Here is a 225,900-nt window from a genome sequence, read left to right on the forward strand (position 1 = left end):
CCGCAGGGGCCCGGGGCACCCCGCCGGCTCGGGTACGCTAGATCCTCGGTACCGCCCGCCCCGGCGTGCGGCCAGGAGGATTCGCCTAGTGGCCTATGGCGCACGCTTGGAAAGCGTGTTGGGTGCAAGCCCTCGGGGGTTCGAATCCCCCATCCTCCGCCATCTGCCCCGAGCCGCGGCGCCGTGCGAACGGTGCTGCGGCTCGCGGCTTCCCCGTGGGACTCGCGCAGGACGCTCGTGTGCGTGCGGGTCTCCGTCCCCGGCGGAGTCCTCCGGTACCGTGCCCGGATGACGGACCGGCCAGGCGCACGCAGGCGCGCCACCCTGCCTCTCCTCCTCGCCAGCGGTGGCGCCATGCTCGTGGCCGGGTGCGGCGACGACGCCCTCACCGAGGACGACATCATCGACCGGGTCGCCGCGGCGATGCGCGAGGCGCCGGGGTTCACCTTCGAGTGGGACGCCCCCGTCTCCGAGACCGACGCGTTCAGCGAGGGAGCCGTGCGCTACGACGCCGACGGCGAGGTGGACCTGCTCGACCTGACCACCCACGACGTCGACCGGCAGGTCGTCACGGAGGTCCGACTCGTGGACGGGACGATGTACGAGCGCACGGGCGGCGCCGGCGAGTTCGAGGTGCTCGACGAGGACGAGCACGAGCACCACCTCCTGGGGTGGGACTGGGCGGCCGCGGTCGAGTCCTGGGGCACACCGGAGTCGGTCGAGGAGATCGGCGAGAGCGAGGTCGAAGGCGTCGGCACGACCGTCTACGAGGTGCGGTTCACCGACGAGGTCCAGCACTGGTGGGTCGACGACGAGGACCGTCTCCGCCGGACGGAGACCCCGGAGACGGAGGTCGGCGGGACGCTGAGGAGCTGGGGCGAGGACCTCGAGGTCCCGGTGCCGGAGAACGTCGAAGGATCGTGAGCCCGAACCCGCGCTCGGCATGGGGTGCAGCGCGGGCGCGCAGGTCGGCGCTGTCCGACGCTGCACCGGCACGGGCCGCCCCCGCCCCGATCGCACGGGACCTTCGTCGCGGCAGGGCTGCGCGCCGTCGTGTTCTCCTAGATGGGCGGGGCCGCCCACCGGACAGGCGTGACCTGGCACCGGTCCGAGGTGCGGACGGTGTCCGGCGGCACAGCGCCCGCGAGGCCCAAGATTGTTAGATTGGCAGGTGCCGTTGTCCAGCAGCGGCCCGCCGCCGTTGTCGTCGTGGAGGGAGGCACAGATGTCCGCCGACATCCGCACCGATCCCGTCCTCCTGCCGGTGCCCACGATCCCGTCCCCACGCACCGGCACCGGGCGCCCCCTGCCCGCCGACGCCGTCGGGCTGCCCGACCGGTTCGGCCGGCGGGCCACCGACCTGCGCGTCTCGCTGACCGACCGCTGCAACCTGCGCTGCACCTACTGCATGCCGCCCGAGGGTCCTGAGTGGCTGCCCACCGACGACGTCCTCACCGACGAGGAGGTCGTGCGCCTGGTGACCATCGCCGTGCGCGACCTCGGCGTGCGCACGGTCCGCTTCACCGGCGGGGAGCCGCTGCTGCGCCGCGGGCTGGAGGGGATCATCGCCGGCACGGCGGCCCTGCGGGGCCCCGACGGCGAACGGCCCGACATCGCGCTGACGACCAACGCGCTCGGCCTGGACAAGCGCATCGAGTCCCTGGTGGCCGCCGGGCTGGACCGGGTCAACATCTCCATCGACTCCCTCGACCGCGAGCGCTACGCCCGCGCCGCCCGCCGCGACCGCCTGCACGACGCGCTGCGCTCCCTGGACGCCGTCGACCGGGTGGGCATCCGCCCGGTGAAGATCAACGCCGTCCCCATGCTCGACTCCTTCCGCGAGGACGCCCCCGAGCTGCTGCGCTTCTGCCTCGAGCGCGGCTACCAGCTCCGCTTCATCGAGTACATGCCGATCGGACCGCGCGAGAGCTGGAAGCGCGAGGAGATCGTCACCGCGCAGGACCTGCGCGACGCCCTGACCGACGCCGGTTTCACCCTCACCGCCCGCACCGGACCGCGCGGCTCGGCACCCGCCGACGTCGAGGACGTCTCCGCACCGGGCCTGCCCGACGGCACCGTCGGCCTCGTGGCCTCGGTCAGCGAGCCCTTCTGCGCCTCGTGCACCCGCACCCGCATCACCGCCGACGGCCAGGTGCGCTCCTGCCTGTTCGCCACCACCGAGACCGACCTGCGCGCCCTGCTGCGCGACGGCTCCGACGACGCCGCGGTGACCCGCCGCTGGCAGGAGGCCATGTGGGGCAAGCCCCGCGCCCACGGCTTCGGCACCGACGACTCGTTCGCCCTTCCCTCCCGCACGATGTCCGCCATTGGAGGCTGACGTGACCACCCAGGCCACGACCCCACCCGCACCCACCGCTACCAGGACCGTCACCGTGCGGTTCTTCGCCGGGGCCGCCGAGGCCGCCGGCACCTCCTCGACCAGCGTCGAGGTGGCCGCCGACGCCACGCTCGGCGGCGTCGTCGAGGCCCTGCGCGCCGGCGCCGACGAGCGTCTGACCCGCGTGCTCGACGTCGCCACCTGGCTCCTCGACGGCGCGCGCGCCGAGCAGGACGCGCCCGTGCCCGAGGGCGCCACCGTGGACTGCCTCCCGCCCTTCGCGGGCGGCTGAGCGTGGCCCGACGCGTCGCCGCCGAGGTCACCGACGTCCCCCTGGACCCGACGGCGCTAGCCGACGCCTGCGCCGACGACCGGTGCGGCGCGGTGGCGACCTTCTCCGGCGTCGTGCGCAACCACGACGACGACCGCGGCGTCACCGGCATCACCTACTCCGCCCACCCCGAGGCCGCGACCTTCCTCGCCGAGGTCGTCGACGAGTTCCTCGACCGGCCCGGCGTGCACGCCGTCGGCGCGGTCCACCGGGTCGGCGAGCTGGCCATCGGCGACCACGCGATCGTCGCCGTCGTGGCCGGGGAGCACCGCGCGGAGACCTTCGCCGCCCTGGCCGAGCTCGTCGAGCAGGTCAAGGCGCGCGTGCCGATCTGGAAGCACCAGTCCTTCACCGACGGTTCCACCGAATGGAGCGCCCTGCCGTGAGCCCCTCCCCCGCACCGCTGCCCTCCCTCGAGGTGCCCCTGAGCCGGCCGCTCGAGCCCCTGCCGCCCGGCGCCTACGACCGGCACCGCCGCTCGCTGCTCGTCGAGGGCTACGGGGAGCGCGGGCAGCAGCGGCTCGCGGCGGCCCGCGTGCTCGTCGTCGGAGCCGGCGGCCTGGGTTCGCCCGTGCTGTTCTACCTCGCGGCGATGGGCGTGGGCACCATCTACGTCTCCGACGCCGACGAGGTCGAGCTCAACAACCTCCAGCGGCAGTTCATCCACACCGAGGCGACGGTGGGCGTCCTCAAGGCCGAGTCCGCCGCCGCGGCGCTGCGCGCGCTCAACTCCGAGATCGAGATCGTGCCCATGGGCCCGGCGACCACCGAGTCGCTCGACGCGCTGCGGGACGACGTCGACCTCGTCATGGAGTGCTCCGACGTCTTCGCCACGAAGTACCTCGTGGGCGACTGGTGCGCCGCCAACGGCAAGCCGCTGGTCTGGGCGAGCGTGATGGCGATGATCTGGCAGGTGTCGGTGTTCTGGACCGACCCGCCCGCGCCGTGGCGTCCCCTCGCCCTGCGCGACCTCCACGCCGAGCCGCCAGCCCCGGGCGCCGTGCAGACCTCGCACGAGATCGGGGTCCTGGGCCCCGTCGTCGGGCAGGTCGCCTCCGCCCAGGTGGTCGAGGCGGTCAAGCTGCTCGTCGGCACCGGCTCCCCCCTGTATGGCCGGGTCCTGGTGGGTGACTCGCGCGTCCAGCAGATCGACCAGCTCGAGTACGCCCGCCCGCGGGAGGACGCGTGAGCCTCGTCGACGTCGAGACCCACCTCGCCCGCGTGCTGGCCACCGCCGCCGAGGTCGTGGCCGCGCGTCCCGAACGCACCGTCGAGCGGGTCCCGCTGCGCGAGGCCGCCGGCCGGGTGCTCGCCGCCGACGTCCTCGCCCGGGCCGCGGTGCCCCCGTTCACCAACTCCGCGATGGACGGCTTCGCCCTGCGCGCCGCCGACCTCGACGGCCTCGCCGACGACGCCCTCGAGCTGCCCGTGGCCGGCGACGTCGCGGCCGGCGCGGTGCCGGGGACGCTCACGCCGGGCACCGCCCAGCGGATCATGACCGGCGCCCCGCTCCCGCCCGGGGCGGACACCGTGATCCCCGTCGAGGACACCGACCACCGGCCCGGCCCCGGACCGGCTCCCGAGCGCGTGCGGCTGAGCTCCCGGCCGCGCGCGGGTGCGTGCGTGCGGCACGCCGGGGAGGACGTCGCCGTCGGGGACCCGGTGCTGGCGGCGGGCACGCTGCTGGGTCCGGCCCAGCTGGCCGCCGCGGGCTCGGTCGGGCACGGCAGCCTCACCGTCGCCCGCCGGCCGCGGGTGCTCGTCCTCACCACCGGGGACGAGCTGGTCGAGCCCGGCGACGACGTGCCCGACGGGCAGATCACCGACTCGAACTCGGTGCTGCTGTCCACGCTGGTCACCGACGCCGGCGGCGACCCGGTGCACGCCCGCACCCGCGACGACATCGAGGCCTTCCGGGCCGTGCTGGCCGACCACCTGGCCGAGGTCGACCTCGTCGTCACCGCCGGCGGCGTCTCGGCCGGCGCCCACGAGGTGGTGCGCCAGGCCCTCGAGGGTCGGGGCGTGGACTTCGTCGGGGTGGCCATGCAGCCCGGCAAGCCGCAGGGTTTCGGCACCCTCGACGACGGCGGTCGGCGGGTCCCGGTGGTCTGCCTGCCCGGCAACCCCGTCAGCGTCTTCGTCACCTTCCACGTCATCGTGCGCCCGCTGCTGGCCGTCCTCACCGGAACGGAGCCCACCCACGAGCGGTTCCCCGTCGTGGCGGCCCGGGACTGGCCGACCCCGCCGGGCCGGCGCCAGTACGCGCCCGTCGAGCTGCGCCGGGACGGGGCGACGATCCTCGCGGAGCCGCCGCACCCGCACGGGGCGAAGTCGCACTTCGCCGCGACCCTGGCCCGGGCCGACGCGCTGGTCGTCGTGGCCGCGGAGGCCGACCAGGTGCGCGCCGGGGACCACCTCGAGGCCTTCGTCGTCGGAGGATGGGACGCATGAGCGAGCTGACCCACCTGCGCGGCGACGGCACGGCCTACATGGTCGACGTCACCGCCAAGACCCCGACCGTCCGCCAGGCCACCGCCCGCGCCACCGTCACCTGCGCGGCGGAGACGATGGCCGCCCTGACGGAGGGCTCGGTGCCCAAGGGTGACGTGCTGGCCGTCGCCCGGATCGCCGGCATCCAGGCCGCCAAGCGCACCCCCGAGCTGCTGCCGCTCGCGCACGTCATCGGCGTGCACGGGGCGAGCGTGGACCTCGAGCTCGCCGAGGACCGCGTGGAGATCCGGTCGACCGTGCGCACCGCGGACCGGACCGGCGTGGAGATGGAGGCGCTGACGGCCGTCACGGTCGCGGCGCTGACGGTGGTCGACATGCTCAAGGGCATCGACCGCACGGTGGCCATCCGCGAGGCGATGATCGTCGCCAAGTCCGGGGGCCGCTCCGGGGACTGGACCCGCGAGGAGGCGTAGGCCGAGGCCGGTGCGGTCAGCGCCGCACCGGCTCGGCCACGCCGTGGATCGGTGAGCTGAGCCGGGTGAGCGGTGCACCGGAGCCGCCCCAGCGGGTGGCGACGATCTCGGCGGCGATCGCCACCGCCGTCTCCTCCGGGGTCCGGCCGCCGAGGTCGAGCCCGATCGGCGAGCGCAGGCGGGCCAGCGACTCCTCGGGCACGCCCTCCTCGCGCAGCCGGGCCAGTCGGTCGTCATGGGTGCGCCGGCTGCCCATCGCCCCGACGTAGGCCGCCGGGGTGGACAACGCTTCGACGAGCAGGGGGACGTCGAACTTCGGGTCGTGCGTGAGGACGCACAGCACGGTGCGCTCGTCGACCTCGCGCCCGGCCAGGTAGTCGTGCGGCCATTGCACGACGATCTCGTCGGCCTCCGGGAACCGGGCTCGCGTGGCGAAGACCGGACGCGCGTCGCACAGGGTGACGTGGAAGCCGAGGAACTTGCCCACCTTGACCACGGCGGCGGCGAAGTCGATCGCGCCGAAGACGATCATCTCCGGCGCCGGCGCGAAGGACTCGACGAAGACGGTCACCTCCGACATGCGATGCTCGCCCTGCCGACCCAGGTGCAGCTTCCCGTTGCGCCCCTGGGAGAGATACCCCTGGGCGAGCTCGACGACGGAGTGGGCGAGCCCGGGTGTGGCCGCCCCGCCCGGGACCCCGTCGGCGCGTGCCACGGAGTCGGGGGTGACGACGACGCGGGACCCCACCAGGGAGCCGCCCTCGACGACGGTCGCGACGGCGATCGGCCGGCGCTCCTGCTCGGCCTCGGCCACGACGAGCAGGTCCGGAAACGTCTCGGCGGTGACGAGCTCGACGAAGATCTCGATCGTCCCCCCGCACGTCAGGCCCACGGAGAAGGCGTCCCCGTCGGCGACACCGTAGGACTCCCGGACGGGCTCACCGGTGGCGAGCACCTGCTCGGCCAGGTCGTGGACCGCGCCCTCGACACAGCCGCCGGACACGCTGCCGACGACCTCCCCGTGCTCGGAGACGGCCATCGACGCACCCGGCGTACGGGGCGAGGAGCTCCAGGTCTCGACGACGGTGGCCAGCGCGAAGCGGGTGCCGGCCCGGTACCAGTCGGTGAGCTCAGGAAGGATGTCCCGCAACGATCACACCTCCATGTGGACCACGTTCCGACCAGACCTGCATCCTAGCTGCCGACGGCCGCGCGGTGCCGAACCGACAGCTCGAGGTAGGTCTCCGCGTTCTCGCGGATCGCGTCGACCTCCTCGTCGGTGGTCTGCCGGCGGACCTTCCCGGGCACCCCGGCGACCAGCGAGCGCGGCGGGATCTCGGTCCCCTCGAGCACCACGGTGCCAGCAGCCACCAGGCTGCCGGCACCGATGCGCGCGCCGGAGAGCACGACGGCGCCCATCCCGATGAGCACGTCGTCCTCGACGGTGCAGGCGTGCAGCACCGCGTTGTGGCCGACCGAGACGCCCTCGCCGATGACGGTGGCGAGCCCGGCGGCCACGTGCACGCTCGTGTTGTCCTGCAGGTTGCTGCGCGCACCGAGGTGGATCCGCTGCCCGTCCATGTCGGCACGGACGACCGCGCCGTACCAGACGCTGGAGCGCTCGCCGAGCTCGACGGCGCCGACGACGGTGGCGCCGGGTGCCACGAAGGCGTCGTCGGCGATCGTCGGTGCGCCGCCATTGGGCAGCGCGATGATGTGGGCGGCGGTGCGGTCGGTTGGGTTCGACATGGGGTCCTCCTCGGGCAGCGGCGGTCGGGGGTGACGTCAACGCACAGGCAACGGCACGAGCATGACAAACAGATCGTCGGCGCGCGTCATCCGCTCCGCTCCGCCGACACCGACGACGGATCGTCCGCGCGGTGCGAGCTGCCGGTACGACGCCCGGTCACCCCGGCCACCGCCATGACGACCATAGGGACGAGAATGGCGACGTACGCGTTGTCGATTCCCCACGGGTCACCGAGCAGGAACCACGCAACCGTGGCAACCAACGAGGCGATGATCGCGACGAGGGCTCCGTTCCTTGACCCGAACCGGGGGGCGTAGAACATCAGGAGGACAAGGACGGCCAGGGTCGAGCGGAGCGCCTTACCCAGGAAGGTCACCGCGAGCACGTCGCTCGCGTAGAGGGCAAGCACCATCGGGAGCAGCCCGACGACGACAGTCGCGCAACGGATGAACACGACGTCCTTCTTCGGATCCTGGTCCTTGTTGAGGATCGGGCGGTAGAAGTCCTTGAGCAGGAGCGTCGAGACCGAGAGGATGATCGCACTCGCCGTCCCCAGGAGTGCCGCCAGCAGCCCGGCGATGACGATGCCGGCACTGAGCGCATCCATGTTGACGACCACCATCGGCAGGGCCTGGAGCGACTCGATCTCAGGGAACAGCACCCGTGCACACATCCCGGCCACCGCCGCGCAGATCCCGTACGGGATGAGCATGAGCGAGGCATACACGCTGGAGGCGCGCGCCTTCTTCTCATCGGACACCGACGAGATGGCCTGGATGATGTACTGGGTGGCAAAGGTCGCCCCGGCGCCTGCGATCAACCACGCAAAGATCTGTCCCAGGCCCACGCCTGCGACGTCGAAGAACTGATCGGGCACTGCCTCCCTCAGCGACGCCCACCCACCGATGCTCCGGAGGGGCAGGACGGCGGCGATGACGATGCCCGACAGCATGACGATCGAGTGCAGCAGGTTGGTGTAGACGACCGACCGCATCCCGCCCACCACGACGTAGAGCACCGCCAGCACACCTGTGATCGCGGTCGCGATGGTCCTGTCGATCCCGAGCAGACTGGTGAACACCGCACTTCCGCTGGCGAAGACTGCCACCGCGACGGTCATCAGAGCCACGATCATGATGACCGAGGTGGCGACCCTCACCCGTTCGCCGTAGCCCTGTCGGAGCACACCGGAGATCGTGTTCTGTCCCAGCCGCTTGTACCTGGCGGCGAGGAAGAATGAGAACAGGACGAACCCGACCCCCAACGCGACCAGGTTCCACGCCGCTGAGATGCCGTATTCATAGGCCCCCTGCGCAGTTCCCATGCTCGCACTGGTGCCGATGAACTCCGACGCCATGAGGACGCCGATGAGGATGGCGGGGAACGTCTTCCCACCCGTGGTGAAGCTCTCTGCGTCCCGAGACGCACGCCTCACCGCGAAACTGATGATGACCGTGACTGCGATGTACAGCGCCGCGATCCCGAGCACTACTGTCTGAAAGTTCATGTCTCCCCCTGGTCAGCCCCCTGCCCCCCGTTGGTCAGAAGGTGCCTCGTCGGAACGTGCGCGTGACGTTCGTCAGCCACGCCGGTCGGGTCGAAGATCAGTTCCTGCGCCAGCGACCGTGATGCCGCCAGGATCCAGGCTCGTCGAGTTCTTTGACGTACGGCACAGGTACTGGCCGGCTACGCCGTCTGCTCCTCCCGGCTGTGGAAGTCCCGCGGCTCGAGGATCAGCGACGTGACCACTCCGCCCACAAGCGCCCAGAACGGCGCCGAGATGTGCAGGATCGTCACTCCGCTCATGGCGATGACGAGCGCGACCAGCGCACCGACCTGGAAGCGCCTCTCCCGAAAGCTCGACTGGAAGGCCTGCAGCAGGACACCGATCATCGCGAGGCCGGCAACAGCTGCGGTCAGCTCCGGGGGGAGCGTGCCGACGATCGCCACGGCGACGCTGGCGAAGATCCCGAAAGCCATGAAGAGCACGCCGTTGACGACGGTTGCGGCATACCTACCGTTCTTGTCAGCGCCGGCCTGCTCGGAGGAGCAGATCGCGGTCATCGGTCCGGCGATGTTCGCGTTGTGGCCGCCGAAGAGCGGGGCGAGGAGGCCGCCGACGCCGCTGATGATCGTCATCGAGTTGAACGGCGGACGGTAGCGCTCGACCATGAGCACCCCCATCGACTGGGCGTTCTCCGCCCCGATGACCAGCAGGGCGAGGGGGACACCGACGGCGAGGATCGCGCTCAGATCGAACGAGGGCATGACCAGCTCGGGCGCCGTGAGCGCGAGGTTGCTCTCGAGCGGTGAGAAGGAGCCGGTGGCTGCCGCGGCGATCGCGCCCGCGACCAGTGCTCCCACGACTCCCGGTACGGCCTTGATGAACCGCGAGAGCAGCAGGTAACCGACGATCGCGGCACCGACGACGATCGGCAGCGACACCGCCGCATCGACGACCCCGGTGCCGAACCGGATGAGGGCTCCCGCGATCATGGCCATGACGATGGGGAACGGCAGCCAGGTGGCGACCTTCCGCACGAGGCCGGTGAGCCCGATGACCAGGACGATGACGCCGGCCGCGAGGAAGGCACCGACCATCTGTGAGAACTCGTACTCCGCGAGGGCGGCGACGACGAGTACCGCGCCCGGGATGCTGAAGGCGCCGGTGATCGGCAGCTTGTAGTACAGCGCCATGACGAACGAGATGAGGCCGCCGAACACGTAGATGCCGAAGATCCACGAGGAGATCACGACATCGGAGAGTCCGTTCGCCTGGGCACCGTTGATGACGATGAGCGCGGGGCCCGTACAGCCGAAGATGGCCGCGATGATGCCCGCGCCGATCGTCGAGATGTTGAGGTGGCCCGGCAGGTCGCGCAGGCCTGACCTGAAGCCGGGGCCGCCCTCGACGAAGCGCCGCTCGACGACGGTGGGCTCGGGAATCTGTTCGTGCTCCTGGCCGCGGATCGTCATCATTGGCTCGATCCGGTCGGGGCCGGCCCACCGGCCGCTGAGGTTCGGAGGGTGTAGTCGCCCGAGACGAGCTTGCGCCGCAGGATCTTCCCGACCGGGCTCTTCGGGATCGCGGAGATGACGAGGACCTTCTTGGGCCGCTTGTACTGCGACAGGGGCGCCTCGTTGCGGCTCCACTCCTGCAGCTCGGCGGCGAAGGCGGCGGGGTCGACGTCGTCCCTGGCGGGCACGACGAAGGCCGTGACGGCCTGCCCCCACTTCTCGTCCTTGAGCCCGACGACGGCGACCTCGGCGACGTCGGGGTGCCGGGACAGGACGTCCTCGACCTCGATGGGGTGCACGTTCTCCCCGCCGGTGATGATCATGTCGTCGACGCGACCGTCGACCCACAGGTCGCCGTCGGCGTCGATGTGCCCGAGGTCGCCGGTGTGGTACCAGCGACCGCGGATGGCCTTGGCGTCGGCGTCGGGCCGCTTCCAATAGCCCTGGAAGGCCTCGTCGGAGTCGAGGGAGACCACGATCTCCCCGACGACGTCGGTGGGCAGGTTCTCGTGGGTGTCGGTCGAGGTGGGGTCGACGACGCGCAGCCGGGAGTACAGGCCGGGACGGCCGGCGCTGCCGGGCTTGCGCGAGGCGTTCTCCTCGATGGCGAAGGTGTAGACCTCGCTCGAGCCGTAGTGGTTGACGAACCTCTCGGGCCGGATCGCCGCCTCGAGCTCCTCGCACAGGGTGGAGGTCATGGCCGCGCCGGCGAAGGCGAGCTTGCGTACCGAGCGGCCCACGCGCTCGAGCTCGCCGGTCCGGGCCAGCGCCCAGTAGGCAGTGGGCACGAGGTAGAGGGCGGAGATCTGCTCGCGCTCGATGAGCTCGATCGCCTCGGGGGCCTTGTAGACGGGCTGCTCGACGAACTTGCCGCCGACGATAAGCATCGACTGCAGGGAGCGCAGGCCCATGGTGTGGTACATCGGCATCGCGCCGAGCGTGGATTCCCGGTAGCCGTAGCCGCACTGCATGACATGGGCGGCCGAGGCGGCGAACTCGTTGCGCTGGGTGCGCGGGACGCCCTTGGGCTTGCCGGTGGTGCCCGAGGTGTAGAGCATGACCGCCGGGTCGTCCTCGGTCACCGTGATGCCGGGGGCCTCCACGGAGGCGGCCGCGACGACCGTCTCGAAGTCCTGGGCCCCCTCGAGCGGCTGGGCGCCGGCGTGCAGGAGGACCGGGTCGACCGGCGCCATGCCCAGCGCCTCGGCGGCTACCTCACGGGCGAGGTCGTCGGTGACCACGACGGTGGGCTCGGCGTCGGCGATGCAGTAGGCCAGCTCGGGTCCCGAGAGGCGGATGTTGAGCGGCGTGGACAGCACCCCGAGCTTCTGCAACGCGAGATGGGTGGAGGCCATGACCTCCGAGTTCGACAGGAACATCGCCACCCGGTCACCGGGCGTGACACCCAGTCCCAGCATCGCCTGGGCGATCTGGTTGGTGCGTTCGTCCCACTGCCGGTAGGTCATGGTCCTCGAGCCTGCGAACGCCGGGCGGTCGGGGAAGCGTTCAGCGGTCCAGGCGAGCGTGCGTCCGATCTCCATCGATCAGTTCCTCCTCGTGACTCGGTCGATGACCCCACGCAGGCGCGTGGCGGTGAGCTGGGTGACCATGGACAGCGCGCTCGGCGGGGCCGAGGTGACGGGCTCCTCGCCGCGGGCGGTGGCGTCGAGGGCGCCGGTGAACTGGCCGAACATCTCCCGGCTGACGTCGCCCGCCAGGGAGCGACCGAACTGGGCGATGCGCCCGGTCATGTGCAGGCTCGCCTCGGCGTGCACGTGGCTGCCGGCTCCTCCGCCCGCACCCGGTGTGACCGTCAGCTGCACCTCGGCCTGGACGTTGCCGCCACCGGCGTCAGCGGCCTGCGCGAGCGCCACGATCCGGCGCCGCTCCTCGTCGCGCTCGACGACGTGGATGTCGCCGACGAAGGCGAGCTTGACCGGGCCGAGCGCGACCCGGATCCGGCCCTTGTACCGGTCGTCGCCGTAGTCGGCGACGAGCTCGGCACCGGGCAGGCAGCGGGCGAGCCGCTCCGTGTCGGCCATGACCTCCCACAGGGCCTCGGGCGCGGCGGCGACGTCGTCGTCGACCTCGATGGCGACCGTGGGCTCGGTGTGTGGCATGCGGATCTCGGCGACCCCGCCGTCGTCGTCCCCGGCCCCGGCCGCGCCCTCAGCGGCGCGGCCACCCAGGTTGTCGCGGCGCAGCAGGGCGCCCGAGGCGCAGTTGTGCGGGGCGGGGACTCCGTCGGGGTGGTCCTCGGCCACCTCGGCGACCGCGTCCATGATGTTGCGGTAGCCGGTGCAGCGGCACAGGACGCCGGACATCTTCTCCGGGAGCTCCTCGCGGGCCACGCCCGGCTCGTGGTCGAGGAGGTCGTAGGCGCTCATCAGCTGGCCCGGTGTGCAGAACCCGCACTGCAGGGCGTGGTGCCTGCCGAAGGACTCCTGCAGCGGGTGCAGGTCGTCGGGGCGGCCGAGGCCCTCGACGGTCATGATCTCGGCGCCCTCGAGCTGGCAGGCCAGCAGCAGGCAGGCGCGGGCGGCGTCGCCGTCGACGATCACCGTGCACATCCCGCACACCCCGTGCTCGCAGCCGAGGTGCGTGCCGGTCAGGCCCAGGTGGTCGCGTAGGGCGTCGGAGAGGGTGACGCGCGGGGCGACGTCGACGGTGGCGGGGCGCCCGTTGACGGTGAAGGAGACCGTCATCGTCTCCTCGGCGCCGATCCGCAGGGTCTGCCCCTGCTCGGCGGGCGGCTCGGCACGGCCGGTGAGCCGGCCGAGCGGTCGGGTCAGTGCGCGCAGCGCGTTCATGCGGCGGTGCTCCTCACGGCCGAGGTGTAGGCGCGGGCGAGCTCGCGCGCGCCGAGCGTGCGGACCAGGCGACGCCGGTAGGCGGGCGATCCGCTGGGGTCGCCGCCGGTGGTGACGACCTCATGGGCGACGGCGTCGACGACCTCGGTCAACCGGTCGGTGAGGTCGCCGGTCGAGCCGTCCCCGGCCGCCACCGCGGCGGCGAGCTCGGGGCCGACCTCCGTGCGCCGGGGCCGGTCGGCGACGCCGAGGACGGTCACCTGCGCGTCGCGCACCGCCCCGGCCCGGGTCCGCACGCGGACCGCGACACCGGCCAGCGCGAAGTCGCCGTGCCGGCGGGCCACCTCGGCGAAGCCGAAGCCCTCCCCCGGGCCGGGGAGCGGCATGCGCACCGAGGTGAGGACCTCGGTCGGCCCCAGCGCGGTGGTCATCGCCCCGCGGAAGAAGTCCGCGGCGGCCACCTGGCGGCGACCCTCCGGGCCGGCGACGTCGAGCGTGGCGTCCAGGGCCACGGCGACGGCCGGCAGCTCGGAGGCGGGGTCGGCGTGCGCGAGGGACCCGCAGACGGTGCCGCGGCTGCGGATCTCCCGGTGCCCGATCCAGGGCAGGGCCGCGCTGAGCAGCGGCACCGTGGCGCGGTGCTCGCGCTCGACGCGTCGCTGCCGCACGGCGGCGCCGATGCGCAGCGCGCCCTCGCTGACGCCCACCTGGGCGAGCTCGGGCACCTGCGTGACGTCCACGAGGGTCGCGGGCCGGCCCAGCCGCATGGCCAGGACGGGGACCAGGGACTGTCCGCCCGCGATGACCTTGCCGCCGCCGTCGGCGTCCGCTGCGACGAGCTCGGCGACGACGTCCCCGAGCCTGGTCGGTCGGACGTACGCGAAGGGGGCGGCCTTCACGTCAGCGGCCCTCGAAGCGCGGGGCGCGCTTCTCGCCGAAGGCGGCGACGCCCTCGGCGAAGTCGTGAGTGGCGCGCAGCATGGAGTAGGACTTGCGCTCGAGCTCGACGCCGGTGGCCAGGGGGCCGTCGACCCCGCGGTCGAGGACCTCCTTGGCGGTGCGCAGCGCGACCGGCGAGTACCCGAGCAGGGTGGTCACGAGGCGCTCGACCTCGGCGTCGAGCCCGGCGCGGTCCTCGGCGACGGAGGCCAGCAGGCCCCAGTCGAGGCCCTGCTGGGCGGAGATCCGCTCGGCGGTGAGCACGTGGTACTTCGCCCGCGAGAGGCCGACGAGGCGGGCCAGGCGCTGCGTGCCGCCGCTGCCGGGCATCATGCCCAGGCGCATCTCGGGCAGGGCGAACTGCGAGCGCGCCGTGGCGATGCGGATGTCGGCGGACAGGGCCAGCTCGAAGCCGACCCCGAAGCAGTAGCCGTCGACGGCGGTGATGACCGGCTTGGGCGAGCGGGCCGGGGCCGTGATGTCCTGACCGAGGTCGGTGAGGTCGAAGGGCTCGACCTCCATGAACCCGGCGATGTCGCCGCCGGAGGTGAAGTGCTCGCCCTCGCCGCGGATGACGACGACCGCGACATCGGAGTCAGCGTCGATCTCGGCGAACCGCTCCGCCATGAGGGCGCGCGTCTCCATCGTGATGATGTTGAACCGGCCGTGGTCGAGGGTGAGGGTGGCGACGCGGCCGTCGTGGCTGCGCTCGAGTCGGATGTCTCCGCCGGTGAGGGGCATGGTCTCTCGTCTCTCGTGTCTCGAGGTGGTCAGGGGGTGTGCAGCAGGTCGTGGATGACGTTGCCGTGCAGGGGCAGGCGGGTGATCTCGACGTCGTGGGCGGACAGGGCGTCCTCGACGGCGTTGGCCACCGCGACGGGGAAGCTCATCGAGGAGCCCTCGCCCGAGCCCTTGGCGCCGAGCCGGGTCACCGGTGAGGGCGAGACGATGCGGTTGCCGACGAGCTCGAACATGGACTCTGCCGAGGTCGGGACGAGGTAGTCCATGAAGGAGGCGGTGGGCTGGCCCGACTCGGTGTAGGCCATCTCCTCGTACAGAGCGCCGCCGAGGCCGTGCACGATCGCGCCGTGCACCTGGCCCTCGATGAGCTGGGGGTTGAGCACGGTGCCGGCGTCGTGCACGCCGGTCACCTTCTCGATCGTGATCTCGTAGGTGTCGGGGTCGATGCGCACCTGGACGAGCTCGGCGACGAACCCGTAGCACAGCGAGGAGTTGACCTGGTCGGTGCGCGAGGGCGCCTTGGCCTCCGGCGGGGTGAAGGCAGCCTCGGCGTAGAGGTTGGCCTCCACGCCGTCGGGCAGCGCGCCCGGGTCCCAGTGCACGACACCGGCCGCGTGGCGGAACTTCACCGAGCGCTCCGGCTCGGCGGCCACCCGCACGAGCCCGTCGACCAGCTCGAGCTCGTCGGGCTCGGCCTGGAGCAGCACGCCGGCCGCGACCTTGATCGAGGCGGCGATCCGGTCGGTCGCCTCGACGATCGCCGAGGTCAGCAGCGGGGAGAAGCGGGAGGAGTAGCTGCCCGAGGTCACCGTCCACGGGGTGGTGGCGGTGTCCATGTCCACGGTGGGCACCACCTGCTCGAGCGGCAGGCCGAGCTGGTCGGCCACGACCTGGCGGGCCACCGTGGCGTGCCCCTGCCCCTGGGGGACGGTGCCGAGGAGGACCGAGACGACGCCATAGGGGTCGACCGTGACCCGCACGTGCTCCGTGGAGCCGGACTTGTCCCGCCCCGGCGGTCGGTCCTCCTTGGGCGTGGCCAGGCCGACGTAGCCGATGTTGGTCGCCGAGGGCTCCACGACGACGGCGATCCCCGCGCCGACGAGCTCACCGCGCGCGCGGGCCTCGGCCTGCTGCTCGCGCAGCCGGGCGTAGTCGGTGGACTCGACGAGGAGCTCGACGGCGCGCTCGTAGTCCCCGGAGTCGTAGATGCCGCCGGTGGGGGTGGCGTAGGGGAAGGAGCCGGTGCGCACGAGGTTGCGGCGCCGCAGCTCGAGGGGGTCGACCTCGAGGGTGGCGGCGATCTTGTCCATGATGCGTTCGAGGCCGAAGTAGAGCTGCTGGCCGCCGAAGCCGCGGTTGAGCCCGGTGGGCGCCTTGTTGGTGACGATCGCGCGCGAGCGCAGCCGCACGGCGTCGATCCGGTAGGCGCCGGTGATGTTGCCGAAGCAGCGGTAGAGCGTGGCGGGCTCTGGCGGGCGCAGGTAGGCGCCGACGTTCTCGGCGAAGTCGACGTCGAGCGCGCTGACGGTGCCGTCCGCCTCGACAGCGGCGGTGAAGCGCATGAGCCGGTCGGAGCCGGCCGAGCTGGCCAGGAGGTGCTCGACGCGGTCCTCGGTCCAGCGCACGGGCCGACCGGCATGCCGGCTGGCGAGCGCCATGAGGGCGATGTAGGGGTAGATGCCGGCCTTGATCCCGAAGCTGCCGCCGTTGTCCTGCGGGACGATGAGCCGCAGCTGGGCCGGGGTGACGCCGAGCGCTCCCGTGAGGACGGGGACCATGGAGAACGGGCCGTGGAAGTTCGAGTAGGCCGTCACGTGGGGGCCGTCGGCCTCGTCGCGCCATTCGGCGACCACCGAGTAGCACTCCATGGGGGTCGAGGAGTAGCGCGGGAAGCTGTACTCGCCGGTGACGACGTGGGCGGCGGAGGCGAAGGCGTCGTTGACCTCGCCGAAGAGGAACTCGCGGTCGCTGGCCACGTTGGTCCCGGCGTCCTCGTGCAGGAGCGGGGCGTCGGGCTCGATGGCGCGGGCCGTGTCGACGACCGCCGGCAGCAGCTCGTAGTCGACCGACACCAGCTCGGCGGCGTCCTCGGCGGTGTAACGGTCGGTGGCCACGACGACGGCGACAGGCTCACCGACGAAGCGCACCTTGTCCGTCCCGGTCGGGTAGTACGGCATGGGCGCCCGCAGGGTGAGCGGGAAGGGCCGCAGGGTCTCCAGGACCTCGTCGGGGCCGATCACGGCGGCGACGCCGGGGTGGGCGCGGGCCCGCTCGAGGTCGACGGAGACGATGCGCGCGTGAGGGTGCGGGCTGCGCACGACGGCCGCGACCAGGGTGCCCGGCAGCGGGTCGAGGTCGTCGAGGAACCGGCCGCGGCCGGTGAGCAGCGCGGGGTCTTCGATCCGTGCGAGGGGCTGCCCGACGTACCGCTCGCGGCGTGGCTCGACTGCGCCCACCTCGACCTCCACCTCATCATGGTCCGACGACGATCGTTCGTTTCATACGATCTGGATCAGAGCTAGACCTTAATGTAGCGTCGGGTTCGTGTCAAAGTTACGCCTCTCGACGACGTCCTACGTGGTGCTCGGACTCATCGGGCTGCGTGGACCGTCGACCTCCTACGACCTCAAGCGGGCCGTCGGCCGCTCGGTCGGGTTCTTCTGGCCCTTCCCCCACGCCCAGCTCTACTCCGAGCCCCGGCGGCTCGTCGAGGCGGGCCTGCTCGAGGTCGACACCGAGGACGGGGGGCGCCGGCGGCAGACCTTCTCGCTGACCTCCGCCGGGCGTGGGGCGCTGACCGCCTGGCTCGCCGCGCCGGAGCACGACCCCATGCAGATCCGTGACATCGCCCAGCTCAAGCTGTTCCTCTCCGAGCTCGGCACGGACGAGGACCTGCTCGCCCTCGCGCGCGAGCAGGTCCGCCAGCACACCGAGCGGCTGGCGGTCTACGACGACATGTCGGAGCGCTTCACCGGCGACCCCCGCATCGCTCCCCGTCTGCTCCCGCTGCGCCTGGGCCAGCGCATCGAGCACACGTCCCTGGAGTACTGGACCGAGCTCATCGACGAGGTCGAGGAGCGGATCGCCGCCGAGAAGAGCGGTGACGGCCCGTCGGGCACCGCCGACGACAGCGGCACCGGCGCGACCGGGGTCGCCGCGTCGTGGTGAGCGGACAGCTGCACGTCGAGGTCGACGGCACCGGCCCCCGGGTGGTGCTGCTGCACTGCGACGCCGCCACCGGGAGCGGCGGTTTCCGTATGCAGGCCCCGTTGGCGCACCGGTGGACGCTGGTGGTCCCCGACCGTCCCGGGTACGGCGGCAGCCCGCGGGTGCGGGTCGACTTCGAGGCCGAGGCCCCGGGATACGTCCCGCTCCTCGGCGAGGGCGCCCACCTGGTGGGGCACTCCAACGGGGGCGTGGCCGCGATGCACGTGGCCGCAGCGGCCCCGCACCTGGTGCGGTCCCTCACGCTGGTCGAGCCGCCGGCCTTCGGGCTGAGCGAGGAGCCCGCGGTCCGCGAGGTGCGGGGCCGCCTCGAGCAGCTGTGGGACGCCGCCCTCGAGGACCCCTTCGAGTTCTGGCACCGCTTCTCGACGACCATCGGCGAGCGCCCCTGGCCGCGGCGCCCCCTCCCGGCCGCGCTCGAGGACGGCGTGCGCGCGGTGATGACCTCGCGCGGCCCCTGGGAGGCGCGGCCCGACCTCGAGGCGATCGCGGCGGCCGGGACCCCGGTGCTCGTCATCTCCGGAGGGCACCTCGACGCCTTCGAGATCGTCGCCGACACCATCGCCCGCCGCACGGGCGGTGATCGGGTCGTCCTGCCCGGCCGGGCCCACATGGTGCCGCTGCTCGGGCAGCCGTTCAACGCCGTCGTCGAGGAGCACTGGCGAAGCGCCGAGACGACGCGCGCCGCGTAGGCGGGCGTGGCCTGCGAGCCGAGGTGGTCAGCGCGGCCCGTCGACGTGCCTGCGAGCGCGCGCGCCCTCGCCGGCGGACATCCCCGGCCAGCGATGTGCCAGACCGGACTCGATGTCGAACAGGTCGAGGACCCGCCCGACGGTGTGGTCGACGATGTCCTGCACCGAGGTCGGGTGCGTGTAGAGCGCCGGTACCGGCGGGGCGATGATCGCCCCCAGCTCACTGAGGTCGGCCATGCTGCGCAGGTGGTTCCGGTGCAGCGGGGTCTCCCGCACCATGAGGACGAGGCGCCGCCGCTCCTTGAGCTGGACGTCGGCGGCCCGAGCGACCAGCGTCGAGGTCATGCCCGAGGCGATCTCGGACATCGACTTCACGGAGCAGGGCGCCACGACCATCCCCATGGTCCGGAACGAGCCGCTGGCGATCGTCGCGCCGATGTCGTGGTTGGGGTGGACGACGTCGGCCAGCGCCTCGACCTCGGCGGGGACCATACCGGTCTCCTGCGCGAGCGTGAGGCGTCCAGCCTTGCTGAGGATCAGGTGCGTCTCGATCGGCGTGTCACGCAGGACCTCGAGGATCCGGGTGCCGTAGGCGGCCCCGGAGGCCCCGGTGATCCCGACGATCAACCGCGGTGTCACGTCCGTCAGGTCCATCTCGTGCTCCTCACCGGTCCGCCACGGCCGAACGCCAGTCTCTCCCGGCGGTGACGACCTCGTCCAGGTCGACCTCCGCCTCCCCCGGTACACGGATCCGCAGATACTTCATCTTGGGCGACCCGACCGGGACGGTGGCGTCGAAGCCCAGCTTGTCACCCACACCGCCGTCCGTCGAGGGGTCGAGCTTCGACCCCTGCGACGCAGTGACCGTGACGAGGTCACGCCCGGCCTGGAACCGTGTGGCGACGGCCCACTCGACCTCACGCGGGTCGTGGACGTCCACGTCGGTGTCGACGACCGTGACGTGCTTGATGTCGTAGTGGGTGGCCAGCGCCCCCAGGATGACGTTCTTCGCCTCGCCCGGCTGGGGATCGCTCACCTGGACGTACAGGTGGTAGCGGCCGACGCCGCCGAGCGACAGGTGGACGTCACGCACGCACGGGAAGCTGCGACGCAGGTGGGAGAGGAACGAGGCCTCCCGCGGGATGGCGCCCAGCAGCAGGTGCTCGAGGCCACCACCGACGATCGTGTGGAAGAGCGGGTCCCTGCGGTGGGTGACACGATCGACCTGGATGACGTGCCGCTCGGCCCGTTCGCCGTAGTACTGGGGAAACTCGCCGAACGGCCCTTCGGGCTCCCGCCGGTTGGCGATCAACCGGCCCTCGATGACGATCTCCGCATCCGCCGGCACCCGCACCTCGTTCGTCCGGCAGCGCGCCACCCGCAGCGGCGCCCCACGAAGCGCCCCGGAGATCTCCAGCTCGTCCTGCCCCAGCGGCACGATCGCCTGCGAGGACATCAGGGTGAGCGGGTCGACCCCGACGACGACGGCGATCTCGAGGTCCTCGTCGCCGCCCTCCCGCTCGTCGAAGAACCTCATCGTGTGCCGGGGCAGCAGCAGCGCCCCGAGCGTGTCTGGACCGCTCACCTGGAGCCGGTGGATCGAGACGTTCTGCTCACCGGTCGACGGTCGACGCGAGATGAGCAGGCCTGCCGTGATGTAGCTTCCGCTGTCGTGCTCGTTGTGGGTCGGGATCGGGAGCAACGAGGTCAGATCGACCTCCGTGTGCTCGACCTCCTGGACGGGTGCGTCGTCGGTCTCCTCCCACGGGATCGGGTCGAGGCACGCGGCCTCGAACGTACCGACGAGCTCGTCCTCGGTAACCCCTGCGGCCTCGGCCATCCAGGACCGGCGGGAGAGCAGGCCGGAGATCACGGTGCCCGCGTGACCGGACGGGTGCGGGAACACCGAAGCAGTGGTGCCGTCGAGCCGGTTGGCCACCGCCGCCACCCCGAACCTCAGGTCGAGACCGTCCCGGGTGACGCTCAGCCGTCCGGTGGTGGCCAGTCGGTCGAGCCACCCGCGAAGGTCCGCGCCGGGTGCGGGAGCGAGTTCGTCAGTTGCCTGTGCCATGCGGGAGTTCCTCCACGTCAGTCGAGTGTCAGGTGCACGTGCTTGAGCTCGGTGAACTGCTCGATGCCCTCGACGCCGCGGGTACGCCCGAGGCCCGACATCCGGTGCCCGCCGGACGGCGCCTCGGCGTAGGAGCGGTTGTAGCCGTTGACCCATACCGTTCCTGCCCGCACCCCCTTGGCGATCGCCAGGGCGGATCCGACGTCGCGGCTCCACACCGAGGAGGCCAGGCCGAAGGGCGTCGCGTTGACGAGGTCGAGCGCATCGTTCTCGTCGCGGTAGGTCTCGAGCGAGAGCACCGGGCCGAAGATGTCGTCCTGGACGAGCGCCGAGGTCGGGTCGGCCCCGGTGACCACGCTGGGCGTGAGGAAGTAACCCCGGGTGCCTTCGGGCTGCACGCGTGAACCACCGACGAGGACCTGCGCGTCGCGGTGCGCGAGGTCGATGTACGAACTCACCTTGTCGAACGCCGTCTCGGAGATGAGCGGGCCGAGGTCCGCAGCCGGGTCCCGTGGGTCAGCGACGGTCATTCCGCCCACGACATCGACGAGCAGGCGCTGCGCGTGACCCAGCTGGTCCTGATGCACGAGCACGCGCGTGCAGGCCATGCACATCTGCCCCGCCGTCGTGACCGAGGCGCGGGCAGCCGTGGTCAGCGCCCTGTCCAGGTCTCCGTCGGGCAGGACGAGCATCGATGCTTTCCCGCCGAGCTCGAGCAGCGGTCGGGTCATGGTCTCCGCACAGTCCCTCAGCACGGCCTGTCCCGCCGTGGTGGAGCCTGTGATCGCCACGGAGGCCGTCCCGGGGTGGCGCACGAGCGCGGACCCGGTGGCGGCCCCGCCCGGCAGGACCTGAAGGACGTCCCTGTCGATGCCCGACTCGTGCCCGAGCTCGATGACCCGCACGGTGACGGGGTGGGTCTGGGGACTCGGCTTGACGATGGCGGTGACGCCGGCGGCGAAGGCCGGGGCGAGGTCACGCAGCAGCAGCAGGACCGGCCAGTTCCACGGTGTGATGAAGACCGTGGGGCCGACCGGCTCCCGGACCAGGTGCGACCCGCTCCCGTCCGAGAGCGCTCCCGCCCGGCCGAGGGGAAGTCGGGCGAGCCCTGCGTTGAAGCGCAGCGCGTCGACACTGCCCGCGATCTCGGCGCGCGCCTCGGGGACGACCTTCCCCGTCTCGCGGACGAGCTGGTCGACAAGTCCGTCGGTCTCGGCCTCGAGCCTGTCGGCCCAGCGCAGCAGGACGGACGCCCGACTCTTGTGGTCGACGGGCCAGGAGCCGCCGAACGCGCCGAGTGACGTCGCGACAGCCTCCTCGATCTCGGCGGCGGTGGCCTCGCCGGGGACGTCGAGCACATCCTGGCTGACCGGGAGCAGCACCGCGCTCATGCAAAGACTCCGCCGCCGTCGACGATGACGGTCTGCCCGGTGACGAAACCTGCGTTCGGACCGCTCAACCACATGACGGCGCCGACGAGGTCCTCGGGGACCATGGCGCGTGGCACCGACCGGGTCGTGGCGACCCGGGCGAGGTACTCGTCGGTGTTGACGGCTCGCGATCCGGCGTCGTCCACGAGACCGGGAGACACCGCGTTGACGGTCGTCCCGGCGGCGCCCAGCTCGCGTGCGGCGGCGCGGGTGAGGCCTTCGACGGCGGCCTTGGACGCGACGTAGTGCGCGAAACCCGCGGCGCCCATGCGGGTGACCGTCGACGCGACGTTGACGATCCTCCCGCCCCCGCCGTCGGCGAGGACCGGCGCCGCGGCCCGGATCATCTGCCAGGAGCCCACGACGTTGACGCGCAGGACCAGGTCCCACTCGTCCTCGGTCAGCTCGAGGAGCGAGCGCTTCCGTCCGAGACCGTGGTAGACCGCGGCATTGTTGACGAGCGCGTCGAGGCGGCCGTGACGGCTGCGGGCCTCGTCGACCGCGGCGTCGGCGTCGGAGCGGTCGGTGATGTCGCCGGCGACGAACGTCGCTGAGCCCGGGCCCGACCCGGTGACCTCGTCGACGAGCGTGCGCGCCCGGTCGCCGACCGACGGGAGGTCCATCGCGACGACATCGGCACCGGCGGCGACGAACGCCCGGAGGTAGGCCTGTCCAATGTCGCCGACGACGCCGGTGAGCAGGACCGATCGCCCCTCGTGCTCTGCAGTCATGTGCTGCCCTTCCATTGTTGTGGACCGTGCCGGACGGTCAGTGGATGAGGCTCTCGGGGTCGGCCTCCTGCGTGAGGAGTCCGTGCTCGTGAGCAAGGTCCGCAAGGGTCTGGATCGAGTCCATGGAGAACTCCGCGGGCCAGCGCGGCAGGACGAGCTCGGCCCGTACCTCTGGGGCGATCTCGGTGAACTCGGTGAGCACCTCGCGAGCCGCGTCCGGGTTCTCCTCGGCGAACTGCAAGGACTCCTGCATCGCTGCCTGGAAGGCGTCGGTCACCTCAGGTTCGGTGCTCGCGTACTGCTCCGACGCGAAGTACGCAGCGACCATCAGCTCGGGGTGCACCTCCGCGTACGGGTGCGCGATCGGCGTGGCGTCCTGCTCGAGCAGCATGGTCTTGAAGGGGTCGAGCACCCAGGCCGCGTCGACGCGCCCCTCGGTCAGCGCAGCCGGCATGTCGGGGAACCCGAGCTCGACGAACTCGACGGCGTCCGGGTCCCCGCCGTCGGCCTCGACGACCGCTCGTACCGTCGTGTCACCGATGTTGTTGAGCGTGTTGACCGCGACCGTGCGCCCCTCGAGGTCTGCGGGACTCTCGATGTCCGAGTCGGGCATGACCATGACCGCGCTGAAGTCCTCCTCCACGTCACCCGTGGTTGACGCCGCCGGCGCCACCCAGGTGACGCCCAGCTCCTGGTCGGCGGCCACGAGCAGCGAGGTCGTGTTGGAGAAGCCGAACTGGATCTCGCCGCTGAGCACGGCGGGGATGACGGCGGCGCCACCCTGGAGCACCTGGATCTCGACGTCGAGACCGTGCTCCTCGAATATTCCCTCCTGGACGCCGAGCCACGCCGGAGCGGTGTCGCCGATGGGGATCACTCCGAGCGTGATGGGAGTCAGCCCGTCCTCTCCCTCGCCCGACGAACCGTCGTCGCCCCCTCCCCCGCATGCCGCCAGGACCAGGGAACCGGCGAGGAGGGCACAACCTGCGGTCAGTTTCCGACTCATCAGCTGCTCGATTCTTCGTTGAACGGCACGGCTTCTCCCGGACCACCTGCTGAGGCGTGCAGGGCACATGTCCGGCGCGAGGACCTCTTGGTCCGTCTCGGACCATATTGGATGGACTGTCAGAGGTCCGTCAAGTCCCCGAGGTGTGCGCGCCGAGCCGGGGCGCGTGACGTTCCCGGGCGCACATCAGCACCGGAGTCGGGAAAGTCGCACGAGCCGCAGCTCGTGCTCGCCCGCACGGCGCCCAGGATGCGGTGGAGACGGGAACGCGCGTCCCGCTCAGAGGTGGATCGGCGTGGCCGTCTCGCTCAGGGGCCGCCCCGTGCCGCCCCAGCGGGTCGCGACGATCTCCGCCGCGATCGCCACGGCGGTCTCCTCGGGCGTGCGCCCACCCAGGTCGAGCCCGATCGGCGAGGACAGCCGCGCGAACTCCTGCTCCGAGATCCCCTCCTCCCGCAACCGGGCCAGCCGGTCCTCATGGGTGCGCCGACTGCCCATGGCCCCGATGTATCCCGCCGGGGTGGACAGCGCCTCGACCAGCAGCGGGACGTCGAACTTCGGGTCGTGCGTGAGCACGCAGATCACCGTGCGCTCGTCGACCTCACGCCCTGCCAGGTAGTCGTGCGGCCACGCCACCACCACCTCGTCCGCGTCCGGGAACCGCGCGGGGGTGGCGAACACCGGCCGCGCGTCGCACAGGGTGACATGGAACCCGAGGAACTTACCCACCCGCACCACCGCGCCGGCGAAGTCGATCGCCCCGAACACGATCATCTCCGGCGTCGGCGCGAAGGACTCGACGAACACCGTCACGTCCTCCATGCGGTGCTGCCCCTCGCTGCCGAGGTGGAGCACGCCGTTGCGCCCGTGGGACAGCAGCCCGTCCGCGAGCTCGCCCACGCTGTGCGTGAGCGCAGAACCTCCCGCACTGCCGGCCCACACACCGTCGAGACGGACCATCCGCCGACCCACCACGCCCTCGCCGTAGATGACCGTGGCGACCGCCGCGGGCTCGCGCTCCAGCGTCGCGGCACGCACCGCCACCAGCTCGGGGAACGACTCGGGGGTGACGGCCTCGACGAACACCTCGATCGTCCCGCCGCAGGTCAGACCGACGCTGAAGGCATCCCCGTCAGAGACACCGTAGGTCTCACCGGCCGGTTCACCGGTGGTGAGCACCCGCTGGGCAAGGTCGTACACCGCGCCCTCGACGCAACCGCCGGAGACGCTGCCGATCACCTCGCCCGCCTCCGAGACCGCCATCGAGGCGCCCGACCCCCGAGGCGAGGAGCTCCACGTGCGCACCACGGTCGCGAGCGCGAACCGCGTGCCCGCCGCCTGCCAGGCCACCAGGTCGTCAAGGATGTCCCTCACGCCGCCACCCCCGTCCCGCCCCGACCCGCCAGGACGGGTACGAGGTCCTCGAGCGCCGCGATGCTGTGGCCGGAGCGGAAGTCGTCGACGTGCGGCAGGGCCGCCGCCATCCCCCGGGCCAGCGGCTGGTAGCGCGGGTCGGCCTTGAGCGGGTTGAGCCAGACAAGCGTGTGCGCGAGCCGCCGGATCCTGGCCACGGCCGCGCCGAGCTCGGCCGGGTCGTCGTGGTCGAGGCCGTCCGAGCACATCACGACGACGGCGCCACGTACCGCGTTCATCCCCCGCCCGTCATGCAGCAGCCGGCTGAGCGAGGTGGCCAGGCGCGTCCCACCGTCCCAGCCCGTGACGGCGGTACCGAGCCGTTCGAGCGCCCGGTCGGGCGAGTGCCCGCGCAGCTCGGCCGTCACCCGTTGCAGGCCGGTGCCGATCGTGAAGACCTCCACCGGCTCGCCCGTGCCCAGCAGGGCGTGGGCGAGCCGGAACACGCTGTCGCCGTAGGCGGACATCGACCCCGAGATGTCGACGAGGAAGGTGATCGGTCGGCGCTGCACCCGCCGACGTCGCCGTCGCAGGCGCAGCGGCTCCCCGTCCGTGGCCAGGAGGTGGCGCAGGGTGCCACGCATGTCGATGTAGGGGCCGGTGCGCGCGGCGTGTCGGCGCCGGCTCCTGCGCCGACGCAGCCGAGGGCGCAGGGCCTGGATGAGACGGGCGGCCTGCCGGCGCTCCTCCGCGGTCATCGCACCGAAGGAGCGGTTGCGCAGCTGCTCGACGTCACTGGCGACGACCCGCGCCGGCTCGGGAACCTCCTCCGCGTCCGTGGCCGCGGCCGACGGCGGTGGCGGACCGCCCGCACCGGGCGCCTCGACCTGGAGCTGGCGCTCCCGCTCGGCGCCGGTCGGGAGGTCCTCCATGTCGCCGGAGGCGATGAAGTACTCGGCGAAGGCCCGCTGGTAGGCCGGATATCCGCCGGGCTCGAGGACGAGCACCGCACGCCCGGCCCAGTACAGCTGCGGGAGCGAGAACCGGCCCAGCGCGTGCAGCGCCTCGCTGAGGGTGAGGAGCTGGGAGGTCCCGACCGGCACGCCGTGGCGGCGCAGGACCTCGGCGAACTCCACACAGGTCCGCTCGGTCGCCACCGGTCCGCCGCCCGCGAGATCGGCACCCGCCATGCCCGAGCCGTCCACGTCCGCACCCGCCGGGTCGCTGCCCGGCGGGCCCGCCGCGGTCACGTCGCCTCCGGCCCGGCGACCACGTCCTCGATCGCCTCGCGCACGACCTGCTGGTCGTCGGCATCCTTGACCAGCGCGGCCAGCGTGGCACGGGCGGTGCCGGCGTCCAGCGTCATCACGCCCAGCATGTGCAGGGCGCTCGCCCAGTCCAGCGACTCCCCCACGCCGGGCCGGTGCGCGAGGTCGAGCGCCCGGATCCGGGCGACGGATCCGCTGACGGCGCGGGCGAGGTCCTCGGGCACCTCCGGGGCGCGAAGCCGGAGGATCTCGGTCTCCTGCTCCGGGCCGGGGTGCTCGACCCAGCAGTAGAGGCACCGGCGTCGAACCGCGTTGTGCAGGTCGCGGGTCCGGTTCGAGGTGAGGATGACCAGGGGCGGCTGCGGGGCCTCGATACGGCCGACCTCGGGGATCGTCACGGCCAAGTCGGAGAGGAGCTCGAGCAGGAAGGCCTCGAACTCGTCGTCGGCCCGGTCGAGCTCGTCGACGAGCAGCACCGCACCCGAGCCCGCACGCAACGCCGCCAGGAGCGGACGGGCGAGCAGGAACTCCTCGGTGAAGACGTCACCGTGGCCGGTCCCCTCCCGCACGGCGAGGAGCTGGCGGGGGTAGTGCCAGTCGTAGAGGGCCTGGCTGGCGTCGATGCCCTCGTAGCACTGCAGCCGGACGAGATCGCGGCCGAGCAGCTCGGCGAGCGCCCGGGCGACCTCCGTCTTGCCGACGCCGTTCTCACCCTCGAGCAGGAGGGGGCGGCCCAGTCGCATGGCGAGGAACGCCGCCATGGCGAGGTCGTCGCCGGCGAGGTAGCCGACCGAGCACAGTCCCTCCTGCAGCTCGCGCGGTCCGGTCAACTCGGACGGTCGGGGCGCCCGGTGCTCGCCGGGCGCCCCGCCGTCCGTGTCGGTCGGACCGGTCACGCCTGGTCCTTGTCGGCCCGCCCCCGCTGGACGGCACCGACGATGGCCGCGGGCTTGATGGGCAGCTCGCGCACGCGCATGCCGTACTCGGCCAGCGCGTCGTCGATGGCCGCCGAGAGCACGCCGGGGGTCGCCATGCGCCCACCCTCGCCACCGCCCTTGATGCCGTACTCGGTGTACGGCGAGGGCGTCTCGACGTGGCCGAGCTTGACGTGGGGCACCTCGTGGGCCGTCGGCACAAGGAAGTCGCGGAAGGAGATCGCGCGGAACGTCCCGTCCTCGCCGTAGGGGAGCTCCTCGAGCAGGGCGGTCCCGATCCCCTGGGCGGTACCACCGACGACGTGACCGCCGAGGGTGACCGGGTTGACCACCGTGCCGGCGTCGTGGACCGCGGCGTAGTCGAGGATCGAGACGAGGCCGGTGTCGGGGTCGACCTCGACGACCGCGATGTGGCAGTTGTGCCCCATGATCGGGTAGAAGACACCCAGGTCGGAGCGGTCCGCCGAGGGCATCGTCGTCAACGGGTGGTCGTAGGTGTACTGCTCCTCGAGGCCGCTGGTCATGCCCGGGGGCAGGTTGAGCGCGAAGAAGTAGGCCGTGCCGGCGACGTCGGCCAGTCCCAGGCTGACGTCCGGCGCGCCCTTGACCTGGACGCGGGCGTCGACGATCTCCAGGTCCTCGGCCGGCACCTCGAGGGTGTGCGCGGCGATGTCGATGATCTTCTTCTGCAGCTTGCGGGCGGCCCCGCGGATGGCGCCGGCCACCATGACGGTGAAGCGGCTGCCGCCCGGACCGGTGCCCGGCAGGGCGTGCGCGGTGTCCTGGTAGGTGATGTTGACCGAGGCGGGGTCGACGCCGAACTCCTCGGCGACGACCATCGAGGCCACCGTCTCCGGGCTGTTGCCCCACATCGCCTGGGAGTGCAGCGCGACGTTGAACTGCCCGGTCGGGTCGACCGTGATCGTCGCGCTCTCCGGGCTGGAGGTGGGCGCGAAGCCTGGCTCGTCGAACCAGTACCAGAACTCCGTCGAGCTGAAGACGCTGCGCTCCTGGGTGGAGACCAGTCCGATGCCGATGTGGCGCCCATCCTCCTCGCGCAGGCGCACCTTCTCCTGGCGCCAGTGCTCGAGGTCGACCAGGCCCAGGGTCGTGTCGAGCACGGCCTCGTAGTCGCCGGAGTCGTAGAGGTTCCCGCCGGGGATGTGGTGCGGGAACTGCTCGGGCCGGATGAAGTTCTTCCGGCGGATGTCCTCGGGTCGCATGCCGGTCTCCTTGGCGGCGAGGTCGACCAGGCGCTCGAGCACCCAGTTCTGGACCTCGGAGCCGAAGCCGCGGTAGGCCCCCTGCTGGCACTTGTTCGTCACGACGGCCCGCAGGTGGTACTTCAGCTCACCGATGTTGTACGGACCCACGGACTGCGAGAGCGCGTTGCCGTGCGTGCCGACCCCGAACTGGAGGTAGGCGCCGTAGTCGTCGACGACGTCGATGTCGAGCGCCTGGAACGTCCCGTCGGCGGACAGCGCCAGCTTGGCCTCGTACCACCGGTCCGAGGCGTGGTGGTCGGAGTTCATCGTGTGGTCGAGCCGGTCCTCGATGTAGGAGACCGGCTCGCCCGTGCGCAGCGCCAGGAAGCCGGCGAGCGCCGCGGCGAACGGCAGGCCGCTCGCGACACCGAGGACGAGCGTCGCGGTCACGGCCACGGCCGGCGCGGAGGGGAAGGCGAGGACGAGGGTGCACAGCGCGCACACCAGCAGGGAGCCGACGACGACGAGCCGCGGGCTCACCGACGGCCGCGAGGTCAGCCACCCGCCGAACGGGCGGCTGACCAGGGTGGTGGCCAGGACGAGGGAGCCCATGATCGAGGCCGTACGAGCCTCGATCCCCCAGGTGGACCGGAGGATCTCCGCGGCCCAGTTCCCGAGCACCACGCCGAGCCCGAAGGTCGAGGCGTGCACCGCCGTGAAGCGACCGAGCTCAGGGTCGCGCAGGACGTGGGGGCGGGTGGCGTCGCGGACGGCGCGCTCGCGGCGCACGGGCGGCATCCCGCGGACCATCGTCCGCACCAGGGCGACGGCGGCCAGGGCCGGGACGATCGACGTCGCCCAGGCCGATCGCCAGCCGAGCACCGGTTCCAGGGCGGGGATGACGGCCACCCCGATCCCGCCGAAGCCGATGGCCATGCCGCCGAAGGCGCCCAGGCCGAGCTGACCGGTCCCCGAGCGCCGGGCGAGGTCGGCGCCGGCGACGAAGCCGACCGCGCTGCCCGCTCCGGCGAGGAGCCGGGCCACGAAGGCGACGGTGATCGAGGGGACGAGCAGCGCCGCGACGTAGGACAGCGCGGTCAACGACATCCCGGCCAGCGCCGTGCGCCGCACGCCCCATCGGTCGACCAGGGCGCCCGCGGGGAGCTGGAGGGCCGCATAGGTCACCGCGAACACGGTGGTGAGCAGGCCGATCGGCACGAGTGTCGTGCCGTAGGCCTCGGCGAGGCTGCTCGCACCACCACCGGCCGCCGTCAGCCCCCAGCCGGTGGTCCCGCCGAGGAGACCGGCCGGGAGCAGCAACCAGGCCTGGCGGTCGCGCCGCTCGCCGGTGCCCGTCGAGCTGTCCGTGGACCTGTCCGTCACCGTCGCCCTGCGCCCCCTCTGTCCGTCGCCCGTGCTGCGGGCCCAGTATGTGCGTCCGTCACGCCGGGGGCTGTGGTGCTCCGGCCAGTGATCCGCTCCGGCGCTGTCGCCGACCACCAGGCCCGGGGCGTCGGTGCGCCGGGACCGGGCGCCCCACGCCCCGTCGCGGCCGGGCTCAGCGGGGCGTGTCGACGTCCTCCCCGCCGGCGAGATCCCCGCACTCGACGAGCCGCACGGGGTGGGCGCGCAGGTAGGGGGCGGCGCCGTCGTCGTCGGTGAGGGCGGCCCGCAGGGGCGCGCGGTGGTCGGAGGGGACGAGCACGGGGTGGCGGCCGCGGCCGTCGAAGGCGGCCCGGGCCAGCCCGTCACCGCCCTCGGTCAGCACGCGGCGCACGACCTCGGCGCCGATGTCCGGGTAGTCGACGAGGTGGATCGCCACCCGCCCGGGGACCGGCTCGAGCGCGGCGAGGCCGGCCCGCAGCGAGGCGCCGATCCCGCGCCGCCAGCCGGCGCAGTGCACCTCGCGGGCACCGGCCGGCATCGGAGGACGCGCCGCGCCGGTGACCACGACGACGTCGGTGCAGCCACCGCGCGAGAGCGCATCCGTCGCGTGCTCGAGCCAGTCCTCGACGAGGATCTTCGGTCGGCCGTACCGGCTCCCGGCGCCGGCGGCGAGCAGCAGGCCGGTCGTCCGGTCGCCGCGCGGCCCTCGTTCGTCGTCCACGGGCACCAGGGTCGCCGAGCCGGGGGTCCCGGACAAGCACCGAGCCCGGGGTCCCGGACATGCACCCGGCAGCGGGGCCCATGTGTCGGTGTCCGCCGCGGGCCCGCACGTGGTGTACAACTTGTCGCACCTGTCCGGGACCCGTCGTACCGGACACCCTGGGTTCGAAGGAGGTCCGAGATGACGCAGCCGTCGGTGACGCCGACCCGCACCGCCCCCAGCGCCGGGCCCCTGCCCGGGTCGCCCACCGGCGCCGTGACCGGTGCGCCCTCCGCCCTCTCGCCGGACGCCGCGTGGATGCTGCCTCCCGACTCGTTCCTCGCCGAGGTGGAGTCGGCCTTCGTGCCCGAGTCCGACGCGGCGCCCGCGTCCGCCCTCGCCCGCGTCCGCCCGCCGGCCTACGGCGGCCTGCGCTACACCGCCGCCTGGTGGGCGGCCCGGCGCGGGGCTCCTACCCTGGGGGCATGAGCCACACCGCTCCTGCCGAGGGCACCACCCCCGCCGGGGGCACGGACGCGACCGCCCCGCTGCCCGGCGCCGTCGTCACGGTCTCGGACCGGTGCCACGCCGGCACCCAGGACGACCGGTCGGGGCCGCTGGCCGTCGAGCTGCTCGCCGAGGCGGGCATCCATGCCGACGCCCCCGTCGTCGTGCCCGACGAGATCGAGCAGATCCGGGCCGCCGTCGAGGACGCGATCGCGGGCGGGGCGCGGCTCGTGCTGACCACCGGAGGGACCGGCGTCGGGCCGCGGGACGTCACCCCCGAGGCGGTCGCCCCGCTGCTCGTGCTCGAGCTGCCCGGGATCGCCGAGCAGATCCGCACCCACGGTCTCGCCGCCACGCCGCACGCCGTGGTCTCGCGCGGCGTCGTCGGGCTCACCGGCCGCGGCGAGCGGGCGGTCCTGCTCGCCACCGCACCCGGCTCCACCGGCGGGGTGCGCGACACCCTGGCGGTCCTCGCCCCGCTCGTGCGCCACGTCCTCGGCCAGGCCGCCGGAGCAGCCCACTGATGCCGCCGCACCCGTCACCGGCCGGCGGCCGCCACCCGTGACGATCTCGCAATCTGGCCATCGCACCCCGACCCCCGCTCCGGGCTCCCCGCTGCCTACCATCAGTGACAGCCCACGGACACCGACCAGGGAGGGGGCCGAGCAGCGATGATCTTCAAGGCTGTCGGCGACGGGCGCCCCTACCCCGACCACGGCCTGGTCACGCCCAAGGAGTGGGCCGTCGTCGCGCCGCGGCAGGTGCGCCTGGACCAGCTCGTCACCACCCGCGCCGAGCTCGACCTGCACTCCCTGCTCTCCTCCGACTCGACCTTCTTCGGCGACCTGTTCGCCCACGTCGTGCGCTGGCAGGGCACCTCCTACCTCGAGGACGGGCTGCACCGCGCGCTGCGGGCCGCGCTCCAGCAGCGCACCGTCATCCACGCGCGCGTGCTCGACCTCGACGACCCGGACAACCCCACGGGCAGCCACGCGGCGATCAGCGCACCCCCGCCGCCGTCGCGGGCGGACCTCGCCTCGACGCCGCCGCCCCCGCCACGCACGACGCCACCCCCGCCGCCGCCCCCGGGCCGCCGGCTGCGCCGACAGTCCGTGGCCGACCGGCGACCACCTTCCGGGCGTCGATGAGCGCGTCCACTACGGTGACCGGGTGAACCGGGACCGCCAGCAGCTGACTCCGCACGCGAGGCGGCGCCGTGCCATCCAGCAGCGGCAGACCACCGTCATCGGTGGGCTGGTCGCGATCCTGCTGCTCATCGCACTCGTCGCCGCCGCGATCTGGGCCCAGATCCTGCCCGCGCCCTTCGACCGCGAGTTCAGCGCCGACCCCGAGTCCGCCACCGACGGCGGGTCCGCCACCTCGGCCGCGCCGCCCTGCCCGCCGCCCGACGCCACCCCGCGCGCGCTGGACGAGATCACCTCCAACGTCTTCAACAGCACCGAGCGCGGCGGCCTGGCCGGCACGACGGCCGAGCAGCTCATCGCCGGCGGCGTGGTCGTCAACCAGCAGGGCAACTGGTCCGGCACCCCCTACGAGGGCGCCGTGCGGATCGTCGCCGGGGCGCCGGGCGTGGTCCCGGCCTACTCCCTGGCCCGCGTCTTCCCCTCGGCGGAGGTCACCATGGACGACCGCACCGACGAGTCGGTCGACGTCGTGCTCGGTTCCGCCTTCGAGTCGATGCTCTCGACCGAGGAGATGGCCGCGCTCGACCAGTCGGCCCCGCTGGTCGCCCCCGAGAGCTGCGTGCCGATCGAGGAGGTGCCGACGGCGGGCTGACCCGCCGCCGGCGTCACCTCCCGGGCTCGGCCCCGGGCTCCTCGTGACCAGGCTCGTTGCGCCCGGGCACCTCGCTGCCCGCGGGCGCCGACGCCGGCGAGGCCGCCTCCTGGTTCGTGCCACGCAGCCGGGCCAGCCCGCGCATGCCGTGGTAGACGATGAGGGTGGCGAAGGAGCCCAGCGCGATGCCCTCGAAGGTGAGGTCCCCGACGACGAGGGTGAAGTTCGCGATCCCGATGACGAGCGCGATCGCCGCGGTGTTGAGGTTGACGGGGTCGGAGAGGTCGACGCGGTGCTGGACCCAGATGCGGGCGCCGAGCATGCCGATCATCCCGTAGAGGACGGTGGCGGCCCCGCCGAGGACGCCGGCCGGGATCGTGGCGATGAGCTCGCCGAACTTCGGGGACATCGACAGCAGCAGCGCGAACAGGCCGGCGACCAGGTAGGCGGCCGTGGAGTACACGCGCGTGGCGGCCATGACGCCGATGTTCTCCGCGTACGTCGTCGTGCCGGACCCGCCGCCCGAGCCGGCGAGGACGGTGGCCAGGCCGTCGGCCATGAGCGCGCGGCCGGTGACGGGGTCGAGGTCGCGGCCGGTCATCGCGGCGACCGACTTCACGTGGCCGACGTTCTCCGCGACCAGCACGAGCACCACCGGCAGGAACAGGCCGAGCACGTTGACGTCGAAGGCGGGGGCGGTGAGGTCGGGCAGGCCGATCCAGGCGGCGTCGGCGACGGGGTCGAGGTCGACCTCGCCGCGCACGAGGGCGGTGGCGTAGCCGACGAGCACGCCCAGGAGGATCGAGAGCCGCCCGAGCAGTCCCCGGAACAGGACGGTGACCAGGAGGATCGACACGATCGTCACCACCGCGGTGACCGGGGCCAGCTGGACGTTGTCCCAGGCGGCCGGGGCGAGGTTGAAGCCGATGAGCGCGACGATGGTGCCGGTGACCACCGGTGGCATGACGAGGTCGATCCACCGTGAGCCCGCCACGTGGACGAGCAGGCCCACCAGGGCCAGCGCGACGCCGGTGACGAGCACCCCGCCCAGCGCCACGGCCATCTCCTGCGGCGTGGGGTCGCCAGGGACGACCTGGACCGCGGTGATCGGGGCGATGAAGGCGAAGCTCGACCCCAGGTAGCTGGGCAGCCGCCCGCCGGTGATGACGAGGAACAGCAGGGTCCCGACGGCGGAGAAGAACAGGGTCGTCGCCGGCGGGAAGCCCGTGAGCAGCGGGACGAGGAAGGTCGCGCCGAACATGGCGACGACGTGCTGGGCGCCGATCCCGATCGTCGCCGGCCACGAGAGCCGCTCCTCGGGGGCGACGACGTCCCCGGCCCCGACGACCTTCCCGTCACCGTGGACCGTCCACAGACCCTTGCGACCCGATGCCATCTGTCATCCCTTCGACTCACGGCCCCGGGCGGGACCCGCGCCATGCTAGCGGCGCCGTCCGCGCTCCCCACCGGCGTGGGCCGCCGGGGCGACGTGCCGTGTGCCATGCTGGCCGGGCCCCGCGCGGCGGGGACGGATCGGTGACGGGAGGGACGATGGGCGAGCAGGGCTGGCGCCTCCCCTCCGGCACCGCGGACCCCCGGTTCGCCGGGCAGGCGACAACCGTCGTCGACGGTGGGTCGTACGGCCCGGCGCCCAGCCCCGGCGGGGCGACCACCGCGCCGTACGACGTCGCGGCCCTGCCCTGGTCGGCCGCACTCCCCGAGGCGGATCCCGCCTCGGGGAGTGCGGCCGGTGATGCGGCCGACCTCGGCCCCTTCCCCGGCACGGAGTTCGTCGACCTGGCGGCCACCCTGGGCGGGCCCGGGTACGTGGGTCGTCCGCCACGCACCGACCCCGTGGCGGTGCTCGCGCTGGTCGTGGGCCTGCTCGGGGTCTTCCCCTGGGTCGGCCTCGGCGGGATCGCGCTGGGACACATCGCGCTGTGGCGCCTCAACCGTCAGCCCTACACCGGCGGGCGCGGGCTGGCGCTGACCGGGGCGGTCGTCGGCTACCTCACCGTCGGCATGCACCTGCTCATCGAGCTGTTCGTGGAGACCCTGCGCTCGTTGTTCTGAGGCGGCGCCGGGCCGCGGCTGCTACGCCGCGGCGGGGGCGACAGGTCGGGAGGGTCGGCGCGCGGGCGTCGTCGCGCGGGCGGGTGCGCCGCGACCTAGCATCTGGCCCATGAAACCGTTCCTCCTGCTCGCGACCCGCCCGGAGAACGCGGTCGCCGACGCCGAGCACGAGCAGATCCTGCGTTGGACCGGGCTCGCCCCCGCCGAGCTCGTGCGGGTCCGCCTCGAGCAGGGGTCGCTGCCGGACATCGACCTGGCCGACCTGTCGGGGATCATCGTCGGCGGCAGCCCCTTCACCGGGTCGGTGCCGCAGGAGACGAAGTCCGACACCCAGCTGCGGGTCGAGGCCGAGCTCGCGGGGCTGCTCGACGTCGTCGTCGCCGAGGACTTCCCCTTCCTCGGTGCCTGCTACGGGGTCGGGACCCTGGCCCGGCACCAGGGCGCCGTGGTGGACGGGACCTACGCCGAGCCGATCTCGGCACCGCTGGTGACACTGACCGACGCCGGGGCCGACCACGAGATCTGCGCCGGCATGCAGCGGCAGTTCCACGCCTTCGTGGGGCACAAGGAGGCGGTGCGGGAGCTGCCCGGGCAGGCGACGCTGCTGGCGGGCTCCGAGATGTGCCCGGTGCAGATGTTCTCCGTGCGGGAGAACCTCTTCGCCACGCAGTTCCACCCCGAGCTCGACGTGCCCGGGATCCTTCAGCGCATCGAGGCCTACCGGCTGGCGGGGTACTTCGACCCGGTCGACCAGGAGCTCGTCGAGCAGGCGGTGCAGGGCGTGGACGTGCACTCCGCGCACCGCGTCCTGGCCAACTTCGTCCGCCTCTACGCCCGCCCCTGACGAGTGAGCGGTTTCTGGTCTGGCGAGTGAGCGGAATATGGTCTGACCAGTGAGCACGGTCCGGTCCATGTGGACCGGGCCGTGCTCATTCGTCAGGCAGGAAAGTGCTCACTCGCCACGTTTCCGTGACGGGCGTGCGGTGTGTTCAGCGGCGGATGCCGAGGGTGTCGGTGCCGTCGCCGTTCCAGTCACCGACGAAGACCTCGTCGCTGGCGCGGCCGTAGCGCTGCTCGATCTCCGCACGGGTCGAGGTCAGCGAGTTGGAGACGAGGTAGAGGTTCCCGCGGCGCACCGCGAAGGAGTCCGCACCGTCACCGTCCCAGTCACCCACGACGACGTCGTCGCTCGCCCGGCCGTAGCCGAGCTCGGCGTCCGCGTTGCCCCCGGTGAGCGAGTTGGCGATGAAGTACCGGTTGCCCCGACGCACCGTGAACGAATCACTCCCGTCGCCGTCGTAGTCCCCGACCAGCACCTCGTCGGACGCGCGGCCGTAGTTGAGCTCGACCTCCGCGTCCCCACCCTCGTGGGTGTTGGTGAGGAAGTACGCATCCCCGCGACGCACAGCGAAGGTGTCCACGCCGTCGCCGTCCCAGTCACCCACGAGCACGGTGTCGTACTCATTTCCGAAGCCCAGCTCGACGTCCGCGTTCCCACCGGTCAGGGTGTTGTTGAGGAAGTACCGGTTCCCACGACGCACCGCCAGGGTGTCGGAACCATCCCCGTCCCAGTCACCGACGAGCACCTCATCACCTGAACGGCCGTAGGCGAACACGTGATCCGCGGTCGCGTCCCACCCGTCGTTGAGGAAGAACCCACGACCCGGCGCGGGCTCGCCCGGCTCGGGCTCCGGCTCCGGGTCCGGACCCGGCTCCTCGGTGAGGTCGGTGACGGAGAAGAACGTGGTGGTCCCGGAGACCTCGTTGCCGACGATGAGCAGCGGGGTGCCGTTCGGGGACTCCTCGGCGCCGACGAAGGCGAGGCCTTCCGGGCCGAGGTCGCCGGCCTGCGGGAGCGCGGCGTCGGGGTCCTCCTCGTCCTCCATGGAGATGGAGAAGTCGCGGTTGTTGACGTAGGTGACGAAGGTCGAGGCCGCGGGGTCGGTGATGTCGTAGACCGCGATGCCGCCGACGCGCTCGAAGCCGATGAACGCGTAGGTGCGGTCGCCGACCTCGCCGAGGACCAGGCCCTCGGGCTCGGGGCCCTTGTCCTCGGAGCGTCCCTCGAGGTTGGACTCGGAGTGGTTGGAGTTGAAGAACTCGGGGGCGGCCTCGTGGGTGATGCGCTCGAAGTCCTCGCCGGAGTCGAAGACGAGCTCGCCGTCGGCGGTGAAGATCGAGAAGGAGCGCGAGCCGAAGGCGTGGAGCTCCTCGTACTGGCCGGTCTCCTCGTTGAAGCCGCCCTCGATGGAGACGTTGAGGCGGCCGAGCTGGTCGTCGCCGAGCAGGCCGGGGAAGGCCTCCTCGGAGACCGGGCCGTACCCGTCGTCCTCGAGGTTCTTCACGCGCACGGACTCGACGTACTCGGCGTCGGTGTCCTCGCCCCACTCGCGGGCGTCACCCTCGTTGGCGGTGACGACGTAGTCCTGGTCGCCGACCGAGTAGGCGCCCACCGCGTCCGGCATGGGGATGCCGTAGAGGTTGTCGAAGGTGCGGATGTCGAAGGTCGGGGCGTCCTCGGGGTCGCGGTCCGAGGGGTCGATCCCGTGCCCCTCGACCGAGTGGTCGACCAGGCCGAGCGGGACCAGCTCGGTGAGCGTGGCGGTGGGGATGTCGACGACGGCGATCGCGTTGGCCTCCTGGACGGAGACGTAGGCGGTGGTGCCCGTCGTCGTGACGAACTCCGGCTCGAGGTTCTGCGAGATGCGGCGCTCGGGCTCGCCGCCGGTGTTGGGGACCTGCGGGCCGAAGACGCGCACGCCCTCGGGCAGGGTCTCCGGGGCCTCGTCGAGCTGGTGGAAGGTGACGGTCTCGACGTCGGCGGCCGTGGCCGCGGCGACCTCGGCCGGGAGCGCGACGACGGAGATCGAGCCCTCGGGGTCGACGGAGAAGTCGTCGGCCGGCTCGCCCTCGTTGGCGACGACGGCGTGGCCACCGTCCTCGGTGACGGCCACGGAGTCGGGCAGCGGGCCGACCTGGACGGCGCCGAGCACGGCGGGCTCGCCGGTGACGTCGACGAACATCAGCCAGCCGGCGTCGGTTTTGGTGGGGTTCTCCACGGCGACGACGGCGAGGCCGTCCGCGCGGACGGCGATCGAGTTGGCGACGGCGCCCTCGGGGATCGTGCCGCCGCCGTCGACCTCGGTGCCGGCCGCGGCGATCTGGCCGTCCTCGACCGGGACGGCCGGGTCGGAGCTGTCGATGACCTGCACGACGCCGTCGTTCGCGTTGACCACGAAGGTCCGATCGGTGGCCGCGTGGAAGGCGACGATCTCCGAGGCGGACTCGTCGAACACGCCGGACTCGAAGGTGCCCACCGGCTCGACGGCGAGCGAGGCGTCGTCGGCGGAGACGGAGATGAGGTCGTCGACGATCGCGGTGCGCAGCGGACCGGCGGCCGGGCCGGCGACGGCGGGTGCCGCGAGCGGGAGGATGAGTGCGGAGCCGAGCACGGCGGCGCCGCACGCGCGGAAGCGCTTGGGAGACATGAGTACGCCTTTGTCGGTGGGGCAGGGGGTGCGCCGCACGCTAGGTCCGCATGGTGGCCCTGACATGTCCGCACGGTGAACATCTCGAGCCTCGGGCGCTCTCGCGAAGGCGCCGGGTACGGCACCGGCCCGCCCCCCCCCCCCCCCCCCCGTCGGGTTGCGGGACCACGTGAGCACCGGAACAGTGGAGCTCAAGGCCCGGTGTTCGCCGGGAGCTCGACGAGTCGAGGAGGTGGTCCGTATGGGCCTGGGAGACAAGTTCGACGAGATCAAGGGCGCTGCCAAGGAGAAGATCGGTGACCTCACCGACGACCGCTCCACGCAGGCCAAGGGCAACGTGGAGAAGAACACGGCCAAGGCCAAGCAGGGCGTCGAGGAGGGCGTGGACAACCTCAAGGAGGGCGTCCAGAACCGCTCGGACGACAACCGCGCCTGACCCACGGCGCCGGCCCGATCGGTCGGCAGCACACGGGAGCCCCCGCCGACGTCGGCGGGGGCTCCCGTGCGTCCGGGACCGTCGGCGGCCCCGGTCAGTACCTGAGCACGGCCGCCGCGGGCGCACCCTCGGGAAGTGCGCCGAGCATCCGGACGTCGCCGCCCGTGCGCAGCGTGGCGCGGGCCGCGACCCCGACCCGTCCGTCGACGTCGTCGGGCTCGGGCCGCGACGGCGCGACGTACGCTCCGCCGGGCCGGTCGGTCTCCGCCTTCATGAGCAGCGTGTCGACCCGCCCCTCGTGGGCGGCGCGGAGGGCCTCGTCGACGCCGAGCGCGGCGCCGCCGCGGGCGCGCTGCTCGTGGAAGCGGTCCAGCAGCCGGGCGTTCTCCGCCTCGAGACGAGCATCGACCAGCGACCAGGCCGCGGCCCTGAGGTCGTCCTGGCCCAGGTCGTCCGGGTTGCGCTCGATCGCGTCGTCGAGGACGTGGGGGTAGCCCGCCACGTCGCGGTACATCGCGACCCACTCCGGCAGCCCGGCGAGGATCATGGGGATCGTCCGGCCGGCCAGGTGCTCCTCGACGCCGCGCGCCACCTCCCGGAAGTACTCGACGAGGTCGCGCTGGTGGACGTTGTCCAGCGCGCTCGCGCCGTAGTAGACGGAGCCGCCGCCGCCCACCGCACCGGAGGCGTTCGGCCGGGGTACCGCGTCGGACTGGGGACCGTCGGGCTCGTACACGTCCGAGAACCTGCGCGGCACGTTCGGCAGCTCGAGCTCGACGATCCGGTCCCGCCCACCGCGCAGGACCCGCACGTCCTTCTGGCTGAGCGCGAGCACGACGTAGCTGCGGTCGGTGAGCAGCGGCAGCAGCGGGGTGAGCACGAACTCCTCCCCCACGCGCGCGTGCTCCGGCAGGTCCAGCGGCACCCGGTAGGACACGTGCCAGCCCGGTCGGAGGAACATCGCCAGGCCGTCGGCCATGTGGCTCCAGGCCACGGCGTCGCGGTGCAGCTCCCAGGCCGACGCGAGGAGGTCCTCGACGTCGCGCCGGGCGTGGCCGGCCCCGAGGAGCTCGGCCTCCACCGCGGAGAGCAGGTTCTTCCAGCGCAGCCGGTCGGCGTCCCCCTCGCTCGGACCGCTCACGCGGTGGGTCGGGACGAACAGGGACACCCGCGTCCCGCCACCGTCCCCCACCAGCTCGTCGAACTCGGCCCTGGTCATGAGATCCACGTGGTCCTCCGTTCGTTCGGTGACCGTCGAGGCTATCCGGCGGGTGCGGCGCTCCGATAGGCCTCCCTGCACGCGCCGCCCGGAGCCGGCGGCCTGCGATGCTGGTCGCAGCCGGCCGCGCCGCGCACAGCGGTCGCGACGTCGACGTCGACGTCGACGTCGATCCACGCGGGCGCCGTTCGACGCATGGGTAGGAGGGCGCGACCGGCGCCCCCGTCAGGAGGGAGAGACACCATGAAGTACATGCTCATCATGCGCAGCACGGACGCCGCGCTCGAGGCCTCCAAGGAGATCGACTTCGAGGAGATCCTCAACGCCATGGGCCGGTACAACGAGTCGATGATCGAGGCCGGCGTGATGATCGCCGGCGAGGGCCTGGCGGGCCCGGAGGAGGGATTCGTCGTCGACTTCGACAGCGACCCGCCGATCGTCACCGACGGCCCGTACGGGGAGACCCACGAGCTGTTCAACGGCTACTGGGTCCTCGAGGTCGCCACCCGGGAGGAGGCGGCCCAGTGGGCCAGCCGCTGCCCGCTCGGTCCCGGCAGCAAGCTCGAGGTGCGCCGCGTGCACGAGGAGGCCGACTTCGCCGCGTTCGAGGGCAACGAGTACCTGGAGAAGGAGAAGGGGTGGCGCAAGGAGCAGGAGGCGCGGGGCTGACCTCGTCGATGGCACCCGGTCGTCCGCCGGGACCCGAGGATCTCCGCCGGACCGTCGACGCCGTGTGGCGCATCGAGGGTGCCCGCATCGTCGCCACGCTCGCGCGGGTGACGGGCGACGTCGGCCTGGCGGAGGACCTCGCCCAGGACGCGGTGGCCGAGGCGCTCGACCGGTGGCCGCGCTCCGGCGTCCCGCGCAACGCGGGCGCGTGGCTCACGGCGGTCGCCAAGCGGCGGGCGATCGACGCGTGGCGGCGGCGGGAGGCGCTCGACGCCCGCTACCGCACGATTGCCGCCGACCTCTCCGAGGTCGCCGAGGACGCCTGGGAACCGATCCCCGACGACGTGCTCCGGCTGGTCTTCACCGCCTGCCACCCGGTGCTCCCGCCCGAGTCCCGGGTGGCGCTCACGCTCCGGGTCGTCGCCGGCCTCGGCACGCAGGAGATCGCCCGGCTCCTGCTGGTGCCGGTGCCCACGGTGCAGCAGCGGATCGTCCGGGCGAAGAAGACCCTGTCGGCCGCGCGGGTCCCGTTCGAGGCACCGGAGCCGTCGCAGTGGCGCGAACGCCTCGGACCGGTCCTCGGCGTCGTCTACCTGCTCTTCACCGAGGGGTACGCACCGACCGCCGGGCAGGAGGGGGTGCGCCCCGAGCTCGCTCTCGAGGCGCTGCGCCTCGGTCGCGTCCTCGTCGCGCTGCTGCCGCGCGAGCCGGAGGCGTACGGCCTCCTCGCGCTCATGGAGCTCCAGGCCTCGAGGTTCGCGGCCCGCACGGCGACCGACGGGCACCCCGTCCTGCTGGCGGACCAGGACCGGTCGCGATGGGACCGGGGCCGCATCTCCCGCGGCAGGCAGGCACTCGCGCGGGCGGACGCTCTCGGCCGTGGGCGCGGCGCGTACGGCCTGCAGGCGGCGATCGCCGAGTGCCACGCGCTGGCCCGGCGCTTCGAGGACACCGACTGGGACCGCATCGTCGTGCTGTACGAGGCGCTCGGCCGGCTCGCGCCCAGTCCCGTCGTCGAGCTCAACCGCGCGGTCGCCGTATCGATGGCCGAGGGGCCGGCGGAGGGGCTGGCCGTCGTCAACTCCCTGGCCGACGCGAAGGAGCTGCGCGGCTCGCACCTGCTGCCCAGCGTGCGCGGCGAGCTGCTCGCCCGGCTCGGACGCACCGACGAGGCACGCGCGCAGCTGCTCGCCGCCGCCGGTCTCGCCCGCAACGACCGCCAGGCGGAGGTGCTCCGCGAGAAGGCGGCCGGGCTGTGAGGCCGCGGGCCGACGTCGGCGGGTGACCATGCGCCCGCGCCCGCTCGCCCCTCGACCGACAGCCCGCCCGCCGTCGGGTATGGGTATCTCTGCCGCCTCGAGGCGGCACGGGGACGTGCGCAGTTCGCCAGGATGGGCCCTGTCACCCCGGATCGGAGTCCCCCATGCGCCGCGCCACCGCCGCCCTCGCCGTCGTCGCCCTCACCTGCCTGGGGCTGAGCGCCTGCGGCGAACACGACGACCGCCCCTCCGCGGAGGGCGGCACCGGCACGACCTGGCAGGACCCGGTCCCGGCGGGCACCCCCGTCGAGCTCGACGGATACACGATCACCATCCACGAGACCGAGATCGAACGCGGCGAGGAGGGCGACGGCGAGGGGGACACAGAGCATCCCGGCGAGGGCCGCGTCCACGTCAGCGCCCGCGTCACCGTCGAGTCCGCCGACGACTCCCCGGTCGCCACGCACGCATCCGACCTGACGGAGCGCGACTTCCAGGTGCTCGGCGCGGACGGCTGGGCGCCGCACACGCAGGCGCTCGAGAACGGGTCGAGCGTCCCGAGGATCTGCGAGGTCGACGACGAGACCCTGTCCCTCGCCCTGGCCGGTGCCGACGAGGCGACCGAGGTCGAGGGCTGGATCTGCCGCGACGTGCCCGCGGACCGGGCCGAGGGTGCCCAGTGGATCGTCGGGATCTCCCCCGAGGAGGGCGAGGAGGGCGAGGAGGGGGAGCCCGCGTTCCGCTTCGCCTCCTTCGACGACCGCCTGCCCACCACGAGCCCGACCGACCTGCCGGACGCCGAGGAGGGGGCCGGCACCTCCATCCTCGAGCCCGCTCCGGTCGGCACCGCCCTCGAGTTCGACTCCCTGGCCTGGTCGGCCAACGAGTCCCGCACCGAGCCCACCCGGACCGGCCAGGACACGGCCGTCACCACCACAATGACGGTGACGAACACCGGGGACGCACCGGTGGACCTGGACCGAAGCATGCGCGTGCGGCTGGCCTCCCGCAGCGGCGAGACCACCGCCGAGGAGTGCGAGGGCTTCGACGACCCGACGTCGGTCTTCCGGCAGCAGAGCGGCTACCTCGTCCCCGGGGGGAGCGCGGACCTCGACGTGTGCGTGCGCACGGCCGAGCACCTCGTGCCGATCTCGACCTGGACGGTCGAGCCGATGGTCGAGGACTACTCCGGCAGCGGCGACGTGCGCTACCTCGAGCTGGTCGACCCGGACGCACCCGAGCCGGACCCGGCCGAGATCGAGGGCTTCCTCGTCGCCGACCCCGCCGCCACCGGTACCGCCGTCGCCCTCTCCCCCGAGGCCACCGTGTCCGTCGTCCCGGCGACGACCGAGGGGACCGACCCGGCCGCGGCCCCCGACCGCGGCGGCATGACCACCGTCTCCACCGTGCTGACCCTGACGAACACCGCGGACCATTCCCGCTCGCTCAGCGACCTGCTCGCCGGCGTGCACCTCGTCGGCACCGACGGCGTCGCACGCGACGCCACCTGGCGGGACGGCGAGGTCCCGAGCGATCAGGTCCCTGCCGGAGAGTCGATCGACCTGCCCGTGACCGCGCGGGTCCCGGCCGACACGGCGCCGGGGGTGTGGCAGGTCGAGCCCGGCTACGCGGCCGACCACGAGGTGAGCGCCACCCGCTTCGCCGCCACGGACGAGGGCCGCACCGGCGTCGAGCTCGCGATCGACCGCCCCGCGTCCGAGTCCTCGATCGGCACCACGGCCGCGGATCCGGCGCCGCCGGGCACGCTCCTCGACCGCGGGACGTGGGTCGGGTCGATCGGCACCACGAACGTCGACGCCCGCGAGACCGTCCTGGCCGAGGGCGGGCAGATCGACGACGACGTCCCGGCCGACGCCGCCGTCCTCCTCGTCCCCGTCGAGCTGGGCTACCACCCGCCCACCGAGATCGACCGGGGCTCGGGGAGCTACCTCTACGAGGGCCCGAGCCTCCTGGCATCCGACGGCCTGACCTACGCGGCGGACATCTCGTGCCGCGTGCCCGACCGGGCGACGGCGATGTTCCAGGTCCAGCCGGGCGCCACCGCCCGGTTCCGGGCCTGCGTCACCCTCGACCCCGCGCTCGTCGACGGGAGCGTCTGGGAGCTCCGGACCGGTCTCGACGAGGTCCAGTACGTCGCGCTGGACTGATCACCCGGGGGTAAGAGACGGGGCGTGGCCCCGTCCCTCGACGGTGCCACGCCCCGGAAAATGGCGGTAGCGGTGGGATTTGAACCCACGGTGGCTGTTAACCACACAGCATTTCGAGTGCTGCACCTTCGGCCGCTCGGACACGCTACCTCGGCGCACCACTGTACCCGCGTGCCCCTGCGGCCCTGCACCGGATCGACGCGAGACGTGTCACGCTCACGCGTCGCACACGTTGCCGTCACCTGCCCGCCCTACCCTGAACCGGTGAGCGAGCCGCCGTCGAACCCGGGCGGCCACTCCCTGTCGGACTTCTTCCCGGGGGTGGCCTCCGACGGCGTCGTGCCCTCCGGTGACGCGGCAGCCGACACCGCGGCTCCCGACGGCGCGCCTGCTGCCGCACCGGCCCCGCGGCTGCGCCTCCTCCCACCGCCACCGCCCCCGCCGGCCGGGTCCCTGCCCCCCGAGCCGACCGACATCGACGCCGCCGTCGCCCCGCTCGCCGACGTCCTCGACGGGCGCCGGTTCCTCACCATCACGGGCGCGGGCATCTCCACCGACTCCGGCATCCCGGACTACCGCTCCCCCGGCTCGCCGGTGCGCCGTCCGATCACCTACCAGCAGTTCCTCGGCTCGCCCGCGCACCGGGCGCACTACTGGGCGCGCAACCACCTCGGCTGGCGTTACGTCGCCGCACGGCGGGCGAACCTCGGCCACCGGACGCTGGCGGTGCTCGAGCACGAGGGCTTCGGCACCGGCGTCGTCACCCAGAACATCGACCTGCTGCACGCGCGGGCGGGCCAGCCCACGGTCGTCCACCTGCACGGACGCTACGACCGGGTGCGCTGCCTGGGCTGCGGGCGCACGGTGCCGCGCGCGGAGCAGGACGACCGGCTCGCCGCCGCGAACCCCGGCTGGCGCGAGCACCTGCTGCGCCTGCAGGACGTCGAGGTCGCCCCGGACGCGGACGCGGTCCTCGCCCGCACCTCCGACTTCCGGGTCGTGGACTGCGAGGTCTGCGGCGGGATCCTCGCCCCCGACGTCGTCTTCTTCGGCGGCACGGCCGCCCCGGACCGCGTCCGCCGCGCGGGCGAGCTCGTCGAGGCCTCCGACGCGCTGCTCGTGGCCGGCTCCACCCTGTCGGTCTACGGCGTGCGGCGCCTCGTCCGGCGCACCGTGCGCCGCGGGCACCCGGTCGTCATCGTCAACCGGGGACCGACCCGGTCCGACGACGTCGCCGCCGCCACGCTGTCGGCCTCGACCACCCGCGCGCTGCCCGCGCTGCTGCGCGCCCTGCGCGAGCGCCGCGACTCCCGGCCCGCCTGGCTCCGCTGACCACGCTCCCGCCCGTCGCGGGGCGGACCGTCGCGGGGCGGCCCGTCAGCGGCGGTCGCGGAAGAAGTGCTCGAGGACCTCGCCGCACTCCGCCTCGCGCACCCCGGCGACGACCTCGACCCGGTGGTTGAGCCGGGTGTCCCGCACGACGTCGCGCACCGATCCCGTCGCCCCCGCCTTGGGGTCCCAGGCACCGATGACGACCCGCTCCACCCGGGCGAGGACGAGCGCACCGGCGCACATCGTGCACGGCTCGAGCGTGACGACCAGCGTGCAGCCGTCGAGCCGCCACGTCCCGCGCGCTGCCGCGGCCGCCCGCAGTGCAAGGACCTCGGCGTGCGCGGTGGGGTCGGCGTCGACCTCCCGCCGGTTCGCGCCCTCGCCCAGCACCGCGCCGTCGGGGCCGAGCACGACCGCACCCACCGGCACGTCACCGCTCGCCGCCGCCCCCCGCGCCAGCTCCAGGGCGCGCCCCATCGGCGCGTCCCACCGCGCGGGCGCCGCTGCGGCGTCGAACCTCGTCATGCCGTCATGGTGCCAGCCACCGGACCACGCCCCTACGCTCGAGAGGTGCACCCCCCGACCGCTCCCCTGCCCTGGCCGGAGCCGCCGCCGACGCACGCGGGCGTCCTGCTCCGCAGGCCACGGGCCGACGACGCGGACATGGCCCGTGCCCTCGCGACCGACCCCTACGTCCCCCTCATCGGCACGCTCCCGGCAGACGCGGGCAGGGACGAGGCGCTGGACTGGGTGGAGCGCCAGCTCGCCCGCCACGACGAGGGCGCCGGATTCTCGTTCACGATCGTCGAGCGGGCCACCGGGGCCGCGGTGGGCAGCTGCGGCCTCTGGCTCCGCGAGCTCCCCGAGGGCCGCGCGAGCGCCGGCTACTCGCTCGTCCCCTCCGCCCGAGGCCGGGGCCTGGCCACCGACGCGCTGCGCGCGCTGACCGCCTTCGCCTGGACGGTGCCCGGCCTGCACCGGGTCGCCCTGCGGGTCGAGCCGGCCAACACCGCCTCGCTGCGGGTGGCCGAGCGCGCGGGCTACGCGCGGGAGGGCCTGCTCCGCAGCCACGAGGAGATCGGCGGCGAGCGGGTGGACATGGTGCTGCTCGCCGTCGTGCGCCCGTGACCGGTCCCGGTCCGCGCGCGCACGGCCACGCACCGGTAGGTTCGACCCATGCGCGTCCACCTCGCCGAGCACCCGCTCGTGGCCCACAAGCTCACCGCCCTGCGGGACTCGACCACCGACTCCCCCACGTTCCGGGCCCTGGTCGAGGAGCTCGTCATGCTGCTGGCCTACGAGGCGACCCGGGACGTGCGCACCGAGCCGCACGAGATCACCACGCCGGTGGCCACGACCACCGGGGTGCGCATCGCCAGCCCGCGCCCGCTCGTGGTGCCGATCCTGCGGGCGGGCCTGGGCATGCTCGAGGGGATGAGCCGGCTCGTGCCCACCGCTGAGATCGGGTTCCTGGGGATGAAGCGCGACGAGGAGACCCTCGAGGCGATCACCTACGCCAACCGGCTCCCGGACGACCTCTCGGGCCGCCAGTGCTTCGTCCTGGACCCCATGCTCGCCACCGGGCACACGCTCGTCGCCGCGATCGAGTACCTCCTGGCGCTCGGCGCCCGCGACGTCACCTGCATCACCCTGCTCTGCGCGCCCGAGGGGCTGCGGCACGTCGAGGAGACGATCGGCGCGCGGGGCGACGTCCGTGTGGTCACCGCCGCCGTCGACGACGGGCTCAACGAGAAGTCCTACATCGTCCCGGGCCTGGGCGACGCCGGGGACCGCCTCTACGGCGTCGTGGACTGACCGCACAGCGATGAGCGCCGCCACCCCACGACCGACGACCACCGCCGACCTCGGCGCCCCCGTCCCCGACGTCCTGGGCGCGCCGTTCGTCGCGCGCACGGTCCCGCTGTCGCTGACCGACGGCGGGCACGCACCCGGGGTGCGCGACGTCGCCACGATCGTCCAGCGCGATGACGCCGCCGCCCACCGCCGGGCGGTCGTCTACCTGCCCGGGTTCATCGACACCTTCTTCCACGCCGAGCACGCCGCCGCCTGGCACGAGGCCGGATGGGGCCTCTACGCGCTGGACATGCGCCGCTCGGGCCGCTCGCTGCGGGAGGGCCAGCTCCGCGACGACATCCGCATCCTGTCGGTGCGCCACGAGGAGGTGGGGTTCGCCGTGGACCTCGCCCGCGGCGAGGGCGCCGAGGAGGTCGTCCTCCTGGGCCACTCCACCGGCGGGCTCCAGGCGGTCCTGTTCGCCCACGACCAGCCCGGCGCCGTCGACGGCGTCATCCTCAACTCCCCCTGGCTGGACCTGGGGCGCGGGTGGTTCGACGACGTCGCGGCGACCGCGCTCGTCGACCGGATCGCGCCCCTCGCGCCGCGGCTGCCCGTCTCCTCGCTCAGCGGCACCTACGGCGCCTGGCTGCTCGACCCCGAGGGCGGGGGCTGGTCGATCCCGACCTCGCTCAAACCCACCGAGGACCTGCCGGTCCGTGCCGGGTTCCTCCGGGCGGTCCGACGCGTCCAGCGTCAGGTCCAGGCGGGCGGGGCGGAGGTCGCCGAGCCGGTCCTGCTGGCGATGTCACGCCGCTCGGGGGCGCGGGTTGATCCTGGCCCGGCCGACCTGTCGGGGTCCGACGTCGTGCTCGACGTGGCCACGATGCGCCGCAGCGTCTCGCTGCTGGGCGAGCGGGTCGACGTGCTGGAGGTGCCGGGCGGGGTCCACGACCTCGCGCTGTCGCCGGAGCCCGCCCGGTCCTTCTACACCGCCGAGATCATCGCCTGGGCGAGCTCGCGCCCGTGGGCACCGCAGGGCTGACCGCCGCCCCCACCGACGCGCCCTCCTCCTCGGGCGCCGCCTCGACGGCGGGCGCGGGAGTCACGGTCCCGGCGGCCCCGGGGTGCACCGGGTCCCCGGGCTCCGGGGCGCGCACCTCCCGGGTGACGTCGACGGTGTCGCGCAGCGAGGTGCCGCGCATGAACATCGAGGCCACGAAGCCGACCAGGGCCAGGGCGAAGACGGACAGGAACACCGGGCCGATGCCCTCGGCGTAGCCGTGGCGCACCACGGCCTCGACGTCGGCGGGCAGGGCGGACAGGTCGAGGGTGTCCATCGAGCCGCCGCCGGGCAGGGTCATGCCGGAGGCGGCGACATGGCCGGCGACCTCGCGGGCGTAGACGATGCCGAGGACCTGGATCGCGACGGCGCCGCCGAGGTTGCGGAAGAAGGTCACCGAGCTGGTGGCCGCGCCCATGTGGCGCAGTCCCACCGTGTTCTGCACCGCGAGGATGATGTTCTGCAGGCACATCCCCATCCCCCAGCCGCAGACGAACAGCAGCGCCGAGGTGAGCCACAGCGGGGTGTCCTGGTGCGCGACGAGACCGAAGGCCAGGGTGCCCGCCGTCATCAGACCCATGCCGGTGACCACGACCCCCTTCCAGGTGCCGCGGGCGGTGACCAGCCGCCCCGACCAGGTCGAGGCGATGAGCAGCCCGAACATCAGCGGCAGCCCGAGGAAGCCCGCGACCGTGGCGGAGTAGTCGCGCCCGTACTGGAAGTACTGCCCGAGGAAGACGTTCGAGCCGAACATCATGCCGCCCACGCCCAGCGAGGCGATGATCGCCAGCACGGTCGTGCGCGAGCCGAGGATGTGCAGCGGGATGAGCGGCTCGGGCACGACCCGCTCGACGACGACGAACAGCACCGCGAGCGCCACCGCGCCCCCGGCCATGAGGTAGGAGGGCAGCGAGGCCCAGGGGAAGGAGGTCCCGCCGATCGAGATCCACACGAGCAGCAGCGTCGAGGCGACGGCGATGATGGCGGCGCCGAGGACGTCGATCCGGGCCTTTCCGGTGCGCGGGTTGGGCGGCAGCTCGAGGCGGCGGTTGACCACCCAGGCGGCGAAGAGCATGAACGGGATCATGATGAAGAAGCACCACCGCCAGCCCAGGCCGGGGGTGTCGACGATGAGGCCGCCGACGAACGGGCCCGAGACGGTCGCGACCGCCATGACGGCGCCCTGGTAGCCGTTGTACCGGCCGCGCTTCCGCGGCGGGATGATCGTGGCCATGATGATGATCGACATCATCACCTGACCGCCCATCCCCACCCCCTGGAGCACCCGGGTGGCGATGAGCATCTCGGCGCTGACTGCCAGTCCGGACAGCAGGGAGCCCAGGACGAAGATGCCGATGAAGATGATGAGCAGGCCGCGCTTGTCGAACAGGTCGCCGAGCTTGCCGGCGATCGGGGTCATCACCGTGTTGGCAAGGATCGCCGAGGTGATGATCCAGACGTACTGGTTCGGTGCGGCACCGACCTCGGCGGCGATGACGGGCATCGCGTTGCCGACGATGGTGTTGGCCATCATGCCGAGGAACTGGGTGAGCAGCAGGCCGGTGAGCACGGCCATGATCCGCCGGTGCTCGGCCTCGGCAGCCTCGGCCTGGGCCTGGGTGAGGCCGGCGTAGATCCTCTTGCGGGTGAGGTCCTTGGTGCGGCGCCCGCTCGTGGTGGTCTCCCTCGTCTGGCTCATCGCCGGTTCGCCCCGTCGCTGTCCTGGTCGTTCTCGTGGTCGTCGGTGGCGACGACGTCGGTGAGCCGCTCGCTGCCCAGCCGGTGCAGACCCGCGGCGAGCGCCGCGATGTCCTCCTCGGACCAGTCGGCGGTGAGCCGGCCGATGGCCTCGGTGTAGATTCGGCGGTTCTCGGCGATGGTCGCCCGCCCGCGCTCGGTGACGGAGACGACCTGCGCGCGACCGTCGTCGGGGTGGGGGGTGCGGCTGACGAGGCCGAGCTCGTCGAGGGCCGCGATCTTGCGGGACATGACCGAGACGTCGATCGCGAGGCCGGCGGCCAGGTCGGAGATGCGGGAGCGGTCGTGCTCCTGGACCCGCAGCAGGGTGAGGTAGTGGGTGCGGTTGATGCCGGTGTGCCGGTTGACCTCCTCGCCCAGCCGGCGGGTGACGCGGCCGGCCTCGAGCACGGCGGCGACGAGGTCGGTGGCCAGCGCGGCCCGGTGGTCGTCGGGCGGCGGGGCGGGGCTGGTGGGGGTGGTCCGGGTGTCGAGCGCGGTGTTCGTGGTGGTTCCTTCGCACGGTGTCGTTCGGGGCTGACGTGCCGCGCGGCCCAGGCGAGGTGTGCCCTGCTCGGGTGCCCTCGGCCTCGGCCGCGTCGTCGACCACCGATGCTACTCCGTTGCTTGCTGCATGCAACCATCCGTGCGCAGAGCCACACGGGGCCCGGCACGCACCCCTGGCGAGGCGCGCCTGCCCCCGGCCCGCGACGCTCAGCCCTGGCTCGAGGCGCGCACCACCAGGCGGGGCGTGGCCACCACGTGCCGGTCCTGGCGGCGCCCGTCGATCCGCTCGAGCACGAGCTCGACGGCATGACGCCCCATCTCCGCCCGCGGCTGGTCGATCGAGGTGAGGCCCGGACGCATGGTCCCGGCCAGGGTGGAGTTGTCGTACCCGCACACGGCGAGGTCGCCGGGGACCGCCAGGCCGGCGTCGAGGCTGGTGACGAGGACGTGGTGGGCAGCCTGGTCGTTGGAGGCGAACACCGCCGTCGGCGCCCCGGGCGCACCCGCGCGCACCTGCTCGAGCACGCTCCCCCACGACTCGCGCCAGCCCTGCGGTCCGACGACGTCGCCGCGCACGCCCGGACCGGCCTCAGCCACGGCGGCCTCGAAGCCGCGGCGCCGCCAGGTCGTCGCCGGCCGGTCGGAGCGGGCGAGGAAGAGCAGGCGCTCGTGGCCCTGCCCGATCAGGTGCTCGACCGCCAGACGTGACCCGAGGGCGTCGTCGTTGGACACCGAGTCCACGCCGGGCACGTCGGCCGGCAGGCGGCCCACCACCGCCAGCGGCACCTCGTCCGCCACCCGGGTCGCCGTCTCGTCGGTGATCCACGAGCCGACGAGCACGACGGCGTCGACCTTGAGGGAGAGCAGCCGGGTGAGCTGGTTCGCCAGGCGCGCCTGGTCGCGGCGGCCGTGGGCGTGCAGGACGCCGTAGCCGGCCTCCTCGGCCCGTTCCTCCACGGCAACGGCGACGTCGGTGTAGTAGGCGTTGGACAGGTCGGTGACGGCGACCCCGATCGTCATCGTCCGGCCCCCGACCAGGGCGCTGGCCCACTGGTTGCGGCGGTAGCCCAGATCGTCGGCGACGCGGCGGATGTGGCTGCGGGTCTCCTCCTTGACCCCCGGCCGGCCCCCGAGCGCGAGCGAGACCAGGGACTTCGATACCCCCGCGGCCGCGGCCACGTCGAGGATCGTGGGGTCGTTCCCGCGCCGGTTCACGCCCCCAGGTGTACCAGAACCGGGCCCGGGCGGCCGCCCGGCACGACCCGCGGAACCACGACGACTGGAACGTTCCACCTCCCAGCTGTGGAACGTTCCAGTTCTGTTCACCCGCGGGCCACGGGGGGTTGTCCGGGCGCACCTAGGTTCGACCTCGTGCCGACCTCCGTGCTTCCCGACGCCCTGCTGCTCGACTTCGGTGGGGTCGTCGTCGAGACCGCCAAGCGGCCCGAGGGGCGCGAGGACGTGGTCAGCCACCTCTCCGAGGTGCTGGGGCGGGCGGGCTGGACCGCCGACCGCGCCGCGCTGCGGGCCGGGCTCGACGCCGGCCTGACCGCGCTCAAGCTGTGGAAGAACGCCTCGAGCCGGCGCCGTGAGCCGCGCGAGCTCACCCACCGCGAGATCGTCGGCGAGTTCCTCGCGCCCGACCTGCCCGAGGGCCCGCGGGCCGCGCTGCTCGCCGACGCCGCCGACGTCACCGCCGCGATGAGCACGCTCATCTCCACCCACGAGATCCGTCCCGGGATCCGCGAGACGCTCGAGCTGTGCCGACGCGCGGGCGTCCCGGTGGGGATCGTCTCCAACGCGCACTCCGGCCGCGCCCATCGGGCGATCCTCGCCGCGGCCGGGCTCGAGGACGCGATCGGCGTGCAGGTCTACTCCGACGAGGTCGGCATCCGTAAGCCGCACCCGGGCATGCTCACCCTGGCCGCCGAGGCCCTGGGCGTGGACGTGGCGCGCTGCTGGTACGTCGGCGACACGATGGACCGCGACGTCGTGGCGGGGCGCCGGGCCGGGGTCGGCGCCGTCGTCGTCACCCGGACCCGGCACACCGAGAACCCGCCCTTCCCGGTCCCGGTCTCCCCCGACCACCTCTTCGACACCCCCGAGGGGCTCCTCGGGCTGCTGCGCGCTGCCGAGGCCCGCACCTCCGCCGCGGCGGGCTCGTCCACCGCCGGCACGCCGGCCGCCGCGCGCACCCCCGAACCCGCCGCCCCTGCCTCCCCCGTCACCCGGACCCGCCCGCGCGCCGAGCGGCCGGCGCTGCTCATCGACCACGGCGGCGTCATCGCCGAGGCGGGCACCCCGACCGACCTGACGGCCGCCTCGGCAGGGCTCGTCGAGCTTGCCGTCCGCGCCGGCCACCCGCTCACCCCCGAGCAGGCCGTGGCGGCTCTCGCGGCGGGCCGGGCGGCGCACTCCGCCGGCAAGCGGGAGCGCGTCGCGCGCGGCGACCACCGCGAGGTGGCCGCCGAGGAGTTCTGGGGCGAGCTGGTCGGCGCCCACCTGCCGCCGGCGCTGCGCACGCTCATGCGGGTCGAGGCGCACGCGCTCATGCACCGCTACTACCTGACGAAGTCCGACCACCGCCTGCGCCCCGGTGTGCGCGCGCTCCTCGAGCACTGCGCGGGTGCGGGCATCGAGGTCGCCGTCGTGTCCAACACGGTCAATGGGCGCGGCGTGCGCTCCCGCCTCGCCGCCGCCGGGCTCGACCACCTCGTCGGCGTCGGCATCTACAGCGACGAGATCGGCGTGCGCAAGCCCGACCGGCGGATCTTCGACGAGGCCCTCGCCGCCGTCGGGGCCGCGCCCGAGGCGGCCTGGTTCCTCGGCGACAAGCCGGTCAACGACGCCGCCGGAGCCCGCGCCGTCGGCATCCGCCGCCGCGTGCTCGTGCGCGGCGGCTCCACCCCCGACCCCGAGCTCGAGGCCGCCCTGGCCGAGGGCACGGCCACCGACCTCGTCGACACCCCCGGCGACCTGGTCGACCTCCTCGTCGCGGCGCACCCCGGCGTCGCGGCTCCCACCGAGCCCACCTCCCCCGAGACCTCCCGCCGCTAAGGAGCACGACCATGAGCACCCCCGCCTACGAGCGCAAGGGTCGGCTGCGGATGCAGTCCGACGACGGCGCCGCCCGGAACCTCACCACGCCCCAGAAGCTGATGATCTTCGTGCTGTCGATGGCCCTGTTCGGGCTGTCGAACATCATCCTCGAGATCATCCCGGACCCCTCGATCGGGCCGGTCGACGTCTCCGTGTCCTACATGGTCTTCGTCCCGCTGACGATGGCCGCCCTGTTCTCCCCGTTCTGGGCCGCGCTCGGCGCCCCGCTCGGCGAGATCGTCTTCACCGACCTGCTCATGGGTGACTTCTCCGGGCTGGCCGAGGTCGAGGGCTACCTGCAGATGTTCCTCGCCGTCTACATCGGTGGCTCGCTCGTGCGCAACCCGCGCAACCGGGCCCAGATCTGGGTCGGTGCGCTCGCCATCGTCCTCGTCGACAAGATCCTCTCGGCGATCGTCGACCTGTCGAAGGTGTGGATCGGCGTCGAGGACGCCGAGTTCGTCGAGGGGCTGCCCGAGTCGATCCTCGCGCTCGAGGGCATCGGCCTGGTGGTCGACATCGTCATGTCCGGCATCCTGCTCGGCGCCCTGCCCGCGATGTGGCTCATCCCCCGCCTGCACCGCCGCATCGAGCCGCTCATGGGCATGGAGCCGCGCGAGCCGGGCCGGCCGATCCCTGGCGCCGCCCCGCAGAACGCCGCCTTCGTCATCGGCGCGCTCGTCCTCGCCGTCGCCTCCTTCGGCTTCGCCTTCCTCGAAGCCTACGACCTCAACGCCGGCGAGTGGACGCCGGAGTTCCTCGAGGAGTACGGCATGGGGTTCATGTGGGTCTCGGTCGCGGCCATCGTCGTGGTCACCGTGGTGGCGGTCCTCCTGTTCCGCGCCGCCCAGAAGCGCTCGGGCCGTGCGGACGCCGGCTCCCCCGACGACGTCGCGGCGGCCCCGGCGGGGACCGCCGGCACCGGCGCGGCCACCTCGGAGCGAGGCACCTCGGAGCGGGTGGCCGAGGCCGCCGGAACCGCCGAGCGTGCGCGCGACGACGTCGCCAGCCACTGATCGCACGCGGTGGTCGGCGGGAGTCCCGCCGACCGCCGCGCCGCACCACAGGGCCGGGCGACCCGCACCGCGGGACCGGCCGCACCACCACCGACCAGGGACGAGGCCATGCCAGCCGCCATCGAGGTCGTCGACCTCTCCTTCCGCTACCCCGGCGCCGCCGAGGACACCCTGCGCAACGTCAACCTGACGATCGAGCAGGGAGACTTCGTCGCGGTCGTCGGCGGGAACGGGTCTGGCAAGACCACCCTGTGCAAGACGTTCAACGGGCTCATCCCCCACTACTGGTCGGGCGACTTCGCCGGGGAGGTCCGCGTGTTCGGCACCGACACGGTGGAGTCCAGCGTGGGCTCCCTGTCGCGGTCGGTCGGCTACGTCTACCAGGACTTCGTCAACCAGCTCGTCCGGCCCACCGTCCGCGACGAGGTCGGGTACGGCCCCGTCAACTACGGGCTCACCGACCACGCCGAGCGCACCGTCGAGGCGCTCGGGCTGCTCGGGATCGGCCACCTGCGCGACCGGTTCGTCTGGCAGCTCTCCGGCGGGCAGGCGCACCTCACGGCGCTCGCCTCGGTCCTCGCGCTGCGGCCGGGCATGATCGTGGTCGACGAACCGGTCGCCGAGCTCGACCCGGCCCGCGCCCGGGAGACCTACCTGCGGCTGCGCGACCTCAACGAGGCCGGCATCACCGTGGTGACGATCGAGCACCACGCGGAGCTCATCGCGGAGTTCGCGAGGAGCGTCGTGCTCATGGCCGACGGGGCGCCCGTGTGGCATCTCCCGGTCCAGGACGCGCTGAACCGCGTGGACCAGCTCGAGGAGCACGGGATCCCCACACCCGACATCATCGAGCTCACGCGCACGCTCGGCGGGGTGGACGTCCCCCGCTCGGTCGACGCGGCCGAGCGATGGCTGCGCGAGCAGGGCTTCGCTCCCACCCGGCCCGGCGGCGTCGCGGCCACCACCCGTGGTGCGGTGGACGACGGCACCCGGCCCTCCGCCGTCGGCGACGGGACAGGGACCCGCGAGGCGGTCGCGACCGTGGAGTCGGTGACGCACGGCTACCGGACGGTGGCCGGGGACCTGCAGACCGTGCTCGATGACATCTCCCTCGAGCTCCACGCTGGTGAGCGCATCGCGCTGGTCGGGTCCAACGGCGCGGGCAAGACCACGCTCATGCGGCTGCTCACCGGGCTCAAGGTGCCGCGCACCGGCACGGTGACGGTGGCCGGCGTCGACACGCGCAGCCGCTCCGCCGCCAGGCTCGCCGACCTCGTCAGCTACCTCTACCAGCACCCGCAGCAGATGTTCCTCCAGGAGACCGTGCGCGACGACGTGCGGATGTTCCCGGCCGAGCGGCGCCTCCCCGACGCCGACGCGATCACCGACCGCGTCCTCGAGCGGGTGGCCCTCACCCACCTCGCCGACCGGGACGGGCGCAGCCTCTCGGGCGGGCAGCAGCGTCGCGCGACGATCGCCATCGGGCTCGCCATGCGCCCGCAGCTGCTCCTCCTGGACGAGCCGACGTCGAGCCTGGACGTGCGCAGCCGCGACGACGTCATCGGTATGCTCTCCGAGCTCGCCGACACGATCCGCTGCGCGGCCGTGGCCACGCACGACATGCAGCTGGTCGCCGACTGGGCGACCCGCGTCATCGTCCTCGACGCCGGTCGGGTGCTCGCCGACGTCACGCCCCGCGAGCTGTTCGGCACCCCGGAGGTGCTGGCCAGGGCGCGGCTCATGCCGCCGCAGATCGCGCAGCTGGGGGCCCGGGTGGGGCTCGACCCGGTCCCCCTGAGGCTGACGGAGATGCTCGCCGCGCTGCGCGCGAGCGGGGAGGTCGTGGCCTGATGGCACGCAAGACCCGGGACGTGCTGAGCATCGAGTGGATCAAGCTCGAGCTGCTCCGCACCGCCTACTCCACCCGGGGCGGACTGTTCGCCTCGATGGACCCGCGCGTCGTCATCGGCTGGTACCTGCTGATGTCGATCTCGCCGTGGTTCACGCACAACGTGACGGTGCTCGTGGGCTACTTCGTCGTCGGGATCGTGGCGGTCGTCGCCGCCCGCGTGGGGCCGCTCGTGCTCGGGCTGTTCGTCATCGGGCTCGTGTTCGAGGTGATCTACCTCTTCGCGGTGTCGTTCCTGTTCGGCGGGAACGTCGAGACGCTCGTGGCCCTGTCCGTGCTCTCGCTCAAGCTCGGCGCCGTCTCGATGTTCTCGATGGCCGCCTTCGTCTCCCTGGACCCCGAGAAGCTCTCCGACGCCCTGCTCTGGTTCCGCGCCCCCCAGCTGCTCTCCTTCGGGGTGTCCTACGGCTACCGCATGCTCCCGATCCTGGTCGAGGAGTTCACCACCGTCTTCGACGGCTACCGGCTGCGCAGCGCCGCCCCCGAGCGGCCCGGCCTCCTCGGCTGGCGGGTCGCCGTGCACTGGTCGGTCATGGCGGTCAAGACCTTCTACCCGCTCATGCTCAACACGGCCAAGAGCGTGCGCACGACCGTGGAGGCGCTCGAGGCGCGCGGCTTCACCTACGCCGCGGAGCACCCGGACGGGCGGAAGATCCGGCTGGCCTACCTGCGCACGCGGCCGCTGGACTGGATCGTGGTGGCGGTGAGCATCGCCGTCGTGGCCGTCCTGTTCGCGATCGGGGACGCCTACCCGGTCTACCGCGCCGGCGTCTGAGCCGGCCCCAGGAATGGCGAATGCCCCGGCCGCATACGCGACCGGGGCATCTGCGCGCCCGAAGGGACTCGAACCCCCAACCTTCTGATCCGTAGTCAGATGCTCTATCCATTGAGCTACGGGCGCACGCCTCAAGGGCAGGGAACAGGTTACCCCGGCCACGGTGCCTGTACCGCACCGCTTCGTGGTGAGTGTGCTCACGGAGCGGGGCGCCCCAGCAGTTCCTGCCCGGAGGTGCCCCGCCCTCGTGAGGATGCGTCGGCCGGCCCAGGCTTCGCCGGCCTGAGCCGACCAGCCACGGCCGACCGCGCCGACGAGCACACCGCCCACGGGTCTTCTGCCCGTGGGCGGCCGGCTCACACGGCGATGCCGAGCACCCAGCTCCCGAGCGTCATCACCGTCAGCGTGATGAGGATGATGCCGATGATGTTGAGCCAGACCCCCGCCTTGACCATCTGCGAGATCTGGAGGTAGCCCGAGCCGTAGGCGATCGCGTTCGGCGGGGTGGCCACCGGCAGCATGAAGGCGCACGTGGCGGCCAGGGCGACGGGGACCATGAGCAGCATGACGTCGACGTTCATGCCCGTCGCCACGCCGCCCATGATCGGCAGGAAGGCCGCGGCGGTGGCGGTGTTGGAGGTCATCTCGGTGAGGAAGATGACCAGTGCGGCGACGCCGGCGATGATGAGGACGACCGGCGCCCCCTGCAGCGCGCCGGCGGCCTCACCGATCCACAGCGACAGGCCGGTCTGGGTGAACATCGCCGAGAGCGAGAGACCGCCGCCGAACAGGAGCAGGACGTCCCACGGGACCTCCTTGGCGGTGTCCCAGTCGAGGAGCTGGACGCCCTTGTTGACGTCGGCCGGGACGAGGAACAGCACCAGGGCGAGGATCATGGCGATGACCTCGTCGGAGAAGTTCGAGTCCTCGAAGACCAGCGGCACCGTCACCCAGGCCGCGGCCACGCCGATGAAGATGATGAGCGTGAGGATCTCCTGGCGCGACATCGGGCCGAGCTTGCGGTACTCCTCCTGGATGACCTCCCGGCCGCCGGGGATCTCCTTCATCTCCGGCTTGTAGAAGACGTTGACGAGCAGCCACCAGCAGATGAGGGTGAAGACGATCGCCAGCGGGGTGGCGAACAGCATCCACGTGCCGAAGTTGAGGTTGATGTCGTAGTTCTCGGCGAGGTTGGCCCGCAGCAGCGCGTTCGGCGGGGTGCCGATGAGGGTGGACAGGCTCATGATCGACGACGAGTAGGCGATGCCCAGCATGAGGGCGGTGCCGAAGTTCGACCGCTTGGTGTCGTCCCCGCGCAGCGTGGAGACCAGGGCGAGGACCGACAGACCGATCGGCAGCATCATCACGGCGGTCGCCGTGTTCGAGACCCACATCGTGAGGAACCCGGTGGCGACCATGAAACCCAGGACGAGCATCTTGGGCTTGGTCCCGACGGCGAGGACCACCGCGAGCGCGATCCGCCGGTGCAGGTTCCACCGCTGCATGGTCAGGGCGAGGAAGAACCCGCCGAGGAAGAGGAAGATCGTGGGCGAGGCGTAGGGGGAGGAGGCGTCGCCGATGCTGACGATCCCCAGCCCCGGGAACGCCACGAGCGGCACGAGCGCCGTCGCCGCCAGCGGGATAGCCTCGGTCATCCACCACACGCCCATGAGGACCGCGATCGAGGCGGTGAGCGCGATGTGGTGGCCCGAGGGCTCGATCTCGGCCTCGGTCAGCGAGGAAACCAGGTCGGCCGAGAGGTCCTTGGGGAAGATGAAGTAGATCACCACCGCCAGGACGAGGCCGAGCGTGAGCCCGATCCAGCGGCGGTTGCGTGTCCTGGGGTCGGCGGGGAGGTCGTCGAGACCGGCCGCCCGCGACGTGCTCTCCTTGATCTCTGGCGTTGACACCTGCGTGCTCCTTGCGTCGTCGCAGAGGGGCGGGTGTGTACCGGCCCCCACCCACGCACCTTCGCGTGGGCTCGGTCACGCGGACGCTACCAGCGAGAACACCGTCGGGCAGGGATATAACGGTCGCGTCGGGCCGCGCCCCCGGCCGCGCCGTCGGCCGAGGCCGCACCGCGGGACGCGGACAGCACGATGCCGCGGGACGGGCCCACCCCGTCCCGCGGCATCGTGCTCGATCGCCCGCGCTACTGCGCGGAGCCCTCCCAGTCGGCGTAGATCTCGTAGCCGACGACGACGAGGGCGCCCTCGCCGTTGCGTCCGATCTCGGCGCGGCCGACCGGGCGCTCGACGCCCTCGGCGAGGACCGTGCAGCCGGCGACCCCGGTCTCGGGCTCCACCGTGCAGGCGCCGATGCCCGTGGGCGTCAGCGCCGGCTCGTAGAAGCCCTGGAAGGCGTACCAGAGCTCGTCGTACCCCGCGTCGTCGGTGAGCCCGGCGAGCTCGGCCGAGTCGCCGCGGGCCGCCGCGGAGGCGGCGTCGAGGGCCGCCTGGGCCGAGCCGTCGGCGCGACGCACCATGGGCGAGTCCGCGCCGTCACCGTCCCAGTCGCCGGTGATCACGCTGTCGTCGGGGCGCCCGTAGTCCAGCACCCGCTCGGCCGGACCGCCGGCGATGGTGTCGTTGAGGTAGAGGGTGATCCCGCGCCGCACACCGAGGGTGTCGGCGGCGTCACCGTTCCAGTCGCCGACCAGGACCGTGTCGTCGGCGCGGCCGAACCGGACCTCCTCGTCGGCGTCGCCCGACCGCAGCGAGTTGTGCAGGAAGTACTGGTTGCCGCGGCGCACGGCGAGGGTGTCGGTGCCGTCGCCGTCCCAGTCGCCGACCAGGACCGTGTCGTCGGCACGGCCGAAGATGACGACCGTGTCGGCCGGGCCGCCGGAGAGGTCGTTGCGCAGGTGGTACTCGTTTCCTCGGCGCACGCCGAAGGTGTCGACGCCGTCGCCGTCCCAGTCGCCGACGAGGAGCTCGTCGCCCGGGCGGCCGAAGGTGAAGCGCCCGTCGTACTCGGACTCCCCTGTGGCGTTGGTGTAGCTGATCTCGTTGCCGTGGCGCTGGGCGAGGGTGTCGGTGCCGTCGCCGTCCCAGTCGCCGACGAACACCGAGGAGCGCTCGTCGCCGAAGACGAGGACGTTGTCCGCGATGCCCGTGAAGCCGTTGTCCTGGTAGTAGGTCTCGCCGTAGCCGTTGTCGGCGGTGCCGGTGGCGCCGGCCCCCGTGGCTCCTGCGGCGACGAGCCCGAGACCGAGCAGCCCGGCCCCGGTGACCCGTGCCCGCGCGGTGGCGCTGTGCGTCCGTCGGTGGTCCATGTCGTTGTCCCCCTGGATTCGTCTCCCCGGGGGCCGTCCGGCACCCGGGTCGTGGTGTCGGGGCGACGTCGGTCGTCCCGACGTAACGACCGTATGGAACGCGTGCCACGGCGTCACCAGCGGCGTCGGGGGACCTCTACCCGCAACGACGGCCGGGCCCGACCGAGGGACGGGGCGGTGCCCCGCACCCCGGTCGGGCCCGGACGGTGCGCTGCGCGTCAGGCGGTCGGCTCGCCGGTCTCCAGCGGGAGGGCCGGGTTGTTCGCCCACTCGGTCATCGACCCGTCGTAGACGGCGACGTCGCCGCGGCCGGCGCGGGCCAGCTGGAAGGCGACGTAGGTCGCGGCGATGCCACCGCCGCAGTAGGTGATGATGCTCGGCTCGCCGTCGATGACCTCGGCGGCGTCACCGGTGGCACGGACCTGGTCGACCTCGGCCGCCAGCCCGTCGGCCGTGACCAGGTCGCCGAAGAAGACGTGCTTCGAGCCGGGGATGCGGCCCGGGCGCGCGTACGTGACCCGCTCGCCCGTGAAGGTGGGGCGGTCCAGCGAGTTGACGAGGACCTTCGCGGGGTCCTCGATCGCCGCGGCGACGTCATCGACCGAGGCGTAGAGCTCGGGCCGCGGGTGCGGGACGAAGGTCGCCGGCTCCGGTGCGGTACCCGGGCCGGTCTCGAGCTCGAGGCCGGCCGCGCGCCAAGCGGGCAGCCCGCCGTCGAGCACGTAGATGTCGTCGTGGCCGACGTAGCGCAGGTTCCACCACAGGCGGGTGGCCCACATGGTCTGGCCCTGGTCGTAGATGACGACGGTGGTGTCGTTGCCGACGCCGAGGGCGCCGATCTTCTCCGCGAACTGCTCGGCGGGCAGCGCCGTCCAGAAGTCGGGGTGGCTGCGGTCGGCGAGGTCCTCGAGCAGGTCGGCGAAGACGGCGCCGGGGATGTGGCCCTCCTCGTAGACGTCACGGCCGGTGGCGGCGGAGTAGAAGCCGTCGCCGTCGGGCTGGCGGATGATCGACGTGGCGTCGAGGACGACGACGCCGGGACGCTCCTTGAGCTCGACGAGCTCGGCCGGGGTGACGAGGCGGGCGATGGTGGTCGGGTCGGGGCTGGTCGTGCTGGTCATCGGGACTCCTTGGTGGGGTGGGTGACTGGTCGGGGGCGACTGCCGGGTCGACATCGCTGCGACCTGGCCATCCCCTGGTCCAGCCAGAGCCTGCGGACGAGCGTGAGTTCCACGTCCCCGACGCTAGGCAGCGCAGGTGGCGGCCCGGTGACCGCCCCGGAACGTTCCCGCCATGCGGACACCCGCGCCCGCCGGCCCGCCCCGGTCGGGAGGGCGCGGTCGGGGGCGGCGCCGCTCTACCTCTCGCCCACCGCGTCGGTCAGCCGCGCCGCGACGCCCACCAGATCGCCCCGGCGATCGTGAGGATGAGGCCGAGGATGCCGCCGAAGATGCCGCCGATGATCCCGCCGACCGAGGCGATGATCGTGCCCGCCCCGACGTTGTGACCGACGAAGGCCTCCTGCGGGCAGGTGACGACGTAGGAGCCGTCCTCCGGGGTGGTGAAGCGGTGCCCGAGCTGGTAGCCGTTGATGGTGATCTCCCCGCCCGGGGTGGTGAGGTCGAGCTCGGTGCCGTCGGGGCCGGTGACCGAGCAGGAGGAGGTCCGGCCCGGCGCGTCCTCCGTGGTCGCGTACAGGGCCCACTCCTGCCCGGCGTCGCTCTCGATCTGGGCGCCGCTCGAGCCGACCGAGACGATGTCCGCCGACTCGACGAACCGCGAGAGCGTGGAGATGGCGAAGATGCCGCCCACGACGGCGACGACGAGGAGGAACACGCCGATGAAGGTGAGGATCTTCGGGCCCTTGGTGCTGCGGTTGCGGCGCGCGGGCATGACGCCGTCGCCGCCGCCGTAGGGATTGGCCGGACCGGGCGCGCCGTAGCCGCCCTGCGGACCGTAGCCACCCTGCTGCCCGTAGCCACCCTGCTGGCCGTACCCGCGCTGCTGGCCGTAGCCGCCCGCGGGCTGACCGGGAGCGCCCTGCGGCGGGCCGTAGACCCGGTTGAACTCGTCCTCGTAACCGCTCATCGCCGTCCTGACCTCGTCCGTCGTTCCGGGTGCCGCCGTCCGGCACGGCGTGACGCTAGCACCCGGCGATCGCCGGACGGCGGGTGGGCGCCGGGCAGTCGGACCCGGTGGCCGGCGGCCCGCCGACGGACGGCGGCCGACTGGAAGCGGCGGGCCCGCGAGCGCATCGCCACAGCCGGACCGGGCCGCCGGTGCCCCGCGCGGTGGGAGCATGTGCCCAACGACCCCGTACACGCCCCGAGGAGCTCCTCATGCGCCGCCGCACCACCGCTCTCGTCCTGCCGCTCGTGGCCGGGCTGACGCTTGCCGCGTGCGGAGGCAGCCCGGAACCGACGGCGGCCCCGCCGCCCATGCCCGTCGGCGAGCGCCCCGTCCCGACGAGCAGCGGGACCGGGTCCGGGTCGGGCGGGGAATCGGACCCCGGGCCCGCCGCCGGTGACGGCAGCTCCCGCACCGCCCCGCTCGCGCTGGACACGCCCGTGCAGATCGGCGACTGGGAGGTGCAGGTCGGTGCGAGCAACCTCGACGCCGACCAGGTCGTCGCGGACGAGAACATGTTCAACACCCCGCCCGACGACGGGCACACCTACGTGCTCGTGCCCCTGACCGTCACCTACACCGGCACCGGCAGCGGCACCGCGTGGCTGGACCTCAGCGTGGAGTACATCGGGTCCGACGCCGTCACCTACACCGGGTACTGCGGGGTGGTCCCGGACGCGCTGCTCACCACGTCCACGCTCTACGAGGGCGGGTCGGTGACCGCGAACGCCTGCGCCGCCGTCCCCACCGACGCGATCGAGGGCGGGGTGTGGCGCGTCGCCGAGAGCCTCAACCCCGAGGCCCCGGACGCCGCCTTCTTCGCCTCGGCCTGACCGCCGCAGGTCTCACGACGACGCACCCCTACCCCGCTCGCGGTCGACGGCGACGGCGAGGTACCGGTCGAGCAGCGCCGGGCCCCGCGTCCGCGCGCGTCCGTCTCCCCGGCGCCTCACCTTGGGGAGCCGGCCCCTCCCTCCCCTACCGTCATTTCCTCTTGCCTCATCAACACACACCACCGCACAGTCGCCTCGTCACGCGAGACAGACGTCAGTTGACCAACGTGGTTCACACACTCGGCAACACCCCGGCCGTCGAGGACGGGACCCGTCGGCCGGTCCGGCTGTGGTGGGCGCTCGCCGCCGTCGGGATCACCGCCGGGGCCTTCGCCAAAGGCGCCCTCCTGACACCGCGTGGTTGAGAGGTGGATCGACATGACCGACGAACGACGCACGACGGCGGGGAACCGCCCACCACCCACCGACGCCGGACGGCGGCCGTCCGGGCCGCTGGTCTCGGCCTTGCTGAGCGTCGCCCTGCTGGTGCTCATCGCCTGGCAGCTCGCCGGAGTCACCGAGGGCTCCGGGCAGCTCCAGGTGCTCGACCCCGACCTCGCGCTGATATGGAGCGTGCCCATCCTGGTCGGGATCGGGACCGCCGGTGCCTGCGCCCTGGCCGCGTGGGTACGGCACGGGTGGACCATGCGGCTCGCCGTCGTCAACGCCGCGGCGAACTGGGTGACGGCAGCCCTTGTCGTCGCGTCCACGGTGGAGGGTGCGCTGTTCGATCAGGGTTTCCTCGACCGGTTGGCGCGGGACGTCGGGGAGAGCGAGTCCGCCGATCTGCGCGAGATCTTCCTCCTGGTGGTGGTGGCGACGGCGATCTGGGACAGCGTCGCCGCGATCCTCCACGCCCGCCGACGAGCAGCGCGCGGCGACCGGGGTGCCACCTCGACGTGACGGGAGCTCCCCAGCACGACGAAAGGGCCGGGAGACGTGGCGGTTCCAACGTTTCCCGGCCCCTTCCGGCCGGCGGAGACGGTGGGATTTGAACCCACGAACGGGTTACCCCGTTACATCCTTAGCAGGGATGCGCACTAGGCCTGACTATGCGACGTCTCCAGATGCAGCGTCCAGGCTACCTGCCCGTCACGCGCCGTTCCAACGCGCCGGGCGTCGGGTGGCGCGAGACTCGTCACCGCTGACGCGGGCGCCCGTCGTCGCTGGCGGCGGAGGGTAAGGGATTCGAACCCTTGGTGGTTTCCCACAACGGTTTTCAAGACCGTCACATTCGGCCGCTCTGTCAACCCTCCTGGCCCGGCGCAGGTGCCGGGCGGCCCGTTGCCGGGCCGCGGACCATCCTACGATCCGGCCCGACGCACGGCCGGTGGCGCCCGCCTGCCTCCCCGGCCGCACCTCCCGCCTCGGGCACGATGGGCCGATGGACGCCATCACGATCGACGACGACAAACGGCTGGTGCCGAGCGAGCTCCCCGACCCGGTCCCGGGCGCCGGCGAGGTCCTGATCGACGTCGCCGCCGCCGGGGTCAACCACGCCGACCTGCTCCAGGTCACCGGCGGTCACCTGCCTCCCGAGGGCGAGTCGGAGGTCCTCGGCCTCGAGTGCTCGGGGACGATCGCCGCGCTCGGCGAGCACGTCGAGGGCTGGTCGGTCGGCGACCGGGTCTGCGCCCTGCTCGCCGGCGGCGGGTACGCCTCGCGCGTCGTCGTGCCCGTGGGCCAGCTGCTGCGGGTGCCCGACTCCCTCGACCTCGTCGAGGCGGCCGCCCTGCCGGAGTCGGTGTGCACGGCCTGGTCGAACATGGTCGAACTCGGCCACCTCGCCCCCGCCCAGACGGTGCTCGTCCACGGCGGCTCGGGCGGGGTGGGGACCGTGGCGATCCAGCTCGCCCACGCCTACGGCTCGCGCGTCCTCACGACGGCGGGCGGGCCCGAGCGCACGGCCCGCTGCCTCGAGCTCGGGGCCGACGTGGCGATCGACCACCGCAGCGACGACGTCGCCGGGCAGGTCATGGCCGCTACCGACGGGCGCGGGGTCGACGTCGTCATCGACGTGCTCGGGGCCGGCGGCCTCGACCTCAACGTCTCGATCCTCGCCGAGCGCGGCCGCCTCATGGTCGTCGGCCTGCTCGACGGCGCCAAGGGCAAGATCAACCTGGGCCGCCTCCTCGAGCGCGGCGGCTCGATCACCGCCACCAAGCTGCGTACGCGCTCTCGCGCCTCGAAGGCGGCGCTGATCGACGACATCCGCGAGCGGGTGTGGCCCTGGGTCGCCGACGGCACCGTGGTCCCCGTCGTCGACCGGCGCCTCCCGCTGGCGCAGGCCCAGGAGGCGCACGAGGCGATGGCCGCCGGCGGGGCGTTCGGGAAGATTCTGCTCACCGTCTGACCCGGTCACCGGCCCGGGCGGCGCCCCTCGGCCCGCGCCGGCCGGTCACCCGCGCCGGTCAGCCGAACTCGACCGCCGCGTCCTCGAGCTCCTGCGCCGTCGCCGCCGGGTCGGAGGGGTCGGCGTAGAAGTCGATAAGGATCGGCCAGATCCCCTGCAGCTCGCTCGCCCCGAACGCCAGGGGCACGAGGTCGGACAGGTCGAAGCGGAAGACCTCGGTGGAGGTGATCTGCTCGGCCGAGGCCCGGGCCGCGTCGTCGGCGTAGAGGTCGAGGTCCGCCGCCCGGTTGGGCGAGACGATGCCGCCGAGCTCGATCCACACGTTCGCCGCCTCCGGGGAGGCGAGGTAGCGCATGAGCGCGGCGGTGGCCTCGTCGTCGTCGAAGGCGACGGCCCCCGAGGCGTCGCCGACCACCGAGGGCTCGGTGCCCGGCAGCTGCGGCCACGGGTAGGACAGGGCGTCCTCGCCGACCACCGCGTCGGTCTGGCCGAGGATCGAGCTGGCGATGTAGTCCCCGCCGACGAGGGTCCCGGCGGTGGGCTCGTCCCCGAACACGGTGGTCACGGCGTCCGGGTAGGTGCGCTGCGTCCCGCCGGCCAGCTGCAGGTCCTCGTCGCCCCACAGCTCGGCGAGCACCTCGAGGGCCTCGACGACACTGGGGTCGGTCCAGGGGATCTCGTGCGCCGTGAGCCGGTCGTACATCTCGGGCCCAGCGGTGGCCAGGTAGACGTTCTCGAACCAGTCGGACAGCGGCCAGCCGGTGTCCGCGCCGACGCTGAGCCCGGCCACCCCGCTCCCGGAGACGGTCTCGAGGGTGGTGCGGAACTCCTCCCACGTGGTGGGCACCTCGGCGCCGGCGTCCTCGTAGACCTGCGCGTTGTACCAGACGGTCGACTTCGACGCGGCCTCGAGCCACACGGCGTAGACCTCGTCGTCCCAGGAGCCCAGGTCGAGCCAGGTCTGCGCGTAGCTGTCCTCGACCATCTGAACCGTCGTGTCGGCGAGCGGGACGATGGTGCCGTCCGCCGCGAGCTCCGCCACGAGCTCGGGGTCCCGCACGACGGCAATGTTGGGCGGCACCCCGTCCTCGACGGACTCGGTGATCGACTGCCGCGGGTTGCCGATGCCGAGGTGGTGGACCTCGGCCCCGGTGGCCTGCTCGAAGGCGTCGAGCACGGTCTCGAGGTTGTGGCGGTCGACGTCGGACCAGCTCGTCGCGATCTCGATGCTCTGGCCGGTGAGGTCCGGGTAGCCCTCGAGCTCGGGCAGCTCGACCTCGCCGGGGTCGACGACCTCCTCCGTGGGCTCCTCCTCGGTCCCCTCGGACGGCGTCTCCCCAGTGCCGGGGTCGCCAGCGCCGGGCTCGCCGCCCGGCTCGGTGGTGGCCTCGGGGTCGGTGCGTCCCTCGGGATCGGCCTCGCGCTCGCCGCCGCACGCCGCGAGCAGCGCGGCCGCCGCGAGCACTGCCGCGAGGGCGGTGCCGCGCCCCCGCCCGGTGGTCCCTGCCATCGACTGCTCCTCCTCGGCCACCGTGGGGGTGGCGCCCGGCCATCGTAGGTGCTGGCCCGGGCGGGCCGCGGTGGCGGCTACTTCTGCGAGCCCGCCATGAGGGCGTTGACGAAGTAGCGCTGGAAGGCGAAGAACACGATGAGCGGCACGATCATCGACAGGAAGGCGCCCGCGGAGAGGACGTCGATGTTCGAGGAGAACTGCCGCAGCTGGGACTGCAGGGCCACGGTGATCGGCTGGGTGTCCGGGGAGGAGAACAGCAGCGCGACGAGCATGTCGTTCCACGACCACAGGAACTGGAAGATCGCCAGCGAGGCGATCGAGGGCATGGCCAGCGGCAGCGCGATGCGGAAGAAGATCCGCAGCTCGCTCGCGCCGTCGATCCGGGCGGCCTCGAGCATCTCGGTAGGGATCTGCATGAAGAAGTTCCGCAGCAGGAAGATCGCGAACGGCAGCCCGAAGGCGGTGTGGAAGAGCACCACCGCCGAGATCGAGCCGAAGATGCCGATGTCCCCGAACAGGCGGGCCAGCGGGATGAAGGCCACCTGCAGCGGCACCGCCATGAAGGCGATGACGACCACGAGCACCCAGTCCCGGCCGGGGAAGCGGACCCAGGCCAGCGCGTACCCGGCCATCGCGCCGAGCCCCACCACGAGCAGCGTCGAGGGGACCACGATGAGGACCGTGTTCCACAGGGAGGACATGATCCAGTCCGCCTGCAGCAGCCCCCGGTAGTTGTCGATCGAGAACTGGGACGGGTCCAGCAGGCCGGTCCACCAGCCCGACTGGGCGTTGGCCTGCGAGCTGCGCAGGGAGGAGAAGAACAGCCCGACGGTGGGCACGAGCCACACCAGCGCGACGACGATCAGCACGACGTTGATGACGCCCCGCCCGAGCAGGCGGCCCACCCGCGAGCCGCCCGGACGCGACCCGGGCGCGGCGGCGCGGGGACGCCCGCCGTCCCCGGCGCCGCCGCTGCCGGCGGGGTCCTCGGGTCCGGTCCCGGGGGCCGGCGGGGTGGTACCGACGACGGCGGTCATGCCTGTCCCCCTCGGCGGAAGTTGCGGATGTTGACGAGGATCGCCGGCAGCACCAGCAGGAGCAGGAAGATCGCCAGCGCCGAACCGAGGCCGTGGTCGTTGCCGCCGCCGAAGGACACGGTCCACATGCGGGTGGCGATGACGTCGGCCGCGGGCTTGGAGACGCCGGGCGGGATGACGTAGACGAGGTCGAAGATCTTCAGCACGTTGATGATGAGCGTGACCATGACGACCATGAGCACCGGCGCGAGCTGGGGCACGGTGATCCGGCGGAAGACCTGCCACTCGTTGGCGCCGTCGGTGCGGGCGGCCTCGAGCAGCGTGCGGTCCACCGCGGACAGGCCGGAGGCGATCATCACCATGGCGAAGCCGGCCCAGATCCACACGTAGGCGAGGATCGTCACCGGCGTGATGAGGCCCGGACCGAGCCAGTCGATGCCGGAGGCCCCGGCCGCGAAGCCCGAGGCCGGCAGGGTCACCGTGTAGCTCCCGCCGGGGTCGAGGCCCTCGACGACGAAGGTCCCGTCGTCGTGGGTGACGGCGCGGCCCGCCTCGGCGCCCTCGGCGTCGGTGACGACCACCTCGAGACCGCCCAGGCCCGGTTTGCCGTCGCCGACCTCACCGTTGGTGCCACCCCCGCCGCGGACGAAGTCGAACCAGATCGAGCCGGTGATCTGGTCCGCCGCCGGCTCGGGCGCCGCGACGGCATCGGTCGGCGGGTCCGGTAGGTGCTCCGCACCGATCCCCACGAGCGGGACGTCGACGATCGTGCCGGGCGAGACCTCCTCGGTGGCGGCCATCGAGCCGTCCTCCTCGGGCTGCACGAGACCCTCCGGGCGTGGTCGGGCGTCCGGGTAGCTCGTGGACTCCGCGCCGACCATCTCCTGGACGGAGACGATGACCGCGTTGGCCAGGCCGATGTCCGGGTTCTGCTGGAAGACGGTGCGGAAGATGACGCCCGCGGCGAGCATGGAGATCGCCATGGGCATGAAGATGATGAGCTTGAACGCCGTCTGCCAGCGGATGCGCTCCATGAGCACCGCGAAGATGAGGCCGAGCACCGTGCAGATCGCCGGGGCGACCAGCACCCAGACCGCGTTGTTGCGCAGGGCCTGGAACGTCTGCGGGTCAGTGAACATCCGGACGTAGTTGTCCAGGCCGACGAAGACATCGCCGGACTGGTCGAACAGCGACCGCCACACGGAGTAGGCGATCGGGTAGGCGACGAGCACGCCCAGGACCAGCGCCGCCGGTCCGAGGAGGATGCCGAGGATCAGCCAGGGGCCCGACCGGCGGGGGGAGCGTCGTCGCGTCCCCCCGCCCGGTCGGGCCTGGTCGGCCGTGGTGGGCCCGGCCGTGCTCACCTCGTCAGCCGCCGTATGCGGCGACCGCGGCATCCTCCAGCGCCTGGGCCGTGGCCTCGGGGTCGGAGGGGTCCTCGTAGAACTCGATGAGGATCTGCCACATGCCCTCGCCCTCGGTGCCGCCGAAGGCCGACGGGGCGAGGTCGGACAGGTCGAACCGGAAGACCTCGGCGTCGACGAGCTGCTGGGCGATCTCCAGGGAGACGTCGTCCGGGTAGAGCTCGAGGTCGGCGTTCTGGTTCGGCGAGGTGAAGCCGCCGAGCTCGATCCAGATGTTCGCCGCCTCGGGGGAGGCGAGGTAGCGCATGAGCTCGGAGGTGGCCTCGCCGTCGTCGAAGGCGACGGCGACGTTCCCGGCACCCATGACGGACGGCGCGGAGTCGTTCATCGTGGGCCAGGGGTAGAACAGGGCGTCCTCGCCGACGACCGCCTCGGTCTGGTCGGCGATGTTCCCGGCGACGAAGTCACCCTCGAACACCGTGCCGGCCTCGGGCGGGTCGGTGAAGACGCTGGTCACCGAGTCGGGGAACGACCGCTGCCCGCCGCCCTCGAGGAGCAGGGCGTCGTCGCTCCAGACCTCGGCGAGCGCCTCGAGGGCCTCGACGACGCTGGGGTCGGTCCAGGGGATCTCGTGGTCGGCGAGCTGGTCGTACATGTCCGGCCCGGCGGTGCGCAGGTAGACGTTCTCGAACCAGTCGGTCAGCGGCCAGCCGACGTCGGCGCCCACGGAGATGCCCGGCACGCCGGAGTCGGAGACGAGCTGGAGGGTGGCCAGGAAGTCCTCCCAGGTCTCAGGGATCTCGGCGCCGGCGTCCTCGTAGACCTGCGTGTTGTACCAGACGGTCGACTTGTTGGCGGCCTTGAACCAGACGCCGTAGACCTCGCCGTCGACCGAGCCCAGGTCGATCCATGTCTCGGCGTAGTTCTCCTCGACCGTGGCCAGCGTCTCCTCCGCGAGCGGCACGATCTCGCCGTCGGCGGCCAGCTGGTCCATGAGGCCGGGCTGCGGGATGAGCGCGATGTTCGGCGGGTTGCCACCCTCGACGCGGGTGCCGATCGTGGTGGCCACGTTGTTGCCGTAGCTCTCGTAGGTCACCTGGGCGCCGGTGGCCTCCTCGAAGGCGTCCATGACGATCTCGAAGAACTCCTGCTCCTGGCCGGACCAGTCCGAGCCGACCACGATGGACTCGCCGGCCAGGTCGGCGTACCCCTCGAGCTCGGGCAGCTCGACGTCCCCGCCGTCGTCCTCGCCACCGGAGTCCTCACCGCCGTCCTCGCCACCGGTGTCGTCGGAACCGGCCTCCTCCTCGGAGCCGCCCTCCTCGGAGGTGTCGTCCCCACCGTCCCCGCCGTCGTCCCCGCCGCCCCCGCAGGCTGCCAGCATCGCCGCCGCGGTCAGTCCCGCGGCCAGAACGGTGCTCCGTCGTCGCATCGTCGTGCGCGCCATCGTTCGCCCTCCTTGGTGAACAGTCCCCCACGTTGTGGACGTGCAACACAGTAGGCGCTCACCCGCGCCCTGGTGCGCTTTCCGACGTCTCGAAGGGGTATCGACCCCGGGTGCCTGGCGGGCGGCCGGTCAGCGGCGGGCGGGCGACCCGGCCGCGGCGGGCGGTCGGTCGGTCAGCGCGGGGCGGCGAGCAGGTCGAGGAGGTCGGCCAGCCCGTCCTGCTCGACGGTGGGCACGGCGGCGCGGGCGTGGGCCCGCACCTCGGGGCGGGCCCCGCCCATGGCGACGCCGAGCTGGGCCCAGGCGAGCATCTCGACGTCGTTGGAGCCGTCGCCGGCGGTGACCGTCGCGGTCGGGGCCACGCCGAGCAGCTCGCGCACGCGCTCCAGCGCGGTGGCCTTGGAGATGCCCTCGGGCGCGACGTCGACCCAGGAGGACCAGCCGATCGCGTAGGTCACCGACTGCATGCCTGCCGAGTGCACCGCCTCGTGGAAGGTCGCCGAGTCCAGATGGGCGGCGCGCACCGTGAGCCGGGTGACCTCGCGCGAGCACAGGTCCTCGAAGTCGACGAGCTCCCACTCCCCGCTCAGCTCGCCGGGTGGGAACGGGGAGGACAGGCGGAAGCCGACGCCGACGTCCTCGACGGCGAAGACCCCGTCGGGGATGGTCCGCCGCAGCGCGCGCAGCGCCGGCTCGGGGTCGAAGGTGACGACGTGGTCGACCTCGAAGCCGCCGTCGGCGTCGTCCTCGAGCCGGACCGTCACCGCGCCGTTGGAGGAGACCGCGTAGCGGCTGCGCAGGCCGAGCTGGTCGGCGACGGGGACGGTCGCGAAGACCGCCCGGCCGGTGGCGAGCATGACGTGGGTGCCGGTCTCCTGCAGCGCGGCGACCGACTCGGCCACCCGCGGGGCGAGCGTCGTGTCGTGGTGGAGGATCGTCCCGTCGATGTCGAGGGCGACGAGGAGCTCGGGGCCGGCCTCGGGCAGCTCGGCCACCGCGCGGGCGAGCGGGTCGGGCCGGCCGGCGCCCCGCCCCCGGGTCGGCACCAGCGCGCGGGCCCAGGAGGCCGCGCGGGCCAGGGCGGGCCCGACGCCGGGCCGGGTCCGGGTGCCCGCGTCGCGTGCAGGGTCGTCCTGCGGGTCGTTGGCCGGGGGCTCGACCGTCGCTGCGTCGCCGGTCGAGGTGGCGTCCCGCGGGGTGTCGTCCGTCGCTACGTCGTCCGTCGGCGCGTCGTCCGTCGGGCTCCGCTCTGCCTGCCCGGGCGTGGCCTCGTCCTCGGCCAGCTCGGGCGTCGGCGTGGCGCCGCCCGGCACGGCCTCGATCGCGCCGTCGAGGATCTGGTGGTCGCCCGCCCCCGCGGCGACGAAGGTCTCGTCCTGCCGCCGCGTCACGCGCTCACCGGCCGCAGGACCTCGCGTCCCCCCAGGTAGGGGCGCAGCGCCTCGGGCACGTGCACCGAGCCGTCGGCCTGCTGGTGGTTCTCCAGCAGCGCGACGATCCACCGCGTGGTGGCCAGCGTGCCGTTGAGCGTGGCCACCGGGACCGTGCCCCGCTCGGTGCGCTCGCGGGCGCCGAGGCGGCGGGCCTGGAACGTCGTGCAGTTCGACGTCGAGGTGAGCTCGAGCCAGCGCTCCTGGCTGGGCAGCCACGCCTCGCAGTCGAACTTGCGGGCGGCCGAGGATCCGAGGTCCCCGGCCGCGGTGTCGATGATCCGGTAGGGCAGCTCGGCGGCGTCGAGCATCTCCCGCTCGAGCGCGAGCAGCGCCTCGTGCTCGGCCTCGGCGTCCTCGGCATGGACGTAGGAGAACATCTCCAGCTTGTTGAACTGGTGGACGCGGATGATGCCGCGGGTGTCCTTGCCGTAGGAGCCGGCCTCGCGGCGGTAGCAGGTCGACCAGCCCGCGTAGCGTCGCGGGCCGGCGGAGACGTCGATGATCTCGTCGGCGTGGTACCCGGCCAGCGCCACCTCAGAGGTGCCGGTGAGGTAGAGGTCGTCCTCGGCGAGGCGGTAGATCTCGTCGGCGTGGGCGCCGAGGAACCCCGTGCCGGCCATGATCTGCGGCCCCACCAGCGTGGGGGTGATCATGAGCGTGAACCCGGCCTCCTCGGCCTTGTCGGCCGCGCGGTTGAGCAGGGCGAGCTCGAGACGCGCGCCGATGCCGGTGAGGTAGTAGAACCGGGCGCCGGAGACCTTGGTGCCGCGCACGGTGTCGATGGCCCGCAGCGACTCACCGATCTCGAGGTGGTCGCGGACGGTGACGCCCTCGGCGGCCAGGTCCCGCGGGGTGCCCACGTGCTCGAGCACCACGTAGTCGTCCTCGCCGCCGGCGGGGACCCCGGGGAGCACGAGGTTGGGCATCTGCCACAGCAGCTCCTCGGCGCGGGCGCCGGCGGCGTCGGCCTCCTCCTGGGCGGCGCTGACCTCGGCGGCCATCTCCTTGGCGCGGGCGAGGATGGCCGGGCGGTCCTCCGGCGCGGCCTTGCCCACCGAGCGGGAGACCTCCTTGTGCTCGGCACGCAGCGACTCCGCGGCGCCGAGCGTGGCGCGGCGTCGGGCGTCGGCCTCGAGGATCTCGTCGACGAGCGAGGGGTCCGCCCCCCGCGCCACCTGGCTCTCGCGCGCGGGCTGGGGGTCCTCGCGCAGGGCGCGCACATCGATCATGCCCCGAGCCTATGCCGGGCCGGAGACAAGTCCCCGACGATTCCGTCACCATCCGGCGCGCGTGGTGCCACGATGTCCGACGGGCCGGTCACGACCCACCTCTGTCCCATCCAGCCCGAGGAGCGCAACCCATGATCGTCACGACGACGTCGACCATCCAGAACGCGAACATCATCGAGTACGTCCGGGTGGTCGCCGGTGAGACCGTGGTCGGCATCAACATGTTCAAGGACATCGGTGCGGGCTTCCGCAACCTCGTCGGTGGCCGCTCCGAGGGCTACGAGCGGGAGATCGGCGGGGCCCGCGAGTCCGCCCTGGGCGAGATGGTCCAGCGGGCCATCGAGCTGGGCGCCAACGGGGTCGTCGGCGTCGACATCGACTACGAGTCGGTCGGCCAGGGGATGATGATGGTGACGGCCTCGGGGACCGCGGTCCGCATCGGCTGACGCCCCCACCACGCAGCTCCGCGACGCCCCGGTGGCCCCACGGCCGCCGGGGCGTCGCCGCGTCCGTGGGCGGGCACCGGCTCGCCCGGGCTACCGTGAGGCGTGCCCACGGAATGGTTGATCGTTCTCGTCGTCGCGCTCGTCGTGGCGCTGCCCACCCTCGTGCTCACCGTGGCCGTCGCCCGTCGGCGCTCGGCCCTGGAGGCGGAGGCCGCCGAGGCCAACGACGCCGCGCGCGCCGCCGACGAGCAGGACCGCACCGCGCGTCGGGCCGCCCCGGCCCGAGCGCCCTTCGCCGTCGTCGTCAACCCGTCGAAGAACGTCGACCTCGACGAGCTACGCAGCCACCTCCGGCACGCCGAGCTGCGCGCCGGCCGCCCGCAGACCCTGTGGTTCGAGACCACCGCCGACGACCCCGGGCGCGGCCAGGCCGAGCAGGCGCTCGCCGCCGGGGCGAGCACCGTCGTCGCGGCCGGCGGGGACGGCACGGTGCGCGCGGTGGCCGAGGTGCTCGCCGGCACGGGCACGCCGATGGGGGTCATCCCGCTGGGCACCGGCAACCTGCTGGCCCGCAACCTCGGCCTGCCGCTGGAGGACCTGGCGGCGCTCGTGCGCATCGCCACCGCCGAGCAGGCCCGCCCGGTGGACGTGGGCTGGCTGCGGGTCGACGACGCCGTCGCCGCCCGCGACGAGGAGGGGATCCTCGTGGAGGAGGCCGGGGCCGGCCGGGACGGGTGGCACGCCTTCACCGTCATCGCCGGCCTGGGCTTCGACGCCGACATGGTCCACGAGACCGACGACGAGCTGAAGTCGCGCCTCGGCTGGATCGCCTACTTCGTCGGCGGCTTCAAGAACATGTTCAAGTCCCGGATGCGGGTCTCGGTCCGCGTCGACGAGGACCCGCCCGAGGACCTCAAGGTCCGCACGATCATGCTGGCCAGCTGCGGGCTGCTGCCCGGCGGCCTCGTGCTCTCCCCCGACTCGAAGTTCGACGACGGCGTGCTCGAGGTCGTCACGGTCGACACCCGCTACGGGCTGCTCGGCTGGCTCAACCTCGGCATCACCGTCATCGGCCAGAAGTTCCGGCGCCGCCGGAGGGCCGCCTCGTTCCCCGGGGCCGACCTGCTGTTCCAGCCGGCCCGGCGGGTGCGGATCCGCGCCCACGACGCCGCCCACGTCCAGCTCGACGGCGACCTGCTCGCCACCACCGGCCGGGTCGAGGTCACCGTCGAGCACGGCGGCCTGCAGATCCGCTACCCCGTGCCCGCCGACCGCCTCCAGGCCCGCGAGGGTGAGACCCTGCCCGGCGAGCCCGCCGACCGCCACACCAGCACCGACAACTGACGAGCGACCCGTGACGAGTGAGCGCTTTTTTGTCTCTATGTAGAGACAAAAAAGCGCTCACTGGTCACCAGGGGTGCTCACCCTTCGCGCAGGCGTGCTCACTCGTCGGAGGCGCGGGGGCCGGTGGCCTCGACGGAGACGTTGGTGGCCTTGACGACCGCGGTCGCCACGGAACCGACCTCGAGCCCGAGCTCGGCGACGGCCTCGGTCGAGATGAGCGAGACCATCCGGTAGGCACCGCACTGGAGCTCGACCTGGCTCATCACCTGGTCGGAGGTGATCCGGGTGACGATGCCGGAGAGGTGGTTGCGCGCGGAGCGGCGGCCGAGCCCGGCGTCGACGGAGTCCACCGACTTCTCGCTCGCCAGCTCCTGGGCGAGGGCGGCCAGCGACGCGCCGTCGACGACGCGCCGCCCCGAGCCGTCGTCGGCGGTGGCGACCCGGCCCTGGTCGACCCAGCGGCGGACGGTGTCGTCCGAGACCCCGAGCAGGTCAGCGGCGGTACGGATCCGGTACTGCGGCATGATCGGAGGCTAACACCGGCATCTGCGGACGACGCCGGGAGCCGAGCTCCGTGGATCGGGAGGTGCGGCGGGGCGTCGCGGCGGCCGGGCGCTCCCGACCGCCGCGACGCCCCGCCGGCTCGGCTCAGTACGTCTCGCCGCCGGCAAGCGCCTCGACCCAGGCGCGCGCCTCGCGGAACTCCTCGTCGGAGGTGCCGTGCCTCAGCAGCGGCCGGCGCTGGTCGGCCCGCGGGTAGGAGCCGAGGAAGCGGACCACGGGGCAGACGCGCTTGAGCCCGAGCAGGGCGGCCTTGACGCGCTCGTCGCTCACGTGGCCCTCGGCGTCGATGGAGAAGGCGTAGCGCCCGATCGCGTCGCGGATGGGGCGGGACTCGATGCGCGAGAGGTTGACCCCCCGCGTGGCGAACTGCTCGAGCATGGTCAGCAGGGCGCCGGCCTCGTCGTCGGGCAGGTGGACGAGCAGCGTCGTCTTGTCGGCGCCGGTGGCGGCCGGCGGGGCCGTCAGCCGCCCCACGGCGATGAACCGGGTCACCGCCCGGGTGTTGTCGCCCACGTCGCGGGCGAGGACGGGCAGCTCGTAGCGGGCCCCGGCCAGCGGGGAGACGATGCCGGCGTCGAAGGAGACCTCGTCCGGGCCGGCCAGCAGGTCGGCGGCCGCGGCGGTCGAGGTCGCGGGCACGTGCACCGCGCCGGGCAGGTGCTCGGCGACCCAGCCGCGGCACTGGGCCCAGGCGTGCGGGTGGGTGGCGATGCGTCGCACGTCCGCCAGCGTCGTGCCGGGCCGGGCGACGACGTCGAAGGTGATGGGGACGAGCATCTCGGCGACGATGACCAGCGGCTCGCTGCCGGCCACGAGGGTGTCGATGGTGGCGTTGACCCCGCCCTCGACGGAGTTCTCGATGGGCACCACCGCGCGGTCGAAGCGCCCCTCGCGGACGGCGGTCAGCGCCGAGGGTACGTCGGTGGACGGCTCGGCGGTGTCCTCGCCCGCCCGCAGGATCTGCTGGAGGGCCTCCTCGGTGAAGGTCCCCGCGGGGCCCAGATAGGTGTAGCGCACCGGCCGAGCCTATCCGCGCCCGACGGCGGGGCTCACCGTCGCGGCGGGCCGCACCCGCCCGGCGTGGCTCACCCGCCGTCGGGACCGACCCCGACGCCGGGGGCCGCCCACGTACCCTCGGTCCCATGCCTGCACGTCCCGACGCCGCCCGCGGCCCCCGAGCGCCGCGCGCGCACGCCACCGAGCGGGCGGGGCGCCGATGAGGCGGGACGACCGTCGTCGCACGGTCACGCTGGTCCTGGGGGTCCTCGTCCTCATCGCGATGATCAGCCCCTTCATCCTCCCGCTGCTGGCCAACGGCGCGGAGGAGAGCGAGGAGAGCGAGCCGGTGATCGTCCTCGGCACCGGGGGCCTGACGTGGGACGACATCGATGAGGAGACCACGCCGCAGATCGCTGAGCTCGCCGCCGAGGGGCAGAGCGCGAACCTCGTCGTCCGCTCCGTGGGGTCGACGACCTGCCGCACCGATGGGTGGCTGGGCCTGTCCGCGGGTCGGCGCGCCGCCGCCGAGCGGAACGACGACGCGTGCGTTGCCCCGGCGCCCGTGCCCGAGGGCACCACCGGCGCCTGGCAGGTCCCCGGCTGGGACAGCTACGTCGACGCCGCCGACCGGGCCCGGTTCGACGCCGAGCCCGGCACGCTCGGCGCCGCCCTGGCCGGCACCGACCTGGACGCGGTGGCGTTCGGCGGTGGCGCCGCCGTGGCGCTGGCCGACCCCGCGGGCGCCGTCGCCGACGCGCGCCACGCCCCGCGCTGGGACCCCGACCTCGCTGACTCCGTGGCGGCCGCCGTCGAGGAGGGGGCCGACCTCGTCGTCGTCGATCTCGACCTCGAAGGGGTGCGGGGCCGCACCCCGCCGCTCGGCTCCGAACCCGCCGCCCTGAGCCCGCGTCAGCTCGACGACCGCGTCGAGGACGTCCTGACCGCCGTCGAGGCCACCGGTGCCGAGCCCACGGTCCTGCTCGCCTCCCTCTACGACGCCACCCGCACCTCCACGCTCCAGGCGCTCGTCCTGGCCGGCACCGGCGACGCCCCGGGGCTGGCCACCTCCGGCGCCACCCGCACCGACGGTCTCGTCCAGGCCCCCGACCTGCTGCCCACCGTCCTGGGGCTGCTCGACGTCGACCCGCCCGGCGGGCTCATCGGTTCCCCGCTACTGGCCCGCCCCGGCGAGGACGACCCCGCCGCCCGCGCGGACGGCCTGCGCGACGCGGGGCTGCGGGCCTCGGCCGTGGGCCCGCTCGTCTCGCCGGCGGTGCTCTGGCTCGTCGGGCTCAACATCGGGCTCGGCGCGGCCGCCCTCGTCGGCCTCAACCGGCGCGTCCTGTCCGCCCTGGGCGGCACCGCACGCGTGCGCACCGCCGTGCTGCGCGTCCTGCGCGGGGCCGCCCTCGTGGTGGCCTCCCTCCCGGTGGCCCTCATCGCCTCGGGCCTGGTGCCCTGGTGGCGCGCCGGCTCCCCCGGCCTGGCGCTGACCGGCGTGACCCTGGCGATGGCGGCGCTCGTCGCCCTGGCGGCCGGCGCCGGCCCGTGGCGGCACACCCTCGTCGGCCCGGTCGCGGTCGTCTCCGGGGCCACGGCGCTGGTCATCGCCGTCGACGTGGCCACCGGCTCGCACCTGTTCCTCGGCTCGGTCCTGGGCACGCAGCCGCAGATCGGCGCCCGCTACTTCGGGATGTCGAACCACTACTTCGCCCTGTTCTCGACGGCGGTGCTGGTCCTCGTGGCGAGCGCCGCCCAGGCGCTCGTGGCCCGCGGGCGGCGCGTCCTCGCGGCGGTCGTCGTCCTCGTCCTGGGCCTGGTGGCCACCGCGATCGACGGCGCCCCGGCGCTCGGCGCCGACTTCGGTGGCCCGCCGGCGATGATCCCCGCCTTCGTCATCCTCGCCCTGCTGGTCGCCGGCGTGCGGGTGACCTGGCCGCGGCTGCTCGTCGTCGGGGCGGTGACGGTGGCGGCCGCCGCCGCGCTCGCCGTCGCGGACTGGCTGCGGCCGGCCGACGAGCGCACCCACCTGGGTCGCTTCGTCGACACCGTCCTCGACGGCGGTGCCCTCGACGTCATCTGGCGCAAGCTCGCCCGCAACCTCGAGATCCTCGTGTCCTCGCCGTTCACCATCATGGCGGCGGTCGGGGCGATCGTCGTCGTCGTGCTCGTGGCCCGTCCGCTGCGCCGGCCCGAGACCGCCGAGACCTCCGACTACGGGTGGCTCGTGCGCCGCCCCGAGGGCGAGGTGGACGGCACCCCGGTCCTGCACTCCCTGCCCGAGGCCGCGGTGGTGCTGCGTCCCGCGGCGATCTCCGTGCTCGTGCTGTGGGGCATCGGCTTCGCCGTCAACGACTCCGGCATCGTCATCCCGGCCCTGGGGATCGCGCTCGTGGTCCCGCTGACGCTCGTGCTGCTGACGTCCTGGCTGCTGGCCCGTCCCCGGCTCACCCCCGACTCGCCCGAGCCGCAGCCCGAGCCCGAGGCCGAGGCGCAGCCCGAGTCCCGCGCGTAGGCGCAGTCCCGCGCTCAGATCTCAGCGCAGGCGCCGGCGGAGGCCGGTGGGCTACTCGCCGGCCGCGCGGTCCGCGGAGGAGGCCGAGCCCGCCCGCTCGGGGGAGACCGGCGAGGGCGCGGTGACCGCGGAGGACGCCGAGGCGGGCGTCTCCGCGGTGCGCTGCTCGTCCTCGACCGCGTCCTCGGGGGCGGCGACCGGCGCGGCCTCCTCCTCGGTCACGCGGGGGGCCCAGGCGCGGAAGGGGCGGCCGGGCTGCTGCGTGTCCGCCTCAGGGCTGCGCCGGCTCATCGGCACGTTGTGGCGCCGCGAGACCCGGCCGGCGACGGCCAGGGCGACGTCGCGGTACTGCCGCGCGCGGTGCATCCGCCCGGCGATGTCCCGGCCGGTGGTCCGGTGGCTGACGTCGCAGGGGATCTCCTGGACGGTCATGCCGCCCACGAGGAGGTCGATCGTCATCCCCACCTCGACCCCCCAGCCGCGGGCGAGCGGATGGGCCATCTCGTAGGCGCGGCGGGTGAGGCAGCGCTGTCCCGACAGGGGCTGGGCGCTGACGAAGCCGGTGGCGGACTCGATGGCGGCGCGGGCCATGCGCACCACCCGGCCCCGGCCGCCGGAGCCCTTCTGGACGGGCAGGACCGCGATCGCGCAGTCGGTCTCGCCGGCCAGGACCGCCTCGACCAGGGGGGCCAGGCCGACGGCGCTGTCCTGCAGGTCGGCGTCGACGAAGAGCAGCGCGCGTGGCGGGGCGTCGGGCAGGTCGCGCATGGAGACCACGGAGGCGCCGGTCTCCATCGCCGAGGCCTTGCCCCGGTTGACGGAGTGGCGCACGACGACGGCGCCCGCGGCCCGGGCCACGTGCTGGGTGTCGTCGGTGGAGCCGTCGTCGACGACGAGCACGAGGTCGACGTTGGGGATCGCGCGGCAGGCCCGGATGGTGGCAGCGATGTGCTTGCCCTCGTCCTTCGCGGGCACCACCACCGCCACCCGCCTGGAGTCCTGCGTCACAGGAGTCACCCTATCCAGGTTGACGGGTCAGGTTCCGGCGACGGGCCGCGGGTGGACACCTCAGCGCAGGGAGACCTGCCGGCTGACCAGGCCGGCGCGGGTACGACGCTCGTCGGCGGTCAGCGGCCCGTCGACGGCGAGCGCCGCCTCGAGCCGGGTGCCGAGCGCCGCGAGCGGGCCGGACAGCTCGTCGGCCTCCGTGCCCGGGGCGAGCTCCCAGACCGGCACGAGCAGGCCGCAGGTGCGGAAGGCGCCGACGAATCGGGACCCCTCGTCCACGGCGGACTCGCGGGCGGCGTGCAGCCGGGCGAGCGCGTCGAAGACGGCCTCGGGCTCCTCGGGGCGGATCCAGCGCACGAACTCGCGCCCCATCCGGCACCAGTAGGCCGAGCGCACGGAGTCGATCGCGACGGTGGGCACGATGTGCTCGGCGGTGTCCTTGACCGCCTGGGCCACGTCGGCCTCGCCCTGCTGGTCCGAGGAGACCCAGTAGCCGAAGTCGTCGTGGACGGTGATGACCGGCTCGACGGCGGGGTCGAGGATGTCCTGGAGGCGCGGCCCGGGCTCGGGCAGGGCGCCCACGGGCAGCACCTGGCCGGGCTCGAGCTCGAGCGCCTGCAGCAGGGCGTGCGCGACGTCGCGGGAGGCGTCCCCCGAGCTGGAGGAGGTCTGCAGGGCCACCAGGACGGTGCCGTCCTCGCGGCGCAGCGCCGGCGCGAGGTCGGGCAGGAGGCTGACGAGCAGGACGTCGGCCCCGCCGTGCTCCGCGGTGGTGCGGGCCGGGATCGTCGCCGCGGGCACGATCTCCCGCATGGCGACGAGGTCGGTCTCCGCGGCGAGCCCCTCGAAGGGCCGCTCGACGAATTCCACCTTCGGCGGGCGCACCCGCGTCGGCCGCTCCTGCTGGCGCGCGCGGCGCCTCGATGCCTTACCCATGGGTATGGAGCCTAGTTGCGTCGCGGGCCAGGTCCTCCCGACCCGCGCCGCCGGGTCACATGATCTCGGGCACGGACCCGTCGGAGGAGACGATCTCGCGGCCGGCGTTGGCCCAGCCGATCATGCCGCCGTCGACGTTCCAGGCGTCGTAGCCGGACTGGTTGAGCCACTGCGCCGCCCGCCCCGAGCGGCCACCGGTGCGGCAGACCACGAGGATGTCGGCGTCGGCGAGCTCGTCCGCGCGCTCGGGGAGGTCGCCGAGGGGGATGTGGACCGCGCCCGGGGCGTGGCCGGCCTCCCACTCGTCGTCCTCACGGACGTCGAGGACGGTGTAGCCCTCGGGGATCGTCTCGCCGGGCAGGTCCGCGATCGTGATGGTGCTCGGTGCGTCGGGGATGGCCATGTCCCCAGGGTTCCTTACGCGGCGGCGCCGGTCCAGCGCGTCCGCGTGCACGGCGGGCGCGCACAGCCCGGGCAGCCAGGCGGGCGGGCCCGGCGGACCGGGTTCAGCGCTTGGAGTCCTGGCGGAACTTGATGTACTCGCTGGAGGTGCGCTGCCAGAGGAAGACGAGCACGATGATGGAGAGCCCGAGCCCCAGCAACCCGGACCCGACGCCCTGGGCCATGTTGGCCACACCGCCGAGCACGGACAGGGCGAAGAGCACGGTGAGGACGATCCGTCCGGCGTTCGAGCCCTTCCAGACCAGCGCCGCCATCCACACGTACACCGCCGCCACGAGGAGGACGAGGACCGCCGCGGTCGACCAGGCGCCGGCCTCCACCTGGAACCCGAGATCGAGATCACTCGGCGAGAGCGCCAACATGGCGAAACCGCCCAGGATCGCGAACCCGCCGATGACCCAGGTGATGATGCAGGCGGCCTTGAGCATCCCGGGGCGCTCCATGTGGCCACCCATGCCGTGGGCGCTGCCGAACTGCGGGGCGGCGAAGGGGTTGGCGGGGTCGTAGCCGCCGAGGGCCTGGTTCTGCCCGTAGCCGGCGTTCTGTCCGTAGCCCTGGGCCTGCCCGTAGGGGGCCTGCCCGAACTGCTGGTTCTGGCCGAACTGCTGGTTCTGCCCATAGCCCTGGTCGGGCTGCGCGTAGGCGCCGTACTGCGGCACCCCGGGGTCGGCCGGGTGCTGCCCGCCATATCCGCCCTGACCGTAGGGGGCCTGGCCGCCCCCGCCCTGGGCCCACTGGTCACCTTGCACGGGCTGCTGGCCCCACCCGTCCTGGCCATAGCTGTTCGACATGGCACCAGTGTGTCAGGCAGCCGGGCCCCGTTCCGGCGGACGTGAGCGGGAGAACACCCCACCCCGAACCGCCTTCGGTGCACCGCGGCCGGGCGACGCCCGCTCGCAGGGTCGGCGCCGGCCCACGCGGTGTGCGTCGCCTGCGGGATCAGCGACGAGCCGCCCGGCGGGCGGCGATGAACCGGCTCGTCGCCGGCAGCCACATCGACACCAGGGCGCCGACCGCGATGAGCACGGCCAGCAGCGGGCTGCCGTCGTCGCCGATGAGCGGGAAGCTGACCGCCGCCGTGACCACGAGGAGAACGGTGAGCAGGAGGCGGCCCGGGCCCGAGCCCTGCCACAGCAGGACCGCCAGGACGATGTAGGCCACGCCCACCGCCGTCACGGCGAGTCCCACCCCGAGGCCCCAGCTGCCGTCGCCGGTGCCGATGATCGGGTCGCCCTCGACGAGGGTTCCCAGGCCCCCGAGGAACGTGGCGAACATGCCGAAGAACACGGTGAACCCGGCCAGCACCCACAGCACGACGCAGGTGGCCGTGACCATCCCGGGCCGCCGCACCCGTCGCTCACCCGGGTGGCCGGGCGGCGGGGCGTAGGGGTTTCCGGGGGCGCCCCCGAGGGGCTGCCCGGGCACGGGCATCGGCCCGCGGTGGTCGTCCATGGCGGCATCATGGCAGCGGAGCGTCCCCTCCCCCTCGACGAACGGGCCGCCCCCTCGTGGATCGGGCCCGACACTGGCAGGATCGGTCCATGGACCCGCGCGCCGGCACCCCCGCACAGCCCTCGGACCTCATCGACGTCGACGAGGTCCGCAGCGCCTACTACGACCGGGTCCCCGACCCCGAGGACCCCGCCCAGCGCGTCGTCTTCGGGACGTCGGGCCACCGCGGCTCCAGCCTCGACGCCGCCTTCAACGAGCGGCACATCGTCGCGATCACCCAGGCGATCGTCGAGCACCGCCGGTCGGCCGGCGTCGACGGCCCGCTCTACCTGGCCAAGGACACCCACGCCCTGTCCGACCCGGCCTGGACCACCGCGGTGGAGGTCCTGGCGGCGGCCGGCGTCGAGCTGCGCATCGACGCCCGGGACGGTTACACCCCCACCCCGGCCCTCTCGCACGCGATCCTGCGGGCCAACGGCGCCGGCACCACCGGCGGTCTGCGGCTCGACGGGCCGGGTCTGGCCGACGGCATCGTCATCACCCCCAGCCACAACCCGCCGCGCGACGGCGGCTTCAAGTACAACCCGCCGCACGGCGGGCCGGCCGACTCCGCCGCCACCACCGCGATCGCCGCTCGGGCCAACGGGCTGCTCCGCGCGGGCGTCGACACGGTCGAGCGCCTGACCCTGGAGCGGGCGCTCGCCGCAAGCACCACCGGCCGTCACGACTTCATGTCCGCCTACGTCGACGACCTGGCCAACGTCCTCGACCTCGAGGCCATCCGCTCGGCCGGCGTGCGCATCGGCGCCGACCCGCTCGGTGGTGCCGCCGTCGCGTACTGGGGTGAGATCGGCGAGCGCTACGGGATCGACCTCACCGTGGTCAACCCCGAGGTCGACCCCACCTGGCGGTTCATGACCCTGGACTGGGACGGCAAGATCCGGATGGACTGCTCCTCGCCGTCCGCGATGGCCTCGCTGCGGCAGGTGATGACGGCCGGCCCGGACGGCTCCACCCCCTACGACATCGCCACGGGCAACGACGCCGACGCCGACCGGCACGGAATCGTGACCCCCGACGGCGGGCTGATGAACCCCAACCACTTCCTCGCCGTGGCCATCGACCACCTCTTCGCGCACCGCCCGCAGTGGCGCGCCGACGCGGCGATCGGCAAGACCCTCGTCTCCTCCTCGCTCATCGACCGGGTGGCCGCCTCGCTGGGCCGCCGCCTCGTCGAGGTCCCGGTCGGGTTCAAGTACTTCGTGCCCGGGCTGCTCGACGGCTCGGTCGGCTTCGGCGGCGAGGAGTCCGCCGGGGCCTCCTTCCTGCGCAGCGACGGCACCGTGTGGACCACCGACAAGGACGGCATCCTGCTCGCCCTGCTCGCCTCGGAGATCACGGCCGTGACGGGCAAGACCCCCAGCGTCCGGCACGCCGAGCTGGTCGAGTCCTTCGGCGCGAGCGCCTACGCGCGCATCGACGCCCCGGCCACCGCCCAGGAGAAGGCCAAGCTCAAGGACCTCTCCCCCGACGACGTCACCGCCACCGAGCTGGCCGGCGAGCCGATCACCGCCCGCCTCGTCGACGCCCCCGGCAACGGCGAGGCGATCGGCGGGCTCAAGGTGACCACCGAGAACGCGTGGTTCGCCGCCCGCCCCTCGGGCACCGAGGACGTCTACAAGATCTACGCCGAGTCCTTCCGGGGCGAGGACCACCTCGCCCAGGTCCAGGAGGAGGCGCGCGCCGTCGTCGCCGCCGCTCTCGGCTCCTGACCCCCGGCCCGCGCGACCTGCACGCGTCGGGCGCCTGCCACGCCGTTCGGCGTGCGTGGTCGGGCGCCCGCTGCCACCCTGGGTCGACGCGACCCTGTCCGGGGTCGCCCGGACCCTGGAGGAACCATGGCTGCCCTCGGCATCATCCTCGTCGTCGTCGGAGCGATCCTCTCCTTCGCCGTGCGCGACTCGATCGCGGAGGTCGACCTGACGATGGTCGGCTACATCTGCATGGCCGCCGGTGCGATCGCGATCGTCATCGGGATCGTCCAGATCGTCTCGCGCAACCGCACGCGCCACACCACCCGGGTGGAGGGCACCCTCCCGCCCGAGGAGCACCCGCGAGACCCGCGCGTCTGAGCATCCGCCCGCCGGGCGGGTGGCACCGACGACGACGGCGGGCCGGTCCTTCCGGACCGGCCCGTCTCGTGTCTGTGCCCGGCAGATCCGGGAAGGTGGCGGACGTGACGCCGATCCTGCGCTGATACCATCCCATTCGTGCCGCATATGCGTGCACCACTACCCGCGCGCACCGCACCTGCGACCGCGGGCCGCGTCACGGAGTGAGGGAGCAGCATGCGCAGTCGTCGTCTGGTCGTCGGGGCCGCCCTGGTCGGTTCGATCGTGCTGGTCGCGTGCGGGGGGTCGGACGCCGAGGACACCGGGGGCGTGGACGCCGGCTCCGACCTGTCCGGCGAGCTCACCGTCTTCGCGGCGGCCTCGCTCAACGAGGTCTTCGAGGAGGTCGCCGACCTGTTCGCGGAGCAGCACCCCGACGTCGACGTCACCTTCTCCTTCGCCGGGTCCTCGGACCTGGTCGCCCAGCTCGGCGAGGGCGCGCCGGCCGACGTGCTGGCCACCGCGAACGAGTCGACGATGGCCGACGCCGTCGAGGCCGGGTCGATCGAGGGCGAGCCGGAGATCTTCGTGGAGAACGTCCTCACCCTCGTCACCCCCGCGGGCAACCCGGCCGGCGTGACGGGCCTGGACTCCTCCCTCGACGACGCCGACCTCGTCGTGTGCGCGCCGCAGGTGCCGTGCGGCGCCGCGACCGTCACCCTCGCCGAGAACCTCGGAGTCACGCTGTCCCCGGTCAGCGAGGAGAACAACGTCACCGACGTCCTCGGCAAGGTCACCTCCGGGCAGGCCGACGCCGGGCTCGTCTACGAGACCGACGCGACCTCCGCCGGCGAGGACGTCGACGTCGTCGAGGTCGCCGGGGCCGAGGACGTCGTCAACGCCTACCCGATCGCCGTGACCGCGGACGCCGCGGACGCCGGGCTCGCCGCCGCCTGGGTGGAGTTCGTGCTCGGTGACGAGGCGCAGGCCGTGCTCGGCGAGGCCGGGTTCCGCGCCTCGTGACCCCCGACGGCGCCGGCGGCCTGCCCCGGTGGGTCCTCGTGCCCGCGCTCGGCGCGGTGCTCCTGGTCGGCCTGCCCGTGCTCGGGATGCTCGTCCGGGTCCCCTGGGCCGAGCTCCCCGAGCTGCTCACCTCCGAGGCGTCGATCGACGCGCTGTGGCTCAGCCTGCGCACCGCCGCCGCCTCGACCGCGCTGGCCACCGTCCTGGGCGTGCCGCTCGCCCTCGTCCTGGCCTGGAGCCGCCTGCCGGGCCTGGCGGTGCTGCGCACCGTGGTGCTGCTGCCGCTCGTCCTCCCCCCGGTGGTCTCGGGCCTGGCGCTGCTGACCACCTTCGGTCGGCGCGGCCTGCTCGGCGAGCGACTCGAGGTGCTCGGGATCGACATCGCCTTCACCACCGTGGCCGTCGTGCTCGCCCAGACCTTCGTGGCGATGCCCTACCTGGTCATCGCCGTCGAGGGCGCGGCCCGCACCGCCGGTCGGCGCCACGAGCTCGTCGCCGCCACCCTCGGCGCGGGCCCGACCACCGTGCTGCGCCGCGTCACCCTCCCCCTGCTGGGACCCGCGCTGGCCTCGGGCCTGGCCCTGGCCTTCGCCCGCTGCCTGGGCGAGTTCGGCGCCACCCTCACCTTCGCCGGGTCCCTGCAGGGCGTCACCCGCACCCTGCCCCTGGAGATCTACCTCCAGCGCGAGACCGACCAGGACGCCGCCATCGCCCTGTCGCTCATCCTCATCGTGCTCGCCGCGATCCTCGTGCTCACCACCCAGAGCGGTGCGCTCCGACGCCGCGCGAGCACGCCCGCGACCGCTCCCGCGGCCGACCCCACGCCCACGGAGGACGCCCGATGAGCGCTCTGGCCGTCCACGCCGCGGTCGACGCGCGCGACGTCGCCCTCGACCTCGAGGTCCCGGACGGCGAGGTCGTCGCCCTCCTGGGCTCCAACGGCTCGGGCAAGTCCACCGCCGTGGCCCTGGCCGCCGGGACGCTGCGCCCCAGCAGCGGGCAGGTGACGATCGACGGGCAGCGGGTCTCGGGCGACCCGTGGGTCCCCCCGCACGGCCGCCACATCTCCCTGCTCGCGCAGGAGCCGCTGCTGCTGCCGCACCTGGACGTGCTCGCCAACGTGGCGTTCGGCCCGCGGGCCCGCGGCGTCCGGCGGGCCGCCGCGGAACAGATCGCCCGCGAGCGCCTCGAGCAGGTCGGCGCCGCCCACCTGGCCGGGCGGCGTCCCCGCGAGCTGTCCGGCGGCCAGCAGCAGCGGGTGGCCCTGGCCCGTGCGCTCGCCCCGTCGCCGCGGCTGCTCCTGCTCGACGAGCCGCTTTCCGCCCTCGACGTCGACGCCGCCGCCGAAATGCGCCAGGTGCTGCGCCACGCGGTGCGTGACGCGCGCATGTCTGCCCTGGTCGTCACCCACGACCTGCTCGACGTGCTCGCCCTGGCGAGCTCCGTCGTCGTGCTCGAGGAGGGCCGGGTCGCCGAGGCCGGGACCACCGAGGAGATCCTCGCCCGGCCGCGCTCCCGGTTCGGCGCGCGGTTCGCCGGCGTCAACCTCGTCCTGGGCACCCGGGCCGGGCGCGAGGTGGTGCTCGAGCACGGGGACGGACCGCCCCTGCACGGCGTGCCGTCCGGGGAGCCGGCGGTGTCGGGACCGGACGCCGCGCCGCCGGTGGGCGCCGGTGGGCACGCTCTCCCCCCGTCCCTGCCGACGGACGGCGCGCCGGCGGGCGCCCGTGCGGCGGCGATGTTCGCCCCGCGGGCGGTGGCCGTGCACCGGGAGCCACCCGGCGGCAGCCCGCGCAACACCCTGGCGGTGCGGGTGACGGGTATCGAGCAGCACGGTGAGCTCGTGCGGGTGCGCGGCCGCACGCTGGTCGGCACCCGGCTCGCGGCGGACATCACCCCGGCCTCGCTCGGCGCCCTCGGGGTGGCCGTGGGTGAGGACGTGCTGTTCGTCGTCAAGGCGGCCGAGGTGAGCATCTACACCGCGTGAGCACGTGGGCGCCGACGTGGCGATGCTCATAGCGATCGGGGGCGTATCTCACTGTCGGACACCCGTGCGGGCCCATCGTCGTCTGAGACAGTGACCGCCGCGGGACGGAGATGCCCGCGCAGCTCTGCTTCGACGAGGAGACGACGATGAGCGACGAACGAGGCGCTGCGGCGCCCGGCAACGGGGGTACGGGCGCAGGATCAGGCGCGGATTCAGGCGCTCCGTCGGCAAGGAGCACCGGGTCCGGCGCGAGCGCTGCCGCACCCGGCGGCACCCCCGTCAACGCCCACTCGGCACGGAACCAGGCCACGCACGGCGGACGATATTCGGCCGATTGGACGGTCGACCCGGACGAGGCCGTCCTGCCGCTGCGGAAGAACTACCGCATCATCGGGCCGGGCCTCGTCGTCGCCGGCACGGGCGTCGGCGCCGCCGACCTCGTCGCGACGATGACGGCCGGCTCGCGCTACGGGTACGCGCTGCTGTGGGCGGTCATCCTCGGGGCGATCATGAAGGTCGTCCTCGTCGAGGGCGCCGGCCGCTACTCGCTGGCCACCGGCGCGTCGATCTTCGAGGGCTGGCGGACCCTGGGCCGCTGGACGACCTGGTACTTCGCGCCCTACATCGTCATCTGGGGCTTCATCTACGGCGCCTCGGCCATCTCCTCGACCGCCCTGCCCATCGTGGCCGGGTTCGGCCTGGACTCGAGCTGGATCAAGTGGATCGCCATCGCGATCGGCGTCGTCGCCTTCCTGCTCGTGTGGTTCAACCGGTACGCGGTCATCGAGAAGGTGATGTCCGTCCTCGTGCTGCTGATGTTCGTCGTCGTCATCGTCTGCGCGGCGGTGACGGTGCCCAACGTGCCCGACATGATCGGCGGCCTCGTCCCGGTCATCCCGGACGGCTCGATCGTCTACGTCCTCGGCCTGGCCGGCGGCGTCGGCGGCACCATCACCCTCGCGGCCTACGGCTACTGGCTCCGCGAGAAGGGCTGGTCCTCGCCGCGCTGGATGAAGGTCATGCGGATGGACAACAACGTGGCCTACCTGGTCACGGGCATCTTCGTCATCGCCGTGATGATCGTCGGCGTCGAGCTCCTGTACTCGGCCGGCCTCGCGATCTCCTCGGACGACAACGGGCTGCTCGACGTCTCCCGCATCCTCGAGGAGCGCTACGGCGCGTTCCTCGGCAACCTGTTCCTCGTCGGCTTCTTCGCCGCCGCGTTCTCCTCGGTCATCGGGGTGTGGAACGGCGTGTCGCTGATGTTCGCCGACTTCGTCGGCAACCTCAAGGGCCTGCCGCGCGGCCACAAGGACATCCACACGGGCGGGAAGTACTTCCGGATCTACGTCGTCTGGCTGACCTTCCCCCCGATGGTCCTGCTCTTCCTCGACCAGCCCACGGGGCTCGTCATCGCCTACGGCGTGCTCGGCGCGCTGTTCATGCCGTTCCTCGCGCTCACCCTCCTGCCGCTGCTCAACACGAGCCGCACCCCGAAGAAGTGGCGCAACAACATCTGGTCGAACCTCATCATGGGGCTGTGCGCGCTGACGTTCCTCGCCCTCGCCGTGCAGCAGCTGTGGGAGCTCGTCGTCCCGCTGTTCGACTGACCGTCCCCGGTGCCCGTGCCGGGTCCGTTCGACGGCCCGGCCGCCCCGGACCCACCGCATAGGCTGGCCCCATGTCCCTCGCGAACCTCGGCATGGCCCTCGAGGACGGTCTCAACAAGCGCTCGGTCGACATGCTCAAGCGTCGCGGGTGGCGCCCCCGCATCATCGGTCTCACCGGCTACGGGTCGGTGCGCTCGCTGCACGTGATGGGTCGGGTCATCATGGGCGACCCCGGCTCGAGCCCGGAGACGGACCCGTGGATCGACATCGTCGGCAGCTCGGACGGGGCGGGCGCCCAGGCGGTCCGGTACCCGCCGTCCGACTCCGCCGGCGACTTCCTCACCAAGACCGCCCAGGAGGCCCGCCGGGGGTGGCGGCAGTTCTTCACCGCGCAGGTGGGCCACCTCCCGGTGACCGTGCGCGTCGAGGACAAGGTCGTCCACACCACCACCGACCGCTCGGGCTACATCGACGTCATGGTCCCCGACCACGGCCTGGCCCCCGGCTGGCACGCGGTGACGATCGAGGCCAAGGCCGCCCAGCCGGTGGTCACCGACGCCCTGGTCGTGGCCCCCACCACCCGGGTCGGCATCATCTCCGACATCGACGACACGGTGATGGTGACGATGCTGCCGCGCGCGGTGCTGGCGGCGTGGAACTCGTTCGTGCGGCACACCAACACCCGCAAGCCGGTCCCCGGGATCGCCGAGCTCTACGCGCGGGTCCTCGAGCTGCACCCCGACGCCCCGATCTTCTACCTGTCCACCGGCGCCTGGAACGTGGTGCCCACCCTCAAGCGCTTCATGCTGCGCCACCGCCTCCCGGTGGGCCCGATGCTCATGACCGACTGGGGGCCCACCCCCACCGGCATGTTCCGCTCCGGCAAGGAGCACAAGCGCGTCCAGCTGCGCAACCTCATGATCACCTTCCCGCAGATCTCGTGGCTGCTGGTGGGCGACGACGGCCAGCACGACCCGATGATCTACGACGACGTCGCCCGCGAGCACCCGCGCAACGTGTGGGCGATCGCGATCCGCCGGCTGACCTGGACGGAGCAGGTCCTCGCGCACGGCACCACCGAGGCCGCCGAGCAGCCCACGGCCGCCCGCTCGGCCGCCCGCGAGCACGGCGTGCCCACCGTGCACGGGGCCGACGGCTTCGAGCTCCTCGGCGAGCTGCCCGAGGTGCTCGGCGCCCAGCGGCGCCGCCGCGAGGACCGCGAGCGCGTGGAGAACGGGACCGCCCCGGCGAAGGGGGCGTCGTGACCACGCCCGCGGACCCGCCCGGTGAGGGTCTGCCTGGTGCGGACCTGCCGCCCGACGTGGCCGACGCCGTCGCCGCCGCCCCGGCCCGCTTCCGGGACCTGACCGAGCGCATCTACCGCATCCTCTCCGCCGCGATGCCGGCCGGCTACGAGCGCAGCGTGGACCGCGGGTTCGTCACCTGGTCGATCCGCCTCGAGGTCTACCCGGACACGTACAACGGCGCCCCGCTCCAGTACGTGGCCCTCAAGGGGCAGAAGCAGTACGTCAGCGTCTACCTCATGGGCGTCTACTCCCAGGTCGAGCGGGCCGAGAAGTTCCGCCGGGCCTGGGCCGAGGCCACCGGCCACCTCGACATGGGCAGGTCCTGCCTCCGGCTGAAGAAGGACGAGCACCCCGACGTCGACCTGCTCGCGCGGACCGTCGCGGCCACGCCTCCCGAGACGTTCATCGAGACCTACGAGCGCGCGAGGAGCTGAGCCGATGCCCGACGCCGCGGCAGGAGAGACGTACGACGTCGTCGTCGTGGGCGGGGGGATCGTCGGGCTGGCGACCGCCCGGGCGCTGCTGCGCGAGCGCCCCGACGCCCGCGTCGTGGTGCTGGAGAAGGCCGCGGACGTCGGGACCGGGCAGACCGGCCACAACTCGGGGGTGATCCACGCCGGGATCTACTACGCGCCCGGCTCGCTCAAGGCCCGCCTGTGCCGCGCCGGTGAGCGGGCCACCAAGGAGTTCTGCGCCGCCCACGGCATCGAGGTCGGCGAGATCGGCAAGCTCGTCGTGGCCACCGACCACGAGGAGAAGGTGCGCCTCGACCGGCTCGCGGCCAACGCCCGCGAGAACGGCATCGAGGTGCACGAGCTCGACGCGGCCGGGCTGCGCGAGATGGAGCCCCACGTCAGGGGTGTGGCGGCGCTGCACTCGCCGCGCACCGCCGTCGTGGACTTCGCCGAGGTGGCCCGGGCGATGGCCGACGAGATCACCGAGGCCGGCGGTGAGGTGCGGGTCCGGTCGGAGGTGGCCTGGATCGGGGAGTCCCCGGCCGGGGTCGAGGTGGCGCTGGCGCACGGGGAGAACCTGCGCGCCGAGCGGCTGGTGGCGTGCGCGGGGCTGCAGGCGGACCGGGTGGCCCGGATGGGGTACGTGCCGAGCGAGGTGCGGATCGTGCCGTTCAAGGGCGAGTACTACACGCTGCCGGCCCACCGGGCGGGGCTGGTCACGCGCCTCATCTACCCGGTGCCCGCCGAGGGGATGCCCTTCCTCGGGGTGCACATCACCCCCACCGTGGACGGGCGGATCCTGCTCGGCCCCAACGCCGTGCTGTCCCTGTCCCGGGAGAAGACGGACCGGTTCGGGTTCGACGCGACCGACGCGCGCGAGGCCGTGAGCTTCGGCGGGCTGTGGAAGATGGGGCAGAAGCACTGGCGTGCCGGCGTCAAGGAGCTGTGGAACTCGCTCGTGCCGGACGGCTACCTCAGCGAGGTGGCGAAGTACTGCCCCGAGCTGCGCTCGACGGACCTCGTGGGCTACCGGGCGGGCGTGCGGGCGCAGGCCGTGCGGCCCGACGGGTCGATGGTCGAGGACTTCGAGATCGTCGCCACCGACCGGCAGGTGCACGTGCTCAACGCGCCCTCCCCCGCGGCGACGGCGGCGATCCCCATCGGCGAGGAGATCGTCGGCCGGGTCTGGGGGTAGGGGCAGGGATCCTGCTGGGCAGGGCAGCCTCGGCCGCACTGCACTGTCAGAGTTTCTCGCTAGTTTTGCAGCACCCTTCCTCGGAAGGGCTGCGCAAAACTCTGGCGCATACGAGCGCTCTCGCCCTTCACGGGCTAGGTGTCAACGTCCATGAGTTCCAGGACTGGAGCGTCTCGAAAGACCCCGTCTCCCGACAGCAGCGGCACTCCGAGGGCGACTGCCGTCGCGCCGATCCAGCGATCGGCCGTACTCACTGGGTCTCGAGCGCCTCGAGGAATCGGGCCCACTCGTCGTCGTCCAGCTCGATCACGACTGCCATGTCCGGACCCACATACCCTTCGGGCGGCGTCCACGCCGGGGCGTCGCGATCGATGGTCAGCGACTCAGGCAGGACGGCGCTCGAAACGGTGGCGCCGTCGATCGACATCGGGCCGCGACGACGTTCGCGCGTGATCGTGCCGTTCGCAACGACGCGCTCGCCGATCAACCGGGCCGCCGAGGGTGCATCAGCTACGTCGTCGAGCCGGATGCGGTTGCCCACGTCGTCGGCTATGCGGAACCGGCCCGACTTGATGTCCACGGCCTCGAGAATCCCGACGACCGTCACGGTCTCCTCGTCGAGGTCACCAACCTCGGCGTCCCACACATCACGATCCCGTTCGGCGGGACGGAACTCGACCGAGACTCCGTCGGCGCGGGTCACCGCCACGAGCGGCGCTGCGTGCCCGAGAGCTTCCAGGAGCTGAAGTGCGCTCTCTCGTACGGTCGGCGGCGCGTCCTCCGGCGGCATGTCTGTGCCGATCGCGGCAAGTACCGCCCAGAAGCGGTTCGCGAACTCGTGCTCGTACGGCGTCTCCATGTCGAGCGTGTCGTGCGAACCCACGCGGATCTGCAGGATCGTGCTGCCGGGCCGTGCGCCCGCGAACCGAAGGGAGGCAGCCTCGGACACGGACGACGGCGAGCGCCCAGCGCCGTCGATGTCTGCGACCCAGCGGCTCACGCGCGTGGACAGCTCCTGGAGCCGCCCGCTGATGGACGCAAGGTCGGCGAGCTCGATCTCCCCGGAGGGCGTCGGCATCTCTTTCAGAGTGATCTGGAAGTTCTGCATCATTGCGCTCTCACCTACCCTCCACCCGGTCAACGCGAACGGCGATCAACGTCTTCCCCCGGTGCAGACCGACTCGAACGTCCGCTCGGGCGCACAACTATCGCAGACCAGGTCAACAGTCGCCGCGTCTGTGCACATCCGTCGAGCCCGGTGCGGTCGTCCGGTGCCGGAGGCGCTGGGGCCAGGATCGATCGGGCCGCGATGCGACGCGGGAGCGCGTCGGCGGACGCCCGTTGCCGCTCCGGCGCCGATGGGCCAGGCTGGGAGAGTCCCCACGCCAGCGCAGCCGGAGGTTCCCATGCCCCATCACGTCCAGGCCGTCGTCGCCCGTTCGAAGGACGCCCCCGTCGAGGTGGTGACGATCGTCGTGCCGGACCCGGGGCCGGGCGAGGTGGTCGTCGACGTCGCCGCCTGCGGGGTGTGCCAGACCGACCACCACTACGTCACCGGTGGGGTCTCCGACGACTTCCCCTTCCTGCTCGGCCACGAGGCAGCCGGCACGGTGAGCCAGGTCGGTGAGGGCGTCACGCACGTGGCCGTCGGCGACTACGTGGTGCTCAACTGGCGGGCGGTGTGCGGCGAGTGCCGTGCCTGCTTCAAGGGCCAGCCGCAGTACTGCTTCGCCACGCACAACGCGACCACGCGGATGACGCTCGAGGACGGCACGGAGCTGACCCCGGCGCTGGGCATCGGGGCCTTTGCGGAGAAGACCCTGGTCGCCGCCGGGCAGTGCACGAAGGTCGACCCGGCCGCCCGGCCCGAGGCCGCCGGCCTCGTGGGCTGCGGCGTCATGGCCGGCGCCGGCGCCGTGCTCAACACCGGCGAGCTGCGCCGCGGCGAGTCGGTCGCGATCATCGGCTGCGGCGGGGTGGGTGCGGCCTCGGTGGCTGCGGCCCGCCTGGCGGGGGCGACGACGATCATCGCCGTCGACCTCCAGCAGCGGAAGCTCGACTGGGCCCGCGACCTGGGCGCCACGCACACGATCGATGCGAGCAGCGAGGACGTCGTCGCCCGGATCAAGGAGCTGACCGGAGGGTTCGGCGCCGACCTCGTCGTCGACGCCGCGGGCGTGGCCGCCACCTACCGGCAGGCCTTCGAGGCCCGCGACCTGGCCGGTCGCGTCGTGCTCGTGGGCGTGCCGAACCCGGGCACCGAGATCACGCTGCCGCTCGACGAGGTCTTCGGCCGCGGCGGCTCGCTGAAGTCGGCCTGGTACGGCGACTGCCTGCCCGAGCGGGACTTCCCCATGCTCGTCGACCTCTACCTGCAGGGGCGCTTCGACCTCGACGCCTTCGTCACCGAGACGATCGGCATCGGCGACGTCGAGTCGGCCTTCGGCAAGATGCGCGACGGCTCGGTCCTGCGCTCGGTGGTGATGCTCGGCGATGCGTCGGGCACCCCGGCCGAGGAGGTGCCGGCATGAGCGGGCTGCGCGTCGACACGGTGGTGACCTCGGGGACCTTCACCCTCGACGGCGAGACCTTCGACGTCGACAACAATGTCTACGTCGTCGGTGACGACGAGAGCTGCGTGATCGTCGACGCCGCGCACGACGCCGGGCCGGTGGTGTCCGCCGTCGCGGGACGGAAGGTGACCGCGATCCTGGCCACCCACGGGCACGACGACCACCTGCACGCCGTCGCCGCGCTGCGGGAGGCGACGGCGGCGCCGACCTACCTGCACCCGGCCGACCGGATGCTCTGGGACGTCGCCGTGCCGGACCTCGGGCCCGACGAGCAGCTCGTCGACGACCTCGAGCTCGGCGTCGGCGGGAGCGGCGAGACGCTGAGGGTGCTGCACACGCCGGGCCACTCCCCCGGCTCGTGCTGCTTCCACATCCCCGCGCTCGGCGTGGTGTTCACCGGGGACACCCTGTTCAACGGCGGGCCGGGCGCCACGGGGCGCAGCTACTCCGACTTCCCCACGATCGTGACCTCGATCCGCGAGCGCCTGCTCACCCTGCCGGAGGACACCCACGTGCTCACCGGCCACGGGGACTCGACGACGATCGGCGCGGAGGCACCGCACGTGCAGGAGTGGCTCGACCGGGGCCACTGAGCCGACTACTGGGCGCGGTCACCGAGTGGTGACCGCGCCCGGTCAGGTCGTGCGGGACTCGGCATTCTCGAATACGTCGACCTCGTCGAAGTCCTCGGCGATCTCGACCCGCCCCTTCCATGCTCCCGGCACTCTGCGCCGCGTTCGCTCCGCCGGGGCCACCAGCCGGGCCACGGGACGACCATCACGAGTCAGGATCGTCTCCTCCCCCGCCTCTGCGCGCGCGACGAGTCTCAGCAGGTCGGTCTTCGCCTCGTCGATGCCGGCTGTTCCCATCCGCCCATGATGATGCCCGGGCGGTTCGGGGTCCATAGGTCGCGTCTCCCTCAGACCACCTCGACGCCGATCACCTTCCGTCGCGGTCGGCCCGGACGACGTCGACCGACGGCTCCGCACTCGCCCCCGATCGCGCATCGACCCGGGCGAAGACCTCCGCATTCTCGGCCCGCGGCTGGAGGCGGCGGAGCTGGGTGACGTGGGCGGGCTCGAGCTCGTCGACGGAGTGCACCTGGAGGAGCTTCATCGTGCGCACGACCTGGTCGGCGAGGATCTCGATCGTCCGGTCCACCCCCTCCCGGCCCCCGGCCATGAGCCCGTAGAGGTAGGCGCGGCCGACCATGGTGAACTTGGCGCCCATCGCCAGGGCGGCCACGACATCGCCGCCGTGCATGATGCCGGTGTCGATGGCGATGTCGGTGTGGTGGCCGACCTCGCGGACCACCTCGGGCAGCAGGTGGAAGGGCACCGGCGCCCGGTCGAGCTGGCGGCCGCCGTGGTTGGACAGGATGATGCCGTCGACGCCCAGGTCGGTCAGCCGCTTGGCGTCGGGGACGTTCTGCACGCCCTTGACCACGATCTTGCCCGGCCACATCTGCCGGATGATGTCGAGGTCGTCGTAGTTGATCGAGGGGTCCATCGCCGAGTCGAGGAGCTCGCCGACGGTGCCGCCGGTCGAGGACAGCGAGGCGAACTCCAGCTTGGGGGTGGTGAGGAAGTCGAACCACCACCAGGGGCGGGGGATGGCGTCGAGGATGGTGCGCACGGACAGCTGCGGCGGAATGGAGAAGCCGTTGCGGGCGTCGCGCAGACGCGCCCCGGCCACCGGGGTGTCGACGGTGAACAGCAGGGTGTCGAAGCCGGCGGCCGCGGCTCGCTCGACCAGCCCGTAGGAGATCTCCCGCTGACGCATGACGTAGAGCTGGAACCAGTTCCGGCCCGTGGGGTTGGCGGCTGCGACGTCCTCGATCGAGGTGGTCCCCAGGGTGGACAGGGCGAAGGGGATGCCGGCCGCACCGGCGGCGCCGGCACCGGCGACCTCGCCCTCGGTCTGCATGAGGCGGGTGAACCCGGTCGGGGCGATGCCGAAGGGCAGGGCGGTGGGGCCGCCGAAGATCGTCGTCGAGGTGTCCACGTGGGAGACGTCGCGCAGGATCGCCGGGTGGAACTCCACGTCCCGGAAGGCCTGGCGGGCCCGGCGCAGCGAGATCTCGTCCTCCGCGGCGCCGTCGGTGTAGTCGAAGGCCGCGGCCGGGGTGCGTCGCTTGGCGACCCGCCGCAGGTCGGCGATCGTCAGCGCCGACTCCAGCCGCCGCTTCTTCAGGTCCAGGCTGGGGCGCTTGAGCTGGAGCAGCTCGAAGATCTCGCTGGGTCGGGGGATCTGCCTCTCGACCATGGGTCGGCCTCCTCGGCGACGGTGGCGGAGCCGGCCGGCGGGCCGGGCGTGGGAACAAGAGTAGGCGCGGACCTGCGCCGAGGGCATGGCATCGCGAGGACTACTGTCGCCGCATGGGCGATCTGGTCATCACGGTGCGCGGTTCGAGCAGGCAGTTCCACCCGGCAGAGCGGGCCACCGTGCACGCGCACGTGGGCCTGGAGGGGGCCGACCCCGAGAAGGTCTACGCCGGAGCTGTCCGGTCGGCGGGCATGGCGCACGACGCCGTCAATGCGCTGCACGACCCCACGGCCGGGCCGGTGACCTGGTGGTCCGCGAAGGACGTGCGCACCTGGGCGCAACGCCCCTGGAACAAGGACGGCAAGATCCTTCCCCACGTCCACCACGCCCGCACCGACCTGCAGGTGAAGTTCAAGGACTTCGGCCGGCTGAGCGCCTGGCTGCGGGAGATGACCGCCATGCCCGGGTTCAGCGTCGACCGGGTGGAGTGGGCGGTCACCGAGGTGCACAAGGCCGAGCTCGTGCGGAAGGCGCGGGCCGGGGCGGTGGCCGACGCGAGGGCGAAGGCCGAGGCCTACGCGGCCGCCCTCGGCCTCGCCGCGGTCCGCCCCGTCGAGCTTGCCGAGGCCGGGATGCTCGGCGAGGGCATCACTCCCGTGGGCGAGCGCGGCGGTACCATGATGCGCGCACATGCGGCCGGCGGCGACGGCGATCTCCAGCTGGTCCCCGAGGACATCGAGGTTACGGAGCGGGTGGACGCGCGGTTCGTCGCGACAGCGGACGGATCCAATGCATCCAAGGTTCGCTGAACAACGACAACGAATCGACTGGCAACAGGCAAAGTCACACACGACTGCCGACCACGTGGGATGCTCACCGCATGCGTGAAGGCCTTTACGAGTCGCTCAAAACCGCCCAGCTCGCCAAGCGCGTAGCGGACGTCGGCGAGGCCCGACCGACCTGGAACGATGTTGACCCAGCCGACCAACCCCAGGTCATTGCGCGACACGTGGGTGCGGTTGTTGAACGGGCACTTCGGGCGGCTCCCGCTACGCACCGAGCTGCGATGGCCAATGCCATCCTGCGAGCGATTGAGGAAGATGACGAAGTCGACGACCCGATTCGCCAGTTAACGCGGCTCCAACACCCCACTGAACTGGCCAGAGACGATGGACTAATCCGCCCAACGACGCCACTAAATGACGCGGCACTCTTGACCAACATCAAGGGCGAACCCAACCTTGGCGCCGAGCTCCGCGCCGAACTTGCTTCAGCACAACGCGTAGACCTCCTCTGCGCCTTCATCAAGTGGCATGGCATCCGAGTCATAGAAGACGACTTGAGGAAACTCCGGGATCGCGGAGCGCACTTCAGGGTCATCACCAGCACATACATCGGCGCAACCGAACGCCGCGCACTTGATCGTCTAGTGCGAGACTTCAACGCCGAGGTCAAAGTTCACTACGACGACACGCGAACTCGCTTGCACGCGAAAGCATGGCTATTCTACCGCGGCACCGGATTTGACACCGCTTATGTCGGATCGTCGAATCTTTCGAAGACGGCGCTTCTCGACGGTCTCGAGTGGAACGTGCGGCTATCCAACACCGCCACACCTCATCTTCTACAGAAGTTTGATGCCACGTTCGAAACCTACTGGAACGATCCCAGCTTCGAGTCATACGACCCAAATAATCCGGCACACGTGGAGCGCCTCGACGCCGCTCTCTTCAAGGCCGGAAGTCCATCTCCTCGCGAAACAGTCGAGCTTCAGCTTTCGGGCTTGGAGGTCCGCCCCTACGCCTTCCAGCAGCACATCCTTGATGCACTTGAGGCGGAGCGCGAGCTGCACGACCGCCATCGAAATCTTGTCGTCGCGGCAACAGGAACCGGGAAGACGGTCGTGGCCGCACTTGACTATCGCCGTCTATCCGATCCCGCTACACGCAGGTATCCGCGCCTTCTTTTCGTTGCGCATCGCGAGGAGATACTCAGACAGTCTCAACGGACCTACCGTGAAGTCCTCGCTGATCCCAACTTCGGCGAGCTCTACGTCGGGCGGTCAACGCCCGCAGCCTGGAACCACGTGTTCGCCAGCATTCAATCGCTCAACACCGGAACCATTGAACAGATCCCACCCGACCACTACGACATCGTTGTAGTTGACGAGTTTCACCATGCCGCGGCACCGAGCTACAAGGCACTTCTCCACCGGCTTCAACCAGTCGAGCTCCTTGCACTCACCGCAACACCAGAACGAGCAGATGGCTTCGACGTCCGCGCATACTTCAACGGCCGAACAGCGGCCGAACTCCGCCTCTGGGAGGCGCTTGAAGCCGGGCTGCTATCCCCGTTCCACTACTTCATGTCAGCAGACGGCACAGACCTTCGGGACGTTCCCTGGGTGCGCGGCCGATACGACAGCACTCGTCTCGAGAGCATGTACACCGGCAACGACAGTCGGACCCGCATCATTCTTCGCGAGCTCAACGACAAGGTCATCGACCTTGAGAACATGAAAGCACTGGGATTCTGTGTTGGCGTCCAGCATGCGCGCTACATGGCTGCGGCATTCAACGATCAAGGCATCCCAGCTCACGCACTCCATGGTTCGACACCACACTCCGAACGAGCCGACGCGCTCGTCAAGCTCAGGAGCGGTGAGATTAAGATCCTGTTCACGGCAGATCTGCTCAACGAGGGCGTGGATCTACCCGACGTCAACACGCTGCTGTTCCTGCGGCCTACCGAGAGTGCGACGATCTTTCTTCAGCAGCTCGGACGCGGACTTCGCCTCTCGCCCGACAAGCCCGTGCTGACTGTCCTCGACTTCGTTGGCAACCAGCGAGATGATTTCCGCTTCGACCTCAAGCTCCAAGCACTCACTGGACGTCCACGCGGTCGCTTGGCGTCAGATCTTCAGTCCGGTTTTCCATTCCTTCCCGCCGGTTCTCAAATCGTATTTGACGAACGCACGCAACAAAATGTCCTCACAAACCTAAGAGTGCAGATCAATGCGCGTTGGCCACACCTCGTGCGACAACTCCGCAGCATGGACCCCTCCACCACCTTGTCGGAGTTCATCGATGACACCGGCTACGAGCTTCCGCAGATCCTTCAACAGGGCAAGCGGTCGTGGTCGCAGCTACAGCGAGAAGCTGGTCACGTCGACAGCGAAGCCAGTGAGGGAGAGGCAGCGCTGGCGCGACGTGTCCGCGCAGTCGCTCACGTCGATGATCCCCTGCGCTTTCAGGCTTACCGGACCATGCTTGCGACAGGCGCTCCAGTCGGCACATCATCTATCGATGAGCGATTGACGCGCATGCTGTTCTTCAGCCTGTGGCCTAACGGCGGTGGACACGAGACGTACCACGATGGGCTCGCAACACTCGCGACCAAGCCGCTCGTGAGAGCAGAATTGACTGAAGTGATCGAGCTCGTTTACGACCATTCAGACCGTCCGGTCCAGTCGTCGAGCGGAACGCTATCAGAGCTTCCACTAATGACTCACGCGAGTTACCAGCGGGAGGAGATCCTTGCGGCGCTTGGATATGCCACGCTGAATCGCAAACCGACGTCCTTCATGGAAGGTGTGTATCACGCGAAGGAGCTCGGCATCGATGCACTCTTCGTCACGCTCCATAAAACGGAGGCGGGATTCTCGCCGACGACCATGTATCGCGACTATCCGATCAGCCGCGACCTTTTCCACTGGGAGAGTCAGTCGACCACCTCGCTGGCATCTCCGACTGGGCAGCGGTATATCAACGGCTCAACCACAGTGTTGTTGTTTGTACGCCACGACCGCCAAGGCGAGTTCGGCACGAACCCTTACATGTATCTCGGCCCGGTCACCTACGCCACTCATGAGGGCGAACGGCCTATTGCGATCACGTGGAAACTCCAGACGCCCATGCCTGCTGACCTCTTTGCAGAGGCAAGCTTGGCTGCGGCCTAAGCCGCCGAAAGTCCTCTTCTGCCGCCCCCGTCACACGTGCGCGATGTACCCCGCCAGGAGCGCCTGGATGACGAACAGGTCCACGCCCCGCCCCAGCTTGCGGGAGTACGGCTCGGCCTGGCTGCTCACCCACATCTTCAGCTCGCCGTCGAGGTCGGCGGTGCCGGCGGTCTCCAGGGAGAACTGGGTGATCGCCCGGTAGGGCAGCGAGTGGTAGTCGACCTTCGACCCGGTCACGCCCTGCACGTCGATGAGGACCACCCGGTAGTTGGTGAACATGAACCGGTCACGGATGGTCTTGTAGCCGAGCTCGAACTTCTCCCCGTGGGCGAGGATCCGGCCCCACTTCTCGTTCATCTCGTCCAGGTCCATGACCGACGCGTTGTCGATGATCCGTCCGACCGCCACAGCTCGCTCCTTCGTCGTCGGCCGCCCGGGCGGCGACCCCTTCCCCGATCCTGCCGCGACCGGCCCGGCCGCGGTAGTCGGAGCCCTGTTAGCCGGGAGCGACGACCTCCCCGCCGGCGGCCCGGATCGCGGCCGCCAGGCCGTCGGGCGGCGCGGCATCGGTGACCAGGCCGTTGACGTCGTACCACTCGCCGATCGCGTAGCGCCCCACCACCCCGTGCTTGGAGGAGTCGGCGAGGATGTAGGCGCGCTCGCTGTTGCGCGCCACCGTCCGTTTGATCTCGACGTCGTCGAAGTCGAAGTCCGTCGGCCCGGCCGACGCGTCCACCCCGCCGCAGCTGAGCAGCGCGAGGTCGAAGTGCATCGGCCGGATGAAGCTGTGCGTCGCCGTGCCCGTCAGCGACCACTCCCCGCGCCGCAGCCGCCCGGGCGCCAGCACGAGCTCGGCCGCATGACCCCGCCCGATCGCGTCCGCGACGAGGAGCGAGTGGGTCACCACCGTCCCCGCGAACCGGGGTGCGACCTGAGTTGGGTCACTTTCGCGGGTTCGCGTGGGGTGCGGGTCTCTGACCTGGGGTGATGTGTTCGTTAGTGTCCCGCTGAGGCACTAATCCTGGTCGGTAGGATCGGGGGATGGCCTGGGTTCGGCGGGTACGGACGGCCTCGGGCGCGACAGCGGTACAGATCGCGGAGTCCGTCGCGGGGCGTCGTCGGATCGTGCGGCACGTCGGCTCGGCGCGTGACGAGGTCGAGCTCGGGCTGCTGATCGAGCAGGCCCACGCGATGCTGACCGATCACGCGCAGGGCGAGCTCGATCTCGGGCTGACCCCGGCGGTCCCAAGGGCCGTGATGGTCCCGCCGCCGCGCGAGGACCTGATCGGTGACGAGCCGGCTCCTCGCTCATGGGTGCGCCGACCGCACGTGCTCAGGACCTCCTCCGCGTTGCTCTACGAAGCCCTCGCTGGTGTCTACGCCGGCCTGGGCCTGGATGTCGTGGCCGACGCGGTGTTCCGCGACCTCGTGATCGCCCGGGTGGTGGAGCCCACCAGCCTGCTCGATGCCGATCGGGTCCTGGCCGAGCTGGGCCGGGTCGCGGCCTCGCACTCGACACGTAAACGCACACTGCGCCGCGCGCAGGGCCGCCACTACCGCGACCTGCTCGCCGCGGCGTGCTTCGAGCACGCCACCAGCCGCGGTGACGTCAGTTTGGTGCTCTATGACGTGACCACGCTCTACTTCGAGGCCGACAACGAGGACGATCTCCGCAAGGTCGGGTACTCCAAGGAACGCCGGGTCGATCCGCAGATCGTGGTCGGTCTCCTGGTCGACCGGGGTGGGTTCCCGCTCGAGATCGGCTGTTTCGAGGGCAACAAGGCCGAGACCCACACGATCATCCCGATCGTCCAGGCCTTCCAGGAGCGTCATGGCATCGCCGACATGGTGATCGTCGCTGATGCCGGGATGCTCTCCGCGGCGAACCTGACCGCCCTGGACGAGGCGGGGCTGCGGTTCATCGTCGGCTCCCGGCAGACCAAGGCCCCGGGCGATCTGGCGACCTACTTCCACTACGAGGGTGCGGACTTCGATGACGGGCAGGTCATCGACACCACGACCCCCAGGCACGGCAACACCAAGAAGGACCTCACCCAGCGGCGCGAGCCCGTCTGGGACCCCGAAGAGCACCGGGGATGGTGGCGGGCGGTGTGGCAGTACTCCAGAAAGCGGGCCGTCCGCGACCGCCGCACCCTGGGCAAGCAGGAAGAGCGAGCCCGGGCGATCATCAGCGGCGAGAAGAAGGTCAAGGCCGCCCGGTTCGTCACCACCACCGCTGGCGGGCGGCGCCTGGACACCGCCGCCGTCGAGCGCGCCCAGGGGCTGGTCGGGCTGAAGGGCTACGTCACCAACATCCCCGCGCGGTTGATGCCGGCCGGGGAAGTGATCAGCTCGTATCACGACCTGTGGCACGTCGAGCAGTCCTTCCGGATGAGCAAGACCGACCTCGCCGCGCGGCCCGTGTTCGCCCGCACCCGCGACGCGATCGAGGCCCACCTGACCATCGTGTTCGCCGCGCTGGCGGTCTCCCGCACCGTGCAGAACCGCACCGGCCTATCGATCCGCCGGTTCTTACACACGATCAAGCCGCTTAGATCCGCAACGATCGAGATCAACGGCCAGACCGCGACCCTCCCGCCCACGATCCCACCCGAGATCAGCGCCCTGCTCGAGACGCTCGAACACCCCGATCCAAGGCACTAAAGCAAATGACCCAACTCAGGCGAGGAGCGAGTGGGTCACCACCGTCCCCGCGAACCGGGGTGCGAGGGCCTGCGCCACCGCCTGGGCAGTGGTCCCGACGTCGAGGAAGATCGTCTGCCCGGGTCGCACCATCGCCGCCACCAGCGCCCCTACCGCGCGCTTCTCCTCCTCGCGGATGGCGCTGCGCTCGTCGAACGGGGGCTCGTTGCTGCGCTGCCGCGTCACCGACACGGCACCGCCGTACACCCGCCTCAGCACGCCGTCGCGCTCGAGCCGCACGAGGTCGCGCCGCACCGTCTCCGCCGAGACCCGCAGGGCGCGCGAGAGCTCAAGCGTCGACACCGACGCCTGCGAGCGCAACGCCCGCACGATGTACCTCATCCGCTGCTCGCCGAGCACCACCATCTCCTCGCTCCGGGGCCGCCCGCCGACCCCGGCACCCGACTCGCCAGACAGAAAAGCGCTCACTCGCCGAAGAAGAGGGGCCGGAAGCCGGGGCGGCTGAAGTCCACAACATCCCACACAGCTTGCCCGGAAGTCCACAACCTTCCATGCTCGTCCGCAGTGCCCGCACCGGGCGCACGGGACAAGGTGGACAGCCGCAGCTGCCCGCACGAACCACGAAGGGGTTGCACCGTGGCAATTCTGGCTCTGGACCAAGGCACGTCGGGATCGAAGGCGATCGTCGTCGACGCCGACGGCATCCACGCCGTCGTCGAGATCCCCATCCACCCCCGCTACCTCCCCGGCGGCGCCGTGGAGCAGGACCCCGAGGAGCTCTACGCCTCCGTCGTCGACGCCGGTCGGCAGGCCGTCGAGCAGGCCGACAAGGAGATCACCGGCGTCTCCCTGGCCAACCAGGGCGAGACCGTGCTGGCCTGGGACCCCGAGACCGGCACACCGCTGAGCACCTGCATCGTGTGGCAGGACCGCCGCGCCGAGAGCGTCGTCGACCGGCTGCGCGAGCACGCCGAGGACATCCACGCCCGCACCGGGCTCGTCCTCGACTGCTACTTCACCGCCCCGAAGCTCACCTGGGTGCGGGAGAACCTCACCCGCGAGGGCGTCGTCACCACCACCGACACGTGGATGGTCCACCGGCTCACCGGCGAGTTCGTCACCGACGTCTCCACCGCCTCGCGCTCCCTGCTCGTCGACGTCGACACCGGCGCGTGGGACCCCCACCTCGTGGAGATCTTCGGCCTGTCCGACGAGCGCCTGCCGCGCATCGTCGACTGCGACGAGATCGTCGGAACCACCACCGCCTTCGGCGCCGAGGTCCCGGTCGGCGGGCTCATCGTCGACCAGCAGGCCGCCCTGCTCGCCGAGGGCTGCCTCGAGCGCGGCGAGGGCAAGTGCACGTACGGCACCGGCGCGTTCATCCTCGTCAACATGGGTGAGAGCGCCCCGCGCTTCGACAACGGTCTGACCACCTCCGTGGCCTGGCGCCTGCGCGGCCGCACCTCGTACTGCTCCGACGGCCAGGTCTACACCGCCGCCTCCGCCGTGCGCTGGCTCCAGGAGCTCGGTGTCATCACCGACGCCGCCGAGATGGACGAGGTCGCCGCCGACGACCCGGGCGGCGTCATCTGCGCCCCCAGCTTCGCCGGCCTCGCCGCCCCCTGGTGGAAGCCCGACGCCGGGGCCTTCATCACCGGGATGAAGCTGTCCACCGGGAAGCCCGAGATCGTGCGCGCCGTCCTCGACGGCATCGCCGCCCAGATCGCCGAGCTCGCCGACCTCACGCATGCCGAGCTCGGCGCACCGCTGACCCACCTGCGCGTCGACGGCGGCCTGACGAAGTCCGTCACCCTCATGCAGTCCCAGGCCGACATGCTCCAGGCGCCGGTCGAGACCTACCCCTCCGCCCACGCCACCGCCCTGGGCACCGCGGCCTGCATGCGCCTGGCCCTGCACCCCGAGCTCGACGTCGCGGACGCGCCCTTCGCCTGGGAGGCCGAGGCCACCTACACCCCCCGGCGCTCCGCCGAGGACGTCGCCGCCTACCGCTCGGCCTGGCGCACCGCCGTCGAGTCCACGATGGGGCTCTGAACCATGACCGACCAGGTCTACGACGTCGCCGTCATCGGCGCCGGGGTGGTGGGATCGGCCATCGCCCGCGACCTCGCCGGGACCGCGAGCAGCGTCGTCGTGCTCGACGCCCGCGACGACGTCGGCGAAGGCACCACCAAGGCCAACACCGCGCTCCTGCACACCGGCTTCGACGCGAAGCCCGGCACCCTCGAGGCCCGGCTGGTCGCCCGCGGCTACGAGCTGCTCACCGAGTACTGCGAGCAGACGAACATCGGGCTGCGCCGCACCGGCGCCGTGCTCGTGGCCTGGGACGAGGAGCAGGCGGACTCGCTGCCCGAGCTCCAGGCCAAGGCGGAGGCCAACGGCTACCACCGCACCGAGATCATCGGCGCCGAGGAGGTCTACGCCCGGATCCCCTCCCTCGGTCCCGGCGTCACGGGCGGCCTGACCGTCCCCGACGAGGCCGTCATCGACGCCTGGTCCGTCCCGCTCGCCCTCGCCACCGAGGCCGTCGCCCGCGGCGCGACCTTCCTGCGCGAGCACCGCGTCGGGTCGATCGAGGTGGGCGGATCGACGACGACGATCCGCACCGACCGCGGCGACGTCACCGCGCGCTGGGTCGTCAATGCCGCGGGCCTGGGCGCCGACGCGATCGACGCGATGCTCGGGCACGACCGCCTCGAGGTCCACCCCCGCAAGGGCGAGCTGCTCGTCTACGACAAGCTCGCCGCCGAGCTGGTGGACACGATCGTGCTCGCCGCCCCGTCGAAGGCCGGCAAGGGCGTGCTCATCAGCCCCACCATCTTCGGCAACGTCATGCTCGGCCCCACCGCCGAGGACATGACGGACAAGGCCGACACCTCCACCAGCGAGGACGGTTTCGCGTTCCTCCTGGACAAGGGGCGGCGCATCATGCCCGCCCTGCTCGAGGAGGAGGTCACCGCCTCCTACGCCGGGCTGCGCGCGGCCAACAACCAGTCCGACTACCTCGTCGAGGTCGAGGCCGAGAGGCGCTACGTCATCGCCGCGGCCATCCGCTCCACCGGGCTGACCTCGGCGCCGGCGGTGGCCGAGCACGTCCTCGGCCTGCTCGCCGAGGCCGGCGCCGACCTCGACCTCACCTACCGCACCGACCTGCCCGACCCGCCGGTCATGCCGCCGCTGGGCGAGCACCAGGTCCGCCCGCACGCCGACGAGGCGGCCATCGCCGCCGACCCCGCCTACGGCACCGTGGTGTGCTTCTGCGAACGCGTCACCCGCGGCGAGATCCGCGACGCCCTGACCTCCACCGTCCCGCCCTGCAGCCTCCAGGGGCTGCGCCGCCGCACCCGCGCCATGAACGGCCGCTGCCAGGGCTTCTACTGCGGCGCCGAGGTCGAGCGCCTCTTCGAGAACCGGGAGAGCCCCGATGCCTGAGCTCCTCACCCCCACCGTGGCGATCGTCGGCGGCGGCCCCGCCGGCCTGTCCGCCGCCGCCCGCCTCGCCCCCGAGCTCGACCAGGTGGTCGTCCTCGACCGCGAGCAGCAGGCCGGCGGCATCCCCCGCCACTCGGACCACCCCGGCTACGGGATCCGCGACCGGAAGCGCTTCATGTCCGGCCCCGCCTACGCGCGCACGCTGGTCGACGAGGCTCACGCGGCCGGCGCCCAGCTCCTCACGGGCTGGACGGTCACCGGCTGGGCCGACGACGACACCCTCGTCGCCACCACCCCCCGCGGCCGCGTCCTCGTGCGCCCCGACGCGTTCTGCCTCGCCACCGGCGCCCGAGAACGCCCCCGGACCGCCCGGCTCGTGCCCGGCACCAGGCCCGGCGGCGTGCTCACCACCGGTCAGCTGCAGAACCTCGTGCACGTCCAGCACCGCGAGGTCGGGAAGCGGGCCGTGGTGATCGGCGCCGAGCTGGTCAGCTGGTCCGCCGTGATGACCCTCGCCGAGGCCGGCTGCCGCACCGAGGCCCTCATCTCCGAGCACCCCGTCGGCGAGTCCTACTCGCTGTTCCGCGGGCCGGGGAAGGTCCTGTTCCGCACCCGCGTGGAGACCTCCACCCGCGTGGTCGCCATCCAGGGGCGCGGCCGCGTGACCGGCGTCGAGGTCGAGGACCTGCGCACCGGGAACCGCCGCGTGATCGACTGCGACACGGTGGTCTTCACCGGCGACTGGGTGCCGGACAACGAGCTGGCCCGCATGGCCGGCGTCGAGCTCGACCCCGGGAGCCGCTCGCCCGCCGTCGACGCCTCGGGCCGCACGAGCAAGGCGCGCGTGTTCGCCGTCGGGAACCTCACCCACCCGGTCGAGACCGCCGACGTCGTCGCCCTGGAGGGCCACCACGTGGCCGGCCGCATCCTCGACCACCTGCGCCGCCGCCCCACCCCCTCGACGAGCGTGCGGCTCGTCGCCGAGTCCCCGCTCCGGTGGGTCTCGCCGTCGCGCTGGTCGCCGCACGACGGCGACCCCGCCCGACGCCGCCTGGTCGCCTGGGTGGACCGGCTCATCCCCCGGCCCGTGGTCACCGTGACGCAGGACGGGCGCGAGGTCGCGCGCAGGCGGCTGGCCTGGCCCGCGGCCCCGGGGCGGGCGTTCCGCATCCCATCGGCCATGCTCGACGGCGTGGACGCCGGGGGCGGTGAGGTGCGGATCGCGGTGGGCTGACGCGTCGCCCGGTCCGCGCTCGCCGCGAATCCGGTTGGCCGACCCGCCCCACCCCCCTAGTCTCGACGGATGTCGACGACGGAGCAGGCGGCCGGCCGGAACGGTACGGGTCACCCATGAGCCACGTCCCGGATCCCACCCACCGCCATCCCACCACGCGTGGCGACCTGACGAACGTGGTGTTCCTGCGGCCCACTCTGACCACCGGGCTCGTCGAGGCGGGAGGCTTCACCTACCACGACGACGAGGGCGACCCCACGCCGTTCGAGCAGGCCAACGTCCGCTACCTCCACGGACCCCAACGCCTCGTGCTCGGCCGATTCTGCGCGATCGGTCCCCGCGCGACGTTCGTCATGCCCGGCGGCAACCACCCCACCGTCGGCCCGTCGACCTACCCGTTCACGATGTTCGGCGGCGACTGGACGGCTCGCACGCTCGATGCCTTCCAGGGGATCGAGCAGCCGGGCGACACGGTGGTCGGCAATGACGTGTGGATCGGGCGGGAGGCGATGATCCTGCCGGGCGTGCGGATCGGCGACGGCGCGATCGTCGGTGCCCGGGCCGTCGTCACGAAGGACGTCGGGCCCTACGAGGTGGTCGCCGGCAACCCCGCCCGCGTGGTCCGCACGCGGTTCTCCGCCGAGGAGATCGACACCCTGCTGCGCGTGCGCTGGTGGGACTGGCCCGTCGAGACGATCACCGAGCACGCCGCCACGATCATGACCGGAACCCCCGAGGAGCTTGCGGCGCTCGCCCCCTGAGGGCGCCCACGGCAGGCAGCCGTCTCACTGTGAGACACCGTGCCGGCTCTGTCTCACAGTGAGACACCGGGTCCACCTCGTCTCACTGTGAGACAGCCGCGCGCCCTCGCCTCAGGACCGGGCGCGCCCCGCGGCGAACAGACGGGTGACCATGGTGCTGGCGCGACGCAGGTTCGTCCCGCCCTCGGCGAGCGCCGTGGACAGGTCGGTCACACCGGGCACGATCGGCACGAGCGCGGTCACGCCGTGCTCGAGAAGGACCGCCGCGTCGTCGGCCACGCGCCCGGCGAGCACGACGGCGGGCACGCCGGCGGTTGCCGCCACCAAGGCCACCCCGGCCGGGGTCTTGCCGTAGAGCGTCTGGGCGTCCACGGACCCCTCGCCGGTGAGCACGAGGTCGGCGCCCGCCACGGCCTCGGCCAGGCCCACCGTCTCCACGACGAGCTCGACGCCGGGGCGCATCGAGGCGCCGAGGAACCCGATGAGCGCGTAGCCCAGCCCGCCGGCCGCCCCCGCGCCGGGCGCCTGCGCAGCCCCACCCTCGTCGGCGTGGCCGGCCACCTCGGCCACGCGCGCGAGGATCGCGTCGAGCTCGGCGACCTGCGCGGCGTCGGCGCCCTTCTGGGGGCCGAACACGGCGCTCGCCCCGCTCTCGCCCAGCAGCGGGTTGGTCACGTCGCAGGCGGCCTGCACGCGCACGCCCGCGAGGCGCGGGTCGAGCCCGGCGACGTCGATCGAGGCCAGCGCGGCCAGCTCGCGCGGGGTGGTGCCGAGCTCCGCCCCGTCGGCGTCGAGGAAGCGCAGGCCGAGCGCCCGCAGCATGCCGGCGCCGGCGTCGTTGGTGGCCGAGCCGCCCAGGCCGACGACGATCTCGCCGACCCCCTCCTCCAGCGCCGCGAGCACGAGCTCGCCCACGCCGGTGGAGTCGGCGCCCATGACGTCGCGCTCGGCCGGGTCGATCATGCCCAGCCCGACGGCGGAGGCCACCTCGAGGACGGCGCGCCCCTCGGCGACGGCGATCCGGCCGGTGACCTCGCGCCCGAGGGCGTCGTGGACAGGGACCTCGACGATGCGGGCGCCCAGCGCGGCGGCGAGGGAGTCGGTGAAGCCCTCCCCGCCGTCGGACATGGGCAGCTCGACGACCTGCGCGTCCGGGACGGCGTCGCGTACCCCGTCCGCCATGGTGGCTGCGGCGTCGGCCGCCTCGATCGACTCCTTGAACGAGTCGGGTGCCACGACCACGCGCATACGACAGCTCCTTCGTCATGTCGGACCTCAACCGGCGCGGTCAGCCTACGGCGCCGCCGAACAGCAGACCGAGGATGTACGTCACGGCGGCCGCCCCGTAGCCGATGGCCAGCTGGCGCAGCGCGCGCGGCAGGGGTGCCGAACCGGAGAGGACGCCGACCGTCGCGCCGGTGGCCAGCAGGGCGAGGCCCACCAGCACGCTCGCCACGACGACGGCGAGGATCCCGCTCATGCCGAACAGGTAGGGCAGGACGGGGATGATCGCTCCCGAGGAGAAGAAGAGGAAGCTCGAGCCGGCCGCCTGCCAGGCGGTGCCGATCTCCTCGTAGTCCGCGCCGGCGTCCCCGGCGGCGTCCGGGGCACCCGTGGCGCCGGATCCGGTGTCCGGGGCACCGGTGGACTCCGTACCCGCACCGGCAACCGCACCCGCGCCGGCCCCCTCGGCCGCACCCGGCGCCGTCGGACGCCCGTGCTCCCCGGCCGCCCCGCCCGGCCCGGCACCGTGCGCGGCGAGGACCGCGCGGGCGTGCGCGTCGGCCTCGTCGGCGGGCATGCCGCGGGCGCGGTAGAGCAGGGCCAGCTCGTTGGCGTCGACGTCGAGCGCCGGGACCACCTCCGCGCTGCGGGTGGTCGGCCGGGAGGATTCGAGCAGCTCGCGCTGGCTGCGCACCGAGACGTACTCCCCCGCGCCCATCGACAGGGCCCCGGCCAGCAGGCCGGAGATGCCGGTGGCCAGCACGATCGAGGTCGACACCCCGGTCGCGCCGATGCCCAGCACGAGCGCGAGGTTGGAGACCAGGCCGTCGTTGGCGCCGAACACCGCGGCCCGGAAGGTCCCGGACATGCGCGCCCGCCCGCGGGCGGCGAGCGCCCGCACCACCTCGCCGTGGACGCGCTCGTCGGCGGCCATCTGGTCGGTGGCGTCGTCCTCGTCGTCGTAGGCGGAACGCATCTCCGCACGCTGGGCGAGCGCGAGGACGAACACCGAGCCGAAGCGGCGGGCGAGCCACGCCAGGAGGCGCCCCCGCAGCGAGGCACGCCCGGGCCTGCCGGCGTGCGGCCCGAGGAGCTCGACCCAGTGCTGCTGGTGGCGCTTCTCCGCGTCGGCGAGGCCGAGCAGGATGTCCCGCTCCTCGCCGGATCGGCGCGCGGCCAGGTTGCGGTAGACCGCCTCCTCGGCCCGTTCCTCGGCCAGGTGACGGCGCCACCGGCGCAGCTGGGCCGGCTCGGGCGCGGAGCGGTCCTCGGGGTGCGTGGTGGTCACGGGGCCCCATTGTGCGCCGACTCGCCGGGCACTGGTTGCGGGTCCTGCCCATCGGTGATGGGCTGGCTCACATGGCCAACACACCTGAGAAGATCGTGTACACCGCCACCGCCACCAACACCGGTGGCCGCACGGGTTCCGGCAGGTCCGAGAACCCCACGCTCGAGCTGACGTTCACCTCCCCCAAGGAGATGGGCGGCAACGGCGAGGGCACCAACCCCGAGCAGCTCTTCGCCCTGGGCTACGGCGCCTGCTTCACCGGCGCGCTGGGCCTGGCCGGCAAGGAGAAGAACGTCGACACCTCCGCGGCGACCGTCGTCACCAAGGTCGGGTTCGGCCCCGAGGGCGAGTCCTTCGCCCTGACCGTCGAGCACGAGGTGCACATCCCCGGCCTCGACCTCACCGAGGCGCAGGCCGTCGTCGACCGCACCCACGAGCTGTGCCCCTACTCCAAGGCCACCCGCGGCAACGTGCCGGTGACCGTCACCGCCGTCGAGTCGGTCTGACGCCGAACGTCTGAGGAAGGCCCCGCCATGTCCATCCAGGTCGAACGGCACGAGATCGTCGGGACCGGACCCGACGGCGGGGCCTTCCCCAACAACACCTACCTCGTGGGCGACGAGAGCGCGGTCCTCGTCGTCGACCCCGCCCACGACGCCGACGCCGTGCGCGCGTGCCTCGGCGGCCGCACCGTGGTGGGCATCCTTCTCACGCACGGGCACTGGGACCACGTGGGCCCCGTCCCCGAGCTGGCCGCCGAGTGGGGCGTGACCCCGCGCCTGCACCCGGCCGACCGTTTCCTCCTCGAGCGCACCCACGAGCACTGCCCCACCGAGGACCTCATCGACGGCGAGGTGCTCGAGGTGGCCGGCGCCCGGGTCACCGTGGCGCACACGCCCGGCCACACGCCCGGCGCGTGCTCCTTCCTCGTGCCCGACGCCGCCACGGTGCTCACCGGCGACACCCTCTTCCCCGGCGGCCCCGGCGCCACCCGCTGGGACTACAGCGACTTCGGCCAGGTCATCCGCTCGATCCGCGAGCGCCTCATGACCCTCGACCCGTCCTGGACGGTGGCACCCGGGCACGGCGACCCGACCACCGTGGGGGCCGAGGCCGGCTCGGTCGACGCCTGGGAGGCGCGCGGCTGGTAGCGCGCGGCCCGGTCGGAGCGCGGGTCGTGGTCCGCCGTCCGGCCCGCGTGCGGCGCGGCTTGTAGTGTGGCTCACATGTCCTCCGGAGCACGCCCCCTCGACCGGTCCGTCAGCGACGAGAAGGTCCGGGAGTCCACCGGCCGCGGCCGCGAGGAGTGGTTCGCGCTCCTCGACGAGGCCGGGGCCACCGGCTGGGACCACACCCGCACGGCCACGTGGCTGCGCGAGGAGCACGACGTCGACGGCTGGTGGGCGCAGGGCGTGACGGTATCCTACGAGCAGGCCCGCGGACTGCGGGAGCCGGGCCAGCGCCGCGACGGCGCCTGGGAGGCCTCCGCCTCGAAGACGCTCTACGTCTCCGCGCAGAACCTGTGGCCCTACCTGGCCGAGAACCACACCCGCGAGCAGTGGCTCGACCTGCACGTCACGCCCACCGGCGCCACCGAGCCGACCTCCGTGCGGCTCAAGGCCCGCGACGGCACGAAGATCACCCTGCGCATCGACGAGCTCGCCCCCGGCGCGGACGGTCGGCAGAAGGTGCGCCTGTCCGTCCAGCACACCGGGCTGGAGTCCGGGGACGCCGTCGCCGAGCGCAAGACATTCTGGAAGGACGCCTTCGCCACGCTGGCGGACCGCCTCTCGGAGACCTGAGCCGGTTCAGTCCACCCGCCCCTGCCAGGCGCCGGTCAGCGAGGCCAGCTCGAAGCCGACGGCGTGGTTGACGTCGAGCATGTGCCGGTTCTCGAAGGCGTTCCACGTGTGGATCCGCTCGACGCCGGGGTGCTGCTCGAGCAGCGCGAGCTGGTTGGCGAGCTTGACCACGGTGCCGATCCGGCGGCCACGGTGCTCCTTCATGACGATCGTGTCGTCCTGCCAGGCGGCGGGCCGGCCCAGGGGGATCGTCAGGCGCGTGAAGCCGACGAGGACCCCCGTGCGGGAGTCGCGCACCGCCGTCGTGAGGAAGGTCCGGTGCCCGGAGGCCAGCTGCGCGGCCTCCGAGGTGCGCACCCGCTCGGCGTCCCAGGCCTCCTCCTGCCAGTCCAGCCCGCCCAGGGGCACGTCGGTGCTCATCCGCCGCATGAGCTCGGCGATGTGCTCGCGCTCCTCGGGCGGGGTCGCGCCGGCCCAGGTGACGACCTCGTCGCCCTCGGCGGCGAAGGTCAGCGCCTCGGCCAGGGCGGCGCGCCACTGCTCGGCCCGACCGGCCACGTGGACGACGGAGTGGCGCTCGATCTGCTCGAGGACCAGGCCGCGGGAGAGTGCGAACCGGGCCGGGAGGTCCAGGGCGACGGCGCCCTCGCTGCGGGTCGGCTCGATCCGGTCGGTCGCGCCCTCGGGCGACGCGTGCTCGACCCAGCCCTGCGCCAGCGTGCGGCCCGCGCCGCGCGCGAGGGCGACGGCGGCGTCCCACAGCGCGGAGCCGGTGCCGCGGCCGCGGTGCGCGGCACGGACGAAGATCTCGACGCCGAAGCTGTCGGTGTTGTCCAGCTGGTCGAGCGCGAGGCCGGCGTAGCCGATGACGTCGTCGGCCGCCGGCGTGGGGTCCTCCCCCGCGGGGACGCCGGCCGGGATCGCGGGCAGTCCGTCACCGGTGTGCGCGGCGGCGATCCGCTCGGCCACCGGGCCGCGGACGGCGAGCACGTTCTCGCGGTGCACCGCGCTGCGGTCCGCGAAGGTGCGCAGGCGCGTCTCGGGGTCGCCGAGAAGGTCCTGGTCACCGAGGATCTCGAGGAGGAACTCGCCGTCGATCTCGGTCACCGCGCGGTAGGCCGCGCTCGGGACGACGCCGGCGTCGAGCTCGGCGGCGCTCGGCGCGGCCACCGTGAGCAGGTGGACGCCGGCGGGCAGCCCGGCGGGGCGACCGGTGGCGGTGATGGGGTCGGCGCTCGTCACCTCGGAAGCGTGGCACCGCGGCCCCCGGCGCGCCCACGGATTTTTGGGCGACGCCGGGCCGCGGGGGCCGGACTGTCGGTCGGGCCGCGACGTCGGGCCTCGACGCCTGGCCGGGGGTCGCGCTCAGCCCACCGGCTCGACGCGGACGACCAGCGCCCGGTGCGAGGCCCGCCCGACGTCGAAGACGGCGCCCTCGGCGACGGTGTAGCTGGCCTCGTCGACGAGGATCCGGTCGATCGGGGAGCCGAAGAACCACGGGATGTCCGCGGGCCAGGTCCCCACGGCGCCGAGGCCGGCCTCCTGCGCGCCGTCGATGCAGCGGCCGAGGTCCCGGGCCGGGCCGTGATCGACCGTGGCGTTGAGCCCGCCGGCGACCACCACCGGTCCGGAGCCGGTGCGGCACCAGGTCAGCGCCTCCCCGACCTGCGTGCGCCAGACGTCCATCGCGTCGGGGCGCGGGGCCGTGGGGTGCACCGCGACGATGGTCGGCCCCACCCCGGAGGTCGGGCGCAGGGCGAGGACCTCGGCGGTCGGCTCGGCGTCGACGGGGACGTAGGCGCCCAGGGAGTCGGCCAGCAGTACCGAGGTCGCCCCGCGGTCCTCGGTGGCCGAGCCCGCGCCGTGGGCGGTGAACGGATGCCCGTCCTCCGTCAGCGTGGCGGCGAGCGCCTGCGCGTCCTCGGCGAGCATCTCGGGCAGGACGACGACGTCGACACCCTGGGCGATCACCGGTTCGGCCAGCTCCTCGCCAGAGACGTCGCCCTCCTCCATGTTGATCGTCAGCACCGTCAGGGCGCCGTCGGGGACGGCCGCGGTGTCGTCCGTCCGGCTGATCGAGGTCGCCGCGGAGGTGCCCCGGTCGAACATCACCACCAGGTGCGCGACCGCGACGACGAGGAAGATCCCGCCGAGCACCATCGCGCCGGCGCCGGCGCGGATGAGCTGGCGCCGCACGAGGCCGATGATGAGGAACACGATGCCGATGACGGTCAGCGTGAGGACGAGCCAGCCCTTGAGCGCCACGACCTGGGCCACGGGGGTGACCCCGGAGATCCCCTCCAGCGGGGGGATGATCCGGCCCGGAAGCTCGGGGGCGAGGGTGAGGGCGGCGAGCAGGCCGAGCACGGCGACGACCACCCAGATGACGATGCGCACCGGCCCAGTGTCGCGCAGGAGGCGGCGGTGGCCTACTCACCGGAGGCTCTCGAACGCGTCACGCCCCCGCCCGAGGCGGGTGCTGTTCGTGCCCGCTGCGGGTGCGGCTCGGCGTCGCCGGCCGTGCGGCCCGACGTCGCCGGGGGCGCGCCGTGGCGCGGGTCAGCAGTGCGCCGCGCCGTCAGGGTGCGGGCTCGCGAGGGAGCGACTGTGCTCGACGAGCGCGTCGTAGTCGAGGGCCGCCCCGCGCAGCAGCGCCGTCACGACGCTGTCGGCCTCCACGTTGCTCTGGTGCTCCCCCGCCAGGACGCGGAAGTGGGTCAGCGAGGCGACGATGTCCAGCAGCAGCTCGACGTCGACGTCCGGGCGCAGGTCACCGCGCTCGACCGCCCGCCCCAGCGTGGTGCGGACCGCGCCGCGGGTCGGCTCGATCGCCACCTGCAGGTAGCGCTCGCGCAGGTCAGGGTCCTGGGCGCAGTCGGCGTACAGGGCGGTGAAGACCTCGGGCGCGATGGTGCGGTAGAGGTCGAGGTAGAGGGTCAGGGCGTCGCCGACGTCGCACAGCGTGCAGCCGTGGTCCGGCGGCGTCGGGCTGCTCAGGCGGCCCTCGATCGCCGCCAGGACCAGCTCCGCACGGCTCGAGTGACGGCGGTAGATCGCGGGCCGGGACGTGCCGGCCCGCCGGGCCACCTCGCCGAAGGTCACCCCGAGGTAGCCCTCCTCGTCCAGCAGCTCGAGCGTCGCGGCGGTGACGGCCTCGTCGATCTGGGCATCGCGCGGGCGGCCCGCTCCCGAGGAGCTCGCGGTCGCGTTCATGGCGACATCGTAGTCGATTGACATTACGGGTCGAACTGTAACTAAACCCCTTGTGGTGCGTTCCGGAGGCACTTAGCGTGACATGACGTCACGTAATCAATCCTGAGGAGAGCGCATGACCTCCCCCACGACGAGCCCCACCTGGCGCCACTGGGCCGCGCTCGTCCTGCTCGGACTGCCCCTGTTCATGATGGCGACTGACATCACCGCGATCTTCCTGGCGATGCCCGCCGTCGCCGCCGATCTCGCCCCCAGCAGCACCCAGATGCTCTGGCTGGTGCACGTCGGCGAGCTCGTCGCGGCAGGCACGCTCATCACGATGGGGTGGCTCACCGGACGGGTCGGGCCGCGCACGATGCTCCTGCTCGCGCTCCTCCTGTACGGGATCGGCTCCGCGCTCGCGGCGTACGCACCGACCGCCGAGGTGCTGCTCGTCGCCCGGGTCCTCATCGGGCTCGCCACCGCCGCGGTGACCCCCGCGGCCCTGGCGATGCTCCGCCACCTGTTCACGAGCTCCCGGCACCACGGCATCGCCTTCGCCGTCGTCATGGGCGCCTTCCCCGTGGGTGCCGCCCTGGGGCCGCCGTTGACCGGGGCACTGCTGGAGCACTTCTGGTGGGGGTCCGCCTTCCTCGTCAACGTCCCGGTGGCCGCCCTCGCGCTCGCCGGCGGGCTGGCGCTCTTCCCGCGCACCGACGAGAGGACGTCCGACCGGATCGACCTCACGAGCGTGGTGCTGTCGATGGCGGCGATCATGCTGGCCGTCTTCGCGCTGCAGGAGATCGCCGACCAGGGTCTCACCCTCGCCTACGGGCTGGCCGTCGGCGCGGGGCTCGGGCTGGGCGCAAGGTTCGTCCGGCGTCAGCGACGCATCCCCAACCCGCTGCTGGACCTCGACCTGTTCACGATCCGCGTCCTGCGCGTGGTGACGATGTTCTTCCTCCTCGCGCAGGCCATCTTCATGGCGGCCGACTTCATCCTCGTCCAGTACCTGCAGGTCGTGCAGGGAATCTCCACCGCCACCCTGGGGCTCGTCATGGTCGCCCCGGGCGTCGCGGCGATCGGCTCGACCGCACTGACACCGGCGCTCACCCGGCGCTTCACGCCACGGGCCGTGATGACCGCGAGCATGAGCATCGGGCTGATCGGCACCGCCGTCATCGTCGTCGCACTCACGACGCGTCCTGACCTGGCCCTGTTCGCCACGGGGATGACGGTCACCTCGTTCGGGATGAGTCCGGCGATGGTGCTCGGCGCCCAGCTCATGGTCACCGCGGTGCCGCGGCAGCAGACCGGTCCGGCGGTCGCGGTCCAGGACATCAGTGCGAGCCTCGGTGCGGCGGGTGGGATCGGCCTGCTCGGCAGTCTCGCCGCGATCGTCTTCGGTCGCGGCGTGCATGCCCGAGCGCCCGACGCCGTCCCACCCGTCGACCTGGCGAGCGCCGCGGAGAGCCCCGGCGCGGCGGTGGCCGTCGCGGGGGAGCTTCCCGACGCGAGCGCGGGAGCGGAGCTGCTGCGCGTCGTCGACGTCGCCTGGACCGAGGGAACCGTGGCCGCCTACGCCGCGGCGCTCCTCCTCGGCGTCGCCACGATCGTCCTCCTCGTGCGCGGCCTGCGCGGGGTCGAGCTCCCCGACGACGACGAGACCGCCGACGAGGGCCCCGACGAGCCGGCGACCGACGACGCGGCGGCGCCCGCACGGAGCACCCCGTGAACCTGCCCTGCGAGGCCCCCGGCCAGGCCGACCTGTGGTTCGCCGAGCACGAGGCGGAGACCGAGCGCGCCAAGGCGATGTGCCGCACCTGCCCGATCCTGCGCGAGTGCTTGGCCGGCGCGCTCGAGCGCCAGGAGCCCTGGGGCGTGTGGGGCGGCGAGGTGTTCGCCGGCGGCGTGGTCATCGCCCGCAAGCGGGGCCGCGGCCGGCCGCGCAGGAGCGTGAGCCCGGCCGCCTGAGCGGGGCGGCCTGGACAGGGCCGCCGGAGCGGGCATGTCTAGCTGCCGCCGGTCAGGCGCAGCTCGGTGACGACGGCGCGGTGGTCCGATCCCCCGACCTCGTCCACGCTCCCCGCCGCCCCGCGCAGGCCGCCCGCGACGAGCACGTGGTCGATGACCGAGCCCGCCCAGGTGGGCCACGACGCCGGCCAGGTGGCGATGCCGCCGATGCCCGCGTCCAGGCCGGCGTCCTGGCAGGGCCCGCGCCCGTCGGCGACGCCGGACAGCGTCCGGTGGTCGACGCTCATGTTGAGGTCGCCGGCGATGACGGTGGGGCGCCGGGCCCGCTCGCACATGGCGACCAGGCCGAGGTTCTCCGCGCGCCAGTCGGTCATGTTGCCCCGCACCGGGGGCAGCGGGTGCGCCGCGACGAGCACCGGCTGGTCCGGGTCGGACCCGGTGGGCTCGAGGTGCACGCGGCCGAAGCTGCCGATCCCGGCGCCAAGACGCTGCTCGTAGGGCCCCAGGGCGTCGGCGACGACCATCGAGGTGGCCGCGACCCGGCCCTCGCCGTCGGTCCAGGCGGTCCAGCCCTCGCCCGTGTCCTGCTCCAGGAGCGCCTCGATGCGCCCGGCGAGCTCGGCGGAGGTCTCGGGCAGGGCGAGGACGTCCGCGCCGACGGTGGTGGCGTGCTCGGCGACCTGCACCGGGGTCGACGCGCCGCCGAGGGTGTTGAGGGTGAGGACGGTGAAGGACCGTGGGGTCGGTGGTCCGCCGGCGGCGGGCAGCTCGTCGTTCTCGGTGCCGCGGTCCATGAGGGTGAGCCCGTGCGTGGCCCCGGCCAGGGCGGTGACGACGCCGCTGACCAGGAGGACGACCGCGGCGCGGGAGGTGCGCGAGCGGGACGGGGCGGTCGCGGCCGGGAGGTCGGGTTCGACGGTCGCGGTCGTGTGGCCGGCGTCCGCGTCGGTTCCGGCCGTGCCTGATCCGGCGTCCGCGTCGGCGCCGGCCCCGACGCTCGCGTGCCGCCCGTGGGACCGACGCGCGAGCAGGACGGCGAGCGCCACGGCCGCGAGGAGCACCCCCAGGCCGACGAGTCCCGCGGCCAGCAGGCCCTTGAGCGCGACGACCTGGGCCACCGGGATGCGCTCCCCGAGCAGCACCGGTCGCAGGGTGTAGAGCGCGGCCACGGCGGCGAGCGCCGCGAGGACGGCGGCCAGCCGGAGGAGGAACCTGCGCATCCCTCCATCGTCGGCCACGACGTCGTCCCGGTGGTCGCGGGTGGCCGAGCACCTCTCCCCCGCCCGTCCCGACAGGGCCGTCGGCCTGCCCCCGGCCGAACCACGGACCATCCTCTCCCGCCGCCTGCAAGCGGTATCGCGGTGCATCCTGGGGCGGACATGACGAACAATGGGTGCCCGTGACCTCCACCGACCGCGACCCCGCGCCGAGCGCCGACGGCGCCCCCGCGCGCCGTCGCGGCTCTCGGCGTCGTCGGGGACGCGGCGCGGCGGGCGGCGCCGACCGGGTCGCGCACGCCCCCCGTCCCCTCACCCCCGAGCAGGTCGAGCGGCGCCGGGCGGCGGTCCCGGTCATCTCCTACCCGGAGGAGCTCCCGGTCGCCGAGCGCCGCTTCGAGATCGCGGCGGCGATCGCGAGCCACCAGGTGGTCGTCGTCGCGGGCGAGACCGGCTCGGGCAAGACCACCCAGCTGCCGAAGATCTGCCTCGACCTCGGGCGCGGCGTCAAGGGCATGATCGGCCACACCCAGCCCCGCCGGATCGCCGCGCGCTCGGTGGCCGAGCGGCTCGCCTCCGAGCTCGGCGTCGAGGTCGGCAGGCAGGTCGGCTTCCAGGTCCGCTTCACCGACGAGGTCTCCGAGACCTCCCTGGTCAAGCTGATGACCGACGGCATCCTGCTGGCCGAGATCCAGCGCGACCCGATGCTGCGCCGCTACGACACGATCATCGTCGACGAGGCGCACGAACGGTCCCTCAACATCGACTTCCTCCTGGGCTACCTCGCCCAGCTGCTGCCGAGGCGGCCCGACCTCAAGCTCATCATCACCTCCGCCACGATCGACTCCGCCCGCTTCGCCGAGCACTTCGGGAAGGCGGCCGGGATGGACGGGCCGGCGCCCGTCGTCGAGGTGACGGGCCGGACCTACCCGGTCGAGATCCGCTACCGCCCCCTGGTCCCCGACGCCGAGGACGAGCCCGACGACGGCGCGGACGCCGGCCCCACCCCGAGCGCCGGGGCCGCGCACGAGGAGCCCATCGACCAGGTCACCGGCATCCTCGAGGCCTTCGACGAGCTCGAGGCCGAGGGGCCTGGCGACATCCTCGTGTTCCTGTCCGGCGAGCGCGAGATCCGCGACACGCACGTCGCCTTCGCCGAGCACCTCGGGGAGAGGTATATCGAGCCCGGGGGCCGGTCGACCGTGCCCGGGGCGGTGGAGATCCTCCCGCTGTACGCGCGGCTGACCGCCGCCGAGCAGCACCGCGTCTTCGCCCCGCACGCCACGCGGCGGGTCGTGCTCGCCACGAACGTCGCCGAGACCTCGCTGACGGTGCCGGGCATCCACTACGTCATCGACCCCGGCACCGCCCGCATCTCCCGGTACTCCACCCGCACCAAGGTCCAGCGCCTGCCCATCGAGCCGGTCTCCCAGGCCAGCGCCAACCAGCGCTCGGGCCGCTCGGGCCGCATCGCCGACGGCATCGCCATCCGCCTCTACTCGCGCCGCGACCTCGAGAACCGCGAGGAGTTCACCGAGCCCGAGATCCTGCGCACCTCGCTGGCCTCAGTCATCCTCCAGATGGCCGCGCTCGGGCTCGGCGACGTCGCGAGCTTCCCCTTCGTCGACCCGCCCGACACCAAGGCCGTGCGCGACGGCGTGCAGCAGCTCGAGGAGATCGGCGCCCTCGAGCCCGGCTCGACCGAGCTGACCCGCGTGGGCCGGGACCTGGCCCGCCTGCCCGTCGACCCCCGGCTGGGCCGCATGCTGCTCGAGGCGGAGCGGCTCGGCTGCGCCGCAGAGGTGATGATCGTCGTCGCGGCCCTGTCCGTGCAGGACGTGCGCGAGCGTCCCGTGGAGAAGCAGGCCCCGGCCGACGCCAAGCACCGCCGCTTCACCGACGACACCTCCGACTTCCTCGCCTACCTCAACCTGTGGCGCTACCTGCGCACCCTCCAGCGCGACCTGTCCGGCAACCAGTTCCGGCGCACCGTCAAGGGCGAGTACCTCAACTACCTGCGCATCCGCGAGTGGCAGGACGTCGTCGTCCAGCTGCGCCAGCTCGCCAAGCCGCTCGGCCTGCACCTGCGGCCCCTGGCCCTGCCGCCGGCGGGCGAGGTCGACACCCCGGACACCGACCTCGTCGCCGCCACCGTGGTGGGGACGGGTCGCGGCGCGGACGCCGCGAGCGCCGACTCCGTGCACCAGGCGCTGCTCACCGGCCTGCTGTCCAACCTCGGGTCCTACGACGAGCGCAAGCGGGACTACGCCGGGGCGCGCGGGACACGGTTCGTCGTCTGGCCCGGGTCGGGTCTGTCGAAGAAGACCTACCCGTGGGTGATGGCCGCCGAGCTCGTCGAGACCTCGCGGCTGTTCGCCCGCACGGTCGCGCGGGTCAACCCCGACTGGGTGGAGCGGGCCGCCGGCCACCTCCTGCGGCGCACCTATTCCGAGCCGTACTGGTCCACGCGCAACGGGGCCGCCATGGTCAAGGAGCGGGTCCTGCTGTACGGGATGACGCTGGCCGCCGACCGGCCCGTCCTGCTCGGCCGGCTCGGCGAGACCCGGTTCGGGGACGTCACCGCCGCCGAGCTGGCCCGGGAGATGTTCGTCCGCCACGCGCTGGTCGAGGGCCAGTGGCGCACCCACCACCGCTTCGTCACCGACAACGCGGCGGTGCTCGAGGAGGCGCGCGAGGTCGAGGCACGGCTGCGCCGCCACGGCGTCGTAGGGGACGAGGACACCCTGTTCGCCTTCTATGACGAGCGGGTCGGCGCCGAGGCCGTCTCCGCCCGCCACTTCGACACCTGGTGGAAGAGGACGAAGCGGGAGAGCCCGGACCTGCTCACCCTCACCCTCGCCGACCTCGTGCCGGACAACCCGCTCTCCGAGGCCGACCAGCCGTCGACCTGGCGCCAGGGCGACCTCACCCTGCCGCTGACCTACGACTTCACGCCGGGGAGCTGGTCGGACGGCATCACCGTCACCGTCCCGGTCGAGGTGCTCGGCCGCCTGCACCCCGAAGGTTTCGACTGGCTCGTGCCGAGCTACGTCGACGAGCTGGCGGTGGCCACGATCCGCGCCCTGCCCAAGCGGGTGCGCCGCGAGCTCGTGCCCGCCCCGGACGTGGCCCGCGCCGTCGTGGCCGCGATGCCCGACTGGCACGACGCCGTCGCCGCCGCGCCCGGCGACGCCGAGGCGAAGGGCGGCCGGGTCGGCCCCGCCGCGGTGCCGGCCTGGCAGGACGCCTTCACCGCCGCGGTGCGCGAGGTCCGCGGGGTCGAGATCGACGACGCCGCCTGGGACGAGGCCAGCGAGCTGCCCGGTCACCTGCGGATGAAGTTCCGGGTCGTCTCCGCCAAGGGCGCCGTCCTCGGCGAGGGCGACTCGCTGCTCGCCCTGCAGCGCGAGCTGGCCCCCGCCGTCGAGAGCGCGGTCGCCTCGGCGGTGCGCGGCGCCGTCGCGGTGGCCATGGCCGAGGCGCAGGCCGCCGCCGGGGAGGGCGCCGGGGGCGCCCGTGGGTCCGGTGCCGGTCAGTCCGGTGCGCGTGGGTCCGGTGCCGGCGGGCGCGGGGGCCGCTCCTCCGGCGGCCGTGGCGCGGGCTCGGGCTCGGGCTCGGGCTCGGGCTCGGGCGAGGCCGCTACGAAGGCCGCCGACCCCGCGGCGGGGGCCGCTCCCGGGGCCGCGACCGCCGTCGAGCAGGAGGGCCTGACCACCTGGCCGGACGTGCAGGAGGGGACGATCCCGGCCAGCGTGGAGACGATCGGGCCGGCGGGGCTGGTCGTGCGCGGCTACCCCGCACTCGTCGAGGAGGCCACCTCGGTGGCCCTGCGGGTCCTGCCCGACGCCGGTTCCCAGGTCCGCGCGCACCGGCTCGGCGTGCGTCGGCTGGCACTGGCCGCCACGGCGCTGCCCGAGCAGCGGGTGAGCACCCGGTGGGGCGGTCAGGACGCGCTCGCGCTGGCCTCCTCGCCCTACCCGAGCACGGGCGCGCTGGTGGCCGACCTCCAGCTGGCCGCGGTCACCGAGATCGTCGACGACTGGTGCGCCGAGCACGTGAGCGGCGGGGCCGGGCTGCTGCGGGACAAGGGACGGTTCGACGAGCTCGTCGCGCACGTGCGCACGCGGCTCGAGGACCGGGTCTTCGAGCTCGCCGGCACTGTGGTCAAGGTGATGAACGCCTGGCGCGAGCTGCAGGCCACGGTCAAGGACTCGAGCTCGATCCACCTGCTCGGCGCGGTCACCGACGTGCGCGCGGCGGTCGGCGACCTGGTCTACGACGGCTTCGTGGCCGCGACCGGCCCGGACCACCTCGTCCACCTGCCCCGGTACCTCAAGGCCGCCCAGCGCCGCCTCGAGCGGGCCGCGCAGAACGTGCACGCCGACGACGCCGCGGCCTGGCAGGTCCAGGAGATGGTCGACGCCCTCGAGGCGGCCCAGTCCCGCGCCAGCGACGACCCCGACGCCCAGGCGCGGCTGCGCGAGGTGCGCTGGCTCGTCGAGGAGCTGCGGGTCTCCCTGTTCGCCCAGCAGCTGGGCACCCCGGTCAAGGTCTCGACGACGCGGGTGCGCAAGGCCATCGCCGCGGCCGCCGGGTAGGGGCGGGCCGGGGGCCCGCCCACCCTCTTGCCTTCACGTGTCACCCTCGTCACACTGTCGCTCGTGGGCGGACGACCGCCCGCCGCAGGGGGCCCACGCGAGAGGCCCGAGACATGCGCACCGCCCCCTCCGCCCTGCGCGGCACCACCCGGATTCACCCACGCACCGTCGCAGCCCTGCCTGGGGCGCTACTCCTGGCCCTGACCCTGGCCGCCTGCGGCGGGGACGAGGAGCCCGACGACGTCGAGCCCGCCGCGGCGACGTCGCCGGCACCCTCGGAGGACGCCGGCACCGAGAGTCCGACCGACGCCGACGGGCCCGGCACCGAGGCGGAGTCCGCCGGCGGGGCCGAGCCAGACGCCGAGTCGGTCACCGACGAGGCCGCGGCGACCGGGGCCGCCGAGGAGGCGACCCTCGAGGACGAGGCGGGCCCGAGCATCCGGGACGTCGACCTCGCCGAGCTGCCGTGGCGCGAGGTCCACACCGGCGCCGAGGTCGTCCCCGCGCAGGGCGACGGGTTCCGCCAGCTCTCGATCGGGGAGATGGTGGCGTACGCCGACGTCGACGGCGACGGTCACGAGGACGCCCTGGTCCCCCTCGTGGTGATGGACGGGAACGCCTTCGAGCAGACCTGGTACGTCTGGCGCTGGGACCCGCAGGCGGAGGCACCGGTCCAGGTCGAGAGCCCCGTGGCACGCGAGGCGGGCTGCGGGGACTCCGTCCGGGAGGTCACCGGCGCGGAGGACCACTTCGTCGTCACCGAGACGGTGCGCTACCAGGACTCGAGCACCGACTGCGCCGCGGACGGCGAGCTCGAGGTCACCCGCGCCGTCACGCTCCAGGACGGCTGGCCCGTGCTGACCGGCGGCGCGGTCGGCGACGGCGGGATCTGCCCGCAGTGGAGATACGCCACCGACGCGGTCTGGCCGGCCGGCTTCGACGAGATGCACGCCGCCCCGATCGAGGGCACGTCTGCGCTGGGCTCGCCCGCCCCGGACTGGTGGATCGAGGTCGACGTCAGCAACCACGTCCACCTGTGGCGCCCGAACTGGATCCTCGTGCACCTCGGCTACGACTCGACGCCGCCCGGCGTCAGCGAGGGCTACCGGCCGTGCGCGTGGCTGTACCTCGAGGACGACGACCGGCCGATCCCGCACGCCCCCTACCGCGAGGGCTGACCTCGCCGCCCCGTGACCGGGCGACGTAGCCTCGATCCATGAGCACCGAGATCACCCACGAGCCCGACCGCAGCCGGTACATCATCACCGTCGACGGCGTCGAGGCCGGTGAGGCGACCTACGTCCTCGAGGGCGACATGCACGTCTTCGACCACACCTTCACCGACCCCGCCCACCGGGGCCAGGGCCTGGCCGGCGAGCTCGTCGAGTACGCGCTGACCGACGTGCGCGCCCGCGGCGGCAAGGTGCGCCCGGTGTGCCCGTTCGTCGTCGACTACATGGACAAGCACCCGGAGTTCTCGGGCATCCGCGTCTGAGGCCGCCCCTCCGACGCGCGCCGCCCGACGTCACCATGGCGCGCTGCCGGCCCGGATCTGCTCCGCGATGCTCTCGACGTCGTCCAGCTCACCGGAGGCGACGGCGACGATCAGGTCGTACGCCTCGTCGTTGTCCAACATCAGTCGTCGCCCGTTGACTCCGAGGAACGTGACAGTGGCCGCCAGTGAGAGCCTCTTGTTGCCGTCGACGAGCGCGTGGTTCCGCGCGAGCGAGTGGAGCAACGCCGCTGCCTTCTCCTCCAGGCTCTCGTAGGCATCGGTCCCGAACGCCGTGGCCTGCGGACGTGCCAGCGCGGCCTCCAGCAGGCCGTGGTCGCGCACCGCCGGCCGACCGCCGATCGCACGCTCAGCCACCATCAGTAGCTCCGCGTGATTGAGATAGATCAACGGCCAAGACGCTCGAGCGCCTCTGCGTAACGCGGCAGCTCGGAGTCCATCACCCGCTCGATGAGCTCGGCCCTGCTGGTCCGTTCGACGTACTCGCGCACCGCCTGCCGCGCCACCTCCTGCATCGATCGAGACTCACGCTCGGCACGACGGCGCAGCGCCTCGGTCTCGTCCTCGTCGAGCCTCAGGGTCATCGCCATTCCGCGATGGTATCAACTGCGATACCGCCCCGGAAGGGTCGCGCGCCCCCAACGTCCCTACCCCCTCACCGCAGCAGCTCAAGGATGTCCGCGACCGCGCGGCGGGCCGTCCTGGTGGCCCCCACGGTCGAGGCACCCGCGCCGTAGCCCACCAGGTGCAGGCGCGGCTCCTCGACGACCTGGGTGCCCCGCACGACCACCCCGCCGTCACGGGTCCGGATGCGCAGCGGCTGCAGGTGGCGCAGCTCGTGCCGAAAGCCGGTCGCCCACAGGATCGTGTCGACGGCGGTGAGCGTGCCGTCCGCCTCGCGCACCGCGTGCTCGGTGATCTCGGTGAACATCGGCCGCCGCTCGAGCACTCCGGACTCGATCGCCCGCCGGGTGGCCGGGACGAGGTGCAGCCCCGTCTCCGCCACCACCGGCAGCGGCCGGAGCCCCTGCTCGACCCGCGCGGTCACCCGCTGCTCGACGCCGCGACCGGCCTCGTGGTCGAAGGTGTCCGTGCGCCACCTGGGCGGGGTGCGGGTGTACCAGAAGGTCGTGGCCACGCTCGCGAGCTCGAGCACGTGCCCGACGCCGGAGATCCCGCCCCCGACGACGGCGACCCGTTCGCCGTCGAGCTCCTCGGGCCCGGGGTAGTCGTGTGTGTGCAGCTGGCGCCCGCGGAAGCGCGACGCCCCGGCGATGCTGGGCCAGAACGGCCGCGACCAGGTGCCGGTGGCGGAGACGACGGCGCGGGCCGCCCACCTGCCGTGGTCGGTGGTCACCAGCAGGCGGCCGCGCGGGTCGTCGTCCATGCGCTCGACGGCGAGCACGACGACGGGGCGCAGCACCGGCAGGTCGAACATGTCCTCGTAGGTGGCGAAGTACCGCGGCAGCGCCTCGCTGGCCCGCTCCGCGGCGTCCGGCGGTGGGAACCCCGAGCCGGGCAGGTCGTGGATGCCGTTGACCGTCCCCATCGTCAGGGTGGGCCAGCGGTGGCGCCAGGCACCGCCGGGACCGTCCTCGGCGTCGAGGACGACGAAGTCGGGCCGGGGCTCCGCCGCCCGGCGCCGCGCCGCCCGGCGGGCCGCCTGCTCGACCGGGTCGCCGGCGTAGCCGACGAAGCCGCGGGCCAGCAGCCGGTAGGCGGTGGACAGGCCCGCCTGCCCGGCGCCGACGACGACGACGTCGACCTCGAGGGGCTCCGCCGCCGCCCCGGCGGGCGCACCGGAGGCACCGGGATGCGCGTGCGCGTCGTCGGCCGGCGCGGTGGCGTCCGGGACCCGGCCGGGGACGCGGCGCGGCCGCTCCACGAGACGGCGGTCGGGGTCGGCGGTGGGCGAGAGGACCGGCGTCCAGGGGGACGGCGCGCGCCCCGGCGGGGGCGTCTGGCGGTCCATCCCGTGACGGTACCCGGACCGGACCCGCGCCTGTGACCTCGGCCCGGTGCCTGTGCCGCGTCGGCGGGGGAACGTACGGTTGCCCCCGTGAGTGCCGACCAGAGGCCGTCCGGCGACGACGGGACCGAGCCCCGCCGGGGCGAGGGCGCCCAGCCGCACGAGCCCGTGCGCTTCGGCCGCTCCCCCCTGCACCGCATGCCCGCCGTCTCCGTCATCGCGCTCGCGATCATCATCGTGCTGGTCGCGATCAGCACCCGCGGGCCCGTGCGCTGGCTCATGCTCGCCCTGGTCCTGGTCGCCGCCCTCAGCGCCTGGCGCTCGGCCCGCATCCGCGCGCGCCGGGACGGTGAGCGCGGCTCCACCGACGAGGACCGGACCTGACGGTGCGGACCGAGGACGCGCTGCGCCTGACGCGCAGCCTGATGGACGAGCACGGCCTGACGGGCTGGACCGCGGGGCTGGACCGCGCTGTCCGCCGCGCCGGCGCCACCCACTTCGCCGACCGGCGCATCACCCTCTCCAGGCGCCTGACCGCGATGTACAGCGAGGAGCAGGTGCGCGACGTCGTGCTGCACGAGATCGCCCACGCCCTCGTCGGGGCGCGCGCGGGGCACGGACCGGCCTGGCGGCGCGCGGTCGTCCGCATCGGCGGCACCCCCCGGCGCACCACCGCGCCCGACGCCCCCACGGTCACCGAGCCCTGGGTGGGACTGTGCCCGGCGGGCCACACCCACGGCCGCTTCCAGCGCCCCCGGGCCACCTACCTGTGCCGCCGCTGCCCCCGCTCGGCCCGCGCGGTCATCACCTGGTACGACGCCCGGGGCGCGGCGTGAGCGCGAGCGCCCCGACGGCGACGTCGACCGGCGGCTCTGGCGGGTCCCGCGGCTCCGACGGCGCCGCCCGCACCGGCGGCCGACTGTCGCCCTCGGCGCGGGCCCGGCGTCGGCGCGAGACCGCCGCCGCCTACGCCCTGCTCGCGCCCTCCCTCATCGGCCTGGTCGCCTTCCTCCTGCTCCCGGTCCTGCTCGTGCTCCTCATGAGCCTGACCCACTACGACCTGCTCAGCGCCCCGACCTGGGCGGGCCTGTCGAACTACACCGACCTCGCCGGCGACCGCCAGTTCCGCAACTCCCTGCTCATCACGGTCGGCTACGTGCTCATGGCCATCCCGCTCACCGTGGGCGCCGGGCTCGGCCTGGCGGTCCTGCTCAACCGGCACATGCCCGGCTCGGGGGTCCTGCGGGTGATCTACGTGCTGCCCTGGGTGTGCTCCCCCCTGGCGCTGGGCGTGGTGTGGAACTGGATGCTGTCCCCGAGCAACGGGGCGGTCAACGCGATCATCGGCCAGCGCGTGGAGTGGATGAGCGACCCGGCCCTCGCGCTGCCCACCGTCGCGGTGGTCTCGGCCTGGTCCTCGGTCGGCTACGTCTCGCTGTTCTTCCTCGCCGGCCTCCAGCAGATCCCGCCCTCGGTCTACGAGGCGGCCCGGCTCGACGGCGCCGGCCCCTGGCGGCTGCTGGTCTCGATCACCGTGCCGCTGCTGCGCCCGACGATGTTCTTCGTCCTCGTCACCACGATCATCGCCAGCTTCCAGGTCTACGACCTCATCGTGGGCCTGACCGGCGGCACCCCCGGCTACCCCTCGGGCCGCACCGACGTCATCGCCGCCCGCATCTACCACGAGGCCTTCGTCGCCCTGGACCTGGGCAGCGCCTCGGCGATGGCCGTGGTCCTGTTCGTCGTGCTGGTGGCCGTCACCCTCGTCCAGCAGCGGTGGTTCGCCCGCCGCACGACCTACGACATGTCATGAGCACCAACCAGCCCGACTCCCAGCTCACCGGGATCGACCAGCCCCGGCAGGGCCCCGACGGCGAGGACGCCCCCCGGCCGGCCGTGCGTCGTCGTCGGCCGTTCACCCTGGGACGCGGCACGGCGAACGCCATGACCTACCTGCTGCTGCTGGCCGGCGCCGCCCTCACGCTCGGCCCGCTGCTGCTGCCGCTGATGACCGCCCTGAAGACGGACCGCCAGTACGCCACCGAGAGCGCCCTGGCGCTGCCCGACCCGATCACCCTGGACAACTTCCGCACCCTGTTCGGGGAGGGGATCGACTTCTGGGTCCCCCTCGTGGTGACGGTGCAGATGGTGGCCGTGCTGGTGGTCGGCCAGCTCGTCGCCTCGATCCTGGCCGCCTACGCGTTCGCCAACCTGGAGTTCCGCGGCCGCGAGGCCCTGTTCTGGTGCTACCTGGCCACGCTCATGGTCCCGGCGGTGGTCACCATCATCCCGCTGTACACGATGACGACGCTGGCCGAGCTGAAGAACACCTTCGCCGGCCTGGTCGTGCCCTTCGTGCTCGGCTCGCCCTACGCGGTGTTCCTGCTGCGGCAGAACTTCCGCTCGATGCCGCGCGAGCTCCTCGACGCCGCCACCCTCGACGGCGCCGGGGTGCTGCGCCGCCTGTGGTCGGTGGTGCTGCCGATGAACCGGCCCATCGTCGTCACCCTGCTGCTCATCACCGTGGTCACCCAGTGGAACAGCTACCTGTGGCCCTCGATCATCGCCCCGCGATCGGAGTGGCACGTGCTGACCACCGCGACGGCGGCGATCCAGACCCAGTACGACGACCGGATGGTCGTGGTCATGGCCGCCGCCGTGGTCGCCATGACCCCGCTCATCGTGCTCTTCCTCGTCTTCCAGCGGCACATCACCTCCGCGATCGGGGTGGGCGCGGGCCGGTAGGTCCGGCCGGGGGCGTGGCGTGGGCGGGACCGGCCTACGCCGGGGGCCGGACGAGGTCGGCGGGCACGACGTCGACCGGGAAGGGCGCCTCGAGACGGGCGACCTCCTCGCCCGTGACCTCGGCGACGGTGACGAACCGTCCCTCGCGCAGCTCGAGCGCGAGGATGCCCGGCTCGCGCGGGTCGACGAGCCAGTACGACCGGACACCCGCGTCCTCGTACTTCGACCGCTTGAGCACCTGGTCCTTGCGGCGGGTGGACGGGGACAGGACCTCGACGGCCAGCTCGAGCGGGGTGGTCACGTTCTTCTCGTCGAGGTCCTCGTTCCGGGAGACGAGGATGTCCGGTTGCAGCGAGGTCCGCCGGTCCGGCCGCCAGTCGAACGGCGCGAGCACCACCTCGAACCCGGGCGGGCACGCCGCCCTCAGCAGGAGGTAGAGGTTCCCGATCGCGCGCTGATGAGGCAGCACGGGCGCCGACGTCACGAGCAGCATCCCGTCGAGCAGCTCGTACTGCAGGCCGTCGTCGGGGAGACGATCGAGATCATCGACCGTCCAGTCCTCGCCCGTGCGCGGCATGAGCGTCATGACTGCCATGGTCCTCCTTCGTCGCTGCCGTGTCACCACCGTGCATGCCGGAAGCCTGGCGCGGAGCAGGGGCCGCCTGTGCGGACCGTGCACAGACGCCACGGCGAGCCGGCCGTCCACAGCGGTCTCGCGTCTCGGTCGGCGACGGACATCACGGCCAGCACACCCGCAACTGCTGTAATCTTCAACTTTCCGTGCCCGTCCCCTGGAGGAGCCGATGTCCCGCGCCCGCCGCCTGCTGCCCGCCGCCACCCTCGTCACGGCGACCGCCCTGGTCATGGTCGCGTGCTCGCCCGGCGCCGACGACTCGGGCTCCGGCGAGGAGGACGGCTCGACCGTCGTCACGTTCCGCCTGTGGGACGAGGCCGCGGCCGCCGCCTACGAGACCTCCTTCGAGGAGTTCACCGCCCAGAACCCCGACATCACCGTCGAGGTCGAGGTCATCCCGTGGGCCGAGTACTGGACCCAGCTCCCGCTCGACGTCCAGTCCGGCGACATGGCCGACATCTTCTGGACGAACACCTCCAACTTCGGCGTCCACGCGGACAACGGCACGCTGATGGACATCGACGAGGCGCTCGGCGAGGACCACGACGAGTGGGAGCAGTCCGTCGTCGACCTCTACACCCGCGACGGCGTCAACTACGGTGTCCCCCAGCTGTGGGACTCGATCGCCCTGTTCTACAACGTCGACCTCGTCGAGGAGGCGGGCGTCGACGTCGGCGACCTGCAGTGGCGTCCCGGCGCGGGCGAGGGCGACACCCTGCTCGAGGCGGCCACCGCCCTGACCACCGACGCCGAGGGGCGCCACCCCGGTGAGGACGGCTTCGACGGCGGCACGCGCGAGACCTACGGCTTCAACAGCCAGGCCGACCTGCAGGCGATCTACGTCGACTTCCTCGCCCAGAACGGCGCCCAGTTCCAGGACCCAGAGACCGACGCCTTCGCCTTCGACAGCCCCGAGGGCGTGGAGGCCTTCGAGTACCTCGTCGACCTCGTCAACACCCACGAGGTCGCCCCCTCGGCGGCAGACACGAACGTCAACGGCGACTTCTCGCGCGACCTGTTCGTCCAGGGCGACCTGGGGCTGTTCCAGTCCGGCCCCTACTCGCTGCCCGCGATCGCGGAGAACGCCGAGTTCGAGTGGGGCATCGCCCCGATGGTCGCCGGCCCGGAGGGTCGGATCGGCGTCGTGCACGGGGTCGCGGCCGTCGGGAACACCGCCGCCGACGACGTCGAGGCCACCACCGAGGTGCTGCGCTGGATCGGCTCCGCCGAGGGCCAGGCCCCTCTCGCCGAGCAGGGCGCCGCCTTCCCGGGCGCGGTCGACGCCCAGCAGGCCTACATCGACTACTGGGCCGAGCAGGGCGTGGACGTCTCGGTCTTCGTCGAGGCCGCCCAAGAGCCGACCGCCCCCTCCCCCGTCGGCGCCGAGATCAACGCCGGCTCCAACGTCATCACCCCGATCTTCCAGGACATGTTCCTCGGGGCCGTGCCGGTGGCCGACGCGCTCGCCCAGGCCCAGGAGGAGGGCAACGCGGAGATGGGTATCGAGTAGCCCCGATGACGCCGGCTACGGGCGCAGCTCCGTGGCCCCGGCCGCCAACGCGGTGGCCAGCGCCCGCGCGCCGGGGTCGAGCAACGACCAGGTCTGCTCGAAGTCGGCCTCGTCGCCCCACCAGGGGTCGGGCACGTCGAGCGAGGATCCCCCGCGTCGACCGCTACCGCCCGCGTCCTCCTGCGGGGCGTCGGCCTCGCGCCACATCGCGATGCGCGCGGGGTCCGTGCCGGTGCGGCGCGCGAGGGAGCGCAGCCACTGCGCGTGCTCCTCGGTCATGGCCAGCACCAGGTCGGCGGCGGCGAGCTCCTCGCCGGTGACCTCCCTCGCCGTGTGCTCGACGACGGCGACCCCGTGGCGCCGCAGCGTCTCGGCCGCGCGCGGGTCGACGGGGTTGCCGGCCTCGTAGCTCGAGGTGCCGCCGGAGACGACCTCGGCCTCGACGCCGGCCGCCTCGAGCTCGGCGGCGAGCATCATCTGCCCCATCGGGGAGCGGCAGATGTTGCCCGTGCACACGACCAGGACCCGGACCGGACGGGAGAGCGGGAGGCGCATGCTCCCAGTCTGTCAGGAGGCGGCGGACCCCGGCAGGGCCCCGCTGTGCCAGTCTTTCCGGGTGCGCACCACCCGAGCGGCCCTCGCCTCCTGCCTCGCGCTCCCGCTGCTGCTCGCCCTGGCGGCGTGCGGCCCGGACGAGGACGAGAACGAGGACCCCGCGGGGTCGACCGAGCGCAGCACCGACGTCGAGGAGCTGGCGCCGCTGAGCGAGGAGTCGACCCAGCCGCCAACGTGGCTCGAGGAGACCGGCGAGCCGCGGGAGTCGCCGTCGGGCCTGTGCACCGACCCGTTCGCGGCGGGCAGCACCGAGCTCGACACCACCGAGCTCGCCGCCTGCCAGGCCGAGTCCCTCGCCGAGGTCGCCGGCTACGTGCAGACCACCGACGCCGGGCCGGGTGCGAGCACGGTGCTGCGCGTCTCCAACGAGGACGGCCTCGCGGTCGAGGCGGACATCGGCGTCGCCCACGTCCTCGTGGTCGGCGAGGACTGGTGGGCCTCCACCGACGGCGAGGAGTGGCTCGAGCCGGAGGCCGCCGCCGAGGTGACCCGCCTCAACGGCGTCGAGGGGGCGGCCACCTCGCTGCAGCTCATCCACGACCCGGCCTCCGCGGCAGGGACCACGCAGCCCTACGACCTGGCCGTCACCGGGTCGGCGAGCGTGGACGGCACCGAGGTGGCCGTGCTGACCGGCACCGGCGAGGGCGCCGACGGCTCGCAGGTGGACATCACCTTCCACGTCACCCGGGACTACGTCGTGCTGCGCGGCGAGAACGCCGTGACCTCGAAGGCGGGCGACGCGGTCACGCGCACCGCCATCAGCGAGCTCGACGAGCCCCAGGTGGTCGAGCCACCCGCCTGACCCGGCGGTCCGGCTACGCCTCCGGGCGCCGAAGTGTTGCAAGGCGGTAACGATATCGATGCGCGGAACGGGGCATCATCCGGCCGGATCCGCGCCGCCTCGAGGCGGACCTTTGGGCGCCAGCATGCGCGATTCGCCGGATCGCACGCACACCGTTCGGCGTCCGGATCGGCGCGAATCACTCGCTTGTGACCCAGGTGACTCCTCCATACCTTGGACGGTGCTCCCGGGCCCCGCATGCGAGCGGGCACCGTCGCCCACCCCCCAAGCGCCCGTCGCCCGAACGATGCAGCGCCCGACCGGAAGGAACTCCCTTGGCCTCCACGTCACGCCGTCGTGCGTCCGTCGCCCTGCCCACCGCCGCCTTCGCCGCTCTCGCCCTGACCCTGGCCGCCTGCTCCGACGACGACTCCCGCGGAGGCGGGGGCGGCGACGGGGAGGGCTCCGGCGACGCGCTCACGCTCGAGGACCTGCAGGAGGCCGGCACCGTCACCGTCGGCTTCGCCGGCGAGGCCCCCTACAGCTTCATGGACGGCGGCGAGCTCACGGGCGCCACCGTCGCCCTGCACGAGGCCATCTGGGCCGAGCTCGGCGTCGACACGGTCGAGGGCCAGCAGGCCGAGTTCGGCCAGCTCATCCAGGCGCTCACGGCCGAGCGCTTCGACGTCGTCGCCGCCGGTATGTCGATCCTGCCCGAGCGCTGCGAGCAGGCGATCTTCTCCGACCCGGAGTTCATGTACACGACCGCGCTCATGGTGCCCGAGGGCAACCCGGACGGCCTCGAGCCGAGCATGCAGTCGATCGAGGAGTCCGACGTGCAGATGGCCGCGATGACCGGTGCCATCGAGGCCACCTACGCCGAGGACCTCGGCATCGACGCCATGGAGGTCGGCAACCCGCAGGACGGCATGGACGCCGTGTCCGGCGGCCGCGCCGACGTGTTCGCCCTCACGGCGATCTCGCTGAACTGGATGGTCGAGAACAACCCGGACGCCGGCGTCGAGGTGAGCGAGTCCTTCGTCGCCGAGATCGACGGCGTCGACCAGGTCGGCGCCGGCGGCACCGTGTTCCGCAACGCCGACACCGAGCTCCGCGACGCCTACAACGAGGTGCTCGCCGAGATCGTCGGCGACGAGGAGCGCTACCTCGAGATCGTCGGCGAGTTCGGCTTCACCGCCGAGGAGCGTCCGACCGGCGAGCTGACCACCGAGCAGCTGTGCGCCGGCGACATCTGATCCGGTGACGGACAACCTCGAGACGCTCGTCGAGGCGCTCCCCCGGCTGTGGGACGGCGTGCTGGTCACGCTGCAGCTCACCGCCGGGGGAATCATCGGCGCGTTCCTCATCGCGATCGGCCTGGGCCTGCTGGTGCGCAGCGAGCGCCTCCTGGTCCGGGTCCCGGCCCGCCTGCTCATCGAGTTCTTCCGCGGCACCTCGCTGCTCGTCCAGCTCTACGTGCTGTTCTACGTGCTGCCGCTGTTCGGCGTGACCTTCACCAGCCTGTTCTGCGGGATCTTCGCCCTGGCGTTCAACTACGGCGCCTACGGGGCCGAGGTGGTACGGGGGGCGATCAACTCCGTGCCCAAGGGCCAGTGGGAGGTGGGCACGGCGCTGAGCATCAGCCCCCTGCACCACATGCGCCGGGTCATCTGGCCCCAGGCGTGGGCGATCATGATCCCCTCGCTGAGCAACCTCGCGGTCATGCTGCTCAAGGGCACCGCGGTCGCCTACATCATCCTCATGCACGACATCACCTGGCAGACCGACCAGCTGCGCAGCCAGACCGGGTCGACGTTCTTCAGCTACGGCGTCGGGATGGTCATCTACTTCCTCATCGCCCTGGTCATCGTGCTGCTCGCCCAGCTGCTCGAGCGGCACGCCAAGCACCGCCTGGGCCAGGCCGCCCCGCTGAGCAAGATGTTCACGCTGCAGGTCGGCAAGCCGAGCGAGGTGAGCCCGTGACCGGCATCTCGACCTGGGTACTCTCCGCCGGGCAGACCGACACCGGGCAGGACATCTGGAGCTGGGACCGGGCCGCCGAGGTCTTCCCTCAGCTGCTCGAGTCCTTCCTGCGCGTGACGCTCGTGGCCACGGTGCTCGGCTCGCTCATCGCCGCCGTCCTCGGCCTGATCGTCGCGATCGTGCGCCGGGTCGCCCCGCGCTGGCTGTCGGCACCCGTGCACGCGGTGATGGAGTTCATCCGGATGACACCCGTGGTCATCCAGCTGCTCTTCGTCTACTACACCTTCACCTCGCTGGACGCGATGACCATCGGTGTCGTCGTCCTCGGCGTCCATTACGCCACCTACATGGCCGAGGTCTACCGGTCCGGGATCGACGCCGTCCCGCCGGGCCAGTGGGAGGCGGCGACCGCGCTGTCGATGTCCCGCACCCGCACCTGGGTCAAGGTCGTCATCCCCCAGGCCGTACGCACCACCCTGCCGGCCCTGGGCACCTGGGTGATCTCGATGTTCAAGGACACCCCGTTCCTCACCGTCATCGCCGTGGGCGAGATGGTCCGGCAGGCGGAGGCGTACGGCTCCCGCACGTTCACCTACACCGAGGCGCTCGTGCTCGCCGGCCTCATCTTCCTGGTCGCGAGCTACGGGACGTCGGTGCTGCTACGCAAGATGGAGAAGCGACTTGCCACCTACTGACGACGCCGGGTACGGGACCACGTTCGAGGGCCGGGGCCCGCAGGGCACCACGGCCGCCGCGCCGAAGATCCGGTTCGAGAACGTGCTGAAGAAGTTCGGCGACCACACCGTGCTCGAGGACCTCAACTTCGACGTCCGGCGCGGGGAGCGGGTCACCCTCATCGGTCCCTCGGGCTCCGGCAAGACGACGATCCTGCGGCTGGTGATGACCCTCGAGCACCTCACCGGTGGGTACATCCACATCGACGGGCAGCCGCTCACGCACGAGCTGCGGGGCGGTCGACGGGTCGAGCGGAAGCCGAAGGACGTCGCCCGCATGACGACGAAGATCGGCATGGTCTTCCAGCACTTCCACCTCTTCCCCAACATGTCGGTGCTGGACAACATCACCGAGGCGCCCGTGCACGTCCTGGGCCGCTCGAAGGAGGAGGCGCGCGCCCGGGGGCTCGAGCTCCTCGAGCAGGTCGGCCTGCGGGACAAGGCGAACGAGCACCCCACGCGGCTCTCCGGCGGTCAGCAGCAGCGCGTGGCCATCGCGCGGGCCCTGGCGATGGACCCCGAGATCCTCCTGCTCGACGAGGTCACCTCGGCGCTGGACCCGGAGATCGTCAAGGACGTGCTGTGGGTGCTGCGCGAGGTCGCGAAGAACACCGACATCACCATGCTCATCGTCACCCACGAGATGCAGTTCGCCCAGGACGTCTCCCACCGCGTGATGATGTTCGACGGCGGTCGCATCGTCGAGGAGGGACCGCCGGACGTCATGTTCTCCGAGCCCACGCAGGAGCGGACCCGCTCCTTCCTCGAGGCGGTGCTCTGAGGCGCTGCGCTGACGACGGGGTCCGCTCGGGCCGACGGGCCGATGGCCGGAGAAAGTCCTGGCCACAGGCCCGTCGCCGTGCCTACGGTGGGGACATGGCAGCAATGTTGAAGAGCGGGTGCGCGACGACGCACACCCGCACCTACCGCGACCGCCGCGCCTGACGGCGCGCACGGTCCCGACCCGGTCCACGGGTACCCGTCGCACCACCGCCTGACGGCGGTCGTGCGTGCGCGTCGTCGTCCCCGAGTGTCAGCAGCACCTCGGACGAGCAGCCCCCGCGCGCCCGCGCCACCTGCCCCCGGGGTGCTCCACCACCGCATCTCGTGGAGCGCAGCCATGCCCCGTCGACCCTCCCGCCACCCGCACGACCGACCGACCTCCCGCCCGGCCGCCGGCGGGCGGCACGAGCTCGGCCAGAACTTCCTCCGTCACCGCCCCACCGTCGACCGCTTCTCCGGGCTCGTCGCGGCGACGTCGGGCTCGATCCTCGAGATCGGCGCCGGCGACGGGACCCTCACCCGAGCGCTCGCCACGCTCGACCGGCCGCTGACGGCGATCGAGATCGACGAGCGGCGCGCCGACCGCCTCCGCCGCACGCTGCCGGGCGTGCGCGTCGAGCACGCGGACGCCCTGCGCGTGCCGCTCGACACCGACGTCGTCGCCGGCAACGTCCCCTTCCACCTCACCACGCCGATCCTGCGCCGCCTCCTGGCGGCGGGTTCGTGGCGGTCCGCGGTCCTGCTCACCCAGTGGGAGGTGGCCCGCAAGCGGGCCGGCGTCGGCGGGGGGACGATGCTCACCGCCCAGGGCGCCCCCTGGTTCGAGGTCGCCCTCGAGTTCCGGGTGCCGGCGCGGCACTTCTCCCCGGTCCCCAGCGTCGACGGCGGCGTGCTGAGCATCGAGCGCCGGGAGCGCCCGCTCGTCCCGCACGGGCAGCGCCGCGGGTACGAGCGGTTCGTCCGGTCCGTGTTCACCGGTCCGGGCGGCCGCCTCGACCGCGTGGTCGAGCGCGCGACCGGGGCCTCCCGACGCGCCGGGCAGCGGGCGCTGTCCGACGCCGGGATCCCCCTCAGCGCCCTGCCCCGCGCGCTCGGCCCGCACCAGTGGGCGGCGCTGTGGCGGGCCGTCCGGCGGTGACCGGCGAACGGCCCGTCAGATCACCTCGCGCACCCGGCGGCTGCGCCGCAGCAGCGCGGTGAGCGTCCAGCTCGCCGTCACCGAGACCGCGAACGCGAGGAGGAACGTGAGCACCGGCGCCGCGTCGAGCGGACCGAGCAGCGCCACCACGCCCACGACGACGGGCGCGTGCAGGACGTAGACGCCGAAGGCGTGCCGGGTGAGGAAGCGTCCCGGCGCCGTCGACCGGCTCGCGAACCGCTCGAACACCCGCAGCAGGACGAGGATGACTCCCGTCGCGAAGAGGGAGTCGAACAGGGCGAACCCCAGGTGGGCGGGATCGGCGCCGGGGGCCACCGGGTCGGTGGCGTCCAGCGTCCGGTACCCGCCGAGCGCCATCGGCACGAGGGACGCGGCCACGAGGGCGATCCCGAGCGTCGCCGCCCGGCGCGGGACGTCGCTGAACCAGCCCCGGCGGTAGGCGAGGATCCCGACGGCGAACAGCGCCACGTACTGGGGCACGTGACCGGGGCTGGGGATCCCGAGCACCGGGAGCATCGAGCCGATCGGGAACGCGATGCGCCAGGCGTAGGACACGACGCCGAGCCCGATCGCGAACGCGAGGACCTGCCACGGGCGGGGGAACCGGCGTGCAGGGTCGGCCGCGGTCCCTGCCGGGCCCGGCGTCGGGGCGCCCGCGAGCGTCGTGCGGTCCGGGCGACCGGCACCCGGCCAGCGGTCGCGGACCAGGGCGTACGCGAGCGAGAGCACCAGGAGCGAGAGGACGAACCACATGGGTCCGACCTCCCAGTCGGTCAGGTAGAACACCCAGTACGGGTCACGCTCGGCGACCGGCTGGTCGAGGTAGGTCGGCAGCGTGTACAGGGGCCGCAGGAGCAGCATGAACGCCACGAACGGCAGGCCGAGTCGCCGGACCCGGTCGAGGGCCCACCGCCCCGGGCCCCGGCGGTCGACCGAGCCCGGCGCGAAGTAGCCGGACAGCAGGAAGAACAGCCCCATGAAGTACGACTGGTTGAGCAGCACGAGCAGGTCGAGCGGGAGTGCCGCCGCCTCGGACGACGGTTCCTGCCAGTTCGGCCAGATCCCGAGGTTGCCGTAGGCGAGCGCCACGTGGTGGGCGACCACAAGCAGCGTGCCAAACACGCGGAGATGGTCGATGTGGACGAGTCGTGCGGTGGTGCGGGCGGGTGAGCGCGCGCGGGTGGTGCCGGAGGCAGGCATCAGTACTCCTCCTCGACGATGCGGATCAGCTCCTCCCGGGTCAGACCGAGGGAGCGGTAGTAGTCGACGTTGGTGCGGAAGCGCTCGACGGCGAAGGTGTGCCGCTTGGCGCTCAGCCCGTCGGCGGCGTGCTCGGAGACGTACGCACCCTTGCCCGGGCGCGTGAAGATGAGGTCGTCGGCCTCGAGCAGCTCCCACGCCTTCTTGATGGTGATGACGCTGATGCCGAGCTCCCTGGCCACCGTGCGGATGGACGGGAGCAGCTCGCCGGCGGCGAGCCGTCCGTCGAGGATCTGCGCGGTCAGCTGGGCTCGGATCTGCTCGTAGATCGGGTCGGTGCCGCGCGGGGAGATGACGATGTCCACCGCGCCAGGTTCGCTCACAGGTTGACGCGGTCGAACGCGCGGGCCGCCCACCGGTACGACGCGGCGGTCAGGCCGACGAAGGCGACGGCGCCCACCGCCAGGACGATCAGCTGCGGGCCGAGGTCGGCGGCGTCGAGCGTGTCGAGGACGCCGGCCGCCCCGGGGACCAGGGCCACGGCCAGCTCGGCCGCCGCGTAGGACCCGAAGAACGCGATCCCCGCGAGGACGCCGTGCCGCCCGATCCGGTGCCCGGTCCGGAAGTACCCGGGCAGGAAGACGATGTTGAACAGTCCGTAGGACAGCAGGACGAACCCGAAGAAGGCCGGGTTGCCGTCGAGCCCGACGGCGTTGCCCCCGGGCTGGAGCTGGGCCACCACGACGGCGACCAGCGCCAGCGCGGCGAGCTGGACCAGCTCCACGGCACCGACGATGAGGTGCTTGGCCAGCACGAGGCGGTCCCGTGCGATCGGCAGCGAGATGCTGAAGACGTGGTCCCGGTTGGCATTGGCCTCGGAGAACGCGATGAACAGGGCGAGCATGAAGTAGCTGACGCCGATGATCATCGGGTAGTGCGGGATGAGGTTGAACAGGGTCAGGGCGGCGAACCCGAGGTAGACGGGCGGCACGACGAGGCGTGCCTCCTTGTACATCAGCGTGGCGGTGCTCATCGCGCTCCCTCCAGCTCGTAGAAGACCATGAGGTCCTCGAGGTTCGGTCGTTCGGTGCGGACGTCGGGCGGCATCTCGGCCAGGTCGGCGGTGCGCACCAGGCCGGAGAAGCCGAACGCGTGGTCGCGGCGGGCGATGAGTCGGCCGCCGAGGTCCTCGGTCAGCTCCTCGCGTCCGCCGCCGACGAGCCGGTGGTTCTCGATGAGGTCATCCTTGGTGTCGTCGGCGATGATGCGTCCCTCGCGGATGAAGACGATGAGGTCGGCGATCTTGTCGAGGTCGCTCGTGATGTGCGTGGAGAACAGCACGGCATGCTCGCCGTCGTCGACGACCTCCTGCAGGACCCCGAGCAGCTGGTCGCGGGCGACGGGGTCGAGCCCGCTCGTCGGCTCGTCGAGGAGGATGAGGCGCGCGCCGTGGGAGAGCGCCATCGCGACGCCGAGCTTGACGCGCATGCCGGTCGACAGCTCGCTGATCCTCTTGGTGTCGTCGATGCCGAAGCGCTCGAGGTAGCCGGCGAACGTGCGGGCGTCCCAGTGGTCGTAGAAGCGTCGGTGGACGTCGACGACGGTGCGCACCCGGTGCTTCGGGTAGACGTCGACCGGGCCGAGCGAGGCGCCGATGCGCTGCTGGGACCGGGCCTCGTCGGCGTAGATGTCACGACCCTCGAACGTCACCGTGCCGGCGTCGGGCCGCACGATGTTGAGGATCGACTTCAGCGTCGTGGTCTTGCCGGCCCCGTTCACGCCGATGAAGCCGGTGATGTAGCCGGGTTCGATCGAGAAGGACACGTCCTCCAGGTCGAACCCCGGGTAGTGCTTCGTCAGTCCGTCGACGACGAGCATGGTCCACCTCCTGCGTTATTGCTGTGCATAGACAGTAGACACAGTGGGGACCGGTCGGGTCAATCCCTTTCGGGCGGTTCGTCCGTGTGGCGCGCCGCACGAGAGGCCCGGGGCGCGTCGCCGGGGGGACCGACGGCGTCGGTCGCGGCGCGGGTGATCCCGCGGTCCTCGGAGCCCTCACACTCGGTGGCGGGGCCGAGGCCCGGGCCCTCGCGCGCCGCGGTGCGGCCGGAGCCGAGCCGCTGCAGGACGGCGTCGAGACCGAGGCCGATGAGCATGCCAGCGGCCACCCCGATCGCCACCGAGACCAGGGGGTGCCCGCCGACGAGCGCGTGCGCCCACACACCCAGCGTCGCGGTGACGCTCGCCCACAGCGCGGCGGCGGTGGCCGCAGCCGGGAGGAAGCGCCGCGGCGGGAGGCCGAGGGCGCCCGCGCCGACGTTGATCGCGACCCGGCCCACGGGGACGAACCGTCCGGCGACGACCATCGGCACACCGCGACGGCGCAAGGTGCGACCCGCCGCCTCGACCGCGGCGGCCCCGCGCGCGCCGCGCAGGCCCGGGATGCGCCCGACCGGGACGAGCCGTCCGAGCAGGTAGGCGGTCGTGTCGCCGAGGAACGCACCGAGCGCGGCCGCGAGCACGAGGGCGACGACGTGGACACCGTCGTCGTCCACGGCCAGCACGGCGGCGGTGACCAGGACGGTCTCGCTCGGCACGGGTGGGACGAGCCCGTCGACCATGGCGAGGCCGAGCACCGCGGCGAGCAGCCACGGCGAGCCGGCGAGCGCCGTCGCCGCGTCGGCGAGCTGGCCGACGACGTCCATGCCCGCGCCCTCCCTCTCGCGACGGGTGGCAGGAACACGGCCCGGGCTCCCTCCGCCGGAGCTCCGTGAGGCGGTCGCGGCGCGGGGTGCGCCGGGGGCCGGGCCGGACGTTCACGCTAGGTCTGCGCCCCGGACACTGTCGTGGGATTTCCGGGCCCGTTGCGGCATGCGCCGACGACGGCCGACGCCCGGGCACGGTCGCCACCGCGCCGGGCCAGGCGAGCACCGCGCCTAGGCTGGCCGCATGTCCGCCGACGAACGCATGGCCGTCTTCATCGACTACGAGAACCTCGCCCTCGGCGCCCGCGACCACCTCGGCGGGATGACCTTCGACTTCGGCCCGATCGCCGACGCCCTGGCCGTGCGCGGCCGGACCCTGACCCGGCGCGCCTACGCCGACTGGTCCTACTTCGACGAGGACCGGCGCGCGCTCACCCGCCACCAGATCGAGCTCATCGAGATGCCCCAGCGCATGGGCGCCTCGCGGAAGAACGCGGCCGACATCAAGATGGTCGTCGACGCGATCGAGATGGCGTTCGAGCGGGACTACATCTCCACCTTCGTGCTGTGCACGGGGGACAGCGACTTCTCCCCGCTCGTCCAGAAGCTCCAGGAGCTCGACAAGCAGGTGATCGGCATCGGCGTCGAGCTGTCCACCTCCCGCATGCTGCCCCCGGCCTGCGACGAGTTCCTCTTCTACGACCGGCTCGAGGGTGTCGAGCCCGGTGACGAGCCCCCGCGGGGCCGGTCCGGGTCGGGTCGCCGGTCCGGTCAGGGCGGGTCCGGTGCCGGTGCGGCTGGCGGTTCGGCGGGCGCCGGCTCGACGTCGGACCCCCAGACCTCCGGCTCGGCGACCGCGTCCTCGACGAGCGGTGCTGCCGCGGCGTCGGGCAGCGCGGGCGCGGGCTCGTCGTCCTCGTCGGCCACTGCGGCACTACCCGACGCCGAGCCGGACGAGCCCGTCGACGCCGAGGACGGCGCGGACGAGGCACCCGCCGGCGCCGCCGAGCCGCTGGACGTGCGCGTGGCCCAGACGATCGCCGGTCTGGCGACGACCTCCGACTCGGTCACCGCCTCGGTCCTCAAGCGGGCGCTGCTGCGCAAGGACCCCACCTTCAGCGAGTCCGACCTCGGGTTCCGCTCCTTCGGGGAGGTGCTCAAGCACCTGGCGGCGCGCGGCGTCGTCGACCTCTCCCCCGGCCCGGCGGCGGGCGACCCCGAGGTGTCGCTGCCGGAGCACGGCGGGCTGGACGACGTCTTCGAGCTGCTCGCCGAGCTCGTGGCCGAGGGCGACGGGTACGACGACGACGCCGTCGCGCTGTCCGGGCTCAAGGACCGGCTGCGCAAGCGGCGGCCCGACTTCAGCGAGAAGTCGCTCGGCTACCGCAGCTTCCTCCAGTTCTGCCGCGGGGCCGAGGCGAACGGTCACGTCGACCTCGAGTGGGACGACGAGGCCGGCGACTACCTGCTCACCCTGCCGGCCGAGTAGGCGCGGCCGCTGCCTACGCCGGAGCGACCACCCGCAGCCTCGGCAGCTCCGGCACAATCGAGTTGTCGGATCAGCGGTCTCCCCGGAGCTCGTTGAGCACCTCCGACGAGCTGGTGCCCTCGACTCGCTCGATCGTGGTGAGGTCGACCCGCGAAGCGGCCGGCGGGCGGACGTGGCCGGTCGAGACGAGTCGCTCGAGCTCGTTGCTGTCGTTTCTCGGCAGGCGGTGCGCATCGGTTGCCATGTGGTCCTCCTTCAGCGAGCGTAACCAGCCACCATCAGCCAGACCGGGAATGTCAAGGATCCTCACCACCGGAAGTAGAGGATCCTTGACATTAGATGTCGAGGATCCTTAACATCACAGCGTGGTTGCCACTCGCACGCACTCCTCCGACGTCGGCCCGGTCCGGGCCGCACGCAAGGCGCTGCGCCTGACCCAGGCGGAGCTCGCGGAGAGCGTGGGGGTCAGCCGCCACACCGTCATCGCGATCGAGCAGGGCGACTACGCCCCCTCGGTCTTCCTGGCCCTGCGCCTCGCGCGCATCCTCGGCGCCACCGTCGAGGACCTGTTCGGCGCCCACCCGGAGGCGTCGGTCGACCCCGAGGGAGCACCGTCATGAGCACCGAGCCCACCCCCGCCGCACCCACCCGCCGTCGTCACACCACCCACGGCGACGAGCGCGAGCAGGCGGTCGTCAACGAGGCCTCGGCCGTCGGCCTCGTCGCCGGCGTCTGCGCCGGGTACCTCGCCGCGCTCGTCGCGGCGGTCCTCGGCTCGCTGCTGTGGCCGGTCGTCCTCGTGGCCCTGTCGACCGTGTCCTCGCTGGTCACGCTCGTGCGGGCCCAGCGCCGCGGCGTCGACATGGACGAGCTCGCCTCCCGGGCGCCCGGACGGCTGCGCGCCCTCGTGTGGGCGGGCATCGCCACGACGCTGCTGCTCACCCTCGCGGCGATGCTGTTCACCCTGACCACGGGCCACGGGCTGCTCACGGCGCCCGAGCTCCAGGTCGCCGGTCCCGAGGCCTCCGGCGTGGGCGCCTCGCTCGCACGGGGCGCGGTGATCGGTGGGATGGTCGGCGTGGTCATCGCCGTCGTCGCGAGCCTCCGCCCCCGGCGCCGCCGCGACTGACACCGTCCTTCGCCGTCCGCCCGGGCGACGATTCCTCAGGACGGGTCGAGCAGGGCCTGGGCCGCGGCGCGGTGCTGCGGGTCCCCAGTCTCCAGCGCGTAGACGCCGTAACCGACCGGGTTCGCGGCCACGATCTCGGCGCAGTGCTCGGTGAGCCGTGGCCACGTCCGCCCGCCGGCCCGCTCGTAGGCCGCCAGCGTCTCGGCGAAGGCCGCCTGCCCCGCCGTCATGTGGTGCAGCGCCAGGTCCGCCGCCGGGTCGGAGACCTTGGCCGTGGTCCAGTCGAGCACCCCGACCGGGCGCTCCCCGTCGACGAGCACGTGCGCCGGGTAGAGCTCGCCGTGGGTGAGCACCGACCAGGAGGGCCAGTACGAGTCCTCCTCGATCCAGGCCCGCCACCGGTCGCGCAGGGGCTGGGCGACCGTGAAGGACCCCGCCACGCGGGCCACCTGGTCCGCCCAGCGCCGCCGCACGTCGTCGGGGCCCTCGACCGTCAGGCCGGCCGCCCGCGCCTCGCCGACGTCGACCCGGTGCAGCTCGCCGACCAGCGCCCCGAACGCCCGCGCGTAGTCCAGGGACGTCGGGTCGACGTGCCAGATCGGCTCACCCGCGGGGTCGAGGGTCAGGCCGGGCCTGCCGGGCAGCTGCGGGTAGGCGATCAGTCGGTCGGTGCGGATCCGCCAGTCCGGGACGGCGACCGACAGGCGAGGCCGCACGAGGTCGAGCACGGCGGCCTCGTCCCCGATCCTCGCCGCCACCTCGGGCCGGCGCGGGACCCGGAGCACCCAGCGCGTCCCGTCGGCCGCCACGCCGAAGGCGACCCGGTAGTCGAGGCCGATCTCCTCCACCTCGATCGTGGCGGGGTCCAGGTCGAGCCCGTGCTCGGCGGCGAGGGCGACGAGCGCCTCGGACTGCGGATCAGCGGTCATGGTCCTCCAGGGTAGGCCGCGCACCCGCCGCCTCGTCCCGCCGAGGTGGACCGGACCCGTCCCCGACCGACCTCACCGAGGTCCGCCCGGGACGAGAAGGGTCCACCTCGGCGCACGAGCGACGAGGGGACGACCTCGGGGCTAGAAGTCCCAGTCCTCGTCCTCGGTGCTCTCCGCCTTGCCCATGACGTAGGACGAGCCCGAGCCGGAGAAGAAGTCGTGGTTCTCGTCGGCGTTGGGGCTCAGCGCCGAGAGGATCGCCGGGTTGACCGCCGTCTGGTCGGCGGTGAACAGGCCCTCGTAGCCGAGGTTGTTGAGCGCCTTGTTGGCGTTGTACTTGAGGAAGGCCTTGACGTCCTCGGTCAGCCCGAGCGGGTCGTAGAGGTCCTCGGTGTACTGCTCCTCGTTCTCGTAGAGCTCGAAGAGCAGCTCGAAGGTGTAGTCCTTGAGCTCGGCGCGACGCTCCGCCGACGCCTTCTCCAGCGCCTTCTGGTACTTGTAGCCGATGTAGTACCCGTGCACGGCCTCGTCGCGGATGATGAGGCGGATGAGGTCGGCGGTGTTGGTGAGCTTGGCCCGGCTCGACCAGTACATCGGCGCGTAGAAGCCCGAGTAGAACAGGAACGACTCGAGCATCACGGACGCGACCTTGCGCTTCTCCGGGTCGTCGCCCCGGTAGTAGTCCATGATGATCTGCGCCTTCTTCTGGAGGTTCTCGTTCTCCTCCGACCAGCGGAAGGCGTCGTCGATCTCCGCCGTCGAGATGAGGGTGGAGAAGATCGACGAGTACGACTTCGCGTGCACCGACTCCATGAACGCGATGTTCGTGTAGACGGCCTCCTCGTGCTGCGTGACGGAGTCAGGGATGAGGCTGACGGCGCCGACGGTGCCCTGGACGGTGTCGAGCAGCGTGAGCCCGGTGAACACGCGGGTGGTCATCAGCTGCTCGTCCTCGCTGAGCGTGGCCCACGACTGGATGTCGTTCGACAGCGGCACCTTCTCCGGCAGCCAGAAGTTCGAGGTCAGGCGGTCCCAGACCTCCTGGTCCTTGTCGTCGTCGATGCGGTTCCAGTTGATGGCCTGGACCGAGGAGACGAGCTTGAGCTTCTCGGACACGGTGCTCCTTGTCATGCGGCGCGCTTCGCGCGGGATCCGACGGCCCGTGGGGGACGTCCCGGGCGGTCGTCCCATCGTCCCACGAAGCCCCGACGGACTCACCGACCGCCGCGGTGAGGTGCGTCCTCGCCGGCGGCGCCCGGGCCCGGGGCGGACCCGCGCGGAGGGGCGCACGGGAAGAAGGTCCCGCCGGCCCGGCCGTCGGTGCGCCCGCCCGTTCGCCACAATGACCGGGTGACACATACCCCGTACACCGGCGGCCCTGCGCGGCAGGCCGGCGGACCAGCACCGCAGCCCGGCACCCGCGCGCCCGACGGCAGCGTCTGGAACGGCCGGTTCTGGGAGCTCCCGCCCGGCGGCCCGGGCGGACCGTCGGTCGACCAGCTCCGGCAGGACGCGCGTGCCGCGAGCCGCGATCGCCTCGACGCCCGGCGCTCGACCCGCTCCGACCTCACGACGACGACGATCGCGTCGATCGTGCTGGCCGCGGCGGCGGCCGCCGCGGCCGTCCTCATCGACGGCTTCGGGGAGGACATGGACCCGGGGCTCATCGCGACGCTGTCGGCCGGCGCGGGGTACGTGCTCGGAGGCGGGGTGGTCCTCGCCCAGCGCTTCCGTGTGGACGACCGCGAGTGGTACGTCTCCCGCAGCGATGCCCGATCGATGGGCGCGGGCGCGGCGCTCGGGCTCGACGTCCTGCAGGCGCTCCTCGGGTACGCGCCCGCCGTGACGCTGACCGCCGGGGCCGCGGCCGCCGATGAGCGCCTGTTCTCGCTCACGGGGTTCGCCTGCGCGATGTTCGTCGGGATCACGCTCGCCGTGTGGGTCTCGCGCGAGCCGCTGCGCGGCGACGGCCACCGGCGCGACCGCCACTACGAGTGGGTCCACAGGGAGGTCGTCGGTTTCACCCGTCGCGGCCGGGCCGCGCGCTGGTCCCGGTTCCTGCTCGGCGTCGCCCTGGGGGTGGCTGCGGCCGCGGTGGCGGTACTCGTGCCGGTGCCGACGCCGGAGGCCGGGATGATGGCCGGCCTCCTGGTCGTCGGGGCGGTGGCCGGGTGGATCTTCTTCGGCGTCCACGCCTGGTGGGACGCATTCGACCGGCGCAGGTCGCAGCCCACGGACCACATCCTTCGCGGGCGTCGGGAGGTCGAGCGCCGGCAGGCCCGGCGCCGCGAGCGGGATCTCGAGCGGCAGCGACGAAAGGGTGGCGGATGAAGCCGTCGGGAGGCAGGGAACCCTTCGGTCACCCGCACGGGGCGCCCGGCTTCCGGCAGGACCCCTGGCACGGGCAGGGTCCTTGGTCCGGTCAGCAGCTTTGGACCGGGCATGCTCCAGTGCACGGCCAGGCTCCCTCGTCCGGCCCGACTCCCTGGCACGAGCAGGGTCCCTCACCCGGGCGCCGGCCATGGGCCTCGGCCCGCTGGGACGTCGCGGCCATGACGGCAGTGGCTGCCGTCGGAGTCCTCGTCGCCGTCCTCCTGGCCACGGCGCTGATCGACGACGCCGGCAACCTTCGGTTCGAGCCCCGACGCGGACCCGACGGCGCCTCGGGTGCGGCCATGACGGCCAGCACGGTCGGTCTCCTCGTGGGCGCCGTCGTGCTGTGGCCCTACCGCCGGTGGCGCAACGGTCGCAGCTGGTACGAGGGCCGCGGGGACGCCCGGTCGATGGGGCTCGGGGCGTGCCTGCTCGTCGACCTCGTCCAGGTGGCGCTACTCGCGCTCCCGCCGGCCGTGGTCCTGCTGAGCGTCGACGTCACCCGGCACCGGGCGGTCGGCCTCACCGCGATCATGGTGGCCACCTGGCTGCTCGCGGTGCGAGCCGTCACGGCGCACAACTGGGCGGGCGAGGCGACGACCCGACCGGGTGATCCGCGCCCGCTGGTCGACCGGAGCCGCGGCGCGAAGGTCGCCCGGATCGCCCTGGCGTGGCTGACGGCTCCCGCCGGCCCGGTCCTCGGGCTGCTGGCCTTCGACGAGACGGACTTCATCCTCGCGGGCACGATCGTCGTGGCGATACTGGTGCCGCCGATCAGTCTGCTGTGGTGGTTCCGGACGCGCACACCACGCACCGAGGGGCGCAGGCACCGCCCCGGCAGGACCTGACGGCACCGGACGACGCACCGGTCGGCCAGGCCGGACGACAGACCCCTGGCACCCGCGCGCGTCCGTCATAATGTGCCGGTGACACACACCTCACCGCCCGGCGGGCCGCCACCGCTGCCCGGCGCGCGTGCGCCCGACGGCAGCGTCTGGAACGGCCAGTTCTGGGAGCTTTCCCCCGACGGCGGACGCAGGGGCGCGCACGTCGCCGACGAGATCCGCACGGCGACGACGCCCGGCCGGCGCGAGCGCCGCATGGGGCTGCGCCGCACGATCGCGATCACGGTCGGTGCGCTCGTCGCCACGGTCGCGGCGGTGGTCGCGCTGCCGCTGCTCGGCGAGGTCCCGGAGTTCGTGGGCACGACCTTGGACGAGGTGGCCACCGTGGGCGGGATCGCCGTCGTCGCGCTCGTCGTGTACTGGCTGGCCCTGCTCGTCATGCCCTACCGCCGGTGGTCCGAGGGCGGGCGCGGGGTCGGTGAGCCGCAGAGCCCCTGGCTCGACCTGCTGCGCGGGGCCCTCGCCCTCGCGCCGGCCGCCGCGGTCTCAGCGATCGGGCGCGCCACCGACGACCAGATGCTCGCGCTCGCGGGCGCCCTCGCAGCCGGGTTCTTCGGCTACGTCGCCGCCCTTCGTCTCCCGAGGATCCTCATCGACTACACGGGCAAGATCGAGCGTGACCTCAGCCGGCGGACCCGATGGTCGCGGGCGCTCGTCGCCCTGCTCGTCGGCGCGGCAAGCCTGGTGCCGGTCCTGCTCGTGCCCGGGTACGGCGCGGAGGAGCTCGTGCTGGGCGCGACCATCCTGGGGGTCGCTCTCGTGGTGACGTGGGTGGTCGTGTTCCTCGCCCACGTCCTTCCGGTGGGTTTCTGAGCAGGTGAGCTCGGTCAGCTCTCGGTCTCGGAACCGGCGTCCTCCGAGCCCGACTCCGAGCCGCCAGAGCTGGCGGTGCCGTCGAGGACGGAGTCGACGTAGTCGGGGTTGTCCTCGAGCCACTGGTCGACGGCGGCGTCGTTGTCGTTTCCGCCCATGTCGTTGAACATGATGTTCTCGAGCGCGGCCAGCTGCTCGTCCGTCATCGCGAAGTTCTCGATGATCTCGGCGACCTCCGGGAACTCCTCCGAGAATCCGGCGGTGCCGTACGAGTAGATGTTGTCCGTGTCGTCGATCGTCCCCTCGGGGTCCTCGAGGTCGCGGATCGGGAACGCGTCGTAGGCCCAGTGCGGCCGCCACAGCGTGACCACGATGTTCTCCCCGGCCTCGGTGGCGGCCCGCACCTCGGTGAGCATCGCCGTCGTCGAGGAGGTCACGAGCTCCATGCCCTCCAGGCCGTAGGTGGGGATGACCTCCTCCTCGGTCAGGGAGGTGAGCACCGCCCCGGACTCGATCCCCACGATGCGGTCGCCGAACTCCGCCGAGTGCTCGGCGAGCTCGGCCAGCGAGGTGATGGGGGCGTCCTCGTTGACGGCGATGGTCATCGGGGCGTCCTCATACCACATGCCGATCTCCTCGACGCTGTCCCCGTACTCGGCCATGTGGGGCGCGTTGGCCTCCGGGAGCCAGACGTCGAAGTTGAGGTCGTAGGTGCCCTCGGCCAGCCCGGTCCACAGCACCGCCATGTCCACCACCTCCAGCTCGACCTCGTAGCCCTCCTCCTCGAGGATGTGCTCCCAGAGGTGGCCCGAGGCCAGCGCCTCCTCCCAGCCGGCGGGGATCCCGATGACGACGGGCTCCTGGTCGGCCCCGTCGTCACCGCCGCAGGCTGTCAGCAGGAGGACGCCCGCGCATGCCGCGGCGGCCGTCATGGTCTTCGTCGACCTGGTCATCGTGTCCTCGTCTCGTGGGTCCTGCCGGGGCGCCGGGGCCCCGGTGCGGGGCCCACCGACGGCGCGCGGCCCGCCCCACGGATGGGGCGGGCCGCGTCGTCGTGCTCGGACCGTGCCTCAGGGCCCGGTCCAGGTGTTCGGCCTGAGGCCGGTCAGCTCTCGGTCTCGGAGCCGGCGTCCTCGGACTCGGTCTCGGAACCGGCGTCCTCGGACTCGGACTCCGAGCCGGCCTCGGAGTCGCCGGACCCACCGCCGGAGACGACCGAGTCGATGAAGTCGGGGTTGTCCTCGAGCCACTGGTCGACGGCGGCGTCGTTGTCGTTGCCGCCCATCTCGTTGAACATGATGTTCTCGAGCTCGGCCAGGTCCTCGTCCGGGAAGGTGAAGCCGGCGATCCACTCGGCGACCTCGGGGAACTCGCTGGAGAACTCCGCGTTGCCGTAGGTGTAGATGTCGTCCGGCTCGCCGAAGGCGCCCTCGGGGTCCTCGAGGTCGCGGATCGGGAAGGCGTCGTAGGCCCAGTGCGGCCGCCACAGGGTGACGACCACGTTCTCACCGGAGTCGATCGCCGACTGGAGCGCGGCCAGCATCGCCGTGGTCGAGGAGATGACGTACTCCATGTCCTCGAGACCGTAGGTCGGGATGACCTCGTCGGTGGTGATGCGGGTGAGGCCGGCGCCCGGCTCGATGCCCTCGATGCGGTTGTTGAACGCGTCCGCGTTGTCGGCCAGCTCGTCGAGCGAGGTGATCGGGGCGTCCTCGTTCACGGCCATCGTCAGCGGGGCGTTCTCGTACCACATGCCGAGCTCTTCGAGGTCGTCGCCGTACTGCTCGATGTAGTCGGAGTGGGTGTTGGGCAGCCACGTGTCGAAGTTGAGGTCGTAGTCGCCCTGGGCCAGGCCCGTGAAGACGACGCCGGCCTCGGCGGTCTCGAGGGTGACGTCGTAGCCCTGGTCCTCGAGGATGGCCTGCCACAGGTGGGAGACGGCGATGCCCTCCTCCCAGCCGGAGTGGACGCCGATGGTGATCTCGCCGCCGGCGCCGCCGGCGTCGCCGCCGCCCTCGCCGCCGTCCTCGCCGCCGTCCTCGGAGCTGGTCTCGCCGCCGCCGTTGTCGCCGTTGTCGCCGTCGCCCTCGTCGTCGCCGCCGCCGCAGGCGGCCAGCGTCAGCGCCAGGGCGGAGACGCTCGCGACCGTGGTCACAAATCTCTTCGTGGTTCGCATGTCTCTCCTCTTTCTTCTTCGGGTCGTTCGCGCGCGGGGGATGCGCCGTTCAGTTCGGTGGGATCAGGACTCGCCGGCCAGCTTGTTGGCCCGGTTGACGGCGCCGTGCTGCGCCAGGGACGCGGTGAGCCGGTCGAGGTACATGGCCAGGATGACCACGCCCAGTCCGGCCTCGAAGCCGAGGCCGATGTCGATGCGCGTCAGCGCCTGGTAGACCTGCTGGCCGAGCCCGGGGGCGCCGACCATGCCGGAGATGACCACCATCGACAGGGCGAGCATGATCACCTGGTTGACGCCGGCCATGATGGTCGGCTGCGCGAGCGGCAGCTGGATCTGACGCAGGATGCGGCCCGGCGTGGAGCCGAAGGCCTGGCCGGCCTCGACGACCTCCCGGTCCACCTGCCGGATGCCGAGCTCGGTCATGCGCACGGCCGGCGGCAGGGAGAAGATGATCGTCGCGACGATGCCGGGCACCTCACCGGTGCGGAAGAGCACGACCGCCGGGATGAGGTACACGAACGCCGGCAGCGTCTGCATGAGGTCGAGGAAGGGCCGGATGACGGCCGAGGCGCGGTCGCTCAGGCCCGCCCAGATGCCCAGCGGGATGCCGATCAGCACCGCGATGGCACTGGCGACCAGCACCAGCGCGAGCGTGAGCATCGCGTTGGTCCACTGGTCCATGCCGTAGATGAGCAGCAGCCCCACCAGCGAGCCCAGCGCCAGCTTCCAGCCCTTGGCGAGGAACGCCGCGAGGACGAGCGCCGCCATGATCAGCCAGAACGGCGGGTTGCTGAAGACGACGACCAGCCAGTCGTAGACCGTGCTGAACACGAGTCCGATGAGGTCGAACAGGGCCGAGAGCGTGCTGGTCAGCCAGTCGACGGCGGAGCGTGCCCACTCGCCGACCGGGACGCGGAAGAGCAGGTCGTCGTTCATCGCGTCTCCTCGTCGGTCGCGGTGGTCGTGGCCGTCGGTCCGTCAGCATCGGGCGCCTGCGCGTCCGCGGCGACGAGATCCTCGGCGGGGGTCCCGTTGTCCTCGAGGTCGCTGGGCACCATGGCCTCGAGCAGCGCCACTCGGGGCACGACGCCGAGCAGGCGGTCCTTGTCGTCGGTCACCGCGACGGCGAGGCGCGCCTCGGCCGCCGGGGCGAAGACCTCCGAGATCGGGGTGTCGACGTTGACCGCCGAGTTGTCCTCGTGGATGTAGGGGGTGATCGTGTCCTCCCTGCGGCGCTGGGCCTCGAGCAGCTCCTCGTCGTAGACGGAGCCCATGAGCGTCTGCGTGCGGTCGATGACGTAGGCCGCCGAGACCTGGTTCTCGCGCAGGGTGCGCAGGGCCTCGCCGGGCCCGTAGTTCGCCCACACGGTCGTGGACGGCCGGGTCATGAGGGAGCCGGCGGTGATGACGCGGGAGCGGTCGACGTCGGCGATGAAGCGGGCGACGTACTCGTCGGCCGGGTCGGACAGGATCTTCTCGCCGGAGTCGATCTGCACGATGCGGCCGTCGCGCATGACGGCGATCCGGTCGCCCAGGCGCACGGCCTCATTGAGGTCGTGGGTGATGAAGATGATGGTCTTGCCCAGGCGGGTCTGAAGCTCGACGAGCTGGTCCTGCATCTCGCGGCGGATGAGGGGGTCGAGCGCCGAGAAGGCCTCGTCCATCAGCAGGATCTCGGTGTCCGCCGCCAGGGCGCGGGCCAGGCCCACCCGCTGCTGCATGCCGCCGGAGAGCTGGGCGGGCACGGAGTCCTGCCAGCCGCCCAGGCCGGTCAGCTCGACGACCTCCCGGGCACGCTCGAGGCGCTCGGAGCGCGCCACGCCCTGGATCTCCAGGCCGTAGGCGGCGTTGTCGAGCACGGTGCGGTGCGGCAGCAGCGCGAAGTGCTGGAAGACCATCGACACCTTGCGGCGGCGGATCTCGCGCAGCTCGGCGCCGGAGGCCTTGGCGATGTCGGTCCCGCCGATCTCGATGCTGCCCGAGGTCGCCGGGTGCAGGCCGTTGAGCGTGCGGATGAGCGTGGACTTGCCCGAGCCGGACAGGCCCATGACGACGAAGATCTCGCCGGGGTTGACGTCGAAGCTGGCGTCGATGACCGCGGCGGTGCCGAGGTGCTTGATCTCGTCGCGGTCAGCGCCCTTCTCCAGGCGTTCGACGGCGCGTCGTCCTTGGCGGCCGAAGACCTTGTAGACGTTGCGTGCGCTGAGTGCGACCATCTGTCCTCCGTGCTCCGAGCCCGTCCGCGGTACGGGCGCACCGCGGTTGTCCATTCTGTACGGACCAGGCCTCTCGTCGTCACGAGCACACGCCAGGCCGGCGACGCGTCCGGGGGGACACGCAGCCCGTCGGGGCGGGGCGCACCCGCGTTCGGGCGCGGACGAGCAGCGCTGTGACCTGGACAGGGTTGCCCGAGCCCGCGGGGATTGCAAACACCGTCGGCCGCCCCGCACGCTCCCCCGAGGGCGCGGGATCCGCGGGATCGTGCGGGAAAGTCGTCGTCGGACGCCGCATGCCAATCGTTAGCCCATTGTGACCCGGAGCGCTCCTTCGGTGACCCGGACCACGTTCGCGGTCACGAACCGTCCATCGAGATCGACTCGTCGAGGAACTCGTTGGTGTAGAGCTCGTCGGGGTCGAGCGAGTCGAAGCCGATCGCCCCCTCGGCGTGCAGGATCGGCACGTAGGTGTCGACGATGTCCTGCATGCGCTGCGGGTCGAAGGCGCCGAAGGTGCCCGAGGCGGGGTCGTCGTGCACGAGGTCCTCCTCGAGCTGGGTGCGCACCGAGTACTCGGCCACCCCCTCGGAGTAGGTCCAGGACAGCTGGTAGGCGGTGACCAGCTCGACGATGAGGTCGTTGGTCTCCTCGGGATCGGCGAGGAAGTCGATCTGCGCCTGCTGCATGACCGGGACGAGCCGCTCGAGGCAGTCGGCGAGCTCGTCGACCCGGTCGGCCCGCACGGCCAACGGGCCGGGGTAGGTGGAGTGCCCGACGTCGGCCATGAGCCCGGCGGCCACCGGGCGGGACCACTGCTCGACCTCGTGCTCGTAGACGTAGGGCTCGTTGGTGATGAGCCCCTGCTGGACGATGCTCGGGTCGGACACGAACCGGGCCGGGGTGCCCTCGTAGCTCGCGTCGGACCGGGACAGGTCGAACGCGGTGTTCTCGGCCAGCAGCGTGGGGAGGACGGTGCCCATGGTCACCACCGTGGCGTCGGTGGCCAGGATGTCCTCCACCGTCTCGGCCTCGGGGTACGTCTCGGGGTCCCACATGAGGATCTGCGGGGAGTCGGTGATCTGGGAGACCACCGCCACGGTGGGCTGGGCCTCGTGGTTGGCGATCGCGGAGTCGGTGTTGACCGCGCCGAGGGTGATCTCGTCGTCGAGGTACATGAGCGCGGCCACGGACTGGAAGCCGACGTTGGGGCCGCCCGGACGGACCTCGATCTCGACGCCGGTGTCGGTGCCGCCGGCCACCAGGGAGCCGGTGACCGTCTTGTTCTCGGCGTCGATCTCGCGATCGGCGCCGACGAGGTGGTACATCGCGCCGTGCTCGGACTGGGGCTGCCAGTCCTGCTGCATGACGACGGTGGCGGGGCACACCTCGGCGAGGTCGAGGGCGCTGCCGGGCTCGGCGGCGCTGGCACCCGGCGCAGGCCCGTCGTCGCCCACCTCCTCGTCCCCGCCGCCGCACGCGGCGAGCACCGCGCTCAGGCCCAGCGCGACCACCACCGCCACCCTCGTCGTCGGGCGTGCGGTCCGTCGGTCCGCGGGGGCGGTCCAGGTCTGGCGTGTCACGGGGGGCTCCGAATCTGCCGCGTCAGGCGCGCGGCCCGTACCGGCGGGTGATGAGCAGGTTGTCGAGCAGGGCGAACAGCGCGAAGACGGCGACGCCGAACAGGGCGGTCAGCGTGATCGCGGTGAACAGGGCGTCCATCTGCAGGCGCAGGGTGTAGGTACGCAGGAGGCCGCCGATCCCGGCCGGCCCCTGCTGGAAGAAGTAGTCCCCGACGAGGGCGCCGATGACCGAGAGCCCGGCGGCGGTGCGCAGGCCGGTGAACATCGAGGGCACGGCCGCCGGGAGAGTCAGGGAGCGCAGCCGCTCCCACCGGCTCGCCCCGTGCAGGGTGAAGAGGTCGTGCGCGGAGGCGCCGGCCGAGCGCAGGCCGAACAGCGTCGTCGAGATCATCGGGAACAGGGCGATGATGACGCACACCGTCACGCGGGCGGGGAACCCGTAGCCGAACCAGATCCCGATGAGGGGCACGAGGGCGAGGATGGGGATCGTCTGCAGGATGACGGCGTAGGGGTAGAGCACCTTCTCCACCCAGCCGGCCAGGGACATGAGCACGGCCCAGGCCACCCCCAGCACGACGGCGAGGGCCAGGCCCGCCAGGGCCACGACCACCGTGTTCCACAGGGCGTCGAGCATGGGGCGCATGACGAGCGGGTCGCCGAGCGCCCCGGCGTAGACCTCGTGCGGGGGCGGCAGGAGGAAGCGCTGCCCCTCGGGCAGGACGAGGTAGGAGACGACGTACCAGATCGCCACGATGCCGGCGACGGCGACGACGATCGGCCAGGTCGCCGCGAGCACGCGCCGGCCGAGGGGGCGTCCGGCCGGGCCCGGCGCGGGCAGGGACGGGCTCACGCCGTCGGGCGGGGCGTCGTCGGGGTGGGGCGCGCTCATGCGTGCTCCTCCAGGGCGGCCGAGACCTGGCCGCTGAAGGCCGCGAACTCGGGCTCGTAGCGGATCGACGGCGGGCGCGGGTACCCCCAGGGCACGGGCAGGTCGGCGACCACGCGGCCGGGGCGCCCGCTCATCACCACGACGCGGGTGGAGAGGTAGACGGCCTCGGGCACCGAGTGGGTGATGAACACCGAGGCGAAGCCGGCGCTGCCGAACAGGCGCAGCAGCTCGGTCTGCATGGTCAGGCGGGTGATCTCGTCGAGCGCGCCGAAGGGCTCGTCGAACAGGGCCAGGGCGGGGTCGCGGACGAGGGCGCGCGCCAGGGAGACGCGCATGCGCATGCCGCCGGACAGCTCGCGCGGGTAGCGGTGCTCGAACCCGTCGAGGCCCACGAGGGACAGGGCGCCCTGCGCGTCGCGGCGGCGCCTCGCGCGCGGGACGCCGCTGAGCCGGCCGGCGAGCTCGACGTTGCCCAGGGCGGTGCGCCACTCGAGCAGGGTGGGGTCCTGGAAGACGTAGCTCACCCGGTCGGTGCCGGTGGACAGGGTGCCGGCGGTGGGTCGCTCGAGCCCGGCGGCGAGGCGCAGGAGCGTGGACTTCCCGCAGCCCGAGGGGCCGACGACGGTGACGAGCTCGCCGGGGCGGACGGTGAGGTCGAGCCCTTGCACGGCAGTGGTGCCGGTGGCGAAGGTCTTGGTCACCCCGCTCAGGGTGAGGGTGGGGTCGCCGGCTGGCGTCGGGGGCAGCCGGTCCTCGGCTGGGGCCGTCATCGTTGTGCTCTCGGTCGGGGTCACGGTGCCAGGCGGACGCCGGGGCCCGCGGCCCCGACCCGGTCCCGCGTCTACCGTGCCCACCCCGTCCAGGTGCCGCCCGTGGGGCGGCTCGGGATGACGCGAGTCCCTGTGTGCCTGGTGCGAGGTCCCCTCGAGCATAGGCGGACGCCCGCCGGGGCACGAGGTCCCGGCGTGTCCGGTCCGGGCGGACGGGGTCGGGCCTGGCGTGCGGCCCGGACCGGTCCCGGCTCAGGAGATGTCGGCGCGAGCGACCCGGCGGGCACCGAGCAGCATCGGGACCACCACCCACACGGCGAGCACGACCGCGAGCCTCGGCCAGCTGGCGACCGTGCCCTGGGTGAGGTCCCCGACGACGTAGGAGTACTGGAGCCAGGGCCCGGCGTCGGACAGGCGCTCGCCGAGCAGCGTGACCAGGCTGTTGACGACCTGGGGCCCCACCACGGCGACGCCGACGGCGAGCGGCGTGCTCAGCGTGAGCGCGCCCCACGCGGAGCCGAGCAGGGCGTAGCTGAGCAGGGCGGCGGTCACCCCGGCGCAGGTGCGCAGCACCCCGCCGGCGTCGCCGAGGTCGATGCCGGTGACCAGCGCCGTCAGCAGGGAGACGCCGATGCAGGCCGCGGCGACGGCCAGGGCGAGGAGCAGTCCGGCGAGGACCTTGGCGCCGAGGACGCGCAGCCGCGCGTGGTCCAGCGCAAGGGTGGTGACGATCGAGCCCTGCCCCCACTCGGAGGTGATGAGCGTGGCGGTGAGGACGGGCAGCAGGAGCGCCGCGGCCAGCGAGCCGGCGCCGACGACGAGGTCGATCGACATCCCCTCGGTGCCCTCCAGCGCGGTCCACAGCACCACGAGCAACGGCGCGGAGATCAGCGTGAAGAGGGTGAGGACGGCACCGGAGACGGTGTCGACGCTCTTGCGCAGCTCGATGTGCAGGCGGCGCAGCGGCCGGCGGCGGGCCGGAGCGCGGGTCGCGGGGCAGGTGGTCGTGGTGGTCGCGGCGGCGATGGTGCGCATCTCGGTCTCCGGTTCTCGGGGGTGGTCTCGGCGGGGTCAGGCGGCGGGGGTGTCGGTCGCCGTGAGGGAGAGGAAGACGTCCTCGAGCGTGTGCCCGCCGAGGACCTCGTCGGCGGTGCCCTGGGAGACGAGGCGTCCGTCGGCCAGGACGACGTAGCGGTCGGCGACCGACTGGACCTCGGCGAGCAGGTGGGAGGAGAGCAGGACGGTGCCGCCGGCATCGGCGACCTCGCGCAGGACGGAGCGGAACCAGTGGATGCCCGCGGGGTCGAGGCCGTTGAAGGGCTCGTCGAGGATGAGGACCTCCGGGTCCCCGGCCAGGGCGACGGCGAGCCCGAGGCGCTGACGCATGCCCAGGGAGAAGGCGCGCACCCGGGTGCCGCCGGAACCGGCGAGCCCCACGCGCTCGAGGAGCCCGTCCGCGAGCGCCTGCGGCCGATCGACGCCCAGCAGCGCCAGCCGCAGGATCTCGCGGGCCGTGCGCCCCCTGTGCAGCGAGGAGGCGTCGAGGAGCTGGCCGACGACGCGGCCGGGGAGGTCCAGCTCGGTGTAGCGGCGGCCGGCGACCCGGGCGGACCCGGCGTCGGGCCTGGTCAGAGCGCAGATCATGCGCATGGTGGTGGACTTTCCCGCCCCGTTGGGGCCGAGGAAGGCGGTGATCGCCCCGGCGGGGGCGGTCATGGTGAGGGAGTCGACGACGGTGCGTCGGCCGTAGCGCTTGGTCAGGGCGTCGGTGGTGATCATGGGCCCAGGTTCGTCCGCGGGGGGTGCCCGGCACCTCGTCCGTGCGGTCGCCCCGACCCCCGACGAAGGTCGGGGGTCGGGCGCCAGGGACGGGCGGATGGTCGCGGGGCAGCGGCGGCCGCGCTCCCTAGGCTGACGGCGTGGACGAGCAGCCGGGCCCCGACGACGCAGCACTCCGGCCGGTCGCGCGCACGGTCGCCGTCGGCGCCCCGGCCGGCGCACCGGGCTTCCGGGAGCGCGGCGAGCGCGAGGCGTGGTGGCCGCGCAGCTCGCCGTGGTGGCACACCGCGCTCTACCTGCTGATCGTGCTGGGCGACCACAGCTCCGCCTTCTGGCAGGACGACCGTGAGCCCTGGCAGCAGGTGCTGGCCTGGGTGCTGCTGCCGCTCGCGGTCCTCGGCGTCCTGCGGCGGACGTCCTGGCCACTGCTGCTGCCGTGCGTCGCGATCCTCGGGGCGGGCCTGGCCGGGACCTCGCTGCTCCCGCTCGCGGTGCTCTCCCTGGTGCTCCGCCGGCGCGACGCGCTGACCGTCGTCCTGCTCGTGGCCGCGGCCGGCGCCCTGTTCTCGCCGTGGTCGGACGCGGTCGCCGAGCTCACGGTCGACGGCGCGACCGTCGACGGGGGGACCGGCCCGCTCCTCGAGCTCGCCGCCGGCGTGGTGGTGCAGGTGGTGGTCCCGGCCCTGCTCGGCGGGTACCTCGCGGTGCGGCGCCGGCTCGCCGTCGAGTCCGAGGAGCGGCGCCGGCTCACCGAGGAGGCCCAGGGCGCGCGGGAGCGGGAGGCGGTGCTGGCCGAACGGCGCCGGATCGCCGCCGAGATGCACGACGCCGTGGGCCATCAGCTCGCCCTGGTCAACCTCCAGGCCGGCGGGCTCGAGGTGGACCCCGGGGCCGGGGCGCTGGTCGTCGAGGAGCGGGCCGCGGCGATCCGGGCCGCCGCCTCGGCCGCGGCCCGCGACCTGCGCGCCGTCCTCGACGTGCTCGCCCCCGACGAGCCCACGCCCGCGGCCCACGCACCGCAGCCCGGCCTGGCCGACGTCCCCGGGCTGCTGGCCGCCACCCGCGCCGCGGGAGCGGTCGTGCACGAGGAGCTGGGGCTCACCGGGGCGCAGGGGCTTGACGCCGCCGTGGGCCGGGCGGCCTACCGCATCGTCCAGGAGTCGCTGACCAACGCGCTGCGGCACGCCCCGGGTGTCCCGGTCGAGGTCATGGTCGACGCGACGCCCGGGCACGGCGTGCGGATCCGGGTCGCGACCGCCCTGGGCGTTCCCCCGCCTCCGGCGGCGGGGGCTCGCGGACCGGCAGGTGACCCCGAGGGTGCGGGGCCGGCAGGTCGGTGGGCGGGCGGACCGGCGCGCGGCGGGCTGGGCCTGGGCGGACTGGCCGAACGGGCCCGCAGCGTCGGTGGCACGCTGTCGGCGGGGCCGGACGAGCGGGGCACCGCCTGGGTGGTCGCGGCCGGCCTGCCGTGGTCGACCGAGCCGCGGCACGAGGACGGAGGTACGTGGTGATCCGGGTGCTGCTCGTCGACGACGACCCGCTGGTCCGCTCGGGGCTGGCCATGATCCTGTCCTCCGCCGAGGACCTCGAGGTCGTCGCCGAGGCCGGCGACGGCGGCGCGGGCGTGCAGGCGGCGATCGCCCACCGCCCCGACGTCGTGCTCATGGACGTGCGGATGCCGGTGCTGGACGGGATCGCGGCGACGGCCGAGCTCGCGCGCGCGGTCCCCGCCGCGCGCGTGCTCGTGCTCACCACCTTCCAGCTCGACGAGTACGTGTTCGGGGCGCTGCGCGCCGGGGCCGCCGGGTTCCTGCTCAAGGACGCCGCGCCGAGGCAGATCGTCGAGGCGGTGTGTCAGGTCGCCGCCGGGGAGGCGATCCTCTCCCCGGGAGCCACCCGCTCCCTCGTCGACGCCTTCGCGCGCACCGACCGCGAGGGTGAGGAGGCGGCCGGTCGGGCCCGGGCCGCGCTGACGACGCTCACCCCGCGCGAGCGCGACGTCGCCGAGGCGGTGGCCGAGGGGTCCTCGAACGCGCAGATCGCGGCGGCGCTGATCATGTCCGAGACCACGGTCAAGGCCCACGTCACCCGCATCTTCGGCAAGCTCGGGGTCGACAACCGCGTCAAGGTCGCCATCGCCGTCCGGCTCGCCGACAGCGCGCACTGAGCCCGCCGCCCCACCCCGGTCCGACGCCGGCCGACGCCGCGCCGGTGGCGAACCTGCGGCGGCCGCCTCAGCGCCCGCGTGCGGCGATCTCGGCGGCGATCGCCTCCCGGCCGGCGCCGCCGTCGAGCAGCACGTGCAGCAGCAGCCGTGCCTTGCGCGCGGACAGGGTGCCGGCCATGAGCGCGCCGCGGGCGATGAGGTCCTGCTCGGACCCCGGGAAGCCGTAGAGACGGGTGGTCGTTCCGCCGCGCTCGGTGCGCGAGGCGACGACGACCGTCACGCCGTCGTCGATCGCGGCCGACACGAGGTCCGCGACGACCACGGGGACGTGCCCGACCCCGGTGCCCGCCAGGACGATGCCGCGCGCCCCGGTGGCGAGCACCGCGCGCAGGACGGAGCCGTCGTCGTCGAAGGGGGTCTCCAGGAGCGGGACGGCCACCCGGCCGGCCGGTGGGACCGCGAGCGCCGCCGGCCGCTCGAGCGGCGTCCACATCGGGCGGAAGGTCTCCTCCACGACGACGCCGACCGGTCCGCTGCCCGGCGAGGCGAAGGTCTCCAGCGCCGTCGACGACGTCTTGGTCACCCGGGCGGCGAGGTGGACGGTGTCGTTGAGGCAGGCCAGGACGCCGAGCCCACGCGCGGCCGGGGAGGCGGCGGTGACCGCGGCGGCGAGCAGGTTGCCCGGTCCCTCCGCCCCGGCCATCGCCGAGGAGCGCATCGCGCCGGTGACGACGACGGGGGTCTCGTGGCGCCACAGCAGGTCGAGGAGGTAGGCGGTCTCCTCGAGGGTGTCGGTGCCGTGGGTGAGCACGATGCCGTCGACGCCGTCCGCGACCTGGTGCTCGGCCCAGGCGAGGACGGCGACGACGTCGTCGAGGGTGAGCGAGGCCGAGGGGACGTTGGTCAGCTGGGCGGCGGTGATCGTGGCGACGTCGGCCAGCCCGGGGGTGGCTGCGAGGAGGTCGTCGGCCGTCAGCGCGGGCGTCGCGCCCTCGCCGGGTGCCGCCGATGCCATGGCGATGGTGCCGCCCATCGCTCCCAGTGCCAGGTGGGTCATGAGCCCAGCCTGGCACGACGGCGCAGGCTCAGTACCAGCCGCGGGACTGGATGTGCGACCAGGCCCCGCACGGGTTGCCGTAGCGGGCGGCGACGTAGTCCAGGCCCCAGGCGATCTGCGTGGCGGGGTTGGTGCGCCAGTCCGCGCCGTTCGCGGCCATCTTCGAGCCCGGGAGGGCCTGCGGGATGCCGTAGGCGCCGCTCGAGGGGTTGCTCGCGGTCGGGTCCCAGCCCGACTCGTAGGTGAAGACCTGGTCCAGGCACCGCCACTGCGAGCCGGTCCACCCACGCTGCGCGGCCATGGCCTGACCGATCTCCCGGGGCGTGCCGCTCGGCTCGGGGTCCGGCGCGGGTGCGGCCGGGGCGGGCTCGGGCCGCTGCAGGCCAAGGGAGTCGGCCGCCTGGTCGGCGGTCCACCGGCCGGCGAAGGGACGGTCGGTGGAGCGTCCCCACGTGATGATCTCGTCGGCCGGTCCGCCGCTGACGGAGTTGCGCAGGTAGAAGGACCGCGTCGAGGGGCGGTGGACGCCGAAGGAGTCGACGCCGTCGCCGTCCCAGTCCCCGGCGATCGCCGTGTCGCCGCGGCTGCCGAAGCGCACCACCTGGTCGGCCCAGCCGGAGGTGTTGCTGTTGCGGACGTGGAGCTCGATCCCGCGGTAGATGGCCAGGGTGTCGATGCCGTCGCCGTCCCAGTCGCCCACGAGGTAGTCGTCCGAGGCCCGCCCGTAGGACACGGAGATCTCCGCGTGACGGGGGGTGGCCTCGTTGGTCATGAGCACCTGGTTGCCGCGGTGCACCGCGAGGGTGTCGACGCCGTCGCCGTCCCAGTCACCGACGAGGTAGTCGTCGCCGGGGCGGCCGAAGTTCACCTGCCGGGCGACGCTGCCCGAGGTCGGTGAGGCGGCGATGTGGAAGGTGGTGCCCCGCCGCACGGCGAGGGTGTCGACGCCGTCGCCGTCCCAGTCGCCCACGTAGGCGACGTCGCCCACGCGGCCGAAGCGCAGCGAGCTGTCGCCCGAGGGGGTGCGCAGATGGAACTCGTTGCCGTCGTGGCCGATCGACCCGCCCTGCGTGGGCAGGGTGGTCGCCGTAGGCGTCGCGGTGGCGCCGGCGGGGCCCGCGTGGCCGGTGGCGTCGGCGGCGCCGGTCGGGGCGAGGACGGCGGTCGCGGCGGTAAGCGCGAGGACCGGGAGAGTCCTGGGGGGCATGTCTACCTCGGTGCTGGGGGACAGAGACTGCCCACCGCACGCCGGGGCGTGCCGCCGGCCCCTCCTCGCCGCCATGGGCCGGCGCCCGGGAAGCCGACCTCGCGGGCGCGCTCACGGTAGGTGCCCGACCGTGACCGGAGCGAGACCCCAGATCACGTCGTGATGAACGTCAAAGCCTGACCTGCGGTGATACCGGGAGCCCCGCGACGACGTCGGGGCTGGACGCAGGACGGCCCCGGTTCCGCGGGAGGAACCGGGGCCGTCCGGACAGATCTGCGCGAGGCGGATCAGGTCAGAGCATGCAGGAGACGCAGCCCTCGACCTCGGTGCCCTCGAGCGCGAGCTGACGCAGGCGGATGTAGTAGAGCGTCTTGATGCCCTTGCGCCACGCGTAGATCTGCGCCTTGTTGAGGTCGCGGGTGGAGACCGTGTCCTTGAAGAACAGGGTGAGCGACAGGCCCTGGTCGACGTGCTGGGTGGCCTCGGCGTAGGTGTCGATGATCGCCTCGGGGCCGATCTCGTACGCGTCCTGGTAGTACTCCAGGTTGTCGTTGGTCATGTAGGGCGCCGGGTAGTAGACGCGCCCGATCTTGCCCTCCTTGCGGATCTCGACCTTGGAGACGATCGGGTGGATCGACGACGTCGAGTTGTTGATGTACGAGATCGAACCCGTCGGAGGCACGGCCTGGAGGTTCTGGTTGTACATCCCGTGCTCCATGACCGCCGAGCGCAGCTCGCTCCAGTCCTGCTGCGTGGGGATGTGCACGCCGGCGTTCTCGAAGAGCTCGCGGACGCGCTCGGTGCGCGGCTCCCACGCGGTGTCGGTGTACTTGTCGAAGTACGTGCCGCTGGCGTAGTCCGAACGCTCGAAGCCGACGAAGCTCTCCCCGCGCTCGCGGGCGATCCGGTTCGACTCCGCCACGGCGTGGTACGTCACCGTGTAGAAGTACATGTTGGTGAAGTCCAGGCCCTCCTCGGAGCCGTAGTGGATCCGCTCGCGCGCCAGGTACCCGTGCAGGTTCATCTGGCCGAGCCCGATCGCGTGCGACATGTCGTTGCCGCGCTCGATGGAGGGGACCGAGGAGATGTTCGAGGCGTCCGAGACCGCGGTGAGCGCGCGGATCGCGGTGCCCACCGTCTTGCCCAGGTCCGGGGAGTCCATCGTCTTCGCGATGTTGAGCGAGCCGAGGTTGCAGGAGATGTCCTTGCCCACCTGGTCGTAGGACAGGTCCTCGTTGAAGGTCGACGGCGTGGAGACCTGGAGGATCTCCGAGCACAGGTTCGACATGGAGACGCGGCCGTCGATGGGGTTGGCCCGGTTCACCGTGTCCTCGAACACGATGTAGGGGTAGCCCGACTCGAACTGGATCTCGGCCAGGGTGGTGAAGAACTGGCGCGCGTTGATCTTCGTCTTGCGGATGCGCCCGTCCTCGACCATCTCGCGGTACTTCTCGGTCACCGAGATCTCGGAGAACGGCATGCCGTACACGCGCTCGACGTCGTAGGGCGAGAACAGGTACATGTCCTCGTTCGTCTTGGCGAGCTCGAAGGTGATGTCCGGCAGGACCACGCCCAGGGAGAGGGTCTTGATGCGGATCTTCTCGTCCGCGTTCTCCCGCTTGGTGTCGAGGAACCGCAGGATGTCCGGGTGGTGGGCGTTGAGGTAGACCGCGCCCGCACCCTGACGCGCGCCGAGCTGGTTGGCGTAGGAGAAGGAGTCCTCGAGCAGCTTCATCACCGGGATGACGCCGGAGGACTGGTTCTGGATCTTCTTGATCGGGGCGCCGGCCTCGCGGATGTTCGTCAGCGACAGGGCCACGCCGCCGCCGCGCTTGGACAGCTGCAGCGAGGAGTTGATGCCGCGGGCGATGGACTCCATGTTGTCCTCCACGCGCAGGAGGAAGCAGGAGACGAGCTCGCCGCGCTGGGCCTTGCCGGCGTTGAGGAAGGTCGGGGTGGCCGGCTGGAAGCGGCCCGCGAGCATCTCCTCGACCATGTCCCGGGCGGCCTGCTCCTTGCCGCCGGCCAGGGTGAGGGCGACCATGACGACCCGGTCCTCGAAGCGCTCGAGGTAGCGGGAGCCGTCGAAGGTCTTCAGCGTGTACGAGGTGTAGTACTTGAACGCGCCGAGGAAGGTCTCGAAGCGGAACTTCTTCGCCCAGGCCTGCTCCCACAGGCTCTCGAGGAACTCGTGGCTGTACTGCGCGAGCACCTCGCCCTCGTAGTAGCCCTCGGTGACCAGGTGGTCGAGCTTCTCGCGCAGGTTGTGGAAGAAGACCGTGTTCTTGTTGACGTGCTGGAGGAAGTACTGGCGCGCGGCCTGGCGGTCGGCGTCGAACTGGATCTTCCCGTCGGCGTCGTAGAGGTTGAGCATCGCGTTGAGCGCGTGGTAGTCGAGCTCCGGCGAGGGCACAGCCTCCAGCCCGGTGTCGGTCAGCGTGGTGGCCACAGAGCGTTCAGTCCTTCCTTGACCCGGGTGACGTCGTGCGGCGTGCCCAGGAGCTCGAATCGGTACAGGTGGGGGACGCGGCACTTGGCCGAGACGATGTCTCCGGCCAGGCCGTAGGCGTCCCCGAAGTTGAGGTTGCCCGCGGAGATGACGCCGCGGATGAGGGAGCGGTTGTGCTCGTCGTTGAGGAAGCGGATGACCTGCTTGGGGACCGCCCCCTTGCCGTTGCCCCCGCCGTAGGTGGGGACGACCAGCACGTACTCGTCGTCGACGTGCAGCTCGGGGTCGGTGCGCCGCAGGGGGATGCGATGCGCCGGCACCCCGAGCTTGTCGACGAACCGGTGAGTGGTGTTCGTGGCCGACGAGAAGTAGACGAGGTTCGCCACGGGACCGCCTGCCAGGCCGGGTCAGGCCACTGCGGCGGCACGCGCGGCGGCGAGCGCCTTGATGCGGTCGGGCCGGAACCCGGACCAGTGGTCGCCGTCCGCCATGACCACCGGCGCCTGCTGGTAGCCGAGGGCCTGGACGGAGGCGAGCGCCTCGGCGTCCTCGGTGACGTCGACGACGTCGAACTCCAGGCCCTGCTTCGTGAGCGCGCGGTAGGTGGCATCGCACTGCACGCACGACGGCTTCGAGTAGACGGTGATGCTCATGGCGAGCCGGTCTCCTTCCGTGAGGACCTGTGGGATCGGCCGCGGCGGAAATCCGCGGGTGTAACTACACGTCTGTCATTCGCATGAGGCTCGGTGCGGCCTCGGAGGTACGACACTACACCTGGGTGTCCCGTCGCGCGACGACCACTAGATCTAGTGGTGGCGTGTCGTCCACAGCGTCGTCCGTCCACAAGCCCACCACCCCTCCTGTGCGTCGGTCCGGCGTTCCTGTGGAACACCGGTGGACGGCCCGGACCGCCCCGCCGCGGGGTCGCGCGGCCCCTCGGGCCGCAGGATCCCGCGGCCCGTCGAGCCTGCCACCGACCACCGACATCGCCGGGCCGGACCGGTGGACGGGGCGGCCGGCGGGTGTCCACCACCTGGGGATCGGGCCGCCGCGGACCGCTCCGTCCACCGCGCGGCGGCGACAGGTCGACGGCGTGTCTCACCATCCTCGGCGTGTCGTCCACAGGCGCGCGAGACAGGCATCATGCACGTGCTCCCCGGAGCGACCACGGCGTCCCGTCCCGCCCCGGGCGCCGCACACGAGGACCAAGGAGTGGTGATGGCACAGGACGACGGCACGGGTGCGCGGGTGCGCAGCGTGGCCCTGCTCGGCAGCAGCGGGGGCAACCTGTACAGCCACGGGGGCGACGACCCGGCGCGCATGATCGCCGACGTGCGCCGCCAGCTCGGTGCGGCCGGCCTCACCCTCGGTGCGGTCCAGCTCGTCTCCGTGGGCACCTCGATGGACGGCGCCCGTCCCACGACGCCGGCCCGCCTGTGGTCCCTTGTCGACGGCGAGGCCGCCGTCGTGGCGAGCGGCACGCTCGATGAGGTCAACGCGCTGGCCCGCGAGGCCGACGAGCGCCTGGCCCGGCGCGTGGGGGACGGCGAGCTCGACGCCCTCATCCTCATGAGCGCCGACCCGGTCGGCACCAGCGCGGCCACGGTCGCCGCCGCGGCGGCCGCCGGGCTGCCGGCGGCGGGCACCGGCGGGACCTCCATCGCCCAGGCCCAGCAGGCGGGCCTGGATCTCGTGGCCGTCTCCGGCACGACCGGCACCACCTCGACCACGCGCGCGGTCTCCTACGTCTCCGGCCTCGCGCGGCACTGGGGGCTGCGCTACAGCCCGGTCCTCGGCGGCACGTCCGCGGGCGGCACCGCCGGCGCGGCCGGCGGGCAGGACGCGGGTCCGGCATGGCGACGGATCAGCATCCGCGGGATCATGGTCGGCGCGATCCCGGCGTTCATCGCGCTCGCGCTGCTGCTCGCCGTGGGCAAGATCCCCGGACTGGACGCGCTGACGGGCGCCTTCGACCTGCTCCTGGCCGGGCTACCGGTCATCGTCGCCGCCGTGGCCGCCCGCCGGATCTCCGCCCTCGACGACGTCGGGCTCGTGGCCGGTGCCGTCGCCGGCATCCTCGCCACCGAGGGCGGGCTGCTCGGCGGCCTGGTCGCCGGCATCCTCGCCGGCCTCGTCGCCTCGGCGGTGATCCGGTGGACGCTGGCCCGCAGCTTCCCGGCCACGACGGCGAACATCGTCACCGGCGCGGTGGCCGGCCTGCTGCCCGGCCTGCTCGTGCACTTCCTGCTCGCCCCGGTCACCGCCTGGCTCGGCGACGGCGTGCGGGTGGGCATCGAGGGGGCCCTCGACCTCAGCCCCGTGCTCGCGGGCGCCGTCGCGGGGGCGGCGATGTGGTTCGCCATCATCGGCGGGGTCTACCACTCGGTCATCCTGCCGCTGGTGCTGCTGGAGATGGGCCAGAAGGGGCACAGCTTCTTCGGGGCCATCGACATGGTCTCCCTGGTCATGGTCAGCCTGGGCATCACGCTGGCCAACGTGGTGCGCCCGCGCACCAGCGGCGAGCGCAGCCTGGGCGCGGCCGGGGCCTCGGTCAACTTCTTCTTCGGCACCTTCGTCGAGGCGTCCTACCCGTTCATGTTCGGCGACAGGCGCGTGTTCGCCACCGCGGTCGGCGCGGCGACCGTCGGCGGCGCGGTGGTGGGCCTGACCGGGGCCGAGGCCTCCGCCTACCTGCCCGCCGTCGTCGCCCCGTTCATCTCGACGAACGCGCTCGGGATGGTGCTGGCCATGGTGACCTCCGCGGTCCTCGCCTTCGTGCTCACCCTCCTCATCAACGCCCACGCCGTGCGCGCCGCTCGCAGGGCGGCCGCGGTGCCCGCGGGCGCGGCGAGCGGCACCACCGGGGGCTGAGGTCGCCGCAGGCTGACGGCACCACCGCGGACTGAGGCCCGCCGGGCTCTCAGCCGTCGGCGCCGGCGTCCTGCACGATCCGCGCCACGTGCACGCGGTTGGCCACGCCGAGCTTGTTGAACACCCGGCCCACGTGGGTCTTGACGGTGGCGACGCCGAGGTAGAGCTCGCCGGCGATCTCCGCGTTGGACAGCCCGCGGGCCACGCCGCGGGCCACCTCCTGCTCGCGCTCGGTCAGCTCGGCGAAGGCCTCCCGGGCCTCCTGGGCGTCCGAGTCGTCCACCGTCTCCTCCGGCGCGGCCACCCGCGCCATGAGCGTGGCCGCCACCGAGGGGGACAACGCGGGCTCGCCGCGGGCCGCGCGCAGCACCGCGGCCACGAGGTCGCCGGGCGGGGTGTCCTTGAGCAGGAACCCCTGCGCGCCGGCGCGCAGGGCGCTGACGACCATGTCGTCGGAGTCGAAGGTGGTGAGCACGATGACCCGGGTCGGTGCCCCGGAGTCGGTCAGCCGCTGGGTGGCGGTTACCCCGTCCATGCCGGGCATGCGCACGTCCATGAGCACGACGTCGGGGCGGGTCTGCTCGACGAGGCGCTGGGCGACCGCGCCGTCCTCGCCCTCGGCGACGATCTCGATCTCGCCGCCGTGCAGCAGCATCTTCAGCCCGGCGCGCACCAGCGGGTCGTCGTCGATGAGCACCACCCGCACCGGAGCGCCCGGCGCCCGCCCGTCCCCCTGCGTGGCGGCGCCGTCCGGCGCGGTGCCTGCTCCGTCGTCGGGCGTCATGCTCTGCCTCCCCGGGCCCGTCGGGCCCTGCCTGCCGGGCCGTGGGCCCGGTCCTCGTGCGCGTACCGGCGGTCCCGGGACGCGGCCCTATCCTCCACCCCGGCCCCGCCAGCCGCCCACGTTCTCGTCCCATGGCAGCCAGGCGCGCACGGCGAAGACCGTGCGTCCGAAGCCGTCGGGCTCGACCCCGTGGTCGAGGGTGCCGCCGGCGAGGTCGGTGCGCTCGGCCAGGCCGGTCAGCCCGCTGCCCGAGCCGAGGATCCCGCCGAGGGAGTGCCCGTCCTCGTGCGCGGTCCCCTCCTCCCCGAAGGGCATCGGGTTGGTCACCGAGAGCGTGAGCACCCGGCCGAGGCGGCCGGACAGCTCGACGTCGACCACGGCGTCGGGCGCGTGCTTGCGCGCGTTGGTCAGCGCCTCCTGCAGGATCCGGTAGGCCGTGCGGGACACGGTCGGCGAGAGGGTGGCCAGGACGTCGTCGACGCCGGTGCCGGCGGTCAGCGCCTGCAGGGTCGCCCCGCGCAGGGAGCCGATGCCGATGACCGTCAGCCGCACGCGCCCGCCGACCTGACGGGCGTCGGTGATGAGCCCGTCCACGGCCGTCATCGTCGGCTGCGGCGGCTCGCGGTGCCCGGCGGCGGCGTCGGGGTCGGAGTCGTCGGCGCGCAGGACCCCGAGGACCTGGCGCAGCTCGGTCAGGGCGAGGTGCGCGTTGGAGCTGATGACCTCGGCGGCGTCGCGGACCGCCTCGGGGGGCAGGTCGGTGCGGTGGCTGAGCGCCCCGGAGTGCAGGGCCACCAGCGAGATGCGGTGCGCCAGCACGTCGTGCATCTCGCGGGCGATGCGGTTGCGCTCGGCCGTCCGGGCACGCTGGCCGGTGGCCTCGACGACGGACTCGGCCCGCCGGGCCCGGTCGTGCAGCTCGAGCAGCAGGGCCCGGCGGGCGCCCATGTAGGAGCCGACCGCCAGGCAGAAGCCGACGACGAGGACGGCGACGCCGATCGAGGAGGCCAACGCCCACAGCGACTCGAGCGGGCGCTGTGGGCCCTGCTCCGCGATCTCGGGCGCGAGCGCGGGCGTCACGACGCTGCGGGAGGCCCAGTCGTAGGCGAGCGACCCGACCACGGACACGACCGTGAGGCCGGTGAAGAACGCGTAGCGCCGGACACGGTGCCGACGCTCGTAGGGCCGGGCGGCGTAGCTGACGAGGGCCACGAGCATCGCCCCGCCCGCGCTCGAGGCGACCACCGAGGACACCACGGTCAGGGTCACCGTGACCGTCACCGGCCAGCGGCGGCGGAAGAAGAGCAGCGCGAGTGCCGCCGCACCCAGCACCAGGTCGAGGACGAACATCCAGATCGCGGCCGTCCCCGAGATCGGGGTCCACCAGCCGACGAACAGCAGGGACGCCGCGACGACGAGGTACCAGCCGCCCGCGAGGACGTAGGGACCCGCCCGGCGCCACCACCGGTGGGACACGACCGGCGGCTCGGTCGCCGGGTCGCCCGCGGGGGGCGAGGTGGCCGGCGACGAGGTCATGGCGTCACCCTAGGTTCCGCGGGGCAGGGGCCGGTCCCGCCGCGGGCTCGTCCGCCTCAGCCCGGCGGCGCCCCCGGGTCCACCCTCGGGTGGACGCCTCCCCCCAAGGGACCACCCCGTGGTCCTTCCGGACCATCCTCGTGGCGCGCGGAGGCGACCCGTTCGGTCGATCCGCGGGCAGGGTCCGCGCGGCGAGTCTGGAGCCATGATCACCACCGACTCGCTGACCAAGCGCTACGGCCACACCACCGCCGTCGACAACCTGTCGATCACCGCGCGTCCCGGACGCGTCACCGGCTTCCTCGGCCCCAACGGCTCGGGCAAGTCCACCACCATGCGCATGATGGTCGGGCTCGCCACCCCGACGTCGGGGACCGCGACGATCCTCGGCCACCGCTACGCCGAGCTGACCAACCCCGGCCGGCACGTCGGCGTCCTGCTCGACGCCTCGGCCCAGCACAACGGCCGCACCGGCCGCGAGGTGCTCAACCTGGGTGCGCTCACCATGGGTCTGCCGCGCACCCGCGTCGACGAGGTGCTCGACGCCGTGGGGCTGACCGCCAAGGAGGCGCGCCGCCGGGTCAAGGGCTACTCCCTGGGCATGCGCCAGCGCCTGGGCATCGGCTTCGCCCTCCTGGGCGACCCGTCCGTGCTCATCCTCGACGAGCCGGTCAACGGCCTCGACCCGCAGGGCATCCGCTGGATGCGCCAGCTGCTGCGCGGCCACGCCGAGCGCGGCGGGACCGTCCTGCTCTCGTCCCACCTGCTCAGCGAGGTGGCCCAGGCCGCCGACGACCTCGTCGTCATCGGCAACGGGCGCCTGCTGGCCGAGGGTCCCAAGGACGAGCTGCTGGCCACCACCGACATCGAAGAGCTCTTCTTCTCCACCACCGCCCACGACGACCGTTCGGAGCGTGCCGCATGACCACCACCGACCACACCACCCGCGGCGCGACCGCCGCGACCGCCACCCGGGCGACGACCCCCGCCGGGGCCCGCCCGGCCACCACCGCCGCGCCCCGCACGGGCGGCAGCGGCGTCCCGCTGGGCCGCCTCGTCGGCGTCGAGCTGCGCAAGATGGTCGACACCCGCTCCGGGTTCGGCCTCCTGGCCGCGATCCTCGTCATCGACCTCGCCGCGATGGTGATCGTCGCCCTCGCCGGTGTCGCCGACGACCTGGGCTTCGGGGGTTACCTGTCGATCCTCCTGCAGGTCCAGCTCGTGCTGCTGCCGATCGTCGGCGTGCTGGCCGCGAGCCAGGAGTGGTCGCAGCGCACCACGCTGCAGACCTTCGCCCTGGAGCCCCGGCGCTCGCGGGTCATCGTCGCCAAGATCGCCGCGGCGCTCGTGCTGGCGCTCGTCATCTCGGTGATCTCCACCGCCTTCGCGGCCGGCGGGCACGCCGTCGCCGCGGCCGCCGACTCCTCGGTGACGGCCGACTGGGGCGTCGAGGGGCGCATCGTCGTGGCGCTGTTCATCATCGTCGTGCTCTACACCCTCATGGGTGTGGCGTTCGGCCTGCTCCTGCACGCCCCGGCCATCGCCATCGTGCTGTTCCTGCTCATGCCGATGGTGCTGACGACCATCTCCGGGTTCTTCCCCGACCTCCAGTCCACGCTGGAGTGGATCGACCCGAACCTGGCCTGGACCCACATGTTCGACCACGAGATGGACGGGACCGCCTGGGCGCAGGTCGCCGTCTCGGCCGCCGTGTGGATCGCGGTGCCGATGACGGCCGGCTGGCTGCGGACGCTGCGCCGCGAGGCCGCCTGACACGTCGTGCGGCAGGTGGCCGGGGGGCCACGCTGCGCACGCCCCGACGCCGACCGGCGTCGCGCGAGGCGCCGAGGCGCCGGCCAGGGCCCCGGCCCGTGGACTCGCACCCCACGGGCCGGGGCCCTCGTTCGTTGTGGGATGACCGACGTCGCGGGGGCCCGGCGGCGCCGCCCCGGCTGGGATGATGAGCCCGACCCCCTCAGGAGAGGAACGTGCCGTGCCCCAGATGAACGTCGAGAGCTTCAACCTCGACCACCGTGCCGTGGCGGCCCCCTACGTCCGGGTGGCGGACGTCAAGGAGCTGCCCGGCGGCGCCGTCCTGACGAAGTACGACGTCCGCTTCACCCAGCCGAACGTCGCGCACCTGGAGATGCCGGTCGTGCACTCCCTCGAACACTCCGTCGCCGAGGCCGTGCGGGACCACGCCGACGACGTCGTCGACTTCTCCCCCATGGGGTGCCAGACCGGCTTCTACCTCATGCGCGCCGGGGCGCCCGACCTGCCCGGGACCATGGACGTCCTCGCCGCGACGCTCGCCGTCGTCGCCGAGCAGGACGAGGTGCCCGCCGCCAACGAGGTGCAGTGCGGCTGGGGGGCCAGCCACTCCCTCGACGGCGCCCGGGAGGCGGCCGCGGCCATGCTCGCCGCTCGCGAGCAGTGGTCGCAGGTGATGGCCGAGGACGCCCCCCGCACGGACGGGGAGGCGTGATGTCCCCGATCGACCGGTTCCTCGAGGGGCGCGCGGCCGCGCGCGAGGCACGCGCCTCCCGGCGGGGCCTGGACCAGGTCGACGCCGTCGTGCTGTGCGCGATGGGCGAGGAGCTCGCCCCCTTCCTCGAGGACTCGACCGATCCCGTCGAGCTCGAGGCCCCCGGCGACGCCCGGGCGATCCGCGCCGGCCTCCGCGGCCTGGACGTCGTGCTCGTGCGCACCCGGGTGGGGATGGTCAACGCCGCCGTGGCCACCACGTGGGCGCTGCTGACCTATGCCCCGCGCGTGGTGGTCTCCGCCGGATCGGCCGGCGGGCTGCACGCCGACGTCGCCGTCGGCGAGGTGGTCGTCTCCAGCGAGCTCATCTACGGCCAGGCCGACGCGACGGCCTTCGGCTACGCCCGCGGCCAGGTCCCCGGCCAGCCGCCGGTCTTCCCCGTGGCCCCCGAGCTCGTGGAGGCGGGCGTCGAGGCGGCCCGGGCCGAGGGCCTGTCGGCGCGCGCGGGCCTCATGCTCAGCGGGGACGCCTTCGTCACCGCGGTCAACGTCGCCGAGTACCGCCACGCCTTCCCCGAGGCCCTGAGCACGGACATGGAGTCCACGGTGATCGCCCAGGTCGCCGCCGACTCCGGGGTGCCGATGATCTCGGTGCGCGGGATCTCCGACCTGTGCGGGCCCGCCGCCGACCAGGACTTCCACCTCGAGGTCGACCACGTCGCCGCACTCAGCGCCCGGGTCGTGCTGAGCATGCTCGCCGCGTGAGGGCGGACTGCTCCTAGGATCGACCCAGCGGACAAGGAGAGAGATGCCGGACTGGACCTGGATCCTCATCGTCGTGGGCGTCGTGGCGCTCGCGACCCTGGTCGCGCGCACGGTCATCGCGATGAGCCCGACGAACGAGGCCGCCGTCGCCCGCACCGCGGCGCACCAGAAGGGTGCCGGGACGGACAGTGTCGACGGCGAGCCGGACGGCGGGGACGGCGGGTCGGACGGCGGCGGGGACGCCGAGCCGAGCGCCGGCACCGACGCCCGCGACTGACGGCGCTCGGACCACCCCCTCCACCTGTCAAGGAGGCTTGACAGCGCGTGTCAAGGTCGCTTGACTGTCGGTGTCAAGCAACCTTGACCACCGAGACGAGGACAGGTTCCGACATGACCGACACCCCCGCCACCGGGCCCGCACCCACCGACCCCGCACCCGCGGGTTCCACACCTGCGGGTCCCGGCGCCGCCCCGCCCCGACGCGCGGGGGCAGGACGCTGGTCCGCCGTCGTGGGCCTGAGCCTGCTCGGCGCCGCGGGCGTCGGCTACCTGGCCACGCTGCTTCCGGCCTTCGACGACGCGCGCCCGTGGGTGGTCGCGATCGCCTTCGCCGCCTGCACCCTCATGCCGATCGCCGCCCTGTGCTGGACGCTCATCATCGGCCCCACGATCGCCACCGATCCCCATGCCGAGGAGGGCGTGGAGTCGCACTGGCTCGACCGAGCGATGGGGCGCGCCGCCCTGGACGTCATGGGGACTGCAGGCGTGGCGATCATCGTCCTGGTCGCCACCGGCTGGGACTTCCCGGCGATGTGGGCGCTGACCGGCGTCGTCGCGCTGCTCATGATCTCCACCGGGGTCCGCTACTCGGTGTTCTCCCGGCGCGAGGGCTGAGATGGAGAACTCGCTCGCCGACCGTCGCACCGACCTGGGCTGGTCACAGGCGCGGCTGGCCACCGAGGTCGGGGTCTCGCGACAGACGATCATCTCGATCGAGAAGGGGCGCTTCGACCCCTCCCTGCCGCTGGCCTTCCGGATCGCGCGGGTGTTCGACTGTCGGATCGAGGACCTCTTCACCCTCGGGGACTGAGCCCTCCCCCAGCCGGTCCTCCCCCTGCCCCGCCTGGTCCTGGCGGGCCTGCGCGCGCAGCTCCTGGGCGCGGGCGACGAGCCGCACCTCGCGCCGGCGGTCCTTCTCGATCATCCGGCGCGAGCGCATCGGCAGGTCGAGCGTGCGCTCCGCCGGTCGCCCGGCGAGCAACTCGGCGCGCCGCTCGAGCTCGGCGTCCACCTCGGCGCCGAAGAGGATGGCGAGGTTCGTCAGCCAGAGCCAGAGCAGGAGGACGATGACGCCGGCCAGCGCACCGTAGGTGGCGTTGAGCCGGCCGAAGTTGGACACGTAGACGCCGAGGCCGAGCGTCGCCAGGGCGGCCCCGACGATCGCCAGGGCGGCCCCGGTGCTCAGCCAGCGCGCGCGGCCGGGCCGCACGTTCGGCGTCGCGTAGTAGAGCAGGCCGAGGATGGCGACGACGAGGAGCGCCAGCGCCGGGAAGCGCGCGAGGTTCCACACGGTCACGGCGGTGCTGCCGAGCCCGACCAGGTCGCCCAGCCACTCGGCGATGGGCCCGCTCACCACGAGGATGAGCGCCGACGCCGCCACCAGGAGGATGAGCGCCACGGTGAGCGCGTACATCATCGGGCGCAGCTTCCACAGCGGCCTGCCCTCGCGCACGCCGTAGACCCCGTTCATCGCGCGGCTGAAGGCGTAGACGTAGTTCGACGCCGTCCAGAACGCCACGAGGAGGCCGACGACGAGCCCGAGGCCGGCGCCCTGGTTCTCCGTGATCGACTCGATCGGTCCGCGCAGCTGCTCGACGCTGGCCGACGGCAGGGACTCCTCGAGCATCTCCAGCACGGCGTTCGTGGTGGCGCGGCCCTGACCGACGAGCCCGAGGATCGACACCAGCGCCACGAGCGCGGGGAAGATCGAGAGCACCGAGAAGAAGGTGAGCGCCGCCGCGCGGTCGAAGAGCTGGTCCTGCCGGAACTCGAAGACCGCCCGCCTCAGGACGTACCACCAGCCGCGCGGGTTCCCGCCGACCGGGTGGCCGGTCCCGTCATCCTGACGGGGGGCGGCTGCGTGGCTCATGCGACAAGGGTGGACCACCGGGCCCACGCATCGCGGGAACGACCGGCTGGGCGAGCGGCGCCGTCGTCGTCGCCTCAGCCGTCTCCTCGGCCGTCCCCTCAGCCCGCGGCCGCGCCCTCCTCCACACCCAGCTGGTCGAGGACGAAGGCCCACTCGGCGGCCCGCTCGGCCCACCGGTCGTAGCGGCCGGAGCGCCCGCCGTGCCCCGCGACCATCTCGCAGCGCAGCAGGACCGGGCGCTCGACGGCGTCGGAGGTGGTGACCTCCCGCAGCCGGGCGACCCACTTGGCCGGCTCGACGTACATCACCCGCACGTCGTTGAGCGAGGTGGTCGCCAGGATCGCCGGGTAGGGCGCCGCGTGCAGGTTGTCGTAGGGCGCGTAGCTCGCCATGTAGTCGTAGACGGCGGGGTCGTGCAACGGGTCGCCCCACTCCTCCCACTCCCCCGTGGTCAGCGGGAGCGACGGGTCGAGGATCGTGGTCAGCGCGTCCACGAAGGGCACGCCGGCGTGGATGACGCGGAAGGTCTCCGGCGCGAGGTTGGCGACCGCACCCATGAGCAGACCGCCGGCCGAGCGGCCCTGGGCGGCCAGCCGGCCGCGCGCCACGAGCCCCGTCGCCAGGACGTGCTCGGCGGCGTCGACGAAGTCGGTGAAGGTGTTCCGCTTGGCGTCGAGCCGGCCCTGCTCGTACCAGGACCGCCCGAGCTCCCCGCCCCCGCGCACGTGCGCGACGGCGAAGACGACTCCCCGGTCGAGCAGCGGCAGCCGCTCGGCGCTGAAGCCCGGGTCCACGCTGACCTCGTAGGAGCCGTAGCCGTAGAGCAGGCCCGGGGCGGTGCCGTCGGCGGCGATTTCCGCGCGGTGCACGACGCTGAGCGGGACCCGCGTGCCGTCCCGGGCCACCACCCACTCACGCCGCTCGACGTAGTCGGCCGGGTCGTAGCCGGGCACGCGGCGCTGCTTGACGACGACCGTCTCCCCGCTGCCCAGAAGGTGGGCCGAGACCGTCGGCGGGGTGAGGAAGGACTGGGTCTCGACGAGCAGCTCGTCGGTGTCCCACTCGCGCACGTCGCCCAGCTCCACCGTGGTGAGGTCGCCGGGCACGACGACGTCGCGCGGGCTCCCGTAGGTCGGCCCGGCGGCGGTCCCCGCCGACCCGGCCGGTCCGGCGTCCTCACGCGGCAGGACCCGCAGGGCGGGCAGCCCGCCCGCGCGCAGCTCGACGACGGTGTGCCCGGCGAAGGCGTGGGCGTCGAGGATCCGCTCCCCCGGCGCCGAGCGCACGAGGTCCGTCCAGCTCTCGGGACCGGCGGGACCGAGCGGTGCGGTGGCGAGCGTGAAGTCCTTCTGGTCACGGTTGTGGACGACGAGCAGGTGGTCGCCGGCGACCTCGACGGTGTACTCCAGGCCGGGCCGCCGCGGCGAGACGACCTGCGGGACGAGGTCGGCGGCGTCGAGGGGGACGAGCCACGCCTCGCCGGAGGTGGTGGCGGCGTGGTGGACGACGAGCCAGCGGCCGTCGCGGGAGGTCTCGATCCAGGTCCAGAAGCGCTCGTCGTCCTCGCGCAGCAGGCGCTCGTCGGACTCTGCCGACCGCCCGACGACGTGGCTCCAGATCTCGTGGGGACGCCAGGCCTCGTCGGTGCGGACGTAGATCAGGCGGGTGGAGTCGGTGGTCCAGGCGAGCCCGTAGCCGACGCCGCGCACGGTCTGGTCGACGACGTCGCCGGTGGTGAGGTCGACGACGCGGACGTCGAAGAGCTCGCCGCCGTCGAGGTCGATGCCGATGGCGGCGTGCCGCGCGTCGGGGGCGACGACGATCTCGGAGACCTTGAAGAAGTCCTGGCCCTCGGCCTCGGCGTTGCCGTCGAGGACGAGCTGCTCTCCGTCGACGGCGCCGGTCGGGTCGGGGCGGCCCGCCCCGGTGTCCGGGGCGCGGTGCCAGGTGGGGTACTGGCGGCCCTCGTGCGTGCGCGAGAAGTACCACCAGCCGCGCTCGAGGACCGGGACGGTGGTGTCGTCCTCCTGCGTGCGCGCCCGGATCTCCCCGACGATGCGCTCACGCAGGTCGGCCAGGTGCGCGGTGCGGGCCTCGGTGTAGGCGTTCTCGGCCTCGAGGTGGGCGATGACCTCGGGGGACTCCTTGTCCCGGAGCCACTCGAGCTGGTCGACGAACACCTTGCCGTGGTGGCTGCGACGGTGCTCGACGTGCGTAGGGCGGGGCGGGAGCGGGGCGGCGACGGACGCGCTGGTGGGCTCGGTGGTCACCGTCAGAGGCTATCGAGCGCAGGCCGGGGCGGTCCCGACAGCGCCGGGCGCGGGTCCCTTCCGTCCTGGGACCCGCGCCCGGTGGTGTGTGGGAGGCACTGCGCCCCCGTGGGGATCAGCTCTGGCTGGTCAGCCCCGGGTGATCAGCCCTGGGGGTGGTAGTTCACGCCCGGGTACTGCTGCTGCGGCTGCTGCTGCTGGCCGTAGTCGTAGCCCTGCTGCTGGCCCTGCGGGGCGCCGTAGCCCTGCTGGCCGTACGCCTGCTGGCCCTGCGTCGGCCCCTGGTAGCCCTGCTGGCCGTAGCCCTGCGGTGCGGTCGGTGCCGGCCGGCCGTAGCCCTGGGGTGCGCCGGCGCCCTGACCGGCCGACTGCTCGAGCTCCTCGACCTGCTCCTTGCTCAGCGCCGTCTGGGTCCCGCAGAAGGTGCACTCGAGGAAGCGCTTCGTGGAGATCGGGAAGAGCGGGAGGAAGAACAGGGTGAACTTCGTGACGAGCAGGAAGACGTGGTTGGCGGCCGGGTTGTGGCACCGGCTGCAGACGAGGTTGGTGGTCAGGACGTGTCGCCGCTTGGTGCGCGATCCCCAGATGATCATGGCTGAAGATTAGGGCGTCGCACCCCCGCGACCGTCCGTTCCGGCGGGGAGAGGTTCCCGCCGCGGCGCGGCGGGTCGTGGCCGGTCGTGCCCGGTCCCGGCCGGCCCGTCGGCGACCCGACGGTCAGTCGCCACGCTCGCGCTTCTGGCGGGCCAGCCGCAGCTCGGCCCACACGCCGCTGACGGTGCCGACGATCGCGCCGAGGATCAGCCAGCGCACCATGTCCCCGCGCCACAGCCCCCACAGCAGACCGAGGAACGCACCGATGACGACCGACAGGATCAGCTGGGACCACTTCGCGGGCAGGGGGCCACGGTCGGGGGCGTCAGGCATGGTCACGACGGTACCCGGCCGCCCCCGGGGCCACGGTCAGGGGATCTGCATCTCGCCCATCTCGTCCCAGCCCTCGCCGTCGACCTGACGGGAGATGATGCGCGGGGTGCTGACGAGGTGGGGCCGCATGGTCTCCAGCCCCGCGGCGAAGTGGTCGCTGGCCACGTGCGGGGCGGCGCCGTCGTCGGTGAACCCCTCGACGAGGACGTACTCGTCGGGGCGGTCGAGGCTGCGCGACCACTCGAAGAAGAGGTTGCCCGGCTCCTGGCGGGTCTTCTCCGTGAACTCGCGGACGATCTCGGGCCACTGCTCGACGCTCTCGGGCTTGACCGTGTACCTGACGACGATGAAGTACATCGCTGCTCCTTCTCCTGTGGTGGGTCGGCGGCGCGCCGGGAGCGCCGCGTGCACGACGAGCCTGGCACCTCGCCCGGACCGGGCGCACGCCTGCCCGCGAGGTGCGTCCGGGCCGGCCGTGGTGTGTGGGACGACCGCGGTGGACTCCCGCGGTGCGTGGGCCGGCCGCGGTGCCCGGGCACGACGGCGGGGCTCACGCTGGGGGGTGGGCCCCGCCGTCGACGGGTCGATCTGTCGGCCACCGACGGGTGGCCGGCCCCACCGGTGACGACCGCGTGGTCGTCACCGGTGGTGTGGTTCAGCGGCGGAGGCCGGGGGTGTCGGTGCCGTCCCCGTTCCAGTCGCCGATGAGGACCTCGTCGTCTGCCTGGCCGTAGGAGTAGGTCTCCTGGGCCGGTCCGCTGACGAAGTCGTTGCGCAGCAGCAGGTCCGTGCCACGCCGGATGCCCAGGGTGTCGATCCCGTCCCCGTCCCAGTCACCGACCAGGACCGTGTCCTCCGCGCGGCCGTAGTTCAGCACCTCGTGAGCGATACCGCCGGCCAGGTCGTTGCGGAAGAAGTAGGTGTTCCCACGACGCACGGCCAGGGTGTCGACCCCGTCGCCGTCCCAGTCACCCACGAGCACGACATCACCGGGCCGGCCGTAGTTGACGACCACATCGGCACGACCCGAGGAGATCGAGTTCCGCAGGTGGTAGGACGCCCCACGACGTACCGCGAAGGTGTCCGTGCGGTCCCCGTCCCAGTCACCGACCAGGATCTCGTCGCCCGCACGGCCGTAGGAGATCACCGCGTCCGCAGCACCACCGGCCAGGGAGTTGCGCACGAAGAACACGTTGCCCCGCCGCAGCGAGATCGAGTCCGCCCCGTCACCGTCCCAGTCACCGACGAAGACCTCGTCACCCGAGCGGCCGAACCGGAACACGTGCTCGTGCAGTCCACCGAAGTCGTCATCGAGGAAGAACCCCGACTCCAGCAGCGGCTCGGTCGAGAACGCGGGCACGTTGACCTGGACCTCGTGGGAGGCCTGCGCATCGTTGACCTCCAGCGAGACCGTCACCGGGAAGACCGCCTCACCCGAGTCGTAGCCAGGCACCTCGCCCTCGGCCATCGCGACGAGCTCACCATCGACGACCGCACGACCCGGCACCGCCGCGACCACACCGGTGGCCGCATCGACCGTCGCGACCGCCGAGCCCGGCACCTCACCGCCGGCCGGGACGGCCAGCTCACCATCACCGGACCACCGCGCCGAGACCGGCCAGCTCACCGGCACCCGACGCTCGTCCTGGACCACCGTCCCGTCCAGGTCCACCGATCCACCGGCCTCGACGATCGACCCACCGGTGATCTCCATCGAGTCCACCAGAGGCCGGATCTCGACCTGCGACCACTCACCCTCGGCCTCACCGGCCGCGGCCGGGTCCAGACCGATCATCGACCAGCCCGAGAACCCACCACGATCCGGTGTCGAGTTCGGCGACTTACCCACGTTGCCGTTGGTCAGGTACTCCACCCCGTCACGGGTGGACATGTCGAACGCACCGACACCCGCACCGACGAACATCGCCTCCCGGCCCGAGGCCTCGACCTCACCGAGCCAGGTCTCCAGCGTCGCCGCCTCGAGACGGTCGGCCATCGCCGACGGCGAACCCGGCAGGAAGTCCCTGGGCGGGTAGTGCGAGAACACCAGCACACCCGTGATCTCCGGATCCAGCTGAGCCAGCAGCAGCTGCTGCCGCAACATCACCATCTGACCGAAGTCATCACCCAGACGCTGCGTCGCGGAGTTGAGCGTGATGATCCGCGTCCCGGCCACGTCCCGCACCGTCGACGTCTCACCGAACTCGTCGATGAAGTTGCTGATCGGACCACCCATGATCTCGTGGTTACCCGGCACATAGATCCACGGCAGATCCGTACCACCGAGCTCCTCGTCAAGAATGAGACGCGCGAGATCAAAGTCCTCCGGCGCCGCCTCGTCCACGAAATCACCATTGATCACCAACAGGTCAGGATCCTCCGCGACGATCTCCTGCAGACCCCGACGCGCGTTGGCCACCTGCGGTGACTCCGGAGCACGCGCCACGAACTGCGCATCCGACATCACCGCCACCCGCAGACCCGAACCATCAGCCGCACCCGCCAGAGAGAGCGACGGGTCCTCCCAGACCGGGGTCGAGATCTGCTCGGTGTCCGGGGGCACGACGACCTCGAGGTCGGTGAAGGCCAGCGCGCCGGAGTAGGAGGCGGCGGAGCCGGTCTCCATGAAGCGCACGCGCTCGAGCGTGAGCGGGAACGGGACGCCGGCGGGGACGGCGAAGACGACCTCACGCCACTCGTCGGTCCAGTCGACGTACTCCTCGGTGAGGTTGCTCGGGTCGAGCTGGCGGCGCACGCCGTCGCCGTCGAGCACCTGCAGGCGGGGCCATGCCCCGTTGCCGTCGCCGCGGACCTGCATGGTCACGGCCATCGGCTGACCCGGCATCTCGATGGGTGCCGGGGCGACGCCGTAGGCGCCGCGGGTGGCCGTCGAGAGGGTGAAGTCGTAGGTCAGCTCGATGGCGCCCTGCCCCTCGGGGCCCTCGGTCGCCGCGATCGTGCCGGCGGCCCGGTCGTGCGCGAAGGTCCAGGAGGCGGCGTCGGACAGGTCGGTGACCGGCAGGCGCTCGGTGCCGACCGTGACGGGGATGCGCACCTCGTGCTCGCCGACCTGCAGCTCGACGACGGAGGCGCCCGACTCGGCCTCGGCGGTCACGGCGAAGGCGGCGGAGCCGGCGCGCTCCACGGTGAAGCCCTCACCGATGGAGGCCTCGATGTCGCGGACGTCGATCGGCGCCTCGTAGCCCTGGGCGTCGTACCCGGTGACGACGACGTTCATCGGCTCGCCGGGGCCGGCGAGCTGCATGGCGGTCTGGTCCGCGGTGATGCGCACGAGGGCGCCGAGCACGTGGACGCCGAGCTCACCGGTGGCGGTGTGGTGCTCGGTCTCCGTGGCGACGGCCACGTCGGTCGTGCCGGAGGTGCCGCCGGTGACGACGCCCTCGGCGTCGACGGTGGCCACGCCCTCGTCGGCGGACGTCCAGGAGTCGGCCGGGGTGTCGACCGCGCGCATGACCTCGTCGTAGCCCAGGGCCACGAGCTGACGGTGCAGGCCGGGGAAGACGCGGCGGGCGTTGGTCATCCGCTGCTCCGGGCGGACCGTGTAGTTGTGCACGATCCCCGAGCTCTCGCCGACGATGACGCCGATGCCGTTGGCGTCCTCCCGCTCGTGCCCGTCCGAGGGGCTGTTGACGATCTCGTCGTCCTCCTCCCCGGGGTTGGTGACGTTCATCTGGGTCGAGCCGCCACCGTCGAGGTTGAGGGCGTTGTACGAACCGATCTGCTGCATGAACAGCCCCAGCTCGTCCAGGCTCATGCCACGCGAGATCGCCTGACGGCCGTCGATGACGACCATATACAGGTGCTCGCCGGCCTCGTCCAGACCGACGGCCGTGCGGGGGGCGAGGCTCTCGTCGGTCGAGTCGTGCAGCACGCCGCCCTGGAGGAGGATCGCGTTGCCGCCGCCGTGGCCGCCGATCGCGAGGACGACCTGGTCGGCGTCGGAGCGCACCGAGTAGCTCGTCTGCAGTCGGTCGCCGACCTCGAGGCTGCTCAGCTGGTCGGCCAGGTCGCCCGCGGGGGCGACGACGACGCGCGTGTCGGCCGGGATCTCGCCCTCGCCGACCGGGCCGGCGGCCTGCGTCACCCGCGAGCTGCCGTCCACCCACACCTCGACGGCGTCCGCGCGGTCGGGCAGGGAGTTGGCACGCGCGTAGGTGCCCCAGCGGTCGTTGAAGACGCCGACGCCGGAGGTGTCCCAGGTCGAGGCGTTGACGCCCCGCAGCGGGACCTCCCAGCCGGCGTCGGGCGCCGTGGCGACGCCTTCCATGAAGACCTCGGTGATCTGCCCGATCCCACGCGAGTCGATGACCAGCGAGTTGTGCTGACCCGGGTTGGGGGAGGTGATGATGCCCGTCTCGGGGTCCACGCCCACGCCGTTGGCGGAGCCGGAGTTGTTGATGTCGAAGCCCGAGCCGTTGACGCCGGCCACGGCGTCGGCCTCGTCGATCATGTCCGAGATCGTCGAGGTCCCGGCGACCTCACCGGAGTCCATGTAGTCCAGCGAGATCGCGGGGTTGGTCAGGTCGATGTCAAGGATCGCGCCCTGCAGCCAGCCGGCCTCCTCGAGGCGGGTGAACTCGGTGAGGATCGCGCCGGGGGCGATCTGGGTGGCCTCCTGCCGGCTGACGATCGCGGTGCCCTCGTTGGACACGTCGAGGTAGTCGTCGGCGACCTCGTCCGCCTCGGGCTCGGGGGCGGCGCCGTCGGTCGGGGCCTCCGCGCCGTCGGTGGGCGACTCGGCGGCCTCGGGGGCCGGCTCGGTCGGGCTCGCCGCGGCGGGCGAGACGAGGGTGGCGGCCAGGCTCGAGGTGAGCACCAGACCGAGGACGGAGGCAGCGGTACGGGACCGCCGCCACAGAGGCACGGCAGACATGGGCGTCCTTAGGGGGAGAACCGGGAAGGGGTGCCCACATCAGACTCCAGCTCGATGACCGGCTCCTTGACCCACGGTGGACCGCAGGTGTCGTCCTCGTTGCCGGTCGACGCGGAACGCTCTCCGCGTCTGCGCAGGTGAGCGTGGGTATGAGCCGACTCACCCCGGCCACGGACCTTGGTCCCTGGGCGCCCGCCGCGCGCCCGGTCAGGGACGCGCTCCCGGCGACCCGCGCCGAACCGGACGCTGCCGGGCACGGGGCGGTCCGGCCCGGTGGGGGAGGATGGTGGGACCACGCCGGCCCGCCCCAGGGGTGCTCCGGCAGGCAGACCCCGACGACAGGAGTGAGAGCGTGAAGATCGTCGTGCTCGTCAAGCACGTCCCGGACCCCGAGGAGCCGGCGGTGCTCGCCGAGGGCTCGTGGACGCTGGTCCGCGAGGACGGCGTCCTGTCGGAGATCGACTCGCGCGCCATCGCCGTCGCCGAGGAGCTGCGCGGCGACGGGGACAGCGTGACGGCGCTGACGATGGGCCCCGACCTCGCCGAGCCCTCCCTGCGCAAGGCGCTGGCCGCGGGGGCCGACGACGCCGTGCACGTCCTCGACGACGCGCTGGTCAGCGCCGACGCCCTGACCACCGCACGGGTGCTCGCCGCGGTCGTGCGCCGCTCGGGGGCCGACCTGGTCCTGGCCGGCAACGCCGCCACCGACGGCATGGGCGGGGTCGTGCCCGCGATGGTCGCCGAGCTGCTCGGCTGGGCGCACGTCACCCACGTCGAGGACGTCTCCCTCGAGGGCGAGACCCTGGCCGGGCGTCGCGTCTCCGGCCCGGTCTCGCGCACGGTGAGCGCCCCGCTGCCGCTGGTCGCCTCGGTCGTCGAGCAGGCGGCCGAGCCGCGGATCCCCAACTTCAAGGGCCTGCGCTCGGCCCGGACCAAGCCGGTCGAGACCCTCACCCTGGCCGAGCTCGGCGTGGCGCCGACCGCCCCGGCCTGGCAGGTCACGGGCGCCGAGGCCGCGCCGAGCCGCGACCGCGGGGACCTCGTGGAGGACACCGACGAGGCCGTCGCCCGCATCCTCGCCCTGCTGGAGTCCACCGGAACGATCGGAGCCGCGAAGTGACCGTCCTCGTCCTCCTCGAGACCGTCGGCGGGCAGCCCTCCGCCGAGTCCCTCGACCTGCTGGCCCTCGCGCGCACGCTCGGCCCGGACGAGGTCGCGGCCGTCGCCGCCGCTCCCCCCGGTGAGCACGACGCGATCGCCGAGGCCGCCACCGCAGCCGGCGCCGACGTCGTGGCCCTGTCCCCCACCGCCGGCGAGGTCCTCGTCTCCCCCCTGGTCGACGCCCTCGACGACGCCGCCACCCGGCTCGGAGAGGTGTCCGCCGCGCTGGCCCCGGCCTCGTCCGACTCCCGTGAGGCCGCCGCCCGGTTCGCCGTGCGCCGCTCGGTGACGCCGCTGTGGGACGCCGACGCCGTCGCCTCGGACGGCGGGGCCGTCACCACCGGCCAGACCGTGCTGTGGGCGCAGTGGGTGGTGCGCGCGAGCGCCACGGCCGCGCCGGCGGTCGTCGTCGTCGACCCCGTGCTCGCCGGCGCTGCGACGCCCACGGGACCCGGCGAGGGGCGCCGCCTGGAGCTGGCTGCGCCGTCGAGCCCGGGGGCCGAGGTCGGCGCCCGCGAGGTGAGCGCCACCGAGGGCGGCCGGCCGGCGCTGGCCGGCAGCCCCGTCGTCGTGGCCGGGGGCCTGGGCGTGGGCTCGGCCGAGGAGTGGCCGGTGGTCGAGGAGCTCGCCGACGCCCTGGGTGCCGCGGTGGGGGCGACCCGGTCGGCCGTGGACGAGGGCTGGGTGCCCTTCGCCGCGCAGATCGGGCAGACCGGTGAGGTCATCGCCCCCCGCGTGTACGTGGGGCTGGGCATCTCCGGCGCCGTGCAGCACACCTCGGGGATGCAGCGCTCCGGGACGATCATCGCCATCAACGACGACGAGGACTCCCCCATCTTCGAGATCGCCGACCTCGGCGTGGTGGGCGACCTCCACGACGTGGTGCCGGCGCTGCTCGAGGCCCTCCGCGCCCGCGGCTGAGCGCCGCACGCCCCGCGGTCCGGCCCTGCGCCGCACCGCACACTCAGCGAGACATTGCCTTGTGTCTCGAACCCATGGGCTGCGGGCATGCTCTCGAGACACAACCCATTGTCTCGATGCAGGAGGTGGCACAGAGCGATCGGAGCAGGGCGTGCGCGCAGAGGCGTGGGCGCAGGTGGGCGCAGGGGGTGGGCGCCGAGGGATGCAGGAGGGGCGCTGAGGCCCGCGCGGGGAGCCGCTAGTTGCCCTGACCAAGCGGGAGGTCGTGGGCCTGGGCGACCCCGGCGTGCCGGACCGCGCCGGCGTGGGTGTTGAGCCCCTGGGCGAGCGCCGGGTCGGCGTCCAGCGCCGCACGCCAGCCGCCCTCCTCCGACAGCGCCTGCACGTACGGCAGGGTGAGCGAGGTCAGCGCGAAGGTCGACGTGCGCGGGTAGGCCGCCGGCATGTTGGCCACGGCGTACACGGTGACGTCCCCGACGCGGTAGGTGGGCTCGGAGTGCGTCGTGGGCCGGGAGACCTCGAAGCACCCGCCCTGGTCGACGGAGATGTCCACCAGCGCGGCACCGGGGCGCATCGAGTCGACGAGCTCGCGACTGACGAGCCGGGGCGTGTGCGCGCCGGGCACGAGCACGGTGCCCACCACCAGGTCCGCGCGCTGCACGGCCTCCTCGATGGCCTGCGCGGTGGCGGCGAGCGTGCGCACGCCGGGCCCGAAGGTGTCGTCGAGGCGCCGCAGCGCCGGGACGTGGGTGTCGAAGACCGTCACCGCGGCGTGCATGCCGTGCGCGAACGTCGCCGTCCCGGTGCCCGCGACGCCGGCCCCCAGGACCACGACCTCGGCGGGCGCGACGCCGGCGATGCCGCCCATGAGTACCCCGGTCCCGCCCCGGGTGGCGTCGAGCAGGTTCGCCCCGACGATGCCCGCCATCCGCCCGGCGATCTGGGACATCGGCGCGAGCAGCGGCAGCCGGCCGTCGGCGCCCTGGACCGTCTCGTAGGAGATGGCGGTGGTCCCGGCCGTCAGCAGCTGCTCGGTCAGGGGACGGTCGGCCGCCAGGTGCAGGTAGGTGAACAGCACCTGGTCCTCGCGCAGGAACCCGTACTCCTCCGCCACGGGCTCCTTGACCTTGACGACGAGGTCCGCGGCCCAGGCGTCGGCCGGGTCGGACACCAGGGTGGCGCCGGCATCCGCGTAGTCCTCGTCGGTCAGCCCCGAGACGGCGCCGGCGCCGCGCTGGACGAGCACGGTGCGGCCGGCGGAGACGAGCTCCTGCACCCCGGCCGGCGTGAGGCCGACGCGCCCCTCGTGGTCGAGGACCTCGGTGGGGACTCCGATGCGCATGCTCTGCTCCGACTCGACGGGCGGGGCCCGGGCCCCGCGTGACCTGGGGCGAGATCGCCCCGAAGACGAGGGGCCAGCCTAGTGGCGCCGACCGGCGGCGGTCGCGGCGAGCTCAGGGTCCGCCGGCTGCGGTTTGCGCCGCACGTGCAGCTGCTTGCGCACACGCGCGACGACGGTGCCGTCGGTGGCGACGACCTCGGTGCTCAACCAGTGCAGGTGGGCGCCGCCGTCGGCCGCACCCGCGCGGATCTGCTCGAGCAGCTCGTCGGTCACGTGGAACTCCGCCTCCACCGCGGTGCGGCCGGGCCGCAGGTAGTCCACCTCGCCGCGCTTGTCCCACACGGTGTACTCCGGCCCCAGCGCCCGGGAGACGAGGAGCATCCAGAACGGGTCCGTCATCGAGTACAGCGAGCCGCCGAACTGCGTGCCGACGTAGTTCGACGTCAGCGGGTTCTTCGCGAGCCGCACGCGCGCGTGACGGGCGTCGGGCGAGAGGTGGGTGATGCGGATCCCCGCGAACAGCAGCGGCGGCCAGAGGTTCATCCCCAGGCGCAGGAACGTCGGTGAGCCGACGAGTCGGTCGAGGTCGGCGTAGGTCGGCAGCTTCGGCGGGCGCAACGCAGGCATGGTCCATCCTCGCCCGGCCGGCCGCTCCCCCGCAGCCCGATCGCCCGCTCCCCCGCAGCCCGAAAGCCGGCAGCCCGCCCCTCGCGGCCCAGACCCCGCAGCCCGGCCCCCGGGGCCTCCCCGCTGCAGCCCCGCCCCCGGCGGGTCAGCGCCTGCCGCGTTCGTACCGGTCGCGCCGGGCCTGGTCGCCGAGGAAGACCTGCACGAGCACCCGGGCGCCGAGGGTGAAGGCGAACAGCAGCAGTGCCGCGCCCACCGCCGGCAGCACCCGGATCCCCTCGGCGAGGTCGGGTCCGCCGGAGGTGGCGATGAGCATCGTGCCCGCCAGGCCGAGCGCGGCCGCCAGCACGGCGACGATGAGCTGCTGGACGATGCCGGTGACGAAGGCCCGGTCGTCGTCGTGGCCGAGCACGCGGGTGTTGATGGTGAACCGTCCCGCCTCGAGGTCCTCGGTGATCCGGTTGAGGCGCCGCGGCATGCGCTGCAGCATCGGCAGGAGCGCCGCGACCTGCGAGATCAGCCCGTCCTTGAGCGCCTGCGGGCTCAGCTTCTCCCGGGACAGCGTGCGCCCCTCGGCGCGGGCGGCGGAGACGAGGTCGAGGTCGCTGCGCAGCAGTGCGAGGGTGCCCTCCAGCGCCCCGAGCGCCCGGAAGGCACCGGCCAGCTGCGGCGGGACGGAGAACCGGTGACGGATGACGATGGAGAGCAGGTCGCCGAACAGCGCCGCCGGCACCGGGCCGGACCCGGACAGGCGGGTGAGCAGCTGCCCGACCTCGCGCTCGAGGGCCCGGTCGTCGAGACCGGCGGGGCGGTCGAGGAGGTCGACGAGCGCGTCGGTGGCGGCCACGGCGTCAGCCCGCTCGACGGCGGTCAGCACCATCCCCAGGGCCGAGCGCGACCCGGAGTCCAGCCGCCCGACCGAGCCCAGGTCGAGCAGGGCGAGCGTCCCGTCGGGCCGGAGCATGACGTTGCCGGCGTGCAGGTCGGCGTGGAAGACCCCGGTGACCAGCACCTGCCGCAGGATCGTGCCGACCAGCGCCTGCGCGAGCGCGTCGCGCCGCTCCTGGCTCAGGGCCGCCACGTCGCCCGGGCGCGCCGACAGCGGGCCGCCGTCGATCCGTTCCATCACCAGCAGCGTGCGCGAGCTGATCTCGGCGTGGGCGCGGGGGACGTGGACGAGGTCGGAGGTCGTCGAGGCCTCGACGGCGGCCATGTTGGCGAGCTCGACGCCGTAGTCGAGCTCCTCGTCGAGGGAGTCGGCGAATCCTCGGGCCAGGGAGCGCAGGCCGAGGTTGCGCCCCCAGCTCGTGGTGCGGTCGAGCCGGTCGGCCAGCCGCAGGACGATGTCCATGTCACCGGTGACCTGCGCGCGGGCGCCGGGTCGCTGGATCTTCAGCACCACATCGGAGCCGTCGTGCAGGCGCCCGGTGTGCACCTGGGCGACCGAGGCCGCGGCGAGCGGGACGGTGTCGACGTGCGCGAAGACCTCCTCGAGCGGTCGGCCCAGGGCCGCGTCGATCGCCGGGCGGATCTCCTCCCAGGACACCGCCGGGACGTCGGAGTGCAGCCGGGAGAGCTCGTCGATCACGGAGGCCGGCAGCAGGTCGGCCCGGGTGGACAGCGTCTGCCCGAGCTTGACGAAGGTGACCCCCGCGTCCTCGAGCGCCCGGCGCAGCGCTCGGGCCGTGGTGCTGGGTGCCTCGGCGTCGTGCCCCCGCCGGGGCATGCGGGGCCGGAGCCAGGCGACCAGCCCGTGGCGGGCGGCGATCCGCACGACCTCGGTGTAGCGGCGGGTGCGGCGCAGCCGGGCGGGGGTGCCGCGCACGAAGGCCAGCGGGGAGGGCAGGGCGCCGGTGGGTAGGAGGGCCTCGAGCACGGCCAGCACCATGATCTCCAGGACGAGGAGCCAGCCGGCCCCCAGGACCACGACGACGACCAGCGCCGTCGGGTCGGCGCCGGCCGGGTCCAGCTGGGTGGGACCCAGGTGCAGGCCCTCCATCACCTGCCGGATGAGGACGGTGCCGAGGGAGTTGCCGAGCAGGGCGACGATGATGGTGCGCGGCCAGCCCACGGGCGCGCCCAGCAGCCGGCGTGCCACCACCGCGACGATCAGCGCGTTGACGACCGTCGTGGCGACGACGACGACCAGCCCCAGGACCGAACTCATGGGTGCCAGTGTGGCGGAAGTCGCCGCGGAGGTGCGGCGGGCGGGCTACCGCCCCGGGCGCATGAAGTCGACGTCGGTGAAGGATCGTTCGCCGGCGACCGCCTGGGCGAGCAGCTCGCCCACCGCGGGGGCGTGCTTGTGGCCGTGGCCGGAGTCGCCGCCCGCGACGAGCACCCGCTCCCGCCCGGGGAGGCGCCCGACGACGAACTGCCCGTCCGGCGAGCGGGTGTACATGCAGGCCACTCCGGAGCGCGGGACCGGCTCGACGGCGGGGTAGGCCAGGCGGGCGGCCGCGCCCAGCGCCGCGGCGTCGCGCCCGGGCGCGATGGAGCGGTCGAGGTGGTCGGGCTCAGCGTCGGAGAATCCCAGGTCGGCGGAGCCGTCGTCGTCGAGGCCGAGCTTGACGTCGAAGCCGTCGCGCTGGCCCGGCCGCGAGGAGCCGTGCCCCCACAGGCACCGGCCGTCGTCGAGCTCGCGGATGACGACGGGGAAGCGGGCGAGGTCGAGGATCCCGCCCGGGTCGGTCGCCGCCCGCTCGCGCCCGGTGAACCAGAACATCGGCACCCGGCGGGGCTGCAGCGGCAGGCCCGTGAGCGCGCCGGTCCAGGCCCCGGCGGCGAGCACGACCTGGCGGGCGCGCACCGCCCCGCCGCCGGCGAGCCGGACGAGCACGCCGCCCGACTCCTCCTCGACGCTCTCGACGCGGGCCCGGACCGTGCGGGCCCCGGCCGTGCGGGCGGCGTCGACGGCGGCCCGCACCCCGGCCTCGGGCCTGGCGATGCCTGCGCCGGGGTCGAGGACGCCGTCGTGGTCGTCCGCCGTCGTGGCCAGGACGGGGAAGCGTTCACGCACCTCGGGGGCCGTCAGGACCTCGAGGTCGCGTCCGGCGGCCTCCCCCGCGGCGAGGACACCCGCGACGACGCGGCCGTGCCGCGGCCCGACCATGACCCCGCCGGTGAGCGTGAGCAGCTCGGTGCCGCTCGCCTGCTCGAGCTCGCGCCACAGCTCGCGGGCGCGGACGGCGACCGGCGTCAGCCCGGGGTGCTCGAGGCACAGCTCGCGGAAGAGCCGGGTGCGGCCGTGGGTGGAGCCCAGGGCGTGGCCGACAGCGAACTGCTCGATCCCGACGGCGTCGACCCCGCGCGCGGCGAGGCGCCACAGCGCCTGGGAGCCCCAGGCGCCGAGGCCGACGACGGCGACGTCGGTGGTGACGATGCCGTCGGGGGCGGCTGCGGTGGTGAGGGGGTCGGTCGCGGTCTCGGTCGGCTGTGGATCAGCTGCGGGCACGCGTCGAGTTTTCCACCGCGAGGCCGCTCTCGTTGTGCGGGGGCCTGGTCGTGACCACGATGGGAGACGGACGGCGGTGGCTGGCGCAGGCGCGGTCCGAACGGACGACCGACCTGACGGAGGCGACATGCACGACGATCCATCGGCCGCGCGGCGCGGCGACCGGCCCGACGACGCGCAGGACGGCCCGGTGGGAGCGCCCGACCAGGGCCTGAACGCGGACCAGGCAGACGAGCTGCTGGACGAGCTGCGGGACGCGATGCGACGGTTCGGGCTCCCCGTGGACGAGCAGCGGGCGGAGCTCGAGGCGAAGGTCGCGGCAGCCGGCACGGACGGTGCTGCCGCGGAGGGCAGGGCCTGGCTGGAGCTCGCCGCGTTCCACCACAGCCACGGGGACATCGACGACGCGGGCGGAGCGGTGGGACGCGCTATCGCCGGCCTCAGGGCAGCGGGAGGTCCGGCGCGCGAGCTCGGCCGCGCCTGGCGACTGCTCGGGGACATCCACCGTGCGGGCGGATCCACCCGTGCCTCGCTGTCCGCCTACCAGCGCGCCCTCACCGCCTGGGGTGAGGAGGGGACGTCGACGGGCGAGCGCGGCGGTGTCGTCCACCGCATCGGCCGCACGCTCGACGAGCTCGGCGAGCCCGCGGGCGCCCTCGAGCACCTCGAGCGGGCCCGCCGCATGTTCGCCGGTGACCCGGACCGGTCCTGGGAGGAGTTCGCGGTGCTCGAGGACCTCGCCGCGGTCCACGCGGGCACGGGTGACCACGCCGCGGCCGAGGGCGTCTTCCGTCCTGTCGTCGATGCGCTTCGCGCGCGGGAGGAGGACCTCGACCTGCTGGCGCGGGGGCTGGCCGGGCTGGGCGCGGGACTGCACGGCCAGGGTCGGTACGAGGAGGCGGTGGCCGCCTACGAGGAGGCCCTCGAGCTCGTCGTCGGCGACGAGGAGCTCATCGACCTCGAGGTGGAGCTCAACTACTCGCTCGCCGACCCACTTCGTTCCCTGGGCCGCGAGCAGGACGCCCTCGCCGCGGAGGATCGCGGCGAGATGGCCGAGGAGATGGCGCTCAGGCTCGAGGAGGAGGAGCTGGAGCTCGCGCAGGAGGAGCTGGGGCTCCTGCAGGAGGAGCTGGAGGACCGCATCCAGGTCCTGCGGAGGTCGCTCGGCGACTGGGACGAGTGAACGCCGCCACGGCGTTGGCTCGCCCCGCCCCTCCGGCGAGGCTCCACCGGGAGTCGCGGAGGGAGCCTCAGCGGCGGCCGAGGATCCGGTCCAGCAGGCTGCGTCGCTTCCGGCCAGGGCCGGTATCACCCGACGACGGCGCCTGCCCAGAGGCGGCCCCGCCTGCCGTCCCAGGACCGCCTCCCCGGCCGGCTCCACCGGCGGGCGCCGGCCCGTACAGGTCGAGCTCGGCCCACAGCAGCGCGTCGTCGAAGGTCACGCCCGTCGTCCGCTCGAGCAGGTTCATCAGGGCGTCCTCGTCGAGCGGGTCGAGGTCGAGCCCGGCCTCGGCCGGGTGCGGCTCGCCGGAGTCCGCGTCGAGCTCCCCGGCCACGGAGCGCAGCTCGCGGCCCGCGCCGTCGGGGTGGGTCTCCTGGAAGTGGTAGATGTCCGAGGCGCCCCCGAACATGGCGATGCGGGTGGTGCGGCCCAGCGCGGGAGCGGCGGTGAGGGCGAGCTCGAGCAGCGAGAAGTGCTCGCCGAGGACCACGGTGCCGGAGGCGACCGGGCCCACCGCGACGACGCCGGGTCCGGCCTCGGCCGCGAAGCGTGAGCTCAGCGCGTGGTCGCCGAGGACCTTCTCCCCCTGCGGTGCCAGGCCGACCGCAGCCAGGTCCGTCGGCTCGGCTCCCTCGACCACCAGAACTGCGCAGTTCCATGCCATGGGGGCGACGATAGCAAGCCGGCGCCGACTTTTCGTGACTCACGCCACCGGGTCGCGCAGGTTCTGACCGGGATGCCCCGGGTCCCGGCCGCGCGCCTGTCGTGCGTGTCTGCTCAGCCCCCGAGCAGGTCGCTGCGGCCGAACATCTCGGCGGTGGCGCGGGCCGAGGGTTGCCCGGCGTCGGGATCGGCCCCGGCGTCGAGCAGGGTGGTGACGACGTCGGTCTCACCCTTGAACAGCGCGCCGGCCAGCGGGGACTGGCCCCGGTCGTTGAGGCGGTCGACATCGGCGCCCCGCCCGGCGAGCGCCCGGACGAGGTCGGCGTGCCCGTGGTACGCGGCCAGCATGAGCAGGGTGTTGCCGCCGGGGCCGGTGAGGTCGGCCGGGGCACCGGCGTCGACGTAGGTGAGAAGGCGTTCGGCCTCGCCCTGGCGCGCGAGGTCGAGGAGCTGGTGGGCGAGCTCGACGGCCTCGTCGTCGGGTGCCGTTTCGTGGCTGTCGGTCATGGGTCGACCGTACGCGCGCCGGGGCGGGGGCCACGAAGCGTCGGGAGGATGACGGAGGTCGTCACGCGGGCGACGCGCGGACGCCGAGCCGCTCGAGGGTCGTACGCCCCATGTCCGCCATCCGCTGGTCGCGTCCGCGGTAGTACCAGTAGGCACCGGCGGCCTGCTGGAAGGCCCAGGCCTTGCCACGCTCCCACTCGGCGTCGTCCGAGCCGAGGGCGGAGCGCAGACGTGCGCGCGGGGCGTCGTCGAGCAGGTGCCAGGCGCCGACGAGGTCGAGCGCCGGGTCCGCTGCCCCGAACCCGCCGCCGTCGAGCACGCCGATGAGGCGGCCGTCCGCGACGAGCACGTTGCCCGGGATGAGGTCCGTGTGGCACATCGACTCCTCGGCCGGCCGGTCGAGCAGCCGAAATCCTGCCCAGAGCCGGCGCATGGCGGACGTGTCGAGGAGTCCCTCGGACCGGCGGATGCACGTCGCGACCCAGTCGTCGTGATCGGCGAGCCGGCCTCCGCGCCCGCCGCCGGTGAACCGTCGGCCGCGGGTCGGCCATCGGCGCAGGGCAGTGACGAGGGTCGCGAGGTCGTCGGCGAGGCCCGAGGAGCCGGACGCCGTCGTCGGTCCGGCAGGCTCACCGTCGACCCAGGTCTGGAGCAACCACGGCAACGGGTAGCCCCGGCCCGGCTCGCCGACCATGAGCGGCTCGGGTGCCGGGAACGGGATCGCCAGGCGTAGCTCGGCGCCCGCGGCGCGATGGGAACGCACTCGTCGGCCGACGACTTCCACGTCGTCACCCCGGAGGGGGAACCGGGCGGCGAGGGTGTCGCCGATGCGGAAGATCGCGTGGTCGGTGCCGCCCGCGTCGAGCCGGCTGACGGGCAGCCCGGCGTGGGCGACCGCCTGGTCCGCGATCAGCCCGGCGACCTGCTCGGCCGTGACGTGGACGTGGCCGGGGGTGGTGCTCATCCGTCGAGCGTGCGACGTCGGTCGGGCGCCGGCCAATGTTTTCGGCGTCGGGGGGATCACCGGACGGCGGTCATCGGTACGCCGGCCGATCCGCCGGCCCACCCGGGAACGTTCAGCCGGCGCTCGGGTAGGGCACGTCGGCCCGTGCGCAGAGCCGCCGGTAGGCGCGCGCCATGTAGATCGCGTAGGACAGCGTCGCCACCGTGCCGCCGGTCCCCGCGACGGCGAACACCACGAGCCACGAGACCTGCGGGTCGAGAGCGAGCACCCCGGCGACGACTGCGCCGGCCATCGCGACCGGCCCGAGCAGGTAGTCGATCCTGCGCCCGAGGATGCGGGCCATCGGCAGGAAGTGCGCGCCGATGACGAACACCATCAGCGGCAGCACCCATCGTCCCTGCCCGAGCACGAGCAGCACGACCGTGCCGAGGATCCAGATCGGGTGCGTCACGCTGTTGAGCTGCATCATCGCCCGGCCGAGGCGCTCGTCCTCCGCCGTCGGGACGTGCGGGAACGACGAGGCGTGGCGGATCTGCGCCACGCCCCGCACCACGAGGAGCACCGCGGCGACCAGCACCAGCGCGAGCGCCCCGGCGCCGACGTAGCCCCAGGCGAACGGCCACCAGACGGCGTAGAGGACGGCGTAGGCGCTCATCATCACCGGGAAGAAGGCGATGCCGCGGGCCGCCGATCCGAACCACTCGGGAGCCGGCCGAGTGCCGGCCTGCGCGGGCGATGCCATGCCTCCATCGTCCCAGACGGCGGGTGGTGGGCATCGCCTCACGGGGCACCACGAGGATCATCGGCCCCGAGCTCGTCCTCCGGCCCCACCGACGCGAAAAGCCCCCGACCCGGGACACATCATCCCAGGTCAGGGGCCCTATCGTCGCGTGCGCGAAGGGGGACTTGAACCCCCACGCCCTTTCGGGCACACGGACCTGAACCGTGCGCGTCTGCCAATTCCGCCACTCGCGCGAGCCGCATTCCTGCGGAGAACAGCGAGGACGACAATATCACCCGGGATCCGGCCGCCGCCCCCGGATCCCGGGCCGGGGCCCGTGATCCCGCCCACGAGCAGGGCGGCGTCCTCCCGACCCGGGGCCGCGACCGCCGTCGGGAATCCCGGCGGGCCGCACCCGGCTGCGCCGCGACGTCGGGCGTCAGTCGTTGTCCCCGCCGGTGTCGTCGGTCGACCCGAGCCGCACCTCCTCGCCGCGGCTGTTCGTGAACCGCCACTCGGCGACCTCGGGCAGGTCCTCGCCGTGGGTGCGCGCGTAGTTCCGCGCGCGCACGCGGGTGTCGAGCAGCTCCTGACGCAACCCGGCGGCCCGCTCGGCGAGGCCGGGGACGCGGTCGATGACGTCGGCGGCGAGCCGGTAGCGGTCGAGGTCGTTGACCCGGAGCATGTCGAAGGGCGTCGTCGTGCTGCCCTCCTCCTTGAATCCGCGCACGTGGATGTTGTGGTGGTTGGTGCGCCGGTAGGTGAGCCGGTGGACGAGGGCCGGGTAGCCGTGGAAGGCGAAGATCACCGGCCGGTCGGTCGTGAACAGGGCGTCGAAGTCGCGGTGGCTCATCCCGTGCGGGTGCTCCCGCTCGTCCTGCAGCCGCATGAGGTCGACGACGTTGACCACCCGGACGCGCAGGTCGGGCAGGTGCTCGGCGAGCAGGCTCGCGGCGGCGATGGCCTCCATCGTGGGGATGTCGCCGGCGCAGCCGATGACGACGTCGGGCTTCTCCCCCGCCACCTCGGTGCCGGCCCAGTCCCAGATGCCGATGCCGCGGGCGCAGTGCAGCTCGGCCTCCTCCATCGTCAGCCACTGCGGGTTCGGCTGCTTCCCCGCGACGACGACATTGACGTACCCCTTGCTGCGCAGCACGTGGTCGAAGGTCGACAGCAGGGTGTTGGCGTCCGGCGGCAGGTAGATGCGCGTGACGTCGGCGGTCTTGTTCATCACCACGTCGAGGAAGCCGGGGTCCTGGTGGGAGAACCCGTTGTGGTCCTGGCGCCACACGTGCGAGGACAGGAGGTAGTTGAGCGAGGGGATCGGCACCCGCCACGGGATGTCCAGGCTGGCGTCGAGCCACTTCGCGTGCTGGTTGAACATCGAGTCGACGATGTGGACGAACGCCTCGTAGCTGTTGAGCACGCCGTGCCGGCCCGTGAGCAGGTAGCCCTCGAGCCAGCCCTGCACCTGGTGCTCGGAGAGCACCTCCATCACGCGCCCGGTCCGGGACAGGTCGACGTCGGTGTCCACGATCTCGCCCTGCCAGGTCTTGCCCGCGACGTCGACGGTCGCCGACAGTCGGTTCGACGCCGTCTCGTCCGGACCGAAGACCCGGAAGTTCGTGGCGTTGCGCTCGATCACCTCCGCCAGCCAGGCGCCGAGGGTGCGCGTCGCCTCGCCCATGGTGCCGCCGGGCGCGGGGACGTCGACGGCGTGGTCGCGGAAGTCGGGCAGGTCGAGGTCGCGGGTGAGCGAGCCGCCGTTGGCGTGGGGGTTGGCGCTCATCCGTCGCGTGCCGACGGGGTTGTTGCGGGCGACGGTCTGGGCGATGCGGCCCTCGTCGTCGAACAGCTCGTCGGGCCGGTAGCTGCGCATCCAGTCCTCGAGGAGCCGCGTGTACTCGGCGTTGCCGCGCACGTGGTTCATCGGGACCTGGTGGCTGCGCCACGTGCCCTCGACCTGCTGGCCGTCGATCTCCTTGGGGCCCGTCCAGCCCTTCGGCGTGCGGAAGACGATCATCGGCCAGCGGGGCCGCTCGGTCAGCGAGCCGTCGGCGGCGCGGGCGCGGATGTCGGCGATCTCGTCGAGGACGGTGGCGAGCAGCGCGCCGAAGCGCCGGTGGGTGTCGGCGGGGTCCTCGTCGTCGAAGCCGCCCTCGAAGAAGTGCGGGTGGTGGCCGTAGCCGACGAGCAACGCCTCGAGCTCGTCCCTCGGGATGCGGTCGAACAGGGTGGGGTTGGCGATCTTGTAGCCGTTGAGGTGGAGGATCGGCAGCACGGTGCCGTCGACGGTCGGATCGAGGAACTTGTTGGAGTGCCAGGCGGTGGCCAGGGGGCCGGTCTCCGCCTCGCCGTCGCCGATGACGGCCACGGCGATCATGCCTGGGTTGTCGAAGGCCGCCCCGTAGGCGTGGGAGAGGACGTAACCGAGCTCGCCGCCCTCGTGGATGGACCCCGGGGTCTCTGGCGCGACGTGGCTGGGGACGCCGCCGGGGAAGGAGAACTGGCGGAAGAGCTCGTGCACACCCCGGGCATCCGGGCCGACGTGCGAGTACACCTCCGAGTACGTGCCCTCGAGCCAGGCGGCCGCCACGAGCGACGGGCCGCCGTGGCCGGGTCCGCTGAGGTAGATGGCGTCGAGGTCGCGCTTGATGATCTGGTGGTTGAGGTGGGCGTAGAGGAAGTTCTGCCCCGGCGAGGTGCCCCAGTGCCCCAGCAGGCGGGGCTTGATGTCCTCGGCCTCCAGCGGACGGCCCAGCAGGGCGTTGTCCATGAGGTAGATCTGGCCCACGGCCAGGTAGTTGGCGGCGCGCCACCAGGCGTCGACGGCCTCGACGGTGGCGTCGTCCAGCCGGTAGGTCGCGGTCTCGTTCTCGGCGGTCGTACCGGTGGTGAGATCCATACCACCAGCCTGGTGCCTCCGGGGACGACGCGCCACCCGTCGGTGCGCGCCCGCCGGGCAGGTCCCTGCTCGACCGCCGGTGGTGCGGGGATGACGGACGGGGGCCGGCAGCTGTGCTGCCGGCCCCCGTCCGGGCCCGCGTGAAGCCCCTCAGCGACGCGCGGGCCGCTGAGGCTCGATCACTCCCCGGCGGTCGCCCGGCGACGCAGCGCCAGGCCCCCGGTCCCAAGAGCGACGAGCAGGGCTGCGACGAGCAGCAGGGTCATCACCGCACCCGCACCGGTGTCCGGCAGCGGGCCGGCGGGGACCTGCGGCGTCGGGGCAGGGGCCGGGGTGGTGCCACCCGGGACCGTGACCGTCACGCTGTCCTCGTCCTCGACCGGGTCCCCGTCACCGGGCGGGGTGCCGTGGGCGGTGGCCGTGTTGTCCACGGTCCCCCGCGCCACGTCGTCCGCCGTGGGCTCGTAGGTCGCGGTCGCGATCGCCGTCTCGCCCGGGGCCAGCACGCCCGGCGCACCCGGCCAGTCGTAGCTGATCTCGGACAGGCCCTCGAGCTCGTCGGTGACGACGACGTCCGTGAGAGTGACGTTCCCGGTGTTGGTGATCTCGAAGCGGTACCCGACGGTGCCGTCCTTGACCACACCCGTCTTCACCAGCGAGATCGCGGGCTCCGGGTCCATCGGCGTGAACCAGGAGTCCTCGTCCGTCACCGGCTCGGGCACCTCACCGTCCGGGCCGACCGGCGGCACACCGGTCGCCGTGGCGGTGTTGTCGACACCGCCGGCGTCGATGTCGGCCTGGGTGAGCTCGTAGGTGGCGAACGCACTCACGGACTCGCCCGGGGCCAGCACACCGGGCACGCCCGGCCACTCGCCGAAGGTGATCTCCGACAGACCCGGCAGGGGGTCGGTCACCGTCACGTCGTCGAGCGTGACGTTGCCGGTGTTGGCCACGATGAGCTCGTAGCTCACCGTGCCGTCCTCGACGACGCCCGACTTGACGATGTGGATCGACGGCGTGGCCGGGGTGGGGGTGACCACCTCGTCCGGGTCCTCGACGGGCTCCTCCGGGTTTTCCGGGTCGGGGCTCGGCGGGGTGCCGGTGGCCAGGGCGTGGTTGACGACCTGACCGGCGTCGACGTCGGCCTGCGTGAGGACGTAGGTCGCCGTCGCCGTCACCGTCTCACCCGGGGACAGCACCCCGGACACACCCGGCCAGTCGTACGTCAGGTCGGACAGACCCTCGAGCTCGTCGACGACGACCACATCGGTCAGCGTCACGTTGCCCGTGTTCGTGGCCACGAAGGTGTAGGACACCTCGTCACCGACGACAGGTCGGTCCGCGTTCGCCAGCTCGCTGGTCTTGACCAGCTCGATGGCCGGGTCTGCCTCCGTGGTCGGGACCGTCTCCTCGTCCTCGTCGGTCACCGGGTCCGGCTCCTCGCCGTCGGGGCCCGTCGGGGGCACACCCGTCGCCGTGGCGACGTTGTCGACCTGACCAGCGTCGACGTCGGCCTGCGTGAGGACGTACGTCGCCGTGGCGGTGACGGTCTGTCCGGGGGCGAGGGTGCCCTCGATCCCCGGCCAGTCGCCGAAGGTGACCTCGGAGAGGCCCTCGAGCGGATCGGTGACGTCGACATCCGTCAGGGTGACGTTGCCGGTGTTCTCGACCGTGAACTCGTAGGTGACGGTGTCACCGACCTCGCCGGCCTGGTCGCCCAGGGAGCCGACCTTCGCCAGGGCGATGGACGGGTCGTGCGGGGTCGGGGTGTTCTCCTCGTCCGGATCCTCCACGGGCTCGGAGGGGTCCTCCGGGTCCGGGCTCGGTGGGTTGCCGGTCGCGAGCGCGGCGTTGTGCACCTCGCCGCGGTCGATGTCGGCCTGCGTGAGGACGTAGGTCGCCGTCGCCGTGACCGACTCACCCGGGGACAGCACCCCGGACACACCCGGCCAGTCGTACGTCAGGTCGGACAGACCCTCGAGCTCGTCGACGACGACCACATCGGTCAGCGTCACGTTGCCCGTGTTCGTGGCCACGAAGGTGTAGGACACCTCGTCGCCGGCCACGACCTCGGTCGCGATCTCCGAGGTCTTCTCCAGCACGATCGCCGGGTCGGCCTCCGTCGTCGGGACGGTCTCCTCGTCCTCGTCGGTCACCGGGTCCGGCTCCTCGCCGTCCGGGCCCGTCGGGGGCACACCCGTCGCCGTGGCGACGTTGTCGACCTGCCCGGCATCGACGTCGGCCTGCGTCAGCACGTAGGTCGCCGTCGCCGTCACCGACTCGCCCGGCGCGAGCGAGCCTTCGACGCCCGGCCACGCACCGAAGGTGAGCTCGGACAGACCCGGCAGCGGGTCCGCCAGCGTGACCTCGGTCAGCGTGACGTTGCCGGTGTTCTCGACGACGAAGGTGTAGGTCACCTCGTCACCCACGAGGCCCGTGGCGTCCTCGGCCAGCGCACCAGACTTGGCGACCGAGATCGCCGGCTCCTGCGGGACCGGGGTCAGCTCCTCGTCCGGGTCCTCGACCGGGTCGGACGGGTTGTCCGGGTCCGGGCTCGGCGGGGTGCCCGTCGCCAGTGCGGCGTTGGCCACCTCACCTCGGTCGATGTCGACCTGCGTGAGCACGTAGGTCGCCGTCGCCGCCACCGACTCGCCGGGGGCGAGAGCACCGGTGACGCCGCTGGGCCAGGTGCCGTACTCGAGCTCCGAGAGGCCCGGGAGCGGGTCCTCGATCGTCACGTCCGTCAGGGTGACGTTGCCCGTGTTGGTCGCGGTGAACGTGTAGGCGATCTCGTCACCGGCCACGACCTCGGTCGCGATCTCCGAGGTCTTGACCAGCACGATCGCCGGGTCGGCCTCCGTCGTCGGGACGGTCTCCTCGTCCTCGTCGGTCACCGGGTCCGGCTCCTCGCCGTCCGGGCCCGTCGGGGGCACACCCGTCGCCGTGGCGACGTTGTCGACCTGACCAGCGTCGACGTCGGCCTGCGTGAGGACGTACGTCGCCGTCGCGGTGACCGTGTCACCCGGGGCCAGCACGCCCTCATCGCCCGGCCACGCACCGAAGGTGAGCTCGGACAGACCCGGCAGCGGGTCCGCCAGCGTGACCTCGGTCAGCGTGACGTTGCCGATGTTCTCGACGACGAAGGTGTACTCCACCTGGTCACCGGCGACGCCGGCGGCCCCGTCGGCCAGCGCACCCGTCTTGAGGACGGAGATTGCCGGGTCGTGGCGGACGGGGGTGGTCTCCTCGTCGGGGTCCTCGACGGGCTCGGACGGGTTCTCCGGGTCCGGGCTCGGCGGGGTGCCGGTCGCGAGCGCGGCGTTGTCGACCTCGCCGCGGTCGATGTCGACCTGCGTAAGCACGTAGGTCGCCGTCGCCGTCACCGACTCGCCGGGGGCAAGGGCGCCGGTGACGCCGCTGGGCCAGGTGCCGTACTCGAGCTCCGAGAGGCCCGGGAGCGGGTCCTCGATCGTCACGTCCGTCAGGGTGACGTTGCCCGTGTTGGTCGCGGTGAACGTGTAGGCGATCTCGTCACCGGCCACGACCTCGGTCGCGATCTCCGAGGTCTTGACCAGCACGATCGCCGGGTCGGCCTCCGTCGTCGGGACGGTCTCCTCGTCCTCGTCGGTCACCGGGTCCGGCTCCTCGCCGTCCGGGCCCGTCGGGGGCACACCCGTCGCCGTGGCGACGTTGTCGACCTGACCAGCGTCGACGTCGGCCTGCGTGAGGACGTACGTCGCCGTCGCGGTGACCGTGTCACCCGGGGCCAGCACGCCCTCATCGCCCGGCCACGCACCGAAGGTGAGCTCGGACAGACCCGGCAGCGGGTCCGCCAGCGTGACCTCGGTCAGCGTGACGTTGCCGATGTTCTCGACGACGAAGGTGTACTCCACCTGGTCACCGGCGACGCCGGCGGCCCCGTCGGCCAGCGCACCAGACTTGACGATGGCGATCGCCGGGTCGTGGTCGACCGGGATGAACCAGTCATCGGTGTCGGTGACGGGGTCACCCGCGGGTGTGGTGCCGTCGGCGTTGGCAGTGTTGTCCACGCCGCCGGCGGTGACGTCGCCCTGGGTGAGGGCGTAGGTGGCGGTCGCGCGGACCGTCTCGCCGGGCTCGAGGACGCCCTCGGCGCCGGGCCAGGTGTAGCTCAGCGCGGACAGACCCTCGAGCGGGTCGGTGATGGTCACGCCGGTGAGCGTGACGTTGCCGGTGTTGGTGGCGGCGAAGGAGTAGGTGACCTCGTCGCCCGCGACGCCCTCGGCGTCGTCGGCGAGCGCGCCGGTCTTCGCCAGGGTGATCTCGCCGGTGCCCACGGTGGTGGGGACGTTCTCCGAGGCGGTGTCGTCGACCGTGGATCCACCGGGCGAGGTGCCGACGACGGTGGCGGTGTTGTCGACGGAACCACGGTTCACGTCGGCCTGGGTGAGGGTGTAGCTGGCCGTCGCGGTGACGGACTCGCCTCGCTGCAGCACGTTCGGGGCGCCGGGCCAGTTGCTGTACGTGATGGCCGAGAGTCCCTCGAGCGGGTCGGTGATCTCGACGCCGGTCAGTGCGGTGGTGCCGGTGTTCGTCACCTCGAAGGTGTAGGTGACGACGTCGCCGACGGCACCGGGTCCGTCGAGGGTGCCGGTCTTGGTCAGGGTGATCGCGGGTGCCGGGTCGGGCATGTCGACCGTGGCCGGGTCCTCGTCACTCACCCGGGAACCGGCGGGGGGCTGTCCGCTGGCGGTGGCCAGGTTGTCGACCTGGCCGGCGGAGACATCGGCCTCGGTCAGCTGGTAGGTGGCGGTGGCGGTCACGGTCTGACCGGGGGCGAGCACGCCCTCGGCGCCGGGCCACGTGTAGGTGAGGTCGGACAGGCCCGGCAGCGGGTCGTCGATCCGCACGTCGGTGAGGGTGACGTCGCCGGTGTTGGTGGCGGCGAAGCTGTAGTCGACGGTCTCGCCGACCTCGCCGACGGCACCCTCCTCGAGCTCGCCCTCCTTGACGAGGTCGATGGTGGCACAGCCGGTGTTGGCGATCTCGATGAGCGTGGCGGCGAGCGCGGCGAAACCGGAGGCGTAGTAGTCGTCGTCCTCCTGCGGGCCGGTGATCTGGCCCATGTGGTCGTGGAAGTCGGCGAGCGCGGAGCCGGACAGGTTGTCCGTCACGCCGATGCCGACGACGCGGGTGCCGGTCGCCTTGAGGGCGTTGGCCGACTCCACGGCGGCGGTGATCGTCGCAGTGTTGGTCGAGTTCCCCGGACCGCCGATGCCACCGCTGCCGGTGGTGTACTGCGTGGGGTTGCCGTCGGTCACGAACACCGCGGCGTCATAGGTCTCCGACGACGAGGCCAGTGCCTCGAAGGCGGCGTCCCAGTTCGTGCCGCCCTGCTGGCTCTGCGGGCGTCGGATCCCGTTGACGTGATCGACGATGGTGTCCCGGTCGTCCACCGAGGTCAGCGGGAGCGCCTGGTTGCTGCCTGCACCGGTCGCGGGTGCGTTCGTGGCGAAGTTGTGGATCGAGAGCCGGATCGGGTACCCCTGGACGGCGTCCACCAGCTGGATGACGCCGTCCCGCGACTGCTGCAGCTGCGGGTCCGTCACCGAGTTGGACAGGTCGAGGCTGATGGCCAGGTCCATCGACGGGGTGCACACCGCAGGGTCGAGCGGGGGGTTGGGGGCAGGGTCGACCGTCGAACGGACGGCCGCGGCTGGGCCGGCGGCTCCGACGAGGACGAGCACGGCGGCCAGCAAGACCGTGAGCGCACGGCGCAACAGGTTGGGGGGACGGTGGACGCGAGGGGACGTCACGGGGGCTCCTAGAGGGGGGTGGGAGGGGACCGACCACTGGTCGATAACGACCTCATGGTAGCAAGCAGAGCCCCGTCCTCCCTGACGTCACGACGTTTTTCACCCCGGGTTTCACCCCGGCTCGTCGAAACCGCGTGATCGGGGTGTGACCGCGCACTCAGCCCGGCCGGTCGCGGGGGTGCCCTACCGGGGCAGCAGCCCGAGCGCGAGCCCGCGGGCGAGCGCCTCCTCGCGCGTGGCGACCCCGAGCTTGCGGTAGAGCGAGGAGCGCTGCGACTTCACCGTGTTCGGGGAGACGTGAAGGGACTCCGCGATGAGGGTGACGTTCGAGCTGCGCACCAGTGCGCCCAGGATCACCCGCTCGCGATCGGTGAGATCCGGCAGAGGTTCGGGCATCGGGAGAAGCCGGGGCACGGTGTCGAAGGGTGGGGGGAGGTGCTCGGCGGCCCCCGGCGGCAGCAGGGCGACCGTGGTCGTCACTCCGTGCGCGGTCGCCACCCCGGCCGCGCGCTGCGCGACCTCGGCCGCCTCGGCCGCCAGCCCGGCCCGCACGAGAAGGATCGACTCCAGGACGTCGGACGTCACCCTCTCGGCCGGGTGCTCCGCCGCGACCGAGGCGAGCAGGGCGAGCGCCCGCTCATCCATTCCCCGGACCACGGCCACCCGCGCAGCGGCGAGCGTGAGCCCGACGTTCCCTCCCGGTTCCGGAAGCAGCGCGTCGGCCTCGGCGGGCTGTTCGGTGGCCAGCAGGAGCTCACACTCCGTCACCAGCAGCAGCCGGTGGAGGCGGCGCCGCGCCGTCGCCCGGTCCCGACGCAGAGCCAACGTCGCCCGGAACCGCTCGAGGCCCTCGATCGGGCGGCCCGAGCGGATGTCGGCGAGCGCCCGCACGCGCGCGAGCAGGATCCAGTGCTCGGTCGTGCCCTCGACCGCGGCGAGCGGCTCGAGGTCGAGATGGGCCTGGTCGAGCTCGTCCCGCTCGAGCGCGGCCCAGGCGCGGCCGATCCGTAGCAGGTGCCCGGCATGGGAGTCGAGGAGCGCGGCCGGCCACGAGCGGCGTCCCGCACGTTCGATCCACTCGTCGGCGGCGGTGAGGCGGCCCGCCAGGGCGTCGGACACGGTGCCGACCCCCAGGGCGAGGAGCTCCGACGACGAGGAGTTGTCGGACTCGAGCGCACGGCGGACCTCCGCGCGGGCCTCGGCGAGCTCGCCGCCGTACATGAGCGTGAGGGCGATGCCCGCGTGCGTAAGCCCGTCCAGGCCACCGAGCGTGCGCCAGTCGTCCGACGTCATGCGCTCCATGAGCTGCACGGCCCTGCGACCGTTCGCCACCCCGCCGTCGCCGAGCGCCCACACTCGCTGCAGCCCAGCCTCGAGGAACCGGGCGAGCACCTTGTAGGAGATCACGTTCGTCGACGACCCGATCGATCCCAGCCCACCGATCATGGCCGTGGAGAGGTCGAGCGCCGCGGACCTGCGGCCGCCGACGTGGTACAGCACCATGGCGTTGACAGCGGCGATCCCCGGGTACCTGGCCATCTCCCCGCGGGGGATGCCCGACAGGAGCGCCGCGAGCTCGCGCTCCTGGATCGACCACAGGTCCAGTCCCCCGACGAGCAGCGCCTCCCAGGCGAGGTCGAGCCGGTGGGCCGCGACCGCCTCCTCGAGCGCGGGGAGCGCCGCGCGGTGCCCGAGCAGGGCCTGGGCCGCCGTCGCCCGGACCGCGAACCGCCTCTCGAGGGGCAGCTCGATCTGCGCCCGTGCCCGTCGGCGCACGACCGGGTGCAGCTGGAACACCGGTGCGTCGAATCCGCCGGTCCAGCGTCCCAGACCCGCGCGCTCGGCCTCGTCGAGAAACGTCTCCGGCCCGCCGAGCTCGACCACCAGCTCCTCGGTGAGCCACCGCGGCGCTGCGAGCACGGCGTGAGCCGGGTCGAGCTCGCCGGGGCCGGGCGCGCGCTGGAGGACCGCAGCCATCCCACGCCGGGTGGTCACGCCCGCGCGCGCGACGAGACGGACCGCCCCGGCGTGACCACGCGTCCCCCCCCCGTGCACGGTGGTCGGGTCGGCGAGCGAGCCCTGCTCGACGAGGAGGCGGGCGATCTCGTCGATCCCCAGGTAGAGCTCGTCGAACACCTCGATGTCCCACCAGCGGGGCAGGTGCCTGGTCGAGCGCACGGAGAACCGCAGCCGCAGCTCTGGGTGATGGTCGATCGCGCGGCGCAGCTGCGACCACTGCTGCTCGCTCAGGTCGTCGGCGTCGTCGACGACGACGAACCCCGCCCTCGCCTCCGGCACCTCGCCGCGGCTCCAGCGGACGTCCGTGCGGCCGCGGGCCCAGGCGGCCAGCGCCGAGGTCCGCCCCGACCCGTGCGGGCCGACCACCGCCACCACTGCGTGCAGGCCGGAGAGCATCGGAAGCAGCCCCGGCGGCTCGACCCAGCCGAGCGGGTCGCGCGGGGCCGCCGGTGCTGCCGCGCGGGCGAACGCCCCCGGGCGGAGGTGCGCCACCGACCCCTGCCGCAGGTGCGGAGGGTCACCCGACCCCTCGGCCGACGGTGGCACGAGGTTCGGAGGCACCGCCCCACGATAGCGACGTCCTGCCTGGTGCGGGAGGGGAAGGAGACCGGTCCGCGCCCCCGGCGCCCCGGCGCTGCGACCTGCCGATCCGTCCCCCTGAGACGACCCACGGGTGGTCCATCTCCCCGGGGTGGCGTCCCGCCCCGATCCTCCGGGTCGTTACCATCTCCGGAGGTACCCGCGTCCCGGGCCGACCGGCCGCGCCGACGCACACCAGCTGACCACCAAGGAGCACCGCACCGATGGGCATCCTCGACCGATTCGAGAAGGGCGTGGAGAACGTGGTGTCCAGCGCGTTCTCCAAGGCCTTCCGGTCCGAGGTCAAGCCCATCGAGATCGCCTCCGCCGTCCGCCGCGAGATGGACGAGCGTGCCGCCACGCTCACCCGCGACCGCACGGTGGCGCCCAACGAGTTCCACGTCGAGCTGGGCCCCGGGGACCTGTCCCGCGTGCGGGAGTGGGGCCACGACACGCTCGCCGGCGAGATCACCGCCGCGGCGACCGACCACGCGACCTCCCAGTCCTACAGCTTCGTCGGCCCCGTCGAGGTCGACTTCGTGGAGAACCCGAGCCTGCACACCGGGCGCATCCAGGTGCGCTCGGCGACCCGACGCGGTGCCGTCGCCCCGGCCGCCGCGGCGACCGCCTCCGCCGCCCACCCGATCCTCGACATCGACGGCCGCCGGTACCTGCTCACCGGGCCGGTCACCGTGCTCGGCCGCGGCTCGGAGTCCGACATCGTCCTCGACGACACCGGGGTCTCGCGCAGGCACCTGGAGATCACGGTGGGCCCGCAGGGCGTCATCGCCACCGACCTGGGCTCGACCAACGGCACCTTCGTCGAGGGGCACAAGATCACCGCGGCCACCCTGGTCGACGGCAACACGATCACGATGGGGCGCTCGCGGATCATGTTCTGGACCGGCGAGGACGAGGTCTGAGGGCGTGAACGAGCTCGTCGTCACCCTGCTCCGCCTGGGCTACCTGGCGGGTCTGTGGCTGTTCGTCGTCCTCGCCGTGCTCGTGCTGCGCAACGACATCTTCGGCACCCGGGTGGCGCCCCGTCCCGGCCGCTCCGCCAGGGCGGGCCGTGGCCGACCGGCCCGCGGTGCGGCGTCGGGCCCCGGGGCGGGGCGGCCCGCCCCCGGCAGGGACACCCCCACCCGGCTGGTGGTCACCGAGGGGCCGCTGACCGGGACGAGCGTGCCGCTGCACCGCTCGGCGATCCTCGTGGGCCGCGCCGCGTCGTGCACGCTCGTCCTCGAGGACGACTACGCCTCCTCCCGCCACGCGCGCTTCTTCCCCCGGGACGGACAGTGGTTCCTCGAGGACCTCGGCTCGACCAACGGCACGACGCTCGCCGGCCAGCGCATCGGCGTCCCCGTCCAGGTGCCCTCGGGCGTGCCCGTGCGCATCGGGCAGACCGTCATCGAGCTGAGGAGGTAGCGGGTGCCGATCGTCACGCGCTTCGCCGCCCGCTCCGACGTCGGCCTGCTGCGCTCGAGCAACCAGGACTCCGGCTACGCCGGGGAGCACCTGCTCGTGCTCGCCGACGGCATGGGCGGGCCGGCCGGCGGTGACATCGCCAGCTCGGTGGCGGTCGCCCACCTCGCCCCCCTCGACGACGACCACGGCGCCGACGAGCTGCTCGGCCTGCTGCGCGGCGCCGTCGCCGACGCCCACGCCGACCTGGTCGCCCGATCGACGGCGGACCCCGACCTGGCGGGGCTGGGCACCACGTGCATCGCGCTGCTGCGCACCGGGACCAAGCTGGCGATGGTCCACATCGGCGACTCGCGCGCCTACCTGCTTCGCGGCGGGGAGCTCACGCAGGTCACCACCGACCACACGTTCGTGCAGTACCTCGTCTCCACCGGCCGCCTCACCCGCGAGGAGGCCGAGCGCCATCCGCAGCGGAACATGATCCTGCGCGCCCTGGGAGACACCGACGGCGAGGTCGAGCTCGACGAGTCGATGCGCGAGATCCAGCCCGGCGACCGCTGGCTGCTGTGCTCGGACGGGCTGTTCGGCGTCGTCTCCCACGACACGATCACCGAGACGATGCGCGAGACCGAGGACCCGGGTGCCACCGCCCAGGCTCTCGTCGACCTCTCGCTGCGCGCCGGTGCCCCGGACAACGTCACGTGCGTCGTCGCCGACTTCCTGCCCTCCAGCGCCGCCGCCTCGGTGCCCGCGGCCGACCCGCAGGTGGTCGGCGCGGCCGCCGAGAACCCGGCGGACCGGCCCGCCGGCGGCCCGGGCGGACCCGGGGTGGCGCGCGGCTCGAGCGCCGAGCGGGCCGCGGCGCTGCTGAGCGCCGAGGAGGAGGAGGCCGAGGCCCCCCGGAAGCGACGTCGGCGGTTGCCCCGCGTCCTGCTCGGCACGCTCGGCGCGCTCGCCATCCTCGTGGCCGGGGCGTTCGCCGGCTGGAGCTGGACCCAGCAGCAGTACTTCGTCGCGCCGTCGGGCGACCACGTCGCGATCTACCGCGGCATCCCGCAGACCATCGGGCCCATCGGGTTCTCCGAGCTGCACGAGCGCACCGACCTGCGCATCGACGACCTCACGCCCCTGGCCCAGCAGCGCCTGGACTCCCCGGTGACCCGGGGCTCGCTCGAGGGCGCCCGCGCGGTGGTGGACAACCTGCGCGAGTCGATCGTGCCCGAGGAGTCGCCGTCCGAGTCTCCCTCGGAGTCGCCGTCCGAGTCCGGCTCCGAGTCGCCTTCGGAGTCCGTGACCGAGCTCCCGCCGGCCCTGCGGAGCCCCCTGCTGGGCGACGGGTCACCGTGAGGGGCGCCCTCTGATGGCGGTCGTCCGGCAGCAGGTCGCCCGCTCGGGGCGGTGGCCAGAGCTCGGCCTGCTCATCCTGGCCGTGGCCCTGGTGATGTTCGGCTACGTCCAGGTCTCGCTCAACGTCAACGGCACGCTCCCGCCCGACCTGCTCACCCGCGGCGGCATCTTCGCCGGCTTCGCCCTGGTCGCCCACCTGGTCGTGCGCTGGCGGGCCCCCTACGCCGACCCGGTGATCCTGCCGGTCGTCGTCCTGCTCAACGGCATCGGGCTGACGATGATCCACCGGCTCGACCTCGCCGAGGGCACCGCCGGCGTGGACCGCCAGCTCATGTGGACCGCGCTCGGGGTGGGCCTCGCGCTGGCCGTCCTGCTGCTGGTGCGCGACCACCGGGGGCTGCGCGGCCTGACCTACACCTCGATGATCGCCGGCATCATCCTGCTCCTGCTGCCGATGCTGCCGGGCATCGGCCGCACCATCAACGGCGCGCGCATCTGGGTGGGCATCGGTCCCTTCAGCTTCCAGCCCGCCGAGATCGCCAAGATCGCCCTGGCCATCTTCTTCGCCGGCTACCTCGTGGCCAACCGGGACAACCTCGCCCTGGCGGGCCCGCGGTTCCTGGGCATGCACCTGCCCCGGCCGCGCGACCTGGGCCCCATCCTCATCGTGTGGGGCATGTGCATGGCCGTGCTCGTCGTGCAGCGCGACCTGGGCACGGCGGTGCTCTTCTTCGGCATGTTCGTCGCCCTCATGTACCTGGCCACCGAGCGGATCAGCTGGGTGATCCTCGGTGGGCTGCTCGGCGCCGGCGGCGCCCTGGTCGCCGCCACGCTCTTCCCGCACGTCGGCGCGCGCGTCGACGTGTGGATCAACGCCCTGGACCCGGAGATCTACTCGCGCAGCCCCGGTGGCTCCGGCCAGCTCGTGCAGGGCCTGTTCGGCCTCGCCTCCGGCGGCCTCATGGGCACCGGGTGGGGCCTGGGCTACCCCCAGCTCGTGCCCTACGCCGAGTCCGACTTCATCATCGCCTCGCTCGGCGAGGAGCTCGGCCTCACCGGGCTGCTGGCGATCCTCCTGCTCTACCTCATCCTCGTCCAGCGGGGCCTGCGCGCCTCGGTGGCCGTTCGCGACGGCTTCGGCAAGCTCCTCGCCGCGGGCCTGGCCTTCACCATGGCGCTGCAGGTGTTCGTCGTCGTCGGGGGCGTGACCCGGCTGATCCCGCTCACCGGCCTGACCACCCCCTTCCTCGCCGCGGGCGGCTCCTCGCTCGTCGCGAACTGGGTGATCGTCGCGCTGCTGCTGCGCATCTCCGACGCCGGTCGCCGACCCACGCCGGTCGCCGACCCCTCCGCGGTGCTCGCCGTCTCGACGACGGCGCCCTCCCCCGACGCGCCCCCCGACGAGCGCGCGCCGGTCCCGGCCGGAGCGCCGGCCGCGGCCTCGCGGTCCGCAGGGTCCGCGGTCGGTCCGGGCGGTGCGGGTGGTCCGGTCGGACCGGGCGGTGCGGGCAGCACGCAGGGCGACGGCGGCGCGACCGACGACGGGGCCGACGGCGGCTGGACGCCCTACCCGGACACGGGCCGGCCCCCCGCGGGCGACGACCGGCCACGCTCCTCCTTCCGGCCCACGGACGAGCGCCGGGCGGCGGACGGCGCGAGCCCGTCGTGGGACCGCCCCACCGAGCAGCACGCGGCCGTCCCGGCCGACGACGGCGACGCCGGGCCCCGCCCCGCGCGGGGGACGACCGACCGGCCCGCGGCGGACGACGCCACCGCCGAGACCCTGCTCCCGCCCGACGGCGACCACGACGGCCCCGAGGAGGGACGATGAACGACCAGATCCGCCGACTGACCCTCGTGGTCGTGCTCATGTTCCTCTCGCTCATGGTCTCCGCCACGACCGTCCAGTTCGTCCAGGCCGGGGACCTCAACGCCGACGGCCGCAACGTGCGCACCTTCTACCGCGAGTTCGGCCGGGACCGCGGCCCGATCGTCGTCGCCGGCACCCCGATCGTCACCTCGGAGCCGGTCGACGACGCCTACAACTACCTGCGCCGATACCAGCAGGGCCCCGCCTACGCCCACCTCACGGGCTACTTCTCGGTCGTGCACTCCTCGATGACCGGGCTGGAGCGCTCCGGCAACGACGTGCTCAACGGCAACGACCCGGGCCTCCTGCTGTCCCGGCTGCAGTCCCTGGTCACCGGCAACCAGCCCCGCGGCGGGGCCCTCGAGCTGACCATCGACCCCGCCGCCCAGGCCGCCGCGATCGAGGGGCTGGGCGACCAGCGGGGCGCCGTCGTCGCCATCGACCCCTCCACCGGGGCGATCCTGGCGATGTACTCCTCCCCCTCCTACGACCCCAACCCGCTGGCCTCGCACGTGCGCTCCGAGGCCACGGAGGCGTACGACACCCTGGCCGCCGACCCCGACCGGCCGCTGCTCAACCGGGCCATCGGCGGCGACCAGTACGCGCCCGGCTCCACGTTCAAACTCATCACCGCCGCGGCGATGGTCGAGAACGGGCTCATGGCCGACTCCATGGTCGAGGCGCCGACCGAGTACCAGCTCCCGCAGACGCAGACCTTCATGCACAACCCCGGTGAGCGGGCCTGCGGCGACGGCTCCGGCCGCACCACGCTGCGCCAGGCACTGATCGAGAGCTGCAACACCCCCTTCGCCATCGGCGCGGTCAACCTGGGCACCGACGAGCTCAACGAGCAGGCGGAGGCCTTCGGCTTCGGCCAGGACCTCGAGATCCCCATGGGCGTCACGCCGTCGCGGTTCCCGGCCGACGCGACGCCCCCCGAGCTCGCCCAGTCCTCGATCGGGCAGTTCTCGGTGCGCACGCACCCGCTGCAGATGGCGATGGTCGCCGCCGCGATCGCCAACGACGGCACCCTGATGACCCCCTACCTGGTCGACCGCACGCTCTCGCCGGACCTCGAGGAGGTCGACTCCCACGACCCGGAGGTCTTCTCCGAGCCGATCTCCGAGCGCACCGCCGAGGAGATGACGTCGATGATGATCGACGTCGTCGAGCAGGGCTACGACAACCCGGGCGCGATCCCCGAGGTGAGCGTGGCCGGGAAGACCGGCAGCGCCGAGATCGACGCGAACACTCCGCCGCACGCCTGGTACACGGGCTTCGCACCGGCCGACGACCCGCAGGTCGCCGTGGCCGTCATCGTCGAGAACGGCGGGGACGTCGGCTGGGGCGTCGGCGGTGCCCAGCTGGCCGCGCCCATCGCCGCCGACGTGATGGAGGCGGTCCTCGAGTGACCGACGAGCGACCGGCCGTCCCTGCGCCCCTGCCCGACGACGTGGCCGCGCAGGTCGCGGCGACGCGCCTGCGTGCGGGTGCCCGGGTGGCCGGCCGCTACGAGCTGGTCACGCCGCTCAACACCGGGGGCTCCGGGGAGGTGTGGGTCGCCCACGACCGGCGGCTCGACCGCCGGGTGGCGATCAAGTGCCTGCACCCCGACCTGGCCGCGCAGCCGCACTTCCTCGAGCGGTTCCGCAAGGAGTCGCAGAACACGGCCCGGCTGCGGCACGTCAACATCGCCGCCCTGCTCGACCACGGGCGGGCCGAGGACGGCGGCGCCTACCTCACCCACGAGCTCGTCGTGGGCGACGACCTGGCCGACATCCTCGCCCGCTCCGGCTCCCTCGCCCCGGCCGCGACGGTGCGGATCCTCTCCCAGGTGCTCGACGCCCTGGCTGCCGCCCACGACGCCGGCGTCGTGCACCGGGACGTCAAGCCGGCCAACGTCCTGGTCTCGACGCGGGGCACCGTCAAGCTCACCGACTTCGGGATCTCGCGAGCGGTGGGCCAGGAGACGATGACCTCGACGGGCATGGTCATGGGCACCCCCGAGTACCTGTCGCCCGAGCTGGCCCGCGGGGGCACCGCGAGCCCCGCGGCCGACCTGTACGCGGTCGGCGTCATCGCCTTCGAGTCGCTGCTGGGCCGGCGCCCCTTCGGCGGGGCCCGTCCCCTGGACGTGCTGCTCGAGCACGTCTCGGCGCCCGTGCCGGACCTCGTGGGGGTGCCGCCGGTCCTCGGCGACCTCGTGCGGGAGCTGCTGGCCAAGACGCCGGAGGAGCGCCCGGCGTCGGCGGGGGCCGCGGCGACACGGTTGCGCGACGCGCTGGACGAGATCCGTCGACCTCGACGGGTCAGGCACGATCGTCTCGGTAGAGTGGACGGCACCGCGCCCGCCGCGGGAGACCGGGCGGAGACCGCGAAGGAGGACAGCACGTGAGTGAGCACGTGACCGACGGACCCCTGGTCCTGGCGGACCGGTACGAGCTCGGGGGCCTCATCGGGCGCGGTGGGATGGCCGAGGTGCACGTCGGACGCGACCTGCGCCTGTCCCGCACGGTCGCCGTGAAGATGCTGCGCGCGGACCTTGCCCGCGACCCGTCCTTCCTCGCCCGGTTCCGGCGCGAGGCCCAGTCGTCGGCCGGGCTCAACCACCCGGCGATCGTCTCGGTGTACGACACCGGCGAGCACGTCACCGGTGCGGGGACCCCCGACGAGCGGCGCGTGCCGTTCATCGTCATGGAGTACGTCGAGGGCCACACGGTCCGCGAGCTCCTCGGCGACGGCGACCCCGTGCCGATCGGGGAGGCCGTCGAGATCGTCGTGGGCGTGCTCAACGCCCTGGAGTACAGCCACCGCGAGGGCATCGTCCACCGGGACATCAAGCCCGGGAACATCATGATCACCCCCACCGGTGACGTGAAGGTGATGGACTTCGGCATCGCGCGGGCGCTGTCGGACAACTCGGCGACGATGACCCAGCCGCACTCGGTGGTCGGCACCGCCCAGTACCTCTCCCCCGAGCAGGCACGCGGCGAGGTCGTCGACGCCCGCTCGGACCTGTACTCCACCGGCTGCCTGCTCTTCGAGCTGCTCACCGGCCGCCCGCCCTTCTCCGGCGACTCCGCCGTGGCCGTGGCCTACCAGCACGTGCGGGAGATCCCGCCGACGCCGTCGACGATCGCCTCGGACATCCCCGAGACGCTCGACCGGGTGGTCATGAAGTCCCTGGCCAAGGACCGCGACGAGCGCTACTCCGACGCCGCCCACTTCCGCAGCGACCTGCTGGCCGCCCACCGCGGCAGCGAGGTGGCCGCCCCGCCGACCGCCGCCTGGGTGGCGGGCGCCGCCGCGGCCGGTGCCGCCGCCGGCTCGGCCACCCAGCTCGTTCCCTCCACCGGTACCTCCACGCCCGCCGCGGCCGCGGCCCCGCCCGCCGACAACGGCGAGGGCTACCGCCGCACACCGCAGGCCGTCGAGGAGGAGCCGAAGCGCTCCCGCGCCTGGCTGTGGATCCTGCTCGTCGCGCTGCTCGCGGTCGGCGGCGTGGTCACCTACCTGCTCGTCACGGGCGGGGACGACGAGCCGGAGACCCCCTCGGTGACGATGGTCGACGTCCCCCAGCTCGAGGGGCTCGACGAGGCCGGTATCGCACAGGCGCTCGAGGACGAGGAGCTCGTCCCCAACTTCCTCGACCCCGAACCCTCCGACGACGTCGAGGAGGGGCTCTTCCTCAGCTCCCAGCCCGAACCGGGCACCTCCGTGGAGGCCGGCAGCGGCGTCGACGTCGTGCTCTCCTCCGGGCCGTCCGAGGTGACGGTCCCCGAGCTCGACGGGCTCGACCGCGCCGAGATCGTCGACGCCCTCGACGAGCTCGACCTCGTGGCCGAGTTCGGTGAGCCGGAGAGCTCCGACGAGATCGAGGAGGGCCTGTTCCTCCGCTCGACGCCGGCCCCGGGCACCGGGGTCGCCCCCGGCTCCTCGGTGCAGGTGGTCCTGTCCGACGGCGTGGGCGACGCGGAGGTGCCGGACGTCGCGGGTCGTACCCAGGAGGAGGCGCGCGCCCTCCTGGAGGAGGCCGGTCTCGAGGTCGGCAACATCTCCACGGTCGACGAACCCGGCGCGAGCGCCGACCAGGCGCTCCGGACGGAACCCGCGGCGGGGACCTTCGTACCGCGCGGCACGGAGGTGACGATCGTCCTCGCCTCCGGGCGGGTCGACGTCCAGGACCTCACCGGGCTGCCGCGCGAGGAGGCCGAGAGCATCCTCGACTCCCTCGAGCTCAGCTACGCGGTGACCGAGGAGAACTCCGACGAGTACCCCGAGGGGCAGATCGTCTCCCAGTCCCAGACCGGGCTCGTCGACCAGGGCACCCGCATCGACCTCGTCGTCTCGCAGGGTCCCGAGGAACCCACCGAGGAACCCACCGAGGAACCCACCGAGGACCCGACCGAGACCCCGACGGACGGCAACGGCGACGGGTGAGCCCGCTCCGGTCCCACGAGTGAGCACCTTCCTGCCTCACGAGTGAGCGGCTTTCTGCCCGACGAGTGAGCACCGACCGGCGGCAGCGCACCGACCGCGGGCAGCGCCCCGGTCGGCGGTCGGGATCCCCGCCGCTCAGCGGCGCACGAGCGGGGCGAGCCCGTCCGCGACCTCGGCGGCGCCGTCCTGCCCGGCCAGCTCGAGCCAGTTGGCCAGCAGCCGGTGCCCGCCCTGGGTCATCACCGACTCCGGGTGGAACTGCACCCCGTGCAGCGGCAGCTCGCGGTGCGCCAGCCCCATCACCACACCACCGGCCGTACGAGCAGTGACCACGAGCTCCTCGGGCACCGACTCCGGGACGACGGCCAGCGAGTGGTAGCGCGCCGCGGTGAACGGCGTCGGCAGCCCGGCGAGGACACCCGTGCCCTCGTGCTCGACCTCGGAGGTGCGACCGTGCATGAGCTCGGGCGCGTGGGTGACGACCCCGCCGTAGAGCTCGGCCAGCACCTGGTGCCCGAGGCACACCCCGAGCATCGGCACGCCCGCGGCCGCGCAGGCCTCGATGATCTCGCCCGAGCGTCCGGCGGCCTTGGGGATGCCCGGCCCCGGGGAGACGAGCACGCCGTCGACGCCGTCGAGGTCCACCTCTACGGCGTCGTTGCGCGTGACCACGGTCCGCGCGCCGAGCTGCTGGAGGTAGCCGACGATCGTGTGGACGAAGCTGTCGTAGTTGTCCACCACGAGGATGCGGGCCACGGTCACTCCACGGTCAGGTCGGCGCTGGGGAGGATCGACTCTACCCAGGGGAACACCCAGACGAAGAGGGCGCCCACGGCGGCCACGAGCAGAGCGGTCAGCAGCAGGACCCGCACCCATCGGGGGCCGGGCAGGGCACGGAACAGCGCGGCGTACATCAGCTCTCCCCGAGGAGCTCGGCGGGTGCGCCGTCGGCGCGGTCGACCCAGTGGTCGAGCTCGGTGTAGGTGATCCAGCGGTGGGTGGAGTAGTTGAACGGGTGGCAGGTGGTCAGGGTCATCAGGCGTTCGGTGGGCTCGGCGGCGGGGTCGTTCGGCACCGGCGCGACGACCTCGACGTCCCAGGGCCGCACGATCTCGCTGCCGGTGACCCGGTAGACGTAATAGGCCTCCGCCGTCTCGACGACCACCGGGTCGCCGACCTCGAGGTCGGCGACGCGCCCCAGCGGCGAGCCGTGGGTCTGCCGGTGACCGGCCACCGCCAGGTTCCCGACCTCGCCGGGCATCGCCGTCTCCGGGTAGCGGCCCACGGCCCCCAGGTCGAGGACGTCCATGCCGATGCCCTCGACCAGGGGCAGCGCGCGGTCGTCCCAGGTGGGGACGTGCACGACGCCGATCGCCTCGGTCCCGTCGGGCAGCGTGACGAGCCCGTCTGCCGCCGGCGGCTCGTCGTCGCGCGGCTCGCCGGCCGCCGCCGGGGCCTGCCCCACCTGCTCGGCGAAGGCGGCGACCGCCTCGTCCTGACGGGCGTGCCCCTCGAGGTCGGTCCACCACAGCTGCCAGAGCACGTAGAGCCCGAGGATGACCCCGGCGGTGAGCAGGAGCTCGCCGAGCACCCCGACGGTGTCCCACACGCGGGAGCGACGGCGCGCGGCCGGTGGGCGGTCGGTCGTCGTCATCCGGTGCTCCCGCCGCCGTGGTCCGTGCCCTCGAGCGCCTCGGCGAAGCGGGTCGAGCCCGTGGAGGCGGCGGCGGGCATCTCCATCTCCTCGTGGACGGTGACCTCGTAGCCCAGGCCGATGAGGTCGACCCACTGGCGGTAGACGTCCACCGCGGGGGACTCGTCGAGGGCGGCCAGCAGGTCGTCGGTGTCCCCGACGGCGGCGATGACGAACGGTGGGGAGTAGACCCGCGCGCCCACGTACAGGACGTTGCCCACGCAGCGCACCGTGGTGGTGCTGAGCAGGCGCTGGCCCTGCACGGTCAGTGCCTCCGCACCGCCGGCGCGCAGCGCGTTGATGACGCCCTCGACGTCCTGCTGGTGGACGACGTAGTCGTCGGCCACGCGGTCGACGGGGATGCCGGACTCCGGGGTGGGCGCGTCCTCGAGCGCCACCTCGACGCCGGGGCCGCTCACCGCCACGGCGCCGGCGGCGACCCGGACGTCGTCGGGGACCTGCCGGGCACCCTCGACGTGCGGGTCGAGGTAGGGCTCGATCGCCTCGCGCAGCTCCTCGTTCTCCTGCTCGAGGGTCTCCAGCCGGCCGGTCTGGGCGCGAGCCAGGGAGACGAGGTCGGTCGCGGCGCGCTCGGGGTCGTCCCCGGCGTCGGCCGCGTTGAGGGCGATGATGAGCCCGGCGAGGACACCGACGGCGGCCACCCGCAGGGACGCCGGCGGGACGCGCAGACGCGACATCCTGCCTCCTCCCGCCGTCGACCGGATGCTCGAAGACTACGATAGGTCGAGGTCGCGCCCCGGGCGCCCGACGACACAGCCCACCGCCCCGACCGGGGGCCACCACTGGAGGACCACGTGCCCGTCTCGAAGAAGCGCAAGCGCAAGGACGGTTCGCCCGTCACCCGCACCGACCAGGAGGAGGCCCAGGCCGCTGCCGCCGCGGCCCCCGCACCGAACCCGTCGTGGTGGGCGCCGACGATGGTCACCCTCATGATTCTCGGCCTGGTGTACGTCCTCGTCACCTACCTGACCTCCGCCGGCTACCCCGTCCCCGGGATCGGCAACTGGAACCTGGCCATCGGCTTCGGCATCGCGATGATCGGGTTCCTCATGACGCTGCGCTGGCGCTGACCCCCGCCCGGGGCCGGCAACGACGCCGGCCCCGGTGTCGGGTCCGACGCCCGACGCCCCCGCTCCTGGCACCCCTGCTCGACGGCGCTGCCGCCGTCGCTCCTCCCCCGCCGCCGACCGTCGACGTCCGTGCACGCTCCCGGCCTGTCGGCGCAGCGCCCGACGATCCCCCGTCCGACGACGGATGTCCACAGGCATGTCCACATCCGGGGGAGAAACACAGCCGTGTCATTCGCTCGACCGTGGGCACGGCCCACCGAGGACCAGTTTTCCACAGGCTTTCCCACATCTGGGGAGTAATGACAGCGGTGTAACTCCACACCTGTGATTCCAGGTGTGGACGGAGCGGGTACGCCTGCGGGGCCCGCTGGGGCGGCGTGGTGGACGACGGCGCTCAGGCACCGGCGTCGGGTGAGTGCGCTCGGTCAGACCAGGGCGAGGTAGGTCGCGCAGGTGCCGACCAGCACGGCGGCCATGGCGACGGAGGAGATCACGGCGGTGGTCGTGGGGCGTCGGTGCCCCAGGAACCAGGCCAGGCCGAGCACAGCCCCGACGACCATGCCGCCCAGGTGCGCCTCCCAGGAGATGTTCAAGCCGGGGATGAAACCGATGACGATGTTGATGCCGAGCAGCACGACGAGCTGGCTGGTCTCCTGCCCCAGGCTCCGCCAGATCACGAGGATCGCACCGAACAGACCCATGATCGCGCCGGAGAACCCGACGAAGCCGGTGATCCACCCGGAGCTGCCCGGACCCCCCGAGAGCAGGAGCACCGCCGTCGAGCCGCCCAGTGCGGTGAGGACCATGAGCACCGCGAGGCGCCAGCGGCCCACGACCTGCTCGAGCGCCTGACCTGCGATCCACAGCGCGTACATGTTGAACAGCAGGTGGAACAGGCCCCCGTGCAGGAGGACGGCGGTGAGCATCCGCCACGGCTCGACCTCGGTGACGGCCGGCCAGTAGAGGAGGTCGGCCTGGACCCCCGAACCGGCGCGCTGGAGCACCTGGACCAGGGCGATGAGGCCCATGACGACGAACGTGACGTACGGGCTGCCCGGAGTGGGGCGGACCCCGATCGGCGAGCGTCGGCGCGGGTCCCGACGCCGGGGCCGGTTGTCGGGGTGGGGCTCGCCCGGGACGGGGTGGGCCGGGTAGGCCTGGCCGGGCGTGACGTAGGCGCCGAACTGGGGCGCGCGCCGGTAGGCGCCGGGCTGACCGCCGTGCGCGCCCGCACCGGGCGTCTGCGGCCCGGACGGCTGCGCCTCGTGCGGCGCGTCCGGGTGGGATCCGCCCGGACCCGCGCCCTCGCGGGGGTCGCCGGGTCCGGGCGGGTGACTCACTCGACGATCTCGACGGACTCGATGACGACGGGCTCGACCGGACGGTCGGCCGCACCGGTGGGCACCGCGCCGATCGAGTCGACGACGCCGCGGGAGGCCTCGTCCGTCACCGCGCCGAAGATGGTGTGCTTGCCCTGCAGCCACGTGGTGGGCTGGGTCGTGATGAAGAACTGCGAGCCGTTGGTGCCCCGGCCCATCATCTTGCCCGCGTTGGCCATCGCCAGCACGTAGGGCTCGGTGAAGCCGAGCTCCGGGTGGATCTCGTCGTCGAAGGTGTAGCCCGGGCCGCCCGTTCCGGTGCCCTCGGGGCAGCCGCCCTGGATCATGAAGTTGGGGATGATCCGGTGGAAGGTCAGCCCGTCGTAGAAGGGGCGGGTCACCTTCTCGCCGGTCTCGGGGTCGGTGAACTCCTTCGTCCCGCGCGCGAGCTCGACGAAGTTGCTGACGGTCTTCGGCGCGTGGTTCGGGAAGAGCCGGATCGACACGTCGCCGTGGTTGGTGTGGAGGATGGCGTCCATGGTCCAATCCTCGCACGCACGGCGCCGTGCGGACGGGTCGACTCCCGCGCGCCGGTGCGTCCGCATGGCGGACCGCTGTGGTCGGGTTCACCGGCTCTACTGGCAGCGTCGCCCCTGATACGGAACTATGGGGGGTGGGACGGCCGGTCAGCGCCGCCGAGCGCGGTGGATCCCGGCCTCACGACCGCAACGAATGGAGAGAGACTCATGTCGCGCAAGAACAAGCGCACGCCCGAGCCTGCGGCGTCCGACCAGGCCGACGTCGGCGCGAAGCTCGCCGAGCTCGGTACGGCACTGTCCGAGCAGGCCAAGGTGTCCGGCGCCCGCGCGGCCGAGCTCGCCCAGGAGGGCGTCGAGTGGGCGGCCCCCAAGGTGCAGAAGGCGCTGAGCGACGCGCGCGAGGCCGCCGGCCCCACGCTCGAGCAGGCCCGCACCAAGGCCGAGTCCGGCTACGCGACCGCCCGGGACAAGGTGAAGGACGAGTACGTGCCGCGCGTCCAGCGCGCCATGCAGGAGGCCTCCGACGCCGCCAAGGGCGACGCCCCGCTGTCCGAGCGGGCGAAGAAGGCCACCGACGCCGCACGCACCTCGCTCAGCGAGCCCGCCCCCAAGAAGAAGGGTGGCGCGGGCAAGGTCATCGGCTGGGTGCTCGTGGGTACCGCCGTCGCCGGCGCGGGCTACCTCGTGTGGCGCCGCACCCAGCCCGTCGACGACCCGTGGGCCGAGGAGTACTGGGACGACACCACCGTCTCGCAGCCCACCACCGGCGCCGCGGGCTCGCTCGGCGAGAAGGCCGGGGCCGCCAAGGACAAGGCCGCCGACCTCGCCGGCCGTGCCAAGGACGCAGCGAGCTCCGCCGCCGGCACCGTCAAGGACAAGGCGGCCGACGTCACGGGCTCCTCCTCCGGGCAGGTCAGCGACGCGACCGACGCCCCCGATGACGCGGCCGACGAGAACGCCGCGACCGACCCGCAGACGGGCACCCCGCGCGCCTGACCTGTACCCACCACGACGACGGGGGGCGACCGGTGACGGTCGCCCCCGTCGTCGTCGGTGAGGGGGTGGTCCGACGTCTGTCGGCACGACGGGCGTTCGCCGCTCGTCGGCGGGGCCGCGCGGTCGATGGTGCCGGGCTCGGTCGGTGAGGCTGCGCGTGCGCGATCGACGCGGTTGCGCGTGAGGGTCAGGCGGCGCGTGCGCTGCGGATGACCTCCGCGAGGTCGTCGCGGACCAGCTTGCGCCCGAAGACCGGCCCGCCCGGCTCGAGCAGGTGGGCGGCGTCGGCCCCGACCGGCACGGGGTCGAACCCCATCCGGTCCACGAGATCGGCGACGACCGCGACGGCGTGCTCGTCCGCGCCCGCCACCCCGAAGGCCCGACGGCCGGCCGCCCCGGCGGGGCGGGCGTCGACCAGGAGGTCGGCGTAGGCGGACTGGTTGAGCGACTTGACCACGCAGGCGCCCGGGTACGCGGCGGCGAGCGTCGCCGTCGTGCCGACCTCGTGGGCGGTGGCCTCGTCGGTGGCCTCCCAGGCGTTGGTGGCGTCGACGACGATCCCGCCGTAGTCCCCGAGGTCCAGCTCGCGGGCCACGACCAGCGGGGTGGCGAGGACGACGACGTCGGCCTCGGCGGTGATCGTGGCCAGGTCGACGAGCTCGGCCTCGGGCAGGACGCTGGCGACGACCAGCGCGAGGTGGGGCGCGTCGGGCCGGTCGGTGACGAGCAGTCGGTCACCGGCCTCGGCGACGAGCCGGCCCAGCGCCGTGCCGAGCCGGCCGGCGCCCACGATCCCGATGGTCTGCGTCATGTCCTGGGAACGCCGGACGGCGGCCGACCTATTCCACCGGCGGAATAGCACCGATCGGCACCCGGTTGCGGAGGGCATGACCATCGAGCTCGGCATCGACACCTTCGGCGACGTCACCGCGGACGAGAACGGCACCCTCCTCAGCCATGCCCAGACGGTGCGCAACGTCGTCGAGGAGGGGGTGCGGGCCGACGAGGTCGGGCTGGACTTCATCGGCATCGGCGAGCACCACCGGGACGACTTCGCCGTCTCCTCCCCGGAGATGGTCCTCGCGGCGATCGCGGCCCGCACCGAGCGCATCCGTCTCGGTTCGGCGGTGACCGTGCTCAGCTCGGACGACCCCGTGCGCGTGCACGAGCGCTTCGGCACTCTCGACGCCCTGAGCAACGGTCGCGCCGAGGTCATCCTCGGCCGCGGCTCCTTCATCGAGTCCTTCCCGCTGTTCGGGTTCGCCATGGAGGACTACGAGGCCCTGTTCGAGGAGAAGCTCGAGGTCTTCGCTCGGCTCCGGACGTCCCAGCCGGTGACCTGGCGAGGCACCCACGTGCAGAACCTCGACCGGGTGACGCTCTACCCGCCGATCGAGCACGGCATGCTCACCGCCTGGGTCGCGGTCGGCGGCAGC

202 protein-coding genes, 6 tRNA genes and 5 pseudogenes (1 of these 213 only partly in view) are annotated in these 225,900 nt (G+C 73.0%); 100 read left to right on the forward strand and 113 right to left on the reverse strand.

The genetic code is table 11. The annotated features are described in order from the left end of the window. Positions 1-74: 74 nt before the first annotated feature. From AC3D3D_RS07580 to moaC, 8 genes are all read left to right on the forward strand, one after another. A tRNA-Ser gene (locus AC3D3D_RS07580) sits at positions 75-162 on the forward strand. A gap of 126 nt (positions 163-288) precedes the next feature. Beyond that, positions 289-924, forward strand: a complete 636-nt coding sequence (locus tag AC3D3D_RS07585; RefSeq protein WP_463662711.1) for a DUF7537 family lipoprotein — start codon at positions 289-291, stop codon at positions 922-924. Positions 925-1,225: 301 nt separating this feature from the next. After that, on the forward strand, positions 1,226-2,338 hold the full coding sequence (gene moaA / locus AC3D3D_RS07590; protein ID WP_463662710.1) for a GTP 3',8-cyclase MoaA: 1,113 nt from the start codon (positions 1,226-1,228) through the stop codon (positions 2,336-2,338). Position 2,339: 1 nt separating this feature from the next. Beyond that, positions 2,340-2,630 (forward strand): MoaD/ThiS family protein, encoded by a 291-nt coding sequence (locus AC3D3D_RS07595; protein ID WP_463662709.1) that lies wholly within the window; start codon positions 2,340-2,342, stop codon positions 2,628-2,630. 2 nt (positions 2,631-2,632) lie between these two features. Further along, positions 2,633-3,055, forward strand: a complete 423-nt coding sequence (locus tag AC3D3D_RS07600; protein WP_463662708.1) for a molybdenum cofactor biosynthesis protein MoaE — start codon at positions 2,633-2,635, stop codon at positions 3,053-3,055. After that, positions 3,052-3,858, forward strand: coding sequence for a HesA/MoeB/ThiF family protein (locus AC3D3D_RS07605; protein WP_463662707.1), 807 nt, complete (start codon positions 3,052-3,054; stop codon positions 3,856-3,858). The genes AC3D3D_RS07600 and AC3D3D_RS07605 overlap by 4 nt, the downstream gene beginning before the upstream one ends. Beyond that, entirely contained in the window at positions 3,855-5,120 is a 1,266-nt protein-coding gene (locus tag AC3D3D_RS07610) for a molybdopterin molybdotransferase MoeA (RefSeq protein ID WP_463662706.1), read from the forward strand. Before AC3D3D_RS07605 ends, AC3D3D_RS07610 begins: the two co-directional genes overlap by 4 nt. Next, positions 5,117-5,593: a cyclic pyranopterin monophosphate synthase MoaC gene (moaC, locus tag AC3D3D_RS07615; RefSeq protein WP_463662705.1), complete on the forward strand. Its 477-nt coding sequence runs from the start codon at positions 5,117-5,119 to the stop codon at positions 5,591-5,593. Before AC3D3D_RS07610 ends, moaC begins: the two co-directional genes overlap by 4 nt. Positions 5,594-5,609: 16 nt before the next feature. Here moaC and AC3D3D_RS07620 read toward each other — a convergent pair whose 3' ends face one another. The 9 genes from AC3D3D_RS07620 to AC3D3D_RS07660 form a co-directional block, all read right to left on the reverse strand. After that, positions 5,610-6,743 (reverse strand): XdhC family protein, encoded by a 1,134-nt coding sequence (locus AC3D3D_RS07620; RefSeq protein WP_463662704.1) that lies wholly within the window; start codon positions 6,741-6,743, stop codon positions 5,610-5,612. 44 nt (positions 6,744-6,787) lie between these two features. Then, positions 6,788-7,342: a gamma carbonic anhydrase family protein gene (locus tag AC3D3D_RS07625; protein ID WP_463662703.1), complete on the reverse strand. Its 555-nt coding sequence runs from the start codon at positions 7,340-7,342 to the stop codon at positions 6,788-6,790. 86 nt (positions 7,343-7,428) lie between these two features. Further along, a complete protein-coding gene (locus tag AC3D3D_RS07630) occupies positions 7,429-8,850 on the reverse strand; it encodes a sodium:solute symporter family protein (RefSeq protein ID WP_463662702.1) in 1,422 nt (473 codons plus the stop codon). A 179-nt stretch (positions 8,851-9,029) separates the two neighbouring features. Then, positions 9,030-10,322, reverse strand: a complete 1,293-nt coding sequence (locus AC3D3D_RS07635; RefSeq protein WP_488511837.1) for a benzoate/H(+) symporter BenE family transporter — start codon at positions 10,320-10,322, stop codon at positions 9,030-9,032. After that, positions 10,319-11,902, reverse strand: a complete 1,584-nt coding sequence (locus AC3D3D_RS07640) for a class I adenylate-forming enzyme family protein (protein WP_463662700.1) — start codon at positions 11,900-11,902, stop codon at positions 10,319-10,321. Before AC3D3D_RS07640 ends, AC3D3D_RS07635 begins: the two co-directional genes overlap by 4 nt. 3 nt (positions 11,903-11,905) lie before the next feature. Then, positions 11,906-13,171 carry a xanthine dehydrogenase family Fe-S subunit gene (locus tag AC3D3D_RS07645; RefSeq protein ID WP_463662699.1) on the reverse strand — a complete coding sequence of 422 codons (1,266 nt, stop codon included), beginning with the start codon at positions 13,169-13,171 and terminating at the stop codon, positions 11,906-11,908. After that, positions 13,168-14,070: an FAD binding domain-containing protein gene (locus AC3D3D_RS07650; protein WP_463662698.1), complete on the reverse strand. Its 903-nt coding sequence runs from the start codon at positions 14,068-14,070 to the stop codon at positions 13,168-13,170. The genes AC3D3D_RS07645 and AC3D3D_RS07650 overlap by 4 nt, the downstream gene beginning before the upstream one ends. A 1-nt stretch (position 14,071) precedes the next feature. After that, positions 14,072-14,851 (reverse strand): enoyl-CoA hydratase/isomerase family protein, encoded by a 780-nt coding sequence (locus AC3D3D_RS07655; protein WP_463662697.1) that lies wholly within the window; start codon positions 14,849-14,851, stop codon positions 14,072-14,074. 29 nt (positions 14,852-14,880) lie between these two features. Continuing rightward, positions 14,881-17,319: a xanthine dehydrogenase family protein molybdopterin-binding subunit gene (locus tag AC3D3D_RS07660; protein ID WP_463662696.1), complete on the reverse strand. Its 2,439-nt coding sequence runs from the start codon at positions 17,317-17,319 to the stop codon at positions 14,881-14,883. Between the two features lie 76 nt (positions 17,320-17,395). Here AC3D3D_RS07660 and AC3D3D_RS07665 point away from each other — a divergent pair, with 76 nt between their 5' ends. Both AC3D3D_RS07665 and AC3D3D_RS07670 read left to right on the forward strand, forming a co-directional pair. Beyond that, on the forward strand, positions 17,396-18,019 hold the full coding sequence (locus AC3D3D_RS07665; protein WP_463662695.1) for a PadR family transcriptional regulator: 624 nt from the start codon (positions 17,396-17,398) through the stop codon (positions 18,017-18,019). Continuing rightward, entirely contained in the window at positions 18,016-18,768 is a 753-nt protein-coding gene (locus tag AC3D3D_RS07670) for an alpha/beta fold hydrolase (RefSeq protein ID WP_488511838.1), read from the forward strand. The genes AC3D3D_RS07665 and AC3D3D_RS07670 overlap by 4 nt, the downstream gene beginning before the upstream one ends. 27 nt (positions 18,769-18,795) lie before the next feature. Here AC3D3D_RS07670 and AC3D3D_RS07675 read toward each other — a convergent pair whose 3' ends face one another. The 10 genes from AC3D3D_RS07675 to AC3D3D_RS07720 all read right to left on the reverse strand — a co-directional run bounded on the left by AC3D3D_RS07675 (position 18,796) and on the right by AC3D3D_RS07720 (position 30,874). After that, on the reverse strand, positions 18,796-19,422 hold the full coding sequence (locus AC3D3D_RS07675; protein ID WP_463662693.1) for a UbiX family flavin prenyltransferase: 627 nt from the start codon (positions 19,420-19,422) through the stop codon (positions 18,796-18,798). 10 nt (positions 19,423-19,432) lie between these two features. Further along, positions 19,433-20,839, reverse strand: coding sequence for a UbiD family decarboxylase (locus tag AC3D3D_RS07680; RefSeq protein ID WP_463662692.1), 1,407 nt, complete (start codon positions 20,837-20,839; stop codon positions 19,433-19,435). 17 nt (positions 20,840-20,856) lie between these two features. Next, positions 20,857-22,230 (reverse strand): aldehyde dehydrogenase family protein, encoded by a 1,374-nt coding sequence (locus AC3D3D_RS07685; RefSeq protein WP_463662691.1) that lies wholly within the window; start codon positions 22,228-22,230, stop codon positions 20,857-20,859. Next, the gene (locus AC3D3D_RS07690; RefSeq protein WP_463662690.1) at positions 22,227-23,000 is read right to left on the reverse strand and encodes an SDR family oxidoreductase; all 774 of its coding nucleotides are present in this window, start codon (positions 22,998-23,000) and stop codon (positions 22,227-22,229) included. The genes AC3D3D_RS07685 and AC3D3D_RS07690 overlap by 4 nt, the downstream gene beginning before the upstream one ends. A gap of 37 nt (positions 23,001-23,037) precedes the next feature. Further along, a complete protein-coding gene (locus AC3D3D_RS07695) occupies positions 23,038-24,006 on the reverse strand; it encodes an ABC transporter substrate-binding protein (protein WP_463662689.1) in 969 nt (322 codons plus the stop codon). A gap of 279 nt (positions 24,007-24,285) precedes the next feature. Beyond that, positions 24,286-25,380 carry an XdhC family protein gene (locus AC3D3D_RS07700; protein ID WP_463662688.1) on the reverse strand — a complete coding sequence of 365 codons (1,095 nt, stop codon included), beginning with the start codon at positions 25,378-25,380 and terminating at the stop codon, positions 24,286-24,288. Further along, positions 25,377-26,609, reverse strand: coding sequence for a vWA domain-containing protein (locus tag AC3D3D_RS07705; protein ID WP_463662687.1), 1,233 nt, complete (start codon positions 26,607-26,609; stop codon positions 25,377-25,379). The genes AC3D3D_RS07700 and AC3D3D_RS07705 overlap by 4 nt, the downstream gene beginning before the upstream one ends. After that, positions 26,606-27,523: an AAA family ATPase gene (locus tag AC3D3D_RS07710; RefSeq protein WP_463662686.1), complete on the reverse strand. Its 918-nt coding sequence runs from the start codon at positions 27,521-27,523 to the stop codon at positions 26,606-26,608. The genes AC3D3D_RS07705 and AC3D3D_RS07710 overlap by 4 nt, the downstream gene beginning before the upstream one ends. After that, positions 27,520-30,150 carry an MFS transporter gene (locus AC3D3D_RS07715; protein WP_463662685.1) on the reverse strand — a complete coding sequence of 877 codons (2,631 nt, stop codon included), beginning with the start codon at positions 30,148-30,150 and terminating at the stop codon, positions 27,520-27,522. Before AC3D3D_RS07715 ends, AC3D3D_RS07710 begins: the two co-directional genes overlap by 4 nt. Before the next feature lie 175 nt (positions 30,151-30,325). Next, positions 30,326-30,874, reverse strand: a complete 549-nt coding sequence (locus AC3D3D_RS07720; protein WP_463662684.1) for a nucleotidyltransferase family protein — start codon at positions 30,872-30,874, stop codon at positions 30,326-30,328. Positions 30,875-31,054: 180 nt separating this feature from the next. Between AC3D3D_RS07720 and AC3D3D_RS07725 the strand changes: the two genes are divergently transcribed. From AC3D3D_RS07725 to AC3D3D_RS07740, 4 genes and pseudogenes are all read left to right on the forward strand, one after another. Further along, a complete protein-coding gene (locus AC3D3D_RS07725) occupies positions 31,055-31,342 on the forward strand; it encodes a hypothetical protein (RefSeq protein WP_463662683.1) in 288 nt (95 codons plus the stop codon). Beyond that, on the forward strand, positions 31,339-31,884 hold the full coding sequence (locus tag AC3D3D_RS07730) for a MogA/MoaB family molybdenum cofactor biosynthesis protein (protein WP_463662682.1): 546 nt from the start codon (positions 31,339-31,341) through the stop codon (positions 31,882-31,884). The genes AC3D3D_RS07725 and AC3D3D_RS07730 overlap by 4 nt, the downstream gene beginning before the upstream one ends. A 147-nt stretch (positions 31,885-32,031) precedes the next feature. Further along, a pseudogene (locus AC3D3D_RS07735) lies at positions 32,032-32,325 on the forward strand (type II toxin-antitoxin system VapB family antitoxin); the annotation flags it as partial. Positions 32,326-32,530: 205 nt separating this feature from the next. Next, on the forward strand, positions 32,531-33,157 hold the full coding sequence (locus AC3D3D_RS07740) for a LytR C-terminal domain-containing protein (RefSeq protein ID WP_463662681.1): 627 nt from the start codon (positions 32,531-32,533) through the stop codon (positions 33,155-33,157). A gap of 13 nt (positions 33,158-33,170) precedes the next feature. On the opposite strand, the gene AC3D3D_RS07745 is transcribed toward AC3D3D_RS07740, so the two are convergent. After that, entirely contained in the window at positions 33,171-34,553 is a 1,383-nt protein-coding gene (locus AC3D3D_RS07745; RefSeq protein WP_463662680.1) for a uracil-xanthine permease family protein, read from the reverse strand. Between the two features lie 155 nt (positions 34,554-34,708). On the opposite strand from AC3D3D_RS07745, the gene AC3D3D_RS07750 reads away from it, so the two are divergent. Both AC3D3D_RS07750 and AC3D3D_RS07755 read left to right on the forward strand, forming a co-directional pair. Next, the gene (locus AC3D3D_RS07750) at positions 34,709-35,230 is read left to right on the forward strand and encodes a DUF4190 domain-containing protein (RefSeq protein ID WP_463662679.1); all 522 of its coding nucleotides are present in this window, start codon (positions 34,709-34,711) and stop codon (positions 35,228-35,230) included. A 109-nt stretch (positions 35,231-35,339) separates the two neighbouring features. Then, complete coding sequence (locus tag AC3D3D_RS07755) at positions 35,340-36,074, forward strand: glutamine amidotransferase (protein ID WP_463662678.1); 735 nt, start codon at positions 35,340-35,342, stop codon at positions 36,072-36,074. A 145-nt stretch (positions 36,075-36,219) separates the two neighbouring features. On the opposite strand, the gene AC3D3D_RS07760 is transcribed toward AC3D3D_RS07755, so the two are convergent. Then, positions 36,220-38,718, reverse strand: coding sequence for a choice-of-anchor I family protein (locus AC3D3D_RS07760; RefSeq protein ID WP_463662677.1), 2,499 nt, complete (start codon positions 38,716-38,718; stop codon positions 36,220-36,222). A 241-nt stretch (positions 38,719-38,959) separates the two neighbouring features. Here AC3D3D_RS07760 and AC3D3D_RS07765 point away from each other — a divergent pair, with 241 nt between their 5' ends. Beyond that, the gene (locus AC3D3D_RS07765) at positions 38,960-39,154 is read left to right on the forward strand and encodes a CsbD family protein (RefSeq protein WP_463663395.1); all 195 of its coding nucleotides are present in this window, start codon (positions 38,960-38,962) and stop codon (positions 39,152-39,154) included. A 94-nt stretch (positions 39,155-39,248) separates the two neighbouring features. On the opposite strand, the gene AC3D3D_RS07770 is transcribed toward AC3D3D_RS07765, so the two are convergent. Then, a complete protein-coding gene (locus AC3D3D_RS07770) occupies positions 39,249-40,373 on the reverse strand; it encodes a baeRF3 domain-containing protein (protein ID WP_463663394.1) in 1,125 nt (374 codons plus the stop codon). 243 nt (positions 40,374-40,616) lie between these two features. On the opposite strand from AC3D3D_RS07770, the gene AC3D3D_RS07775 reads away from it, so the two are divergent. The 3 genes from AC3D3D_RS07775 (at position 40,617) to AC3D3D_RS07785 (ending at position 44,469) form a co-directional block, all read left to right on the forward strand. Continuing rightward, the gene (locus AC3D3D_RS07775) at positions 40,617-41,042 is read left to right on the forward strand and encodes a YciI family protein (RefSeq protein ID WP_463663393.1); all 426 of its coding nucleotides are present in this window, start codon (positions 40,617-40,619) and stop codon (positions 41,040-41,042) included. Between the two features lie 8 nt (positions 41,043-41,050). After that, complete coding sequence (locus tag AC3D3D_RS07780; protein ID WP_463663397.1) at positions 41,051-42,301, forward strand: RNA polymerase sigma factor; 1,251 nt, start codon at positions 41,051-41,053, stop codon at positions 42,299-42,301. A gap of 164 nt (positions 42,302-42,465) precedes the next feature. Further along, positions 42,466-44,469: a hypothetical protein gene (locus AC3D3D_RS07785; protein ID WP_463663392.1), complete on the forward strand. Its 2,004-nt coding sequence runs from the start codon at positions 42,466-42,468 to the stop codon at positions 44,467-44,469. Positions 44,470-44,530: 61 nt separating this feature from the next. On the opposite strand, the gene AC3D3D_RS07790 is transcribed toward AC3D3D_RS07785, so the two are convergent. Next, a tRNA-Ser gene (locus AC3D3D_RS07790) sits at positions 44,531-44,619 on the reverse strand. Between the two features lie 303 nt (positions 44,620-44,922). Here AC3D3D_RS07790 and AC3D3D_RS07795 point away from each other — a divergent pair. Then, positions 44,923-45,801: a Sir2 family NAD-dependent protein deacetylase gene (locus AC3D3D_RS07795; RefSeq protein WP_463663396.1), complete on the forward strand. Its 879-nt coding sequence runs from the start codon at positions 44,923-44,925 to the stop codon at positions 45,799-45,801. 45 nt (positions 45,802-45,846) lie between these two features. Here AC3D3D_RS07795 and tadA read toward each other — a convergent pair whose 3' ends face one another. Continuing rightward, a complete protein-coding gene (tadA, locus tag AC3D3D_RS07800; protein WP_463663391.1) occupies positions 45,847-46,326 on the reverse strand; it encodes a tRNA adenosine(34) deaminase TadA in 480 nt (159 codons plus the stop codon). A gap of 45 nt (positions 46,327-46,371) precedes the next feature. On the opposite strand from tadA, the gene AC3D3D_RS07805 reads away from it, so the two are divergent. From AC3D3D_RS07805 to AC3D3D_RS07815, 3 genes are read left to right on the forward strand one after another with little or no spacing between them, the layout of a single operon-like run. Next, positions 46,372-46,929, forward strand: a complete 558-nt coding sequence (locus AC3D3D_RS07805) for a GNAT family N-acetyltransferase (protein ID WP_463663390.1) — start codon at positions 46,372-46,374, stop codon at positions 46,927-46,929. Positions 46,930-46,977: 48 nt separating this feature from the next. Next, entirely contained in the window at positions 46,978-47,616 is a 639-nt protein-coding gene (gene upp / locus AC3D3D_RS07810) for a uracil phosphoribosyltransferase (protein WP_463663389.1), read from the forward strand. Between the two features lie 10 nt (positions 47,617-47,626). After that, the gene (locus AC3D3D_RS07815) at positions 47,627-48,640 is read left to right on the forward strand and encodes an alpha/beta hydrolase (RefSeq protein ID WP_463663388.1); all 1,014 of its coding nucleotides are present in this window, start codon (positions 47,627-47,629) and stop codon (positions 48,638-48,640) included. Here AC3D3D_RS07815 and AC3D3D_RS07820 read toward each other — a convergent pair. From AC3D3D_RS07820 to AC3D3D_RS07830, 3 genes are all read right to left on the reverse strand, one after another. Beyond that, positions 48,597-50,357, reverse strand: a complete 1,761-nt coding sequence (locus AC3D3D_RS07820) for an MFS transporter (protein ID WP_463663387.1) — start codon at positions 50,355-50,357, stop codon at positions 48,597-48,599. The two genes, AC3D3D_RS07815 and AC3D3D_RS07820, sit on opposite strands and share 44 nt — an antisense overlap. Beyond that, a complete protein-coding gene (locus AC3D3D_RS07825) occupies positions 50,354-50,806 on the reverse strand; it encodes a MarR family winged helix-turn-helix transcriptional regulator (protein ID WP_463663386.1) in 453 nt (150 codons plus the stop codon). Before AC3D3D_RS07825 ends, AC3D3D_RS07820 begins: the two co-directional genes overlap by 4 nt. Positions 50,807-51,109: 303 nt before the next feature. Beyond that, positions 51,110-52,117 carry a LacI family DNA-binding transcriptional regulator gene (locus AC3D3D_RS07830; protein WP_463663385.1) on the reverse strand — a complete coding sequence of 336 codons (1,008 nt, stop codon included), beginning with the start codon at positions 52,115-52,117 and terminating at the stop codon, positions 51,110-51,112. A 156-nt stretch (positions 52,118-52,273) separates the two neighbouring features. On the opposite strand from AC3D3D_RS07830, the gene AC3D3D_RS07835 reads away from it, so the two are divergent. The 4 genes from AC3D3D_RS07835 to AC3D3D_RS07850 all read left to right on the forward strand — a co-directional run bounded on the left by AC3D3D_RS07835 (position 52,274) and on the right by AC3D3D_RS07850 (position 57,701). Next, complete coding sequence (locus AC3D3D_RS07835; RefSeq protein ID WP_463663384.1) at positions 52,274-53,959, forward strand: HAD family hydrolase; 1,686 nt, start codon at positions 52,274-52,276, stop codon at positions 53,957-53,959. Between the two features lie 11 nt (positions 53,960-53,970). Next, on the forward strand, positions 53,971-55,017 hold the full coding sequence (locus AC3D3D_RS07840) for a DUF8171 family membrane protein (protein ID WP_463663383.1): 1,047 nt from the start codon (positions 53,971-53,973) through the stop codon (positions 55,015-55,017). Positions 55,018-55,125: 108 nt separating this feature from the next. Next, positions 55,126-56,868 carry an ABC transporter ATP-binding protein gene (locus tag AC3D3D_RS07845; protein WP_463663382.1) on the forward strand — a complete coding sequence of 581 codons (1,743 nt, stop codon included), beginning with the start codon at positions 55,126-55,128 and terminating at the stop codon, positions 56,866-56,868. Further along, a complete protein-coding gene (locus AC3D3D_RS07850) occupies positions 56,868-57,701 on the forward strand; it encodes an energy-coupling factor transporter transmembrane component T family protein (RefSeq protein WP_463663381.1) in 834 nt (277 codons plus the stop codon). The genes AC3D3D_RS07845 and AC3D3D_RS07850 overlap by 1 nt, the downstream gene beginning before the upstream one ends. A gap of 53 nt (positions 57,702-57,754) precedes the next feature. On the opposite strand, the gene AC3D3D_RS07855 is transcribed toward AC3D3D_RS07850, so the two are convergent. From AC3D3D_RS07855 to AC3D3D_RS07875, 5 genes are all read right to left on the reverse strand, one after another. Then, positions 57,755-57,827 (reverse strand) — tRNA-Arg (locus AC3D3D_RS07855). 230 nt (positions 57,828-58,057) lie between these two features. Continuing rightward, positions 58,058-59,611, reverse strand: a complete 1,554-nt coding sequence (locus AC3D3D_RS07860) for an SLC13 family permease (protein ID WP_463663380.1) — start codon at positions 59,609-59,611, stop codon at positions 58,058-58,060. Positions 59,612-59,853: 242 nt separating this feature from the next. Next, entirely contained in the window at positions 59,854-60,975 is a 1,122-nt protein-coding gene (locus AC3D3D_RS07865) for a hypothetical protein (protein WP_463663379.1), read from the reverse strand. Between the two features lie 218 nt (positions 60,976-61,193). Then, the gene (locus AC3D3D_RS07870) at positions 61,194-62,096 is read right to left on the reverse strand and encodes a sulfurtransferase (RefSeq protein ID WP_463663378.1); all 903 of its coding nucleotides are present in this window, start codon (positions 62,094-62,096) and stop codon (positions 61,194-61,196) included. 259 nt (positions 62,097-62,355) lie between these two features. Beyond that, on the reverse strand, positions 62,356-63,063 hold the full coding sequence (locus AC3D3D_RS07875) for a hypothetical protein (RefSeq protein WP_463663377.1): 708 nt from the start codon (positions 63,061-63,063) through the stop codon (positions 62,356-62,358). A 251-nt stretch (positions 63,064-63,314) separates the two neighbouring features. Between AC3D3D_RS07875 and AC3D3D_RS07880 the strand changes: the two genes are divergently transcribed. Continuing rightward, on the forward strand, positions 63,315-63,935 hold the full coding sequence (locus tag AC3D3D_RS07880; protein ID WP_463663376.1) for a hypothetical protein: 621 nt from the start codon (positions 63,315-63,317) through the stop codon (positions 63,933-63,935). Positions 63,936-64,313: 378 nt separating this feature from the next. Continuing rightward, on the forward strand, positions 64,314-64,838 hold the full coding sequence (locus tag AC3D3D_RS07885; RefSeq protein WP_463663375.1) for a hypothetical protein: 525 nt from the start codon (positions 64,314-64,316) through the stop codon (positions 64,836-64,838). 73 nt (positions 64,839-64,911) lie between these two features. Here AC3D3D_RS07885 and AC3D3D_RS07890 read toward each other — a convergent pair. Together AC3D3D_RS07890 and AC3D3D_RS07895 are read right to left on the reverse strand one after the other, a co-directional pair. After that, a tRNA-Ser gene (locus AC3D3D_RS07890) sits at positions 64,912-65,000 on the reverse strand. 108 nt (positions 65,001-65,108) lie between these two features. Next, positions 65,109-65,191 (reverse strand) — tRNA-Ser (locus tag AC3D3D_RS07895). Positions 65,192-65,319: 128 nt separating this feature from the next. Between AC3D3D_RS07895 and AC3D3D_RS07900 the strand changes: the two genes are divergently transcribed. Further along, entirely contained in the window at positions 65,320-66,288 is a 969-nt protein-coding gene (locus AC3D3D_RS07900; RefSeq protein ID WP_463663374.1) for an NAD(P)H-quinone oxidoreductase, read from the forward strand. A 58-nt stretch (positions 66,289-66,346) separates the two neighbouring features. Here the strand turns inward: AC3D3D_RS07900 and AC3D3D_RS07905 are convergent, their stop codons facing one another. The 6 genes from AC3D3D_RS07905 to serS form a co-directional block, all read right to left on the reverse strand. Next, the gene (locus tag AC3D3D_RS07905) at positions 66,347-67,798 is read right to left on the reverse strand and encodes an ABC transporter substrate-binding protein (protein ID WP_463663373.1); all 1,452 of its coding nucleotides are present in this window, start codon (positions 67,796-67,798) and stop codon (positions 66,347-66,349) included. A 77-nt stretch (positions 67,799-67,875) separates the two neighbouring features. Continuing rightward, positions 67,876-68,838: a carbohydrate ABC transporter permease gene (locus AC3D3D_RS07910; RefSeq protein WP_463663372.1), complete on the reverse strand. Its 963-nt coding sequence runs from the start codon at positions 68,836-68,838 to the stop codon at positions 67,876-67,878. Then, positions 68,835-70,202 (reverse strand): carbohydrate ABC transporter permease, encoded by a 1,368-nt coding sequence (locus AC3D3D_RS07915; protein WP_488511850.1) that lies wholly within the window; start codon positions 70,200-70,202, stop codon positions 68,835-68,837. Before AC3D3D_RS07915 ends, AC3D3D_RS07910 begins: the two co-directional genes overlap by 4 nt. A 4-nt stretch (positions 70,203-70,206) precedes the next feature. Continuing rightward, the gene (locus AC3D3D_RS07920) at positions 70,207-71,649 is read right to left on the reverse strand and encodes an ABC transporter substrate-binding protein (protein WP_463663370.1); all 1,443 of its coding nucleotides are present in this window, start codon (positions 71,647-71,649) and stop codon (positions 70,207-70,209) included. A 173-nt stretch (positions 71,650-71,822) separates the two neighbouring features. Next, positions 71,823-73,040 carry an HAD family hydrolase gene (locus AC3D3D_RS07925; RefSeq protein WP_463663369.1) on the reverse strand — a complete coding sequence of 406 codons (1,218 nt, stop codon included), beginning with the start codon at positions 73,038-73,040 and terminating at the stop codon, positions 71,823-71,825. Next, positions 73,037-74,311: a serine--tRNA ligase gene (serS, locus tag AC3D3D_RS07930; RefSeq protein WP_463663368.1), complete on the reverse strand. Its 1,275-nt coding sequence runs from the start codon at positions 74,309-74,311 to the stop codon at positions 73,037-73,039. The genes AC3D3D_RS07925 and serS overlap by 4 nt, the downstream gene beginning before the upstream one ends. A 131-nt stretch (positions 74,312-74,442) precedes the next feature. Between serS and AC3D3D_RS07935 the strand changes: the two genes are divergently transcribed. Both AC3D3D_RS07935 and AC3D3D_RS07940 read left to right on the forward strand, forming a co-directional pair. After that, a complete protein-coding gene (locus tag AC3D3D_RS07935; RefSeq protein ID WP_463663367.1) occupies positions 74,443-74,757 on the forward strand; it encodes a YbjQ family protein in 315 nt (104 codons plus the stop codon). Between the two features lie 102 nt (positions 74,758-74,859). Continuing rightward, positions 74,860-76,101: a diacylglycerol/lipid kinase family protein gene (locus tag AC3D3D_RS07940; protein WP_463663366.1), complete on the forward strand. Its 1,242-nt coding sequence runs from the start codon at positions 74,860-74,862 to the stop codon at positions 76,099-76,101. 98 nt (positions 76,102-76,199) lie between these two features. Here the strand turns inward: AC3D3D_RS07940 and AC3D3D_RS07945 are convergent, their stop codons facing one another. Beyond that, on the reverse strand, positions 76,200-76,625 hold the full coding sequence (locus AC3D3D_RS07945; RefSeq protein ID WP_463663365.1) for a TOBE domain-containing protein: 426 nt from the start codon (positions 76,623-76,625) through the stop codon (positions 76,200-76,202). 124 nt (positions 76,626-76,749) lie between these two features. Continuing rightward, entirely contained in the window at positions 76,750-77,682 is a 933-nt protein-coding gene (pheA, locus tag AC3D3D_RS07950; protein WP_463663364.1) for a prephenate dehydratase, read from the reverse strand. 199 nt (positions 77,683-77,881) lie between these two features. Between pheA and AC3D3D_RS07955 the strand changes: the two genes are divergently transcribed. Beyond that, the gene (locus AC3D3D_RS07955; RefSeq protein WP_463663363.1) at positions 77,882-80,179 is read left to right on the forward strand and encodes an alkaline phosphatase family protein; all 2,298 of its coding nucleotides are present in this window, start codon (positions 77,882-77,884) and stop codon (positions 80,177-80,179) included. Positions 80,180-80,230: 51 nt separating this feature from the next. Here the strand turns inward: AC3D3D_RS07955 and AC3D3D_RS07960 are convergent, their stop codons facing one another. From AC3D3D_RS07960 to AC3D3D_RS07980, 5 genes are all read right to left on the reverse strand, one after another. After that, positions 80,231-81,187: a glycosyltransferase gene (locus AC3D3D_RS07960; RefSeq protein ID WP_463663362.1), complete on the reverse strand. Its 957-nt coding sequence runs from the start codon at positions 81,185-81,187 to the stop codon at positions 80,231-80,233. A 60-nt stretch (positions 81,188-81,247) separates the two neighbouring features. Then, on the reverse strand, positions 81,248-82,123 hold the full coding sequence (locus AC3D3D_RS07965; RefSeq protein WP_463663361.1) for a DUF5926 family protein: 876 nt from the start codon (positions 82,121-82,123) through the stop codon (positions 81,248-81,250). A gap of 55 nt (positions 82,124-82,178) precedes the next feature. Beyond that, positions 82,179-82,526, reverse strand: coding sequence for a rhodanese-like domain-containing protein (locus tag AC3D3D_RS07970; protein ID WP_463663360.1), 348 nt, complete (start codon positions 82,524-82,526; stop codon positions 82,179-82,181). A 103-nt stretch (positions 82,527-82,629) separates the two neighbouring features. Beyond that, positions 82,630-83,376 carry a hypothetical protein gene (locus AC3D3D_RS07975; protein WP_463663359.1) on the reverse strand — a complete coding sequence of 249 codons (747 nt, stop codon included), beginning with the start codon at positions 83,374-83,376 and terminating at the stop codon, positions 82,630-82,632. A gap of 148 nt (positions 83,377-83,524) precedes the next feature. Further along, complete coding sequence (locus tag AC3D3D_RS07980; protein WP_463663358.1) at positions 83,525-84,037, reverse strand: hypothetical protein; 513 nt, start codon at positions 84,035-84,037, stop codon at positions 83,525-83,527. Between the two features lie 89 nt (positions 84,038-84,126). Here AC3D3D_RS07980 and pgm point away from each other — a divergent pair, with 89 nt between their 5' ends. From pgm to lhgO, 9 genes are all read left to right on the forward strand, one after another. Beyond that, entirely contained in the window at positions 84,127-85,809 is a 1,683-nt protein-coding gene (pgm, locus tag AC3D3D_RS07985) for a phosphoglucomutase (alpha-D-glucose-1,6-bisphosphate-dependent) (protein ID WP_463663357.1), read from the forward strand. 126 nt (positions 85,810-85,935) lie between these two features. Continuing rightward, complete coding sequence (locus AC3D3D_RS07990) at positions 85,936-86,169, forward strand: DUF6458 family protein (protein ID WP_463663356.1); 234 nt, start codon at positions 85,936-85,938, stop codon at positions 86,167-86,169. 216 nt (positions 86,170-86,385) lie between these two features. Further along, positions 86,386-87,171 (forward strand): molybdate ABC transporter substrate-binding protein, encoded by a 786-nt coding sequence (modA, locus tag AC3D3D_RS07995; RefSeq protein ID WP_463663355.1) that lies wholly within the window; start codon positions 86,386-86,388, stop codon positions 87,169-87,171. Further along, a complete protein-coding gene (locus AC3D3D_RS08000; protein WP_463663354.1) occupies positions 87,168-88,016 on the forward strand; it encodes an ABC transporter permease in 849 nt (282 codons plus the stop codon). The genes modA and AC3D3D_RS08000 overlap by 4 nt, the downstream gene beginning before the upstream one ends. Further along, positions 88,013-89,158 carry a sulfate/molybdate ABC transporter ATP-binding protein gene (locus tag AC3D3D_RS08005; RefSeq protein ID WP_463663353.1) on the forward strand — a complete coding sequence of 382 codons (1,146 nt, stop codon included), beginning with the start codon at positions 88,013-88,015 and terminating at the stop codon, positions 89,156-89,158. Before AC3D3D_RS08000 ends, AC3D3D_RS08005 begins: the two co-directional genes overlap by 4 nt. A gap of 146 nt (positions 89,159-89,304) precedes the next feature. Continuing rightward, positions 89,305-90,768 carry an Nramp family divalent metal transporter gene (locus AC3D3D_RS08010; protein ID WP_463663352.1) on the forward strand — a complete coding sequence of 488 codons (1,464 nt, stop codon included), beginning with the start codon at positions 89,305-89,307 and terminating at the stop codon, positions 90,766-90,768. Positions 90,769-90,839: 71 nt separating this feature from the next. Next, positions 90,840-92,033 (forward strand): App1 family protein phosphatidate phosphatase, encoded by a 1,194-nt coding sequence (locus tag AC3D3D_RS08015; RefSeq protein WP_463663351.1) that lies wholly within the window; start codon positions 90,840-90,842, stop codon positions 92,031-92,033. Next, the gene (locus AC3D3D_RS08020) at positions 92,030-92,509 is read left to right on the forward strand and encodes a DUF1801 domain-containing protein (RefSeq protein WP_463663350.1); all 480 of its coding nucleotides are present in this window, start codon (positions 92,030-92,032) and stop codon (positions 92,507-92,509) included. The genes AC3D3D_RS08015 and AC3D3D_RS08020 overlap by 4 nt, the downstream gene beginning before the upstream one ends. Before the next feature lie 4 nt (positions 92,510-92,513). Beyond that, a complete protein-coding gene (lhgO, locus tag AC3D3D_RS08025) occupies positions 92,514-93,725 on the forward strand; it encodes an L-2-hydroxyglutarate oxidase (RefSeq protein WP_463663349.1) in 1,212 nt (403 codons plus the stop codon). Positions 93,726-93,975: 250 nt separating this feature from the next. On the opposite strand, the gene AC3D3D_RS08030 is transcribed toward lhgO, so the two are convergent. Then, positions 93,976-94,836 (reverse strand): hypothetical protein, encoded by an 861-nt coding sequence (locus tag AC3D3D_RS08030; RefSeq protein ID WP_463663348.1) that lies wholly within the window; start codon positions 94,834-94,836, stop codon positions 93,976-93,978. A 295-nt stretch (positions 94,837-95,131) separates the two neighbouring features. On the opposite strand from AC3D3D_RS08030, the gene AC3D3D_RS08035 reads away from it, so the two are divergent. Next, entirely contained in the window at positions 95,132-96,256 is a 1,125-nt protein-coding gene (locus AC3D3D_RS08035) for an S-(hydroxymethyl)mycothiol dehydrogenase (protein ID WP_463663347.1), read from the forward strand. Further along, entirely contained in the window at positions 96,253-96,891 is a 639-nt protein-coding gene (locus tag AC3D3D_RS08040) for an MBL fold metallo-hydrolase (RefSeq protein WP_463663346.1), read from the forward strand. Before AC3D3D_RS08035 ends, AC3D3D_RS08040 begins: the two co-directional genes overlap by 4 nt. A gap of 42 nt (positions 96,892-96,933) precedes the next feature. Here AC3D3D_RS08040 and AC3D3D_RS08045 read toward each other — a convergent pair whose 3' ends face one another. Together AC3D3D_RS08045 and AC3D3D_RS08050 are read right to left on the reverse strand one after the other, a co-directional pair. After that, positions 96,934-97,167 carry a type II toxin-antitoxin system Phd/YefM family antitoxin gene (locus tag AC3D3D_RS08045; RefSeq protein WP_463663345.1) on the reverse strand — a complete coding sequence of 78 codons (234 nt, stop codon included), beginning with the start codon at positions 97,165-97,167 and terminating at the stop codon, positions 96,934-96,936. A 70-nt stretch (positions 97,168-97,237) separates the two neighbouring features. Next, entirely contained in the window at positions 97,238-98,563 is a 1,326-nt protein-coding gene (locus tag AC3D3D_RS08050) for an alpha-hydroxy acid oxidase (protein ID WP_463663344.1), read from the reverse strand. 113 nt (positions 98,564-98,676) lie between these two features. Here AC3D3D_RS08050 and AC3D3D_RS08055 point away from each other — a divergent pair, with 113 nt between their 5' ends. Both AC3D3D_RS08055 and AC3D3D_RS08060 read left to right on the forward strand, forming a co-directional pair. Next, the gene (locus tag AC3D3D_RS08055) at positions 98,677-99,372 is read left to right on the forward strand and encodes an SIMPL domain-containing protein (protein WP_463663343.1); all 696 of its coding nucleotides are present in this window, start codon (positions 98,677-98,679) and stop codon (positions 99,370-99,372) included. Between the two features lie 71 nt (positions 99,373-99,443). After that, positions 99,444-102,521, forward strand: coding sequence for a DEAD/DEAH box helicase (locus AC3D3D_RS08060; RefSeq protein ID WP_463663342.1), 3,078 nt, complete (start codon positions 99,444-99,446; stop codon positions 102,519-102,521). A 30-nt stretch (positions 102,522-102,551) separates the two neighbouring features. Here the strand turns inward: AC3D3D_RS08060 and AC3D3D_RS08065 are convergent, their stop codons facing one another. Together AC3D3D_RS08065 and AC3D3D_RS08070 are read right to left on the reverse strand one after the other, a co-directional pair. Continuing rightward, the gene (locus AC3D3D_RS08065; protein WP_463663341.1) at positions 102,552-102,929 is read right to left on the reverse strand and encodes a PH domain-containing protein; all 378 of its coding nucleotides are present in this window, start codon (positions 102,927-102,929) and stop codon (positions 102,552-102,554) included. 88 nt (positions 102,930-103,017) lie between these two features. Continuing rightward, entirely contained in the window at positions 103,018-103,425 is a 408-nt protein-coding gene (locus AC3D3D_RS08070) for a DeoR/GlpR family DNA-binding transcription regulator (protein ID WP_463663340.1), read from the reverse strand. Between the two features lie 137 nt (positions 103,426-103,562). Here AC3D3D_RS08070 and AC3D3D_RS08075 point away from each other — a divergent pair, with 137 nt between their 5' ends. Then, complete coding sequence (locus tag AC3D3D_RS08075) at positions 103,563-105,185, forward strand: IS1634 family transposase (RefSeq protein WP_488511858.1); 1,623 nt, start codon at positions 103,563-103,565, stop codon at positions 105,183-105,185. Positions 105,186-105,200: 15 nt separating this feature from the next. On the opposite strand, the gene AC3D3D_RS08080 is transcribed toward AC3D3D_RS08075, so the two are convergent. Next, positions 105,201-105,653 (reverse strand): DeoR/GlpR family DNA-binding transcription regulator, encoded by a 453-nt coding sequence (locus AC3D3D_RS08080; RefSeq protein WP_463663118.1) that lies wholly within the window; start codon positions 105,651-105,653, stop codon positions 105,201-105,203. Positions 105,654-105,821: 168 nt separating this feature from the next. Here AC3D3D_RS08080 and AC3D3D_RS08085 point away from each other — a divergent pair, with 168 nt between their 5' ends. The 4 genes from AC3D3D_RS08085 (at position 105,822) to AC3D3D_RS08100 (ending at position 110,630) form a co-directional block, all read left to right on the forward strand. Then, positions 105,822-107,237, forward strand: coding sequence for an FGGY family carbohydrate kinase (locus AC3D3D_RS08085; protein ID WP_463663119.1), 1,416 nt, complete (start codon positions 105,822-105,824; stop codon positions 107,235-107,237). 3 nt (positions 107,238-107,240) lie between these two features. Then, the gene (locus tag AC3D3D_RS08090; RefSeq protein WP_463663120.1) at positions 107,241-108,635 is read left to right on the forward strand and encodes an NAD(P)/FAD-dependent oxidoreductase; all 1,395 of its coding nucleotides are present in this window, start codon (positions 107,241-107,243) and stop codon (positions 108,633-108,635) included. Beyond that, complete coding sequence (locus tag AC3D3D_RS08095) at positions 108,628-109,869, forward strand: NAD(P)/FAD-dependent oxidoreductase (RefSeq protein ID WP_463663121.1); 1,242 nt, start codon at positions 108,628-108,630, stop codon at positions 109,867-109,869. The genes AC3D3D_RS08090 and AC3D3D_RS08095 overlap by 8 nt, the downstream gene beginning before the upstream one ends. Positions 109,870-109,985: 116 nt before the next feature. Beyond that, the gene (locus tag AC3D3D_RS08100) at positions 109,986-110,630 is read left to right on the forward strand and encodes a CatB-related O-acetyltransferase (protein ID WP_463663122.1); all 645 of its coding nucleotides are present in this window, start codon (positions 109,986-109,988) and stop codon (positions 110,628-110,630) included. A 111-nt stretch (positions 110,631-110,741) separates the two neighbouring features. Here the strand turns inward: AC3D3D_RS08100 and AC3D3D_RS08105 are convergent, their stop codons facing one another. Both AC3D3D_RS08105 and AC3D3D_RS08110 read right to left on the reverse strand, forming a co-directional pair. Continuing rightward, a complete protein-coding gene (locus AC3D3D_RS08105; protein WP_463663123.1) occupies positions 110,742-111,878 on the reverse strand; it encodes a glycerate kinase in 1,137 nt (378 codons plus the stop codon). 40 nt (positions 111,879-111,918) lie between these two features. Beyond that, positions 111,919-113,142, reverse strand: a complete 1,224-nt coding sequence (locus tag AC3D3D_RS08110) for a VIT1/CCC1 transporter family protein (RefSeq protein WP_463663124.1) — start codon at positions 113,140-113,142, stop codon at positions 111,919-111,921. A 71-nt stretch (positions 113,143-113,213) separates the two neighbouring features. On the opposite strand from AC3D3D_RS08110, the gene AC3D3D_RS08115 reads away from it, so the two are divergent. The 3 genes from AC3D3D_RS08115 to AC3D3D_RS08125 all read left to right on the forward strand — a co-directional run bounded on the left by AC3D3D_RS08115 (position 113,214) and on the right by AC3D3D_RS08125 (position 114,944). After that, entirely contained in the window at positions 113,214-113,648 is a 435-nt protein-coding gene (locus AC3D3D_RS08115) for an organic hydroperoxide resistance protein (protein ID WP_463663125.1), read from the forward strand. A 27-nt stretch (positions 113,649-113,675) separates the two neighbouring features. Then, the gene (locus AC3D3D_RS08120; protein WP_463663126.1) at positions 113,676-114,293 is read left to right on the forward strand and encodes an MBL fold metallo-hydrolase; all 618 of its coding nucleotides are present in this window, start codon (positions 113,676-113,678) and stop codon (positions 114,291-114,293) included. A 75-nt stretch (positions 114,294-114,368) separates the two neighbouring features. Next, entirely contained in the window at positions 114,369-114,944 is a 576-nt protein-coding gene (locus AC3D3D_RS08125) for a DUF4287 domain-containing protein (RefSeq protein WP_463663127.1), read from the forward strand. Between the two features lie 6 nt (positions 114,945-114,950). On the opposite strand, the gene AC3D3D_RS08130 is transcribed toward AC3D3D_RS08125, so the two are convergent. The 3 genes from AC3D3D_RS08130 to AC3D3D_RS08140 form a co-directional block, all read right to left on the reverse strand. Continuing rightward, positions 114,951-116,186 carry a GNAT family N-acetyltransferase gene (locus AC3D3D_RS08130; protein WP_463663128.1) on the reverse strand — a complete coding sequence of 412 codons (1,236 nt, stop codon included), beginning with the start codon at positions 116,184-116,186 and terminating at the stop codon, positions 114,951-114,953. Positions 116,187-116,309: 123 nt separating this feature from the next. After that, the gene (locus AC3D3D_RS08135; protein ID WP_463663129.1) at positions 116,310-117,341 is read right to left on the reverse strand and encodes an endonuclease/exonuclease/phosphatase family protein; all 1,032 of its coding nucleotides are present in this window, start codon (positions 117,339-117,341) and stop codon (positions 116,310-116,312) included. Positions 117,342-117,503: 162 nt separating this feature from the next. After that, a complete protein-coding gene (locus AC3D3D_RS08140; protein ID WP_463663130.1) occupies positions 117,504-118,157 on the reverse strand; it encodes a TetR/AcrR family transcriptional regulator in 654 nt (217 codons plus the stop codon). 115 nt (positions 118,158-118,272) lie between these two features. Between AC3D3D_RS08140 and AC3D3D_RS08145 the strand changes: the two genes are divergently transcribed. Together AC3D3D_RS08145 and AC3D3D_RS08150 are read left to right on the forward strand one after the other, a co-directional pair. Beyond that, a complete protein-coding gene (locus AC3D3D_RS08145; RefSeq protein ID WP_463663131.1) occupies positions 118,273-119,871 on the forward strand; it encodes an MFS transporter in 1,599 nt (532 codons plus the stop codon). Between the two features lie 2 nt (positions 119,872-119,873). Continuing rightward, positions 119,874-120,110, forward strand: a pseudogene (locus tag AC3D3D_RS08150) (WhiB family transcriptional regulator); the annotation flags it as partial. 38 nt (positions 120,111-120,148) lie between these two features. Here AC3D3D_RS08150 and AC3D3D_RS08155 read toward each other — a convergent pair. After that, the gene (locus tag AC3D3D_RS08155) at positions 120,149-121,330 is read right to left on the reverse strand and encodes an endonuclease/exonuclease/phosphatase family protein (RefSeq protein ID WP_463663132.1); all 1,182 of its coding nucleotides are present in this window, start codon (positions 121,328-121,330) and stop codon (positions 120,149-120,151) included. A gap of 179 nt (positions 121,331-121,509) precedes the next feature. Here AC3D3D_RS08155 and hrpA point away from each other — a divergent pair, with 179 nt between their 5' ends. The 3 genes from hrpA to AC3D3D_RS08170 all read left to right on the forward strand — a co-directional run bounded on the left by hrpA (position 121,510) and on the right by AC3D3D_RS08170 (position 127,420). Next, a complete protein-coding gene (gene hrpA, locus AC3D3D_RS08160) occupies positions 121,510-125,925 on the forward strand; it encodes an ATP-dependent RNA helicase HrpA (protein WP_463663133.1) in 4,416 nt (1,471 codons plus the stop codon). Positions 125,926-126,038: 113 nt separating this feature from the next. Beyond that, complete coding sequence (locus AC3D3D_RS08165) at positions 126,039-127,103, forward strand: hypothetical protein (RefSeq protein WP_463663134.1); 1,065 nt, start codon at positions 126,039-126,041, stop codon at positions 127,101-127,103. Between the two features lie 38 nt (positions 127,104-127,141). After that, on the forward strand, positions 127,142-127,420 hold the full coding sequence (locus AC3D3D_RS08170) for a GNAT family N-acetyltransferase (protein WP_463663135.1): 279 nt from the start codon (positions 127,142-127,144) through the stop codon (positions 127,418-127,420). Between the two features lie 30 nt (positions 127,421-127,450). On the opposite strand, the gene AC3D3D_RS08175 is transcribed toward AC3D3D_RS08170, so the two are convergent. The 3 genes from AC3D3D_RS08175 to AC3D3D_RS08185 form a co-directional block, all read right to left on the reverse strand. Next, positions 127,451-127,828 carry a type II toxin-antitoxin system death-on-curing family toxin gene (locus tag AC3D3D_RS08175; protein ID WP_463663136.1) on the reverse strand — a complete coding sequence of 126 codons (378 nt, stop codon included), beginning with the start codon at positions 127,826-127,828 and terminating at the stop codon, positions 127,451-127,453. Next, a complete protein-coding gene (locus AC3D3D_RS08180) occupies positions 127,825-128,028 on the reverse strand; it encodes a ribbon-helix-helix protein, CopG family (RefSeq protein WP_463663137.1) in 204 nt (67 codons plus the stop codon). The genes AC3D3D_RS08175 and AC3D3D_RS08180 overlap by 4 nt, the downstream gene beginning before the upstream one ends. A gap of 65 nt (positions 128,029-128,093) precedes the next feature. Further along, positions 128,094-129,410 carry an NAD(P)-binding domain-containing protein gene (locus tag AC3D3D_RS08185; RefSeq protein WP_463663138.1) on the reverse strand — a complete coding sequence of 439 codons (1,317 nt, stop codon included), beginning with the start codon at positions 129,408-129,410 and terminating at the stop codon, positions 128,094-128,096. Positions 129,411-129,497: 87 nt separating this feature from the next. Between AC3D3D_RS08185 and AC3D3D_RS08190 the strand changes: the two genes are divergently transcribed. From AC3D3D_RS08190 to AC3D3D_RS08205, 4 genes are all read left to right on the forward strand, one after another. Next, positions 129,498-129,791: an energy-coupling factor transporter transmembrane component T family protein gene (locus AC3D3D_RS08190; protein ID WP_463663139.1), complete on the forward strand. Its 294-nt coding sequence runs from the start codon at positions 129,498-129,500 to the stop codon at positions 129,789-129,791. A gap of 2 nt (positions 129,792-129,793) precedes the next feature. Next, positions 129,794-130,243: a SprT-like domain-containing protein gene (locus tag AC3D3D_RS08195; protein ID WP_463663140.1), complete on the forward strand. Its 450-nt coding sequence runs from the start codon at positions 129,794-129,796 to the stop codon at positions 130,241-130,243. Next, positions 130,240-131,220: a carbohydrate ABC transporter permease gene (locus tag AC3D3D_RS08200; protein WP_463663141.1), complete on the forward strand. Its 981-nt coding sequence runs from the start codon at positions 130,240-130,242 to the stop codon at positions 131,218-131,220. The genes AC3D3D_RS08195 and AC3D3D_RS08200 overlap by 4 nt, the downstream gene beginning before the upstream one ends. Before the next feature lie 131 nt (positions 131,221-131,351). After that, the gene (locus tag AC3D3D_RS08205; protein WP_463663203.1) at positions 131,352-132,152 is read left to right on the forward strand and encodes a carbohydrate ABC transporter permease; all 801 of its coding nucleotides are present in this window, start codon (positions 131,352-131,354) and stop codon (positions 132,150-132,152) included. 34 nt (positions 132,153-132,186) lie between these two features. Here the strand turns inward: AC3D3D_RS08205 and AC3D3D_RS08210 are convergent, their stop codons facing one another. Beyond that, entirely contained in the window at positions 132,187-132,747 is a 561-nt protein-coding gene (locus tag AC3D3D_RS08210; protein ID WP_463663142.1) for a Uma2 family endonuclease, read from the reverse strand. A 208-nt stretch (positions 132,748-132,955) separates the two neighbouring features. On the opposite strand from AC3D3D_RS08210, the gene AC3D3D_RS08215 reads away from it, so the two are divergent. After that, positions 132,956-134,296: an ABC transporter substrate-binding protein gene (locus AC3D3D_RS08215; protein ID WP_463663143.1), complete on the forward strand. Its 1,341-nt coding sequence runs from the start codon at positions 132,956-132,958 to the stop codon at positions 134,294-134,296. A gap of 15 nt (positions 134,297-134,311) precedes the next feature. Here AC3D3D_RS08215 and AC3D3D_RS08220 read toward each other — a convergent pair whose 3' ends face one another. Next, positions 134,312-134,851, reverse strand: coding sequence for a low molecular weight protein-tyrosine-phosphatase (locus tag AC3D3D_RS08220; protein WP_463663144.1), 540 nt, complete (start codon positions 134,849-134,851; stop codon positions 134,312-134,314). Between the two features lie 61 nt (positions 134,852-134,912). Here AC3D3D_RS08220 and AC3D3D_RS08225 point away from each other — a divergent pair, with 61 nt between their 5' ends. From AC3D3D_RS08225 to erm, 6 genes are all read left to right on the forward strand, one after another. Beyond that, the gene (locus tag AC3D3D_RS08225) at positions 134,913-135,713 is read left to right on the forward strand and encodes a hypothetical protein (RefSeq protein WP_463663145.1); all 801 of its coding nucleotides are present in this window, start codon (positions 134,913-134,915) and stop codon (positions 135,711-135,713) included. A gap of 314 nt (positions 135,714-136,027) precedes the next feature. Then, complete coding sequence (locus tag AC3D3D_RS08230; RefSeq protein ID WP_463663146.1) at positions 136,028-136,948, forward strand: transporter substrate-binding domain-containing protein; 921 nt, start codon at positions 136,028-136,030, stop codon at positions 136,946-136,948. A 4-nt stretch (positions 136,949-136,952) separates the two neighbouring features. After that, on the forward strand, positions 136,953-137,675 hold the full coding sequence (locus AC3D3D_RS08235) for an amino acid ABC transporter permease (protein ID WP_463663147.1): 723 nt from the start codon (positions 136,953-136,955) through the stop codon (positions 137,673-137,675). A 5-nt stretch (positions 137,676-137,680) separates the two neighbouring features. Then, a complete protein-coding gene (gene ehuD / locus AC3D3D_RS08240; protein WP_463663204.1) occupies positions 137,681-138,370 on the forward strand; it encodes an ectoine/hydroxyectoine ABC transporter permease subunit EhuD in 690 nt (229 codons plus the stop codon). Further along, entirely contained in the window at positions 138,357-139,190 is an 834-nt protein-coding gene (ehuA, locus tag AC3D3D_RS08245) for an ectoine/hydroxyectoine ABC transporter ATP-binding protein EhuA (RefSeq protein WP_463663148.1), read from the forward strand. The genes ehuD and ehuA overlap by 14 nt, the downstream gene beginning before the upstream one ends. 339 nt (positions 139,191-139,529) lie before the next feature. Next, entirely contained in the window at positions 139,530-140,330 is an 801-nt protein-coding gene (gene erm, locus AC3D3D_RS08250; RefSeq protein ID WP_463663149.1) for a 23S ribosomal RNA methyltransferase Erm, read from the forward strand. Positions 140,331-140,345: 15 nt separating this feature from the next. On the opposite strand, the gene AC3D3D_RS08255 is transcribed toward erm, so the two are convergent. From AC3D3D_RS08255 to AC3D3D_RS08275, 5 genes are read right to left on the reverse strand one after another with little or no spacing between them, the layout of a single operon-like run. Beyond that, on the reverse strand, positions 140,346-141,551 hold the full coding sequence (locus AC3D3D_RS08255; protein ID WP_463663150.1) for an acyltransferase family protein: 1,206 nt from the start codon (positions 141,549-141,551) through the stop codon (positions 140,346-140,348). Continuing rightward, entirely contained in the window at positions 141,551-141,934 is a 384-nt protein-coding gene (locus AC3D3D_RS08260) for a GntR family transcriptional regulator (RefSeq protein WP_463663151.1), read from the reverse strand. Before AC3D3D_RS08260 ends, AC3D3D_RS08255 begins: the two co-directional genes overlap by 1 nt. Next, positions 141,931-142,584, reverse strand: coding sequence for an ABC-2 transporter permease (locus AC3D3D_RS08265; protein WP_463663152.1), 654 nt, complete (start codon positions 142,582-142,584; stop codon positions 141,931-141,933). The genes AC3D3D_RS08260 and AC3D3D_RS08265 overlap by 4 nt, the downstream gene beginning before the upstream one ends. Beyond that, positions 142,581-143,429 (reverse strand): ABC transporter ATP-binding protein, encoded by an 849-nt coding sequence (locus AC3D3D_RS08270; protein ID WP_463663153.1) that lies wholly within the window; start codon positions 143,427-143,429, stop codon positions 142,581-142,583. The genes AC3D3D_RS08265 and AC3D3D_RS08270 overlap by 4 nt, the downstream gene beginning before the upstream one ends. 59 nt (positions 143,430-143,488) lie before the next feature. Continuing rightward, positions 143,489-144,256 (reverse strand): DedA family protein, encoded by a 768-nt coding sequence (locus AC3D3D_RS08275; RefSeq protein ID WP_463663154.1) that lies wholly within the window; start codon positions 144,254-144,256, stop codon positions 143,489-143,491. Between the two features lie 244 nt (positions 144,257-144,500). On the opposite strand from AC3D3D_RS08275, the gene AC3D3D_RS08280 reads away from it, so the two are divergent. Continuing rightward, positions 144,501-145,745 (forward strand): NYN domain-containing protein, encoded by a 1,245-nt coding sequence (locus AC3D3D_RS08280; protein WP_463663155.1) that lies wholly within the window; start codon positions 144,501-144,503, stop codon positions 145,743-145,745. Between the two features lie 70 nt (positions 145,746-145,815). Here AC3D3D_RS08280 and AC3D3D_RS08285 read toward each other — a convergent pair whose 3' ends face one another. Next, a complete protein-coding gene (locus AC3D3D_RS08285; protein ID WP_463663156.1) occupies positions 145,816-145,989 on the reverse strand; it encodes a hypothetical protein in 174 nt (57 codons plus the stop codon). A 121-nt stretch (positions 145,990-146,110) separates the two neighbouring features. On the opposite strand from AC3D3D_RS08285, the gene AC3D3D_RS08290 reads away from it, so the two are divergent. Further along, a complete protein-coding gene (locus AC3D3D_RS08290) occupies positions 146,111-146,365 on the forward strand; it encodes a helix-turn-helix transcriptional regulator (protein WP_463663157.1) in 255 nt (84 codons plus the stop codon). Next, positions 146,362-146,874, forward strand: a complete 513-nt coding sequence (locus AC3D3D_RS08295) for a hypothetical protein (protein WP_463663158.1) — start codon at positions 146,362-146,364, stop codon at positions 146,872-146,874. The genes AC3D3D_RS08290 and AC3D3D_RS08295 overlap by 4 nt, the downstream gene beginning before the upstream one ends. Positions 146,875-146,909: 35 nt before the next feature. On the opposite strand, the gene AC3D3D_RS08300 is transcribed toward AC3D3D_RS08295, so the two are convergent. Together AC3D3D_RS08300 and nrdF are read right to left on the reverse strand one after the other, a co-directional pair. After that, complete coding sequence (locus AC3D3D_RS08300; protein WP_463663159.1) at positions 146,910-147,803, reverse strand: macrolide 2'-phosphotransferase; 894 nt, start codon at positions 147,801-147,803, stop codon at positions 146,910-146,912. Positions 147,804-147,944: 141 nt separating this feature from the next. After that, positions 147,945-148,919 carry a class 1b ribonucleoside-diphosphate reductase subunit beta gene (gene nrdF, locus AC3D3D_RS08305; RefSeq protein WP_463663160.1) on the reverse strand — a complete coding sequence of 325 codons (975 nt, stop codon included), beginning with the start codon at positions 148,917-148,919 and terminating at the stop codon, positions 147,945-147,947. A 234-nt stretch (positions 148,920-149,153) separates the two neighbouring features. Here nrdF and AC3D3D_RS08310 point away from each other — a divergent pair, with 234 nt between their 5' ends. From AC3D3D_RS08310 to AC3D3D_RS08320, 3 genes are all read left to right on the forward strand, one after another. Beyond that, positions 149,154-150,134: a hypothetical protein gene (locus AC3D3D_RS08310; RefSeq protein WP_463663161.1), complete on the forward strand. Its 981-nt coding sequence runs from the start codon at positions 149,154-149,156 to the stop codon at positions 150,132-150,134. Between the two features lie 221 nt (positions 150,135-150,355). Next, a complete protein-coding gene (locus AC3D3D_RS08315) occupies positions 150,356-151,024 on the forward strand; it encodes a hypothetical protein (protein ID WP_463663162.1) in 669 nt (222 codons plus the stop codon). A 78-nt stretch (positions 151,025-151,102) separates the two neighbouring features. Further along, on the forward strand, positions 151,103-151,894 hold the full coding sequence (locus AC3D3D_RS08320) for a hypothetical protein (protein ID WP_463663163.1): 792 nt from the start codon (positions 151,103-151,105) through the stop codon (positions 151,892-151,894). A 14-nt stretch (positions 151,895-151,908) separates the two neighbouring features. Here AC3D3D_RS08320 and AC3D3D_RS08325 read toward each other — a convergent pair whose 3' ends face one another. From AC3D3D_RS08325 to AC3D3D_RS08365, 9 genes and pseudogenes are all read right to left on the reverse strand, one after another. Then, positions 151,909-152,847 carry a glycine betaine ABC transporter substrate-binding protein gene (locus tag AC3D3D_RS08325; protein WP_463663164.1) on the reverse strand — a complete coding sequence of 313 codons (939 nt, stop codon included), beginning with the start codon at positions 152,845-152,847 and terminating at the stop codon, positions 151,909-151,911. A 152-nt stretch (positions 152,848-152,999) separates the two neighbouring features. Beyond that, positions 153,000-154,070, reverse strand: a complete 1,071-nt coding sequence (locus tag AC3D3D_RS08330) for a glycine betaine ABC transporter substrate-binding protein (RefSeq protein WP_463663165.1) — start codon at positions 154,068-154,070, stop codon at positions 153,000-153,002. A gap of 63 nt (positions 154,071-154,133) precedes the next feature. Further along, positions 154,134-155,006, reverse strand: a complete 873-nt coding sequence (locus tag AC3D3D_RS08335) for an ABC transporter permease (protein ID WP_463663166.1) — start codon at positions 155,004-155,006, stop codon at positions 154,134-154,136. Beyond that, the gene (locus tag AC3D3D_RS08340) at positions 155,003-156,286 is read right to left on the reverse strand and encodes a quaternary amine ABC transporter ATP-binding protein (protein WP_463663167.1); all 1,284 of its coding nucleotides are present in this window, start codon (positions 156,284-156,286) and stop codon (positions 155,003-155,005) included. Before AC3D3D_RS08340 ends, AC3D3D_RS08335 begins: the two co-directional genes overlap by 4 nt. Positions 156,287-156,642: 356 nt before the next feature. Continuing rightward, entirely contained in the window at positions 156,643-157,866 is a 1,224-nt protein-coding gene (locus AC3D3D_RS08345; RefSeq protein WP_463663168.1) for a hypothetical protein, read from the reverse strand. A gap of 22 nt (positions 157,867-157,888) precedes the next feature. Next, entirely contained in the window at positions 157,889-158,755 is an 867-nt protein-coding gene (locus AC3D3D_RS08350; protein WP_463663169.1) for an ABC transporter permease, read from the reverse strand. After that, positions 158,752-159,525, reverse strand: a complete 774-nt coding sequence (locus tag AC3D3D_RS08355; protein WP_463663170.1) for an ABC transporter ATP-binding protein — start codon at positions 159,523-159,525, stop codon at positions 158,752-158,754. The genes AC3D3D_RS08350 and AC3D3D_RS08355 overlap by 4 nt, the downstream gene beginning before the upstream one ends. A 252-nt stretch (positions 159,526-159,777) precedes the next feature. Further along, positions 159,778-160,560, reverse strand: a complete 783-nt coding sequence (locus AC3D3D_RS08360) for a hypothetical protein (protein WP_463663171.1) — start codon at positions 160,558-160,560, stop codon at positions 159,778-159,780. Between the two features lie 99 nt (positions 160,561-160,659). Next, positions 160,660-161,304: pseudogene (locus tag AC3D3D_RS08365) on the reverse strand (ABC transporter ATP-binding protein); the annotation flags it as partial. Positions 161,305-161,444: 140 nt separating this feature from the next. On the opposite strand from AC3D3D_RS08365, the gene AC3D3D_RS08370 reads away from it, so the two are divergent. Both AC3D3D_RS08370 and AC3D3D_RS08375 read left to right on the forward strand, forming a co-directional pair. Beyond that, on the forward strand, positions 161,445-162,815 hold the full coding sequence (locus AC3D3D_RS08370) for a sensor histidine kinase (protein ID WP_463663172.1): 1,371 nt from the start codon (positions 161,445-161,447) through the stop codon (positions 162,813-162,815). Then, positions 162,812-163,471: a response regulator gene (locus AC3D3D_RS08375; RefSeq protein ID WP_463663205.1), complete on the forward strand. Its 660-nt coding sequence runs from the start codon at positions 162,812-162,814 to the stop codon at positions 163,469-163,471. Before AC3D3D_RS08370 ends, AC3D3D_RS08375 begins: the two co-directional genes overlap by 4 nt. Positions 163,472-163,538: 67 nt before the next feature. On the opposite strand, the gene AC3D3D_RS08380 is transcribed toward AC3D3D_RS08375, so the two are convergent. The 5 genes from AC3D3D_RS08380 to nrdH all read right to left on the reverse strand — a co-directional run bounded on the left by AC3D3D_RS08380 (position 163,539) and on the right by nrdH (position 168,837). Continuing rightward, a complete protein-coding gene (locus tag AC3D3D_RS08380; protein ID WP_463663173.1) occupies positions 163,539-164,528 on the reverse strand; it encodes an asparaginase in 990 nt (329 codons plus the stop codon). A gap of 28 nt (positions 164,529-164,556) precedes the next feature. After that, entirely contained in the window at positions 164,557-165,735 is a 1,179-nt protein-coding gene (locus tag AC3D3D_RS08385; protein WP_463663174.1) for an aggregation-promoting factor C-terminal-like domain-containing protein, read from the reverse strand. A gap of 292 nt (positions 165,736-166,027) precedes the next feature. Beyond that, positions 166,028-168,184, reverse strand: coding sequence for a class 1b ribonucleoside-diphosphate reductase subunit alpha (gene nrdE / locus AC3D3D_RS08390; RefSeq protein WP_463663175.1), 2,157 nt, complete (start codon positions 168,182-168,184; stop codon positions 166,028-166,030). Beyond that, positions 168,169-168,570: a class Ib ribonucleoside-diphosphate reductase assembly flavoprotein NrdI gene (gene nrdI / locus AC3D3D_RS08395; RefSeq protein WP_463663176.1), complete on the reverse strand. Its 402-nt coding sequence runs from the start codon at positions 168,568-168,570 to the stop codon at positions 168,169-168,171. The genes nrdE and nrdI overlap by 16 nt, the downstream gene beginning before the upstream one ends. Before the next feature lie 21 nt (positions 168,571-168,591). Next, positions 168,592-168,837 (reverse strand): glutaredoxin-like protein NrdH, encoded by a 246-nt coding sequence (gene nrdH / locus AC3D3D_RS08400; protein ID WP_425707188.1) that lies wholly within the window; start codon positions 168,835-168,837, stop codon positions 168,592-168,594. Positions 168,838-169,402: 565 nt separating this feature from the next. On the opposite strand from nrdH, the gene AC3D3D_RS08405 reads away from it, so the two are divergent. Continuing rightward, a complete protein-coding gene (locus tag AC3D3D_RS08405; RefSeq protein ID WP_463663177.1) occupies positions 169,403-171,055 on the forward strand; it encodes a PTS sugar transporter in 1,653 nt (550 codons plus the stop codon). A 49-nt stretch (positions 171,056-171,104) separates the two neighbouring features. On the opposite strand, the gene AC3D3D_RS08410 is transcribed toward AC3D3D_RS08405, so the two are convergent. Together AC3D3D_RS08410 and AC3D3D_RS08415 are read right to left on the reverse strand one after the other, a co-directional pair. Next, on the reverse strand, positions 171,105-171,839 hold the full coding sequence (locus AC3D3D_RS08410) for a response regulator (protein ID WP_463663178.1): 735 nt from the start codon (positions 171,837-171,839) through the stop codon (positions 171,105-171,107). An 87-nt stretch (positions 171,840-171,926) separates the two neighbouring features. Further along, positions 171,927-173,375, reverse strand: coding sequence for a sensor histidine kinase (locus AC3D3D_RS08415; RefSeq protein WP_463663179.1), 1,449 nt, complete (start codon positions 173,373-173,375; stop codon positions 171,927-171,929). A gap of 205 nt (positions 173,376-173,580) precedes the next feature. On the opposite strand from AC3D3D_RS08415, the pseudogene AC3D3D_RS08420 reads away from it, so the two are divergent. The 7 genes and pseudogenes from AC3D3D_RS08420 to AC3D3D_RS08450 form a co-directional block, all read left to right on the forward strand. Next, positions 173,581-174,231, forward strand: a pseudogene (locus tag AC3D3D_RS08420) (ATP-binding cassette domain-containing protein); the annotation flags it as partial. 65 nt (positions 174,232-174,296) lie between these two features. Continuing rightward, positions 174,297-175,148: an ABC transporter permease gene (locus AC3D3D_RS08425; RefSeq protein ID WP_463663180.1), complete on the forward strand. Its 852-nt coding sequence runs from the start codon at positions 174,297-174,299 to the stop codon at positions 175,146-175,148. Positions 175,149-175,377: 229 nt separating this feature from the next. Beyond that, positions 175,378-175,860: an S-ribosylhomocysteine lyase gene (locus AC3D3D_RS08430; protein WP_463663206.1), complete on the forward strand. Its 483-nt coding sequence runs from the start codon at positions 175,378-175,380 to the stop codon at positions 175,858-175,860. After that, the gene (gene mtnN / locus AC3D3D_RS08435; protein WP_463663181.1) at positions 175,860-176,624 is read left to right on the forward strand and encodes a 5'-methylthioadenosine/S-adenosylhomocysteine nucleosidase; all 765 of its coding nucleotides are present in this window, start codon (positions 175,860-175,862) and stop codon (positions 176,622-176,624) included. Before AC3D3D_RS08430 ends, mtnN begins: the two co-directional genes overlap by 1 nt. A 43-nt stretch (positions 176,625-176,667) precedes the next feature. Then, complete coding sequence (locus AC3D3D_RS08440; RefSeq protein ID WP_463663182.1) at positions 176,668-176,901, forward strand: hypothetical protein; 234 nt, start codon at positions 176,668-176,670, stop codon at positions 176,899-176,901. A gap of 113 nt (positions 176,902-177,014) precedes the next feature. Further along, on the forward strand, positions 177,015-177,518 hold the full coding sequence (locus tag AC3D3D_RS08445) for a hypothetical protein (protein ID WP_463663183.1): 504 nt from the start codon (positions 177,015-177,017) through the stop codon (positions 177,516-177,518). Position 177,519: 1 nt separating this feature from the next. Continuing rightward, positions 177,520-177,714 (forward strand): helix-turn-helix transcriptional regulator, encoded by a 195-nt coding sequence (locus tag AC3D3D_RS08450; protein ID WP_463663184.1) that lies wholly within the window; start codon positions 177,520-177,522, stop codon positions 177,712-177,714. Positions 177,715-177,945: 231 nt separating this feature from the next. Here AC3D3D_RS08450 and AC3D3D_RS08455 read toward each other — a convergent pair. The 6 genes and pseudogenes from AC3D3D_RS08455 to AC3D3D_RS08480 form a co-directional block, all read right to left on the reverse strand. Next, positions 177,946-178,773 (reverse strand): annotated as a pseudogene (locus tag AC3D3D_RS08455) (YihY/virulence factor BrkB family protein); the annotation flags it as partial. 98 nt (positions 178,774-178,871) lie between these two features. After that, positions 178,872-181,043, reverse strand: a complete 2,172-nt coding sequence (locus AC3D3D_RS08460) for a S9 family peptidase (protein ID WP_463663185.1) — start codon at positions 181,041-181,043, stop codon at positions 178,872-178,874. A gap of 143 nt (positions 181,044-181,186) precedes the next feature. Continuing rightward, the gene (locus tag AC3D3D_RS08465) at positions 181,187-181,636 is read right to left on the reverse strand and encodes a zinc ribbon domain-containing protein (protein WP_463663186.1); all 450 of its coding nucleotides are present in this window, start codon (positions 181,634-181,636) and stop codon (positions 181,187-181,189) included. A 124-nt stretch (positions 181,637-181,760) separates the two neighbouring features. Beyond that, a complete protein-coding gene (locus tag AC3D3D_RS08470) occupies positions 181,761-181,970 on the reverse strand; it encodes a hypothetical protein (protein WP_463663187.1) in 210 nt (69 codons plus the stop codon). A gap of 36 nt (positions 181,971-182,006) precedes the next feature. Then, positions 182,007-182,327: a putative quinol monooxygenase gene (locus tag AC3D3D_RS08475; protein ID WP_463663188.1), complete on the reverse strand. Its 321-nt coding sequence runs from the start codon at positions 182,325-182,327 to the stop codon at positions 182,007-182,009. A 298-nt stretch (positions 182,328-182,625) separates the two neighbouring features. Next, positions 182,626-186,864, reverse strand: a complete 4,239-nt coding sequence (locus AC3D3D_RS08480; RefSeq protein ID WP_463663189.1) for a phosphodiester glycosidase family protein — start codon at positions 186,862-186,864, stop codon at positions 182,626-182,628. Positions 186,865-187,216: 352 nt separating this feature from the next. On the opposite strand from AC3D3D_RS08480, the gene AC3D3D_RS08485 reads away from it, so the two are divergent. Beyond that, positions 187,217-187,984 carry an electron transfer flavoprotein subunit beta/FixA family protein gene (locus tag AC3D3D_RS08485; RefSeq protein ID WP_463663190.1) on the forward strand — a complete coding sequence of 256 codons (768 nt, stop codon included), beginning with the start codon at positions 187,217-187,219 and terminating at the stop codon, positions 187,982-187,984. Continuing rightward, entirely contained in the window at positions 187,981-188,946 is a 966-nt protein-coding gene (locus AC3D3D_RS08490) for an electron transfer flavoprotein subunit alpha/FixB family protein (RefSeq protein ID WP_463663191.1), read from the forward strand. The genes AC3D3D_RS08485 and AC3D3D_RS08490 overlap by 4 nt, the downstream gene beginning before the upstream one ends. A 238-nt stretch (positions 188,947-189,184) precedes the next feature. On the opposite strand, the gene ald is transcribed toward AC3D3D_RS08490, so the two are convergent. The 4 genes from ald to solA all read right to left on the reverse strand — a co-directional run bounded on the left by ald (position 189,185) and on the right by solA (position 194,369). After that, positions 189,185-190,288 (reverse strand): alanine dehydrogenase, encoded by a 1,104-nt coding sequence (ald, locus tag AC3D3D_RS08495; protein ID WP_463663192.1) that lies wholly within the window; start codon positions 190,286-190,288, stop codon positions 189,185-189,187. 78 nt (positions 190,289-190,366) lie between these two features. Beyond that, on the reverse strand, positions 190,367-190,915 hold the full coding sequence (locus AC3D3D_RS08500) for a DUF4442 domain-containing protein (RefSeq protein ID WP_463663193.1): 549 nt from the start codon (positions 190,913-190,915) through the stop codon (positions 190,367-190,369). A 145-nt stretch (positions 190,916-191,060) separates the two neighbouring features. Further along, the gene (locus AC3D3D_RS08505; RefSeq protein ID WP_463663194.1) at positions 191,061-193,082 is read right to left on the reverse strand and encodes an ABC1 kinase family protein; all 2,022 of its coding nucleotides are present in this window, start codon (positions 193,080-193,082) and stop codon (positions 191,061-191,063) included. Positions 193,083-193,127: 45 nt separating this feature from the next. Then, positions 193,128-194,369, reverse strand: coding sequence for an N-methyl-L-tryptophan oxidase (solA, locus tag AC3D3D_RS08510; protein WP_463663195.1), 1,242 nt, complete (start codon positions 194,367-194,369; stop codon positions 193,128-193,130). Between the two features lie 127 nt (positions 194,370-194,496). Here solA and AC3D3D_RS08515 point away from each other — a divergent pair, with 127 nt between their 5' ends. Then, complete coding sequence (locus tag AC3D3D_RS08515; RefSeq protein WP_463663196.1) at positions 194,497-195,552, forward strand: tetratricopeptide repeat protein; 1,056 nt, start codon at positions 194,497-194,499, stop codon at positions 195,550-195,552. A 67-nt stretch (positions 195,553-195,619) separates the two neighbouring features. Here the strand turns inward: AC3D3D_RS08515 and AC3D3D_RS08520 are convergent, their stop codons facing one another. The 8 genes from AC3D3D_RS08520 to AC3D3D_RS08555 all read right to left on the reverse strand — a co-directional run bounded on the left by AC3D3D_RS08520 (position 195,620) and on the right by AC3D3D_RS08555 (position 209,726). After that, entirely contained in the window at positions 195,620-196,255 is a 636-nt protein-coding gene (locus AC3D3D_RS08520; RefSeq protein WP_463663197.1) for a hypothetical protein, read from the reverse strand. A gap of 113 nt (positions 196,256-196,368) precedes the next feature. Further along, positions 196,369-196,761, reverse strand: coding sequence for an ankyrin repeat domain-containing protein (locus AC3D3D_RS08525; RefSeq protein ID WP_463663198.1), 393 nt, complete (start codon positions 196,759-196,761; stop codon positions 196,369-196,371). A 61-nt stretch (positions 196,762-196,822) separates the two neighbouring features. Next, on the reverse strand, positions 196,823-197,725 hold the full coding sequence (locus AC3D3D_RS08530; RefSeq protein WP_463663199.1) for a phosphotransferase: 903 nt from the start codon (positions 197,723-197,725) through the stop codon (positions 196,823-196,825). A 112-nt stretch (positions 197,726-197,837) separates the two neighbouring features. Continuing rightward, complete coding sequence (locus tag AC3D3D_RS08535; protein ID WP_463663200.1) at positions 197,838-198,467, reverse strand: hypothetical protein; 630 nt, start codon at positions 198,465-198,467, stop codon at positions 197,838-197,840. A gap of 149 nt (positions 198,468-198,616) precedes the next feature. Then, positions 198,617-198,700 (reverse strand) — tRNA-Leu (locus AC3D3D_RS08540). 185 nt (positions 198,701-198,885) lie between these two features. Then, positions 198,886-201,351: a phosphoketolase family protein gene (locus AC3D3D_RS08545; RefSeq protein ID WP_463663201.1), complete on the reverse strand. Its 2,466-nt coding sequence runs from the start codon at positions 201,349-201,351 to the stop codon at positions 198,886-198,888. 179 nt (positions 201,352-201,530) lie between these two features. Then, on the reverse strand, positions 201,531-207,146 hold the full coding sequence (locus AC3D3D_RS08550) for a DUF7507 domain-containing protein (protein ID WP_488511869.1): 5,616 nt from the start codon (positions 207,144-207,146) through the stop codon (positions 201,531-201,533). Positions 207,147-207,329: 183 nt separating this feature from the next. Beyond that, positions 207,330-209,726 carry a LuxR C-terminal-related transcriptional regulator gene (locus AC3D3D_RS08555; RefSeq protein ID WP_463662793.1) on the reverse strand — a complete coding sequence of 799 codons (2,397 nt, stop codon included), beginning with the start codon at positions 209,724-209,726 and terminating at the stop codon, positions 207,330-207,332. A 242-nt stretch (positions 209,727-209,968) separates the two neighbouring features. On the opposite strand from AC3D3D_RS08555, the gene AC3D3D_RS08560 reads away from it, so the two are divergent. From AC3D3D_RS08560 to pknB, 7 genes are read left to right on the forward strand one after another with little or no spacing between them, the layout of a single operon-like run. Continuing rightward, positions 209,969-210,667, forward strand: a complete 699-nt coding sequence (locus AC3D3D_RS08560) for an FHA domain-containing protein (protein ID WP_463662794.1) — start codon at positions 209,969-209,971, stop codon at positions 210,665-210,667. Between the two features lie 4 nt (positions 210,668-210,671). Beyond that, a complete protein-coding gene (locus tag AC3D3D_RS08565) occupies positions 210,672-211,172 on the forward strand; it encodes an FHA domain-containing protein FhaB/FipA (RefSeq protein WP_463662795.1) in 501 nt (166 codons plus the stop codon). Between the two features lie 3 nt (positions 211,173-211,175). Then, complete coding sequence (locus AC3D3D_RS08570; RefSeq protein WP_463662796.1) at positions 211,176-212,516, forward strand: PP2C family protein-serine/threonine phosphatase; 1,341 nt, start codon at positions 211,176-211,178, stop codon at positions 212,514-212,516. 13 nt (positions 212,517-212,529) lie between these two features. After that, the gene (locus AC3D3D_RS08575; protein ID WP_463662797.1) at positions 212,530-214,347 is read left to right on the forward strand and encodes an FtsW/RodA/SpoVE family cell cycle protein; all 1,818 of its coding nucleotides are present in this window, start codon (positions 212,530-212,532) and stop codon (positions 214,345-214,347) included. Further along, on the forward strand, positions 214,344-215,798 hold the full coding sequence (locus AC3D3D_RS08580) for a peptidoglycan D,D-transpeptidase FtsI family protein (protein ID WP_463662798.1): 1,455 nt from the start codon (positions 214,344-214,346) through the stop codon (positions 215,796-215,798). Before AC3D3D_RS08575 ends, AC3D3D_RS08580 begins: the two co-directional genes overlap by 4 nt. Next, the gene (locus AC3D3D_RS08585) at positions 215,795-216,781 is read left to right on the forward strand and encodes a serine/threonine-protein kinase (protein WP_463662799.1); all 987 of its coding nucleotides are present in this window, start codon (positions 215,795-215,797) and stop codon (positions 216,779-216,781) included. The genes AC3D3D_RS08580 and AC3D3D_RS08585 overlap by 4 nt, the downstream gene beginning before the upstream one ends. After that, positions 216,778-218,826 (forward strand): Stk1 family PASTA domain-containing Ser/Thr kinase, encoded by a 2,049-nt coding sequence (gene pknB / locus AC3D3D_RS08590; RefSeq protein ID WP_463662800.1) that lies wholly within the window; start codon positions 216,778-216,780, stop codon positions 218,824-218,826. Before AC3D3D_RS08585 ends, pknB begins: the two co-directional genes overlap by 4 nt. Before the next feature lie 135 nt (positions 218,827-218,961). On the opposite strand, the gene AC3D3D_RS08595 is transcribed toward pknB, so the two are convergent. Genes AC3D3D_RS08595 through AC3D3D_RS08610 form a run of 4 tightly spaced genes read right to left on the reverse strand, consistent with a single transcriptional unit; the run spans position 218,962 to position 221,217 of the window. Then, positions 218,962-219,582 (reverse strand): anthranilate synthase component II, encoded by a 621-nt coding sequence (locus AC3D3D_RS08595; RefSeq protein WP_463662801.1) that lies wholly within the window; start codon positions 219,580-219,582, stop codon positions 218,962-218,964. A gap of 2 nt (positions 219,583-219,584) precedes the next feature. Further along, complete coding sequence (locus AC3D3D_RS08600) at positions 219,585-219,740, reverse strand: hypothetical protein (protein WP_463662802.1); 156 nt, start codon at positions 219,738-219,740, stop codon at positions 219,585-219,587. Next, positions 219,740-220,480 (reverse strand): class E sortase, encoded by a 741-nt coding sequence (locus AC3D3D_RS08605; protein WP_463662803.1) that lies wholly within the window; start codon positions 220,478-220,480, stop codon positions 219,740-219,742. Before AC3D3D_RS08605 ends, AC3D3D_RS08600 begins: the two co-directional genes overlap by 1 nt. Next, positions 220,477-221,217, reverse strand: coding sequence for a DUF881 domain-containing protein (locus tag AC3D3D_RS08610; RefSeq protein WP_463662804.1), 741 nt, complete (start codon positions 221,215-221,217; stop codon positions 220,477-220,479). The genes AC3D3D_RS08605 and AC3D3D_RS08610 overlap by 4 nt, the downstream gene beginning before the upstream one ends. Positions 221,218-221,334: 117 nt before the next feature. On the opposite strand from AC3D3D_RS08610, the gene AC3D3D_RS08615 reads away from it, so the two are divergent. After that, positions 221,335-221,610, forward strand: coding sequence for a cell division protein CrgA (locus AC3D3D_RS08615; RefSeq protein ID WP_463662805.1), 276 nt, complete (start codon positions 221,335-221,337; stop codon positions 221,608-221,610). A 425-nt stretch (positions 221,611-222,035) separates the two neighbouring features. On the opposite strand, the gene AC3D3D_RS08620 is transcribed toward AC3D3D_RS08615, so the two are convergent. Both AC3D3D_RS08620 and AC3D3D_RS08625 read right to left on the reverse strand, forming a co-directional pair. Beyond that, complete coding sequence (locus AC3D3D_RS08620; protein ID WP_463662806.1) at positions 222,036-222,950, reverse strand: rhomboid family intramembrane serine protease; 915 nt, start codon at positions 222,948-222,950, stop codon at positions 222,036-222,038. Next, entirely contained in the window at positions 222,947-223,468 is a 522-nt protein-coding gene (locus AC3D3D_RS08625) for a peptidylprolyl isomerase (RefSeq protein WP_463662807.1), read from the reverse strand. Before AC3D3D_RS08625 ends, AC3D3D_RS08620 begins: the two co-directional genes overlap by 4 nt. 207 nt (positions 223,469-223,675) lie before the next feature. Between AC3D3D_RS08625 and AC3D3D_RS08630 the strand changes: the two genes are divergently transcribed. Then, positions 223,676-224,464, forward strand: coding sequence for a hypothetical protein (locus AC3D3D_RS08630; protein WP_463662808.1), 789 nt, complete (start codon positions 223,676-223,678; stop codon positions 224,462-224,464). A 187-nt stretch (positions 224,465-224,651) separates the two neighbouring features. On the opposite strand, the gene AC3D3D_RS08635 is transcribed toward AC3D3D_RS08630, so the two are convergent. Then, a complete protein-coding gene (locus tag AC3D3D_RS08635) occupies positions 224,652-225,275 on the reverse strand; it encodes an NADPH-dependent F420 reductase (RefSeq protein ID WP_488511870.1) in 624 nt (207 codons plus the stop codon). Between the two features lie 76 nt (positions 225,276-225,351). On the opposite strand from AC3D3D_RS08635, the gene AC3D3D_RS08640 reads away from it, so the two are divergent. Then, positions 225,352-225,900: the 5' portion of an LLM class flavin-dependent oxidoreductase gene (locus AC3D3D_RS08640; RefSeq protein WP_463662810.1), read on the forward strand. Its footprint extends 477 nt past the window's final position; only the first 549 of its 1,026 coding nucleotides appear in the window; its start codon is at positions 225,352-225,354; its stop codon lies beyond the right edge, outside the window.

The sequence above is a fragment of the Georgenia sp. X1117 genome (genome assembly GCF_057784635.1).

What these genes read in the sequence shown, in the direction of transcription:
- AC3D3D_RS07585 (WP_463662711.1), top strand. Translation starts at nt 289, where the DNA reads ATGACGGACCGGCCAGGCGCACGCAGGCGCGCCACCCTGCCTCTCCTC.
- moaA (WP_463662710.1), top strand. Translation starts at nt 1,226, where the DNA reads ATGTCCGCCGACATCCGCACCGATCCCGTCCTCCTGCCGGTGCCCACG.
- moaC (WP_463662705.1), top strand. Translation starts at nt 5,117, where the DNA reads ATGAGCGAGCTGACCCACCTGCGCGGCGACGGCACGGCCTACATGGTC.
- AC3D3D_RS07625 (WP_463662703.1), bottom strand. Translation starts at nt 7,342, where the DNA reads ATGTCGAACCCAACCGACCGCACCGCCGCCCACATCATCGCGCTGCCC.
- AC3D3D_RS07630 (WP_463662702.1), bottom strand. Translation starts at nt 8,850, where the DNA reads ATGAACTTTCAGACAGTAGTGCTCGGGATCGCGGCGCTGTACATCGCA.
- AC3D3D_RS07635 (WP_488511837.1), bottom strand. Translation starts at nt 10,322, where the DNA reads ATGATGACGATCCGCGGCCAGGAGCACGAACAGATTCCCGAGCCCACC.
- AC3D3D_RS07640 (WP_463662700.1), bottom strand. Translation starts at nt 11,902, where the DNA reads ATGGAGATCGGACGCACGCTCGCCTGGACCGCTGAACGCTTCCCCGAC.
- AC3D3D_RS07645 (WP_463662699.1), bottom strand. Translation starts at nt 13,171, where the DNA reads ATGAACGCGCTGCGCGCACTGACCCGACCGCTCGGCCGGCTCACCGGC.
- AC3D3D_RS07655 (WP_463662697.1), bottom strand. Translation starts at nt 14,851, where the DNA reads ATGCCCCTCACCGGCGGAGACATCCGACTCGAGCGCAGCCACGACGGC.
- AC3D3D_RS07675 (WP_463662693.1), bottom strand. Translation starts at nt 19,422, where the DNA reads ATGGACCTGACGGACGTGACACCGCGGTTGATCGTCGGGATCACCGGG.
- AC3D3D_RS07680 (WP_463662692.1), bottom strand. Translation starts at nt 20,839, where the DNA reads ATGGCACAGGCAACTGACGAACTCGCTCCCGCACCCGGCGCGGACCTT.
- AC3D3D_RS07685 (WP_463662691.1), bottom strand. Translation starts at nt 22,230, where the DNA reads ATGAGCGCGGTGCTGCTCCCGGTCAGCCAGGATGTGCTCGACGTCCCC.
- AC3D3D_RS07690 (WP_463662690.1), bottom strand. Translation starts at nt 23,000, where the DNA reads ATGACTGCAGAGCACGAGGGGCGATCGGTCCTGCTCACCGGCGTCGTC.
- AC3D3D_RS07695 (WP_463662689.1), bottom strand. Translation starts at nt 24,006, where the DNA reads ATGAGTCGGAAACTGACCGCAGGTTGTGCCCTCCTCGCCGGTTCCCTG.
- AC3D3D_RS07725 (WP_463662683.1), top strand. Translation starts at nt 31,055, where the DNA reads ATGACGCAGCCGTCGGTGACGCCGACCCGCACCGCCCCCAGCGCCGGG.
- AC3D3D_RS07730 (WP_463662682.1), top strand. Translation starts at nt 31,339, where the DNA reads ATGAGCCACACCGCTCCTGCCGAGGGCACCACCCCCGCCGGGGGCACG.
- AC3D3D_RS07745 (WP_463662680.1), bottom strand. Translation starts at nt 34,553, where the DNA reads ATGGCATCGGGTCGCAAGGGTCTGTGGACGGTCCACGGTGACGGGAAG.
- AC3D3D_RS07750 (WP_463662679.1), top strand. Translation starts at nt 34,709, where the DNA reads ATGGGCGAGCAGGGCTGGCGCCTCCCCTCCGGCACCGCGGACCCCCGG.
- AC3D3D_RS07755 (WP_463662678.1), top strand. Translation starts at nt 35,340, where the DNA reads ATGAAACCGTTCCTCCTGCTCGCGACCCGCCCGGAGAACGCGGTCGCC.
- AC3D3D_RS07760 (WP_463662677.1), bottom strand. Translation starts at nt 38,718, where the DNA reads ATGTCTCCCAAGCGCTTCCGCGCGTGCGGCGCCGCCGTGCTCGGCTCC.
- AC3D3D_RS07765 (WP_463663395.1), top strand. Translation starts at nt 38,960, where the DNA reads ATGGGCCTGGGAGACAAGTTCGACGAGATCAAGGGCGCTGCCAAGGAG.
- AC3D3D_RS07770 (WP_463663394.1), bottom strand. Translation starts at nt 40,373, where the DNA reads ATGACCAGGGCCGAGTTCGACGAGCTGGTGGGGGACGGTGGCGGGACG.
- AC3D3D_RS07775 (WP_463663393.1), top strand. Translation starts at nt 40,617, where the DNA reads ATGAAGTACATGCTCATCATGCGCAGCACGGACGCCGCGCTCGAGGCC.
- AC3D3D_RS07780 (WP_463663397.1), top strand. Translation starts at nt 41,051, where the DNA reads ATGGCACCCGGTCGTCCGCCGGGACCCGAGGATCTCCGCCGGACCGTC.
- AC3D3D_RS07785 (WP_463663392.1), top strand. Translation starts at nt 42,466, where the DNA reads ATGCGCCGCGCCACCGCCGCCCTCGCCGTCGTCGCCCTCACCTGCCTG.
- tadA (WP_463663391.1), bottom strand. Translation starts at nt 46,326, where the DNA reads ATGACGAGGTTCGACGCCGCAGCGGCGCCCGCGCGGTGGGACGCGCCG.
- upp (WP_463663389.1), top strand. Translation starts at nt 46,978, where the DNA reads ATGCGCGTCCACCTCGCCGAGCACCCGCTCGTGGCCCACAAGCTCACC.
- AC3D3D_RS07815 (WP_463663388.1), top strand. Translation starts at nt 47,627, where the DNA reads ATGAGCGCCGCCACCCCACGACCGACGACCACCGCCGACCTCGGCGCC.
- AC3D3D_RS07820 (WP_463663387.1), bottom strand. Translation starts at nt 50,357, where the DNA reads ATGAGCCAGACGAGGGAGACCACCACGAGCGGGCGCCGCACCAAGGAC.
- AC3D3D_RS07840 (WP_463663383.1), top strand. Translation starts at nt 53,971, where the DNA reads ATGAGCACCCCCGCCTACGAGCGCAAGGGTCGGCTGCGGATGCAGTCC.
- AC3D3D_RS07845 (WP_463663382.1), top strand. Translation starts at nt 55,126, where the DNA reads ATGCCAGCCGCCATCGAGGTCGTCGACCTCTCCTTCCGCTACCCCGGC.
- AC3D3D_RS07850 (WP_463663381.1), top strand. Translation starts at nt 56,868, where the DNA reads ATGGCACGCAAGACCCGGGACGTGCTGAGCATCGAGTGGATCAAGCTC.
- AC3D3D_RS07865 (WP_463663379.1), bottom strand. Translation starts at nt 60,975, where the DNA reads ATGGACCACCGACGGACGCACAGCGCCACCGCGCGGGCACGGGTCACC.
- AC3D3D_RS07870 (WP_463663378.1), bottom strand. Translation starts at nt 62,096, where the DNA reads ATGACCAGCACGACCAGCCCCGACCCGACCACCATCGCCCGCCTCGTC.
- AC3D3D_RS07875 (WP_463663377.1), bottom strand. Translation starts at nt 63,063, where the DNA reads ATGAGCGGTTACGAGGACGAGTTCAACCGGGTCTACGGCCCGCCGCAG.
- AC3D3D_RS07880 (WP_463663376.1), top strand. Translation starts at nt 63,315, where the DNA reads ATGCGCCGCCGCACCACCGCTCTCGTCCTGCCGCTCGTGGCCGGGCTG.
- AC3D3D_RS07885 (WP_463663375.1), top strand. Translation starts at nt 64,314, where the DNA reads ATGACCGACGAACGACGCACGACGGCGGGGAACCGCCCACCACCCACC.
- AC3D3D_RS07900 (WP_463663374.1), top strand. Translation starts at nt 65,320, where the DNA reads ATGGACGCCATCACGATCGACGACGACAAACGGCTGGTGCCGAGCGAG.
- AC3D3D_RS07905 (WP_463663373.1), bottom strand. Translation starts at nt 67,798, where the DNA reads ATGGCAGGGACCACCGGGCGGGGGCGCGGCACCGCCCTCGCGGCAGTG.
- AC3D3D_RS07910 (WP_463663372.1), bottom strand. Translation starts at nt 68,838, where the DNA reads ATGACCGCCGTCGTCGGTACCACCCCGCCGGCCCCCGGGACCGGACCC.
- AC3D3D_RS07920 (WP_463663370.1), bottom strand. Translation starts at nt 71,649, where the DNA reads ATGGCGCGCACGACGATGCGACGACGGAGCACCGTTCTGGCCGCGGGA.
- serS (WP_463663368.1), bottom strand. Translation starts at nt 74,311, where the DNA reads ATGATCGATGTGCGCGCCCTGCGCGAGGACCCCCAGCCCGCGCGCGAG.
- AC3D3D_RS07935 (WP_463663367.1), top strand. Translation starts at nt 74,443, where the DNA reads ATGATCGTCACGACGACGTCGACCATCCAGAACGCGAACATCATCGAG.
- AC3D3D_RS07945 (WP_463663365.1), bottom strand. Translation starts at nt 76,625, where the DNA reads ATGCCGCAGTACCGGATCCGTACCGCCGCTGACCTGCTCGGGGTCTCG.
- AC3D3D_RS07955 (WP_463663363.1), top strand. Translation starts at nt 77,882, where the DNA reads ATGAGGCGGGACGACCGTCGTCGCACGGTCACGCTGGTCCTGGGGGTC.
- AC3D3D_RS07965 (WP_463663361.1), bottom strand. Translation starts at nt 82,123, where the DNA reads ATGGGTAAGGCATCGAGGCGCCGCGCGCGCCAGCAGGAGCGGCCGACG.
- AC3D3D_RS07970 (WP_463663360.1), bottom strand. Translation starts at nt 82,526, where the DNA reads ATGGCCATCCCCGACGCACCGAGCACCATCACGATCGCGGACCTGCCC.
- AC3D3D_RS07975 (WP_463663359.1), bottom strand. Translation starts at nt 83,376, where the DNA reads ATGTCGAACAGCTATGGCCAGGACGGGTGGGGCCAGCAGCCCGTGCAA.
- AC3D3D_RS07980 (WP_463663358.1), bottom strand. Translation starts at nt 84,037, where the DNA reads ATGGACGACCACCGCGGGCCGATGCCCGTGCCCGGGCAGCCCCTCGGG.
- pgm (WP_463663357.1), top strand. Translation starts at nt 84,127, where the DNA reads ATGGACCCGCGCGCCGGCACCCCCGCACAGCCCTCGGACCTCATCGAC.
- AC3D3D_RS07990 (WP_463663356.1), top strand. Translation starts at nt 85,936, where the DNA reads ATGGCTGCCCTCGGCATCATCCTCGTCGTCGTCGGAGCGATCCTCTCC.
- modA (WP_463663355.1), top strand. Translation starts at nt 86,386, where the DNA reads ATGCGCAGTCGTCGTCTGGTCGTCGGGGCCGCCCTGGTCGGTTCGATC.
- AC3D3D_RS08005 (WP_463663353.1), top strand. Translation starts at nt 88,013, where the DNA reads ATGAGCGCTCTGGCCGTCCACGCCGCGGTCGACGCGCGCGACGTCGCC.
- AC3D3D_RS08010 (WP_463663352.1), top strand. Translation starts at nt 89,305, where the DNA reads ATGAGCGACGAACGAGGCGCTGCGGCGCCCGGCAACGGGGGTACGGGC.
- AC3D3D_RS08015 (WP_463663351.1), top strand. Translation starts at nt 90,840, where the DNA reads ATGTCCCTCGCGAACCTCGGCATGGCCCTCGAGGACGGTCTCAACAAG.
- lhgO (WP_463663349.1), top strand. Translation starts at nt 92,514, where the DNA reads ATGCCCGACGCCGCGGCAGGAGAGACGTACGACGTCGTCGTCGTGGGC.
- AC3D3D_RS08030 (WP_463663348.1), bottom strand. Translation starts at nt 94,836, where the DNA reads ATGATGCAGAACTTCCAGATCACTCTGAAAGAGATGCCGACGCCCTCC.
- AC3D3D_RS08035 (WP_463663347.1), top strand. Translation starts at nt 95,132, where the DNA reads ATGCCCCATCACGTCCAGGCCGTCGTCGCCCGTTCGAAGGACGCCCCC.
- AC3D3D_RS08040 (WP_463663346.1), top strand. Translation starts at nt 96,253, where the DNA reads ATGAGCGGGCTGCGCGTCGACACGGTGGTGACCTCGGGGACCTTCACC.
- AC3D3D_RS08045 (WP_463663345.1), bottom strand. Translation starts at nt 97,167, where the DNA reads ATGGGAACAGCCGGCATCGACGAGGCGAAGACCGACCTGCTGAGACTC.
- AC3D3D_RS08050 (WP_463663344.1), bottom strand. Translation starts at nt 98,563, where the DNA reads ATGGTCGAGAGGCAGATCCCCCGACCCAGCGAGATCTTCGAGCTGCTC.
- AC3D3D_RS08055 (WP_463663343.1), top strand. Translation starts at nt 98,677, where the DNA reads ATGGGCGATCTGGTCATCACGGTGCGCGGTTCGAGCAGGCAGTTCCAC.
- AC3D3D_RS08060 (WP_463663342.1), top strand. Translation starts at nt 99,444, where the DNA reads ATGCGTGAAGGCCTTTACGAGTCGCTCAAAACCGCCCAGCTCGCCAAG.
- AC3D3D_RS08075 (WP_488511858.1), top strand. Translation starts at nt 103,563, where the DNA reads ATGGCCTGGGTTCGGCGGGTACGGACGGCCTCGGGCGCGACAGCGGTA.
- AC3D3D_RS08090 (WP_463663120.1), top strand. Translation starts at nt 107,241, where the DNA reads ATGACCGACCAGGTCTACGACGTCGCCGTCATCGGCGCCGGGGTGGTG.
- AC3D3D_RS08095 (WP_463663121.1), top strand. Translation starts at nt 108,628, where the DNA reads ATGCCTGAGCTCCTCACCCCCACCGTGGCGATCGTCGGCGGCGGCCCC.
- AC3D3D_RS08100 (WP_463663122.1), top strand. Translation starts at nt 109,986, where the DNA reads ATGAGCCACGTCCCGGATCCCACCCACCGCCATCCCACCACGCGTGGC.
- AC3D3D_RS08105 (WP_463663123.1), bottom strand. Translation starts at nt 111,878, where the DNA reads ATGCGCGTGGTCGTGGCACCCGACTCGTTCAAGGAGTCGATCGAGGCG.
- AC3D3D_RS08115 (WP_463663125.1), top strand. Translation starts at nt 113,214, where the DNA reads ATGGCCAACACACCTGAGAAGATCGTGTACACCGCCACCGCCACCAAC.
- AC3D3D_RS08120 (WP_463663126.1), top strand. Translation starts at nt 113,676, where the DNA reads ATGTCCATCCAGGTCGAACGGCACGAGATCGTCGGGACCGGACCCGAC.
- AC3D3D_RS08125 (WP_463663127.1), top strand. Translation starts at nt 114,369, where the DNA reads ATGTCCTCCGGAGCACGCCCCCTCGACCGGTCCGTCAGCGACGAGAAG.
- AC3D3D_RS08140 (WP_463663130.1), bottom strand. Translation starts at nt 118,157, where the DNA reads ATGAACGCGACCGCGAGCTCCTCGGGAGCGGGCCGCCCGCGCGATGCC.
- AC3D3D_RS08145 (WP_463663131.1), top strand. Translation starts at nt 118,273, where the DNA reads ATGACCTCCCCCACGACGAGCCCCACCTGGCGCCACTGGGCCGCGCTC.
- AC3D3D_RS08155 (WP_463663132.1), bottom strand. Translation starts at nt 121,330, where the DNA reads ATGCGCAGGTTCCTCCTCCGGCTGGCCGCCGTCCTCGCGGCGCTCGCC.
- AC3D3D_RS08165 (WP_463663134.1), top strand. Translation starts at nt 126,039, where the DNA reads ATGCGCACCGCCCCCTCCGCCCTGCGCGGCACCACCCGGATTCACCCA.
- AC3D3D_RS08170 (WP_463663135.1), top strand. Translation starts at nt 127,142, where the DNA reads ATGAGCACCGAGATCACCCACGAGCCCGACCGCAGCCGGTACATCATC.
- AC3D3D_RS08180 (WP_463663137.1), bottom strand. Translation starts at nt 128,028, where the DNA reads ATGGCGATGACCCTGAGGCTCGACGAGGACGAGACCGAGGCGCTGCGC.
- AC3D3D_RS08185 (WP_463663138.1), bottom strand. Translation starts at nt 129,410, where the DNA reads ATGGACCGCCAGACGCCCCCGCCGGGGCGCGCGCCGTCCCCCTGGACG.
- AC3D3D_RS08205 (WP_463663203.1), top strand. Translation starts at nt 131,352, where the DNA reads ATGACCTACCTGCTGCTGCTGGCCGGCGCCGCCCTCACGCTCGGCCCG.
- AC3D3D_RS08210 (WP_463663142.1), bottom strand. Translation starts at nt 132,747, where the DNA reads ATGGCAGTCATGACGCTCATGCCGCGCACGGGCGAGGACTGGACGGTC.
- AC3D3D_RS08215 (WP_463663143.1), top strand. Translation starts at nt 132,956, where the DNA reads ATGTCCCGCGCCCGCCGCCTGCTGCCCGCCGCCACCCTCGTCACGGCG.
- AC3D3D_RS08220 (WP_463663144.1), bottom strand. Translation starts at nt 134,851, where the DNA reads ATGCGCCTCCCGCTCTCCCGTCCGGTCCGGGTCCTGGTCGTGTGCACG.
- erm (WP_463663149.1), top strand. Translation starts at nt 139,530, where the DNA reads ATGCCCCGTCGACCCTCCCGCCACCCGCACGACCGACCGACCTCCCGC.
- AC3D3D_RS08255 (WP_463663150.1), bottom strand. Translation starts at nt 141,551, where the DNA reads ATGCCTGCCTCCGGCACCACCCGCGCGCGCTCACCCGCCCGCACCACC.
- AC3D3D_RS08265 (WP_463663152.1), bottom strand. Translation starts at nt 142,584, where the DNA reads ATGAGCACCGCCACGCTGATGTACAAGGAGGCACGCCTCGTCGTGCCG.
- AC3D3D_RS08270 (WP_463663153.1), bottom strand. Translation starts at nt 143,429, where the DNA reads ATGCTCGTCGTCGACGGACTGACGAAGCACTACCCGGGGTTCGACCTG.
- AC3D3D_RS08275 (WP_463663154.1), bottom strand. Translation starts at nt 144,256, where the DNA reads ATGGACGTCGTCGGCCAGCTCGCCGACGCGGCGACGGCGCTCGCCGGC.
- AC3D3D_RS08280 (WP_463663155.1), top strand. Translation starts at nt 144,501, where the DNA reads ATGTCCGCCGACGAACGCATGGCCGTCTTCATCGACTACGAGAACCTC.
- AC3D3D_RS08285 (WP_463663156.1), bottom strand. Translation starts at nt 145,989, where the DNA reads ATGGCAACCGATGCGCACCGCCTGCCGAGAAACGACAGCAACGAGCTC.
- AC3D3D_RS08295 (WP_463663158.1), top strand. Translation starts at nt 146,362, where the DNA reads ATGAGCACCGAGCCCACCCCCGCCGCACCCACCCGCCGTCGTCACACC.
- AC3D3D_RS08300 (WP_463663159.1), bottom strand. Translation starts at nt 147,803, where the DNA reads ATGACCGCTGATCCGCAGTCCGAGGCGCTCGTCGCCCTCGCCGCCGAG.
- AC3D3D_RS08315 (WP_463663162.1), top strand. Translation starts at nt 150,356, where the DNA reads ATGACGGCAGTGGCTGCCGTCGGAGTCCTCGTCGCCGTCCTCCTGGCC.
- AC3D3D_RS08325 (WP_463663164.1), bottom strand. Translation starts at nt 152,847, where the DNA reads ATGACCAGGTCGACGAAGACCATGACGGCCGCCGCGGCATGCGCGGGC.
- AC3D3D_RS08330 (WP_463663165.1), bottom strand. Translation starts at nt 154,070, where the DNA reads ATGCGAACCACGAAGAGATTTGTGACCACGGTCGCGAGCGTCTCCGCC.
- AC3D3D_RS08335 (WP_463663166.1), bottom strand. Translation starts at nt 155,006, where the DNA reads ATGAACGACGACCTGCTCTTCCGCGTCCCGGTCGGCGAGTGGGCACGC.
- AC3D3D_RS08340 (WP_463663167.1), bottom strand. Translation starts at nt 156,286, where the DNA reads ATGGTCGCACTCAGCGCACGCAACGTCTACAAGGTCTTCGGCCGCCAA.
- AC3D3D_RS08350 (WP_463663169.1), bottom strand. Translation starts at nt 158,755, where the DNA reads ATGAGCGCGCCCCACCCCGACGACGCCCCGCCCGACGGCGTGAGCCCG.
- AC3D3D_RS08355 (WP_463663170.1), bottom strand. Translation starts at nt 159,525, where the DNA reads ATGACGGCCCCAGCCGAGGACCGGCTGCCCCCGACGCCAGCCGGCGAC.
- AC3D3D_RS08360 (WP_463663171.1), bottom strand. Translation starts at nt 160,560, where the DNA reads ATGCGCACCATCGCCGCCGCGACCACCACGACCACCTGCCCCGCGACC.
- AC3D3D_RS08380 (WP_463663173.1), bottom strand. Translation starts at nt 164,528, where the DNA reads ATGACCCACCTGGCACTGGGAGCGATGGGCGGCACCATCGCCATGGCA.
- AC3D3D_RS08385 (WP_463663174.1), bottom strand. Translation starts at nt 165,735, where the DNA reads ATGCCCCCCAGGACTCTCCCGGTCCTCGCGCTTACCGCCGCGACCGCC.
- nrdH (WP_425707188.1), bottom strand. Translation starts at nt 168,837, where the DNA reads ATGAGCATCACCGTCTACTCGAAGCCGTCGTGCGTGCAGTGCGATGCC.
- AC3D3D_RS08405 (WP_463663177.1), top strand. Translation starts at nt 169,403, where the DNA reads ATGGCACAGGACGACGGCACGGGTGCGCGGGTGCGCAGCGTGGCCCTG.
- AC3D3D_RS08410 (WP_463663178.1), bottom strand. Translation starts at nt 171,839, where the DNA reads ATGACGCCCGACGACGGAGCAGGCACCGCGCCGGACGGCGCCGCCACG.
- AC3D3D_RS08415 (WP_463663179.1), bottom strand. Translation starts at nt 173,375, where the DNA reads ATGACCTCGTCGCCGGCCACCTCGCCCCCCGCGGGCGACCCGGCGACC.
- AC3D3D_RS08425 (WP_463663180.1), top strand. Translation starts at nt 174,297, where the DNA reads ATGACCACCACCGACCACACCACCCGCGGCGCGACCGCCGCGACCGCC.
- AC3D3D_RS08430 (WP_463663206.1), top strand. Translation starts at nt 175,378, where the DNA reads ATGAACGTCGAGAGCTTCAACCTCGACCACCGTGCCGTGGCGGCCCCC.
- mtnN (WP_463663181.1), top strand. Translation starts at nt 175,860, where the DNA reads ATGTCCCCGATCGACCGGTTCCTCGAGGGGCGCGCGGCCGCGCGCGAG.
- AC3D3D_RS08440 (WP_463663182.1), top strand. Translation starts at nt 176,668, where the DNA reads ATGCCGGACTGGACCTGGATCCTCATCGTCGTGGGCGTCGTGGCGCTC.
- AC3D3D_RS08445 (WP_463663183.1), top strand. Translation starts at nt 177,015, where the DNA reads ATGACCGACACCCCCGCCACCGGGCCCGCACCCACCGACCCCGCACCC.
- AC3D3D_RS08450 (WP_463663184.1), top strand. Translation starts at nt 177,520, where the DNA reads ATGGAGAACTCGCTCGCCGACCGTCGCACCGACCTGGGCTGGTCACAG.
- AC3D3D_RS08465 (WP_463663186.1), bottom strand. Translation starts at nt 181,636, where the DNA reads ATGATCATCTGGGGATCGCGCACCAAGCGGCGACACGTCCTGACCACC.
- AC3D3D_RS08470 (WP_463663187.1), bottom strand. Translation starts at nt 181,970, where the DNA reads ATGCCTGACGCCCCCGACCGTGGCCCCCTGCCCGCGAAGTGGTCCCAG.
- AC3D3D_RS08475 (WP_463663188.1), bottom strand. Translation starts at nt 182,327, where the DNA reads ATGTACTTCATCGTCGTCAGGTACACGGTCAAGCCCGAGAGCGTCGAG.
- AC3D3D_RS08480 (WP_463663189.1), bottom strand. Translation starts at nt 186,864, where the DNA reads ATGTCTGCCGTGCCTCTGTGGCGGCGGTCCCGTACCGCTGCCTCCGTC.
- ald (WP_463663192.1), bottom strand. Translation starts at nt 190,288, where the DNA reads ATGCGCATCGGAGTCCCCACCGAGGTCCTCGACCACGAGGGGCGCGTC.
- AC3D3D_RS08500 (WP_463663193.1), bottom strand. Translation starts at nt 190,915, where the DNA reads ATGCCTGCGTTGCGCCCGCCGAAGCTGCCGACCTACGCCGACCTCGAC.
- AC3D3D_RS08505 (WP_463663194.1), bottom strand. Translation starts at nt 193,082, where the DNA reads ATGAGTTCGGTCCTGGGGCTGGTCGTCGTCGTCGCCACGACGGTCGTC.
- AC3D3D_RS08515 (WP_463663196.1), top strand. Translation starts at nt 194,497, where the DNA reads ATGCACGACGATCCATCGGCCGCGCGGCGCGGCGACCGGCCCGACGAC.
- AC3D3D_RS08520 (WP_463663197.1), bottom strand. Translation starts at nt 196,255, where the DNA reads ATGGCATGGAACTGCGCAGTTCTGGTGGTCGAGGGAGCCGAGCCGACG.
- AC3D3D_RS08525 (WP_463663198.1), bottom strand. Translation starts at nt 196,761, where the DNA reads ATGACCGACAGCCACGAAACGGCACCCGACGACGAGGCCGTCGAGCTC.
- AC3D3D_RS08530 (WP_463663199.1), bottom strand. Translation starts at nt 197,725, where the DNA reads ATGAGCACCACCCCCGGCCACGTCCACGTCACGGCCGAGCAGGTCGCC.
- AC3D3D_RS08535 (WP_463663200.1), bottom strand. Translation starts at nt 198,467, where the DNA reads ATGGCATCGCCCGCGCAGGCCGGCACTCGGCCGGCTCCCGAGTGGTTC.
- AC3D3D_RS08545 (WP_463663201.1), bottom strand. Translation starts at nt 201,351, where the DNA reads ATGGATCTCACCACCGGTACGACCGCCGAGAACGAGACCGCGACCTAC.
- AC3D3D_RS08560 (WP_463662794.1), top strand. Translation starts at nt 209,969, where the DNA reads ATGGGCATCCTCGACCGATTCGAGAAGGGCGTGGAGAACGTGGTGTCC.
- AC3D3D_RS08575 (WP_463662797.1), top strand. Translation starts at nt 212,530, where the DNA reads ATGGCGGTCGTCCGGCAGCAGGTCGCCCGCTCGGGGCGGTGGCCAGAG.
- AC3D3D_RS08580 (WP_463662798.1), top strand. Translation starts at nt 214,344, where the DNA reads ATGAACGACCAGATCCGCCGACTGACCCTCGTGGTCGTGCTCATGTTC.
- AC3D3D_RS08600 (WP_463662802.1), bottom strand. Translation starts at nt 219,740, where the DNA reads ATGTACGCCGCGCTGTTCCGTGCCCTGCCCGGCCCCCGATGGGTGCGG.
- AC3D3D_RS08605 (WP_463662803.1), bottom strand. Translation starts at nt 220,480, where the DNA reads ATGACGACGACCGACCGCCCACCGGCCGCGCGCCGTCGCTCCCGCGTG.
- AC3D3D_RS08610 (WP_463662804.1), bottom strand. Translation starts at nt 221,217, where the DNA reads ATGTCGCGTCTGCGCGTCCCGCCGGCGTCCCTGCGGGTGGCCGCCGTC.
- AC3D3D_RS08625 (WP_463662807.1), bottom strand. Translation starts at nt 223,468, where the DNA reads ATGGACGCCATCCTCCACACCAACCACGGCGACGTGTCGATCCGGCTC.
- AC3D3D_RS08630 (WP_463662808.1), top strand. Translation starts at nt 223,676, where the DNA reads ATGTCGCGCAAGAACAAGCGCACGCCCGAGCCTGCGGCGTCCGACCAG.
- AC3D3D_RS08635 (WP_488511870.1), bottom strand. Translation starts at nt 225,275, where the DNA reads ATGACGCAGACCATCGGGATCGTGGGCGCCGGCCGGCTCGGCACGGCG.